Raw genomic sequence first — 230,686 nt, forward strand, 5'->3', positions numbered from 1 at the left:
CATATGTAACAGTTCCCTCGTCTGGGTCTAAAATGCCGACCATCGTTCGTAATAAAGTTGTTTTTCCCGCGCCGTTTCTTCCAAGTAATCCGACGATACTACCTTTTTGTAATGTGAAAGAAACATCGTCTAAAATTGTTTGATTATCAATTGTTTTCTTCAAGCTTGTCACTTTCAACATCCGTATTCCCTCCAATCTCTTTATAGTATGAATCTATCCAATCATGAATTTTATCTTTCGTAATACCAAGATAAGAGGCTTCTAATAGTAATTGATGAAATTGCTTTTCAACCATAGCGATTTTCCTTTCGTCTAATGTTGGGGTAATCGATTGGGATACAAATGTTCCTTTTCCTCGTAACGTTTCAATAATTCCTTGTCTCTCTAACTCTTGATACGCTTTACTCACTGTATTTGGATTTATAACGAGTAAAGAAGCGAGTTCGCGTACAGAAGGAAGTTTATCACTTGGAGCCAACATGTTTTTCAATACGAGTTCTTTTATATTTTGAACAATTTGTTCCCATATCGGAGTGTTGCTTCTTGGATCAAGTTGAATATGCAAGAGCAATGTCTCCTTCCTCATATGTATTAAGTGTACTACTGTGTGTAATACACTTAATACAATATAGGGGGAGAATGTGTTTGTCAACTAAAAATGTTAGAAAAATTTGGTATTAAAAAAAGATAAATTGGAAAAAATAGGTCTGATATAGAATGGAGGGTTAGTCATGAAGCGAGTTTTTGGAATACTTTTTTGTTTCATGTTATTGCTTTCTGGAACTTCAGTGAGTTTCGCGCAATCTGAGAAAACGAAGCCAGAGAAAACAGAAGAAACAACGCCGAAGTTAGCGGAACAAGCGTCGTCAGCAATCGTAATTGAGCAAGATACAGGTAAAGTTTTATTTGATAAAAACCCAAATGAAAAATTACCACCTGCTAGTATGACAAAGATTATGACAATGCTTTTAATTATGGAACAAGTTGAAAAAGGAAAATTAAAACTGACCGATAAAGTTAGAGCGAGTGAACATGCAGCTTCAATGGGTGGATCGCAAATCTTTTTAGAACCTGGGGAAGAGATGACTGTAAATGAGATGTTAAAGGGTATTGCAATTGCATCTGGAAATGACGCATCTGTTGCAGTAGCCGAGCATATTGCAGGTTCAGAAGAAGGATTTGTAAATATGATGAACAAAAAGGCGAAAGATTTAGGGCTGAAAAATACACATTTTCAAAACCCAACAGGTCTTCCGGCCAAAGACCATTATTCGACAGCAAATGATATGGCTATAATGGCGAGAGAATTGATGAAGTATCCACTTATTCGTAAATACACAGGTAAGTACGAAGATTATTTACGTGAAGATACGGATAAAAAGTTTTGGCTCGTTAATACGAATAAGCTAGTACGTTTTTACCCTGGCGTAGATGGAGTAAAAACAGGTTTTACGACAGAAGCGAAATATTGTTTAACAGCATCGGCTGAAAAAAATGGCATGCGTGTCATTTCAGTTGTCATGGGAGCACCAACATCAAAAGAACGGAACAACCAAGTGACGAAGCTTCTTGACTATGCATTTGGACAATATATGACAAAGAAATTGTATACGCGTGGCGAAAAAATTAAGACAGTTCAAGTAGGGAAAGGGAAAAAAGAAAAAGTAGATTTAGTTGCATCAGATAATGTTTCTCTTCTTATGAAGAAGGGCGAGAATATGGACAAGGTAAAACAAGAAGTAATTGCTGAAAAGAAAGTAAAAGCACCGATTAAAAAAGGTGACGCGCTTGGTACACTTGTTATTAAAAAAGATAAAGATGTTTTATTAAAACAAACAATTGTAGCAAAAGAAGATGTTGCTGCAGCGAGCTGGTGGGAGTTATTTAAAAGAAGTTTTGGGATGTTTTCAACATCAAAATAGCGGCAAATATTTTGCCGCTTTTCTATTCGTATATAAGTGAATAATGCTGAAAGGTTTCACTTTATGACGAAATAGTTCTTCTTTTGTCAGCAGGAAGGATTCTTATTTTGTATCACGAAAATCTTTATGTATGTGAATAAGTAAAGTTTGAGCATAAGGAGGAAATCGTGTGAGTCTTTCCATGCAATTAGAAGTAAAACGTGACGTCCTATGTGTGAGACTAGAGGGTGAATTAGATCATCATACGGCTGAAGAGTTGCGAACGAAAGTAACAGATATGATTGAGACACATGGTGTTCATCATATTGTTTTGAGCCTAGAGAACTTATCTTTTATGGATAGTTCTGGTCTAGGTGTTATATTAGGCCGATATAAACACGTAAAGGGATTAGGTGGAGAAATGGTTGTTTGTGCAATTTCACCGCCTGTTAAGCGTTTATTTGAAATGTCGGGCTTATTCAAAATCGTTCGCTTAGAAGAAAGTGAAGCGCACGCGCTCGCGACGTTGGGGGTGGCATAGATGAGAAATGAAATGAACCTTCAATTTTCAGCATTAAGTCAAAATGAATCGTTCGCTCGCGTTACTGTGGCGGCTTTCATTGCACAACTAGATCCAACGATGGAAGAATTAACGGAGATTAAAACAGTTGTGTCAGAAGCGGTTACAAATGCAATTATTCATGGATACGAAGGAAATGCAGAAGGTATTGTTTATATTTCTGTAATTTTGGAAGAAGCAATGGTGAAACTCACGATTCGAGATGAAGGGATTGGAATCTTTAACTTAGATGAAGCGAGACAACCCCTTTTTACAACTAAACCTGAATTAGAGCGTTCCGGAATGGGATTTACTATCATGGAAAATTTTATGGATGAAGTAGAAGTTATTTCAAACGAATCTTTCGGGACAACAATCCATTTGACAAAATACTTATCAAATAGTAACGCTCTATGCAATTAAGGAGAATAGCCTATGGACATAGAGGTCAAAAATGAGAAGAAGAAACCTCAGTTAAAGGACCACGAGCTAAAAGCGTTAATTCAAAAAAGTCAAGATGGAGATCAACAAGCGAGAGATACAATCGTTCAAAGTAATATGCGCCTCGTTTGGTCGGTTGTACAGCGGTTTCTTAATCGAGGATACGAACCAGACGACCTATTTCAAATTGGATGTATTGGGCTCTTGAAATCGGTAGATAAATTTGATTTATCTTTCGACGTGAAATTTTCAACATATGCAGTTCCAATGATTATTGGTGAAATACAACGTTTCTTACGTGATGATGGATCAGTGAAAGTTAGTAGGTCTTTAAAAGAAACAGGAAACAAAATTCGAAAGATGAGAGATGAGCTTTCGAAAGAATTCGGAAGGGCTCCAACGATTAATGAAGTGGCAGAGGCACTAGAACTAACGCCAGAGGAAGTTGTTCTAGCACAAGAAGCGAGCCGGGCCCCTTCATCTATACATGAAACTGTATATGAAAACGATGGAGATCCAATCACTATTTTAGATCAAATTGCAGATCAATCTGAAACGAAATGGTTCGATAAAATTGCTTTAAAAGAAGCGATTAGAGAACTAGATGAACGAGAGCGCTTAATTGTATACTTGCGTTACTATAAAGATCAGACACAATCAGAAGTAGCAGAGCGCATAGGCATTTCGCAAGTACAAGTTTCAAGACTTGAAAAGAAAATATTAAAACAGATGAAAGATCGAATAGACGAATAATTGTCTATTCGATTTTTTTATGCTGTTAATAGGAGAGAGATGTTAATTTTCTCAAAAATTAACAGAATTTATTGATAATTTAGTTAATTTGAAATATAATCCAAGTATGAACTTGTCATAAAGGGGGAAGGAAACATGGAAACGAGGCAACAATGGGGAACGAGAGCTGGATTTATTTTTGCAGCGGTCGGATCTGCCGTTGGATTAGGAAACATATGGCGTTTTCCTTATACAGCGTATGAAAATGGAGGAGGAGCATTCTTTTTACCGTACTTATTTGCATTATTAACGACTGGTATTTCATTGTTAGCGTTTGAGTTTGCCCTTGGTCATCGTCACCGTGGTTCAGCACCACTTACATTTTTCCGTATTAGCCCGCGTGCCGAATTTATTGGATGGTGGCAAATGTGCGTAACATTTATCGTTTCAACATATTATGCAGTGATTATTGCTTGGTCTATATCGTATACATACTTTGCAATTACTGGAGCATGGGGAAAAGACACGCAATCATTTTTATTTAAAGAGTACTTACATGTTGCAGATAAGCCAGGACAATTTGGAGGACTTGTACCGGAAGTATTAATTCCGTTAGCTCTCGTTTGGATTATTGTGCTTGGCGTTGCATTTAAAGGAGTTAAAAAAGGAATCGAAGTTGTTAACCGTATATTTATTCCTTTATTAGTTGTTATGTTTCTTATTATCGTCGTTCGTGCAGTGACGATGGAAGGCGCTATGCAAGGACTAGATGCATTCTTTAAACCAGATTGGAGTCGTATTTTTGATGGGAAAGTATGGCTTGCTGCTTATGGTCAAATATTCTTTAGTTTATCTTTAGCATTTGGAATTATGATTACGTATTCTAGTTATTTACCGAAAAACTCGGATACAACAAATAATGCCTTTATTACTGGATTTGCAAACTCAGGATTTGAATTATTAGCAGGTATTGGGGTCTTTGCAGCTCTTGGATTCATGGCAAATAATATGGGAGTACCGGTTGATAAAGTAGCAAGTGCTGGCGTTGGGCTTGCGTTCGTAGTATTTCCACAAATTATTAATGAATTGCCGATGTCACCGTTGTTTGGTGTATTATTTTTCTTATCGTTAACGGTTGCTGGAATCACCTCACTTATTTCACTCGCGGAAGTATGTTTTGCCGCTGTATCTGAAAAATTCAGTTTAAGTCGGGAAAAAACCATTGGAATTATGGGAACCCTTCTCGTGTTAGTTTCTCTTGTATTTGCAACACGTGGTGGGCTTATGTTCTTAGATGTTGTCGACTATTTCGCTAATAATTTCGGATTAATTACAATTGCACTTGCGGAAGTAGTTACGATAGGGCTCATTTTACGTCGTTTACCAGTTTATCAAAATCATGCCAACTTTGTATCTGATATTAAATTAGGAACGTTTTGGAGAGTGAGTTTACTCGTTATTACTCCACTTATGTTAGGGTATATGCTAATTGATGGTACAATCCAAAATATTAAAAAGAATTATGGAGATTATCCGACTGAGTTTGTTGTAACGTATGGTTGGTCGATAGCAGCAGCATTCCTCATAGTTGCAATAATCATTGGCCTGAAAAAATGGGATGCACAAATTCATTCGGATTCTGCCAAGCTTGAAAAAGAATGGAAAGATCGAGGTGTTTCATAATGAGTGGATCAGCGATTATGATGATGGTTATTGGAATAGTAGTCATTTGGGGAGGGCTTGCATTAAGTATTGCAAACTTATTTAAGAAAAAGGCATAAGTAAAAAACATCTGTACCGAAATGGTGCAGATGTTTTTTTATGAAAAAATTGTATTAGAAAAAAATTCAATAACCATACTACAACTACGAGGAAGAGTGAAGGGGTGAATGAAAGTTGGAACAAACGATTTATATTAAAATGCGCAATCGTTTAAAAGTTTCTCCTACTTATGAAGTAAAGCTGGGCGATGTTGCTCAACTTGCCGGAGATTCTTCCGTAGTTGAGTTGTTACAAAATGAGATAGTTTACAAAATAACAGCGCATGATAAGACGCATGTTGTAATTGATGTTATGAAAGTAATTGAGATTATTCAACAGAAAGCATCTCATGTACAAATTAATTTACTCGGTTCTGGACAAACTCTTGTTGAAATTATATACGAAAAAAAGAAGACACACCCAATTTTTTTCGGGCTTGTATGGCTGTTACTGTTCATTGGAGCGGCCCTTGCGATCATTTATTTCCATGAAGATGTAAGTATGCAACAAGTACATCAACGGTTATATTACATGATTACTGGAGAATTTAATGCACAACCACTTTTATTTCAAATTCCTTATTCTTTAGGTCTTGGCTTAGGGATGGTTTTATTTTTTAATCATGTATTTCAAAAGCGAATTAATGAAGAGCCGAGTCCGTTAGAAGTTGAGATGTTTCAATACCAACAGTCACTTGATCAGTATGTAATCGTTAATGAAAACAAGGATAATATGAAACAACTTGCCGATGATTGAGTCTGGATTTGTTATTTTAATTGGTTTAGCTGGAGGGATTGCGGTAGGTAGCGGATATGTCGCATTTTTAGCTGTACTTGGTATAATCCCCCGTTTAGCCCAATTAACGAGAAGTGGAAAGCATATTCAATATTTTGAGTGGGCAGTCATTGCAGGTACTTTAACAGGGGCTTGGTGCAGTTTGAAAAACATTACATTTCAAACGTCGCAATACTGGCTCGTTATATTAGGGATATTTTGTGGCACGTTCATCGGAATGCTTGCTGCGGCATTAACAGAGGTGTTAAATGTTCTACCTATTTTAGCGAAACGAGTAGGGATAGAGGGGAAGATTATTGTTTTACTCGTTGCTCTTGTACTTGGGAAAGTAATAGGATCGTTGTTTCACTGGATTTATTTCGTAAAGTAGGAGGCAGTATATAAATGACAAGTCAGAAATTGAAGGATGATTACATAAATAAAGTGAAGGAGTATCATCCAAAGCCAAACTATTTACTAAATTGTATGAAAGCATTTCTTGTAGGTGGACTCATTTGCACAGTTGGAGAAGTATTGATGAAATTTTATATACATTATTTTCACTTCAGTGAACAAGAGGCAGGAAACCCAACTGTTGCAACCCTTGTTTTATTATCCGCGATTTTAACAGGGTGTGGTGTATATGATAAAATCGGTCAATTTGCTGGAGCAGGATCAGCGGTACCGGTAACAGGATTTGCAAATTCTATGGCGAGCGCTGCCTTAGAACATAAGAGCGAAGGGGTTGTTCTAGGGATTGCTACAAATATGTTTAAACTGGCAGGAAGTGTGATTGTATTTGGGGTTGTTGGTGCATATATCATTGGGTTAATAAGGTATACCTTTAAAATTTTTATGTCTTAAAGGAGGGGCTAGTATGAGGTTGACCGGAAAACAAACGTGGGTATTTCAAAATGACATATATGTGAATGCAACGGGTACTGCTGTCGGTCCGAAAGAAGCTGAGGGCCCTCTTGGGAAAAAATTTGATATTTCATATGATGAATTGCATTGTGGAGAAGAAAATTGGGAGCTCGCCGAACGAAGATTAATGTCAGACTCAATTCAACAAGCAGTGCAAAAAGGGAATATAAAAACATCGCAAATTGATTTCTTTTTAGCAGGAGATTTATTAAATCAAACAGTGACAGCAAATTATGTTGCGCGTAAGTGGGGCATTCCTTTTTTAGGAATGTTTAGCGCTTGTGCGACGTCTATGGAGACTTTAGCAGTTGGCTCAGCTTTTATAGACGGTGGATTTGCAAATCGTGTTTTAGCTACAGTAAGTAGTCATAATGCAACGGCTGAAAGACAATTTCGCTATCCAACAGAGTACGGTGGACAAAAGCCAGGGACAGCAAATTCAACTGTGACTGGTGCAGGGTCTATATTAATTAGCAATGAAAAAAGTGCAATTAAAATTACGTCGGCTACAATTGGAAAAGTGCAAGATTTAGGAATCACAAATCCTTTGGATATGGGAGCAGCGATGGCTCCAGCAGCAGCTCATACAATTCAACAACATTTTGAAGATTTAAGAAGAAGTGCCGATGATTATGATTTGATTGTTACGGGTGATTTATCAGCTGTTGGGACGCCGATTGCGAAACAACTTTTACTTGAGGAAGGTTATGATCTTGGGCATATATACAATGATTGTGGATTGATGATTTATGAATCAAGTCAAGAAGAAGTGTTTGCAGGTGGTAGTGGTTGCGCTTGTTCAGCAGTTGTCACATATGGTCATTTATTACACGAGATGCAAAAAGGGAATTTACAACGAATTTTTGTCGTTGCGACTGGTGCATTATTAAGCCCGATGATGATGCAACAAAAGGAAACGATTCCAACAATTGCACATGGTGTCGTATTTGAGAGAGTTAAAGGAGAGTGAATTGTGGATTTTATATATGCATTTCTTGTAGGTGGAGTTATTTGTTTAATTGGGCAACTATTGTTAGATTTTGTAAAGTTAACACCAGCTCATTTAATGGCAACTTTTGTAGTCATCGGAGCAATTTTAGATGGATTTGGATTGTACGATAAACTAATAAAGTTTGCAGGTGCTGGAGCAACAGTCCCTATTACAAGTTTTGGACATTCACTATTGCACGGAGCAATGCATGCAGCAGAAAAACATGGATATTTAGGAATTGGTATTGGCATGTTTAGTTTAACGTCTGCGGGCATTTCCGCAGCGATATTGTTTTCGTTTTTTATAGCACTTATATGTAAACCGAAAGGATAAATCAAATGAGACGAAGGGTTGTTTTGGTCACAGATGGAGATGAATATGCAAAGCGGACAATTGAGCTTTTAACGAAGGAATTTGGGGGAAGGTGTATTTCAGCATCACAAAGTAATCCAACCAAATTGACAGGGAAAAAAGTTGTTGAGCTTATTATGCAAACGCCATATGACCCTGTATTTGTCATGTTTGATGACAGTGGATTTATTGGAGAAGGATCTGGTGAAAAGGCTTTAAAATATGTGGCTACCCATAAACAAATTGATGTGCTCGGTATTTTAGCGGTAGCGTCTAATACGCATCATTGGGAATGGGCACGTGTAGATGTAAGTGTAGATCGGAACGGGAATTTAACCGAATACGGTGTTGATAAATTTGGACTTCCAGATGGCGAAATTGGCAGAATTAGCGGAGATACAATTTATTGTTTAGATGACTTGAATGTTCCTGTCATCGTTGGAGTCGGTGACATTGGTAAGATGTGTGGAAATGATGAATGGGAGAGGGGATCACCTATTACGAAGAAAGCAATTCAATTAATTTTGGAAAGGAGTGGTTTTTATGACGAAGCCTAAAAAAGTGGATATCCCTATATCAACTTTCATAAGTGACAATGAAAATTATTTAAAGCAGACAGTAGGACTAGGCGTTACATACGATGTTGGCATTCGTAAATTTCAAATTTTGAATAAAGAAATTGGTGTGTTATTTGTAAACGGACTTTGTGATACAAATTATATTATCCCTATTTTAGAAGAAGCGGTGGATACAAATGAGATAAGGGATGTAGAAGAAGATACAGTGAAGCTTTTAGAGAATCGCTTAATCCATCAACAAGTAAGTAAAGTGAAAACGATGGATGAGGTAATGCTCCAAGTATTATCAGGACTCATCGTGATATTTGTGGAAGGTGAAACGGAAGCGTTCGCAATCGATGTTCGTAGTTATCCAGGGCGAACGCCGACAGAACCAGATACCGAAAAGGTAGTACGCGGTGCAAGGGATGGATTTGTTGAAAATATCGTTGTAAATACAGCATTAATCCGTAGAAGAATTCGAGATCCACGTCTTCGAAATGAAATGGTTCGAGTAGGAGATAGATCACAAACGGATATTTGTATTACATACGTTCAAGATGTTGCAAATCCAGATTTAGTAAAGATTATAAAACAAGAATTAAATAACATCGATGTAGATGGAATTACGATGGCGGATAAAACAGTAGAAGAATTTGTTGTAAAGCAAAGCTATAACCCATTCCCACTTATTCGATATACAGAAAGGCCAGATGTAGCAGCAAATCATCTACTAGAAGGACATGTGTTAGTACTTGTTGACACATCGCCAAGTGCTATGATTACACCGACAACATATTTTCATCATTTACAGCACGCGGAAGAGTTTAGACAAAATCCAGCTGTCGGTACATTTTTACGCTGGGTGCGCTTTTTAGGTGTTATATTCTCGTTATTTTTATTACCATTTTGGTTAGTGTTTGTATTTGATCCAACTCTTTTGCCAGCAAATCTTGCTTTTATTGGACCGACTAAGATGACGCATTTACCAATTTTATTACAGGTGTTAATGGCAGAGGTCGGACTTGAGTTTTTAAGGATGGCAGCCATTCATACTCCAACGCCGTTATCGTCTGCAGCAGGGTTGATTTCCGCTATATTAATTGGTCAAATTGCAATTGATGTAGGTTTGTTTGTGCCAGAAGTAATTTTGTATGTAGCAGTTTCGATGATTGGTGCATATGCAACACCGAGTTATGAATTAGGATTAGGGAATAAGGTTGGGAAATTGTTTGTTATTATTTTAACAGGCCTCTTCCATGAGATGGGATTTGTAATTGGTATGACGATATTAATTTTATTTTTAACGTCTATAAAAAGTTTACAAACACCTTATTTATGGCCGTTTTTACCATTTGATTGGGGCGCATTAACAAAAATTTTACTCCGTCCAACGATGTCTAGTTTAAAAGTACGACCAAGTATTGTAAGACCTCAAAATGTAAAAAGACAAAAATAAACGGGATTATACACCCGTTTATTTTTTTTAGCAAAAATTTATTATTTTTTAACAAAAATCAAACATTTTTTGTGTACACTTAGAGTAGATATTGTGTATGGAAGGGGAAGAGGACATGATTAAATTATTTGTAAGTGATTTAGATGACACGCTCGTTTACGATGTGAATCATATGCAAAAAGAAGATGAACGTGCGCTGTGTTGGTTAGCTGAGAAAGGGACAAATATTTGTTTTGCCTCTGGCCGCTTTACACACAGAATTGATGAAGTTGTAAAAAGGTTTTCATTCCCATATTACACAACTGGCTTAAATGGAGCGACAATGTTGCTTCCGGATGGAAATTTATTTCATGAATCGAGTTTTGAAAATGTGGTTGCCCAGGAAATATATCGATATATACATAAAAAAGGACTAGCGGATATTGTTTGTGCAAATGAGCAGCGATATACAAAAAGGAAGAATGAACATCACCATAATTTTGAAGCGTATATGGGCGTGCATATCGCTGAAATTGAAGCGTTAGAAGAAGAGTTTGGTAAGACTGTACACCCTGCAAAATTGTTTGTTTTTGGAGAAGAAGAGAAAATTGTGACGTTAGATCAAGAGCTACGAGATATGTTTCAAGGCGAAGCGGAAGTTTTTATATCAGGTAAACGCTATGTTGATATTATGCCAAGAGGCGTGAGTAAGGGGAGTGCTCTAAAGCGACTAATGGACCATTTGCAAATTGAAGCAAATGAAGTTGCTTGTATTGGAGATTCTTTCAATGATATTTCTATGTTTGAAGTAACCCCGCATTCATTTACTCTTCATCATGCCCATCCATATGTAAAGGAGAAAGCAAATCATATAGTGCGTTCGGTTGAAGAGGCTGTTATGAAATTACCGTTACTTGTATAAAAAAGAAGCCCGTCACTGGCGGGCTTCTTTTTTACTTGAATAAAGATTTAACAAAATCAATGATACTTGAGAAGAAATCTTTCACTTTATCTAGAAAACTTTGTCCTTCTTCAGAACCTAAGAAGGCAGAAACGTGTTCTTTTGCTTTGTTTAATTGACTACCAACTTGATTCCAATCGATATTAAGATTTTTCATTTTATCAAATAACGATACTAAGTTATCTAACTGTTCATCTGTCAATGTAATGCCGAGTTGATCAGCAATTTTTTTAATTAATGAACGTAAATCTTCTGTTGTTTTTGGCTGTTCTTTTGCAATTTCTTCTTTAATTTTTGCAACAAGTTGAACTGCTTTTTCTTCACCAATTTTATCACCAAGCTGGGCTGTTTGTACCATTTCTTCATTCGCTACTTTTTTAACTTCTTCAGGAATTTGTTTATTGGATGCAGTTTCGTATGCTTTCATTAATCCAGTTAAAGCTGCAGTTCCTGAAACTTTAAAAGGTGCAGTAATTTGAATTTCTGCATCTTTTACACCTGCTGTAATCAAAGCGTTAGTGTACATTGCATCTGTTACCCAGTTAATGTTCTTTGATCGTACAATAAGACCAGATCCTGGTTTTGTGTATGTAATCATAGAAGAAGAAATTGCTCTCGTACCAATTTGTGCTTTTGGAACAATGCCTTCTAGAAATTTATGTTCTTCCGCATTAGATACAGTAATAATTGTAGCATCTTTCGGTGCTTTCATTTCTTTTAACAGATCTTGTTTTTGTTGTTCAGATAAGTTCTCTCCTAATGTAACAATTGATTCTCCCTCGATGATGTCTGCAAACGAAGCTGTTGGCATCATAAATACCGTTACAGCTAATAGCAGAGCTAGTAATTTCGTTTTCACGAAAAATCGCTCCCTTTCTCTTTCTAAAATTTTCGGGCAACAAAGTTATTATAGTATATATTTCTTATTTGTCACCTAGCTTTTTCCACATTTCAAAAAAGAAGTATCTAGATTGTCGGATTCTTTTTGTTTCTAGTCATGAATGTGGTAATATAGTGCTGAGATAGTTGAAAGGAGACATATACGTATGAAAACTTTAGGATACATATTAATGGAAAACGGTGAAAAAATCGACTTGGAATTTTTCCCAGAAGAAGCACCGAAAACAGTAGAAAACTTTAAAAAATTAGCAGAGCAAGGATTTTATGACGGTGTTACATTCCACCGTGTTATTCCTGGCTTCGTAAGCCAAGGTGGAGACCCAACAGGTACAGGTGCAGGTGGCCCAGGATACTCTATTCCATGTGAAACTGATGGAAACCCTCATAGACACCTTGTAGGATCACTTTCTATGGCTCACGCTGGCCGTAACACAGGCGGTAGCCAATTCTTTATCGTTCATGAGCCACAGCCGCATTTAGATGGTGTTCATACTGTATTCGGTAAAGCAACAAGCGGTATTGAAACAGTATTAAAAATGCGTCAAGGCGATGTAATGAAAGAAGTTAAAGTTTGGGAAGAATAAGGTAAGGAAAAAGAGAGCTTTTGCTCTCTTTTTTATTTTTAATGAGATTGAGTACTACTTCTACAGCTCATCATACAAGTAGTATTGTTGCTAAAATATATTGCTTGTGAGAACAAACCTTTAACCAATTACATAGAATACATTACATTATATGTTTCAATAAATATTTTTTGTTATGTTAATTTTGCTAGAATTGTGCTGCTTTAGAGTAACTATAAATGAAGTGCTGTTGAATGATATGTTTCTTTCCATTCCATATAAAATTTTCTTTTTTTAACTCTATTTATTAAAGGAATAGTGCTGAAACATAGATTTGACTTTCTTCTTTTCGCTTTGTATGATTATCAAGTTGTTTTAGACTCTTCTCACTCTGTTGAAAATATTGTAAAATGAATGTGATATGAAAAGAGTGATTGAGGGGATTACTAGTTTGTAACTTTTGTAAGAAGGGATAAGGGTTATGTTAATTCGTTTTAAAAAAAGTTATGAAAAAATTGCAATGGGGCTTCTTTCGTTTATGCCAACTGAAAAAGATGTGAAAACATTACAATTGACAATGAAAGAATATGAAGCAAAAGATGATTGGCAATTGTATTTGTGGAAAGAAAATGAAGATTTTGTTGGAATAATGGGGATTGTAAAAAAAGAGAATCAAGTATTAGAAATTCAGCATTTGAGTGTGAACCCGTCTCACCGTCATGTGGGGATTGGGACGAAGATGGTTCAAGAGTTAAAGAGTAAATTTCTTGAGTTTACAATTTGCGGAAATGAGCAAACAGCAAGTTTTTGCGAAAAATGTAAAGGGCTAGAACAAAATATACATTCGTGAAAGCAGAGATAAGTAGTTTATTATCTCTGCTTTCTTTTTTGTAATTGTTCGTTTCGTTCAGTGATGACCTCTGTGCGATCACGCAAAGTGTGCTTGTTTATAATATATTCACCTGGGATAGCATTCAAGTCTTTCCAAGAGAGGTTTTGTTTTTGACATAACTCTATGCACTGCTTCTCTAACGATGAATCTGATAAGGGTAAAAATAAAGGTACAAAACGTTCTTTTTTATGGATAGATTGCAATCTTTCATTGAGCAAGGAAAGAAGTTGTACTTGATTAATTCCTAAACGTTGTAAAGGCACACCGCTTTTTTCTAAAATTGTAATTGCGCTTTTCATCATTTTTGTAGAACCATTCCAATTAGCACGTCTTTGGTGGTATAAAGAAACTGCAATTTGAATGAGACCAACTAAGTAATGATCACGATTACCTCTTGGTTTTGTCTTCCAATACTCTTCTAGTATTTCGTGGCATTCAAAATAGTCATAATCTCCATGGAAATGAATTAAAAATTGTATGTATTCGGTAGGATACATGTTTTCTCGCTCCTATCTAACGGTTATACATATAAGTGTATCATAGAAATATGAACAATAAACGACTAGGAGGTTTCCCCCTAGCCGTTATTGTTCATATTAGCAGAAGCAAGCTGCTCCTACAATAATTAGTAAAATAAACAGTACAACAAGTAATGCGAACCCACCGCTAAAACCACAATCAACGTGACCCATAGTTTTTTGACCTCCTACATTGTTCTTACTACACTGTTATCATATGAAGTGGTGGGCATGATGACATAGGCATCGGTCTATTTTTAATTAAATTTCTTAAAAAGGTTGGATAGAACATGAGTATGCTCTATACTTATGTTGTTATAGAAAAAATGTGGTGGGATGCTTTGTGCAATATAATTTTAAAGTAGAGGCTTTTGAAGGGCCGTTAGATCTATTGTTACATTTAATACATCGTTATGAAATTGATATATATAATATTCCTGTAGCAGATATTACAGAGCAATATTTATCTTATGTGCATACGATGAAAGAACTTCAATTAGATGTTGCAAGTGAGTATTTAGTAATGGCTGCAACGTTATTACAAATTAAAAGTAAGATGTTGTTGCCGAAACATGAAGAAGATGTACTTGATAACGGTGATGATTTTATAGATGATCCTCGTCAAGAATTGATGGAGAGGTTAATTGAATATAAGAAATATAAGCAAGTTGCTACTGAGTTAAAAGAAAGAGAACAAGAAAGAGCACAGCTATATACACGTCCACCAATTGACTTTACATCGTTGCAACAAGAAGAGGAGACAAGCTTACCTCTTGATGTTACGTTATATGATATGCTAGCAGCATTTCAAAAATTAATGCGCCGTAAAAAGGCAAAAAAACCTGTAACAACACGTATTACTCGTCAAGAAATACCAATTGAACAGCGAATGACTGATATTTTAAAACAGTTAAAAATAAAGGGTGGTCGCCAAAGTTTTTATGATTTGTTTGTTGATGATGAACGTGAAATAATGGTTGTAACATTTTTAGCAGTTCTGGAACTTATGAAAAATCAACAAATCATAATTGAGCAAGAACATAATTTTGATGAAATTTTCGTATCAAGCTCTAATAAATCTGCATAGAGCAAGTATGTGAAAATGGGATAGCAACATTTTGTCTCATGCTATGTTTTAATGTATCGTTTGGAACAAGAGAAAAAATATTGAACCGAACGCATTAATTGTGATTCGGTTTTTTGATGTGTATTTTTATGAGAAAATAGAAGGAAGGAGCTCGTGAAATGGATAGGAAAGAACAAAAGTCAATTATTGAAGGCCTTTTATTTGTTTCTGGTGATGAAGGGATTTATCCAGAACAAATAGCGAAAGTTCTTGAAATTGAAATGAATGAAGCAATTAATATTTTAGAAGAAATGCAACAAGAATGTGAAGGTGCAAACCGTGGTTTGCAAATTGTACAGTATGCAAAAGTATATCGTTTTGCTACAAAGAAAGAACATGCTTCATATTATCAAAAATTAATAGATACACCAACAGCTGCTTCACTCTCACAAGCTGCCCTCGAAACGTTAGCGATTGTTGCATATCGCCAACCAATCACAAGGACTGAAATGGAAGAGATTAGAGGAGTTAAAACTGATAAGGCGTTACAAACGTTGGTTTCACATTTACTTATAAAAGAAATGGGAAGAGCAGAAGGACCAGGGCGTCCTATTTTATACGGAACAACAAAAGAATTTTTAGACACATTTGGATTGAAAACATTAGATGATTTACCACCGCTTTCTGAAGAGAATGAACAAATGAATGAAGCAGATTTATTCTTCGGTTCCTTACAAGAGATATCGAAATAAAAGCTTAGCATTTTGCTAAGCTTTTTTTGTATATCAATTATTTACAGTGCCATACTAAATGAAAAAAGGAGACGAGTTATGAGAGGTATGCGGATTATTTTATTATTAGTTTCTGTTTTATTATGTTTTTCTTTAAATAGCGCATCAGCTAAAAGGTATATGTTGTCCATTCATACTACGTCTCCTTTACATATGCATCGGCAACATCTTAGTAAAATGAAAGTGAGCTTTTTAAAAGTGGGGCAAGGTGACGCAACACTTATTATAATGCCAAATGGACAAACAATGTTAATTGATGGAGGACCTTATGAAGCAGGAGAGGTTATTATTCAGAAATTAATTGAGAAAGGGATTAATCATTTAGATGTAATTGTCAGTACGCATCCCGATATGGATCATATAGGGGGGTTAATTCCAATTGTAGAGCAAATGCCGGTATCGCTTATATTAGATAGCGGAAAAACATATAGTTCTCTTACTTATCATACGTATCGGAATAATATAAAAAAAAGAGGGATACCTTTCGTTTCAGTAAAGGAAGGACAATATATACCGCTGGATCCACATGTTTCTATACAAGTATTAAACAACGGGAAATCAAAAGATGAAAATAATGAATCCTCAATTGTTTTAAAGGTGCGATATGGAAAAGCGGATTTTTTATTAATGGGTGACGCGGATGTACGGACAGAACATGAAATATTAAAACAATTTGATGTCCATGCAGATGTGTTAAAAGTGGGGCATCACGGCTCATATACTTCAACAAGTGAAACGTTTATAAAAAAAGTGGAACCGCAGTTTGCTATTTTGTCGTACGGGAGTAGTAATCCGTATGGACATCCTCACCAAAGTGTAGTGAAACGCTTAAAAAGGCACGGTATAATGGTATATAGAACGAATAAAAGTACAGTAGAAATGGAAACAGATGGTGAACATATTATGTTAGAGTCTAGCGGGTTAATGCCATTATTGAAGTGATTTCTATATTAGGGGGCGATACTGTCCCTTTTTGGAAAAATGAATAATATATATTATAATTATAAGAGACGTAAGAAATTTCCTTTTCTGTTGAATAAAAAGGAAATTTTATTAGAATGTATAGACAACTACTCGTGTGTATATTAAGATGGAACTAGGCGAATAAGGTAATAATAACAAGTAGGTAATTCATGGGAAAGGATCGATGAAAATGAAAACGCAAATTGTCATCAATGCCAAAATTTACACAGGTCAAGAAATAGTGGAAAACGGATTTATTCGTTACGCAGAAACCATTAAAGAAATTGGTTTGATGGCTCAATATGTACCACAAGAAAATGAAACTGTTTTTGATGCTACAGGGAAGATTGTAATTCCAGGTATGATCGATGTTCATATTCATGGTGGATACGATATTGATGCGATGGATGCAAATAGCGATGGGTTAGTAACTCTAGGTAAAGAAATGTTAAAAGAAGGGGTTACAACTTACTTCCCAACAACAATGACACAAGCTCCAGAGGCAATTGAAGCAGCGTTAACTGCTGCAAAAGAAGCAAAAGAAAAAGGAGCGCATTTCGAATATATTCACTTAGAAGGACCTTATGTTTCAAAGAAACGTGCAGGTGCACAACCACTTGAACATATCGTTCCTGCAAATATTGAGCAATTTAAACAATGGCAAGAAGCAAGTGGGAATTTAATTAAATTAGTAACATATGCACCAGAAGAAGAGGGAGCATTAGAGTTTGAACAATATCTTGCTGAAACTGGTGTAGTTGGCACAATGGGGCATACAGATGCAATTGATGGGCAACTAAAAAATAGAAAAATTACACATGCAACACATTTATACAATCAAATGCGTGGATTACATCACCGTGAACCAGGAGTTGTTGGTCATGTGTTATTAAATCCAGATGTAATGGTTGAAGTAATTACAGATGGTATTCATATTCACCCTGATATGGTGAAATTAGCATATAAGTTAAAAGGACCAAAAAAAGTAAGTGTTATTACTGACGCAATGCGTGCAAAAGGTCTTGAAGATGGATTATATGAGCTTGGCGGACAGCCAGTACATGTAAAAGATGGTAGTGCTCGATTAGAAGATGGAACGTTAGCTGGTAGTATTTTAAAAATGGATCAAGCTTTCCGAAATGTAATTGAATTTACAGGTTGTTCAATCGAAGATGCAGTACTGATGACATCAGTTAACCAAGCAGAAGAGTTTGGATTAAATAATAAAGGTGCATTAGCGGTAGGAAAAGATGCAGACTTTGTTGTGATGAATGAAGATTTACATGTATATGATACGGTTCGTTTAGGAATTCATATGAAGGAAGGGAAGTAATTAAATGAATATTCTTGTTGTAAAAACTCCAGAAGAACTAGCAGAAGCAGGTTATAAATTAATTGAAGAAGTTGTAAAAACAAAAGAAAATCCAACATTAGGAATGGCTACAGGAAGCTCTCCATTAGGTATTTATGCAGAAATGCGAAAAAATAAACTTGATACAAGCCGTGTAACCACTGTAAACTTAGATGAGTACGTAAATTTACCACATGAAGATAAAAACAGCTATCACTATTTCATGCAAGAACAGTTGTTTGATCATCTTCCATTTAAACAAACTTATGTACCAAACGGGATGGCAAGTGATTTAGAGGAAGAGTGCAAACGTTACGAGAGCATTCTAGCTGCTAACCCAGTTGACCTACAGATTCTTGGAATCGGTGAAAACGGTCACATCGGATTTAATGAGCCAGGAACACCGTTTAATTCTCCAACAAACATTGTTGAATTAACAGAATCTACACGCCAAGCAAACCTTCGATTCTTCGAAAAAGAAGAAGATGTGCCAACTCATGCGATTACAATGGGAATTGGAAGCATTATGAAAGCGAAACAAGTTCTACTTGTTGCTATGGGTTCTAAAAAGGCAGAAGCTGTTAAAGAATTATTGCAAGGTGAATATAGTGAAGAGTGTCCGGCTACAGTTTTACAACGTCATCCGAATGTAACCGTAATCGCTGATCAAGAAGCTCTATCTTTATGCAGTGAGGCGATTGCTGATGAACATCGACAAGTATTCACCATTTCCGATCTATTATCAGATTCAAGAGTGGGTGAAACAGCTAATTGAGGACGGCGAATGGAAGCCGGGAGATAAAATCCCATCTGAGAATGAACTTTGTGATAAGTTCGAAGTGAGTCGAATGACAATCAGACAGGCGATTAATAATTTAGTGGAACAAGGCTATTTATATCGGAAGCGTGGAATTGGAACATTTGTCCAACTTCCGAAAGTGGAACAAAAATTGCAAGGAATGACGGGATTCACAGAAGACATGATTTCTCGTGGGATGAACCCAAGTAGTCAATTACTTAGTTTCCGCCTAGTTCCAGCTACTGCTAAAATAGCAGACCGGTTGAGAATACAGGAGGGGGAATCGGTTTATGAAGTGAGGCGTATTCGCTTAGCTGATGATGAACCGATTGCTTTTGAGACGACATATTTGTCGCCAGCTCTTGTAAAAGATATTAACGAAGAGATATTGCAACAATCTTTATATGAACATTTAGAGAAAAAACTGGGCTTTAAACTTGTTAGCGCTACTCAGTCAATTGAAGCTTCCGTTGCGACGGAAAATGAAGCTGAACATCTGCATATTCCTAAAAAGGCGCCTGTACTTGTAATGCGTCAATGGTCATATTCAGAAGGTGAGGTACCGCTAGAGTACGTGAAATGTATTTATCGTGGAGATCGTTATAAATTTATTACGAATATCGCACGTAACAAATAGTATATTTCAGTTTGTGAAGTACAGTGGAATTGAAAATGGTTAACATGTAAAGAAATAAAAATACGACTCATCCTTATAAGGAATGAGTCGTATTTTTATTATGAGCAATTACGTGGTTAACAGCATCTTTGACGTGATTTACTACATAGTGAGCGTGATTTTTTACTGCATCATCTGCTTGTGACATAGCAAAACTGTGAGGAGTTAAAGAAAACATAGGAATGTCATTGTAAGAATCCCCTATACAAGCAATTTCCTCAGGTTTTATTTGAAACTCATTTAATAAAACAGAAATGGCAGAGCCTTTACTAACATTCGGTGGCATTACATCTAAACATTGTTCTGCTGAGATGAAAGTACTAACTTTCCCGTGGAATTTTTCATCAATTTTTTTCTGAAGGAGTTGTAAGCTTTCCTTTGTTCCACCGACAGAAATTTTATTTGGGAAAATTGTATCATCAATCTTCTGTAGTAAGTTTGGTTCTTCAACAGAAGTCATAGTTACTTGTTGTTCAAGTTCTTGAATAAAAGGTGTTTTCTCTTCAATGTAATAATTATGCTCATCACTTACATAACGGAAATAAGGCTCTTCACTCGTCATAGCTAACAAATCGGGAAGTATGCTGGAATCAAAAGTTGCAGATAATAGTTGTTTATTTTCATGTGTATATACAAAAACACCATTTACACTAATACGATGAAAATTTGTATTTACAGCTTTCATTAAGTCTGCAATTTCATTATCAAGTCTTCCGGAAGCGAAGCAAAGAATAACATTTTGTTCGGCAAGGCTGCGCAGTGCCGCAACATCTTGTTCATCAATAAGACCTCCGTGTTGCATCATTGTACCATCGATATCACTTACAAACATTTTAATCATGCTGTTATCTCCTTTCTATGTACAGTTGCTCTTACATTATACGCATCATATATAAACATGTCTAAAAAATGAATTTTTATTAAATGGCAGATGTTTTACATTGACGACAAAGAAGAATATTCTGTAACATAAAAGTAGGCTATTTAAGTACGAGGGTGGTGTTATATGAGTAATTATCTAGAAATTAAAAAAGTTTTAAATAATAATGTCATCATTGCTAGCCATCCGGAACACGAGGAAGTAGTAGTGATTGGTAAAGGAATTGGATTTGGGAAAAAAGCGAAAGATGTATTGGAGCAAGAACAAATCGAAAAAATGTTTGTCTTAAAAAATGAACGTGATCGTGAACAATACAAATTATTAGTGCCGCATATTAGTGAAAAATTAATTGAATTGATGAACGATATTATGCTGTACATTCAAGGAAAAGCGAAATCTCCACTAAATGAACATATTCATATTGCGTTAACAGATCATATTTCATTTGCGATTAAAAGGTTAAAACAAGGACTTACAATTGATAACCCTTTTTTAGTTGAAACAAAAATGCTCTATCCAGAGGAATATGAAATTGCGGAAGGTGTTGTAGAACTTTTAAATTCTCGTTTGCAAATTACATTGCCTGAAGGAGAAATTGGTTTTATTGCACTGCACATTTACAGTTCGCTTACAAATTCTGATTTATCTTCAGTTAATCAAAACTCCCGTCTCATTGCACAACTTGTATCTTTAATTGAGACAAACTTACAAATTACATTAGATCAAGAGAGCATTCATTATTTACGTCTTATTCGTCATCTTCAATATGCTATTGAGAGGGTGAAAAAAGGAGAAAAAGTAGAGGAATCGCAAAGTTTTGCTGATTTATTAAAGGCGGAGTATCCAGTTTGCTATAACTTGGCTTGGAAGCTAGTTAAGGTCATGCAAAAAGAGTTGCAACTACCTGTATATGAAGCTGAAAGTATTTATTTAACGATGCACTTGCAACGCTTAGTAAAGGCAGAGCATGTGTAAAAAGTCATATATTTTTGTCTAAAATGAAAACGTTAAAAAAAATGATTGAATCGCTTACAATAGTTATGTATAATAACTATTGCAAAGTTATACAAATTTCGACAAACACATTAAGGTGAGTAACGAAAACGTTTGCCTTAATTATAGTGAACTTATACGTAAACCTATTTTTGACACGTGTTACTGATTCGATCAGGCATGAGTGGAGAAAAGTAAGGAATGTAAGCTAGAGAAAGGGATATACTACCCTTTGTATAGCTATCGTTCTATCTTTTTTTCCTCATGTCTTTTTGGCGTTTGTCGGAAGGTATCAATATAGATAAGAGAGGAAGGGTTTCCATGTTTAAGAATATCTTTGGTGTTCTTCAAAAAGTCGGAAAAGCGTTAATGCTTCCAGTAGCGATTTTACCGGCGGCAGGTATTTTACTTGGATTTGGTAATGCATTTCAAAATCCACAGTTAACAAATGTTATTCCTGCTTTAAAAGCAGATTGGTTCGTAATGGTTGCAAAAATTATGGAACAATCTGGTGATATTATTTTCGCTAACCTTGCATTATTATTCGCAGTTGGGGTAGCAATTGGTTTAGCTGGTGGAGACGGAGTAGCTGGTTTAGCAGCATTCGTCGGCTACTTAATTATGAACAAAACGATGAGTGTGTTCTTAGAAGTAGATAAGCTAGTGAAAGTAACAAGTTCTGGAGCAGACCCAGTAAAAATTGGATTTGCAGATCCAGCGTATGCAAACGTACTAGGTATTCCAACGCTACAAACAGGGGTATTTGGTGGTATTATCGTCGGTATAGTAGCGGCATATTGCTATAATAAATACTTCAACATTGAATTACCATCATACTTAGGTTTCTTTGCAGGTAAGCGTTTCGTACCGATCGCAACTGCAACATTCTCTTTAATAGTAGGTATTATCATGTGCTTCGTTTGGCCATACATTCAAGGTGGCTTAAACACGTTCTCACATCAAATGATTGATGCAAATAGAACAATCGCAGCATTTATATTCGGTTTAATTGAACGTTCATTAATTCCATTTGGATTACATCACATTTTCTATTCACCGTTCTGGTTCGAATTCGGTCAGTATACAAATGCAGCTGGCGAATTAATCCGTGGTGACCAAAAAATCTTTATGGCACAGTTAAAAGACGGTGTAGAATTAACAGCAGGTACATTTACAACTGGTAAGTATCCGTTCATGATGTTCGGTCTTCCAGCAGCAGCTTTAGCAATGTACCATGAAGCACGTCCAGAAAATAAAAAATTAGCAGCAGGTATTTTAGGTTCTGCAGCATTAACATCTTTCTTAACAGGTATTACAGAGCCACTTGAATTTTCATTCTTATTCGTAGCGCCAGTATTATTCGGAATTCACGCTGTATTTGCTGGTCTATCATTTATGACAATGCAAATTTTAGGTGTTAAAATTGGTATGACATTCTCTGGTGGTTTAATTGACTTCCTATTATTCGGTGTACTACCAGGCCGTACAGCATGGTGGTGGGTAATTATTGTTGGTCTTGTACTAGCAGTTATTTACTACTTCGGATTCCGCTTTGCAATTCGTAAATGGAATCTAAAAACACCTGGTCGTGAAGTGGCAAATGCAAATGACGGCGCAGGAAAAGCAGAAGCAGGCGAACTTCCTCGTGAAGTATTAGTAGCACTTGGTGGTAAAGAAAACATTGCTTCTTTAGATGCTTGTATTACTCGTTTACGTGTTCAAGTTAACGAACAAAAGAATGTAAACAAAGACCGCTTAAAAGAACTTGGAGCAGCTGGTGTACTTGAAGTTGGAAATAACATTCAAGCTATTTTCGGACCGAAATCTGACACATTAAAATCACAAATTCATGATATTATGTCAGGTCGTACACCTCATGTTGAAAAAGAAGAACCTGTAAAAGTGGAAGAAACTCCTCAAAAAGTTGATGAAAATGAAACGATTGTATCACCAATCGAAGGGAAAATCTTACCAATTACAGAAGTGCCTGACCAAGTATTCTCAGGAAAAATGATGGGAGACGGATTTGCAATTGAGCCAACTGAAGGAACAGTAGTTTCTCCAGTGAACGGTGAGATTGTCAATGTATTCCCTACAAAACATGCGATTGGTATTCAATCTGAAGGCGGAAAAGAAATTTTAATCCACTTCGGTATTGATACTGTAAAATTAAATGGTGAAGGTTTTGAAGCGCTTGTAGCACAAGGCGACAAGGTGAAACAAGGCCAGCCATTATTAAAAGTAGATCTTGCATTTGTAAAAGAAAATGCACCATCTATCATTACACCAATTGTCTTTACAAACTTACAACAAGGGCAACAAGTCGAATTGAAAAAAGATGGAAATGTTAAGAAGGGCGAAACCGCTATTATTGACATTCAGTAGGAATTTGACGCAAAATGTTTATAATTATAATAGGCGATGTGGTTGACCGAACATCGCCTATTATATACAATAGATGATGTAGTACTCACGTCTATACAACTAAAAAATACTGTAATTTAAAGGAGATAAATTATCATGGAAAAAATCTTTAAAGTAACTAGCGACTCAGGAATTCATGCTCGTCCAGCAACTCTACTTGTAAACACTGCAAGCAAATTCGGTTCTGACATTAACTTAGAGTATAACGGAAAGAACGTTAACTTAAAATCAATCATGGGCGTTATGTCTTTAGGCATTCAACAAAACGCAGAAATTAAAATCACTGCAAATGGTGATGATGCAGCTCAAGCACTAGCAGCTATCGAAGAAACTATGAAAAACGAAGGATTAGGAGAATAATGACTCTTAACATTCAAGGGATCGCTGCATCAAGTGGGATTGCTATTGCAAAGGCTTTCAGACTTGAAAATCCTGAATTTAACATCGAAAAGAAATCAATTACAAACGAAGCTGCAGAAATTGCACGCTTAGACGCTGCGCTTGAGAAAGCAAAAACTGAATTAGAAGCTATTAAGGACCACGCATTTGCTGAGCTAGGTGCTGACAAAGCTGCAATCTTTGAAGCACATTTATTAGTGTTAAATGATCCAGAACTAGTAAACCCAGTAAAAGATAAAGTAAATAGCGAAAAAGTAAATGCTGAATTTGCAATGGATGAAGTTGCATCAATGTTTATTTCTATGTTTGAAAACATGGATAACGAATATATGAAAGAACGTGCTGCGGACATTCGTGACGTAACAAAACGCGTTCTTGCACATTTACTAGGAATTAACTTCTCAAATCCTGGTACAATTTCTGAAGAGGTAATCATCATTGCTGAAGATTTAACACCATCTGATACAGCTCAATTAAACCGTAAGTATGCAAAAGGTTTCACTACTGATATCGGTGGACGTACATCTCACTCTGCAATTATGGCTCGTTCTATGGAAATTCCAGCTGTTGTTGGTACGAAAGTTGTTATGGAGAAAATCCAAAACGGCGATATCGTTATCATTGACGGTTTAGATGGAGAAGTAATTGTAAACCCATCAGAAGAAACTCTTCGTTCGTTTGAAGAAAAGAAAGCGAAATTTGAAGAGCAAAAAGCTGAATGGGCTAAATTAAAAGACCAAGCTACTGTAACAAGTGACGGACATCACGTTGAGCTTGTTGCAAATATCGGAACACCAAATGATGTACAAGGTATTATCGATAATGGCGGAGAAGGCGTTGGCTTATACCGTACAGAATTCTTATACATGGGCCGTGACAATCTTCCAACAGAAGAAGAGCAGTTCGAAGCGTATAAAGCAGTTCTTGAAGGTGTAAAAGAAGGTCAACCAGTCGTTGTTCGTACACTTGACATCGGTGGAGATAAAGAGCTTCCATACTTACATTTACCAAAAGAAATGAACCCATTCTTAGGATACCGTGCAATTCGCTTATGTCTTGATGAGCAAGATGTGTTCCGTACACAACTTCGTGCATTACTTCGTGCTAGCGTATACGGTAACTTAAAAATTATGTTCCCAATGATTGCAACTCTTGATGAGTTCCGTCAAGCGAAAGCGATTTTATTAGAAGAGAAAGCGAAACTTGTAGAAGCGGGTACAACTGTTTCTGATTCTATTGAAGTTGGTATGATGGTTGAAATCCCAGCTTCAGCAGTATTAGCAGATCAATTCGCGAAAGAAGTTGACTTCTTCTCTATCGGAACAAATGATTTAATCCAATACACAATGGCTGCAGACCGTATGAACGAACAAGTATCATACTTATACCAACCATATAACCCATCTATTTTACGTCTTGTAAAAATGGTTATCGATGCTGCTCATAAAGAAGGCAAATGGGCTGGTATGTGTGGTGAGATGGCGGGCGATTCACTTGCTATCCCATTATTATTAGGATTAGGTTTAGATGAGTTCAGTATGAGTGCAACATCTATTCTTCCTGCAAGAACACAGCTAAGCAAGTTGTCAAAAGCAGAAATGGAAACATTAGCAGAAAAAGCATTAATGATGTCAACTGCTGAAGAAGTTGTTGAACTAGTTAAAAGCATATAATTAATAAAAAAACCTGAGTCGATTTGAAATCGGTCTCAGGTTTTTTCTATGAGAAAAGTAAATCTTATTTGCTTACTATCGAGGATAAGAGACAGAATTAGATAGCGATTGCAACGATATCAGTTGGGCATACACGTAAAATACCAGTAAAAGTATTTCGATTTTGATTGTTCTTATCGTCTTTATTGTTATCTTTGTTGTCTTTGTCATTACGAGCTAAAGCAGAGAAAAGAGCAACACCGTTAGCGAAACCTTCAAAAATAACATTGTTGAATGTGCCGTTACCTCTAATGCTTAAAAGAGAAAGTTCTGTTCCAACTGAAATGTTAGCAAGTACGTTACATACAGCTGGTTGTTGTGGTCTAACCTCTCTCTCTCTCTCTTTCTCGCGATGGTCGCGCTCTCTTTCATGATGATGACATTCTCTAAAGTTATCACAGCATCCAAATGATCCAAACATAATCCTCATCACCCCCTTCACACTTATAATCTATGTAAGTTCGGTAGTTAGTGACTGGACAGAGAGTGGAATTTTTTCTAGGGGATTTTCTCATTTTAAATGACTAGCTGGGTGTTTAGTATGGAATGATGTTTAAAATAGGGGGAATATAACAAAAAAATGTAAAAACCACCGAAATAAATGAAATGGGTAGCCTTTACACTTTTTTACTTTTATATAAAACGATGATATATACAGGAAGAGCTAGGAGTAGTGGTACAATGGATCGTGCAGTATGTTTTTCTGATTCTAATTGGAATGCTTCTTCTTTTGGAAATTGTAAAATGGAGATGTTTGCGGCATCACCAATAAAATATAGAAGCAGTACAGTTACTATGTAACATAAAAGTGCGATAAAGCTTCCGTATGAACTCAATGAAAATCCCTCTCTTGTTATCTATTTGTTATCATTGTATCACAATTGTAACAAAAACACACGGGTATATTTCAACACCTTAACAAAATTCGACACGAAACGTCACGTTTATTTATGAGAAGGGAATAGAATATACTTTTCCATAAGTATAAATGTCGAATGATTTGTAGTAATATTACAAAAGTATGACAGGGAATAAAAAAACGAAGGCAATGTAGTTGCCTTCGTTTTTTATTATTTTGCCCACTCGCTCACTTGCTCTACGCTCATGCGAGGTGCAGGGTGGCCTTTTAAAGTTGATTCACCAATTGTAATAAGCATAATTGGAACGTAACGAGATGAAACGTTAAATTCGTCTGTCAGTGCTTGTGGATTGAAGCCACCAATAGCACAAGTATCCCAACCAGTTGCTTTAGCTGCAAGCATAAGTTGCATTGCTGCTAAAGATGCATTTGAAAAGGCAGCATCTCTTGGGAATTGTTCACGAGCATATGCAGATTCAATATTTTTAGCTAAGCGTTCTTTTGCTTCTTCTTTCATAAATCCTTGTTCTACAATTGGACCATATACTGGCTCAACATTTTTATAAGCTTCTAAATCACCTAAAATAGCGACTACTGCAGAAGCATCAAGAATTTGTTGTTGGTTATAAGCTATTGGATGTAATCGTTTTTGTACATCTTCACCTTGAAAAACAAGGAATTTCCAGTGTTGTAAGTTCCAAGCGGAAGGTGCTTGTGCTGCTGCTTTTAAAATCTCATGTAATTCTGTAGATGAGATTTCTTTATTTGGGTTGAATGCACGTGTAGATGTGCGTTCATATAGAACGTTAAAAAAGTTGTCGTTTGTCATAATATATCCTCCAAATTGTATATAAAATTATCGGGAAAACGTAATGTATATTACTTACATTTTGTAAGTTATCGAATTTAAGAATATAATATCTTTATTTTAATTGTCAAGTTTTAAGAAATAAGCTAGGGCATTCATACAAACGATATAATTCCTATAATCATACACTAAAAAAGGAATTTATAGAGTGAAAAGGGAAGATAACATTCTCAATTAGCTTGTTAATATGTATTTCTCACAAATTAAAGTTTATTGGAGAACAGTCTTTTAAAAATATTTGTGAGGAATTCAGTAGAACAAGATATATGAAGTGAGTGAAGACTAGTGATGAACATACTACATTTTTTATTAGAGAATACGGTTTTCCAAAATGTGTTACAAGATCTGCAGTTAAATGTCCTTTATATAGAAAATGGATGTAAACATCAACAAACGATAGAAAATATCCATCCAAAATGTATGTTTATAGCAAATAGTTTTGAAGAGGGCGAACTATTATTTCAAAGAACGAAACCGCACATTATAATTATGTATGTAACAGATTATTCTCAAATAAAATATATAAAGAATATGTATACCTCGCAAAGTACATTCATTGTCATTTGGGATCAACAAATAACAAAAGAATTTACAGATGTACTTGCATTAGGAATACGTAATATTGTAATAGCCCCTGTAACTCCGCAAGCAGTGCTAGAAGAAGTGAATAAGAGTTTGTATCAACTTTCTTTGGTAAGGCAAGTTAGTTTACAACAGGAACTGCTTCAAACGATGTTTGATTTTCAAAATGATTTATTATTTATAGTAGAAGATGATGAAATTGTTGATTGTAATACAAATTTTTTAACGTTTTTCGGATATGAAAATTTGTTTGCCTATCGCGAGCAACATTTAGTATTTGCTGAACATTTTATTAGAGAAAATGGATACTACTCGACGACGCATGATATAACATGGCTAGACGATACTTTATCAAGCGGTAGAAGAATTAAGATGTCAAATTATGAAGGGGCAGTATCTACTTTTCTATTACGTGCGACACCATTGCCAGAAGATTTATCAAGATTTATTGTAAAGTGCACGGAAATTACAGAATTAGATGAAATCTATCAAGAACAAGAAAGACTTGCTATGATAGATTCATTGACAGAGATTTATAATCGTTTAAAGTTTCAACAAATACTAGAGGTAGAATGGGAAAAGGTAATACGTAATGATGAGAAAATAGCAATTATTTTATTTGATATAGATAATTTTAAAACAGTTAATGACACATATGGTCATGATTTTGGCGATTTGGCATTAATACAACTTGCAGAGCTTATGAAATCTAAAGTGGAGCAGCAACATGTATTTGCAAGATGGGGAGGGGAAGAATTCATTATATTAGTGACAAATACAGTAGAAAAGGAAGCATTTCAAGTTGCGGAATCATTACGATTCTTCATTGAAACAAAGCAATTCACTGGAATTTCGAAGTTAACAGCTAGCTTTGGAGTTGCGTTATATGAACAAGGAACTACAAGAGAAGAATTAATGCAACGAGCGGATATTGCATTATATGAAGCGAAAAAAAATGGAAAGAATCAAGTATGTGTGTATAGAAAAGAAAAAATGTGATTTTTCGCAACAAATTGTTGCGATTTTTTTTTATTGTTTGATAATAGAATAGGGGGACAATTTTTAGCGAAGGAAGTATGGAGGATCAATATGATAAAAAAAGTAATGGTGGTGGCTTCACTGTCTGCTATAGTTGGCGGCGGAGTATACTATTTTCTTGTTAGCCCCAATATAAAGGAAAACACTGTATTAACAACTAAAGTGAATCCTACTATTGAATCGGAAGTACAAGGGAATATAGAAGAAAAAGAAGAGCAACAAATTGATTATGCTAGCATATCTCAAAAATTAGATCAATATTTAGTCGGAAAGCAATTCAATGGAACAGTTTTGGTAACAGATAAAGAGCATGTTATATTGAATAAAGGATATGGGTATGCTGATGTTCAAAATAAAATAGAAAATACACCTCAAACAAAATATCGTATCGGTTCTATTACGAAAACAGTCGTTGCCACATCTATTTTACAGCTGCAAGAACAAGGGAAATTGAATATTCAAGATAATGTAAATAAATATATTCCTTCATTTCCGGAGAATAAAAATATTACGCTATATCATTTATTAACGCATACCTCTGGTTTACCTGAACACGCGAAAGGCAATATTAATGCGGCTTCCCGCTTACAATTAATTAATTGGATTGGACGTCAAAATTTAGAATTTCCTGCAGGAACAGGTTGGAGATATACAGATTATAATTATATGGTGCTTGCTTATATAATAGAACATATATCGAAAAAACCTTTAGGAGATTACATAAAAGAAAACATATTTGTAAAAGCAGATATGCATGAATCCGGTATGGGGAATATGGTACCTGGAGATAAAAATTTTACAAAGGGTTATGTGAAAAAAGATCAAGAGCTTGTACCAGCGCAGAAGTTAGGCATGGATTGGCTATATGGTTGTGGTGAGATGTATACGACAGTTGGAGATATGAAGAAATTAGACGAAGCAATTATAAATGGAAAACTTCTTTCTGAACAAAGTATACAAGCAATGTTTTCACCTTCAGCAGAACGGAAATATGCATTTAGTTTTTATATATATCCAGATTATTTTCATAATCATGGTGTATTATCTGGTTGGAACACTTTCAATAATTTTAATAAAGAAAAAGGAACTTTTGTTATTTTATTTTCAAATGTGAAAAATAGTATGGATGATGACTTTAATAAAGAGTTCCGAAAGATGGTAAATGATTTATTAGAACAAAGGGGATGAGAAAATGGAACATAAAACTTTATCAATAGGTTTCATTGGGATTGGCGTAATGGGAAAAAGTATGGTTTATCACTTAATGCAAGATGGTCATAAAGTATATGTATATAATAGAACGAAAGCAAAAACAGATTCTTTAGTGCAAGATGGTGCAAATTGGTGTAATACGCCAAAAGAGTTAGTGAAGCAAGTTGATATTGTAATGACAATGGTTGGATATCCACATGATGTAGAAGAAGTGTATTTTGGTATAGAAGGAATTATAGAACATGCAAAAGAAGGTACGATAGCAATTGACTTTACGACATCTACACCTACTTTAGCAAAACGGATTAATGAAGTTGCAAAAAGCAAAAATATATATACGTTAGATGCACCTGTCTCAGGAGGAGATGTTGGTGCGAAAGAGGCAAAACTCGCAATTATGGTAGGCGGGGAGAAAGAAATATATGATAGATGCTTACCTTTACTTGAAAAGTTAGGAACAAACATTCAATTACAAGGACCAGCTGGGAGTGGACAACATACAAAAATGTGCAATCAAATTGCGATTGCTTCCAATATGATTGGAGTATGTGAAGCTGTTGCTTACGCGAAGAAGGCTGGACTGAATCCAGATAAAGTGTTAGAGAGTATTTCAACAGGGGCAGCAGGTAGCTGGTCATTAAGTAATTTAGCTCCTCGAATGTTAAAAGGAGACTTTGAGCCAGGATTTTATGTAAAGCATTTTATGAAAGATATGAAAATTGCTTTAGAGGAAGCAGAAAAATTACAATTACCAGTCCCAGGCTTAAGTTTGGCGAAAGAATTGTATGAAGAGTTAATTAAGGATGGCGAAGAAAATAGTGGAACACAAGTACTATATAAAAAATATATAAGGGGGTAAACGAGGTGGACCTTCAAAAGTTTGATGAGATGATTGATACTGTACAGCGAGCTACTTGTATGCAAATTAATGAAAAACAAAAAGAAGCTTTTAAACAAAAATATGATTTTGAACCAGAATTTGAATATGGAAGAGATGAGAAGGGACATTATGTAATTCGAACCTCAAAAAAGATGTTAGAAGAAATGGAGTTTTATTTGGCATTGAAATATGATCGTGATGGAGTGGATCTTTATATGCAAGCTGAGATTGATGGTATATTTCATGTATCTATTAGCTATGGTGAAGATGCCCTACATCTACAAGAATTGTTTCAATTTCTAGAAGAAAATAAATAAAAGTCCTCATTTGAGGACTTTTATTTATTTAGTCATCTTTAATTTTTATAATTATAAGTTAGAAGCGCGGCGGCATCGTTCAACCGGGAACGGGATAATTTGTGCGATGTGATTAGGACCAAATTGTTTTGTACGAGCATGGCGTATTATATAAAAAGCACACAGAATTGAAACAGGAATAGCGCCGAATAAACCAAATAATAAAGCGCTTACACAAGATGCGACAAATCCTAAAACACCAATTTCTAACTCTTCCATAATAGCTCCTAAAATAACAGGAAATGCTCCACATGTAACTCCAAGTATAAGTGCGATAAGTAAGCTCATGATTATCCCCCTCTGTTTGCGATATTATTTTCCTTCTTAGTTAATTGTAGTATATCACACATAAAACAGAATTTTCAGAAAAAATTCAATAAATGTTCAAAAAATGTTCGAAAAATGCACTTGAAAAATCAAGGTGTTAAATTTGTGATGAAATGGTACTTTCAAGTAAATAAAAAATCAGGCTTATTTCAAAATGAAATAAGCCTGTTCCATAGGAGGATGTATATATGTAGAGTGAATAAAAGTTTGGAAAAGGGGGTCCAAGTCCTTTTATTCAACTAACTACCTTAATAGATTGGAACCCAGCCTTCAGTTGTCACAAAAATACGAATAGCTACAACTTGGCGATCATCTTGCAAGGTAAAATAATGTCTTGCATTTTCAGGAACAGATATTAAATCGCCTGGCTCAAGTTCAACATCAAAGAATTTCCCATCTTTACCTTCAATAGCGAAAATGCCATGACCACTGACGATAAAGCGAACTTCGTCATCTGTATGATGGTGTTCCTTTTGGAAATTAATTAATAATTCGTCAAGGTTAGGGGTGCTATTTGAAAGTGAAATTACATCATGTGCTTTATAACCACGGCGTGCTGAAACATCAGCGATTTCTTTTGAAAAAATAGCTAATATTTCAGCTTTGTTTTCATCTGTTAACGAATAATTTTCATTTAAATGAGTAGGAAGTTTAGAAATATTCCATTTCTCATATAAAACGCCTTCCTCTTGTAGAAATTTAGATACTTCCACTTCATTTTCAATACGAGTATTTACTTCATGAATACGAATTTGCGCCATTAGAAACGCCTCCTTGAATTGATAATAGTTTTATATGAAATTGGAATAAAAACTCATAAGCTTCTAATCTCTTCTTTGCATCAAAGCTATCTCGGCCCCATACGGTAATACCGTGGTTACGGATTAATACTGCACCCGAATCTCCTTGTATATGCTTTCGGAAGTTTTCTCCAAGTGTTGGGATATGGGCATGGTTTTCGATAATAGGAATGTGAATGGTTGCACCTTCTTCCCAAATATCGAGAGCTTTAATAATTTCTTGATTTTGAAGGGTGACTGCATCACTATATAAATTTGTGATGACATTATTATCGGTTGTATGAACATGAAGTACGCAACCGGCATTCGTATTGTTATAAATGTGTGTATGCAATATTGTTTCTGCTGAAGGACGTAATTCAGTCTCTAAAACGGGAACTCCTACATGATCTACTAATAGAAAATCATCTGGAGTGGTTTTTGTTTTATCTTTACCGCTTGCCGTAATAAGAAAAGTAAGTGGTTCATGACTAACCTTTATAGAAATATTACCACTTGTTGCTGGGAACCAATTTCGTGTTGTTAACTCTTTTTTTATCTCGCTTAAGTCATACCATTGACGAAAAAGTTGTTTCATGCCTTCACCTCCAACAAAAGTTTTAATTCAGCTTGCACATCTTGAAATGTTTCAAACGGTGTATAAGCAATATGATTTTCTTCACACTTTGTAATAAGAAAATCGCGAGCGAATACTTTATCAGCTTGTTTCGCGGCTTGTAAATCAGTAATAGAATCTCCAATTACAATATGAAAGTCATCTGTATCACTTAATTTACGGATTAATGATGATTTACATAATCCGCAATGATTTTGACAATGATCATCACAAGAATGAGGCCATTTAACTGTAATAAACTCTGCTGAAAAGTCTGTTTCATTACAATAAATTTGCTCTTTTGGAATGATTCCTTGTAAGAGTGGATAGACGAAGAAATCCATTCCACCTGATATCACGTAAAAAGAAATGTTATTTTCCTTTACGAATTGTATAAACTCATGAAAACCACTACGGATTTCAGCAGTTTCTATTAAAAATTGAATAATATCATCGTGCAGATTAGTAGGTATTAATTGAAATAATTGAGAAACACCTTCTTGAATGGATAGTTCTTGTGATAAAATTTTATTCTTTACTTCTTCGGCTTCTGGTGGTGCGAATTTTTCCATAATGGACATAATGTTATCATTATTTGTAATCGTGCCATCGAAATCACAAAATACTTGAATACTCATAATTTCACCTCATAAGAGGGATTTCCCCATATTTGTAGTGCACTATGCAAATTTATGTCGTCTACTTCATGGAGTGGTTTATTTTGCAAAGTAGCATCAATTGCAGTACGAAAAGCTTTACCGCCGCCTTGCGCTCCATTTGGATGTCCGTGTATCCCGCCGCCAGCATTAATAACAACATCTTTACCGAAATCCCGTACAATAAAGGGAACGAAACCAGGATGAATACCAGCAGACGGAACAGAAAAGCTCTTCTTGAAAAATGCATCGTCTTCAGTTAAATATTTTGAGATAGCAAGAGCCTCCTCTTTTTCTAGCGCAACACTTCCGTATGGAGATGGGAATAATGAAAAGTCAGCCCCAGCATAACGTAGTAGCTTTCCAAGTAATAATGGAGATGAAACTCCATATAACTTGGATGCTGAATAAGCACCACTTACAGCAGGATGTGCCATAATAGGAACTGGGATTTCATCATCTTCTGCAAGTGATTGTAGTACATCTAGTCCGTAAGCAAATACGTTAAATAATAGAATATCAGCTCCAGCTTGCACTGCACGTTTAGCATTTTCTTTTAAATCAAAAGTTCGCCCTGTTAAATTTACGGCATATAACGTTTTATGACCGTATGTTTCGTAGACAGATTGTAAAACTTCTTTTCCAGATACAATGCGTTTCGTAAGTGGTGTTAATGCATTTTCAAATAATATTTCATCATCTTTTACTATATCTACACCACCAATTGCTTGATCGCGTAATTGCGTTTTTAAATACCCAATGTTTCGTCCAATCATTCCTTTAAAAATACTCATTAAAAGGGGACGATCATGCACTTGTAAAAGATTTCGAATACCATCTATCCCGAATTTTGGACCAGGAAAATGTTTTTTTAACTCGTCTGAAAAAGTTAAGTCAATTAGTTTTACTTCGCCATCAAGTGATAGCTTTCCAAATGTAGTCGTTAAAATCGCTGGTAAATCTGGACTGAAGTTTAATAGCGGATATTCGATTTTAATAATTCCGCGTTTTACTTTTTTACGTAAATACGAATTGGTATGTTCATGTTCAGCTAATTCCTCAACATGAATGACGTTGCCTTTATGCTGCTTTAATTGTTCTTGCAATAAGTGTGGCAAATGAGTCCAAGAGCCAATTGTTAAACCGAGTGCAATTTGCTCAGCTTTTTTTTCTAAGTTATGTGAATCATCATGGATTAAATACGTCGCTATAATTCCGCTCATTGTTATAACCTCCTAGTTAAATAAAAAAACCTCTCAGCTAAGGAGAGGTTTTTTTACAACCAGCTCCTTATCTGTCAGCGTAATGCTGCGAGAATTAGCACCGTGTCTACAATTGTAGATCGGTTGCCGGGTTTCGTCGGGCTCGTCCCTCCACCTGCTCTTGATAAGAAGTATTTAGAAATGTTTAAATTTTTAAGATAACTGAATTTTGTCAGATATTTTTCGTGTTGTCAATTACTTTTTGAAAAAATTTAATTTATCAATTCGATTAATGGCTTCTCGTAATCTATCTTCTGTATGCAAGAGACCAACACGGACATACCCTTCCCCATGCTCACCAAATCCAACACCAGGAGCAACTGCGACATGTGCTTTTTCTAGTAAAATATTAGAAAATTGCTCAGAGGTATATCCTTTTGGAACGGGAAGCCATGCAAAGAATGATCCTGTTGGAATGTCTACATTCCAACCAATTGAGTGACAGGCTGAAATAAGAGCGTTTCTTCGAGATTCGTAACTATTTACAAGGTCTATTACACAAGACTGTGAACTTAATAGCGCTTCTCGAGCAGCATCTTGAACTGCACCGAATATACTAACATACATATGATCTTGTAATAGGTTAATTGTTTCAATCACACTTTCATTCCCTACAGCAAAAGCGATGCGCCAGCCAGCCATATTGAAAGTTTTTGATAATGTGTAAATTTCAATTCCTATATCTTTCGCACCATCTGCTTGCAAGAAACTAACAGGTTTTTGACCATCAAATCCGATAGCGCCATAAGCAAAATCGTGAACAACTAATATATTATGTTTATTAGCAAAGTGAATGGTTGCATTAAAAAAATCTTTTGATGCAGTAGCACCGGTAGGATTATTTGGATAGTTTAAAAACATTAATTTTGCACGCTCTGCAATAGAGTCATCAATGTTCGTATAATCTGGTAAAAAGTTATTTTCTGCAATAAGCGGCATTGTTTCAAAGTGTGCTTTTGCTAAAGCAACCCCGGATAAATAATCTGGATAACCTGGATCCGGAACGAGAATCGTATCACCGGGATTTGTAAAACAAATCGGTAATTCTACTAGTCCAGCCTTCCCTCCAAACAAAATAGCAACTTCAGTTTTTGGGTTTAATTCCACGCCGTATTCACGTTTATAGAATGTAGCCACGGCTTCCTTTAAGCTTTCATGTCCGCGAAATGGCGGATATTTATGATGAATGGTCTTTTCGGCAGCATCTTGTAAAGCTTTTACGATATGCTGCGGTGTTGGTTGATCTGGATTACCTTGACCTAGATTAATAACATCGTGACCAGCTGCAACGACTTTGTTAACTTTTGCAACAAGTGAAGCGAAAAATTGTGTTGGCAATGATGTTACTATCTCAGAAGGTTGAAATAATTTCATACTTTCCACCTCTTTTGAAAGTTGTTACAATTCTAGTGACAAATGATATAATCTTTCCAGTATTTTGTAAAGAGAAAAATAAGAATGGGGCTGAAAAAATGAAAGTCGCATGTATTCAAATGGATATTGTTTTTGGAGATGTAGAAAAAAATATTGAGAATGCTAAAAATAAAATAAGTGAAGCTATGAAGGAAAGGCCAGATGTTATCGTCTTACCAGAACTATGGACAACAGGATATGATTTAACGAGACTTTCTGAAATTGCAGATAGGGATGGAGTGGAAACGAAAGAAAAGTTAATAGAATGGGCGAAGCAATATGATGTACATATTGTTGGTGGGTCCATAGCAAAGCAAACAGAGCAAGGCGTTACAAATACGATGTATGTTGTAAATAATGAAGGACAGTTAGTCAACGAATATAGTAAAGTACATTTATTTCAGCTTATGGATGAACATAAATATTTAATAGCTGGTAATGGTACGGGCGAATTTAAGCTAGATGATGTTGAATGCGCTGGAACAATTTGTTATGATATTCGTTTTCCAGAGTGGATGCGTGTTCATACTGCTAAAGGGGCAAAAGTATTATTTGTTGTAGCAGAATGGCCATTAGTTCGTTTAGCACATTGGCGTTTGCTATTGCAAGCAAGAGCAGTTGAAAATCAGTGTTATGTTGTTGCGTGTAATAGAGCAGGAAAGGATCCGAATAATGTGTTTGCAGGTCATTCTTTAATTGTGGATCCTTGGGGTGAAGTTGTAGTAGAGGCGAATGAAGAGGAATCAATTTTATTTGGAGAGCTTGTATTCGAGAAAATTAGAGAAGTACGAAAAGGAATTCCAGTTTTTGCGGATCGTCGTCCAGAATTATACAAATAAAATGTTGACAAGTGATTTTTATTCTTGGTATAGTCATCAACATAAAGTTAAAAATTCAAAAAATTATACAACTCTTATCAAGAGCAGGTGGAGGGATTTGGCCCGATGAAGCCCAGCAACCGACCGTAATACCATTGTGAAATGGGGCGTTTATTACGCCAAAAGGCACGGTGCTAATTCCAGCAGAAAGTAAAACTTTCTGGCAGATAAGAGGGGAGAAGATAAACTTCAAACCTCTTTCTTAGTGGAAAGAGGTTTTTCTGTGTTAGAAAAACCTCTGAATTTAAAAAGGGGGAGAAGACGATGGGATATTATTCATTAACAGAAATAACAGCTGTACAATATGCGAAAGGTCATGGTTATTTTGAAGAGAAGGCAAATGTCATTTGTCATGAAATTGGAGATGGAAACTTAAATTACGTGTTCAAATTAGATGATGGAGAGAAATCCATTATAATAAAACAAGCACTGCCTTATGCTAAAGTAGTTGGTGAAAGCTGGCCATTGTCTATAAAAAGAGCAACGATTGAAAGCAAGGCATTACAAATTTTTGCGCAGTATGTACCGGATTATGTTCCAGTAGTGTACAGTCATGATGAAGAGTTAGCGATAACGGTAATAGAAGACTTATCAAGACTAACAATTACAAGAAAAGGATTAATAGACGGAGAAGAATATCCGCTTTTATCCCAGCATATTGGTCGTTTTCTAGCACATGTTTTATTTTACACTTCAGATTTTGGTTTACAGTCAGAAGAGAAGAGGATACTAGAAGGTACCTTTGTAAATCCGGACCTATGTAAAATTACAGAGGATTTAGTGTTTACAGATCCTTTTGGGCATTATGATACAAATGATTATGAGCCAGATTTACAGCTCGTGGTTGATGAACTTTGGAGTGATAAAACTTTAAAACTAAAAGTAGCACAATATAAATATAAGTTCTTAACAAGAAAAGAAACTCTTATTCATGGTGATTTACATACTGGTAGTATTTTTTCGTCACCTTCTGAAACGAAAGTGATTGATCCAGAATTTGCGACATATGGCCCATTTGGATTTGATATAGGTCAATTTATTGCAAATCTATTATTAAATGCTTTATCTAGAGAAGAAGAAAAGAGAAGTGTACTATTTTTTCATATAGAAAAGACGTGGAGTCATTTTGTAGAGACTTTTACAAAGTTATGGATTGGAGAAGGTGTAGAAGCATATACGAAAGAAAAACAATGGTTACCAATTATTTTGCAAAATATCTTTACTGATGCTGTTGGATTTGCCGGATGTGAACTAATTCGTAGAACAATTGGTTTAGCTCATGTAGCAGATTTAGATGAAATAGAAAATAAAGAAACAAGAATTCAAGCTAAGAAACAAGCGCTATCCTTAGGAAAAGAACTAATAAAATATGAATCTAAAAGTGCTGATATTCAACTGTTTCGAACATTATTTCAACAGACAGTTTCAAGGGGTGTAAAAGCATGAGTATAATTGTTACTGTTCCGAGATCTGTAAGTTGGAAAGGTGATGCAATTGCAGTATTAAATCAAACGAAATTGCCACATAGCACAGAATACAAAACATTAACGACTATTGAAGGGGTTTGGAAAAGTATCATAATGTTAGAAGTACGCGGAGCGCCTGCAATTGGAATTGTAGCTGCATTTGGCTTGGCGCTTGCAGCGAAAAAATATAATACTTTACATATCGAAGAATTTCAAAAGAAGTTTAATAGAGACTGTAACTATTTAGGGACATCACGCCCAACGGCAGTAAATTTATTTTGGGCAATTGATCGTATGAGAGAATCTATTCGAGAGATTACTACAATAAAAGAAGCACAAAAAATATTAGAAGAAGAAGCGCTTTGCATTCAACAGGAAGATGAAGAGGTGTGTCGAAATATTGGGGAATATGCGTTAACATGTTTTAAAGATGGCGATAATATTTTAACAATCTGTAACGCTGGAAGTATCGCAACTGCCAGATATGGAACTGCATTAGCTCCCTTTTATATTGGAAAAGAGAAAGGTGTGCGTTTACATGCATATGCGTGTGAAACGAGACCAGTTTTACAAGGTGGTCGCTTAACGACGTGGGAATTGAAGCAAGCAAATATTGATGTGACCCTTATAACAGATAATACTGCAGCTCATGCTATTCAAACGAAAGAAATAAACGCAATTATTGTGGGGGCGGATCGAATTGTCGCAAATGGAGATACAGCCAATAAAATAGGGACAATGAATTTAGCTATTTTAGCAAAGTACTTTAATATCCCATTTTACGTTGCTGCGCCACTGTCAACATTTGATGTTACGAAAGAAACTGGAGCCGAAATTATTATTGAAGAAAGAGATGAAACAGAAGTTACGAAAATCTTTGGAAAACAAGTAGCACCAATTGGAACGGATGTTTATAATCCAGCATTTGACATAACGCCGAATGAATTAATTACAGGAATTATTACTGAGAAAGGTATTATACGCGGGGACTATAAACGAGAAATTGCATCATTATTTGAAAAACAAGCTAATACATAATAGCTTGTTTTTTTATGCCTAAATGCAGTGTTTTCTCTTACTTATATAATGAAAGGAGGGGAAGAGGGTGGAAGAGTGGATCAAGATGATAGGTAATGTAGGGTTTCCGATTGTTGTAACATTATATTTACTCCACCGTATTGAAAGTAAATTAGAGGGGGTAATTGTTGCAATTGAGAAGCTCCCGCGGCAATTACTAAAGTACGAAGATCCTCGGGATAAAAAATAAAGTTTGCTCTTCTTGAGCAAACTTTATTTTTATTGAGCGGTATAACCACCATCGATAACGACAGCTTGACCAGTTATACCTTTAGCTTTTTCACTCGCTAAAAACATCGCATAATCTGCAATTTCTTGTACTTGTAATAAGCGCTTTTGTGGAACGAGTGGATAAATAACATCTTCTAAAACATTTTCAAGTGGTACATTTCGTGTAGTAGCTAAGTCTTGTAGTTGATTACGTACAAGGGGGGTATCAACATAACCAGGGCAAAGGGCATTAACAGTAATACCATGCGTAGCACCTTCTAAAGCGGCAACTTTTGTTAATCCAATTACGCCATGTTTTGCACTATTGTAGGCAGCTTTTCCAGCAAACCCGACAAGGCCGTTAATAGAAGCGACATTAATAATACGACCATATTTTTGTTGTTTCATAATCGGAAAGGCATGCTTAATTGCAATAAACGGAGCAATTTGCATAATTTGAATTAGTAGCTCGAACTTTTCAGTTGGAAAGTCTTCAATGGGTGAAACGTGTTGCATTCCTGCGTTGTTAATTAATATATGTAATGAACCGAAATGATCAACTGTTTGAGAAATTGCTGCTGTAATTTCCTCTTCAGATGTAACGTCACATTTTAAACCGATAGCTTGAAAACCTTCATTTTGTAATTGTTCAGCAGCTTCTTTTGCACGTTCTTCAAGCCGATCGGTAATCACAACTTTTGCACCTTCTTTTGCAAAAGCCTTTCCCATTTCATAACCAATGCCACTTGCAGCACCTGTTAAAAAGACAACTCGATTTGTAACCATGATGAAAAACATCCCTTCATAATAAAGTTTTCATAGTGCTCTATTTAGAGAAGCTATAATGAAATTCCTGCAAACATTTGGAAAAAATATCGTTAGCTATCTTGTTTTGCAAAATAGTCTTTGCTATACTATTTTGTAAAGCAAGATACTTACGCTTATCTATCTTGTAAAGCAAGATAGTAGGAGGATTTGAATTATGTCGACAAGTCAAATGCTGAAAGGGATTTTAGAAGGATGCTTACTTGCTATTATTTCTGAAGGCGAAATATACGGTTATGAAATGAGTGAAAAGCTAGCGAAGTATGGTTTTACAATGGCGAGTGAGGGAAGTATTTATCCGTTATTAATACGAATGCAAAAAGAAGGACTAATAACAAGCGTAATGAAGGAATCTCCATCTGGTCCAAAGAGAAAATATTATACATTAACAGAAAAAGGCGAGGAAGCACTTGATGAATTTATGGATCGCTGGGAAACGATGCAAAGTAGTGTAGAACGTCTACTTGAAGGGAAGGGAAGGGAAGGAGAAAATAATGCTATCAAGTGAAGCGCGAAAGTTTTTGTTAGATATGAGATTATTTTTGACGGCAAAGAGTGTGAAAGAAAGCGATATTGAAAATTTTATAGAAGATGCGGAACTCCATTTAATTGAGGGTGAGAGTGATGGGAAAAGTGTAGAAGATATTTTCGGAAGCTCACCGAAAGAATATGCAAATGAACTTGTCAAAGTAATGGAAAGAGATAGACAGGAAACGTGGAAGCAAATTGGTTTTACAGTAATGAATATCGTATCGTTTTGGATTATTGCTTCTATCTTAATAGTGAATCATGGAATGTTACAGATTTCACTTATTCAGTGTATCGGTTACAGTTTTTCATTGATTTTAGTTGTTATAGGTCCTAATTTTCTACTTCGCAAAATGACCTTCGTCACAAGCTTTACAAAAACATGGTTTTCCATGTGGTCTTTAGTTATGATTGCTCCATTGTTTTTATGAGGAGCTGTTACGATATTAGATGTGATATATCCTACAAAAATGCTCACATTCACCGAAGTCCAAAGTTATATAGTAGCTGGTGGGATTTTTATGATCACAGTAGCGATAAATATATATTTTGAAGGATGGTTTAAAAACTTATATTTAATCATTCCACTTTCTATTATGTTACTGTTTAAAACATTTACATCGGAAGATCTTATGCCAATGCTATTTCAAATTATATGTTTATACGGAAGTTTGTTTATTTTAATTTTCCTTGAAATTATGATGAAGACGAATAGAAGAGAGACGGTTTAATAAGGGAGGGATTATCATGAAGATTTCTAAAGAAGGAGAAAAGTTTTTAATTGATACGAAAGTGTATTTAATAACGAAAGGAATTAAAGAAGAAGATGTTGACGCTTTTTTAGAAGATGCAGAACTTCATTTAATTGAAGGTGAGAAAGAAGGAAAAACGGTAAGTGATATATTTGGTGATTCGCCAAAAGAGTATGCGGAAGAATTAGCGAAAGAGATGGAGAAAGATAAAGGCGGGAGTATAAAGACTATTTTAGGAATGATAATTGGAATAGGGGGATATTGGTTACTTACAAATATTTTATTTGAAAGCCCAAATCATGAATTTACATTAACGAATGTACAATTAATTGGATACCCAATTGTTTTAATGATTACTATTGTAGGAATTATATTTGCTTTTAAAATGTCATCATTTAAGAGTAAAATAAAAGAATTTAGCATTATTTATGTAGCAGCATTGCTACCGATTTTATTACTAGTATTATTAATGTTTATGAATAAATGGTATGGGACACCTGTATTACAATTAACGACTATACAAAGTTATATACTAGCTGGAGTTATCTTGTTAGTACTGTTAATTGGAGAAGCATACATACTTGGCTGGATTGGGATATTAACTGTTATTGTTCCGCTATTCATTATGTTTGTATTTAAAGAATTAGGGAAGAACAACCCATATTGGGGAATGCTAGAGCCGTTACTTCTGTACGGAAGTTTATATGTATTAATGAGATGGTCTTTGAAAATTGAGGAGAAAAAAACTGTAAGCTAGCTTTATATTAATAGCGAACGAACTGAATTTTTTATTAAGAGGAGAACAAATATGCAAAGTATATTTCTAGGTATATTGTCTATTACATTTTTAGGTTTAACGATTTTTGGGCTATATACTACCTTTTCGAAAAAGGTACACGATGACTATTTCGATACTTTATTAGATGACACATCAGGTTATGTTTTGTTCTTCGGTTTAATAGGTAAAGGGCTGCTCTGGATATGCAAAAAATTATTTCCAAAGAAATATTATATAGAGATTTTTAGAGTAATTGTATTTATGTTTAGTTGTATATTTGCATCCGTTGCAGCCGGAATTTGGTTTATTGATTGGAATATATTGTTTTAAACAGTAACAAGGGCGTTACTGTTTTTTTCTTTGCAATAAAGAGCTTTGTAAAGAGAGTGCTTTTTGTTCGTTCGTTAATAGAGATTGAATAGGAACATTTTCAGGGCGTGGGACTATCGGATACATAAGATTTGTTGGAGAAGGATGGTGCTCCGATCCAGTTGGGGAATGAGGATCTGCGTGAGTAAGTTTTCCGTGAACACGTCTTGTAAATAAAATATGACCAATTTCGTGAGCGAGCGTATATATATTTTTCATAGGAGCAGCCGAGTTCGTTAAAACGATATATCCTGTAAGTTGCTGCTGTTTTGCTAAAGAGTAAGCGCAGGCAATTACTGCTGTTTCTTTGAAATAATCACTGCCAATATAACAAATGTAAAGGTCGCATGCAGGAGCTTCATTTACACAAGTTTGGAAAAAGGATGCCAGCTTTTCTTGACTTTGAATAGAATTTTTATAACTAATTTCGCGGTCAGAAAAACGGAAAAGTTCATTTAAAATAATTACTTCTTGAATTTGAAAGGTAATCGGGTGCCAAATTGACTCTGCAACAGCTAAATCTTTTGCGATGCGGTCATCAGAAATATCGGCGCCGGGAGTAATACAAATACATATATTGACGTATGGATCCATAAGGAACACCTCAACTGAAAAAAAGTTCTTCCTATAATATATGTGGGGAAAAGATGTCATGTATGGATAAACGCCTTCTTTATTGAATATATAGATGACAAGTCGAAAAAATTTCATAGTTCTATAACATGGTGTGATCATCTTTTTGATATAGTAAAGAAAAGGGGGAGAATATATGTATACATTAAAAATCGTTTCAGACAGAGAAGCACTTTATCAATTTGCGAGTTATGTAAGAGTTGTACAAGGGGTGGAAGATGTATATGTAGAGGTGGGAGAACCTTTATATGAACATCCTTTAATGAAGTTTTATGTACATATTAAGCTGAAAGAAACATATGAGCAGCATAAAGCGTTACAGGAAATAGCAAGATTAGTAGAATTGGGGCGTTTTACATATGTCCATTATCGTAATGATGAAATTGAGGAAGCTTTTGAAGCTGTAAAATATGAAAGTTTTAAGAAATAAAGGTGAAAAAAAGGAGGCGAAAGCTTCTTTTTTTCTTTAAAATTACATGAACAAAAAGAGCAAAATTTTGTTATGATAAGGGAGGTTAGGGAAAGGGGAATTTACATATGGGGTATATTGAAGAGTTACGAAAAGTCGTTGGTACAAGGCCGCTTATTCTCGTAGGATCAGCAATTATTATATTAAACGATAATCAAGAAGTATTGCTTCAATATCGTTCAGATACATATGATTGGGGTGTACCTGGTGGGGCGATGGAACTGGGCGAAACGACAGAAGAAACTGCACGTAGAGAGTTATTTGAGGAAACGGGGTTAACTGCAAAAATAATGCAATTTCTTGGTGTTCTATCAGGAAAAGAAGTATATTTCCGTTATCCGAATGGCGATGAAATTTTCAATGTTATTCATCTGTATCAGGCACATCATGTGAGCGGGGAATTAAAGCTCGATCATGAAGGGTTAAAACTTCAATATTTTCCAGTAGATAAGTTGCCAAAATTGAATGAAACGACAGAGAAAATTTTACAAAAGTTTTTATATGCGCTGACAGAATAGAAGGTTAATTCCTTCTATTTTTATTATATTAAATATTTTGATTTTTTAGTATGTTTATAGTATGATAGTTATAGATATACATCTTATGGAATTTCACCTAAAAACTGACTAGGGTACATAAGAGAGGGGCAAGTGCAAAATGCATAATGTTGTTATTACAGCTGCAGTTCGTTCGCCAATTGGAACTTTTGGAGGAGCGCTAAAAAATGTAACGCCAGTAGAATTAGCTGTTCCTGTACTTCAGGAAGCTGTAAAACGAGGCGGGGTAGAACCACATGAAGTTGATGAAGTAATTTTAGGTCATTGTATTCAAAGAACTGATGAAGCAAATACGGCGAGAACAGCTGCATTAGCGGCAGGATTTCCTGACACAGTTACGGGATATACAATCCAACGTCAATGTTCTTCAGGTATGCAAGCAATTATGTCAGCTGCAATGCAAATCCAATTAGGTGTAAGTGATGTTGTTGTTGCAGGTGGGGTAGAAGCGATGAGTTCGAGCCCTTATGCATTGAAACAGCACCGCTGGGGACAACGTCTACAGCACGGAGAAATTCGTGATACGGTGTGGGAAGTGTTAGAAGATCCGATTCACCATATTATGATGGGTGAAACAGCGGAAAATTTAGTTGAACAATATGAAATTACAAGAGAGGAACAAGATGAAGTTGCTCTTCGCAGTCATACATTGGCACTGAAGGCAATCGAGTCTGGATACTTTGACGATCAAATTGTTCCTATTACAATAAAAGAGCGTAGAAAAGAAGTTGTATTTTCGAAGGATGAACATCCACGTGCAGATATTACAGCTGAAAAATTAGCTGGATTGAAGCCGGCATTCCGTAAAGATGGATCAGTGACTGCTGGAAATGCATCTGGCCTTAATGACGGGAGTGCAGTTCTAGTATTAATGAGCGAAGAAAAAGCGAAAGAAAAAGGTTTACAACCGTTAGCTAGAATTGTTGGATATTCAGTAGCTGGAGTAGATCCAAAAATTATGGGTATTGGACCAGCACCAGCAATTCGTAAAGGTTTAGAAAAAGTAGATTGGTCATTGGAAGATGCAGATTTACTTGAAATTAATGAAGCTTTCGCGGCTCAATATTTAGCTGTAGAGAAAGAGTTAGGCTTAGACCGTGAAAAAGTGAACGTAAACGGTAGTGGCGTAGGACTTGGGCATCCAATTGGTTGTACAGGGGCTCGTATTACAGTAAGTTTAATTCACGAATTAAAAAGACGTGGGTTAGAAAAAGGAATTGCCTCTTTATGCGTCGGTGGCGGTATCGGGGTTGCCTTATTTATAGAAGCACTATAAAAAAGAAGCAGCTATTGCTGCTTCTTTTTTTACGACTCAAATAGATGATGGAATAATCGATCGCGATTTTCAAAGAAAAGTTTCGTCGTTTGGTAATGCTCAGTTTCTTCTAATGTGGATTCGTGAATTCCCTCTTGTGTTAAAGAATATATAGTGGATTCAGGATAAGCCATTAAAATAGGAGAATGCGTCGCGATAACAAATTGTGAACCTTGTTCAGCTAGTTCGTGCATTCGAATGAGCATGGAAAGTTGTCTCATTGGTGATAAAGCTGCCTCAGGCTCATCTAAAATGTATAAACCTTGTCCTGAAAAACGGTTCATAAATAATGAGAAGAATGATTCACCGTGTGATTGTTCGTGTAGTGAGATACCACCATAAGAGTTGATAACCGGATTCCCACGTGCTTCTCTATCAGCATCTATTTCATCAATATAAGAAGCAACGTTATAAAATGATTCAGCGCGAAGAAAGAAACCGTCGTTTGGTGTATTGAAACTTTTTGAAATGCGAAGGTATTCATGTAAAGATGAATAGGAATCGTTTGTGCTAAAGCGGAAGTTCTTCGTTCCACCTTCTGCATTAAAACCTAACGCAATTGCAATTCCTTCAAGTAATGTTGATTTACCTGTTCCGTTTTCTCCAATAATGAATGTTACATTTGGATGGAAAGCTAGTGATTGTAATGTTCGAATAGCGGGTAAGCAGTAAGGATATGCGGAAAAACTAGGGATATTTTCTTTTTTTAATGTGACATTTTGTAAAAAGGGTACGTCAATCAATATATAAACCTCAATTCATAACGGATTTTGAATTTAAAAAGGTAGCAAATACAAGTGTTAATGACACCTGAATCCCTTCTTGTTTTCTGAATATTTTATGTGGATTATATCATTTAAACTATCATATTCCAATGTGAAAATAAATATTGCATGAAGATCCATTCTCTCGTTATGATATATGGTATTCTATTGAAAATGTGAGAAGGAGTTAAAGTATGCCGTTTACATTTGCACATCCAGCAGCAGTTCTTCCTTTTGCGAAAAAGCACTCTAAACATATTTCAGTAACGGCTCTTATATTAGGTAGTATGGCGCCTGACTTTGAATATTTTTTGCACTTTAGACCCTATGGTGTTATTGGCCATACATGGCTTGGGTTCTTATATTTAAATTTACCGCTTGTATTTCTAATCGCATACATATATCATTACATTTTAAAAAAGCCGTTTATAACGCATTTGCCTAAACCGTTTGCTGGTTATTATTCATATGCAATAGATGAGAGGTGGGGGCTACATACCTGGAAAGAATTCTTTGTATTTTGCTATTCTGCATTATTCGGTATGCTCACGCATGTTGTTTGGGATGCATTTACTCATAATACAGGCTATTTCGTTATGAAAATAGCATTGTTACAAATTGAATTACGCAGTATTCCATTGTATAAATATATGCAACATGGGAGTACATGTGTTGGCTTATTATTGCTATTATACGTACTATGGAAGTATAAAGATGAAACAGGGAAAGATATGATTGTAGCTTTAGAAAAAAGAAAGTATTGGGTTTCGATAATCATTGTGACAGCTTTTATATTTATCGTGCATGCGTTCCTAGATCCCTATTTTCATATTTTCCAAATTGGAGGTATAATAGTATCTGGACTGACAAGTTCATTTTGTGGAATTGTCATTGTTTCTATAGTTTACAAAGCAAGGGACTAATTTTATATTCATGAATGATAGCGTTAGGAGAAATGAAATGATGAAAGCATGGAAAAGTATTTTTGTTTTATGTAGTTTTCTTCTTATGTTAAGTGGTTGCTTCCATCAAGAAGAAAAGAAAGCTGAACCGAAGAAGAAAGAATCTATTCCTGAAACGAAAGAGTATGGTGGGCGTGAGCTGAAAAAAGTAGGACAAAAAGTGAAAGAAACAGGATGGGGTACTTTCAAGTTAGAGCAGATGCATTCTGTGAATCAAACATTTGAAGTAGCGCCAATGAAAATTCACGTACAAGATGTGAAAGTAATCTCTTTATCACAAATGAGTGAAAAGGCAAAAAATACATTGAAAGTATACACGGCACTAACTCCTGAAGAAGTAAAACGTAGATTAGGGGATAAAGTAAGCCAAGAAGATGCAGAATTATATGCATCGCTAAGTGGAACAGAGATTAGTAATACAATTCGTTACGTTGAGATTACATATAAAGTGGAGAATAGCGGAAATAAAAATATGCAATTTTTCTCTATGAATGATGTTATGATTAATGGTAAGCAACATTTTAAAGTAGCCACTCAAAACTTTTTATATGACGAAGATACGTTAGTTGGTACAAAAAATGTATCAAGAGAAGACTATAAGCCTGGTGAAATAAGAGATGGTATTATTGGTTTAATACTTGACGATGGAAAAGACAAGGTAAAGGATATTCAGTTTACAACTGATGATTTACTTGCAGGAGATTCAGAAACACAAGATGTTGTAAAAGAGCCACAAACGTTTAACATCTCACTAAAATAATGTAAGACAAAACAGTCAGCATACAAATATTATGCTGACTGTTTTTTTATTTCTTTTATGTATGAATCTACATTTTGAAAAGGCACCTTAATTTTAAACGCATCTTTTTGTTCATTAAATTGCTTTTCATTGTAGGGACCGAAACGTTTATTGTGCTTTACATCAATAATCCAATAATGTTCACTTTTTTTATTTGCAATTGCTGCGTCAGGGTTATTTGGATCTGATTTTTCCTCAGTTTGTTTTGCAATAATGTATTTATCATCCCAAGCAATGTCTGTAATTTTTGCAGGGATGTATTGTGTGGCATATACAGCATCTTGCGAGGGGAAAAGTTCAAATGCATTTCCAGAAGTACGTATGAGTTCGTATTCATCGTTAACCGTATAAGTTAAGTGACTTGTGTTTCCTGCACAACCAGTTAATAGGAAGGCGACGAATAGGATTATCCATTTTTTCAATATGGGAACCTCCTTTATAATGCTATTGTAACAAATTGTACAAGAAAAGTAAGAGAAACGCTAGTTTACAATGTTTTTTAGAAGTGGTACGATGAGACGGGTAAAGAAGGATATGAAGGAGTCGACATAAAATGAAGTTAAAGATGCATCGTCCAGCGCTTGTAATGAATCGCATAGGTGCTTCCCTAATTGACATGTTTTTAATCTCGGTTATGTATGGTGCAGTAGTAGCTATTATGACCGGAAACTATAGTGCTATGTTTAAGCGCTTTAATATAAGCTTAGGTGATTTTAGATATGATTTTGCAGTAGTTTTCATATTAATGGCGATATATTTTATTGTATTACCCTTTCTTTGGAACGGTGTTACACTTGGAAAAAAGATAACGAGAATAAAACTAATTTCATTGAAGAGTGAAAAGCTAACGTTGCAAACATTAATTATAAGATTTTTTGTAGTGTTATTACCGAACGTATTGCTATTAGGAATTCCATTAATATGTAATGTATATATGATGTTGTTCCGCAAAGATAATTGTGGTTTTCAGGATTTAATTACAAAAACGAAAGTAATAAGTCTTGTATAATGAAAAAAAGACCTTTTTATATATAAAAGGGTCTTTTTGATTTTATAAGTATATGGGGAATGTTTACAGTAAGGAAAAGCCAAAATGTGTTATTTCTATTTATAATAGATTGAAAATTAAGAAAATGATATAATGATTAAAAATAATATCTTTATTCCGCCATATTGGGGCTGAGTAAAATTTCACTTTATATAATAAGGGGGAAGTTAAAATGACAGGAGGTAGCATAATTTTTTGGGGTATTCTCATTTTTATCGGTCTAGTTTTCGATCAGCGTAATAATAAGAAAAAAGAAGGATAAAAAGTAAACGTTTACAAATTAAATAGCAATTTTTCTTGCTTGCAGATTAATCTTATAAAGGAGTATACTGAATGACGGTAAGACTTATAGAAGGGGTAATGAAAATGAAGCTTGCAGGAAAAGTTGCTATCGTAACTGGCGGTGGCATCGGTATTGGACGTAATACAGCTCTTTTGTTGGCTAAACAAGGCGCAAAAGTTATTGTGACGGACATTGATCAAGAGAGTGGACAAGCAACAGTGGAGGAAATTATGAATCTAGGCGGAGAAGCACTTTTTGTATCCTATGATATGGGAAAGCAAGGAGATTGGCAACGCGTTATTAGCATTACTTTGAATGCATTCAGTCGCATTGATATGCTTTTTCAAAATGCTGGTTTATATAAAATAGATTCTATTTTTTCTCGCCAACAAGAGAACGATTCCAATGTACTTTGTATTAATGACGTTTGGATAGAGATAAAACAATTAACGTCATCTTTTATGAAACAGCAAGAAGAAGTGGTGCTTAGTGATTTACCGATTTTCGGTATTATTAGCACGAAAGGACAATCATTTCATACAGTAGAAGCCCTAGTATAATAATGAAAACCGCCCTCAATATATGTGGACGGTTTTTTGTATGTGTATAGTAAAGATAAATTTTTTAGCGAATACGTTGTTCATTTTGGTTATCAAAGAAATGCGCTTTATTCATATCAAATGCTAATTTAATTTGGTCACCAGGTGAAAACGTATGTCTTGCATCTACACGTGCCGCAAAATCTTGATTCCCAAGTTTCATATATAAAATGGATTCAGCACCTAATAACTCAGCGACTTCAATTTTTGTTGTGAAGGCAGTAGATTGTGAAGCTTCTAAAAATAGTAGTTCATCATGAATGTCCTCTGGACGAATACCTAAAACAATTTCCTTATTTACATAGCCTTGTTCACGTAGCATCTTCATTTTTCCTTCAGATACTTTAATTTTTATAGTATTGTCTATAACGAAATCGGTTTCAGTCAATTTACCACGGAAGAAGTTCATAGCTGGTGAGCCGATAAATCCACCCACGAAAATGTTTTCTGGTGTTTCATATACTTCTTTTGGAGTTCCAATTTGTTGGATTTTTCCATCCTTCATAACGACAAGACGCGAAGCCATAGTCATTGCTTCTGTTTGATCATGTGTTACATAAATTGTTGTTGTTCCAAGACGATGATGTAGCTTAGAAATTTCTGAGCGCATTGCAACACGGAGTTTAGCATCTAAGTTTGATAATGGTTCATCCATTAAGAAAACTTTTGCATCTCGAACGATTGCTCTACCTAAAGCAACACGTTGGCGCTGTCCACCTGATAATGCTTTCGGTTTTCTATCTAAATATTGTTCAAGTCCTAAAATTTTTGCTGCATCTTTCACACGACGATCGATTTCATCTTTTGGTATTTTTCGAAGTTTTAATCCAAATGCCATATTATCATATACACTCATATGTGGATAAAGAGCGTAGTTTTGGAATACCATAGCGATATCTCGATCTTTTGGAGGAACATCATTCATTAGTTTACCATCAATTGAAAACTCGCCTTTTGAAATATCTTCAAGTCCAGCTACCATTCGTAATGTTGTAGATTTTCCGCATCCAGAAGGACCGACAAATACAATAAATTCTTTATCTTGAATGTGTAAATTAAAATCAGTTACAGCTGTTACGTTATTATCATATATTTTATAAATGTTTTCTAATTTAAGTTCTGCCATGGTATTTCCCCCTAGAAATAATTATGCAAACGTTTTCTTTGAGTTCATTATAAACGAATAGATTCAAAAAATAAATAAAAAAATAAAACGTTTTCATTTATTGGAGATTTATTAGTGGTTTTCATATGTTTTCTTAGAAAAAGAACAATAAAAATTGTAAGCGCTATTTTAAATTGAGATAGAATCTGTTATCATTCATTAATGAAAACGTTTGCGCCTTAAAAAAGAGAAAAATGAATGATGAATGAAATGGGGTAGCATAATGGAAAAACAATGGTGGAAAGAAAGTGTAGTATATCAAATTTATCCTCGTAGCTTTATGGATAGTAATGGTGATGGTATAGGAGATCTTCAAGGGATTATTGCAAAGCTAGATTACTTAAAAGAGTTAGGGATTGATGTGATTTGGTTATCACCAGTCTATGAATCTCCAAATGATGATAATGGTTATGATATAAGCGATTATTGTAAAATTATGAACGAGTTCGGAACAATGGAAGATTGGGATGAGCTATTACATGAAATGCATGAACGTAATATGAAACTTATGATGGATTTAGTTGTTAATCATACTTCGGATGAACATAATTGGTTTATTGAATCACGTAAATCAAAAGATAATAAATATAGAGATTACTATATATGGCGCCCTGGAAAAGAAGGAAAAGAGCCGAATAACTGGGGAGCAGCGTTTAGTGGATCAGCATGGCAGTATGATGAAATGACAGATGAATATTATTTACATCTGTTTTCTAAAAAACAGCCAGATTTAAATTGGGATAATGAAAAGGTAAGACAAGATGTTTATGAAATGATGAAGTTTTGGTTAGAAAAAGGAATTGATGGCTTCCGTATGGATGTTATTAATTTTATTTCTAAAGAAGAGGGATTACCAGCTGTTGAAACAGAAGAAGAGGGGTATGTTTCAGGTCATAAGCATTTTATGAACGGTCCAAACATTCATAAATATTTACATGAAATGAATGAGGAAGTATTATCGCATTATGATATTATGACGGTTGGTGAAATGCCTGGTGTAACGACAGAAGAAGCGAAATTGTATACTGGAGAAGAACGAAAAGAATTGCAAATGGTATTCCAATTTGAACATATGGATTTAGATTCAGGAGAAGGTGGAAAGTGGGATGTAAAACCATGCTCACTTCTTACTTTAAAAGAGAATTTAACAAAGTGGCAAAAAGCATTAGAGCATACCGGATGGAATAGCCTTTATTGGAATAATCATGATCAGCCTCGCGTTGTATCTCGTTTTGGTAATGATGGAATGTATCGCATTGAATCAGCAAAAATGTTAGCGACAGTTCTTCATATGATGAAAGGAACGCCATATATTTATCAAGGAGAGGAAATCGGAATGACGAACGTTCGGTTCCAATCAATTGATGAATATCGAGATATTGAAACGTTAAATATGTATAAAGAAAAAGTGATAGACCATGGTGAAGATATAGAAAAAGTAATGGAATCTATTTATATAAAGGGTCGTGATAATGCTAGAACTCCGATGCAGTGGAATGATCAGAATCACGCTGGATTTACAAAAGGTGAACCTTGGATTACTGTAAATCCTAACTATAAAGAGATTAATGTGAAACAAGCAATCCAAGATGAAGGTTCAATTTTTTATTACTATAAGAAATTAATTGAACTACGCAAAAATAATGAAATAGTTGTGTATGGATCATATGATTTAATATTAGATAATGACCCTTCTATTTTTGCTTATGTAAGAACATATGGAGATGAAAAACTACTTGTCATTGCAAACTTTACTGCGGATGAAAGTGTATTTGAAATGCCTAAGGATATTAGTTATAGTGAATCAGAGTTATTTATACACAATTACGATGTAGAAATCGGATCAATAGATAACATTCCATTACGTCCGTATGAAGCGATAGTGTTCAAATTGAAATAAGAAAAAGCCTTATGCCACTTCAAACTTGGCATAAGGCTTTTTTGGATTACCATTTTAATATGGAGAATCCATATGGAGGAAGTGTAACTTGTAATACACTTGCTTCTGCTGAAAATTCTTCGTTTGTATAAATGTTAATTATTTTCTTACCAGTAACATGAAGAGGGAGTGAAACTGTAACTTCACTATTAGTAGGGTTTAAAACGAAAAAGATAGTTTCATCCTCATATGTTTTCGTATAAGAAATATAATTATGTTCATCATTTGCTTCGATGAATTGAAAAGTACCATGTCCTCCAAATGCTTTATGTTGTTTCCGTAATAAAATCAATGTTTGTATATGGGTAAATAATGCATGATCTTGTTCTTTAGTATCCCAAATCATACATTTACGGCAATCAGGGTCCATGCCGCCATCCATACCAATTTCATCTCCGTAATAAATACAAGGAGAGCCGATGAAAGAAAGATGGAATACATAGAGCAATTTCAACTTATTTTTATCTCCGTTGCATGTTGTTAAAATTCTTGGAGTATCATGGCTGTCTAATAAATGAAATGCTGCTTCATTTACATTCATAGAGTAGGAATGTAGAGATTCTGTAATTTGCTTCATGAATTCACTTGCTTTAATGGAATCGTTAGCAAAGTAAGAAAGTAGAGCGTTTGTAACAGGATAGCTCATGACAGCATCAAATTGATCGCCTTGTAGCCACGGAAGGGCATCGTGCCAAATTTCTCCCAAAATATATACTTCAGGATTTAGTGTCTTTATTTCAGTTCGGAATTCTCTCCAAAAGTTGTGATCGACTTCATTGGCGACATCAAGGCGCCAGCCATCTATATTGAATTCTCGTACCCAATAACGTCCTACTTCAAGTAAGTATTCTTTTACATCTGGATGAGCTGTATTTAATTTTGGCATATACGGTGTAAAGGCGAAAGTATCATAATTTGGAAGTGGTTCGGTTATAATCGGAAATTCATGAATGTGGAACCACTCTTTATATGCGGACTTCTCACCATTCTCTAGTACGTCTTGAAATTTCTCGAAAAAGTATCCACTATGATTAAACACAGCATCGAGCATTACTTTTATACCGTGCTTATGACATTCTTCAACGAGCTCTTTAAAAGTTTCTTTCGTCCCAAATTGTGGGTCAATTTCCATATAGTCAATTGTGTCATATTTATGGTTTGAATGAGCTTTGAAAATAGGTGTGAAATATATTCCGGAAATGCCAAGCTTAACAAGGTAATCAAGGTTTTGAATAACACCAGAAAAATCTCCGCCGAAAAAATTAGTTGGAGTTGGATTCGCACTTCCCCAAGGGAGGGTGTTTTCTGGATTCAGCGTACTATCGCCATTAGCGAATCGCTCAGGGAAAATCTGATACCAAATGGTGTCTTTAATCCAAGATGGTGCTTTGAATACATCATCTGCATGAATAAATGGAAAACAGAAAAAGTTACCAACATCATCATTTGGAATGCTAGAAAAGAATCCTCGCTCTGCATAAATAAGAGTGTCTGTTTCAGATTTTAATTCAAACCCATAACGTAAGCGCTTAAATTTTGGTTCGATTGAAATGGACCAATAATCAAATAATGCAGTAGAACCCGTTTTTTTCATGGGTGTACTTGCTGATATCCATTTCCCGTCTTTCCATTCGTAAGGATCACCGTAAATAAGATCGGCGCTTTGAATATCATCTCTCTTAGTACGTACTCGGATGTGAATTGTTTGTTCATCATAAGCGTATGCATAATTATCTTTCGGCCTATGATAAATGGCTTCTTTAAACATATAGAAAATCCCCCTTCAATATCTCTATACATAGTATTCCCTTAAGTGTAATAATAAAGCCTATATTGCAAACGATTGCCTTTCTCATAGCTTTAATATTGCTTATAAGAGTAGTATTCATTTCATATAAAGTCAATGTATAAAGAGTATAATGACATAATTTTTAAATTAATATTTGCAAAATGAATAAAAGAATGTATAATGATAGACAAATAGCGCAAACGTTTTCATAGATTGAGATATTGTTTGCGCTTCAATTAAACTATTAAATGCAAACGTTTTCAGTTACTGAGGTACATAGACAATTTAGGGAGGTTTTTGGGATGAAGAAAGCATTATCATTATTAACGGTTTCAGCATTATCTATTGGTATGTTATCTGCATGTGGACCGAAAGATTCAGGGAAAAAAGAGGAAAGTAAAGCGAAAAAAGACTATGATCTTCTTGTTTGGGAAGATGATAAAAAAGGTGTTGGTTTAGAACCAGCAGTGAAAAGCTTTGAGGAAAAATATAAAGTAAAAGTAAAAGTTGTTGAAATGCAAATGACAGATCAAGTGAAGAAGTTACGCCTTGATGGGCCAGCGGGGACTGGACCAGATGTTGTAACATTGCCACACGATCAAATCGGAAATGCAGTAACAGAAGGTTTACTTTCTGAAGTGAAAGCAGATGATGCTGTAAAGAGTAAATTTACTAATTCATCAATAGAAGCACAGACATATAATGGAAAATTATATGGTTTACCAAAAGCAATTGAGACACCAGTCTTTATTTACAATAAAAAACTAATGCCAAAAGCGCCAGAAACGATGGACGAGCTGTTTAACTTCTCAAAAGAATTTACGAAAGATGGCAAGTACGGATTTTTAGCATTAGGAGATAACTTCTACTTTGCTAATGCATTCATGGCAGGTATGGGCGGTTATGTATTTGGTGAAAAAGATGGAAAGCCAAATGCAAGTGATGTTGGATTAAATAATAGCGGAGCAGTACAAGGTGCTGAATATCTTCAAAAATGGTACAAGGAAAAATTATTCCCAAAAGGTATTATCGGTGAATCAGGTGGGCCTGCTGCTGATGGACTATTCAATGAAGGAAAAGCAGCTTCTATCATGAATGGCCCATGGGCGTTCCAAGCAATGGAAAAGAACGGGATTGATTATGGCGTTGCTCCAATGCCGAAATTACCAAATGGTCAACCAATGAAAACGTTTGTTGGGGTTAAAGGATGGCATGTAACAAGTTTCTCTAAACAAAATGATTTAGCTACAAAATTCACTGAGTGGGTAACAAATGAAGAAAACGCAAAAATTCGATTTGAGAAAACAAAAGAAATTCCTCCAGTAAAATCAGTAATGGAAGATCCAATTATTAAAGATAACGAAGCTGCAAAAGCAGTTGCAACGCAATCTGAAAATGGAATTCCAATGCCAAATATTCCAGAAATGCAAGAAGTTTGGAAACCAGCTGGAGATGCGCTTCAATTAGTTGTTACAGATAAAGAGGCACCAAAAGCGGCGCTTGATAGTGCAGTGAAACAAATTAAAGGTAATATTGAGGCAAATCATAACAAGAAAAAATAAGGTGAAATTCGTGCCTCGAATATGAGAGGCACGAATTCTCTCCCTTCCATGTAGGAAGAAAAAAGGGGGAAGGAACATGCAAACATCTATGGAACCAGCAAATGGGTTAAACCATTCAAAGCATAGGAAAATGGCAACCATGTTATCAATCATTCCAGGCGTGGGCCAAATATATAATAAACAATTTGTAAAAGGTCTTATTTTTCTAGTATTAACAGGTTCATTTATTGTAGCCTTTGCTGATTTATTAAATATGGGATTATGGGGTATTGTAACGCTTGGTACAGAAGTTCCACGTGACCATTCTGTTTTTCTATTAGTAGAAGGAATCTTGGCCCTTATCGTTATCGCTTTTGGGCTCGGCATATATGCATTTAACTTATATGATGCATACCAAAATGGAAAGAAACGTGATAGCGGAACACCGTTAAATTCTGTAAAAGAGCAATACCGTAATTTGTTAGATCAAGGTTTTCCTTATTTAATGGTTTCACCAGGTTTTCTACTACTTATCTTTGTGGTTGTATTTCCAATCATCTTCGTAATTTTAATTGGATTTACAAACTATGATTTATATCATTCTCCTCCAGCTAAATTAGTAGATTGGGTGGGCTTTAAAAACTTTATTGATATTTTCACTTTACCGATGTGGAGAGAGACATTTGTAAGTGTATTCTCTTGGACTGTCATTTGGACATTCGTTGCAACAACATTACAAGTTGCACTTGGTATTTTCTTAGCGATTATCGTAAATCAGCCCGGTATTAAAGGAAAGGCGATTATTCGAACAATCTTCATTTTACCGTGGGCGGTTCCAGCATTCGTATCTATTCTTGTTTTCTCTGGTATGTTTAATGAAACATTTGGAGCGATTAACAATCAAGTATTAGCTTTATTCGGAATTGAAAAGATTGCTTGGATGACAGATCCATTTTGGGCGAAGATTGCTTTAATTATGATTCAAACGTGGCTTGGGTTCCCGTTTATCTTTGCGATGACAACAGGTATACTGCAATCGATTCCGGGAGAATTATATGAAGCGGCTACAGTAGATGGAGCGACAGCTTGGCAACAGTTTCGCAAAATTACATTGCCACTTGTGTTATATGCAACAGCACCAATATTAATTACGCAATATACGTTTAACTTTAATAACTTTAGTATCATCTATCTATTTAACGGTGGAGGTCCTGCTGTAGCTGGACAAGACGCAGGTGGAACGGATATTTTAATTTCATGGATTTATAAGTTAACGATGACTTCAGCGCAGTATGGAAAAGCAGCAGCTCTTACAATGATATTATCGTTAATTGTTATTACAGTTGCGTTATGGCAATTTAAGAGAACAAAATCATTCCAAGAAGAGGATATGATGTAAATGAATATTAAAAGACAGAAGATGTTACGTCTCTCATTAAGTTATTTAGTTATTTTCGTAATGTGTGCCATCATTTTCTATCCGTTATTATGGATTATTGGCTCATCGTTTAATCCGGGTGATAGTTTATCTGGATCAAGTATTATTCCACAAAATGCAACGTTAGATCATTATCGTAAGTTATTAGATCTAGAGAATAGTAATTACTTACTATGGTATAAAAACACATTAAAAGTAAGTGTTTTAACGATGATTTTCTCAGTGTTAGCAATTAGCTTTACTGCTTATGCATTTTCGAGATATCGTTTTGTTGGAAGAAAAAATGGTTTATTAACATTTTTAATTCTGCAAATGATTCCAAACTTTGCAGCGTTAATTGCTTTATACGTATTAGCTCAATTAACAGGATTAATTGATACACACCTTGCATTAATTTTAATTTATGTAGGCGGGGCTATTCCGATGAATACATGGCTTATGAAAGGGTATTTTGATACGATTCCGAAAGAACTAGATGAATCAGCTCGAATGGATGGAGCAGGGCATTTTCGTATTTTTTGGCAAATCATTATGCCACTTGCAAAGCCAATCGTAGCGGTTGTAGCGTTATTTACTTTCATTGGTCCATTTACAGATTTCATTTTAGCGAGTATTATTTTGCGAACACCAGAAAATTATACTTTAGCAGTTGGATTATATGAAATGGTTGCGAAGAAATTCGGTAATGAATTTACAACGTTTGCAGCGGGTTCTGTGTTAATTGCGATCCCAATTTCAATTTTATTCCTATCACTACAAAAATACTTTATTTCTGGTTTAACAGCTGGAGGTACAAAAGGATGAAAAATGGGACATTACGTCCCATTTTTCTTTTCATCTCCCTATAAATAAGTTTATAGGGAGATGAAAAGAGATTTGACATCACATGTGAAAAGAAGTGAAATAAATAGTATATTATAGTATAGGAAAAAATAGCTATATCCCTTACAATACATGAAGAGGGAGAATAGGATTAGTTTTGCAAGATATAAGAAATGAAAGTTTATGACTTGCAATGAGTGCGAGATAAAATATATGAAAAATGGCAGAGAAATGAGAGGAGGGGGATTTTTATGACAGTTACAATTAAAGATGTGGCGAAGCAAGCGAATGTGGCACCATCAACAGTTTCTCGTGTAATTGCTGATAATCCAAGTATAAGTGAAAAGACAAAGCGCCGTGTTAGGAAAGTGATGAGTGAATTAGGGTATCATCCCAATTTAAATGCGAGAAATCTTGCGAACCAAACGACGAAAACACTTGGTCTTGTTATGCCAAGTTCTGCAAGTAAAGCTTTTCAAAATCCATTTTTCCCAGAAGTTATAAGAGGGATTAGTTCATTTGCACACGTAGAAGGTTATGCGCTTTACATGTCGACAGGTGAAACGGAAGAAGAAATTTTTAATGGTGTCGTAAAGATGGTACAGGGACGCCAAATTGGTGGCATTATTCTTTTATATTCAAGGGAGAATGATCGGATTATTCAATATTTACATGAACAAAATTTCCCGTTTGTTTTAATAGGAAAACCATATGATCGAAAAGATGAAATTACATATGTAGATAATGACAATTATACAGCTGCAAGAGAAGTGGCAGAATATTTAATTTCATTAGGGCATAAGCAAATCGCGTTCATTGGTGGTGGATCAGATTTACTTGTAACGAGAGATCGTTTAGCTGGTATGAGTGATGCCTTGAAATTAGCAGACATTGTATTACCAAAAGAATATATTTTACATTTTGATTTTTCGAGGGAAAGTGGTCAACAAGCTGTTGAGGAATTAATGGGACTGCAGCAACCGCCAACGGCAATTATGGCAACGGATGACTTAATTGGACTTGGTGTGTTAAGTGCTCTTTCTAAAAAAGGATTCGTTGTACCGAAAGATGTTTCTATTGTAAGCTTTAATAATGCTTTATTATCAGAAATTGCGAGCCCTCCACTTTCGACAGTTGATGTGAATATTTATCAGCTAGGATATGAGGCAGCAAAAGCTTTAGTTGATAAAGTAGAGAATGCCGAATCCACTGCAAAGTGTATCATTATTCCTCATAAATTACTAAAACGTCAAACTTGTGATCATTATGCATAAAAAAGCTAAGAGTTTAACTCTTAGCTTTTTTCATTAGAAAGGCTTCTAATCGGTCGCAGCCTTCTTTTAAAGTTTCGATACTATACGCATAGGACAAGCGAAGGTAGCCTTCACCGTATTCAGAGAATGCTGTTCCAGGAACTACAGCTAGTCCCGCTTCTTTGACAAGATCAAGTGCAAAATCAAATGATGAAGATGTCAAATGACCAACATATGGGAATAAGTAAAATGCACCTGTTGGCTTTTCAACTGTTAATCCCATTTGAGTGAGTCTATTATATACGTAATCACGGCGTTTTTTATATTGGTGGCGCATCATTTTTGGTGCGTCTTTAGCTGCTGTTAATGCTTCAATTGCAGCGTATTGAGCGATTGAAGTAGCACACGTTACATTGTATTGATGAACTTTTAATATGTGTCCTGCTAAATAGCTTGGTGCAAATAAAAGTCCAACACGCCAGCCAGTCATAGAATGTGATTTAGATAAACCGTTAATGACAATTGTCTTTTCACGCATTTCTGGGAAATGTGCGATAGATGTATGCTTTTGTTCATATACAAGCTCGCTATAAATTTCATCTGAAAGGACGAAAATATTTTTATCTTTTAAAACATCTACAATATCTTTTAATTCTTCTGTGGATAAAGTTACACCAGTTGGATTAGAAGGATACGGTAGTACGATACATCTTGTTTTTTCTGTAATAGCATTTTTAAGCGCTTCAGCTGTTAAACGAAATCCAGTTTCACGAACATCTACAAAAATAGGCGTTGCACCGCATAATCGAATAATGGGTTCGTAACCTGGATAAATAGGAGCAGGTAAAATTACTTCTGTTCCTGGCTCTAAAATCGTTCGGAATGCAACATCAATTGCTTCGCTAGCACCGATTGTAACGATGGTTTCGTTTTCAGGTGAGTAATGTAAATCGTAGTTATCTTTTACGAAGTTACAAGCTGCCTTACGTAATTCTAGTAAACCAGCGTTATGTGTATAGCTTGTATAGTTTTCTGTAATAGCCCGTTTTGCCGCTTCTTTCACGAGAGAAGGTGTAGGGAAATCGGGTTGTCCAATTGTTAAAGAAATCAAATTATCATAGTTTTGAATCATGTTAGAGAATTGACGGATTCCAGAAATTTGGATATCCTTCACTCTAGGGTTAATGAATTGTTCCATTGTATCTCCCTTTCTTCCGTTTGAAAATTAAGTTCATTTTATCATATTTTCTATGATTACGCTTTGTATATGTTATTTAGAAAGAGAGAGAAAAGAGAAAAAAAGCCGCTATAAGCGACTTTTTAATATCCGTATTCCCAATCTATTTCATCTTCATTCCAGAGTACAGAGGATACCTTGCCAAGGTGAACAACTGATTCGTTCACAGCACATGTGCAGTTTTCTTCTCCCGCTTTATGCTGTAACTCTTCATATACTGATTTTTCAACATTTTCTAGAACAACCAAATTTTCTTCTTTTAAAACAAGCGTAGTACCCGCCATATTTATCTTCCTCCTACTAAAGTAATGATCACTTATTTGTAAACATAGATAGTATGGATTATATGCTGTATTTTGCTATAGTTGTCCGTCTAAAAAAGTATTTTTATATTTTCTTTTTAATCCGTATTCATTGTATACTGCACGAAGGAAATTTGGTACAGGGTTTACAATCATTTCGAAAATCTGTAACAATTATTATGAGTTGTTAACAAAGAATTAACAAATATGTTAAGAAAAATCAAAATTTTAAAACAAATACACCTATAAAATGATATAATCATATCAAAATACATATAGGGGATGAGAGGTTATGGAGCTTATCCGTGATTTATTGATTCAAATTGCCATCATAATTTTGCCACTATTTTTATATGAAGCGATTCGTTTAAATCGCTATCAAGAAATGCCTCCGAAGCCAAATCGTTACTTTATTATGTTTTTATCTAGCGTTACGCTCGTTCTCTCCATGACATACTCTATTTGTTTTGGCAATGTGTGTGGGTATAACTTTCACCCCATTCCAATTGTCAGTGGTTTTTTATATGGTGGGATTGTTGGTTTAATCCCAGCGGTTATTTTTGTTGCATACGAATGGTTACTAAAGGGAATGAGCTTTCTTCCAGTTTTAGAAGTAATATTTTTATTGATAGTTCCGCTATTTTTATCAAAGAAATGGTCTCTTTTTTCAAGGGATAAGAAATTAATTTTAGCATTTATGATTTCATCATTTTATGTGCTTGTTTCTTTAGTATTAGGCATGATTAATGTTCTTTTGGAAACAGGATTTACACCGTATATTTCGCAAATATATAGCGGATTTATATTTGCCTCGCTTATCATGGTCATGACAATGGTATTCCAGGTGTATTTAACTGAATATTTAAATGAAAATGCATTGCTACGTACAGAGATGCAAAAATCAGAAAAGCTTAATATTGTAAGTGAGTTAGCAGCAAGTGTGGCACATGAAGTTCGAAATCCACTAACTGTTGTTCGTGGATTTATCCAATTGCTAGAAAGTACGGAAGATGTGAAGAATAAGGATTATATGCGTCTCGTATTAGCTGAATTGGATCGGGCGGAACAAATTATTTCAGATTACTTAAATTTAGCAAGGCCGCAAATTGAGAAAAAAGAACACATTTGTTTATCAGCCCAATTAATAGAAATGACCACTCTTATGTCGTCATTTGCAGCGATGCAAGGTGTATATTTACAAGTTGAAATTTCAGAAAGTCTTTATACGATTGGTGATAAGACAAAATTGAAGCAAGCTATTATGAATGTTGTTAAAAATGGTATTGAAGCAATTCAAGGAAATAAAGGATATTTAAAAGTAACAGCTATTCAAAAAGATGAAACAATCATAATAAGAGTTAAAGATAGTGGTGTTGGTATGACGAAAGAACAGTTAGCAAGGCTTGGGCAACCATATTATTCTTTAAAAGAAAAAGGGACAGGATTAGGACTTATGGTAACATTTAGTATTTTACAAGCGCATAATGGTACATTGGAATATAAGAGTGAAAGTGGAAAAGGCACTGAAGCAATTATTATATTACCAGCTGTACAAAATAAGGAATAAAAGTTACCGATGAAAGGTAACTTTTTATTTTATATTGTTTATTCATTTGTTTTTTCTTGTTTTGCTCGGCTAAATAAACTTTTAAATGATTGAAAGAAGCTTTGCTCTTTTGAGGCAGCAACCATTCTTTTTGTTTCTTGAATTTCTCGAATAACTTGCATAAGCTGTGCATCACGGTTACTGTCTTTATTATAAATTTGACTAACAAGTTTATTCATTTTTTCTTCCTGTTTGGATTCTCGTTTATACATATGATTCATTAATAAGTCCATCTTTTCTTTTTGCAGTGCATCTGTTTGAGCGGCGTGATCGACTAACTCTTGAAGCATTTTTTCTTGAGAGCCTTCTTTTACATAAACTTGTTGCATCAATTCGTCTAGTTTCTCATCCTTTAAACGATTTTGTGTAATTAAAGTAGAATTTTGATGAATAATTGCCTCATTTAATTGAGCTAGCATTTCAAGTTTTAACATGAACTCCTCAAAGTTACGCCCATCTTCTTTTTCTTTCGTTTGTATCTCTTGCTTATCTTGTATAACTGGTACAGGTGGGGCCTCTTTTTCTTTTAAAATAATCGGTATCGTTTCTGAAATATCTTCTTGTAATGTAGCAGCTCTTTCGTGTATAGATTTCAATAATTTTAAATCATCAAGTTTATAAATACGAGCATCAGCTGTTTTGGAAATCATATAACCATGTTCCTCTAACAGTTGACTATATTTGCGAACTATATGTTTTGGGATGCCTGTTTTATTCGTGACATCTTTCGTTTTATAGGTAGCTTCCATCATATTTCCTCCCCAAAAAGTATCGTATATATCATTTCAATCTTTTATGAGGACTTCCTTTGAAAAAGAATGTCGGAAGGCTATTAGTTTTCTACAGCATTAGTGAAAAAATGAAAATTTTTGGCGGAATGGCAAGGAATAACTAAAATAATGTCTGAAAACATATACAGGAGAAGTTTGTTATAATAACGGAGGAAAAGAAACTGGTAGAAACATGGAGGTATACATGAAGCAATTAAAAGGTATTATCATTTCAATTATCGCAATTCTGTCCATTTTAGTAGCAGTTTATGAAGTACTTGTGCCAGAGGAAACAAGTGTAAAGAAAACGAATACGTATGATCAAGTGTTAGAATTTCCGAAAGAACGTTATCCAGAGACAGGAAAACATATTACGGATGCTATAAAAGAAGGGCATTCAGAAGTTTGTACAATCGATCGTGGTGGTGCTGCAGATAGAAGGAAATTGTCGTTAGCACCATATCCATCAAAAAAAGGGTATGATCGTGATGAATGGCCAATGGCGATGTGCAAGGAAGGCGGAAAAGGAGCACATATTGAATATATAAGTCCGGCGGATAACCGTGGAGCAGGCTCTTGGGTAGGGAATAAGTTAGATAAATACCCAGATGGTACGCGAGTAAAATTTGAAGTGAAGTAGTAGTTGTATATTTCATAATGAAGGAGAAGGGGAACTATGGAGTTAACGATTTCTTATTCGCAATTAATGTTGATGAACTATGACGGTGAGCAACCTTATGTAGATTGGACTGATGAAGATTTTGAAAGAGGTTATGCTAAGGCAGATGGAACTGTTATTTTTGAAGCACTTTCTGATTATACTTGTGAAGTGAAAGTGACCCCAGGGAAACATATTGAAAAAGAAGAAGTAGTTAGAACGATTACGGTTCCTTTTACAGTTGAAAATGAAAGTATCGTTATAACGAGTATTCTTTCTAATAAATTTCAAATACCTATTCCAAATGGTGAGTATACAGTTGTATTACAAGCAATTCCTCTTGAAGAGCCAACGGATGATGAATTATATAAAATACAATATGAATTCTTTTTTGAAAGTAAAGAATAAAAAATGGGTTATCCTGAGAAAAGGATAACCCATTTTTGTTATGCGTTTGTTTTTAAAAGGGAACGAGCATCTTTCGCTGCTTGCACCATATGTTCTAAAGCTGGAATAACTTCTTCTGTTCTTCTCGTTTTTAAACCACAATCAGGATTAATCCAGAAATATTTAGGATCACATACTTCTAAAGATTGTTCTACGATTTTATACATTTCATCTTTACTCGGTACACGTGGGCTATGAATATCATATACACCTAGGCCGATGCCTTTTTCATATGTTGTATGTTTTAATGTATCAATAAATTCTCCGTGACTTCTTGATGTTTCGATAGAAATTACATCTGCATCTAATGCGCGAATCGCGTCAACAATATCTTCGAAGTTACTGTAACACATATGAGTATGAATTTGTGTTTCATTTGCTACAGAAGAAGTTGCTAAAAGGAAGGATTGTACTGCCCATGTAATATAAGCATCCCAATCTTTTTCTTTTAGTGGCATTCCTTCACGAAGTGCGGGCTCATCGACTTGGATTACTCTAATTCCGGAAGATTCAAGTAGTTCAATTTCGTGACGAAGAGCTAGTGCAATTTGATACGAAACTTCTTTTCTTGGAATATCATTTCGAACGAAGGACCAATTTAAAATTGTAACAGGTCCGGTTAACATTCCTTTTACAACTTTCTCTGTTAAGCTTTGCGCATAAACTGTTTCCTTAATAGTCATGCCGTTAATAAAGGCTACATCACCATAAATAACAGGTGGTTTTACGCAGCGGGAACCGTATGATTGTACCCAACCGTTTTTAGTGAATGAGAAACCAGCAAGACGCTCACCAAAATATTCGACCATGTCAGTTCTTTCAAATTCACCATGTACAAGGACATCAAGCCCAATTTCTTCTTGGTAACGAATCCATTTTTCTGTCTCTTTTTCAATAAATTGTTCATATTGTTCATTTGAAATAACACCGTTACGCCATTCTTTTCGCGTTTGACGAACTTCAGTTGTTTGCGGGAAGCTACCAATAGTCGTTGTTGGTAATAGCGGTAACTCTAGAGCAACTTGTTGTAATTCGTATCGTTTTTCAAATGGAAGAGGACGTGAAAAATCTTCTTCTTTTAGTGCTGTTCGTGCTGCTTTGACATCTTCTCGGTTACGTGCAGCAGATGAATGAATTGTATGATGTACGTTTCGATATGTTTCCAGCTCATTACTAATGCTTTCTGTACCTTGAGTGAGAGCGGAATGAATAAGAACTAACTCTTCTAATTTTTGATTTGCAAATGCTAACGCATCAAACAGCTCAGTCGATAAGTGAGTTTCTTCTGTTTTATCGATTGGTGTATGCAATAAGCTACAAGAAGGCTGAACGATGATATCTTTCGTTTGGACTTGTTTTTGTAACGTTGTAAATAACTCAAGAACTTCATCAAGGTCAGCTCTCCAAATGTTACGGCCATCTATACAACCGACAGCTAAAGTTTTATCAGCTGGGAATCCATATTTTGAAATAGCATTTAGATTACCTTCTTTACCATGAATGAAATCTAATCCAATACCGGATACCGGGAATGTAATAATTTCTTCATAGTTTTCTTCTACGCTATCAAAATATGTTTGTAAAAGAAGAGTCGCATTTGGAACTTCTTTACGAATAGCTTCATAAATTTCTTTTGCTTGTTGAACTTCTTTTTTAGTTAAAGAAGCGAAAATCGGTTCATCAACTTGAATGGCTGGTGCACCAGCTGCATGTAGTTCTGAAAGCAGTTGTACGTAAGGTGCAACTAACTGTTTTAAAATGGTAGGAAATTGTTCTTGTGTATAGCCTTTAGCTAATTTTAAGAAAGTATATGGTCCTAAAATAACAGGCTTTCCATCTACTCCTAATTCTTGTTTTGCCTCTTCGTATAAGCGAAGTGGACGATTATCTTTTAAAGAGATTTGTAATCCCTCTTCATATTCAGGAACGATATAGTGATAGTTTGTGTTAAACCATTTTGTCATTTCGGAAGCTACGTGATCTTTAGAGCCACGCGCCATTGCGAAATATACATCAAGGTAAGATGTAAACTCAGAAAAACGTGATGGAATAAATCCTAGCATATAGGCAGTATCCAAAACGTGATCATAATATGTAAAGTCGCCAATTGGAATGAGTTCAATCCCTTTTTCTTGCTGTACTTTTACGTGTTGAAGGCGAATTTCTTTCATTGTTGTTAAAAATTGTTCTTCATCGATTTTATTGGACCAAAAAGCTTCCAATGTTTTTTTCCACTCTCGTTGTAGTCCGATACGTGGATAACCTAAGTTACTTGTTTGAATTGCCATTTTAAATTCCTCCCTAATTGAAAGTAAGCATTTCCGTTTACTAGGAAATACCTATAACAAAAAGTACAAAGACATAGAAAATAAGCCTTCCTTTTTGTTTTAACACCTCATCATCATCCGTGAATCTATCAGTGTTGTTAAAACAGGCAGGTCTCCTGACTTATGCTTCATATAATTTCTTTTACCTTCCCGTTTTCACAGTGGCACCAAAAAGAAATCTCAGCATTTACAGTGGCGGGACCGTGTTGGAGTTTCACCAAGCTTCCCTTTTAAACACGAAACAAAACTTTCGTGTACCTATTTTCCTTTTGAAAGGAATTTAACAAGCGATATGATATTGAAACAAATTTTAACATAATTTTTGGAATTTTGTCTACTGTTTTAAAATAAGAAAATTCTAAAGTTTTTATTTCTTAGTATTCTGACTTTTTATATTCTGGAGTAACGAATAATATTACAGTATGAAAAGAGAAATTGAGCTATGAAAGAAGTAGGGATGTCTTCTTTCATAGCTCAATCTTCATCTATAGCAACTTCTGAAAGTCGGCCTGCTATAGCATCTTTAAGGAGGGTGTTTAGCCATTGTAATTCAACTGTAATATGCTCAATTACACTTTGCAAAATATATAGTTGTGCACGTGGAACCTTTCCTTTATTACAATCATATATCGTTTGCATAGTATGTAAATATTGAAGAGTATCGTTTTTCTTTTTTTCTAAAATAGGAACTAATTCGTGATCATTGCTAAAGTGAGCGAAAGATAAGGCTGAATAAATAGGTGTATATATTTGGTTTTTGGCTTCGAATTGTTTTAATAGTAAAGTGTGGAATAGTTTTTTGCCTTCTTCTGTTATATGAAAAATCGTTTTGTCAGGTCGATTTGTGTCTCTAATTACATTTGTAATATGAATTGCCCCTTGCTTTTCTAATTGCTCGAAGGCGTAATAAAGTGATCCTTTAGCATATTTAATGTAACAATCCATTTGTCGTTCTTTCATAATATGCTGCACTTCATATGGATGTTTATCTCCTTCGAGTAGCAAGCCGAGAATGACTAATTTCATGCTCATGCTGTCTCAACTCCTGTATATAAAAACTTTATCCAGTAAGATCCCCACCCAAAAATTCAGCGGAAGCAAAGAAGTTAGGTGGGGATTAACTGCCCGTAAAAGCCCGATTGGTGTGGGCTAATAATCAGTGGGGGATGAACATCCCCCTACTGATTAAAGTTTCACTTTATACATATTATAAACGGCATATCCTTTTTCATAAAGGAATATGCCGCTTCTTTTTTATATTAACTAACTTGCTTTTGTTTTTCTTTCTTTTTAGGGCCTGTAAAGAGGCGTTCATTTCCCATAAGTAAAATACAAATAATACTTAGTACAGCCGGGATGAGTGCCCAGAAGAATGTATTCGCAATAGATGTAGCGAGAGCTTCTTTAATACCCGCTAATATTTCAGCAGGAATTTTTGCGGTAGCGCCTGGTGATAATAAGAAACTTGTGTCTCCGCCTTTTGGAGCTAATTTTGCTAGTTCAGGGGGAAATACAGAGTTTAGTTTATCTGTAAAAATATGATTTTGAATTGTACCGAAAATCGTTACACCAAGGGTCATACCGAGTGATCGGAAGAATGAGTTTGTTGATGTCGCCGAACCACGGTCCCGCATTTCCAACTTGTGAATAGAAGACATACTTAATACTGAGAATGAGAAGCCAACACCAAGCCCAGCGAGAATCATAAATAGTGTTACGAGTAAACGAGGTGTGTCCATTGTTAAAGTACTTAATAAATAAATACCAAGAACGAAGAAGACACCAGATACCATCATAATGTTACGATAGCTTGTTCGAGAAGCTAATTGTCCTCCTGTTTGACTTCCAATTACAGAACCAACCATCATTGGTGTTAAAATTAATCCAGCATTAGAGGCGGAACCTCCAAGAACGCCTTGAATGAAGATTGGAATATAAACTGTACAGATAATAAAAGCGGCACCATAGAAAAAGGCAACTCCTTGACTAGCTGCGAATAAAGGTTTTTTAAATAGATGGAACGAAATAATAGGCTCGGTTGCTTTTCGTTCTACAAAGAAGAAAATAATAAGCGTAATAACTACTGTTGTAAATAAGCCAATAATTACAGTAGAATTCCAGGCATATTCCTTACCACCAAGTTCTAATGCGAACATTAAGCAAACGATACTTATGACAAGTGTAATAGCACCAGCCCAATCAATTTTTTGTTTTCTAAATTCTAGAGACTCACTGTAGTATTTAGTAATGAAGAAAAAGGAGATAAGTCCTAATGGAATATTAATATAGAAGACCCAATGCCAACTTATATAGTCTGTAATATAAGCACCTAATAAAGGACCGAATACACTAGATGTCCCGAAAACAGCACCGAATAGTCCTGTCATCTTCCCGCGTTTTTCTGGTGGGAAGATATCGTACATAATTGTGAAGGCGATAGGCATAAGGGCACCACCACCGATCCCTTGAATAGCTCTATAAATACTTAATTGCTCAATACTTGAAGCTGTTCCGCAAAGAGCAGAACCGAATAAGAAAAGAATGAGGCCCCCAATATAAAAACGTTTCCGCCCGTACATATCAGAAAGTTTCCCGAAGATAGGCATCCCTGCCATTGTTGCTACCATATAAGCTGATGTGACCCAAACAAACTTATCAAATCCTCCTAGGTCTCCAACGATTGTTGCCATTGCGGTTGCAACGATTGTATTATCCATTGCGGCCATTAATATACCAAGCAGTAAACCAGCAACAACAAATTTTGTCTTGTTGGCTTCTTTTTTTAATGGTTGAGTTTCCAAATATAACCCTCCTTTAGAAATAAGTAAACTATATTAAGTTTTGAGTGCAGTGGATAAAAAATTTTAATGTATAGTTGACTTTAATTTCTTTTCCATAAGTGCACTGATATGCCATAAAGAATATTATAGTCAAATTTGACTATAAGGCAAACTTTTTCTTACGTCAAAATATTCTTTCGTATGAGTAGAGAACGAGTGAGCCATACTGAATATTGCTATGAAGGGAATGAAGTAAATTGTAAAAAAATTTCATAAAGAACACCTTCTGTTAATAGATGAAAAATGGTTTTTTCTTCATATTGTCGAATAGGATAAAAGGAAGAGAAATATTAAACATTGCTTGTAGCAAGCTTTAGTAATTTGGGGAATTCATTGTGTGTATGTTACATCTGAAATGAGGTGAATATATATTATGAAAATATGGGGACGAATTTCGGATACAGGAAAGTATTCAATACCGCTACAACCAGTATTGTGGATTGACGGATCGAAAAAGGAAAACGAATTTCCTCAAGTAGCCGTTACATTACAAATTGGTAGTATGTATACAGAACAGTTTTCGTATGAATTGACCTACGATGTAAACGACATACTTATTATGCGAATTGAAGTGGAAAATAAAGGGGTAGAAATGATTTCGAGAGTTGTTGTAAGTCATATGATTCGAGATTACTTTGCTTATATTCCTAATTCTTTAAAAGTTGATAAGGGGATAAGTGAGTTTTTATTCCAGCTTGTTAGATGGCGAATTGATGATTTGTTACCGAATGAGAAGGTGGAACTACGTTGTAAAATAAAAGCTAATAAAGATAAAGCTCTTAAACAAACATTCTTTCAGGCTACATATACATTTCAAGATAAAGAGATATCATATGGCCCACTGCAAACAAATGAAGTTGTTGTGCGTCAATGATAAAAAGGAACCTGTACAAAAGGTTCCTTTTTTAGTGAAGGTTGTGTTTTTTGAGTATTTTCTTTTGCTCCATTCCTTTTTTTCCTACATAGTTATTTTTGTAGCCAAAGTATAGAATAAATAAAAATGAAACAACATTAACAATAGCGTCGATTTGATCGTTTGTAATAAAGTGTATCCCGAAAGAGGTAAATAATAATTTTAATGATAATAGAAAACCAGCTAGTAAACGCATAGCATCTGATAGATTCTCTTTTTGTAGCATATAGATTACTCCTTTCTATAAAAGTTATATATTATATATATGAAATAGAGTAGAAAAGGTATACAAGCTTAAGCAGAAATGTACATTGCATATGTACATTTTTTATTTTGTAGAAAAACATTATTGATATAGAAACATATATTGGTATAAAAGGGGGGAAAGTATGAAACATAAAGGGAAAATTAGTGGATTATTGCTTGGCAATACTGTGGCAGTTACAGAATGGATTGCACTTCAGGATGTAATTGCAAAACTGGATTCACGATCATTTTATACCGTCTTTATTATTTATATATTGCAAATGATACTAAGTTATTATTTTGGACATTGGTACGATAAAAGAGCGAACGAGCGTATGGGTATGGAAGTAGGAGGAATGGCAAGCAATGATTTTGTTGTTGATTTTTTTGGGAAAGTAGCTGCTTTATCTGAAAGAGATTCTCGTAATATTACAGTGTACATTCTTTCTGTAAAAGAATGGGAAGGATTAAAAGACACGTTGCAAGAAAAAAAGTTGGGAGTGTTAGTACAAAAATTAGAGAGTACCATTGTAAAGACAATTCGGAAGGGCGATGTTGTTACAAAGTGGGATGAAAATAAGTACGTTATTGTAGCAATTGATAATGGTCATGAAACATCAACAATAACAAAACGATTAATGAAAAATATTGAAAGTGAAATAGAAGGTGATTTACTCAGTGTCACTCTTTTATTTGGAGCAGCTAGCTATCCAGTAGAAGGAAAAACGTTTGAAGAACTGTTGAGAAAGTCGCAAAATCAATTGTACCAGTATAGAAATTTGCAAGAAAATGAGTGAAGCTTTGATTTGAAGATATATGATAGGAAGATGTTTTATTTGTAACATTTTTTTGACTTTTATTACAAAAAACGCCACGTTTGTAATAAAAGTCTTTAAAAATATATGAAATAAGCATATAATTATGATGGTAGTGCCAATGCAATTTGCACAGTGTGTTTTATTTTAAAAGTGTAGAGGAAAGCAAGCTCTACACTTTTCCTTTTTAGGAAATGAAAAGAATATTTGTAAGTTGTTGCGAGATATCGATTGTACTGTGTAAAATGAACAAAGAGATTAATTGATAGAAAGCTGGAAAGGGAATGATAGACGTGAGAGCGGAGCGATCACCTTTTATCAGGTGAACTATTATAGTCTTATTAAGACTGAGATGAAATTCCGTGGATATTAAAGTAATACATAGTGTGAACAGGCCTTAAAAAACACGAAGTAGTATACTTAAAGATGGATATGGAATTGCTAAATAATTCAAAAAGAATAATGTAATATCAAGTAATAATTTGTACAAACAATATTAATGATCTTCGTAAAAAAGATGCGAGTGTATAGAACAATTACATATTTTATAACTTTTTTATATTACACGATGGTCGTTTATAAGTAGGAGGAAGAGATGTTGAAATATAGTAAATTAGCAATTGTAACTACATTATCAATGATTTTATTAGCCGGTTGTTTCGGTCCGAAACCAGAAGAAGAATTATATGTAGCGTTTGAAAACGCTGCTAAACAAGAAAAAACAATGTTTGAAGATGCAAAAAAACTTGAGACTTTAGAGAAAGAAGGACAAGAATTATATAACCAGATTGTTCAAGAAGGAAAAGATAATAATCAAACTGTTAAAGAAAAACTGAATCAAGCAGTGAAAAATACAACTGAACGAGAAAAAGTGCTTACAAAAGAAAAAGAAGTTTTAAATAAAGCGCAAGAAGAAGTGAAGTCAGCTGATAAGTATGTGAAGAAAATTGAAGATAAGAAATTGAAAGATCAAGCTGATAAAGTGAAAAGCACGTATGAGAAACGCCACGATTCATTTAATAAAATGTATGACAGCTATAACAAATCTTTAAAACAAGAAAAAGAGTTATATACAATGTTACAAGATAAAGGTACTAAATTAAAAGATATTAGTGAAAAAGTAAAAGTAGTAAATCAATCTTATAAGGATATTGAGTCAGAAAAAGATAAATTTAATGAATTTACAAAGTCTTATAATACAGAAAAAGTAGCTTTTTATAAACAAGCAAATATTAAAATTAAAGAAGAGAAAAAATAAAACAGTTTGGCCTACACTTGGCCAAACTGTTTTATTTTTTTGTATAAGTACGACTATACCATGGAACAGGCTCACTTAATTTTTTTTCTTGTTTTAATGCTTCAGGACCAATATAATCTTGAAGTGTTTTTTTTGCTACTGTTAAAGATAAGGTTGTTTTCGGATTTCGATAGGAGGATTCAAGATGGCCAAGATGCGGTAGAATTCGAAAATCTTCTTTCGTAGGAGGGATGTGGAAAAAATAATCGCCTAAACGTATAAGGACATCAGATTGTTGTTGGCTAAAACGTGGGTTTCTAGAAAAATGCAATCCTTCTTTAATTGCTTTTTTTTCAGCAATCAAACGTTCTAAAGCTGTCTTTTTTAACCAGTATAAATATTTAGGATTAGTAGCTGCTTTAGCATGACGATTCACAACGAAAATAGATTGAGCTAGTCGATTAATAGAATGTTGGTTTTGTAATTGAGATTGTGGTTGTGAAGGTTTCATATTGAATCTCCTTTCAATTTTTCATTATTATACCATAAATAAAATAGGTATTTATTATACGCAAAAAGTGATTGTATATATTTTCAATATTAAAGCAATATTGTTACAAAAAACAACTATTTTGTATAATAGTAATAGAATATGTTTTTGAAATTTGATAATGAAAGAGTGAGAAGTTTGAAAGAAATATTAAAACAACAGTATGCCATTATAGATATTGGATCTAATACAATGCGTTTAGTTATTTATGAAAAGCAAAATGGAGGTTTTTATAAAGAGATTGAAAATACGAAAGTTGTTGCTAGGTTAAGGAATTACTTAATTGATGGTGTATTGAATGAAGAGGGAATAGAAGTATTATTACAGACATTATTTCAATTTCAAGAAAGTACAAGATTCCATCAGTTGCATCATGTACTTTGTGTTGCAACAGCAACAATTAGACAGTCGGAGAATCAAGAGGAAATTAAAAAGCTTGTTGAAGGACAAACGGACTTTACTCTTAGAGTATTATCAGAGTATGAGGAAGCGCGTTACGGATACTTGGCGGTTATGAATTCTACATCGTTTTCAGAAGGAATAACGGTAGATATTGGTGGGGGAAGTACGGAAGTTACATACTTTAGAAATAGAGAGATTTTAGAGTACCATAGTTTTCCTTTTGGGGCACTTTCTTTAAAGCAACAATTTATTAAAGGTGATATTCCTACTAAAGATGAGTTAGAGGGAATGCAACAGTATTTAGAGTTTCAATTTCGAACGTTACCATGGTTAATCAATAAGAAATTGCCTCTTATTGCAATTGGTGGTAGTGCTAGGAACTTAGTAAAAATCCATCAAAATTTAATATGTTATCCTATAGCAGGATTACATTTATACAAGATGAAAGAAGAAGATATTGAAAGTGTAAAAGAGGAATTGGAAAAATTGTCGTTCATAGAACTTCAGAAATTGGAAGGATTAGCAAAAGATCGAGCAGATACGATTATTCCAGCGGTTGAAGTATTTCATACACTTGTTAATGTTATAGAGGCACCGGCATTTGTATTAAGTAGAAAAGGGTTAAGAGAAGGTGTTTTCTATGAAGAGTTGACAAAAGATTTGGGGATTTCATATTATCCGAACGTAGTTGAAGAAAGTTTGCATTTACTATCACATGAATACGAAATGGACATGGAATTTGTTATTCAACTTATTAAACATGGAAGACTAATTTGCAAACAACTTGAGGAAATAGGGCTTATTTCTATGTCAGTAAAAGACTGGGAAGTGTTCCATCAAGCTGCGAAAGTATTTAATATAGGCAAATATATAGACGAAGAAGCGAGCCGTTTACATACGTTTTATTTATTAGCGAATAAGACAATTGATGGCATGATGCATAAAAATCGAGTAAGGCTAGCGCTTATTGCATCGTATAAATCAAAAATGTTATTTAAACAACATTTATCTCCATTTGAAGGTTGGTTTGATAAAAGCGAACAAAAAAAAATCCGCCTGTTAGGAGCTGTTTTACAGTTTTCAGCTACTTTAAATGTAAGGCAACGATCGCTTATTGATACCATATCTATAACAGAAAGCGAAGAGGGATTAACGTTTAAAGTTTTATGTGAACAATCGGCATTAGCAGAAAAAGTACAAGCTGAAAAACAAAAAAAACAGTTAGAAAGAGTATTAAAAACGAATATTCATTTATTATTTGAACTAAAACATTAGGTTGTACGGATGTCTTTACGAAAAATTTACACTTTGTAATATTGTAATTTGATAAAATGAAATTAACTAAATTATAGTAAAAAAGTTTCAAGGGGAAGTGTGAAGAGAATGGAATTATTGAAGGGGAATGCAGTAAATTTAAATGATACAGCTTATTACAATAATCGAGAGTTAAGTTGGTTAGCATTTAATGAACGTGTCTTACAAGAAGCGCAAGATGCAAATAATCCACTTTTGGAAAGATTGAAATTTATTAGTATTTTTAGTTCGAATTTAGATGAATTTTTTATGGTACGTGTAGCGGGATTAAAGGATCAAGTGAGTGCTGGATTTAATCAACCAGAAAATAAAGCTGGCTTAACACCGAAAAAGCAATTAAATAAAATTGCGATAAAAGCCCATGCACTAATGACAGTACAATATGATACATTTAAAAATTATGTATTACCAGCGCTTGAGTTAGAGGGAATTGAACGTTTAACATTCAATGATTTGACGAAAGAGCAGCGAGAATTTATAGAAGAGTATTTTGACGAGCAAATTTTTCCGGTGTTAACTCCTGTAGCTATTGATGCATATCGCCCATTTCCAATGTTATTAAACAAAAGTTTGAATTTGGCTACTCTTTTATATGATGAGAAGCAAGCGGAAGAAGAAAACAGGACGAAGTTAGGGATTGTACAAGTTCCTTCATTACTTGAGCGCTTCATAATTTTACCGAGCGAAGGGCAAAAGCATAAATTTATTTTATTAGAAGACGTAATTAGTAGCTTTACTCATAAATTATTTACGGGATATACAGTATCATCTGTTACTCGTTTCCGTATTACACGCAATGCAGATTTAACGATTCATGAAGAAGGTGCGAGAGATTTATTAAAGGTAATTGAAAAAGAATTAAAAAAGCGTAAGTGGGGTGCTGCTGTACGTTTAGAAGTTGGGAAAGAACACATTGATGAAAGAGTATTAGCGTTATTATATGAGGTTCTGGAAGTAAAAGATGAAGATGTATATATAATGGATGGCCCATTAGATTTGACATGTTTGTTTTCTTTATATAAAAAACTAGCTCCTTTATATGAACATCTTGTATATCCAGCTCTTATTCCGCAACCGCCTCAAGATTTAGGTGATGAAGAAGATGTATTTGAAAAAGCAATTGAGCATGATATTTTATTACATCATCCTTTTGAATCATTTCAGCCGGTAGTTGATTTTGTCCGTGATGCGGCAGACGATCCGAATGTACTTGCGATTAAACAAACGTTATATCGTGTAAGTGGTGATTCACCGATTATTCAGGCGTTAAAGATAGCGGCTGAAAAGGGAAAACAAGTGACGGTATTAGTTGAATTAAAGGCAAGGTTTGATGAAGAAAACAATGTTCACTGGGCTAAAGAATTGGAACAGGCAGGCTGTCATGTTATTTACGGTGTCAGTCACTTGAAAACACATAGTAAAATTACGCTAGTTGTAAGGAGAAAAAACGGAAAAATCGAAAGGTTCGTACATCTCGGAACTGGGAACTATAATGATGCAACAGCGAAGTTATATACTGATTTTGGATATATTACATCAAGAAAAGATTTTGGGGTCGATGCAACCAATTTCTTTAATTATTTAAGTGGTTATACAACAAAGCCACATTTTCATCATTTATCGGTTGCTCCATTTGATATAAGAGAGCAATTTATGGATTTAATAGATGAAGAAATCCGTTATCATAGGCAATATGGAAATGGATATATTATCGCTAAGATGAATTCATTAACAGATAAACCGTTAATAAAAAAAATGTACGAAGCATCACAAGCTGGAGTAAAGGTAGAGCTCATTGTTCGAGGAACATGTTGCCTACGACCTGGTATTCCAAATGTAAGTGAAAATATTCGTGTAGTTAGTGTTGTTGGAAGATATTTAGAACATAGCCGTATTTATTATTTCCATCATAATGGGGAGGAGAAAATATATTTATCTTCAGCTGATTTGATGACGCGAAATATGGAGAAGCGAGTGGAAATATCTTTCCCGATATTAGATATTGAAATGAAGGCACGAATTAAGGCGATTTTACAGCTTACATTAGCTGATAATGTGAAAACACGTGAACAAAATAAAGATGGTGATTACTATTATGTTATTAATGGTAGTACAGAAGAAATTGATAGCCAAGTGAAGTTGTTTAAGATGGCGTATCAAAATACAGACGCTGAATAATGAAAAAAAGTAAAAACCTCTTATCTCCATAAGAGGTTTTTACTTTTTTCTACTCATATGCTCCAAAAATGGAAGGATGAGTAGAAACAATAGTTTTATTATAAGCGTGTAATGAGATGGCTCGTTGAGAGAATAATATTTGAAAGAATCGTTACTTTAACCTAGTAATAGTATGGTTGCTGACATGGTCCACCGTAACAAGGATAAGGTGCTGGCGGCGGGAAAGGTGGTGGATAAGGTGGATAAAATGGTCGAGGGCCGAAAGCTAATGCTCCGCCGAGCAATCCACCAGCAATTCCAGCTAGAAAGGGAACGCCAAAAAACGGGAAGAAGCGTGAGTCGCCTACTGGACCAATAGGTGCTGAACGAACTGGAATTGGTTGATAATATGGATACATGAACATACCTCCTTTATTGGACTCACTTTTATCATATGGTAAACGAAACATGGATGAGCGCGTACAAGAAAGGATATGTAAGAAAATAGGCGAATTATTACGAATGTTGGAGTGTGAAAATTGTGATTTCAGGTTTTGACATGAAACGAAATGGGACACGTGTTCTTCCAAGACCTCGATTGACATAGAGAGTTAAATCTTGCATCGTATAGAAGCCTTCAATATAGTCTTTGGCGAGTGATGGTGTAATAATAGCCCCTAAAAAAGGAATTTGTACTTGTCCGCCATGGCTATGACCAGAAAGTTGCAAGTTGATTGGATATTTGGAAATTTGCGGCGCGATATCTGGCTCGTGAACAAGAACGATGTTATAAGTATTTTGCCGTGCATGTTGTAATGTTTTCTCTATTTTTGGTTTGCCTAGTAGTATATCATCGAGACCGAAAATAGAAATTTCACTATTATCCATTAGACGAATTCTTTTTTCACTATTTAGCAATAGTTCAAATCCTGATTCACGCATGATGTGCTCATAGTATTCAGTTCCATATCCACCGTGATCATGGTTACCATAAATAGCGAATTTACCGAAGGGGGCTTGTATATTTTTTAAAATGGATGCGACAAAAGGAGTGTCAGTATACGTTTGATAATTATCAATGAGATCTCCGGTAAAAAGGACAATATCTGGATTTACAGCATTAATTTTAGAAACAACTTGAGATAAATGTTGAAGCGAGAAATAGTATCCGAGATGTAAATCGCTGAATTGAAGAATTTTCATACCATGAAAACTTTTTGGGATGAGTTGTGATTTTAATGTGTGCTGTGTAAAAGAAATGAAATGGGGTTCTATATATTTAGCATAGTAGTATCCGATGCCACTGGTTATAAATGAATAGAGACAAGTACGCATACCAATTTTCAAAAAATTTCTTCTTGTAATGTGCGTCATAAAAATATGAGTATACCTCAATGTTTTTATTCCATTTACAGGCTACTCAAATCTCCTTTCAGTTTATTTAAAAATATACTTTACATAATAAAAAATTAGTATAGATTACGAAAAAAATGAATAAAAAGAAAGTTCTTTACATTAAAATATCAGAAAAGTTTAAAAATATAAAGATTTCTATTAAATAAAGTGATAAAATGAATGTGTATTCATTTTTTGGAGGGGATGTATGTGAAAGAAAAGGTAGTTATTATAACAGGTGGATCGAGTGGAATGGGAAAAGGAATGGCGACTCGCTTTGCAAAAGAAGGGGCACGAGTTGTTATTACAGGACGTACAAAAGAAAAACTAGAGGAAACAAAGTTGGAAATTGAACAATTTCCAGGGCAAGTATTACCTGTACAAATGGATGTAAGAAATACGGATGACATTCAGAAAATGATTGAACAGATTGATGAGAAGTTTGGTCGAATTGATGTTTTAATAAATAATGCAGCTGGAAACTTTATTTGTCCAGCAGAAGATTTATCCGTGAATGGCTGGAATTCGGTCATTAATATTGTATTAAACGGTACATTTTACTGTAGCCATGCTGTCGGAAAATATTGGATTGAAAAAGGTATAAAAGGGAATATCATTAATATGGTAGCAACATATGCATGGGATGCAGGTCCAGGAGTTATTCATTCGGCTGCAGCGAAGGCAGGAGTATTAGCGATGACGAAGACGCTCGCTGTTGAGTGGGGACGTAAATATGGAATACGAGTTAACGCTATCGCTCCAGGACCAATTGAACGTACGGGCGGTGCTGATAAATTATGGATTTCAGAAGAAATGGCTAAGCGTACGATACAAAGTGTTCCGCTTGGAAGGCTGGGTACGCCAGAAGAAATCGCTGGTCTAGCTTATTATTTATGCTCAGATGAAGCTGCGTACATAAATGGAACTTGCATGACAATGGATGGAGGACAACATTTACATCAATATCCATTTTAAAAGGGATAAAAAAATGAATGTTTGATTCATTTTTTTACGGTTAAATGTGACGGAATTGTGACATATGAAAGAAAAGTGTTTACAAGAGGTCATATATACGTTATATTTAAGACCTCTTTTTTCTTCATAGTAGAATTGCTAATTCCCCTTAGCATTTTACCCCTCTAATCCCTTCAGGAAAACTGAAGGGATTTTTTATTATTTTTCCGTAAATATCATGTTATAATTTTTGAAAAGTAAAGGGAGGGAAGCACGTTGATAGATGCATTAGATGTAATGAGTAACTTGGATAAAGTCCTTCCTTATTATCAAGCTATTTTTAGTGCTGATGAGCATACTGTAATTGGATATGAAGTAGTAGGACGTATTCAAACAGAAGAGGGCATACAAAGTTTAGCTTCTTTCTTTCACGATGATTCGATTCCAAGTGAATTTCAACTGGAAGCGGATAATATTATAGTAGAAAAAGCTTTAAATCGTTATTTAGAAAGCGATCAAAAATTATTATTATTTATACATCGGAATGCTAATGTATTAATGAATGATGATGATGAAAGCTTGCTTCAACTTTTATTGAGGTATGAAGAACAAGGTTTAAATTTAAAACAAATTGTTTTAGAGATTACAGAGCATGAATGTAAAGAAGATATAGAGCAATTTAATCATTTGCTTATGTATTATCGTACATATGGTATTCAAATTTCGATTAATAAAGTCGGAACGGGTACAAGTAATTTAGAGCGTATTAGCGTGTTAGCACCTGATATTTTAAAAGTAGATTTAACGAACTTAAGGCAAACAGCACTTTTACAATCTTATCAAGATATTTTATATTCTTTATCATTACTTGCTAGAAGAATTGGTGCAACTTTATTATATGAAGAAATAGATGCTTTTTATCAACTGCAATATGCTTGGAAGAACGGCGGAAGATATTATCAAGGTAATTATTTAAAAGAATGTTTACCTGATTTTATTGAAACGAATGTTTTGAAAGAGCGACTAGGTAATGAATGTCATCAGTTTATTCAGCATGAAAAGAAGAAGTTACAAAAAATTTATAATTTAACAGAGATGTTACGCGATCGCATTGGCGATGTTTTATCAAAACAAAAAAAGAATGAAGATATAAATGATTGGTTATTACAATTTAGTCAAAGTGTATCACAGTGTAGTTTTCGTATATTTATTTGTAATGAAGATGGTTTCCAACAATCAGGAAATGTTATGAAAAAAGATGGAGAATGGATTGTGATGCCGGATTATTATATGAAGAACTGGAGCTGGCGCCCGTATTTTCTCGAGAATATAATGAAAATGCGTTTTGAGAATAAGGCGAGGCTTTCAGATTTATATGCAGATATTGAAACGGGAGAAATGGTACGAACATTTTCTTTCCCGATTGATGATGACAACTTTTTATTTATAGATTTATCTTATGAATATTTATATGAAGAAGATGTTTTATTTTAATGCACGAAGAGATTCGTGCATTTTTTGTTTGTTTTTATCATAAATTGGTAATAGTGAAAATGGTGATGAAAATGCTGTCTATCGTTGTAAAGATTTTACGAACGAAATCTGTCCTTTCTTTGCATAATCATTGTTACAATGAATACTACAAAGACAAGTTCTTTTAAAAGGAAGGTGAAAAAATGAGGAAATATGGAATATGGCTTGTTCTATTTGTATGTGTTGCCTTTCTAGTTGGTTATAGTGTTACGACTGTTTTAGGAAAAGAGGAAGTGGAAGTCGATCGGAAAGAAGTATTTACAACGATACAAAAAGGCTATGAAACCCAGTTTTCAATTCGTGGGAAGCATTTGCCGATGAATAAGATGATAGAGACGTTATCACCGTATTTTACAGATAATTTCCTTCAAGTATTTACAGATGAAAATAGCAGAAGTGATAAACAAAGTGGTGAATATTTACTTCCGGCAAAAGAAGCACCGTTTTCTTTTAATTCAGAAACGAAAATGTCGTATGATCAAGAGCATAAAAATTTATATGTATATGAGCGGACAAAAAGTGGACAATATCAAATTGTAACATTGAAAAGGGATCAAGATAAATGGAAGTTAGCAGGATATCATGAAAGTCAGGAACTTTTAACTGAAATAAAAAGGTTGCAACAATTATAAAGTGAAACTTTTAATCAGTGGGTGGGAGTTTTACTACCTACAAATAGCGGGATAAGAATAGGAATAGGTATTTACCTATTCCTATTCTATATTGAGTAGTTGTTGTAACTTTTCAATTTGAAAACCTGCAACTACTTCGCCATCAATTACGACTGTTGGAGTTGAATAAGAATCATAGTCGTATAAAAGACGATTGCGAGCAGCAGCGTCTTTTTTTACGTCAAATTCTTCATATGCAACGTTATTATGCTTCAAAAATTCTTTTACAATAACACATGGCGGACAATCGGGTTGTGTATAAACCTCAATTTTTTTCATTGTAATTCCTCCTTTTTTCTGTTTTTTATTATATTCTTCCAGTATAAAAACCGCAATAATGAAGGAGAAATATGTTCTTTCTGTTTTTTCCTTCGCATTTCGACAAATTTTTAGTTGAGTTTCTGGCCAATAACCTTTATCCTAGAGTGTGGAACATTTTTTCTGTTATGACGGATAGAATGAGTATAGCTGTAAAACCTATTGGTAGGAAGATCAGAGAAAGGAGAGATTTCATGTCTCTACTCCAAGGAATTTTAACTCGACTTGTTAGTCTACAAGAACAAGCTGAAAGCGGTGAAGTAGCACAACGCTATTTTGAAGTGAACGGTGAGCGCAAATGTAGCGTGAAATTTTTCGATAAAAGTGAAATGTATGAGTTAGAAGTGTATCAACAAGGTGAAAAACCTCAAGTATATCAATTCGATAATATCGATATGGTTGCAATTGAGATTTACGATATCATTTCTTGATACATATAAAAAAGGTACTGCCACATGGCAGTACCTTTTTTAGTTCTATTACTTTCTAGCATAATGTATAGAAGTTTTTTATTTTTCCTACAATGGTATTAAAATGAAAATTTAATCCGTGCAAGTTTGCTTATCCATGTGGATAATTAGTCCCGTCAACCGGGTGAATATGTGAAGCTAAACTTCTCACTATCGCTGGGTTTTGCAAATAGCGGGAGAAATATAACTAGGAGGTTATCGTATGGAACGTTTACCAGTTGTGATTTGTCCTAATTGTCAAAGTTCTGCTGAGATTATTCATGTATTAACGGCTCAATCTAATCAAAATGTAATTTATACGTGCCAAGTTTGTCACTTTGTAATTCGAAATATTGAAACGAATAAAGGATAGGAAGTTATAATTTTAGTTTTTGTCCCATACAATGAGAATACGAAAAGTCTGTCTAATTGAAAGGACGTGACTCTGTGGACGGTGCACATAAATTTTACAATGTTTCAGAGAGACATTTAAATTTTGATATGGTCTTTAACCGTATTTGTAGTTTCATTGAAAAGGATCCGCGAAATTTGTATCGATTATCCATTGGGACAGACTCGCAAGCGCATCAAAAGGATACGAGGTTTATTACAGCAATCCATATTCATCGTGTTGGAAAAGGTGCCTGGGGTTGTTTACACCATAGATCAGTAAAAGATAAGCCAGCGACCTTACGTGAGAAAATATATTTAGAAACGCAGTTTAGTCAAGAAATCGCATATCTATTTACGCCTACTCATATACAAACAATATGGGAGTTATTGCATCCTTATGCTCAAGATGGGGCTGGATTCATAATGGAAATTCATTTAGACATTGGGAATGATGGCTTAACAAAAGAATTTATTTTAGATATGACAGAAAAAATTCGAGCGATGGGATTAACTGCAAAAATTAAGCCGGATGCTTATGCGGCGTTTAGCTATGCAAATCGATATACGAAATGATTTTTTTGTATGTGTACGATTGTTACATATCTTTTAATAAAAACTGAATATTACATCTATTAAATAGGTTGAATTTTTTATATAATAAGAGTAACGATGCGAGTGTAAGGAGAGGGGTATATGCAAAGGGAAGTTGTTTTAACGAAGGAAGAAGAAAGTTTACTACTAGATATTTTATTTCAGCAAAATTACGCAAGTGAAATTTTAGCTGTGGAACTTACAGATATTGAGAATGGTTTGAAACAGACAGATGTGATGCAATATAAAAAAATCACAAGGTTATTTTACAGATTAAAAAATAAAGGGTATTAAGCGCTACCGGAATGGTAGTCTTTTTTTTGTGCGGTATGCTAAAATAGCTGTGTGATTGTATTTTTATTGAAATAAATTTAGGACAAAATAATAATATGAAAACGCTGTCATAAAATGTGAATAGAGTTGTGAACATAAGCAGGAAAAAGGGAAAATGGGGGATGTAATATGATTAGTATTCCGAAAGACGAATTTCAACAAATTCTTGTGAAGGATTTAATGATTTCATCGGAAAAAGTAGCTCATGTCCAAATTGGAAATAGTTTAGAACATGCTTTACTTGTTCTTGTAAAATCTGGATATTCAGCGATACCTGTCTTAGATCCAATGTATAAACTACATGGTTTGATTAGTACTGCCATGATATTAGATGGTATGTTAGGATTAGAACGTATTGAGTTTGAAAGGCTCGATGATATGAAAGTAGAGCAGGTGATGAAAGAAGATATACCTGTTCTTAAATTAGACGATTCATTTGCAAAAGCTTTAGAAATGACAATTGATCATCCTTTTATTTGCGCTGTTAATGAAGAAGGCTATTTTGAGGGTATTTTAACACGTCGAGCTATTTTAAAATTGTTGAATAAGAAAGTAAGGCAACATAATCGATAAAGTGAAAAAAGTGACTTCATAGAAACGAAGAAGTCACTTTTTTTTCGTGCATATCACTTGTGTATGTATTATATTTAAAAAGACATAAAACATAAGGAAAGTTTGCGCTGGACAATTGTATTTTCTGAATGAAAGCATTCGGGTAAATTAAGGATGAAAAGCTTATTGAAATAAGGTGTATGGAAGCTAAGGAAAGAGGGAGAAAGTTGCAAATTGATGATTTTCAAATGATGGTTGTGTTAGCTCAGGAATCAAATATGAGAAAAGCGGCGGAACGTTTATTTGTTTCCCAACCTGCGCTGAGTCAACGATTACAATCTATGGAGAAACAATGGGGAATGAAGTTTTTTATTCGCTCACAAAAAGGATTGACAATTACACCTGAAGGGGAAAAAGTTGCAAATTATGCCAAAGAAATGTTGCAAAGGGAAGAAGATATAAAAAGTGAGCTGGCTGTTTTCAGAACGGAAACTCATGGAACGTTAAAAATAGCTGTTGCATCAGTTATTGGTCAATATTGGCTCCCTCCTGTTTTGAAAAAGTTTGTGCATAAATATCCTTCTGTAAAGATATCGCTGTTTACTGGATGGAGTAGTGAAGTGCAAAAGCAGTTTTATGAAGGAGACGTGCATGTTGCTATACTGAGGGGAACACAAGAATATAAAGGTCAGAAGCAACAATTATTTGAAGATGAACTGTATTTAGTTGATAAAGAAATAAAAGATATTTCGATGTTAAAAGAAACAAATAGGCCGTTCATTCAATTTAAAAGTGACTCGACTTATTATGGACAAATACAAAATTGGTGGTATGGTTTATTTTCTAATCCGCCTAAGCGAACGATTGTAGTTGACCAAATTGAAACATGTAAACAACTTGTTTTAAATGGTATAGGTTATGCCCTTTTACCTTCTACTGTTTTAAAGGAAGTACAGGAAAATATGTATAAAACACCTGTTCAACTGACGAGAGAAACATGGTTGTTAACAAGTGACTCGGCAAGGCAGTTGAAGCAAGTACAAGCATTTTTAGAAATTATAGAAGAAATTCAAAGGGAAAAATAAGATTATTATCTTGCTACTCGCTCTTTCGTTTGGTAGAGTAACATTATAAATGGATTTAGGAGGCAACAAGAATGAAAATGATGGACGCTAACGAAATTATTTCGTTTATTCAAAAAAGTGAAAAGAAAACTCCTGTAAAGGTATACATAAAAGGGGATTTAAAAGAAGTAACATTCCCTGAAACAGTACAAGCATTTGTGAATAAAAAATCAGGTGTATTATTCGGAGAATGGTCTGAAATTAAGACAATTCTTGATGAGAATAATAAGCACATCGTTGACTACGTTGTAGAAAACGATCGTCGTAATTCTGCAATCCCAATGCTTGATTTAAAAGGTATTAAAGCTCGCATCGAGCCAGGTGCTATTATTCGTGACCATGTTGAAATTGGTGACAACGCTGTAATTATGATGAATGCAACAATTAACATTGGTGCTGTAATTGGTGAAGGTTCTATGATCGACATGAACGCAGTACTTGGTGGACGTGCAACAGTCGGTAAAAACTGTCACGTAGGTGCAGGTGCTGTACTTGCAGGTGTTATTGAGCCACCTTCTGCAAAACCAGTTATCGTTGAAGACGATGTAGTAATCGGTGCAAATGTAGTTGTTTTAGAGGGTGTTACAGTAGGTAAAGGTGCAGTTGTAGCAGCGGGAGCTGTTGTAACAGAAGATGTGCCTCCATACACAGTTGTTGCAGGTACTCCAGCACGTGTAATTAAAGAAATTGATGAGAAGACAAAAGCAAAAACAGAAATTAAACAAGAGCTTCGTCAATTAAACCCAGAGAAATAAAAAGTAAAAAAAGCGTAAGAGCGTAAATGGGCTCTTACGCTTTTTATAGATAGAGGTGCAAAAATGACAGTAAGCAAATTTGTCCAAATTCGTAGAGATCTACATAGAATTCCAGAAATCGGATTTAAGGAATGGAAAACACAACAGTATATTTTAGATTATATAGGAACACTTTCTCATGAATTTGTGGAAGTGAAGACATGGAAAACGGGTGTAATCGTTAAAGTAAATGGAAAAAATCCCGAAAAAATAATAGGTTATCGTGCAGATATAGACGGTTTACCAATTACAGAGGAAACTGGATACGAGTTTGCTTCTATTCACGAAGGAATGATGCATGCATGTGGCCATGATGTACATACAACAATCGGTTTAGGCCTTCTAACGAAAGCTGTGAGCGAAAGAATAGATGATGACCTTGTATTTCTATTCCAGCCAGCAGAAGAAGGACCAGGCGGTGCTCTTCCTATGTTAGAAAGTGAAGAGTTAAAAGAATGGAAACCGAATATAATTCTTGGTCTTCATATTGCACCAGAATACGCTGTGGGGACAATTGCAACGAAAGAAGGACTGTTATTTGCCAATACTTCAGAATTATATATTGATTTAAAAGGGAAAGGTGGCCATGCTGCCTATCCGCATACTGCAAATGACATGATTGTTGCAGCGAGTCATCTTGTTACACAGCTACAATCCGTTATTAGTCGGAATGTAAATCCTCTTGATAGTGCAGTAATTACAATCGGGAAAATTACTGGTGGTACGGTTCAAAATATTATTGCAGAAAAATCTCGTTTAGAAGGAACGATTCGAACATTATCAGTGGAATCAATGAAGCGTGTGAAAAGCAGAATTGAGTCAATTGTTGCAGGTATCGAAGCTTCTTTCCAGTGTGAGGCGATTATAGATTACGGAGCAATGTATCACCAAGTATATAACCATGAAGAGTTAACGAGAGAGTTTATGGAATTTGTACATAAACAAACTGATATGAATGTTATTACATGTACTGAGGCAATGACGGGTGAAGATTTTGGTTATATGCTTCGAGAAATCCCTGGATTTATGTTTTGGCTTGGAGTAAATTCAGAATATGGTTTACATCATGCAAAATTAAAACCAGACGAAGAAGTGATTGAAAAGGCAATTACATTTTTAAGCCAATATGTAAAGTGGAAAGGGAATAGAAAATAAAACTTCCACTTTCTTGAAGGTTCCAAAAAACTTTTTGTTCTGAGGTGTAAGTAACGCTCGTATAGATTGATTTTAGACATTTACATACAAATGGAAGAATTAAAGTTAATTGTACTGTTTTAATAATGAGCAGGGGGTTTAGCCACTGCTCATTATTAATTATTTGACTAACTTATATATGTTTACTTTTAGTATGAAAAGTGTGTAAAATCAATGTGAAACATAGAAAAAAGGGTGGGGAATTACGTGCAAATTAGCAGTGCGATTTTATGTTTCGTCTTATATGCGTACGTTATTATTGCGGCGGTTTATTTTGGGATAAGTTTTTATGCCTATCGTCTAGTAGATAATAATGAATATGACGAAACATACAAATGGGTGAAGAGATATTTATCACCTGTACTAGAAATTATGAATGGGTTTGTGCTCTTTTTATTTATTGGATTAATTGCTTTCTCAACGAGTTTAGTAGGGAATAAAACTACGTTATTTGTATTGGGTATCATTATTTTTATGTTGTTAGGAATAAGGATTGGTAATACGGTCTTTTGGAATGAAAGAAAAGTAGATGGTTGGACGGGAATGTTAATTCCGTGCATGTTAGCTGCAATCGTGACAAATATAGAGCATGAATATTATCAATTACATTTTTGGCTTATTATCGTTTTAACAATTCTTTCTGTTTTGTATATAAGCACAGTAGTACTAACATATATTGCACATGAAAAAGGAGATGTTAAAGGCACTCGTTTCTTTAGAGGACGGGCATTATTTTGGAGTGTGCCGACGATGGTAGTTATCGCGCTTATTGCGATATTAGTAAATGGATATCAATTTTCTAATTGGCAACTATTTTTAGAAAATTGGTGGATCTTTATCTTTTCGTTTATTGCTTTTTTAGGTGCAACGCATTATTTATTCCATCAACATCATTACATATGGGCGTTGTTATTTGCATTCACACAGCTTCTATTTGCCTTTTTTGGTCAAGAAACATTATTATTCGTTTTTGAAACATTTAGTTCTTTTGGAAATATATTTGTATTTGCTATGCTACTTGTTGGTATCGCTTTTTACTTGCAACAATATTTTTATATACAAAAACAAAAATAAGAGCTAATTACAGTTTTTGTGACGCATATAAAGTGTGTTACACTGAAAATAAATAGTACTTGAAGTTATTGGAGGAATTCCCGTGGGTGAGAAAGAAAAAGAATTTGCTGTCATTGGACTTGGTCGCTTTGGTGGAAGTATTTGCCGAGAACTAGCTCAATTAGGAATGGAAGTAATGGCAATCGATTCAGATGAGGATAAAATTAATGAATTTGCAAATATAGCTTCGCATGCTGTAATTGCAGATTCAACAGATGAGATGGTATTAAAAAGCCTTGGTATTCGAAATTTTGATCACGTAGTCGTTGCTATTGGAGATAATTTAAATTCAAGTATTTTAACGACTTTGATTTTGAAAGAGTTGGGTGTAAAAAATATTACTGTAAAAGCTCAAAATGATTATCATGAAAAAGTGTTAAGTAAAATAGGGGCAGATCATATTGTGCATCCAGAACGTGATATGGGAAAAAGGATTGCTAATAATATTGCATCAAGCAATGTGCTAGACTACCTTGAGCTTTCAGATGAGCATAGTATTGTAGAGATTATTGCGAATAAAAAAATTGATGGGCACTCTTTAATTGAATTAGATATTCGTGCGAAGTTTGGATTGAATATTGTAGCAATTAAACGAGGCAAAGAAGTTATCGTATCCCCTCGAGCTACGGAGAATATTCAAGCAGGAGATATATTAATTGTCATTGGTCATGACGATGAAGTGGATCGATTTAAACACTTTTTAAGATAAGAGAAAAGAAAAGGACAATGCCTTCATGGCATTGTCCTTTTTCTTATATTTCCATAATGATTGGTAAAATCATTGGACGACGTTTCGTTTTCTCATATAGGAATGGGGCTAATGTGTCTGTAATTTCATTTTTAATTTCAGACCATTGTGTTGTTTTACGCTCCATTACTTTTTCTAAATGAGTTGTAATTAATGTTTGTGCATCATTGATTAAATCGCTACTTTCACGCATGTAAACGAAACCGCGTGAGATGATATCAGGTCCTGCTGCAACTTTAAATTCTTTCATATCAATGCTTACAACTACAATTACAAGTCCTTCTTCAGAAAGGATACGACGATCGCGTAATACGATATTGCCAATATCTCCAATACCGTTTCCATCAATGTAGACCGAACCAGATGGGATTTTTCCAGCTACGCTAGCTTCATCCGAACGTAAAGCAAGAACATCGCCATTATCCATAATGAAGCAATTTTCTTCAGGGATGCCACAATCATTTGCTATGTTCATGTGCATACGCTGCATACGATATTCACCATGAATTGGCATGAAGTACTTCGGTTTAATTAGACGTAACATTAACTTTTGTTCTTCTTGTCCACCGTGTCCACTTGTATGGATATTTGAAAGTTTCCCGTGAATTACATCAGCGCCAGCGCGGTACAACATGTTAATTGTACGACTTACGCTAATTGTATTTCCTGGAATTGGTGAAGAAGAGAAAACAACTGTATCTCCAGGAATAATTTGAATTTGGCGGTGTGTACCATTTGCAATACGTGAAAGTGCTGCCATCGGTTCACCTTGACTACCTGTACATAAAATAACAACTTTATTAGCTGGTAAGCGGTTTAGTTGAGATGCATCTATGAATGTATCTTTCGGGCAACGAATATAACCAAGGTTTTGTCCAATTTCAATCGCTGCTTCCATACTTCGACCAAACACAGCTACTTTACGGTTGTTTTCAACAGCAGCTTCAACAACTTGTTGTAAGCGGTGAATATTTGATGCAAAGGTTGCGAATATAATCCGTCCTTCTACTTTACGGAAAATGTCTTGAATACTATCACCAACGCGACGCTCAGACATAGTAAAGTTTGGAACTTCACTGTTCGTACTATCAGATAATAGACATAGTACGCCATCTTTACCGATTTCAGCCATTTTTGTTAAATCAGCTGGTTCACCAACTGGTGTGAAGTCAAATTTGAAGTCACCTGTATGAACGACTTGACCTTGAGGTGTTTTCACAACAACGCCGTACGAATCTGGAATACTGTGAGTTGTACGGAAGAAGGATACAGACGTTTTTTTGAATTTAATAACGTCATCTTCTTGAATCTCGTAAAGTTTTGCTTTACGAAGTAAGCCGTGTTCTTCTAATTTGTTTTTGATGAGTGCAATTGCTAATTTTCCGCCGTAAATTGGAATGTTCACTTGACGTAATAGGTAAGGGATTCCGCCGATATGATCTTCGTGACCATGTGTAATGAATAACCCTTTAATTTTATCTTCGTTTCGCACAAAATAAGTGTAGTCTGGTATTACATAATCGATTCCGAGAAGTTCGTCCTCTGGAAATTTAATTCCAGCATCAATTATAATAATTTCATCTTGAAATTGAACAGCGTATGTATTTTTACCGATTTCACCAAGCCCACCGAGAGCAAATACAGCAACTTGGTCGTTTTTTAGAAATTTCATATCGCTATACGATTTCCGCTAATGTTAAATCAGCGTTTTCTTTTTCATATTCAAGATGAGCGCCAGTAACAGACTGAACAAACTCGATATTATATGCGAACTTATTTAATTTTGTACGAACATCCTTTTCAGACGTAGCCTCTAAATATAAAACTTTTGTATTTTCACGTACTGGAACCTCAGTTAATTTTTCTTGATAAAATACTTTAAAAATCATTTGGAAAACCTCTCCTTGTCTATGTTTTGCATTATCTGTTACTTATTATAAAGCAAACAGTCACGATTTTCATGTTTTTTCGAATGAGAATGAAGAAAAAGCCCGAAATGGGCACAATTTAAGCGACTGTCTTTTTACGGACTAGACCATTTAAATAACGCTTGAGCTTTTTCTTCAGCTTCTTCAGCATGATTACTCCTTCCTTTCCTTATTTTAAACATGCCTATTACTAGTGAAAACTCTATCTCTGATATAAGAGATAGGACAAAAGTGAATGGTGAATCTTGTCCTTTCCCATACAGTGAAAGTTATTCTATAGTAACGATTAGTAGCCGTTAGTTATAGGTATAGTATGAGGAAGAATGGAAAAGAAAATTCATACGAACAAGTATCCACATGTTTTACTAATATATATATGCAAAGTTTACAAATAAGGTCAGAAAGGGAACGCTTTCTTCACAGATGTTTAATATGTTATACTTTTTTTTAGAATTTGAAAAGTGATATTCAAAATAGGAATATAGAGTGCCAGAAAGGATTTTGACAAATGAATGATAAAATTGTCTTTTTTGATATTGATGGAACATTATTAGATCATGATAAAAAAATTCCGCAATCTACACGAGATGCAGTAAAACAGTTACAAGAAAAAGGTGTACATGTAGCAATTGCGACAGGGCGCGCGCCATTTATGTTCGAAGATATTCGTAAGGAACTTGATATACATAATTATGTTAGTTTTAATGGACAATATGTTGTCTTTGAAGATGAGGTAATATTTAATAATCCGTTACATCCAGATGCTTTACATAAGTTTACTCAGTTTGCAAAACAAGAAGGATATCCACTTGTATATCTTGACCATCAAGATATGAGAGCATCAGTGGAATATCATGATTATGTGAAAGAAGGCTTTGGAAGCTTAAACTTTGAGCATCCAGCATATGAGCCTAATTTTTATGAGGAACGTAATATTTATCAAACACTACTTTTTTGTGAAGTAAATGAAGAGGAAAAGTTTATTAATCATTATCCAGATTTCCATTTTATTCGTTGGCATGCATATTCAATGGATATCATTCCGAATGGTGGTTCTAAGGCAAAAGGAATTGAGAAATACATTGAAAAGTTAGGTTTTAATCGTGATCAAGTGTATGCATTTGGAGATGGCTTAAATGATTTAGAAATGATCGAAGCCGTTGGCACAGGTATTGTGATGGGAAATGGCCATGAAGACTTGAAAAAACTTGCAAATCATGTGACAAAGGATGTTAATGAAGACGGTATATATCATGGACTAAAGTGGGCTGGATTGCTATAAGTGAATATGGAACCCATTTCATAATAAAAAGGCGGAAGATTAACTTCCGCCTTTTTATTATTATCGCTCTAGAGGTTTGGAATCATCAGGAGCGGCAAAAGGATTTTCTTTATTGATATGGTCATAGAACATAACGCCATTTAAATGATCAATCTCGTGTTGGAATACGATTGCTGGTAAACCTTTTAAACGTAATTTTACTTCTTCTCCGTTAATAGAAGTTGCTTTTACTGTAATTCTTGTATAACGAGGAACATAACCAGGTACTTCGCGGTCTACAGATAGACAGCCTTCACCACCCTGTAAATATGTACGTTCAACAGAATGGCTAATGATTTTTGGATTGAATAATGCATGGCTATATAATGTACCATCCGCATCGGTTACATGAACTGCAATCATTTTTTTTGAAACACCGATTTGCGGAGCCGCTAATCCGATTCCAGGGCGTAAACTATATTTTTCAGCCATTTCAGGATCTTGGCTATTTATTACGAATTCAATCATTTCTTTTAAGGTAGTTGTATCTTCTTCGCTTGCCGGTAAGGACACCTCTTCTGCAATGTTGCGCAAAATAGGATCTCCTTCGCGAATAACATCTTTCATTGTAAGCATATGTAATCTCTCCTTTCCTCTTTAGTCTACCAAAGGAGATGGAAAAAGTCATCGGCAAGAAAGGGAAGGCATTTTGGAAATCGTTCTATTATAGAGTAGTTATGTATGTGATAAACAGAAAAAGACGGCAAAGCCGTCTTTTTTCTTTCCATAGTTGTTTCGTTTTACAATTAGCGAATGCAAGCAGCACCAACGATAATTAAAAGAATAAACAACACAACGATTAAGGCGAAGCCGCGTCCAGACCCGCCACAAGAACCGCCATAACCGTAGGAAGGATATGAACAAGTTGGATAGCAATATGAGTATCCGTACATGAGATGACCTCCTTTATCATTTCCCGCTAATACTGCGGTTACTATAATGTATGGAAGAGAGGGTAGAAATGTATAGGTATTTACCTAAAAAAGGAAGAGTAGTTTGTATATTTTTGTTATGAAGAGAGAAAAACTAAAGAGAATTAAATCGTTTACATATTATTCTAAGAGAAAAAATAAGTGAAAAAGGGAATAATATAACAGTAGGTCAATGCTTACTAATACAGATGTAAAAAATAAAAACATGTTTGTGTAGTAGAAACCTGCATATTATTTATAAAAAAACGTATTCAAAGTAATTGACATCGTAATTAGAATAGTTGTAAACTAAAAAACGTGATCAAGATTGTATTAATATGTTTCTGAAAAAACATTAGTACAGATTGTTAGGTACACAAAATTATTCTCAACCGACATACAAACATGTTGGTTTACATCGTTGCGCTTTTTAAACTGGAAAATAGCCAGTGAAAGCGTTTCAGAATATGGTTCAAGAGAGGAAGAGGTGAACGGAATGGGTACTAAAACAAAAAAGACCCTATTTAATGTTGATGAGCAAATGAAAGCTATCGCAGCTCAATTTGAAACATTACAAATTTTAAATGAAAACGGTGAAGTTGTGAATGAAGCAGCTATGCCTGAATTATCTGATGATCAATTAAAAGAATTAATGCGTCGTATGGTGTATACTCGCGTATTAGATCAACGTTCTATTTCTTTAAACCGTCAAGGACGTTTAGGTTTCTACGCACCTACAGCTGGACAAGAAGCTTCTCAATTAGCAAGTCATTTCGCACTTGAAGCAGAAGACTTCATCTTACCAGGATACCGTGATGTACCACAATTAGTATGGCACGGATTACCATTATACCAAGCATTCTTATTCTCTCGTGGACACTTCATGGGTAACCAAATGCCTGAGAATGTAAATGCATTAGCTCCACAGATCATTATCGGTGCGCAAATCATCCAAACTGCTGGTGTTGCGTTAGGTATGAAACTACGTGGTAAAAAATCTGTTGCAATTACTTACACTGGTGACGGTGGTGCTTCACAAGGTGACTTCTACGAAGGTATGAACTTTGCAGGTGCATTCAAAGCTCCAGCAATCTTCGTTGTTCAAAACAACCGTTATGCAATCTCTACTCCAGTAGAAAAGCAATCTGCAGCTAAAACTGTAGCACAAAAAGCAGTAGCAGCAGGTATTTACGGAATTCAAGTAGACGGTATGGATCCATTAGCTGTATACGCAGCAACTGCTTTCGCTCGTGAGCGCGCAGTAAATGGCGAAGGCCCTACTTTAATCGAGACTTTAACATTCCGTTACGGTCCACATACAATGGCTGGTGATGACCCAACTCGTTACCGTACAAAAGATATCGAAAACGAATGGGAACAAAAAGACCCAATCGTACGCTTCCGTAAGTTCTTAGAAGCTAAAGGCCTATGGTCTCAAGAAGTTGAAGAGACAGTAATCGAAGAAGCAAAAGAAGATATCAAACAAGCAATTGCTAAGGCTGACCAAGCTCCAAAACAAAAAGTGACTGATTTAATGGAAATCATGTACGAAAAAATGCCTTACAACTTAGCTGAACAATATGAAATCTACAAAGAAAAGGAGTCGAAGTAAGCCATGGCTCAAATGACAATGATTCAAGCAATCACTGATGCTTTACGCGTTGAAATGAAAAATGACCCTAACGTACTTGTATTTGGTGAAGACGTTGGTGTAAACGGCGGTGTATTCCGTGCTACTGAAGGTTTACAAGCTGAATTTGGTGAAGATCGTGTAATGGATACTCCACTTGCAGAGTCTGGTATTGGTGGACTTGCAGTTGGTCTTGCACTTGAAGGATTCCGTCCAGTTCCAGAAATCCAATTCTTCGGTTTCGTTTATGAAGTAATGGATTCAATTTCTGGTCAATTAGCTCGTATGCGTTACCGTTCTGGTGGACGTTGGACTGCTCCAGTAACAGTTCGTTCTCCATTCGGTGGTGGTGTTCATACTCCTGAACTTCATGCTGATAGCTTAGAAGGATTAGTGGCTCAACAACCTGGTCTAAAAGTTGTTATTCCATCTACTCCATACGATGCTAAAGGTCTTTTAATCTCTGCGATTCGTGACAACGATCCAGTTATCTACTTAGAGCATATGAAATTGTACCGTTCATTCCGTCAAGAGGTACCAGAAGGTGATTACACAATTGATTTAGGTAAAGCTGATATCAAACGTGAAGGTACAGATGTATCTGTTATCGCTTACGGTGCTATGGTTCACGCTGCATTAAAAGCTGCTGAAGAACTTGAAAAAGAAGGTATCTCTTTAGAGGTTGTTGACTTACGTACAGTTCAACCATTAGATATCGAAACAATCATCGCTTCTGTTGAAAAAACAGGTCGCGTAGTTGTAGTTCAAGAAGCTCAAAAACAAGCTGGTATTGCAGCTAACGTTGTAGCGGAAATTAACGACCGTGCAATCTTAAACTTAGAAGCTCCAGTTGTACGTGTTGCAGCTGCTGATACAGTATTCCCATTCTCTCAAGCAGAGAGCGTATGGTTACCAAACCACAAAGATATTGTTGAAGCTGTAAACAAAGTAATGAACTTCTAATTTTTAGCTTTTCATGTGCAAAAGAAATCAGCACATGCTGGTTTCTTTTGTACATATTCCATAATAATGAAATGAATCAGGGGGCTGAATTCCGTGGCATTTGAATTTAAACTACCAGATATCGGTGAAGGTATCCACGAAGGTGAAATCGTAAAATGGTTTATTAAACCAGGCGATGAAGTAAACGAAGACGATGTACTTCTTGAAGTACAAAATGATAAAGCAGTAGTAGAAATCCCTTCTCCTGTTAAAGGTAAAGTACTTGAAGTACTTGTAGAAGAAGGAACAGTTGCAATCGTAGGAGATACATTAATTAAATTTGATGCTCCTGGATACGAAAACCTTAAATTTAAAGGTGACGATCATGATGAAGCTCCAAAAGCTGAAGAAGCAGCAGTAGAAGCTCCAGCAGCGGAAGCTACTCCAGCAGCAACTGCAGAAGTAGTAAATGAGCGCGTAATCGCTATGCCATCTGTTCGTAAATACGCTCGTGAAAAAGGTGTAGACATTCATAAAGTAGCTGGTACTGGTAAGAATGGCCGTATCGTAAAAGCTGACATCGATGCATTTGCAAATGGTGGACAAACTGTAGCAGCAACTGAGGCTCCAGCAGCAGTAGAAGCTACTCCAGCAGCAGCGAAAGAAGAAGCACCAAAAGCACAACCAATCCCAGCTGGTGAATATCCAGAAACTCGTGAGAAAATGAGTGGTATCCGTAAAGCGATTGCGAAAGCAATGGTTAACTCTAAACACACAGCTCCTCACGTAACATTAATGGACGAAGTAGATGTAACAGAACTTGTTGCTCACCGTAAGAAGTTCAAAGCAGTAGCAGCTGACAAAGGTATTAAATTAACTTACCTTCCGTACGTTGTTAAAGCTTTAACATCTGCATTACGTGAATACCCAATGTTAAACACTTCTTTAGACGATGCATCTCAAGAAGTAGTTCATAAACATTACTTCAATATCGGTATCGCAGCTGATACAGACAAAGGTCTATTAGTACCAGTTGTTAAAGATACAGATCGTAAGTCTATCTTCACAATCTCTAACGAGATCAATGATCTTGCTGGTAAAGCACGTGAAGGTCGTCTAGCTCCAGCTGAAATGAAAGGTGCTTCTTGCACAATTACAAACATTGGTTCTGCAGGTGGACAATGGTTCACTCCAGTTATCAACCACCCAGAAGTAGCAATCCTTGGTATCGGCCGTATCGCTGAAAAACCAGTTGTGAAAAACGGTGAGATCGTTGCAGCTCCAGTATTAGCATTATCTCTAAGCTTTGACCATCGTTTAATTGACGGTGCAACTGCTCAAAAAGCGTTAAACCAAATTAAACGTCTATTGAATGACCCACAATTATTAGTAATGGAGGCGTAATAACAATGGTAGTAGGAGATTTCCCAATTGAATTAGATACAGTCGTTGTTGGTGCAGGTCCTGGTGGATACGTTGCGGCAATTCGTGCAGCACAATTAGGTCAAAAGGTAGCAATCATTGAAAAAGCTAACCTTGGTGGCGTATGCTTAAACGTTGGATGTATTCCTTCAAAAGCGTTAATCAATGCAGGTCATCGTTATGAGAATGCAATGCATTCTGATGACATGGGTATTACTGCAGAAAACGTAAAAGTTGACTTTACAAAAGTTCAAGAATGGAAAAACGGCGTAGTTAAGAAATTAACTGGCGGTGTTGAAGGCCTTCTTAAAGGTAACAAAGTTGAAATCATTCGCGGTGAAGCTTACTTCGTAGATGCTAATACATTACGCGTTATGACTGAAGATGCAGCTCAAACTTATACGTTTAAAAATGCTGTTCTTGCAACTGGTTCTACACCAATCGAAATTCCAGGATTCAAATACTCTAAACGTGTTATCAACTCTACAGGTGCTTTAAGCTTACCTGAAATTCCTAAAAAACTTGTTGTAATCGGCGGCGGTTACATCGGTATGGAATTAGGTACTGCATATGCTAACTTCGGTACAGAAGTTACTGTAGTAGAAGCTGGCGACGAAATCTTAGCTGGTTTCGAAAAAGCTATGAGCTCTGTTGTTAAACGTGCTCTACAGAAAAAAGGTAACGTAAATATCCATACAAAAGCTATGGCTAAAGGCGTTGAAGAAACAGAAACTGGCGTAAAAGTTAGCTTTGAAGTTAAAGGTGAAATCCAAACTGTAGAAGCAGATTACGTATTAGTAACTGTAGGTCGTCGTCCAAACACTCAAGAAATCGGTCTTGAGCAAGTTGGAGTTAAAATGACTGACCGTGGCATCATCGAAATCGATGAGCAATGTCGTACAAATGTACCAAACATCTATGCAATCGGTGATATCGTTCCTGGACCACCATTAGCTCACAAAGCTTCTTACGAAGGTAAAGTAGCTGTAGAAGCAATTAGTGGCCATGCATCAGCTATCGATTACATCGGAATTCCTGCAGTATGCTTCACTGATCCAGAATTAGCATCTGTTGGTTACACTAAAAAACAAGCTGAAGAAGCTGGAATGACTGTAACTGTATCTAAGTTCCCATTCGCTGCTAACGGTCGTGCATTATCATTAAACAGCACTGACGGTTTCTTACAACTTGTAACACGTAAAGAAGATGGTCTTCTTGTAGGTGCTCAAGTTGCAGGTGCAGGTGCTTCTGATATTATCTCTGAGATTGGTTTAGCTATCGAAGCTGGAATGACAGCTGAAGATATCGCTCAAACAATCCATGCTCACCCAACATTAGGTGAAATCACAATGGAAGCAGCTGAAGTTGCTCTTGGAATGCCAATTCACATTGTAAAATAATTTAAGTAATGTAAATAGCCCTTCTCTTATTGTAAGAGAGGGGCTATTTTTATTTTCATCAAATGACTTGCAAGGTCTTTAAACGTACTTGTCGAATGAATATATAATACTTTAACAAATGATTCCGGCTTAACTTACTTCAAAGGTAATATATATCATCCTATAATATGTAATTGATTCAAACGTAACCCCATATATTAATAAAATAGAGCATGTCAAAGGAGAAGGTTCCATGAAAATATTACATGTTATATTTTATCATTTACTACTATGGAGTGGCTTTTCCACTGTATTAACATTATCGAATGGTGATAAGTTTCATTATAAAGTTATTCTTTTTTTCGTATTTCTATATTTAGCCTATGTAATAGCATATTTTGTATTGCACGTAAGAAAGCAAGCATTATTTCTTACATGTTCGAATTGTATATTATTTTTAATCATATTATCTATTTTTTAAATTAGCGTTTATAAAAATACATTGTTCTTCCATTAAATAATTGTAACTCTCCTTCTAATTTCTTCGCTAAAAAACGGCAAAATTCATTTGCTTTCCCTTTGTCACCAAATGTTGCATTAGGTGGTAAAGAAACTTGGATGAAAGATTGTTCATTTTCTATACCAACACCAATATAAATTGAGTCATACCGGTCGTGATTGGATTGAAGTTTTAATGTTGTTGTAGATGTATCTAAAATTTCATAAGGAAAAGCGGTATTTGTATACGTGTAATTAATTTGGGCACCAGTTTTAGAAGTAACTGTTTTATAATAATGAAAAAGTTGTTTTATATCATCTATTGAAACTGATTGTTGGTTGGATTTCGGTACAAGCGTAATAAAGGCGTGTTGCATATAAGTTCCCCCTAACTTAGTAGAATACTATCATTCTACATCCTACTGAATTTTTTGACAATTAAAAGGAGTATTACATGTTTTGTTTAATATACTATTAATGAAACGTGATGTAGAAAGGTGGAAACCAATGTTTGAAAAATTGTATGATGAGCATGAAAGTGTGAAGGTACGATTTTTAGGGTTTATGACACATGATACACGTTATGATTTTGGTGTTATTTATACAAATATGTTTTTTGGAAAGCCGCTCATTGTTTGTATGCAAACAGGAAGGTCTACTTTACTCGGACGAGATGATGTAGAGAATGTTCAATATATACAGGAGATTTTTAAATTAGGATCAGAAGAGGAAGCAAAGGAGTTAGCTCAGTTTTTCAAATTTCTAGTTCCGTCAACTTCTTTACATGCGGAATATGAAGAATAATTAATGTGAAACAGTCGTACTTATAAATATGGCTGTTTTTTCATTTGAATATCGCATACTAATTTAAATTGAAAATATTTAATGTGTTATACTAAAAACCTATTGACGTAAAAAGTATAACATATTAAAATAAAGACAGAAAGTTAAGCGGTTACAAAAAGTTTTTGGGATTATAAACTTAGGGGGAAATGAAAAATGGGAACAATCGTATGTCAAGATTGTGAAGGTACAATTGCACACTTCGAAGATGAGAAAGTAACGGTACTTTACGGGAAATGTGGATCTTGCGGATGTGATCACACAGAGCATACAAAAGCCCAATAATTGATAGGAAATGGACAGCTAAAAGTTTTTAGGACCATAAACTTAGGGGGAAATGAAAAATGGGAACAATCGTATGCCAAGTATGTGAAGGAACAATCGGACATTTTGAAGATGAGAAAACGACGGTACTTTACGGAAAATGCGGAACAAATTGTGACTGTGCTAGAAAAGATAATGCGAAAGCTTAATGATAAATAAATAGATTACTATTGAAACTCAGGGGGAAATGAAAATGGGAACAATCGTATGCCAAGTATGTGAAGGAACAATTGGACATTTTGAAGATGAAAAATCAACAGTACTATACGGGAAATGTGGATCTCATTGCGAATGTGACCATAAAGAACATACAAAAGCTTAATAATAAGAAAAAGCGCCTACATGTGTAGGCGCTTTTTTAATAAATTGTAGTTGTATGACCAACTGTTGCAACGATTGCATCATCCCTAATCGGAATAAAGCTTATGGAGGTCTGTGGTGTACTAGAAGAAGCGTATTGGCTCATTATACGACTATCGATACGGGTAATAGTATCGGTCAAGAAAGCTGAAATAAAAGCGTAAGGGACTCGTCGTTCATTTAATGAATAAATAATTTCTTCTTTTGTTTTTACACCTACGCCATGCCCGTAAAAAAAGAAATTTCCTAAATAGATTGTATTTTCTCCTTGCCATTCAATCGTAGCTGGATTTACTTGTGGGTTTTTAAAGTAAACGAGGTCACCTGGAACAAGATCGCCACCGTTTTTTGTTATGAGCCTTAGATCTTGGTCGTAGTCCCATGTATAAAGTAAAAGGTTTGCAAATAGACGATTGAAAGTTTCTTCCTCATACAATGATAGTAAAGCTTTATAAAAAATAATGATCATAGCGGTTGCGCATTCAGTTCCATATAGTTTTCCGTTTTTGAAAATATCCTGTATGGCAATAGAAGGTGGTATGTTTGGAAGAAGCTCGAATCCCCCAAGAGACGTTCTTTTCCAATACTGGGGGTTGCAAAAGGATTGTTGAAATGTACGAAACTGAAATCCACTTTGAAAAAGCTCTAGTGCAGAGATAATAATATTAACTCGTAAATTGAGATCAAAGCTGAGTTCATCAGCTGTTCGGAAGGAATAAACTTCTTGATTTCCTGCCATTATTGATAAAATTTGTTGTTTCTCTGCTGCAAATGGCTCATATTCATTTGTAATATAAGGATGTACAATAGAACGGCCTATTACAATCATAATAGTATCCCCACCTATACGTTACATTCTTAAGTATCGTATGAAGAAAAGGAAAAAAGGTGAAAAAAAAGCCTATCAACTGATAGGCTTGTACTCTTTAATAACACGTAATGTTTGTAATGTCATATCTTCAGGACCTTGTACAGGTAAACCTGCTTCTAAGTTTTTACGAATATACTCTAAGTTTTCTTGTGTAATAATTTCCCCCGGAGTAAAGATTGGAATCCCTGGCGGATAAACCATAACAAAATCAGCTATAATACGACCCGCTGCATTTTCAAATGGAATGACTTCTGTTTCCGAATAAAAAGCATCTCGAGGAGAAAGTGCTAACACTGGAATTTCTGGAATCTCTACTTGTACTTGAACACCTTTATCTGCCCTATTTCTAAATGTTGCTGCTAAATCTTGTAATGCTGCAATAAGTGTATTTGTATCACTTTCTGTATCTCCCAAAGTGATAAGACATAGTATGTTGTATAGATCTGAGAGTTCTACTTCAATGTTATATTGCTCTCTAAGCCATACTTCAGCTTGGTGGCCGGTAATACCTAAATCTTTTACAGATACAATTATCTTTGTAGGATCATAGTTAAAGGTAGCATCTGTACCTAACATTTCTTTTCCAGGACAGTAAAGATGCTCAATAGAATTTATAGCATCACGAACATGCTCAGCTAATTGTATTGTTTGTTCTATGAGTGCTGTTCCTTCTGTAGCAAGACGTTTTCTCGCAACATCAAGGGATGCTAACAAGATGTAAGAAGTTGATGTAGTTGTAAGCATGCTAATAATAGATTGGACATGCTTTACATTCACTAAGCCTTCTTTCACATTAAGAATAGAACTTTGAGTTAAAGAGCCTCCTAATTTGTGAACACTTGTTGCTGCCATATCCGCACCAGCTTGCATCGCTGACATAGGTAATTCATCGTGAAAATGAATATGAACACCATGAGCCTCGTCGACTAGTACAGGGATGTCATAAGAATGTGCTAATTGTACAATCTGTTCTAAGTCTGCAGCAAACCCAAAGTACGTTGGGTTAATAACAAGTAAGCCCTTTGCATCTGAGTGCTCTTCAAGTGCTTTTTTGACAGATTGAATTGTGATTCCATGAGAAATACCGAGCTTCGGATCGATTTCAGGATGCATGAAAATCGGTTTTGCACCTGAGAAAATAATAGCTGACATTACTGATTTATGCACGTTTCGTGGTACTAGGATTTTGTCACCAGGACCGCAAACGCTCATCACCATTGTCATAATAGCGCCACTTGTACCTTGAATAGAAAAGAAAGTATGATCTGCACCGAATGCGGCTGCTGCTAAATCTTGTGCTTCTTTAATCATACCTTTTGGATGATGTAAATCATCGAGTGGCGCAATATTAATTAAATCAATTGCTAATGCATTATGCCCAATAAATTCGCGAAATGTAGGATCCATGCCCTGTCCTTTTTTATGACCAGGAATATGGAATTGAATTGGATTTCGCTTACTGTGCTCAACTAAAGCGGTAAACAATGGTGTTTCGTATTGGGACAATCTATACACCCCTTCTTCTTCATAATATTTAGTGTAATTTGTTTTATATAATCCTGCTCTAAAAAAGTGTAGCCCTTTTTAGAATAAGGCTTGTTTTTCTGCCATTCAAAAAATCGTTTTTGAGATGGTAGCTTCACTTTATTTTCTATAAAACAAAAGCATTATATCACCAATAATTATAGATGTATAGAAAAAAATCTTTTTAAGGGGAGTATGTTTAATAGTTAGCCTCAACTAATGAATAGAGGAAGACAATTCCATTAAAATGAATAAATAGTGTATAATGCAGAGTGGCTATAATGAAGAATAAAATATTCTCTTTAAGATAGCATAATGAAACAAGAAGAAATGATAAATGAGGTGCGAAATGGAATATCAATATCCGTTAGATTATGATTGGTCAAATGAGGAAATGGTTACAATGGTGAAGTTTTATGAAGCGATTGAGAAAGCCTATGAAAAAGGAATTATAAGAGAAGAGTTAATGGGTTTATATCGTCGTTTTAAAGAGATTGTTCCATCGAAAGCAGAAGAAAAGAAAATTGATAAAGAATTTCAAGAAGTAAGTGGATACTCTATATATCGTGCTATTCAAAAGGCAAAAGAAGTCGAAGAACAAAAGCTTGTAAAAATGTAAAAAATATTTTGAAAAATAAAAACTGAAGTGATATAATGTGATAACAACTAAAAACGGACAATATAAATTGTCCGTTTTCTACTATCGATTACAAAGTGCATATAAAGGAAGGAGTGATTGCATCGTAGATTCAATCTTAGCAAGGAATTGTTCGTTGGTCATTGCTGAAAACTCCTCTGGTGATATATGAATACCAACTAATAATTCTGCTTTTTTTACAGTAGCTAATCGTTCAATCATCTTTTGTAAGTCTTCGGTTTCAAGTGTTTTATGTAATTTCACACTTGGTTTAGTATGGTCAATGGACCAAACGAAGTCATTTGGAATATTTGTTTTTAAATCATTTAAATGTTCTAAGAAGGCATGAGCCGTCTCAACTTTTTGTGGACACTCATAGATTAAACCAAAGTATATGAAGGCATGAGTACCCCATAAGCCGATTTGGAAATGCGGTAGCATTTTATATCCTCGTTTATTTGTTGAAAAAGCAACCCAAGTATCGTTTGGTGGATTGACTTTGCGGCGTGCGTGTTTTGCAACATGATAAAAAAAGTTCTCATCAGTTTGTTTGGATAAGTATTCTGCAAATTGTTCCCCTAAAGCTTCTAGCTTAGGATGAATGTTCGTTTTAATTGCACTCATTCGTTCTTCGAGACCATCAACTGTAAAGACATCAAAATCAGTTGACTTGAATGTTTGTATTGTCATGATTGTTCCTCCAACTCCTATTTTGCTTTTATTTTAGCATAGCTTGTACTATTCATAAAAAAAACAGCACAAAAAAATTTAAATAAAAAAATATAATTTTGTTGCATAGATGATTTATCCAACATAGTATAGTATAAAACAAAAAATCAGAAAATTGAATTAATTCTAGTCCGAGGGCAGACGAATATTGGGAGGAGGCAAATAATATGAGACAGGTGATTAATGCGTTAAAGAGAACAGATGCTGAAAAGAGAATACCGGTGCTACGTTTGGAGCTAGATTATGAATTAGCAACTTTATATGATGCGATGATGGAAGATGATAACCAGAAAAAAGAAGAGTGTGTACAAAAGTTAGAAGTGCTAAGACTTGAAATGATTCGTTTAGAAGCGTAATAATAGTATATGTATAAAAAATTAGTTGGTGCGAACCTTATAAAGGGTTCGTTTTTTCTGTGAACAGTATAGATCGGAGTGTTTAAACATGCAAGAAGTATGGAAAGACATCGATGCACACGCCAAACGGTGGATTCGGGATGCAGGAGAGCATTTAATGGCATCAATGAAAAAAGCACTTATTATAGAAACAAAATCAAATGCAGCTGACTTAGTTACAAATATGGACCGAGAGATAGAACAGTTTTTAATTGGGAAAATTAAAGAAACATTCCCGAATCATAATATTTTAGGAGAAGAGGGTTATGGAGACGAGTTAACGTCTTCTGACGGGGTTGTTTGGTTAATTGATCCAATTGACGGCACGATGAACTTTGTTCATCAAAAAAGAAATTTTGCGATTTCAATTGGGATTTATGAGAACGGTATCGGAAAGATTGGACTTATATATGATCCAGTGCATGATGAACTATATCATGCAGTCAAGGGATCTGGAGCTTTTTGTAATGATATATCAATTCCTCCATTGGAAAAAGGAACTGTAGAGCAAGGTATTGTAGCTTTAAATGCGATATGGCTTACAGATAATCCATTGCTTAATATGGAAAGTATGATGGCACTTGTTAAGAAAGCAAGGGGCACAAGGTCATATGGCTGTGCAGCGTTAGAGATGGTATACGTTGCAACAGGAAGAATAGATGCATATGTAACGCCGAGATTATCACCTTGGGATTTTGGCGGAGGGCAGATAATTGTAGAAGAAGTTGGAGGTAAGGTGACGACATTCTCTGGAGCGCCACTTTCTATCATAGAGAAGAGCAGTGTGTTAGTTGCAAAACCAGGAGTGTATGAAGAAGTGTTATCGTTTATATGAGAGCAACAAAAAAAGTAAGAGGCTGTGTATAAGCTTCTTACTTTTTAGCGTTATTGTGATTTGCGCATTTTTCTTTTTGTTACAAAACCGTATCCAACTGTAACAAATGTGCCGATAATGCAAATAATAATACCGATTGGACTATTTTCAGCAATCATAATGCCGATACCGATTAAGAAAATAACACCGATAATTGCAGTTAATAAAAAGCGATATTGAATGTGTTCCATTTCTTCACCCTCCAATCTCATTTTACTTTCACAAAAGTAAGAATACAACTATATTTTCATTCTTGCTTTTATTTTAATTGCTATTGTATCCCCTTCGCTCTTATAATAGAGAAGGATTAAAAAGACATTAGGAGTTGGACATGTTGAAAAAACGACAAGATTTACGTAATATAGCAATTATTGCCCACGTTGACCATGGTAAAACAACACTTGTTGACCAGTTATTACGTCAAGCGGGGACTTTCCGTGCGAACGAACACGTTGAAGAACGCGCAATGGATTCAAATGATCTAGAAAGAGAACGCGGTATTACAATTTTAGCGAAAAATACAGCGATTCACTATGAAGATAAAAGAATTAACATTTTAGATACACCTGGTCACGCTGACTTCGGTGGAGAAGTAGAACGTATCATGAAAATGGTTGATGGTGTTTTACTTGTTGTTGATGCATATGAAGGTTGTATGCCACAAACACGATTTGTTTTAAAGAAAGCTCTTGAGCAAAACTTAACTCCAATCGTAGTTGTAAACAAAATTGACCGTGACTTCGCTCGTCCAGATGAAGTAGTTGATGAAGTAATCGACTTATTCATTGAGCTTGGTGCAAACGAAGATCAATTAGAGTTCCCAGTTGTATTTGCATCAGCAATGAACGGAACAGCAAGCTTAGATTCAAATCCAGCAAATCAAGAAGAGAATATGAAATCATTATTCGATACAATTATCGAACATATTCCAGCACCAATTGATAACAGCGAAGAGCCACTTCAATTCCAAGTAGCACTTCTTGATTACAACGACTACGTTGGACGTATTGGAGTTGGTCGCGTATTCCGCGGTACAATGAAGGTTGGACAACAAGTTGCTTTAATGAAAGTAGACGGAAGCGTGAAGCAATTCCGCGTAACGAAATTATTCGGTTACATGGGATTAAAACGTCAAGAAATTGAAGAAGCAAAAGCAGGGGACTTAGTAGCCGTTTCTGGTATGGAAGACATTAACGTAGGTGAAACAGTATGTCCAGTTGAACATCAAGATGCGTTACCATTATTACGTATTGATGAGCCAACACTACAAATGACGTTCCTTGTAAATAACAGCCCATTTGCAGGTCGTGAAGGTAAATACATTACATCTCGTAAAATTGAAGAGCGTCTTCGTTCACAATTAGAAACAGATGTAAGTTTACGTGTAGATAATACAGATTCTCCTGATGCGTGGATCGTATCTGGACGTGGGGAACTACATTTATCTATCTTAATTGAAAACATGCGTCGTGAAGGTTATGAATTACAAGTATCTAAGCCAGAAGTAATCATTAAAGAAGTTGATGGCGTAAGATGTGAGCCTGTAGAGCGCGTACAAATCGATGTACCTGAAGAATACACTGGTTCTATTATGGAATCTATGGGTGCACGTAAAGGTGAAATGTTAGATATGGTGAATAACGGAAACGGTCAAGTTCGCCTTACTTTCATGGTTCCAGCACGTGGTTTAATTGGTTACACAACAGAATTCTTAACATTAACTCGTGGTTATGGTATTTTAAACCATACATTCGATTGCTACCAACCAGTACACGCTGGACAAGTTGGTGGACGTCGCCAAGGTGTTCTAGTTTCACTTGAAACAGGAAAAGCATCACAATACGGTATTATGCAAGTTGAAGACCGTGGTGTAATCTTCGTTGAACCAGGTACAGAAGTATATGCTGGTATGATTGTCGGAGAACACACTCGTGAGAACGACTTAACAGTTAACGTTGTGAAAATGAAACAACAAACTAACATTCGTTCTGCGACGAAAGATCAAACTTCAACAATGAAGAAACCACGCCTAATGACTTTAGAAGAATCATTAGAGTACTTAAACGATGACGAGTTCTGTGAAGTAACTCCAGAATCAATTCGTCTACGTAAAAAGATTCTTGATAAGAGTGAGCGCGAAAGAGCTGCTAAGAAAAAGAAATCTGTTGAAGCGTAAAAATAAAAAAACAACGCCCTTTATAAAGGGCGTTGTTTTTTTATTTTGTTTATTTTTTAGAATATTTACTCTTTTTTGTGGACAGTATTTTTTTTGCGAGTTACTCTTGTATTAAGTGTATAAAGAAAATTGCATTTTACTGCTAGGGGGGAAGAGTGTGTTAGAAAGGATGTCTTTTTTTGCAAAATTGTGTAAGGTAGATGAAAATCCAGAGTTAGGAATGTGGTTACTTTATGGGACGATTATTATATTAAGTGCTCTCGTTTATAATTTAGGGTTTGCTAGAAAGTTGTCTGTACTAAAAAATATTGTGATATACATATCATTAGCAATTGGATGCACAGTATTAACCTTTTTTGCTGTGTTTTTACCTGTTGGAGAAGGACTTGTTGTAGCGGCAATTGTACTTGGAATTTATAGACTGCGTTTGCGTCAAGCGAAACAACAAAAAGCAGGATAAGAAAGGGGAGTTTTCATGCGTTCAGTACAAGATGCACTATATAATTGGTTAACAATTAAAACAGTTGCGGAAGCACGTCCAGATGATAGTGCTGCAAAAGAAACATATTTGTTATTTCAAAATATGGTATATGAAGAACATAAATTAAGAAATGTGGAAGTCGAAAAGAACGAGGAAATGTATTTAATTACATATGAAATAAATGGAGAACGGAAATCTGCAAGGTTTCCGTTAGAAGCCATTGATTGTTTTTTGGATCAGATGAATCGTGAACCAGAAAAATATAAATAAGTCCTTATCTATATGAGTAAGGACTTATTTACATTTTACCAATCATCTTCGATTTTTTTATCACGATATAATCGGAAATTACCACTTGCATGACGTTCCATTGTACGCTCTGCAATTCGTTCCGAACATTCCATGCACATATATGTATGAATAGGGCGATTACGCAGTTTTTTTGCCATAGGATTTTCATCATCTAACATATCTTTTTTATCACAAATCATACATTTGACTCTCATTTCGTCACCTCAATACGAATTCTATCAGTATAAGTATATCATGGAAGTATAATGTTTTTGAATAATAGTGGGAAAAAATAATATTTTCGCAATTCGAAAAATAAGTTATGATAAGGATATACCAAGTATATTTGGAGGTGAAAATATGGCGAATGTAGTAGAGCCTACCTTAACAGAGGATTTAGTACAAACGTTGCGTAAAGAGTGTATTGTTATGATAGCAACGACAGATTTCGAAAAACAAGTTCCTAACGTAAGTGCTATTTCTTGGGTGTATGCAGTGAGTGAAACTAGTATTCGATTTGCAGTAGATCAACGTTCACGTATTGTGGAAAATATACGTCATAATACAGGTGTGGTATTGACTATAATGGCGAATGAATCCGTATTTTCTATAAGTGGTGCAGGTGAAATTTTGACAGATAGAATGGAAGGTATTTCTCTAAAATTAACTGTAATAGAAGTAAAGGTGCAAGAAGTGCGTGATGTTATGTTTTATGGAGCAAAACTTGCAATTGAACCAACATATGAAAAAACATATGATCTTCGGGCAGCGAAAAAGCTGGATAACGAAGTGTTAGTAGGGATAAGAGAATTATAAAGATGCTAAATAAGAAATTCGTTTATTCACTTTTGTAGTCGGTTATTGTGATTTAACGTTAATAATTATAATAAAAAGTAATATATTGAATAGAAATGAATAAAGAATAAATAAAAGGTTTAATGACTATGATTTTCGATTCTACCTCGTTTACACGGTACATATAATTATAACAATGGTTCGTCCATATTTTATGGATGAAACCCTTGTTCTACAAATTTAAAAGTGGAGTCAGGGGGTAACAGGTTGGATAAAATTTATGTGTTAGATACGAATGTACTTTTGCAGGATCCTTTATCTATTTTTTCATTTGAAACCAATGAAGTAGTGATTCCAGCAGTTGTATTAGAAGAGGTTGATTCGAAAAAACGTTATATGGATGAAGTAGGAAGAAACGCTCGTTATGTATCTAAGTTAATAGATAAATTTCGTGAAATAGGAAAGCTGCATGAAAGTATCCCGCTAGAAAACGGCGGAACATTTCGTATTGAATTGAACCATCGTTCATTTGTGCAACTACAAGATATTTTTGTAGAAAAAACAAATGATAATCGAATTTTAGCTGTAGCAAAAAATCTATCTTTAGAAGAACAGGAAAAAGAGGACGGGAAGTCTGTTATTTTAGTAAGTAAAGATGTACTCGTAAGGGTAAAAGCTGATGCAATTGGTTTGAAGGCTGAAGATTATTTAAGTGATCGCGTAATTGAAGTAGAAAATATATATTCTGGTTTTTTAGAAGGATATATATCAAAAGAACAATTGGATTATTTTTATGAGAAAGGTGAATTGCCTCTATCTGAAATTGCGAATCATCCTTTTTACCCAAATCAATTTGTAGTAATGAAAGATGCATTAGGGGGCTCTAGTTCTGCGCTTGGCATTGTGGATCACTTAGGGAAGAAGGTAAAGAAACTTATTTTTCACAATGAACAAGTGTGGGGGATACGACCACGAAACGTGCAGCAAATTATGGGATTAGAATTGTTGCTTCGTGAAGATATTCCGCTTGTAACGTTAACGGGGAAAGCCGGCACAGGAAAAACGTTACTTGCGTTAGCTTCGGGACTTATGCAAACAGAAGACTTAGGGTTATATAAAAAATTACTTGTGGCAAGACCAATTGTTCCAGTCGGAAAAGATATCGGTTATTTACCAGGAGAAAAAGAAGAAAAATTAAGACCATGGATGCAGCCAATTTTTGATAACCTAGAGTATTTATTTAATACGAAAAAGCCAGGAGAGTTAGATGCTATTTTAGCTGGAATGGGTTCGATTGAAGTAGAAGCCCTTACTTATATACGTGGGAGAAGTATTCCAGATCAGTTCATTATCATTGACGAAGCACAAAATTTAACAAAGCATGAAGTGAAGACGATATTAACTAGGGTAGGGGAAAAGAGTAAGATTGTATTGATGGGAGATCCTCAGCAAATTGATCACCCATATTTAGATGAATATAATAATGGCTTAACGTATGTTGTAGAGAAGTTTAAAGAACAGCGTATTAGTGGTCATGTGAAGTTTGTTAAAGGGGAGCGATCTAATTTAGCTCAACTAGCAGCAGATTTATTGTAAAAAGGAGTGAGCTTAAGCTCACTCCTTTTCTTTAAATAATTGTAAATTTACGGATGTTACGGATTGGATTTTGTTGATTAGATCCATCATTGAAATAGAGATGAACAGGCCCGTCTTCTTTTAATGGTTTTCCTTCTTTTGAAAAGCCTAGTATAGCATTTTTGGCAGTTTCTAATGGAAGTGTCATTGTATGATCTACCGTTTCAATTTCAACTTGCGTAGCGTCCTCTAAAATTTCAGCGTTAGCAAGGAATGGATGAAATGGTATACCAAATGTTCCAGTAATCAGCTGTTCTTTTTTATATTTCTTCACACTTTGTTGTATTGGAGGAAAAGCGGCGCCATCACGGATTTCGCGATCCCAATGTTCTGAAGTGTTTTTTAAATAAGTTTCTAGTTCAGACGTGTTTTCTCTAGTTTCATCAAAGTAAGTTGTCAAATCTACTTTTCGATCATCAAAGATCCAAACAGTTGGATCAATAGTGATTGGAAAACGTACTTTTCCGTTAATAAATAAAATTTCGCTCATTGTTGTTCCCCCATTTGTGTTATACTCCCACTTTTCAGTATAATAGTATTAGACACTGTTGTCACAAAAAATGTTTCTATTGCAATTTATTAAAACTATCGCTAATATTAATAGATAGGATAGAGGAGAGTAGGACGGAAACGGAGGGAATCAATTTGGCGTCTGAGACAGTAGCAAATCATCAGGAAAAGGCACTAGCCCTTCTACAAGCGGATGCAGAGAAGATTTTAAGACTTATTAAGGTGCAAATGGACCATCTTACAATGCCGCAATGTCCATTATATGAAGAAGTGTTAGACACACAAATGTTTGGACTATCCCGCGAGGTCGATTTTGCAGTTCGCCTTGGTCTTATTGCAGAAGAACAAGGGAAAGCAATGTTAGGTGAGCTCGAACGTGAGTTATCTGCACTTCATGAAGCATTTACAAACAAACAACAATAACGGGTTCAAATAAGGGGGCTCAAACTAAATTAGTTTGAGCTTTTTATTTGTATAATAAAGCAGGAAGAATCAATGTACATATGGAATACAACAATAATTAAATTGAAACAGAAAGAGGAAATGAAATGAAAAAAGTATGGAAATCAATGGATTATTCATTATTACTTCCTCTTGTTATCTTATGTGTGCTGGGAGTAATAATGGTATATAGTTCTAGTTCCATTGTTGCGATTTCGAGGCATAACTGGCCGGCAAATTACTTTTTTAAAAAACAATTAATAACTTTAGCTATTGGAACGGTATTGTTAGTAATTGTAGCTTCGTTACCTTATAAGTTTTGGAGGAAACGAATAATTTTATCCGCGATGGGGCTAGGGAGTATTGCTTTACTAGCAGCAGCCTTGATTTTTGGTAAGGAAATAAATGGTGCAAAAGGTTGGATATTAGGTATACAGCCCGCTGAATTTGTTAAACTATCGATTATTATTATATTAGCTCGCTTTTTTGCAAGGAGACAAGAAACAAATACACCTGTTTTTAAAGGGTCGGGACTTACACTTGGATTTGTTGGAATGGCAATGTTTTTAATTTTAAAGCAAAATGATTTAGGTACCGATTTGTTAATTGCAGGAACAGTAGGGATTATGTTTCTTTGTTCAGGAGTAAGGATTAATTTATGGATTAAACGAATTGTTTTAACTTCTATAGTATGGATTCCAGCTCTATATTTTTTGGCTAATTATAAATTAAGTGGATATCAAAAGGCACGTTTTTCAGTTTTTCTTGATCCATTCAATGATCCTCAGAATGATGGATTCCAATTAGTAAATTCTTTTATTGGAATTGCTTCAGGAGGGCTAAATGGTCGAGGATTAGGAAATAGTGTGCAAAAATATGGGTATTTACCAGAACCGCAAACAGATTTTATTATGGCTATTATATCTGAAGAATTAGGTTTTATTGGTGTAGCTATTATTTTAATTTGCTTGCTACTTATTATTATTCGTTCATTCAGGATTGCTCAAAAATGTAACGATCCTTTTGGAAGTTTAATTGCAATCGGAATTGCAAGTTTAATAGGAGTACAAACTTTTGTTAATGTTGGTGGTATGTCTGGATTAATACCGCTTACGGGAGTGCCTTTACCATTTATTAGTTATGGTGGAAGTTCCTTAATAGCTAATCTACTTGCAATGGGAATACTACTTAATATTGCTAGTCACGTGAAACGACAAGAGAAACAACAGAATGGTCTAATGAAAGAAAGAGAACAAAATGGACCACATCTTGTAGTTGTAAAATAAAAACACATTATGCTTTAGAGCATAATGTGTTTTTTATTTTTAAATTGTTTTAAATAGGATGTATTAATTTTTCTTTCAGTTAAAAGATATATCACATTAACTCAAATGTGATATACAATTAAGTTGTTAGAAAAGGAAGAGGTATGCTATACTATTTTTGTGAAACAAATTGCACAGAAAACTTATCATTTGTTAAAAAATAAGGTATGATGGATAAAAATAAAGTGAAGCTTTCTAAGTATAATATAATGTGGAAAGTGAAGAACTTCACGCTTTTTAAGGTGTGTATATATTTTATCTCTAGAGTGGTAGGAAAGTAGAGGGGGAAAATCATGACAAAGCTGCAACGTATTCAAAAAGTATTGGTAGCTAACCGTGGAGAGATTGCAATTCGTGTGTTTCGAGCTTGTTCGGAACTTGGATTAAAAACAGTTGCAATCTATTCTAAAGAGGATAGTGGTTCTTATCATCGCTATAAAGCCGATGAGTCCTATTTAGTTGGGGAAGGAAAAAAACCAATTGATGCTTATCTAGATATTGAAGGCATTATTGAGATTGCAAAAAGTAATCATGTAGATGCAATCCACCCTGGATATGGTTTCTTGTCAGAAAATATTCAATTCGCTAAACGTTGTGAAGAAGAAGGAATTATCTTTATCGGTCCGAAAAGTAAGCATTTAGATATGTTTGGAGATAAAGTGAAAGCAAGAACACAAGCGCAGCTAGCACAAATTCCAGTTATACCTGGTAGTGATGGTCCAGTAAATTCATTAGAAGAAGTCGAAAAATTTGCTGAAAAGTATGATTACCCGATTATTATTAAAGCATCCCTTGGGGGTGGCGGTCGTGGTATGCGTATTGTGCGTACTAGTGAGGAATTAGGAGAATCATATAATCGAGCGAAATCAGAAGCGAAAGCAGCCTTTGGTAATGATGAAGTTTACGTCGAAAAATTCGTTGAAAAACCTAAACATATAGAAGTACAAATTTTAGCAGATGAAGAAGGCAATGTTGTTCATTTATACGAGCGTGACTGTTCTGTACAACGTCGTCATCAAAAAGTTGTAGAAATTGCACCGAGTGTATCACTTTCAGATGATCTGCGTCAGCGTATTTGTGATGCTGCTGTGAAGTTAACGAAAAATGTAAATTATTTAAATGCAGGAACAGTAGAATTCCTTGTAAAAGATGATGAGTTTTACTTTATTGAAGTAAATCCACGTGTTCAAGTAGAACATACGATTACAGAAATGATTACGGGAGTAGATATTGTTCAATCACAAATTTTAATAGCTGATGGACATTCATTACATAGCAAAATGGTAGGTGTTCCGAAGCAAGAGGAAGTAGTTGTACATGGATTTGCAATTCAATCTCGTGTAACAACTGAAGATCCGCTAAATAATTTTATGCCGGATACAGGAAAAATTATGGCGTATCGATCAGGCGGTGGTTTTGGTGTACGTCTTGATACAGGAAATAGCTTCCAAGGCGCAGTTATTACACCGTACTACGATTCTTTACTTGTAAAAGTTACAACTTGGGCACTTACTTTTGAGCAAGCTGCTGCAAAAATGGAACGTAACTTAAAAGAATTCCGTATTCGTGGTATTAAAACAAATATTCCATTCCTAGAGAATGTAGTAAAACATAAAAACTTCTTATCAGGAGAATATGATACTTCATTTATCGATGCGTCACCTGAATTGTTCTTGTTCCCGAAACGTAAAGACCGTGGAACGAAAATGTTAAATTACATTGGTACAGTAACAGTAAATGGTTTCCCAGGAGTAGGTAAAAAAGAAAAACCAATATTCCCAGATGCTCGTATTCCATGTTTAAAACATTCAGAGCCAATCCAAAATGGAACGAAACAAATTTTGGACGAGCGTGGAGCGGAGGGATTAGTAAAATGGGTACAGGATCAAAAACGTGTACTTTTAACGGATACAACATTCCGTGATGCACACCAGTCATTACTTGCAACTCGTATTCGTACAAAAGATTTACATCAAATTGCGGAGCCAACAGCGAGAATGTTACCGAACCTATTCTCAGCGGAAATGTGGGGCGGTGCAACGTTTGACGTTGCGTATCGTTTCTTAAAAGAAGATCCATGGGAACGATTACTAGATCTTCGTGAAAAAATGCCGAACGTGTTATTCCAAATGTTACTTCGTTCTTCAAACGCAGTTGGATACAAAAACTATCCAGATAATTTAATTCAAAAATTTGTGGAATGTTCTGCTCAAGCAGGCATTGATGTATTCCGTATTTTTGATAGCTTAAACTGGGTGGAAGGCATGAGAGTTGCAATTGACGCTGTACGAGACACTGGTAAAATTGCAGAAGCAACAATGTGTTACACAGGGGATATTCATGATCCACTGCGTAGTAAATATGATTTAAATTACTATAAAAATTTAGCAAAAGAGTTAGAAGCATCAGGAGCTCACATTTTAGGTATTAAAGATATGGCGGGCTTACTAAAACCAAATGCAGCATATGATTTAGTTTCTGCATTAAAAGAGACAGTGTCGATTCCAATTCATCTGCACACGCACGATACGAGTGGAAATGGTATATTAACGTATACGAAGGCAATTGAAGCGGGTGTTGATATCGTCGATGTAGCAGTGAGTTCTATGGCTGGTCAAACGTCACAACCAAGTGCGAACACGCTATACTATGCATTAGGTGGAAACGAAAGACAACCAGATGTTAATATAGATTCTTTAGAAAAACTATCTCATTATTGGGAAGATGTACGCAAATACTATGCACCGTTTGAAAGTGGTATGAATGCGCCTCATACAGAGGTATATATGCATGAAATGCCGGGTGGGCAGTATAGTAATCTTCAGCAACAAGCGAAGGCGGTTGGTTTAGGAGATCGCTTCGATGAAGTGAAAGTAATGTACCGCCGTGTGAATGACATGTTTGGAGATATTGTAAAAGTAACGCCATCATCAAAAGTTGTTGGGGATATGGCATTATTTATGGTTCAAAACCATCTGACAGAACAAGATGTTTTAGAGCGTGGGCATGCGTTGGACTTCCCAGGGTCTGTTGTTGAAATGTTCTCTGGTGATTTAGGTCAACCGTACGGTGGTTTCCCGAAAGAATTACAAAAGATTATTTTAAAAGGGAAAGAGCCGTTAACAGTAAGACCAGGTGAATTACTAGAGACAGTAGATTTCGAAGCATTAAAAGAAGAATTATTCCATAAACTTGGACGCGAAGTAACGATTTTTGATGTAGTTGCATATGCTTTATATCCAAAAGTATTTATGGATTATGAAAAAGTTGCTGAGCTTTATGGAAATGTATCTGTACTTGATACACCGACGTTCTTCTATGGTATGAGACTAGGTGAAGAAATTGATGTAGAAATTGAACAGGGTAAAACATTGATGGTTAAACTAGTATCAATTGGAGAACCTCAGCCGGATGGAAATCGTGTCCTTTACTTGGAATTTAACGGTCAACCACGTGAAATTATCGTGAAAGACGAGAGTGTAAAAGCAACAGTTGCACAACGTGTGAAAGGAAACCGTGAGAATCCAAATCATATTAGTGCAACGATGCCAGGAACGGTAATTAAAGTAGTTGTAAAAGAAGGCGATGAAGTGAAAAAAGGCGATTCTATGGCAATTACAGAAGCGATGAAAATGGAAACGACAGTTCAAGCGCCGTTCAATGGTAAAGTGAAGAAAGTATATGTTAACGATGGTGATGCGATTCAAACGGGTGATTTACTTATTGAATTAGATCACTAAAATAAAAAAAGGGCTGTGTAAATACAGCTCTTTTTTTATTGCAAAAAAATCCCTTGCCGAATTGGCAAGGGATTTTAGTTTTATATTATTTTGTTTGTTTAGAAGTTGATTCAGCTTCTTTTGCATTCACTTTACTTCTTGTTCCTAACATAACTAAATAGCATAGTACGGCAAACAAGCAAGAAATAAATAGAGAATGTAACAATGCCATTGCTAAACTAGCGTTTGTAAATATAACTAAAACTCCTACTACAGCTTGAAGTGTAACAAGGATAAATGAAATGATCCATCCCCAATATACGACAGGTTGCTGTTTGTAATGGCGAATAGCGAGAATCATCGCGTATAGTATCCAAGCGAAAATTAACATCGCTGCAACTCTATGGCCCATTTGAACCCATTCATGTAGTTGAGTTGGCATAGGTCTGTTTTTGCTACATAAAGGAAAGTCTGGACAGGCTAAGCTAGCTCGTTCGTGACGTACTAAAGCGCCTGTGTAGACGACGATATAACTGTAAATTGTTACACCATAGATATGGAATTTCATTTTTTTGTCCATAATAAGTGAACGTGCATCAAACTTTTGGTCAATTTCAAAGATAAGACACGTTAATAAAATGACAGAAGCAAATGAAATTAAGGAAATACCAAAATGAATAGCAAGTACAGCTGGCATTTGTCCCCAAACAACTGCTGCTGCTCCCATTAATGCTTGTGCAACTAAAAATACGAAGGATAAAATTGCTAACGTTTTTGTTTCACGCACATGTTTATAATATTTCCAGGACAAAATACAAAGGAGAGTGACAAGAATTCCAGCTGATCCTGATGTTAATCGGTGGCTAAGTTCAATAATAGTTTCCATTGATAAATTAGATGGAACAAATTCACCGTTACAAAGTGGCCATGATTTACCACAACCTTGACCAGAACCTGTTTTTGTAACTAAAGCGCCTCCTAATAAAACTATTAATAAATCAAGGCTTGTAATGACTGCTAACCATTTAATAAAGCGTTGCAATCTCTTTCACCATCTTTCTGCTATGAAGTTATTGCGAAATATTTTCATTCCATTATGTATAGAATAAAACGCGCTAGTTCCTATGATATATAAAAAATAATAAAATAGCAAAGAAATGGAGGAGGAAGGAAATGGGGAGAAAATAGGTGTAAAAACAGGGTTCCTAAGGAAAATTTTAGGTGAAAAACAGGCTATTTTGAAAAGAAATGGGGAGAATACGTGTTAAATAGGACAAAATAGTTTATTATAGAAGGTAACATCATGTTATGATAAGGACAAGTCAGAATGAAGTTTTTTATATTCGACACAAAAAGTTCATGTTTTCTTCACAAAATGTTCGGGAAATATGATTTAATATATTGGAGTATGAGCGTAGATTAGTAGTAGAATGGGTTAACAATGTTTCTACTGTAATAATATTGCTATATAGAAGCGAATTATTTCATTTGAAATATGCGCAAAAAGAAAGATGAAAGTTTTAAGAGGGGGTTAGAGTGATGAACCATGCAACAAGTGAGCTGCATGATGAGTCCGCTGTTACAAGTGTACCGGAAACAACTCGGTTACAAGATTTAAAAGCACTCGTTAAAATGGGGATTGTAAACTCAAATACACTTACTGTATTTACAGGATTTTGGTTGGCATTACACTTTAATGGATTAAGTGTAATGGACAATCTGGATAAGTTATTCTTTACAATCGTTGGTTCTGGATTAGTTATGGCAGGGGTATGTTGTTTAAACAACTACATTGATCGAGACATCGATCCATTAATGGAAAGAACAAAGACCCGTCCAACGGTTACTGGAAAGTATAAACCAGGATTTGCACTTACATTTGGACTAGTCATATTACTTCTTGGTTTTGTATTTTTATTATTAACAACACCAATGGCAGTCTTAATGGGATTTATTGGTGCTTTCACATATGTTGTTCTATATAGTTTATGGACAAAGAGAAAGTATACACTAAATACTGTTGTAGGTAGTATATCTGGTGCAGTTCCTCCTTTAATTGGATGGGCAGCAATCGATCCATCTTTAGGCCATCCAATTGCTTGGATGTTATTTTTAATTATGTTTATTTGGCAAATCCCACATTTCCTTGCATTAGCAATGAAACGTGTTGATGAATATCGAAATGCAGGAATTCCAATGCTTCCTGTAGTTCATGGATTTGAAATTACGAAACGCCAAATTATGATTTGGACAGTATGTTTATTACCACTACCATTTTATATGAGTGGACTAGGGATAACATTTATGGTAATTGCAACACTGCTTAACATCGGATGGATCGTTTTAGGATTTTATGGCTTCCGTAAGAAAGATGACATCAAATGGTCCGTGCAAATGTTTGTTTATTCCCTAAATTATTTAACAATCTTATTTGTATCAATGATTGTAGTTACATTCTTCTAAGACAACGACATAATTGGATTTCTTTACGTTGAGATTTACTTTACTTAACTATAAAGTACAATCTAATTCACAAGGAAAGTGGGGGTTGTTTGTATGAAGAAACAGTGGCGACTGCTTTCGTTCGTTTCACTGCTGGCTTTACTGTTAGGGGGATGCGGTAAAGCCTTTCAATCTACTTTAATTCCGCAAGGAGAAGTAGCAAAAATGCAATATGATTTACTTCTACTGGCGAGTGCAATCATGGTAGGAGTAGTACTAGTAGTTACTATTATTTTCTTATATGTAATTGTGCGTTTCCGACAAAAGAAAGGTCAGGAAGATTATATTCCAGAGCAAGTTGAAGGGAATCACAAGCTAGAAATTATATGGACAGTTATTCCGATTATTCTTTTACTAATCTTAGCTGTTCCAACAGTTACATATACATTCAAACTTGCTGATGTAAGTGCGATGGAGAAAAAGAATATTGATAAAGATACTATCGTTGTTGATGTAACAGCGAATCTTTATTGGTGGGAATTTTCTTATAAATCAGAAAAGATAGTAACTTCTCAAGATTTGGTCATCCCCACAGGTAAGAAAGTGTATTTAAATTTGAAGGGTGCCGATATTAAACACTCATTTTGGGTTCCATCTTTAGCAGGGAAAATGGATACAAATACAGACAATGTGAACAAAATGTGGTTAAAGGCAGATAAATCGGGCACTTATAATGGTTTTTGTACAGAATTTTGCGGCCCATCACATTCTTTAATGCAATTTAAAGTGAAAGCTTTAGATGAAAGCGAGTACAAAAAATGGCTTGCTGATATGAAGAAGATTGATGGGAAGAAAGAAGTAGCTTCAACAAAGGCGCAAGAGGGCCAAGAAATATTTAATAAAAGCTGTATTGGTTGTCACGCAGTTGGATCTAATGATAGTAGACCACCTTCCGCTCGTATCGCACCAAACTTAGCAAACTTTGCGGATCGCGATATGGTTGCCGGTATTGCCGAAAACAATGAAGAAAACTTAAAAAAATGGCTGAAAGATCCTGAAAATATGAAGCCAGGAAACAAAATGACTGGCAAATATGGCAACTTAACGGATGATCAAATTGATGCATTAAATGCATACTTACAAACGTTGAAAGTTGAAAAGTAAAGAGGGATTATTCGCGAAGGGGAGGTTGAAAACGTGAGTTCTGTAGCAAAAAAACAGGGGATGGGTGCTGTCATATGGGATTATTTAACGACAGTAGACCATAAAAAGATTGCCATTCTCTATTTAATTGCAGGTGGATTGTTTTTTGTAATAGGCGGAATAGAAGCTCTATTTATTCGCCTTCAATTAGCGATTCCTAACAACGCTTTTCTTGTTGGGGATGCTTATAATCAAGTATTAACGATGCACGGTACAACAATGATTTTCCTCGCAGCTATGCCACTCGTGTTTGCATTTATGAACGCCGCTGTACCACTTCAAATTGGTGCACGTGATGTAGCGTTCCCGTTTTTGAATTCACTCGGATTTTGGTTATTTTTCTTTGGTGGAGTATTTTTAAATTTAAGTTGGTTTTTAGGTGGAGCACCTGATGCAGGATGGACATCTTATGCATCTTTAGCTTTAGCCTCTAAAGGTCATGGTGTTGATTTCTATGTACTCGGCTTGCAAATCTCAGGTATTGGTACATTAATTGGAGGTATTAACTTCCTTGTAACCATTATTAATATGCGGGCGCCAGGAATGACGTACATGCGTATGCCGATGTTTACATGGACGACATTTGTAACATCTTCGCTTATATTATTCGCTTTTCCGCCGTTAACTGTAGGATTAGGACTTTTAATGTTAGATCGTTTATTTGGAACAAGTTTCTTTAATCCGGCATTGGGCGGGAATACAATTATATGGGAGCATTTATTCTGGATTTTCGGTCATCCAGAAGTATACATTCTTATACTCCCAGCTTTCGGAATATTCTCAGAAATCTTCGCAACATTTTCGAAAAAACGATTGTTTGGTTATTCATCGATGGTGTTTGCGACTGTATTAATTGGATTTTTAGGATTTATGGTATGGGCGCACCATATGTTTACTGTTGGACTTGGTCCAGTTGCTAATGCTATTTTCTCGGTCGCAACAATGGCGATTGCGGTTCCGACTGGTATCAAAATATTCAACTGGCTCTTTACAATGTGGGGCGGAAGTATTCGTTTTACGACACCAATGATGTGGGCAGTAGCTTTCATTCCATCATTCGTAATGGGTGGAGTTACAGGGGTTATGCTAGCATCTGCACCAGCTGATTATCAATTTCATGATAACTATTTCGTAGTAGCGCATTTTCATTATGTAATCGTTGGCGGTGTTGTATTTGGTTTACTTGCAGGGGCCCATTATTATTGGCCACTGATGTTTAATAAAGTATTAAATGAAACATTAGGAAAGATAACGTTTTGGCTATTCTTTATCGGCTTCCATTTAACGTTCTTTATTCAGCATTTCCTTGGCTTGATTGGTATGCCACGCCGTTACTACACATATCTTGAAGGGCAAGGGTTGGAAATGGGGAATATGATTAGTTCCATCGGAGCGGTGTTTATGGCTCTTGGAACGATTGTTCTTCTATTCAATGTAATTAAAACGACAGTATCAAAAGAAAAAGCTGGTCGTGATCCGTGGGATGCACGTACATTAGAATGGACAATGCCAGCACCGACACCAGAATATAACTTTAAACAATTACCATTTGTTCGCGGATTAGATCCGTTTTGGATTGAAAAACGTGAAGGTAATAAAGAGATGACAGCAGCGGAACCAGTTGGTGATATTCATATGCCAAATCCTTCGTTTTCACCATTTGTCATTTCTTTCGGATTGTTTATAGCGGCATTTGGTGCGATGTATATGCAGGGCGGAAAAGATAAGTTCTGGTTATTAGTAGCAATTATTGGTTTAATCATTACATTTGGCGCAATGTTCCTACGTTCAGTAATTGATGATCATGGGTATCATATTCATAAAGAAGATTTAGAGGATAAGGGGGGCAAGGCATAATGCATGTAGATGAAAAATTAACGAATGAAACATTTCCAGCAGAGCCTGAAAAAGCAACCCTTGAAGGGAAAAATAAGTTTGTCGGTTTTTGGTTATTTCTTGGAGGCGAAACAGTGTTGTTCGCTTCCTTATTCGGAACATATTTAGCGTTAAAGAATTCTACAAATGGTGGACCAACATCTCAAGAGATGTTCCAAATGCCACTCGTTTTCATTATGACGATGCTTTTATTAACGAGTAGCTTAACGAGTGTATATGCGATGTATCACATGAAAAACTTTAACTTTAAGAAAATGCAGCTTTGGTTACTAGTAACAGTATTGCTAGGTTTAGGGTTTTTAGGGTTTGAGATATATGAGTTTTATCATTATACACATGAATTTAAGCATACTATGAGAAGTAGTGCGTTTGGCTCTGCGTTTTATGCTCTTGTTGGTACACATGGACTCCACGTATTGTTTGGGTTATGTTGGATTCTAACATTAATCTTTAGAAATGCGAAGAGAGGTCTAAATTTATACAATGCACCGAAGTTTTATGTTGCATCGATTTATTGGCACTTTATTGACGTAGTTTGGGTGTTTATTTTCACTGTAGTATATTTAATGGGAATGGTGGGATAAACAATGGCGATAAAGCAAACGAATAATCCTAAAGTTGATCTTGTTTATCGGAAGAGAAAAAGTGCGGAGGAAATGAGGCATCAAGTTATTACGTTTGCATTAATGATTTTTTTAACATTAGTTGCATTTGTAGCGGTGGCGTATCCAAAAACTTTTAGTCCGATTTTCTCTGTACCGTTTATTTTACTATTAGCAGTGGTACAAGTAATTTTTCAATTGTATTATTTTATGCATATGAGTCATAAAGGACATGAAGCAGCAAGTTTCTTTCTTTACTCTGGTCTGCTAATAGGGTTAATTACAATTTTAGCTTTTATGACAATCGTGTGGATTTGAAAAGTGAAAAATAAGGGAGCTTGTGTTGTCACAGCTCCCTCTTCATATTATGAGATAACCTTACGAAGGTAGGTGTGAAAATGAGTAACTTGTGGATATTTGGTTTTCAGGCTTTATGGAGTCCAATCTTTTTATTATTTATGCTTTCGATTCTTATTGGGTACTTCTTAATTATTGGGCCATATAGAATGCGATTTGAAAATGCGACGAAGGTAAGTAAGAAGCAAATTTTTTATTTTACGACTGGTATTGTTCTTTTGTATTTTGTAAAGGGAGGGCCTATTGATTTAATTGGCCATATTATATTTAGTGCTCATATGTTTGAAATGGCAGTCATGTATATTGCAGTTCCACCGTTACTGTTGCTTGGTATACCAATTTGGTTATATCGTTACATTACTTCTTTTAAGTTTGTTCAAATTATATTAAAGGTATTTGCTAAACCACTTATTGCGTTATTTGTATTTAACGGCCTGTTTTCTTTTTATCATTTACCAGTTGTTTTTGATACGGTAAAACAAAGTCAAATAGCTCATCCTATTTGTCTCGCTATATTGTTTTTTACAGCAATCATGATGTGGTGGCCGATGTTAAATCCATTACCAGAATATCAAACATTAAGTGATATAAAGAAACTTGGTTATATGTTTGCTAATGGCATATTATTAACGCCTGCTTGTGCGTTAATCATTTTTGCGACAGCCCCGTTATTTGCAACGTATACGGATCCGGCTGCTTGGATGAAAGCGATGGAACTATGTGTACCAGCTGGCACTTTATCAGATTTAAATATAACGGGACCAGAATTTTTGCACTGGATGCCAGTCGTACAAGACCAGCAAACTGGTGGTATCATAATGAAAATTGTCCAGGAAATAGTGTACGGTACAATTATAGGCTATGTATTCTTTAGGTGGGCACGTAGAGAACGTGAAAAGGATAAGGAGCAGTTGCAACAATTGCCGCCGTATTTACAGACTAAGTAAAAAAGTGTATGGGATTCCATGCGCTTTTTCTTTTTAGTTTTAGCTACTTTAAAAAAGATTGAATTTTCTAACTTTTTGTGTTAAGTTAGTGTAGGCGTGTACTAAAAGTGGAGATAAAATTTACTACTAGCTTTCATGCGTAATAATTCCATATGTAGTGCAAGGTTTTTAGAGAGTTACAAATATATATTGTTATCTTTAATAAACACGAACTATTTTAAGGGGGAGTTTAAATGGGTAGTAGTGGAAGTATGGTAAAGCCGATTAGTGGTTTTTTGACAGCACTAATTCAATATCCAGTACCAGTAGTAGAATCGCGTGCAGACATTGATAAACAAATTCAACAAATCATAAAAACAATTCATTCGACCAAATCAGGTTACCCTGGTTTAGAATTGATAGTATTTCCTGAATATAGTACACAAGGGCTCAATACAAAAAAATGGACTACAGAAGAATTTTTATGCACAGTGCCTGGGCCAGAAACAGACTTATTTGCTGAGACATGTAAAGAATCTAAAGTATATGGTGTTTTTTCAATAATGGAGAAAAATCCTGATGGTGGAGAGCCATATAATACAGCAGTTATTATTGATCCACAAGGTGAAATGATTTTGAAGTATCGTAAGCTAAATCCTTGGGTGCCAGTCGAGCCTTGGAAAGCTGGAGATTTAGGCTTACCTGTTTGTGATGGACCTGGAGGAAGTAAATTAGCTGTTTGTATTTGTCATGATGGCATGTTCCCTGAAGTAGCTCGTGAAGCGGCCTATAAAGGTGCAAATGTCTTAATTCGTATTTCTGGATATAGTACACAAGTTAGTGAACAATGGATGCTAACCAATCGTTCAAATGCATGGCAGAATTTAATGTATACATTGTCGGTAAACTTAGCGGGTTATGATGGCGTATTTTATTACTTTGGTGAAGGACAAGTATGTAATTTTGATGGGACTACTTTAGTACAGGGACATCGAAATCCTTGGGAGATTGTTACTGCTGAAGTATATCCAGAACTAGCAGATCAGGCTAGATTAGGATGGGGATTGGAAAATAATATATATAATCTAGGTTCAAGAGGATATGTAGCAACTCCTGGTGGGGTGAAAGAAAATCCATATACGTTTGTAAAAGATTTAGCTGAAGGTAAATATAAGGTTCCTTGGGAAGATGAGATTAAAGTAAAAGATGGATCTATTTATGGATATCCAGTAAAAAAAACGATTCATTCTTAGGGAAGGGAAATAAAACAAGCGCATCATATTGATGCGCTTGTTTTTGTTAATCAATAATTTGAAATTCTTTTAACTCTTTTTCGACATTTTGTAGGAGTTGTTCGCTTTTTTGAAGTACATTCGTTGGGAAAGTCTCATCATCACCATATTCAACGCCGTGAGGATAATAATGTTTTCCTAATAAGGGGGGAAGTAGTTTTACTTCAGCGTGTCTACTGCCAATGTCACCTTCAACAGCAACTCCTTGCACTCGTAAATAATAAACATCCTTTAATATTTCAAATTTATAATCGTATGTAACTCGCTCATAATCCCACTGTCCGGCAAGTACGAAGTGGTTGTTTTCCATGATTTCAGTTAAAAGAGTTAATTCAACGACGGCTCCATTAAATTTCGTATTTGTAAATTGCATATAATACCTCCTTTTTTAATGTTACACCATTATTTTTATAATAGTATGAATAATAAGAAAGTGCAATTCATATTGAGAGAAAAGGGATAATCCAGACTTTTTTCACAAAAATATGATATAGTGAAAAGAGTACGGTACACACAAAAAGAAAGAAAAGGATTTGTGTATATCTCAATTTTATGTTTTGTTCAGGAGGTATATCGTTTGAAGAAATTATTGCGTATCGTAATGATTACATTTTTAATTTTAGCTGTTGATTTATACGGGAAATTACTCGTTTCACAATATATATTAACCCCATCTCAATCAAAGCAAGAAAATAAAATTGTGAAAAAGAAAAAGCAAATTAAGGAAGACTCCTCAGACACTGTTTTAAATATGATTGGTGAAGACTCTGAAAACTTATTAGCGAAGTGGGGAGAACCCTCTCGAATAGAGCCATCTGCATACGGATATGAATGGTGGGTATACAACCAGGATTTAACTCAGTATGTTCAATTTGGAGTTTCTGAACGTAAAGTTGTAACGGCATACGCAGCTGGTGAACAAGTTAAGGTTCCACCTTATTATATAAATGAAAAATATGAAGAAGTATATAAAAAAAGTCCGCTTTCGCATGAAATTTCATTAAAAAGAGGGAAAAATAGTTATCAATTTGAGCTATCTGATACCGAAGTCATGGAACAACCGTTAATACCTGTAGAAGATGGATGGGCGCAATTGTATTTTGATCAATTTACACATGAGCTTGTTGGTGTTCGTTATATGGATGATGAAACTTTATTACGCCAAAGACCGTATCAGCTCGTTTATTCAGGTGAATTAATAGCAGAACAACCATTGACTCCAGAAAAAATAAAACAAGTAGAAAATGGGAATATGCAACAAATTTTTGATTTAACAAATATCATTCGAAGTCGTCATAAATTACCATTATTAACATGGGATCAGGAAACAGCAGATGTTGCTGTTGGTCACAGTAAAGATATGAAAGACAATAATTATTTTTCTCATGACTCACCTACATTAGGTACACTAGGAGATCGTTTGCAGCGCGGGAAAGTAGGATTTCAACTTGCTGGTGAGAACATAGCGGCGCAACATAGTGATGGAATTGCGGCAGTGCAAGGTTGGTTAAATAGTGAGGGGCATAGAAAGAATTTATTAAATGAACAATTTACAGGATTAGGTGTTGGTGTATACGATAAATTTTATACACAAAACTTTATTCGAAAATAAAGTGAAATTGTAAGCGGTGGGGTGTTAACATCACCAAATTAGTTACTTCGTATTCACTGAATTGTAGGTGGGAATCTGACCGTATGCAAATAGCAGAAAAAAAGGTGCATGAATCGTCTAAAAATAGGCGAACCATGCGCCTTTTTTTTCTTACTATATAGTAGATATACATGGAGAGGTGAGGATTATGCCAACAACAAAAGGACCGTTACATCCATCGGTTCAACAGTTTAAAGAATTTGTAAACCATCACCCTAAAATGGTTCATGAGGTTAGAAGTGGTCATAAAACATGGCAACAATTTTATGAAGAATGGTACTTACTTGGTGAAGAAGATCCAATATGGGCAACTTATAGACCGGATGGAGCGCCTGCGTTTTCTTCGGTAAAAGAAAATAAAAAAGAAAAAGATAATCGAACTGAAGAGGAAAAAACTGCTGATGTGATGGGGCAAATGCTTTCTTTTTTTAAAAAGTTGGACGTGGAACAAATGCAGAACCATTTAGCCAATGTGACGAGTGCAATTGGGAGCGTGCAACAAGTTATTCAGCAATTTCAAGGTAACCGTACGCAGCAAGAGCAAAGTACTTCAGAAAATAACCCGTTTTTCTTTCAAAAGGATTAGGGGGAAGGATGATGAGAGCAGAAATTATGGAGTTTATAAAGGCTGATGAGGATTTATCTCGCTATATTAGAGAGCAACCGTACTGGTATAGAAAATTAACAAGAAATCCTGAAGAAAAAGAGGCTTTTGAGTTAGCGGCGATGCAACATTTCAAAAAAACAATACCAGATAAAGTGGAAAAGTTTCAAAATCAATTGGCCGTTGCTTCGATCATGATTGATATGTTTCAGTATATGAAGCAACAAAATGCAACCTAATTGGAAGTGAAAAATATGTCCGTCATGCAGAACTTTTGTTACAATAGAGGTTGATTATTTAAAAAGGAGTTGCAGCATGACGGAAATTTGTTTAGTACGACATGGACAAACTGATTGGAATTTTCAAGAAATTATTCAGGGGCGAGAAGATATTCCGCTTAATGAAGTTGGTAAGAAGCAAGCGAGTCAAAGTGCAGCTGCTTTACAAGAAGAAACGTGGGATATCATTATAAGTAGCCCGTTAATTAGAGCACAAGAAACGGCTAATGAAATTGCAAAGACAGTTGGATTACAATCGATTTTATTAGATGAGCGATTTGTTGAACGGAATTTTGGAGAAGCTTCAGGGAAGCCGGTTGCGGCTGTTAGAGAGTTGATTGCTGAAGGTAAAGTAGAAGGTATGGAGCGAGATGAAGAGATTGTAGCTCGTTGCTTTGCTGCTTTAGAAGATGTTGCGACAACTCATTTTGGCAAACGTATTATTATTGTTGCTCACTCACACGCGATAAAAGCGATTTTACATGCCATTGAACCAGATGAAATTACATTTAAGACACCATTAAAAAATGCGTGTATTAGTTATGTGAAACAAAATAGTGGAAAGTGGGATGTTCTTAAATATAATATAGCGGAACATATTAATGTATAAGTGTGTACGGATATAGTGTAAAAATAGTTTCATTATATCTTTCTTTTGAGTAAGTCACTTCAATTAGTAGTTCTAATCTAAATGTGGTATGATGGATACTCGGAGGTGTCTCTCATGATTGTAGCGACGCTAGAAAGCGTATTAATATTAGATAAGGCAGAGCAGCTTGCAAAAGCGATTATCTGTTCAGATATAGCAGAAGATTATCGTAAGTATTATAGAGAATTACATGAAGATATGGAACTTCAGACGCTCATTCAGCAATTTACAGCGATGAAAGAACGGTATGAGGAAGTACAGCGTTTTGGAAAATACCATCCTGACTATACTACCGTGTCAATGAAAATGAGAGAATTAAAGCGTTCTGTGGACTTACATGATAAGGTTGCAGCTTTTAAAAGAGCAGAAACTGCTTTGCAGAAGTTATTAGACGAAGTTAGTGTAGCAATCGGTTCGGAAGTGTCTTCTTCCATTAAAGTGCCAACAGGAAATCCATTCTTTGATGCTGGTGGCTGTGGTGGAGGTTGTGGTACTGGCGGAGGTTGTGGTTGTAAAAAAACGGGGTGATGTGCCCCGTTTTTTAGAAGTTGGAAGAAAACGTATACAGAGTTTGTCCTGTAATGTTATAAATTTCTGATTGGTTTTCATAGAATATAAAATATATGTTTTTAAAAGGAGAAGATGGAGAAGATTATGTTCGGGCAACGACAAAGTATGATTGTTTATTTACATTCATTGAAACATGCCAAGATTTTAAGGAAATATGGTAACATACATTACATATCAAAACGATTGAAATATGCTGTAGTATATTGTGATATGGAACAAATTGAGCATATGATGCATAAGTTGAACAAACTTCCTTTTGTGAAAAAGATAGAACAGTCGTATCGCCCGTATTTAAAAACGGAATTTGAAAATTCCCGTCCTGATCGAGCAAAAGAATACGATTATAGCTAATAGAAAAAATCCCCGGCTAAATTTAGCTGGGGATTTTTCACTTGAAATAACGTGTTATTTCATCGGAGGAATGAAATTGTTCATTCGTAAAATACCAATTAAATGATTAAAAAATAGTTCTTTTTCTGGGAAAGTTGTAGATGGTTTTACAGTAAAGGTAGCCACTTTTTTTCCGAGTTGTTCTGCCGTTTCTTCAAATAAAATGACACGTTTACTTTTTTTATTTTCAAATACAGGAATGCCTTCACGACATATGTATAATGGTTGGAAATCACCAGTAGTAGTTGGTTTTAATATTACAACAAGCGAACATACTTTTTTATCGTTTTTTATCGTTTCAAATTGTAACATATGTGCTATACGTTCTTGATTTGTTTTGGCAATTTCAAGTAATTCATATAAGTCAGAGTAGCCTTCTCCAAGTTCTATAAAGCGTTGAATCATATCTTTTCCTCCTCTTTCTTTTACTGTACCATTTCACTTTTTAAATGAAAAGCACACAAAGAAAAAAAACCCTGCATAGCAGGGCCCTTCTTATACTAGCATGTACTAGTAAGAAGGCAAAGGGAGAGGAGAAACCGGAGGAAGAACTTATGGGGAAACGTAAGTCTTCTCCGCGGTTGGCAACAACATCGAAGGTGATGTTGTTATAATTATTTATGTCCAATCTAAATAAAGATATACATAATGAAATTAAATTTTATGTTGGGCTTTTTATTTTTCTTTTTTTTATTTTGTGATAGGATAAAAAAGATAAAGTGGAACTAATATACATATTGGGTTCATATTAGTGAATGATGAGATGAATACATAAAAATAACGAGAGGTTATTTGAGGCCGAGTTTTCCTATAGTTAGGTGAATGTGGTTTGTTAACGGTTACCGAAGTGGGAATGGCTTTCTATAATCGCTCGATAGATTGAAATAAAGGTAGTGACAACAGATGAGAGTAGTTTCAGGAAAATGTAAAGGACACCCACTTAAAGCGGTTCCTGGTAATACAACACGTCCAACGACAGATAAAGTAAAAGAATCTATTTTTAATATGATAGGTCCTTATTTTGATGGTGGTATCGCCCTTGATTTATTTGGCGGTAGTGGTGGTCTTGGAATTGAGGCATTGAGCAGAGGGATTGATAAAGCAATTTTTGTTGATCGGGATAGTAAAGCGATAAAAGTAATTCATCAAAATTTAGAAAGTTGTAGAGTACAGGAACAAGCTGAAGTATATCGAAATGATGCTGAACGTGCAGTAAAGGCGCTAATAAAACGTGAAATGTCATTCGATCTTATATTGATAGATCCTCCATATAAAGAGCAAAAAATTGTATCTTTAATTAGTATAATGGATCAACATGGATTGCTACATAGTGATGGATTAATTATGGCAGAGCATGGTAATGATGTAGTTTTACCTAATTCAATAGGAAGGCTTGTAAAAGTACGAGCTGAGAATTATGGGATTACTGCAATATCGATTTATAAGTATGAAGGTGAGGGGACAGAATGACAAGTATAGCTATTTCTTCAGGAAGTTTTGATCCAATTACCCTTGGGCATCTGGATATTATTAAAAGGGGAGCAAAAGTATTTGATGAGGTGTACGTAGTCGTTTTAAACAATTCATCAAAAAAACCATTCTTTTCAGTTGAAGAGCGATTAGAATTAATTCGAGAAGCGACAAAGGATATCCCGAATGTAAAAGTAGATTCGCATAGTGGGCTATTAGTAGAGTATGCAAAAATGCGTAATGCAAATGCAATATTACGTGGTTTACGAGCAGTTTCTGATTTTGAATATGAGATGCAAATTACTTCTATGAATCGAAAATTAGATGAAAATATTGAAACATTTTTTATTATGACAAACAATCAATATTCATTTTTAAGCTCGAGTATTGTAAAAGAAGTTGCGAGGTATGGAGGAAGTGTAGTAGATCTTGTACCTCCTATTGTAGAACGTGCTTTAAAAGAAAAGTTTCAAACCCCGTTAAAGTGAACGGGGTTTTTCTTTATATGTGCGCAAAAATAATAAAATAACATATAAGTATAGACAAAATAATGTGAAAATTGGTCCATAATGTATAAAAGATGTCCAAATTTCATGTAGTATAGAAGGATGCTCGGATAAAAATACAGGAATATCTTTTGGCATAGGCGAGAAAGAACTCACTTTCTCATAAAATGGTGTCCAAAATACAAATGTAAAAATAGGGGCAAGAATACTTTGAATAATTCGTGCGAAAAAATAGGGTTTAAATCGGATATCTGTTTCAGCTAATATGCTAGCAACTTGTGCCTGAATAGAAAGACCACTAAATGCTAAAATGAAGCTTGTTACCATAGCTTGTTGTAAGAGCGGTGTTTCATTTATTTGACTAATCATTTGGCTTCCGAGTGTCATTTCGAAAATACCTGATAATATAGGTATACTAAAATCTGTACTTAGTTGGAAGAATGATAAAATATGTTGCATAATAAAAGAAAGAGCTGCTGTAATGTGAAATACAGTAATCATTTTATTTAACACAGAGAATAAAATAATAAATCCGCCAATCATAAGTAATGTTTGAATAGAAGAAACAATGGCATCCCCAAGTAATTTACCAATTGGTCTTTTTTCTTGTAAGCGTGTCTCGTGAAGGATTAAAAAAGGGTTTTGAAAGCGACGTTTTTTTGTAGTGTGTGTATTAATTTTGTAAGCGGTATTATCGCCGTAAAAACGCATAATTAATCCGACAGCAAAGTTACTGAAATAATGGGCAGCGGCTAATATAATTCCTAATTTCGGATTATTAAAAAAACCGATAGACACAGCACCGAAAATAAAAAGTGGATTAGAAGAATTTGTGAAAGAAACGAGGCGCTCCGCTTCAATCTGAGTTAAAAGATTGCTTTTTCGTAGTCTAGCGCTTAATTTGGCGCCTGCAGGGAAACCAGAAGCCATTCCCATCGCCCAAACAAATCCGCCTATCCCTGGAACGCGAAAAAGTGGGCGCATGAGTGGTTCTAATATAACGCCAATAAATTTTACAACACCGATACTAATTAGAAGTTCCGCAATGATGAAAAACGGTAGTAGTGAAGGGAATACAACTTCCCACCATATATTTAACCCGCGAATAGAAGCTTGCAAAGCGGCTTGGGGGTGGAGTACAAGAGAAAAGGTTAAAAATAGCGTTGATATGGTAAGGAAAGCGGTTTTCCATTTTTCATACATGTAAGTAAATCCCCCTTTGTCCCAAAAAACGTTCATTTCAGTATACGTGGATACGTAGTGAATTTAGACCATAAGTATGAAAAAGGAATGAAAAAAATTAAAGGGTGAGAAAAATGAAAGAACCAAAGATTGGTTTAGCACTTGGGTCTGGAGGAGCGAAAGGGTTTGCTCATATTGGTGTAATAAAGGTTTTAAGGGAAGCGGGTATCCCTATTCACATGATTGCAGGAAGTAGTATGGGGGCGCTAATAGGTACGTTTTATGCGGCAAGTAGTAACGTTGAAAGATTGTATAAATTGGCATCTGTTTTTAAGCGGAAGTATTATTTAGATTTCACGGTACCGAAAATGGGATTTATTGCTGGAAAACGTGTCAAAGATATGATTAAAATGTTTACATATAATAAAAATTTAGAAGAGTTAGATATCCCGACGGCTGTTGTGGCTACTGACATATTGAAGGGGGAAAAAGTGGTTTTTACAAGTGGGCCAGTTGCAGATGCGGTGAGGGCTAGCATATCTGTTCCTGGAGTGTTTGTACCAGAAAAAATAGATGGAAGATTATTAGTGGATGGTGGAGTCATTGATCGCATCCCAGTATCGGTTGTGAAAGAGTTAGGGGCCGATATTGTTATCGCTGTTGATGTATCTCCAATTAAGGTAAATGGCGATGTTACGTCCATTTATGACGTAATCATGCAAAGTATTGAAATTATGCAGCATGAGCTTGTAATGAATCGGCAAATTGCATCGGATTTAATGATGCGACCAGCTGTAGAGCAATTTAGTTCACGTGCTTTTACAAACATTGAAGACATTATTCGAGTTGGAGAAGTAGAAGCAGAAAAACATATTTCAAATATTTATTTATTAATTGAGCAGTGGAAGGAGAAACATAATGTTTAAGCGTTTTCGGTTTATATATGCAATCTTAATAGGGGTTATATTGGCGATGTTACTTGTTTACGTACGTTTACCGTATTATATAACAAAACCAGGAATGGCTGCCAAATTAGAGCCTTATGTTCAAGTTGAGGGTGGAACGAAAGAATCTGGTGATTTTATGCTTGTTACGGTTTCAATGGGACCAGCAAATGTGGTGAATTTAATAGCGGCACAGTTTAATAAATATACACATATTTCGAAAGCGGAAGAAATATTGCAAAAAGGTGAGAGTGATGAAGAATATCAATTTCGCCAAAATTATGCGATGAAAGATTCACAAAATGCAGCAATTTATAATGCATATAAACGTGCAAATCGCTCAGTATCTTTTGAAAATAAAGGTGTATTAGTTGCTGGTGTGGCAAAAGGAATGCCGTCAGAAGGAAAGCTTAAGCTTGGTGATGTTATTATAGCTGTTGACGGAAAAACGTTTGAAAAGACGGAGCAATTTATTGAATATATGACAGGGAAAAAAGAAAACGATGCTGTAAGTATTGAGTACATGAGAAATGGAAAACAATTGAAAGAGAATTTAAATGTAAAGACGATTCCTAATGGGAATGGACGTGTCGGTATAGGTGTTTCTATCGTTACGGAAAGAGAATTGGTGGTCGATCCGAAAGTGAAAATTAATTCTCATGAAATTGGTGGACCATCCGCAGGTTTAATGTTCACATTAGAAATATATAATCAACTTGTGGAAGAAGACTTAACGAAAGGACATGAAATAGCTGGAACAGGTACAATTAATGAAAAAGGAGAAGTGGGCCCGATTGGTGGTATAAATCAAAAAGTGGTGGCTGCTAGCGATGCTGGGGCTGAAGTGTTCTTTGCGCCAAATGAAAAAGGTGCGGAGAAATCGAACTATAAAGATGCACTTGAGACTGCAAAGGATATTAAAACAAAAATGAAAATTGTACCAGTGGATACGCTGGATGATGCGTTAACATATTTAGAAAAGATGGATAAGGAAAAAACCTCTCTGAAATAGAGAGGTTTTTTATAGGAATTTTGTAGTTGTTTCATCATAGCGAATAGGATGGTGTGTTATATCCTGTTTTAATAGTTGTGTGCGTAACGGTTCGTGCATGATGGAGAAATATACAGAGTTTGCTTTTTTCTCTATATCTAAAGCGGCATGGTCGAATGTTTTTGTATGAGTAAGGATTGGAAGTTCGATTTTTTTCTTATTTTTTGAAAGGTAAGTTTGTCCTTTTTGTGACATGCCTAGCAGGCGAATATATGGTGCGTGTTGTTCTATATTTGCACTACGTATATCCTCTTTTGTTGTGTTTGTTAAAATGTGTGTACAAGCTCTTTGTAATCTAGTCCATGTATAACGTTTTGTTTTTAATGCTTCCATGAATGAATAGAAGGAGGAACTGTTTTGTATTTTTGATAAAATACGATGCTCTAAACCTTCTTCTATTTCATATATATGTCGTAAGTCCCCTGGAGACATCGTCATGAGTCTATATTTAAAAAATGAAAAGTATTGTTCCCAATTATGTAATATCCCGTAGTTTTGTTTGTAATTTGCTAAAAGCGAAGTGGTTGCCTGTGGGAGAAAAGGTTCAATTGTTGTAAATGATCCTTCTTCGCTAAAGAGTTGTTTTCGGATGCTTGTCGCGCTAGCAATATGTTGGTCATTAAATGTTTCATCATGATAATGAGAGGCAAATCTTTTTATAGTTTGAGCTTGTATAGAGCTATTTTGTGACAGAATTGCTTTCATATATTGGAAGCCTAAAATATTATTTGGTTGTGACATATCTATGTTTTTTTCAGATGTTAAAATGTGTGAGAAAGCATCCGATGTTGCTTTTGCATAACTATTACCAGCGTCCATGAATTGTTTTACAATGCAGTTAAAAGTCTCTTCTTCGTTTTTTTGTATGGAGATGGTATTATAAAAATTTTCGATTTGTCCATCCTCACTACCGAAACAAATTTCGGAAACACGTAGGGCATTTAAAATGGAAATAGCACCATTTGCGAAGGTTTCAGCCTTTTGTGTTGCAAAGACGTATGGAAGCTCTACAACAAGGTCTACGCCGTTTGCTAAGGCCATTTTAGTGCGATACCATTTGGAAATGAGTGCGGGCTCACCACGCTGTAAAAAAGGACCACTCATAACGGCAATTATTATATCGGATTGTGTTAACTTTTTTGTCTGTTGCACATGATAAAGATGACCGTTATGAAAAGGGTTATATTCAACAACAATACCACCAGCTTTTATGGTAATCTCTCCTTTCGATGTAGCATCTTTTTGAAAAACGTGATACTCTATATATTATTTACTATGATGACTTCATTATAGTGTAAAGAAAAAACATTGACAAATATAAAATGGCTAGCTATAATTTTGTTTGTTGCCTTGAGGTGATATGATATGAAATGGTCCATCCATCAATTGAATAAATTGAGAAATAAAGGATTGACATTGGATGAGATGGTAGATGTAAGTGAGCTAAAAGAGGTCGAGAAAGATATTCGTGAAATTAATCCTGTTCATGTAACGGGAAGAGTTGATTTTGGCTCCGGTAAGTTTACGTTTCATCTACATATAACTGGAAGCATGGTTTTACCATGTTCTCGCTCTTTAGTAGATGTGACATTACCATTTGACATTAAAACAACTGAGGTGTTCCAAACTTCACAAGAAGAATTTGAAACTGAAGCTGAAATTCATTCTTTAGAAGGAGAAGTACTTGACTTACTGCCCGTAATCAAGGAAAATATACTTTTGGAGATTCCAATGCAAATTTTCAGTGATGATGTTTCTGGTGGAGCACCGACGCAAGGTCAAGACTGGCAAGTGATTTCGGAAGAAGACAAAGAAAAGACTGTTGATCCAAGATTGGCAGGACTTGCAAAGTTTTTTGACAAATAATCGGAAGACTGGTTCAGGCCTTCATATGAAAATAACTATTTCTTTTAAGGAGGTGGGAAGAATGGCTGTACCTTTTAGAAGAACTTCTAAAACAGTAAAAAGAAAGCGTCGTACGCATTTCAAATTATCAGTACCTGGTATGGTAGAGTGCCCAAGCTGTGGTGAAGCGAAATTAGCTCACCGTGTATGTAAAGCATGCGGTACTTACAAAGGTAAAGAAGTAATCAGCAAGTAATTGCGGGAAAATAAACGCAGAAGATATATTCTGCGTTTATTTTTTTTTGCCTTAATCTTTAGTTGTTGTATTCTATCTTTTCTAGTAACTGCATATGCTTAATAAAAAATGCATAGGGAGGACTAGAGAGATGGCGACAACAAGACAAGATGCTTGGACTGATGATGAAGATTTGCTTCTGGCAGAAGTAGTACTCCGGCATATTCGAGAAGGTGGAACACAACTTTCTGCCTTTAAGGAAGTGGGGAAAAATTTATCTCGTACACCAGCAGCATGTGGGTTTAGATGGAATTCTTACGTAAGAAAGCAATATAAAGAACGTATTGAGGAAGCAAAGCAACTTCGTAAAGTAGAACATTATGAAGTGAAAGAGGCAAAGGTGTTAGAACCTACGTCAATTACGTTGAATGATGTTATTGATTTCTTGCAAAATTATAAAGATGAAAACTCTTTAACGGTGTTGCAACAACAAGTTGAATCATTACAAACAGAAAGAGAGCGTCTTCTGGAGCGATTATCAGTATATGAAGAAGAGTATAGAACATTACTTGATTATATCGATCAAAAAAGAAGTGTAATGGTAGCGGAAAGAAACAATGCTCGCTCGAATGAGAAGTTAGAGAAGCTTAAGAAATAAAAAACAGCTGTTATACAGCTGTTTTTTTATTTCTTAAGCGGATTCTTCGTTTGTAACCGCATTCAAATTTGTTTCTGGATGCCAAATATAAAAATCACCATCAGTTACTGATACGGGGGTGAAATTTAATTTATCCCAAAAACCAGCTGAATGAATACGTGCTATCGTTTTAATAGGAAATTGCATTTGTTTCGCATGATTTACAAGCATTTGCCCGAATCCTTGTTTTTGAAAAGTTGGTAATACTTCAAGTTTATAAAGTTCTAGGTAAGGACCTGTAATTTCGAATGGTTCTCCGCCGTTTCTTTTCATATATAGACTCATACGTGCGATTAGTGATCCACCATAATAAATGCCGTAAAATGGAGATTCACTGTCGTTTTCAATGATGTTTGCTTGCAATTCTTCCAGCATAGATAGTTCCTGGGCTCCGCACCCTTTAAATTTTTTGAATTCATCTAATGTTTTATAATTGATGAGCAAGCGCTCAACTTTTGGGAATCCCATTACATCACATCCTTTTGTTATCTTGTTGAATGCAGAAAAGTAAAAATATTTACAATAATAGTATAACTCATTTTTTTATTTTTATGAAGAAGATAGTATATTTCTTTTATTATTTTTTTGAGGATTTGCTAAACTAAGAGTATAAGTGTATTAATAGGTAGTATTATACATAGCGAAAAAAGAGAGTGTATTTGTTTGGCAGAGGACAACGAAATTATAGGGCGTGCTCATGTACTTTAAAAAGATATAAAAAGGAGGGGAGGCAAGGGCGCTTAATGTGAATCCCTTGTGTGAAAATGAAAATTGGAATTGTCGGACCAGGTGCTATTGGTCTATTGTATACATTTTATTTACAAAAAAGTAACCAAGATGTTACGTTGTTTACAAGAACGGCTAAGCAGGCTGAAGAGTTGAATGAAACAGGTGTAACTTGTATTAGAGATGGAAGATGTGAAACAGTATATCCATCTGTTTTACCGATAGAAAGTATGGTAGCGCAAAATTTAGATTATATATTTATTTCTGTGAAGCAATATCATATAGATGACGTACTACCGTTTGTGGAAGGGGCATCATCATTAATCTTTTTGCAAAACGGAATGTCGCATCTTCAAAAGATGCTGAAAATAGGGAGTGAAAATATAGCTGTTGGTATTGTAGAACATGGTGCGAAAAAAGAGGGAGGGCATATCGTTCATCATACTGGGATAGGGGTAACAAAATTTGGAGTGGTTTGTGGTCAATCTATACATTTTAAAAAAATATTCCGTTATTTTCCTGTTACTTATTTTCCAGTTCAAATAGAAACGGATTGGGAAGAGATTATGCACAAAAAATTAGTAGTAAATGTATGTATCAATCCATTGACAGCACTATTGGGAGTTAAGAATGGTGAATTAATCACGAATCGTTTTTTTTATCAAATGATGGAGCAAGTGTTTCAGGAGGTCGCATTTCTTATTAGAGGAGAAAAAGAAATGGTATGGCAAATGGTACGAAATGTGTGTGAAGGAACGTCTCGTAATACATCCTCTATGTTAGCGGATGTAAGAGCGAATAGACAGACGGAAATTAATGCGATTGTTGGATATGTATTAGAAGAAGCTAAGAAACAGCAACTACCAGTTCCGACACTTCAATTTTTGTTTGATGCAATAAAAGGGTTAGAAACAAGAGTATAAGTGTTATTCTTTGCTTTTACGTGAAACATTGACTACAATGTGGATTGGTGAGAGAACTGGATACGAAAGGAAGAATTATATGGAGATAAAAGAAATCTCTGTTCCGCAACAAGGTGTTGTAGCGGACTATATGAACGGTAAAAAAGAGATACAGTCATGTTTTGATTATATGTTAACAGAAGATGCTTTTAAACAACGTTTACATGATTTGCGTGAAAGGGAGTTTTTCCGCCAAGATTTAGTAGCGCATTTATTAGAATATAATACAAAATTACAAGCGGGAGAATCTACACTTCAAAATGTAAAAGCGCTTGGAGATGAAAATACATATGTTGTTATAGCTGGACAACAAGCAGGGTTATTAACTGGACCGCTTTATACAATTCATAAAGTTATTTCAATTTTACAGCTTGCAAAGGAAAAGGAAGAAAGTTTAGGAGTTAAAGTTGTCCCTGTCTTCTGGATTGCGGGTGAAGATCATGATATGGATGAGATTAACCATACTTTTGTCGCGAAAAATAAAAAGATGAAAAAAACTATTTTTTATGACCGTAATCCGAAAAAGGCGAGTGCTTCTGAGTCTGAACTTTCTGTTGAAGATTGTAGAAATTGGATTGAAGAGATTTTTAAAACATACCCAGAAACAAATTTTACAAAGGATGTATTAAAATTTGTTGATGATGCTTTGAAAAAATCGAATACGTATGTAGATTTCTTCGCTCATCTTATTACGAAAATCTTTGCTAATTCTGGTTTAATCCTTGTTGATTCACATCATCCTGAATTAAGAAAGTTAGAAATTCCATTTTTTAAGCGAATTATAAGTAAGTATAAAGAGGTACAAGAGGGGCTTCGTAATCAGCAAGAAGTAATTAAAGAACTAGGATACAAACCGATTATTGAAACGAAGTCTCATGCAGTGCATATATTCATGGAAATAGATAATGAACGAGTATTACTTGAAGATCAACAAGGTAAGTTTGTTGGAAAGGATGGGGCGCATTCCTTTTCATACGAAGAGTTGATTGAAGAGATGGAGAGAAATCCGGCACGTTTTAGTAATAATGTTGTAACACGTCCTCTTATGCAAGAGTATGTATTTCCTACGCTCGCATTTATTGGAGGTCCAGGAGAATTAGCTTATTGGAGTGAATTACAACAAGTATTCCATACTGTCGGTTTTCAAATGCCACCTGTCGTTCCTCGTCTTACAATTACTTATGTGGAGAGAGATATAGCGACGGATTTATTTGATTTGCAATTGAGAGAAAGTGATCCGTTTTTAAATGATGTCGATAAATTGCGTGAAAACTGGTTGTCTAATCAAATAGAGGAACCGATTGATGATCATTTTGAAAAGGCGAAAAAAGAAATTGCCGATATTCATACATCTTTACAGCGATTTGTAAAGAAAATAGAGCCAGGGTTAGGTGCGTTTGCAGGGAAAAACGAATTGAAAATTAATGAACAAATTGAACTGCTGGAAAGAATGTTGAAAAGAAATGTTGAGAAAAAGTATGAGGTTCAGCTAAATAAATTCCGCCGTATACAATTCGCACTTCGTCCATTAGGTGCACCGCAAGAACGTGTGTGGAATGTATGTTATTATTTAAATCAGTTTGGTTTGGATTTCGTTGATCGTGTAATGGAAAACTCTTTTTCTTGGGACGGAAAACATCATGTTATAAAACTATAAAATCTTGCTCTTTGGAGCAGGATTTTATTTTTATTCCGTTGAATTTACTGTGAAGTGATTTTTTTCTGAATTATCAATCAAAAAGTGTTAAATATGGCAATTGTGTTGGATACTTAAATATATGACAAAATAGCACAAAATGTAAACGTATTATTCGCTTTTTCGACAGTTTTTTATTTAAATTCCCGCAAAAGATGATAAAATTTAGTATATAATAAAAGAAAATAGCGATTTGTATAGTATGTTGCCTTTGTTGGTAAGTTAAATGAGTCGTTCTTTCGTATTATTTCATTCTCTAAGCGTGAAATATGTGTTTAGAGGAAGGGATACATTCAACATAATTAATTGGAAAAAGAGTAGGTGCAACAATGTTTAAACACGTAACAGTGCTTTTAAAGGAAACAGTAGACGGCTTAAATATAAAGCCAGATGGTACATATGTAGATTGTACACTGGGGGGAGGAGGACATAGTTCTTATTTATTATCCCAATTAACTGAAGGTGGAAAATTAATAGCGTTTGATCAAGATGAGATAGCGATTCAAAACGCGAAAGAAAAGTTCTCTTCATACGGTGAACAGTTTATAACAGTAAAGAGTAACTTCCGTTATTTAGCTGAAAAACTGCAGGAAATAGGTATAACAGAAGTAGACGGTATTTTATTTGATTTAGGTGTTTCATCCCCACAATTAGATACACCAGAACGAGGCTTTAGTTATCATCATGATGCACCGCTAGATATGCGGATGGATCAAGATGCCCCATTAACAGCGTACGATGTTGTAAATAGCTGGTCATATGAACAACTTGTAAGGATTTTCTTCCAATACGGTGAAGAGAAATTTTCAAAACAAATTGCAAGAAAAATTGAAGCTTATCGTGAGAATAAAGCTATTGAAACGACAGGAGAATTAGTAGAGCTAATTAAAGAAGGTATTCCGGCTCCTGCTCGTAGAACGGGTGGGCATCCTGCTAAGCGAGTGTTTCAGGCAATTCGTATAGCTGTAAATGATGAATTAAAAGTATTTGAAGAAGCATTGGAATCTGCTATTGAGATGGTTAAGCCAGGTGGAAGGGTTAGTGTTATAACATTCCATTCATTAGAAGATCGTATTTGTAAAACAACGTTTAAGCGAAATAGTACAACGCCACAATTGCCGCCAGGATTACCGATTATTCCTGATGAATTTAAGCCGAAATTAAAGCTTATTACAAGAAAACCGATTTTACCTTCTGATATAGAGCTAGAAGAAAATAATCGTGCGCGTTCTGCGAAGTTGAGAATCGCTGAAAAACGATAAAAGGGAGAGAGAGGTATGACTAATTTAGCTGTAAAGTACAAACAACAAGCGCAAGAAGAGGTGCAAATTCAAACGCCCCCACAGCAGATGGCTAAGCCGAAGGTTAAAGCGAAAATTACAAGAATCGAAAAACTGTTGTATGTAGCGTTTATTGGCTTTTTATTATATGCCTGTGTCGCGTTTATTGGAAATAAAGCAGGCCTTTATCAAGTTAATGTAGAAGCAGCGACGATAGAAGAAAAAATTGTACAGCAGCAAAAAGAAAATCAAGAATTACAAGCTGAAGTAGAGAAGTTAAGTCGCTATGAACGAATCGCTGAAGTTGCAAAAAAACATGGGCTAGAAATTAATGCGAATAATGTGAAAGGCCTCAAATAAGGCAATAGGTGTGAAGGAACGATGAAGAAGAATATGACTAAATTTCATACCAATAAGGGAGCAGGTTATTTTATGATATTTTTCCTCCTGCTCTTTTTGCTGTTATTAGCCCGATTTTTTTACATACAATCAACAGGAACAGTTCATAATCAGGATTTAGATGCACTTGCTAAACAAAAGCATAGTAAAAAAGGAGTTCTTGAAGCGAACCGAGGAACCATTTATGATCAAAACGGTCATGTGTTAGCGCAAGACGCAAACTCTTACAAAATGGTAGCTGCACTAAAAGGTGCTAACTCAGTTGAGAATAAAGAAGATACTGCAAAGAAAATTGCAGGAGTACTTGGAAAAGGCGAAGAGGATATTTTAGCTTCTTTAAACAAGGAAGGTAGAAGTCAAGTCGAATTTGGAACGTTAGGCAAGGATTTGACGAAAGAAAAGAAGGAACAAATAGAAGCGTTGAAGTTGCCGGGAATATCTTTTATTACAGAAAATGCAAGGGTGTATCCAAACGGTGATTTTGCATCTTACGTTATAGGTCATGCAAAACCAAATGAGAATGGAACCTCGGTAGGTCAATTTGGCATAGAGAAAAGCTTGGATAAATACTTAAGTGCTTCGAACGGAGAAGTAGCATATACAGGTGATCGTAAAGGTGTGTCCCTTGATGGGGGAAAAGTTAATGTAAAGGCACCTAAAAATGGAGATAACGCTTATTTAACAATTGATCAACGTGTCCAAAGTTATTTAGAAGACGCGATGAAAGCAGCAAGTAAGCAATATGAGCCAGAAAGTTTAATAGGGATTGTTGCAGATCCGAAAACTGGGAAAATATTAGCGATGTCTACTAAACCTAGTTATGACCCTAATGATCGCCAAATTAAATATTTCTTCAATGACGCGATTGCCAATGCATTTGAACCTGGATCAACAATGAAAATTTTTACGTTAGCGGCAGCTATTAATGAAGGTGTGTACAAAGGACAAGATTATTATCAATCCGGGACATATCAAGTCGGAAATAGGAAAATAAAAGATCATAATGGCGGTGCTGGTTGGGGCTCTATCACGTTTGATGAAGGGGTAGAGCGTTCTTCGAACGTAGCGTTTGCAATTTTAGGAGATCAAAAACTTGGTCCAGAACGTTTCCGAAAATATATTCATAGTTTTGGATTAGATGAAAAAACGAACATTGATTTATCAGGTGAAGGATCGAATACAATTTTATTTGATCAGCAAATACAACAAGTGACAACAGCTTTTGGACAAGGTTCCACTGTAACACCAATTCAGCTTGTACAAGCTGCAACGGCCATTGCAAATGATGGGAAAATGATGAAACCTTATGCAATTGATAAAATTGTAGATCCGATAACAGACAAAGTAAAATTAGAACATAAGCCAGAAGAAGTAGGAAAACCTGTTACAAAGGAAACAGCAGCGCAAGTAAGACAGTTATTAGAACGTGTTGTTACATCTCCGAAAGGTACAGGGACAGCTTATAAAATTGATGGATATTCAGTTGGTGGTAAAACAGGTACAGCGCAAATTCCGGATGGAAAAGGCGGCTATATGACAGGAAGGCAGAATTATATATTCTCATTCTTAGGTATGGCACCAATGGACGATCCACAACTTGTCGTGTATGTAGCTGTTAAACAGCCGAAATTAAAAGATGATGAGAACGGCGCACAACCTTTAGCTGATATTTTTAAATATGTAACAAAAAATAGTTTAGAGTATTTAAAGATTAAGCCAAATGAAGTGAAAGATCCGAAAAAACATCTGAAAGAACAACAAACTACTGTTCCAGATGTAACTGGTAAAACGATGGCTGAAGCGGGGAAAGCGATTGATAAAGCAAAACTTCGTCCAATCGTACTAGGTGAAGGGAAAGTACAGCAACAAGTACCAAAAGCGACTGAACAAACATTAAAAGGCGACCGAGTCTTCTTGGTAGGAGATAAGCCTACAATGCCAAATATACAAGGATGGGCACTGCGTGATGTTATGAATTTAGCGAAGACATTACAGCTTAACTTGAAACCTTCTGGTACAGGATACGTAACAGAACAAAGTGTGGCGGAAGGAACATTATTACAACCTGGTACAGAATTAGGTGTCACACTCGTACCGCCACTCGAACCACAGCAAGAAGCAGAAAAGCCGTAATGGTAAAAGAGAATAAGTTCTAATTAAATAAGTACAAGCATATATTGGAACAAGCTAGGCGTAAGGGAGGCTTGTTCCGATATGCGTGTATCAAATGTAACAGTTAGAAAACGACTTATTTTTATACTTATATCAGGTATACTTATTTTCACGATTATCGATATTCGTCTTGGATATGTGCAATTTTTTCTTGGGAATATGTTAACGGATCGTGCGAAAGATTCATGGAGTCGTAATATTACTTTTGAACCCGAACGTGGGAAAATTTTAGACCGAAATGGTGTGGAACTTGCCACGAATAAAAGTGCTCCAACTGTCTTTGTTGTACCGAGGCAAATTGAAAAACCAGCAGAGACTGCAGAGAAGTTAGCTGCAGTATTAGGTGTGGAAAAAGATGAGATTTATAAAAGGATTACAAAAAAAGAATCGATTGTAAGGTTAGATAAAGGCGGAAGGAAAATATCACATGACAAAGCGAAAGAAGTACGAGGATTAAGTCTGAAGGGCGTGTATATTGCAGAGGATTCTATCCGGTACTATCCATTTGGAAACTTTTTATCACATGTATTAGGTTTTGCAGGTAGCGATAACCAAGGTCTTATGGGACTAGAAAAATATTATGATAAAGAGCTAAATGGGGACAAAGGTCATGTGCGTTTTTTTGCAGATGCGAAAGGACAAAGGATGCCTAATGTTGGTGATGATTTCAAAAAACCAGAAGCTGGTTTAAATTTAGGATTAACAATCGATGCGCGTATTACAAGGATTATGGAAAGAGAAATGAATATTGCGGAGTCAACTTATAATCCTGACGGTATGATTGCGATTGCAATGAATCCTAAAAATGGTGAAATTTTAGGTATGTCTAGTCGACCGAGTTTTGACCCAGCGGATTTTCAAAGTGTCTCTCCAGAAGTGTATAATAGAAATCTACCTGTATGGAGTACGTATGAGCCTGGTTCAACATTTAAGATCATTACATTAGCTGCAGCATTGAATGAAAATTTAGTAGACTTAGAGAAGGATACGTTTTATGATGATGGAGCAGCTGAAGTAGGTGGAGCTAGATTGAAATGCTGGAAAGCAGGAGGTCATGGCAGTCAAACGTTTTTAGAAGTCGTTCAAAACTCATGTAACCCGGGATTTATTGAACTTGGTGATCGCCTTGGTAAAGACCGATTATTTAAATACATTCGTAATTTTGGTTTTGGGCAGAAGACTGGAATTGACTTGCAAGGTGAAGGTAGTGGGATTTTATTTAATTTAGATAAAGTTGGTCCAGTAGAGCAAGCAACAACTTCATTCGGCCAAGGGGTTTCTGTTACACCGATTCAACAAGTAGCAGCTGTAGCGGCGGCTGTAAATGGTGGAACATTGTATCAGCCATATATAGCTAAGGAGTTTATTGATCCGAAAAATAATCAAGTTGTTAGTAAAAAGACACCTGTTGAGAAAAGAAAAGTTATTTCCAAGGAAACTTCAGAAAAAGTTCGTTATGCATTAGAGAATGTTGTGGCGAAAGGTTCTGGTAAAGGTGCTTATATTGATGGATATCGTGTAGGTGGAAAAACGGGTACTGCTCAAAAGGTGAAAGATGGTAAATATTTAGAGAATAATTATATAGTATCTTTTATCGGATTTGCTCCAGCGGATGATCCAGAGATTGTTGTGTATGTTGCTGTTGATAATCCAAAAGGGGTTACACAGTTTGGTGGAGTGGTAGCAGCTCCAATTGTCGGGAATATCCTTCGAGATGCGCTTCCTGTTATGGGAGTGAAACCGAGAAAAGAACAAGTTGAGAAAGAATATAAATGGGGCGATACACCAACTGTGGAAGTTCCGAATTTAATTGGAATGAAAAAGAAAGACTTACAAACACAACTCGTCGATTTGAAGCTTGATATAAGTGGAGATGGAGAGAAAGTAATTAAACAATCACCAGAAGCGGGAGCTAAAGTAAAAGAAGGCTCAAAAATTAGAATTTACTTCGGGAATTAAAGGTAACATAGTACGTTTTATGGTACAATTGGTGGAAGTGAGTTCTTTATAGAACAGTTACTTAATTTGAGACAGTAAGTGTCTCATTCATAAATAGGTCAGTAGCACTTACCTCCTTATATAGGAGGTAATGTGTTGCTTACTGAAAAAAAGATAAATAAACAATGTAGAGAGGGTTTAGTGAAATGAAGTTGCATACACTTGTATCATGTTTGCATGATTTTCCAGTTGTTCCAAAAGAAAATCCAGAAATCACATCTATAGAAGCTGATTCACGTAAAGTGAAAGAGGGAAGCTTATTTGTATGTATGAAAGGATATACGGTTGATAGCCATGATTTTGCTAAGCAAGCAGCGGCACAAGGAGCGGCTGCTATTGTTGCGGAAAGACCAATTGATGTTGACGTTCCAGTTGTACTTGTGAAAAATACTTTTCGTTCGTTAGCGGTTTTAGCTGATTATTTTTATGGTCAACCGACACACAAGTTACATTTAATCGGAATTACAGGTACAAATGGAAAGACAACAACATCGCATATTATGGATGAGATTATGCGAGCACATGGTCATAAAACAGGGCTAATTGGAACGATTAATATGAAAATCGGTGATGAAACATTTGAGGTGAAAAATACAACACCAGATGCACTAACACTTCAACAGACGTTTTCAAAAATGGTTGAACAAGGTGTGGACAGCACGGTAATGGAAGTTTCGTCACATGCGTTAGATCTTGGTCGTGTACACGGATGTGATTACGATGTAGCGGTGTTTACGAATTTAACACAAGATCATTTAGACTATCATAAAACGATGGAAGAATATAAACATGCAAAAGGGTTACTATTTGCACAGCTTGGCAATAGTTATAATCATAATCGTGAAAAGTACGCTGTGCTGAATAGCGATGATAATGTAACAGAAGAGTATATGAGAAGTACTGCAGCAACAGTTGTAACATATGGTATTGATACAACAAGTGACATTATGGCAAAAAATATCGTTATGACGAGTGGTGGGACTACATTTACGCTTGTCACACCATATGAAAGTGTAAATGTTACGATGAAATTAATAGGTAAATTTAATGTATATAACGTACTTGCAGCAACAGCAGCAGGACTTGTTTCGGGTGTGAAATTAGAAACAATCATTGCTGTTATAAAGGAACTAGCTGGGGTTCCAGGGCGTTTTGAAGTTGTTGATGGAGGACAAAATTATACAGTTATTGTTGATTACGCACATACGCCGGATAGTTTAGAAAATGTATTAAAAACTGCAAAACAATTTGCAAAAGGTGATGTGTATTGTATCGTTGGCTGTGGCGGCGATAGGGACCGAACGAAGAGACCGATAATGGCAAGTGTTGCAACAAAATATGCAACTCATGCAATTTACACATCAGATAATCCAAGAAGTGAAGATCCAGCGGCTATTTTAGATGATATGGTACATGGTGCAAGCGGGAAAAATTATGAAATGATCATTGATAGAAAAGAAGCGATACACCATGCAATCGCTAAAGCGAAAGCAGATGATATCATTATTATTGCTGGTAAGGGGCATGAAACGTATCAAATTATTGGTAAAGAAGTTCATCATTTCGATGATCGTGAAGTTGCTAAAGAAGCAATTACAGGGCGTTTAAACAACGAAGAGTAACAACGTGAGAGGAGGACTACATGTGCTTGAGCAAGGTTTATTAGTAACGGCTGGGGTAGCATTCTTAATTTCTGTTGCCCTTTCGCCATTGTTTATTCCATTTTTAAGAAAATTAAAGTTCGGACAGAGTATTCGTGATGAGGGACCGAAGTCACATCAAAAAAAATCAGGGACACCGACAATGGGTGGTATCGTCATATACGTATCTATGATGGTAACTTCACTTATTATGGCGATTAAGTTTAATTATTTAGGTGCAGAGGTTTCGTTATTACTATTAGTGACGTTTGGTTACGGATTGATTGGATTTTTAGATGACTACATAAAGGTAGTTAAGAAGAGAAATCTTGGTTTAACATCAAAGCAAAAATTAGTAGGTCAGCTTGTTATTGCTATTGCATTCTTTTTAATTGGAAAAGGGCAAGCGTTCCACACATACATCATGATTCCGGGAACGGATGTTAAGTTTGAATTAGGTTGGGCGTATTTCGTACTTGTACTATTTATGCTTATTGGTGGATCAAATGCAGTTAACTTAACTGACGGTTTAGATGGTTTATTATCAGGAACAGCTGCTATTGCATTTGGAGCATTTAGTATTATTGCTGTGGCACAAGAGCAATTTGGAGTAGCGATATTCTGTATGGCAGTTGTAGGAGCTGTACTTGGATTTTTAGTATTCAATGCGAATCCAGCAAAAGTGTTTATGGGAGATACAGGTTCATTAGCTTTAGGTGGAGCCATTGCAGCTGTAGCGATTTTATTAAAACAAGAATTGCTACTTGTAATTATTGGCGGAGTATTCGTAATGGAAACTTTATCGGTTATCATTCAGGTCATTTCATTTAAAACAACAGGAAAACGTGTCTTTAAAATGAGTCCATTACACCATCATTATGAATTATGTGGTTGGTCAGAGTGGCGTGTTGTTGTGACGTTTTGGTCTGCAGGATTTTTATTAGCTGTGTTAGGAATTTATATCGGGGTGTGGATGTAATTGAAAACTGTAACTGAATTTCAAAATAAGAATATTCTTGTATTGGGCATTGCAAAAAGTGGTTATGCAGCAGCTACATTGTTACAAAAGTTAGGGGCAAATGTTATTGTAAATGACGGAAAGCCTTTAGCAGAGAATGTACTTGCTGCAGAATTACAAGCAAAAGGAATGGACGTTGTATGCGGTGGTCATCCTTTAGAATTATTAGAGAGAAATATTTCTCTTGTAGTAAAAAATCCAGGAATCCCGTATTCTAATCCAATATTAGTTGCTGCGAAAGAAAAACAAATTCCGATTGTTACGGAAGTTGAATTAGCATATCGTATTTCAGAAGCACCATTTGTTGGGATTACGGGGTCTAACGGTAAAACGACGACGACAATGCTGACATTTGAAATGCTAAAAGAAGGACAAAAGCATCCTGTAATTGCAGGGAACATTGGAACTGTAGCGTGTGAAGTAGCACAGGATGCAAAAGAAAATGAAGTTGTAGTTACAGAACTTTCATCGTTTCAATTGATGGGAGTAGAATTGTTCCAACCTAAAATTGCTGCGTTTTTAAATTTATTTGAGGCCCACTTAGATTATCATGGGACGAAGAAAGAATATGGTTTAGCAAAAGCAAATATTTTTAAAAACCAAACAGAAAATGATTATAGTGTAATAAATGCGGATGATGCAGATGTGATGGCTTTGTCTGCGTATTCTAAAGGTCAAAAAATCCTGTTTTCGACAACGAAAGAAATTGAAGATGGTGCGTGTATAAAAGATAACGCTCTTTATTTCAAAGGTGAAAAAGTTATTGAAGTAAGCGATATCGTTTTACCTGGTCAACATAATCTAGAAAATATTTTAGCTGCGATGAGTATTGCGAAATTATTAGGTACTTCTAATGAAGCAATTACGGTCGTGTTAAAACGTTTTACGGGTGTAAAACATCGTTTAGAATATGTAACAACGATTAACAACCGTAAGTTTTATAATGATTCAAAAGCAACGAATATGTTAGCGACTGAGAAAGCACTATCTGCGTTTACACAACCGATTGTGTTACTAGCAGGTGGGCTTGATCGCGGAAATGAATTCGATGATTTAATTCCGTATTTCAAAAATGTAAAAGCGATTGTAACATTTGGACAAACAGCTCCTAAACTAGTAAGAGCGGCAGAAAAAGCGGGATTAGATATAATTGAAAGTGTCGATACTTTAGATGAAGCAGTGGTGAAAGCTTATGCTCATTCTAAAGATGGTGATGTCGTTCTTCTTTCTCCAGCGTGTGCAAGCTGGGATCAATTTAAAACATTTGAAGAAAGAGGAGACATTTTTATACAAGCTGTGCATAAACTTATATAAAGTAAATCAAAACATCAGTAGGCTAACACCTACTGATGTTTTGTTACATAGGGCAAAAGGTTCTGCCTAAAGAGGTGGTGTTTGTGGGTAATGAAGAAAACGCCTGATTTTATTCTCATCATCGTAACACTTTCATTGTTGACAATCGGAATGATTATGGTTTATAGTGCGAGTGCAGTTTGGGCCTCTTATAAAATGGGGGACTCATTCTTTTTTGCAAAAAGACAATTACTGTTTGCGGGTCTTGGTGTAGTAGCTATGTTTTTTATTATGAAAATTGATTATTGGGTGTGGCGTACGTATTCAAAAGTGATTTTGCTAGTTTGCTTCATTCTTCTTATTCTCGTTCTTATTCCTGGAGTAGGTCTTGTTCGAGGAGGAGCACGAAGTTGGATTGGAATCGGAGCATTTTCGATTCAACCGTCAGAATTTATGAAGTTTGCGATGATTATTTTCTTGGCAAAGTTTTTAGCAGAACGGCAAAAATTGATTACATCTTTTAAACGTGGTTTATTACCGGCTCTTAGTTTTGTGTTTCTTGCTTTTGGGATGATTATGTTACAGCCAGACCTTGGGACAGGAACGGTAATGGTTGGGACATGTATCATTATGATATTCATTTCGGGAGCGAGGGTCTTTCACTTTGCAATGTTTGGTTTGATTGGTGTAGCAGGATTTGTAGGGTTAATTGCATCAGCACCGTATCGAATGAAACGCATTACATCATATTTAGATCCGTGGTCAGATCCGCTTGGGAGTGGATTTCAAATTATCCAATCATTACTTGCAATTGGACCTGGTGGATTATTTGGGCTTGGACTTGGACAAAGTAGACAAAAATTTCTTTATTTACCTGAACCACAAACTGACTTTATATTTGCGATCTTATCCGAGGAATTAGGTTTTATTGGTGGTTCATTTGTGTTATTATTATTTAGTCTATTATTATGGCGCGGGATTCGTATCGCATTAGGAGCGCCAGATTTATATGGTACGTTTTTAGCAGTAGGTATTGTGGCGATGATTGCGATTCAAGTAATGATTAATGTTGGTGTTGTAACAGGACTGATGCCTGTTACGGGTATTACCTTGCCGTTTTTAAGTTATGGTGGATCAAGTTTGACATTAATGTTAATGGCAGTAGGTGTATTATTAAATATAAGTCGCCATTCTCGCTACTAAACCCTGTTTATAAGACAGGGTTTTTCGTATGTGTGTAAAAATGCAATATGTATATAGAAATAAATATAATGGAAATAAGAAAAGAGAAGCGGAGGAGTTAGTAGTGCGTGTATTAGTGAGTGGTGGGGGTACTGGTGGTCATATTTATCCAGCTCTTGCTTTAATTAGAGAAATAAAAAAGTTAAATCCAGAAGCAAGATTTTTATATATTGGTACGGAAAATGGACTAGAGAGTACAATCGTTCCAAAAGCAGGTATACCATTTCAATCTATTGTTATAAGTGGATTTAAACGAAAAATATCATTAGATAATGTGAAAACAGTAATGCGTTTTCTAAAAGGTGTACAGGATAGTAAACGATATATTCGTCGTTTTAATCCGGATATCGTAATTGGAACGGGTGGATATGTATGTGGACCAGTTGTATACGCTGCAGCCAAATTAGGTATTCCAACTATTGTACATGAACAAAATAGTGTACCAGGTGTAACGAACAAGTTTTTAAGCCGTTATGTTGATAAAGTTGCTGTTTGTTTTGAAGCAGCTATAGAGCATTTTCCAGAGTCAAAAGTGGTAATGACAGGTAATCCACGAGCATCAGAGGTAATGGATCAAAATGGAATGAAGGGGAAACGTTCAGTTGGGCTTTCTCTTCCTAAAAAGTCTGTACTTATATTTGGTGGAAGTCGTGGGGCTAGACCGATTAACGATGCCTTCGTTGAAGCAATTGAACAGTTTGGGAACAAAAGCTACGAAATACTATATGTAACAGGTGAAGTACATTATGACAAAGTGATGGAAGCCGTGAAGCAAAAAGGGAACCCAAGCAATGTTATTATTAAGCCGTTCATTCATAATATGCCAGAGGTACTAACTGGTGTAGACCTTGTTGTTTCAAGGGCTGGGGCAACAACACTTGCAGAATTAACAGCGTTAGGAAAACCAAGTGTGTTAATACCGAGTCCGTATGTAACAAATAATCATCAGGAAAAGAATGCACGTTCAGTTGTTGATAAAGGAGCGGCAAAAATGTTACTAGAAAAAGATTTAACAGCTGAAACGCTTATTCGTGATATTGATGAGATTTTATTAGATGCACAAACATTACAAAATATGAAGCTAGCTGCTAAGCAACTAGGTATTCCAGATGCAGCAAATAAGCTGTATGAAGTAATGAATAAGCTTGTAAAAAAATAAAGTGAGGCTTTAATCAGCGGGGAGTGATTCTCTCTCGTTGATTATTACCTTTCACTAATCGGTTGTTTACTGGTATCCTCATTCCGCCTAATTTCTTTGTTATCGCCTAATTTTGATTTAGGAGCTGTACTGCCCGTAAATAGAGGGATAACGTTAGGTGAACGCCCTGCATATTATTGTCATAAGGAGACTTAATATGGGGGAGATTGTCTATGGAACAATTAGTAAATGAGCTTATAGAAGCAGACGTTGGTCGTGTTTTAGTTGACGAGCCGTTAGCACGTTATACAACTATGAAAATAGGTGGACCAGCGGATATTTTAATTGTGCCAAAGCATGTAGCCGGTATTGAAAAAACATTACAGTTAGTAAAACAATACAAAACGAAGTGGATTGTAATTGGTCGCGGTTCAAACCTTCTTGTATCTGATCAAGGCATAGAAGGTGTTGTTATTCGTTTAGGAGAAGGATTAGATCACTTAGAGGTCGAAAAACATAAGGTAAGAGTTGGTAGTGGATATCCTCTTATTAAATTGTCAACTTTACTTAGTCGTCAAGGGTTAGCTGGATTGGAGTTTGCAAGCGGTATTCCAGGAAGTGTCGGTGGTGCAGTATATATGAATGCAGGTGCACATAAATCGGATATATCGAGTGTATTATCGAAGGCTCTCATTCTGTTTGAAGACGGTACAATTGACTGGTTAACGAATAAAGAACTGGAGTTTTCTTATCGGGCATCTGTATTGCAAACGAAACGTCCTGGTATTGTTTTAGAGGCGGTGTTTCAATTACAGGCGGGAAAACGTGAAGAAATTGTACGTAGCATGCAAAATAATAAAGATTACCGCCGTGAAACGCAACCATGGAATCACCCGTGTGCAGGAAGTGTATTTCGGAATCCAATCCCACATTTTGCAGGAGATTTAGTAGAAAAAGCAGGGCTTCGTGGTTATAGGATTGGTGGAGCTCAAATTTCTGAAATGCATGGCAATTTTATTGTTAATACCGGGGGAGCTTCAGCGCAAGATGTATTGTCTTTAATTGAATTAATAAAACATACAATTAAGGATAAATTTGATGTAGATATGCACACAGAAGTAGAAATCATTGGAAGATAACGGTTATTCGTTCCGCTCATTATCATTTATGTTATAATAAGAAGATAAGAACGGCATGAGGAACATGCCGTTCTTTATGTTACATAGGGGGATCGTACATGAATAATAGTAAAGTGATTAAACTACAAGATCGTGTACCAAAATTGAAAAATCAAAAGAAAAAAAACAAAAAAAATGTTAATCATCGATTGATTTTATACATATCAATTTTATTTTTATTAGTGCTCTTTTTAATTTATTTTCGGTCTCCGCTTAGTAATATAAAAAAGATTAGTGTGTTTGGAAATCACTATATGACGGATGAACAAGTAATGAAGGATTCAGGCGTGACATATGATACAAGTTATTTCCGAGTGACAGCACATAAAGCTGAAGAAAACTTAACGAAGCGAAAAGAAATTAAAGCAGTAAATGTAAAAAAACGTTTTCCAAACAATATTGATATTCATATCGAAGAATATGTAACGATTGGTTATATAAATAAAGAGGGAAAATTACAACCGTTATTAGAGAATGGAAAAACGCTTGATGTACTACCTAATGGAAAGCTTCCTGTTGCAGCACCGATTTTCGAACCTTTTAAAGAAGAGAAAATGAAGGAGTTAATCGCTGAACTAGAAAAATTAACACCAGCTATTTTAAAATCTATTTCGGAGATTCGCTATTCACCAACGAATGCGAATGAAGATCATCTTACTTTATATATGAATGAAGGTTATGAAGTGAGCACTACAATTCAAAATTTCGCAAAACGTATGGAAGCCTATCCGCTTATTTTAAAAACAATTGAGCCAGGTAAGAAGGTATTAATTGACTTAGAAGTAGGTGCATATACGAAAGAATTAGGTGCGGAAGAAAAAAAAGAATAGAATGGTAGTTTTCGTTACTTATAGCAGAAAAAACAAAACGAATGTTCTATTATGTGTATACGAATTTAGAAGAATGGTTCATTTGATGAAAAATATGTAAAAATTCTTAGATTCATACTAGTATTGGTACAAGTTTCACTTTTCTATGAGTACATCTTAGTGTAGACTTATACTTGGCGGTAAACTTTACACTCGAAATAGAATTATTTCAAGATAAGCAGTTATTCATAGTTTACTGCGATATTCTTAATTGAATGCTAAATAAAAATAAGAAAAATATAGGGTTAAAAAAGGGAAACGTATAAAGACGTTGAATATTTTTCTTATAAATAGTAAAGTTGCGATTGTTGTTCCATATATTGAGTTGTATGGTATAAATAAAGAAGGAGGTGCCAAAGAATGAACAGCAATGAAATATATGTTAGTCTTGACATCGGTACATCCAATGTTAAAGTCATCATTGGTGAAATGGTTAATGACAGCTTAAACATTATTGGTGTTGGAAATGTAAAATCAAATGGTTTAAAGAAGGGATCGATAGTTGATATAGACGAGACTGTTCGATCAATTAAAAAAGCAATTGAACAAGCTGAGCGCATGGTGGGAATCCACATTGAGCAAGTTGTAGTAGGTGTCAATGCAAACCAGGTACAGCTACTTCCTTGTCACGGAGTAGTCGCTGTTTCAAATGAAGATCGTGAAATCGGGAATGAAGATGTCTTACGCGTTCTAGATGCAGCACAAGTTGTGTCAATTGCTCCAGAACGTGAGTTTATTGATGTGGTACCTCGACAGTTCATCGTAGACGGTCTTGACGAGATTAACGATCCACGCGGGATGATCGGTGTAAGATTAGAAATGGAAGGTACACTTATTACAGGCTCGAGAACTTTACTACATAACCTACTTCGTTGTGTAGAAAAAGCAGGTCTTGAAATTGTTGATATTTGTCTTCAACCTTTAGCGGCTGCAACAGTTGCAATATCTTCAGATGAAAAAAATAGAGGAGTAGCCCTTGTTGATATGGGGGGAGGATCTACAACTTTATCTATTTTTAAAGATGGAGAGTTACAAGCGACGAGCGTATTACCATTAGGTGGAGACCATATAACGAAAGATATTGCGATTGGGTTGAAAACTTCAACAGAAAATGCAGATCAAATTAAGTTGAAATATGGACATGCTTTTTATGATACAGCATCTGAAGAAGAGATGTTTACGGTTCCTATTATGGGAAGTGATCAAACAGAACAATATTCTCAGTTGGAATTATCGGATATAATAGAGGCTCGTGTAGAGGAAATTTTAATGTTTGTTCAAGACGAAGTGCGTAAGTTAGGAGTAAAGCAAGTGGCTTCTGGTTATGTACTAACTGGCGGAATTGCTTCTATGCCAGGTGTTCTTGATCTTGCATATGATATTTTACATGAAAATGTTCGTGTAGCAACTCCTGATTATATCGGTGTGCGTGAGCCCCAATATACAAGTGGAGTTGGATTAATTAAACATTCTTATCAAAAAGCTAAATTACGTGGGAAAAATGTGCAGGAAAAGCAAGAGCATTTTGAACCAGTACCAGCACCAGCACCAACGCCGGTACAACAGCAACCCACGAAACAAAAAACTCGTAATCAAAACAATAATAATCAAAATGATGACCGCATGATGTCAAAAGTAAAACGTGTATTCCGTTATTTATGGGATTAAAATTGGACACGAAAAATGAGGTTCTAGGGGGATTTCGACATGTTAGAGTTTGATACTACTCAAGATCAATTAGCGAATATAAAAGTTATCGGTGTCGGCGGTGGCGGAAACAATGCTGTAAACCGTATGATTGAACACGGTGTACAAGGTGTAGACTTTATCGCTGTGAACACTGATGCACAAGCATTAAATCTATCAAAAGCTGAAACAAAAATGCAAATTGGTGGAAAATTAACGCGTGGACTTGGTGCAGGCGCAAACCCTGAAGTAGGGAAAAAAGCTGCAGAAGAAAGTAAAGAACAGATCCAAGAAGCACTTCGTGGTGCGGATATGGTCTTCGTAACTGCCGGTATGGGCGGTGGAACTGGAACTGGTGCAGCTCCAGTTGTTGCTCAAGTTGCAAAAGAATTAGGTGCTTTAACAGTAGGTGTTGTAACACGTCCATTTACTTTTGAAGGACGTAAGCGTGCGACGCAAGCAGCATCTGGTATTGCAGCATTTAAAGAAAATGTAGATACTCTTATTGTAATTCCAAACGATCGCTTATTAGAGATTGTTGATAAAAATACGCCAATGTTAGAAGCATTCCGTGAAGCTGATAACGTATTACGTCAAGGTGTTCAAGGTATTTCGGATTTAATTGCAACGCCAGGTTTAATTAACTTAGACTTTGCAGACGTAAAGACAATTATGTCTAATAGAGGTTCTGCTTTAATGGGTATTGGTTCTGGTAATGGGGAAAATCGTGCTGCAGAAGCTGCGAAAAAAGCGATTTCTAGCCCATTACTAGAAACATCTATTGATGGAGCTCAAGGTGTTATCATGAACATTACGGGTGGCGCTAACTTAAGCTTATATGAAGTACAAGAAGCGGCAGACATCGTAGCTTCAGCTTCAGATCCAGAAGTAAATATGATCTTCGGTTCTGTTATTAACGAAGGATTAAAAGATGATATCGTTGTAACTGTAATTGCAACTGGTTTTGATGATAGCATTGCAACTCAACCACCAAAACCAATTATTCGTCCGAATGCGAACCACACGCAACAACAGCAACAACCAGTAGCTCAACCTTCAAAACAGCGTGAAGTAAAACGTGAAATGAAGCGTGAAGAGCCAGTTGTACATGAGCGTCATTCAGATTCAGATGATATCGATATTCCAGCATTTTTACGTAACCGTCGTAGACGATAAAAAAAGGAGCTTTCATGCTCCTTTTTGTTTTTTATGGAAAAGACCTGCTAAGCAGGTCTTTTTTTATTTCGTATATTTCAATATATTTTGTTTGTGAAAATAAGAGTATATCATTCTATGAATTTGTACTTTTATTTTTTACCGACAGATTATGTCTAGAAATCACAAAATAACAAAAAAACACCTCCGCAAATTGACACACTTTCCTATTGGATATGCATTATACTAGTCTCAACTTGAAAAAAGAGGTGAATTGTTTGGTTGTTTACGCCGACGTTGTTTGGTTGTTAAACGCCTGCATTGATTTTCTTTTGCTTTTATTAACAGCTACCGTGTTAAAAAAGAAAATCAAAAGATGGAGGCTTGTGTTAGGGGCATTTATAGGTTCAACTATTGTTATTTTTGCCTTTACTCCTTTTGCTTCTATGATGACACATCCAATTATGAAACTACTGTACTCGTTACTTATTGTGTATACAGCATTTGGGTTTACAACATTTAGAAATTATGCACAAACTGTTTTTACTTTTTACTTTGTAACCTTTATGGTTGGCGGAGGATTAATTGGAACTCATTTCTTTTTGCAAACGAATGAAATGGTAAATGGATTGGTTCAATCTCAGTCAATTTCTTACGGTGATCCAATTAGTTGGTTATTTGTTATTTTTGGTTTTCCAGTAATTTATTATTTTTCTAAAAAGCGTATTGAAAGCGTAGAGGTCACGAAAATACACTATGATCAAATTGTGAAAGTAAAAATTCAATTAGCCGAAGAAGAACTAGAACTCGCAGGTCTTATTGACAGTGGGAACCAACTTTATGACCCATTAACAAAAACACCTGTTATGATTATGCATGTTTCATCATTAGAACATTGCTTACCATCTTGGTTAACAGAACAAATTTATTCCAAAACAGAAATTCCTCAAATACCAGAAAATGATTCTGGTTGGGCGACCAAATTACGCTTAATTCCTTTCCGTGCAGTAGGAGTAGAGAGTCAATTTTTGTGGGCAATTAAGCCTGACAGTGTGCAAGTTGACCATGAAGGTAGTTCTATTGTTGTAAACAAAGTATTAATTGGATTAAATACACAACAGCTGTCTACTAATGGGGAGTATCAATGTATTGTGCATCCAAAAATGTTGATTTCGCAAAAAATGGTGATCGCTTAATAAATGAGAGGCGGGATAATATGATGAAATTAAAATTTTATTTAGTATACCTTTGGTATAAAGTATTGCTGAAATTAGGAATTAAGACCGATGAAATTTATTATATTGGTGGAAGTGAAGCGTTGCCACCACCGTTAACAAAAGAAGAAGAGGAAGTTCTTTTGAATAAATTGCCAAAAGGAGATCAGGCAGCAAGGTCATTACTTATTGAACGTAACTTAAGGCTCGTTGTATATATAGCAAGAAAGTTTGAAAATACAGGGATAAATATTGAAGATTTGATTAGTATAGGAACAATCGGCCTTATTAAAGCGGTAAATACATTTAATCCAGAAAAGAAAATAAAATTAGCAACATATGCATCGCGTTGTATAGAAAATGAAATTTTAATGCATTTACGTAGAAATAACAAAAATCGTTCGGAAGTTTCTTTTGATGAACCGCTAAACATTGATTGGGATGGGAATGAACTGTTATTGTCTGACGTGTTAGGTACAGATGATGATATTATTACAAAAGATTTAGAAGCTACTGTAGATCGTCACCTTTTAATGAAAGCATTACACCAATTAAATGATCGTGAAAAACAAATTATGGAACTTCGGTTTGGGCTTGCTGGAGGAGAGGAAAAGACGCAAAAAGATGTGGCGGATATGCTTGGGATTTCACAGTCATACATTTCGCGTTTAGAAAAAAGAATTATAAAAAGATTACGAAAAGAATTTAATAAAATGGTGTGAAGAATAAGACCAGCCGTTATGTAGGCTGGTCTTATTCTATTTAGTTGTATTAGGAAAGATAATTTAAATAAAAAATCGTGAAAAAACCACATGCATAAAATCCCCTTCAAAGGAAATACTTTACACTGTACAGCAACTCCCGATAGGAGGGAACACTTTGACGAGAAACAAAGTAGAAATTTGCGGTGTTGATACAGCTAAACTTCCAGTATTAAAAAATGATGAAATGCGTAAATTATTTCGTGAAATGCAAAGTGGAGAGATAAGCGCAAGAGAAAAATTAGTGAATGGAAACTTACGTCTTGTACTGAGCGTCATCCAAAGATTTAATAACAGAGGAGAATATGTTGACGATTTATTTCAAGTTGGTTGCATCGGACTTATGAAATCAATTGATAATTTTGATTTAGGCCAAAATGTAAAATTTTCAACGTATGCTGTGCCGATGATTATTGGGGAAATACGCAGATATTTGCGTGATAATAATCCGATTCGCGTATCGCGCTCATTGCGAGATATTGCGTATAAAGCTTTGCAAGTAAGAGAAAAATTGATTGCAGAAAATTCAAAAGAACCAACAGCAATGGATATTGCAAAAGTGCTAGAAGTAACTCATGAAGAGATAGTATTTGCTTTAGATGCGATTCAAGATCCAGTTTCATTATTTGAACCGATTTATAATGATGGGGGAGATCCTATCTTTGTTATGGATCAGTTAAGTGATGAAAAACAAAAGGACGAGCAGTGGGTTGAAGAATTAGCATTGAAAGAAGGAATGAAGCGTTTAAATGATAGAGAGAAAATGATTATTAGAAAACGTTTCTTCCAAGGAAAGACACAGATGGAAGTTGCAGAAGAAATTGGGATTTCCCAAGCGCAAGTATCACGTTTAGAGAAGTCAGCTATTAAACAAATGAATAAAACGATTCAAGGATAAGGTCTCACCAATTATGGTGAGACCTTTTTATATGTAATATGGTTTGTGCTCATAGTAGGGGATTAGTGTTCATATAATGAAACTAGCATGGTGTTTCGTATAGATGGCTTCCTGTAAATATGAGAAACAGTTTCCAATTTGTCATATAAGGGAGAGGATAAAAATGGTGATACGAATTTCAGAGTTACAGATGAAGGATGTTATAAATATTTCAGATGGAAAAAGGATTGGGAATATTGGAGATATTGAAATTGATATGAACACAGGGCAAGTTTGTTCTGTTATTATTTCCAAACAGACACGCATGCTGGGTATTTTTGGAAAGGATGTTGAGATTGTAATTCCTTGGAAGGAAATTGTGAAAATTGGGGAGGATGTCATACTTGTAAGAGTAAATCCTGTTAATTCTGTAACAGAATCAATACAAACACCGACAATTTCATAAAGAATATTACAAATTCCTCTTTTTTTTCTGTTAGGATTATGAAAAAATAAAAGTATGGTAAAATAGACAGGAAGTACCATGCTTTTTTCTGTTATTTTAATTAAAAGGAGCCGCTTTATTATGAGAGAACCATTTAAATATGTGGACGGTATACTGTATTTACAAGCGTGGAAAGAACTTGGAAACATTACTGCTGGATTTACGACAAAAGATGGTGGGATAAGTACGGGCTCCTTTCATGCGATGAATTTAGGATTACATGTGAATGATATCGTGGAGAACGTTCATGAAAACAGACGCATTTTAGCAAATAAGTTACAAAAACCATTAGAAAACTGGATTTGCTCTGAACAAGTTCATGCTCATCATGTTGAAAAAGTAGGGCAACAGGAAAAGGGAAGTGGTGTCTATTCATATGAGGACGGCATTTCAAAAACAGATGGTATTTATACGAGTAATGAAGATGTTCTGTTAACGTCTTGTTACGCGGATTGTGTTCCGCTCTATTTTTATGCACCATCACATGGTATGATAGGACTTGCGCATGCTGGATGGAAAGGCACTGTACAAGAGATTGCAAAGGAAATGATTCAAAAGTGGAATGCAGAAGGTATTTCAAGTGATGAAATTCATGTTGCAATTGGGCCGTCGATCGGATCTTGTTGTTATGTTGTGGATGATCGTGTATTAACAGCAGCACAGGAAGTAGTTAGCGGTGCTGTTCCTCATCAAAAAATTTCTGACGGGCAGTACGCAATTAATTTAAAAGAAATTAATCGTATATTATGTGTACAAGCAGGCATAAAAGAAGAGCATATTGTAATGTCATCTCTTTGTACAAGCTGTGAAGAGCAACTATTTTTCTCTCATCGTCGTGATCAAGGTAAGACAGGAAGAATGTTGAGTTTCATAGGTTTTAAGGAGGAAGGAAGCAAGTGACAGTACAAGAAAATTTAGTAATTGTAAACGAAGCTATTAAAGCATCTTGCGCTCGAGCTGGACGTTCGTTGCAAGATATTAAACTTGTTGCAGTTACAAAAACTGTAGGGATTGAAAAAACAAACGAAGTAATTGAAGCTGGAATTATCGATTTAGGTGAAAATAGAAATGAAGGTTTCTTACAGAAATACGAGCATTTCGGTTCAAAAGTTAATTGGCACTTTATTGGCTCATTACAAACGAGAAAAGTAAAAGAAATCATTAATGAAATTGATTATTTACATTCGTTAGATCGTCTTTCGCTGGCGAAAGAAATTCAGAAACGTGCTGATAAGAAAGTGAAATGCTTTATTCAAGTGAAAACCTCATCTGAAGAATCGAAGCAAGGATTGGCAATAGAAGAGGTTGTTTCTTTTATTCAAAGTTTGCAAGAATTCGATAAAATTGAAGTGGTTGGACTAATGACGATGGCTCCGTTTACAGAAGAAGAGGAAGAAATTAGACGCTGTTTTAAGGAATTACGTATGCTGCAAACAGAGGTGCAGGAGCTAGAGTTATTACATGCGCCATGTAAAGAATTATCAATGGGAATGTCCAACGATTACACAATTGCAATTGAAGAAGGGGCTACATATATTCGTTTGGGAACGATTTTAGTAGGAAAAGCGTAAAAGGAAGGAGAATCTTATTATGAGTTGGTCAAAAGTAAAATACTTCTTTTTTGATACACCGGAAGAAAAAGAAGCAGCTCAATATGGTTATGAAAAGGAGCAAACAGACATGAAAAAGCAGCAAGATCCACCAGAACAACAAGACGTTACGTTTCCGAAAGCGCAACCGAAGCAAAATGTTGTGAGTATTGAAACAGCAAAACAATCTTCAAAAGTTGTTTTATTAGAACCACGCACATATTCGGAAGCACAAGGGATTGCGGACCACTTAAAAGGTAGACGAGCTGTTGTAATTAATTTGCAGAGAATGTCTACTGATCAAGCGGTACGTATCGTTGACTTTTTAAGTGGTACTGTATACGCTATAGGCGGGGACATTCAAAAAATAGGGCCGAAAACATTTATGTGTACACCTGAAAATGTAGATATTGTTGGTGCGATTTCAGAGTTATTCGGTGAAGAAGAAGAAACAAATATAAAGAGGTGGTAATACGCCATGACAACAGTTTTTATAGTGTTAAGTTATGCTATCGAGATTTACTCGTGGGCACTTATTATTTACATTCTCCTATCATGGTTTCCTGGTGCAAAGGAATCATCTTTTGGAGAGTTCCTGGCACGTATTTGTGAACCGTATTTAGAACCATTCCGCCGCTTTATTCCGCCGCTTGGAATGATTGATATTTCTCCAATCGTTGCGATCTTTGCGTTGAAACTTGCTAAAACTGGTTTGTTCAGTTTATTAAGCTATTTCTTATAGTAAGAAGGTAAATACATGAGCATCTACGAACATTTTAGGCCTGATGAGGAGGTCTTTGTGGATAAAGTGCTAGAGTGGAAGCGAGCGGCGGAGTACCATCAAGTGAAGTTAACGGATTTTCTTGATCCTAGGCAACAACAAATTGTTTCTATGGTAATAGGACAAGGTGATGTTGCTGTGCAATTTGGTGGTGCAACGCCTAATGCAGAGCGTAAAAGAGCACTTATTTATCCAGACTATCTAGAATTAAATGAAGAAGAATTTCAAGTAGAAGTATTAGAAATTGACTATCCTTCCAAGTTTTATACGCTAGAACATAGGCAAATATTAGGTACATTTATGTCTCTTGGTTTAACAAGAGAAAAATGTGGTGATATTTTGCTGCAAGAAAATCGTGCCCAAATTGTAGTTGCGAAAGAAATTGTATCGTATATTGAGATGAACTTACAATCAATAGGGAAAGTAAAAGTCTCTTTAGCGTCAGTGCAAGGAGAACAAATTCTACAGATAGATGAAACGTGGGGAGAGAAATCTGGAACGGTTTCTTCACTTCGTTTAGATGTTATGTTAGCTGAAATGTTACATTTATCTAGACAGAAAGTACAACCTTTCATAAAAAATGGTTTAGTAAAAGTCAATTGGAAAACAGTGGAGCAAACTTCTTATGAATGCTATCCAGGAGATGTTTTTTCTGTTAGAGGATATGGCCGAAGTAAATTATTTTCTGTAGAAGGTAGAACAAAACGCGACAAATGGAGAATTTTGTATGGTATACTAAAATGATTGGTTTTTTAGAAGGAAATCCTCCTATTTTGTCGAAGAAAAGATATAATTGAAAGAGGAAATTTAGATAACTACTTGGAGGTGGCGTTGTGCCGTTAACACCATTAGATATTCATAACAAAGAATTTGGTCGCGGATTCCGTGGCTATGATGAAGATCAAGTAAATGAGTTTCTTGATCAAATTATCAAAGATTATGAATTGGTCATTCGTGAGAAAAAAGCTTTAGAAGAAAAAGTTGCGCAGTTAGAAGGGAAGTTAGATCATTTCTCTAATATTGAAGATACGTTAAACAAATCTATCGTCGTTGCACAAGAAGCAGCGGAAGAAGTAAAACGTAATGCGCAAAAAGAAGCGAAATTAATTGTGCGTGAAGCTGAAAAGAATGCTGATCGTATTATTAACGAAGCATTAGTAAAATCAAGAAAAGTTGCTTTTGATATTGAAGAGCTAAAGAAACAAGCGAAAGTATTCCGAACTCGTTTCCGTATGTTATTAGAAACACAGCTTGAGATGTTAAACAACGATGATTGGGATAAACTAATTGAATTAGAAGACGAAGTAGATGAACTGTTGAAAAAAGAAGAAACAGTGTAAGCTTGACGTTTTTCTCATTATTACATATAATTTTAAACAACATATTTATTAAGAAAAACGAAGATAGGGATAAGTACCTTTTCAAACCTTATATAGCGAACTGAGGATGGTGTAAGCTCAGGATAAGGAGATAGTGGGAATATCACCCTGGAGTTCCGCGCTGAACAAATAGAGTAAGCGTAGGCGTGTATTCGCGTTAAGAATATAAAGAGGATTCTATACATATGTATATGATCTACTAGGGTGGTACCGCGGGAGACTTTCTCGTCCCTTTTTGGGATGAGAAGGTCTCTTTTTTATTCCGTTTTTTAAGTGTTTCTTTTATACATGTAAGGAGGAATTGAGCATGGAGTACAAAAATACATTACTGATGCCAAAAACAGAGTTCCCAATGCGTGGGAATTTACCAAAACGTGAGCCTGCAATGCAAGAAAAATGGGCTGAAATGAATATTTACGAAAAAGTACAAGAACATACAAAAGGACGTCCTTTATTTGTATTGCATGATGGACCTCCATATGCGAATGGTGACATTCATATGGGACATGCATTAAATAAAGTATTAAAAGACTTTATTGTTCGTTATAAATCAATGACTGGTTTTAGTGCGCCATATGTTCCAGGATGGGATACGCACGGTTTACCAATTGAACAAGCTTTAACAAATAAAGGTGTAAAACGTAAAGAAATGACAGTTGCTGAATTCCGTAAGTTATGTGCAGAGTATGCATATGAACAAGTAGAACGTCAACGTGAACAATTTAAGCGTCTAGGTGTACGTGCAGATTGGGATAATCCATATATTACTTTAGAGCCAGCTTATGAAGCACAACAAATTAAAGTGTTTGGTGACATGGCGAAAAAAGGTTATATCTATAAAGGTCAAAAACCAGTTTACTGGTCTCCAACGAGTGAATCTGCTTTAGCGGAAGCTGAAATTGAATATCAAGATAAAAAATCAGCATCTATTTACGTAGCATTCCCTGTAAAAGATGGAAAGAACGTATTAGAAGGTGATGAAAAGTACATCATTTGGACAACGACACCTTGGACATTACCTGCAAACTTAGGTATTTCTGTTCACCCAGAGCTTGAATATAGCATTGTAAAAGTAAACGATGAGAAATATATCATTGCTTCTGAGCTGTTTGAGACAGTTGCAAAAACGTTAGAGTGGGAAAATGCTGAAGTTGTGAAAACAGTAAAAGGTAGCGAACTTGAGTACACAGTTGCAAAACATCCATTCTACGATCGTGATTCATTAGTTATGCTAGGAGACCACGTAACAACAGATGCAGGTACAGGTTGTGTTCATACAGCACCAGGACACGGGGAAGATGACTTCGTTGTTGGTAAAAAGTATGGATTAGAAGTACTTTGCCCAGTCGATGATAAAGGTGTATTAACAAATGAGGCACCTGGATTTGAAGGCTTATTCTATGATAAAGCTAACAAACCAATTACAGAAAAATTAGAAGAAGTAGGCGCGTTACTGAAACTAACATTCATTACACATTCATACCCACATGATTGGAGAACGAAAAAACCAATTATTTTCCGTGCGACAGCACAGTGGTTTGCATCTATTGAAGCATTCCGTAAAGAATTAATAGAAGCTGTAGCAGAAACAAAATGGGTACCAGCATGGGGAGAAACTCGTCTTCATAATATGGTTCGTGACCGTGGTGACTGGTGTATTTCTCGTCAGCGTGCATGGGGTGTGCCAATTCCGGTATTCTATGCTGAGAATGGTGATCCAATTATTACGGATGAAACAATTAACCATGTAGCAGATTTATTCCGTGAACACGGTTCTAACGTATGGTTCGAGCGTGAAGCGAAAGATCTATTACCAGAAGGATTTACACATCCAGGTAGCCCAAATGGCGAATTCCGTAAAGAAACAGACATCATGGATGTATGGTTCGATTCAGGTTCTTCTCACCAAGCGGTATTAGAAGAGCGCGAAGATTTACAGCGTCCAGCTGATTTATATTTAGAAGGATCTGACCAGTATCGTGGTTGGTTTAACTCTTCATTATCAACAGCAGTTGCTGTAACAGGTAAAGCTCCATATAAAGGCGTACTAAGTCACGGTTTCGTACTAGATGGTGAAGGACGTAAGATGAGTAAGTCGATTGGAAACATCGTCGTACCGAAGAAAATTATGGATCAATTAGGCGGAGACATTTTACGCTTATGGGTATCTTCTGTTGACTATCAATCTGACGTACGTATTTCAGATGATATTTTAAAACAAGTAGCAGAAGTGTATCGTAAAATCCGTAACACATTCCGTTTTTTATTAGGAAACTTAGACGACTTTAAGCCAAGTGAAAATGCAGTAGCTGTAGCTGAACTTCGTGAAGTAGATCGTTACATGTTAGTGAAATTAAATGACTTAATTACAAAAGTTAAAGAAGCATATGAGACATACGACTTCGCTGCTGTGTATCATGCAATTCATAACTTCTGTACAATTGATTTAAGTTCATTCTATTTAGACTTTGCAAAAGACATTTTATATATTGAAGGTGCAAACCACGAAGATCGTCGTGCGATTCAAACTGTATTATATGATGTTCTTGTTGCGTTAACGAAACTTGTAACACCAATCTTACCGCATACAGCTGATGAAGTATGGCCATACATTCCAGGCGTAACAGAAGAAAGTGTACAATTAACTGATATGCCAGAAGCTGTACAATTAGATGACGCGGAAGCGTTAAAAACAAAATGGGATGCATTTATGACATTACGTGATGACGTGTTAAAAGCACTAGAAGTAGCACGTAATGAAAAAGTAATCGGTAAGTCATTAAATGCAAGCATTACGCTATATCCAACTGCAGAAATGAAAGCTATGTTAGAGTCTATTAGCGAAGACTTAAAGCAATTATTCATCGTTTCTGAGTATAAACTTGGTGGTATGATGGATGAAGCGCCAGCAGATGCACCGAAGTATGAACATACAGCGGTTGTTGTTGCTCAAGCAACTGGTGAAACATGTGAACGTTGTTGGGTAGTTTCAGAAACAATTGGTAAAGATGCTGAACATGAAACATTATGTGAGCGTTGTGCAACAGTTGTTAAAGAAAACTATGTAAAATAATAAAAAAAGCTGACTGCTATTGATGCAGTCAGTTTTTTTGTTGATGGCATATCAAAATCACTTTCAGACTCTTTCCTGTGAAGGAAAAATGTGTGTGAGGTAAGCAAATAAATTTCGGACACACTAACTGTACATTACAGCTAGGAGGAATGTACACGTGAATGAAATTTACATGGAAATAAAAGAAGAATTGCAATTGATGAGAAAAGAGTTGCAAGAGAGACTAGCTAAAGAAGTAATGCACAAATATGATGTCGAGTTCAGCCAAGAGCTTGGATATGAAATTAAGGAAGAGATAAAGAAAAAATTGCTATTACATGATATAAAAGAGGATTTAAAGGATGTAGAACGCGCATTATTTAAAATGGAAATAGACATGTATGGTATTTGTGAAGATACGGGGAGATTAATTTCGACAAAGCAAATGAAGACAATGCCGACTGCCCGTACGATTCATGAATTCTTTTATGAAAAGGTAAATGTATGAATACGCACAACGATATTATATTACCTTTTTTTAATTTATTTTATTCTTCTATAAAGGTTCATTGTGAAAAGGTAGCAGCTATGCTAAAATTTTGAGGTACACTGTCTTTGTGGGGGAAATGAAAATGATATATTATGTAATAGCGTTATTCGTCATTGCTATCGATCAAATATCGAAGTGGTTAATTGTAAAGAACATGGAATTGGGTACGAGTATTCCGATTATCGACAATGTATTATACATAACATCACATCGAAATAGAGGCGCTGCTTGGGGTATTTTAGAAAATAAAATGTGGTTCTTCTACATTATTACAGTTGTTTTTGTAGTGTTTATTGTATTTTATATGAAAAAGTATGCGAAAACAGACAAGCTTCTAGGTATTTCGTTAGGCCTAATTTTGGGCGGGGCAATTGGTAACTTTATTGATCGTGTATTTAGACAAGAAGTAGTGGATTTCATTCACGTGTATATTTTCTCGTACAACTATCCAGTATTCAATATAGCTGATTCAGCATTATGTATTGGTGTTGTATTAATTATTATTCAAACATTATTAGAAGGCAAGAAAGCGAAGGAGTAATTGAATGAGTGAAGTAGTACAAGTAACAGTTGCAGCAGAGCAAAAAAACGAGCGAATTGATAAGTTCGTTACAGGGATAAATAACGAATGGTCACGTACGCAAGTGCAGCAATGGATTAAAGATGAAGTTGTGACAGTAAACGGGAAAGCGGTAAAAGGGAATTATAAAGTAAAAGAAGAAGATGAAATTACAGTAACAATTCCTGAACCAGAAGAGTTAGATATTCAACCAGAGGATTTAAATTTAGAAATTTATTATGAAGATGCAGATGTGCTTGTTGTAAATAAGCCACGTGGTATGGTTGTACATCCAGCACCAGGGCATACAAGTGGTACACTTGTAAATGGCCTTATGCACCATTGTACAGACTTATCAGGCATTAACGGTGTAATGCGTCCAGGTATCGTGCATCGTATCGATAAAGATACATCTGGACTATTAATGGTTGCTAAAAATGATATGGCACATGAATCGCTTGTAAATCAGCTTGTAGCAAAAACAGTAACGAGACGTTACAAAGCGATTGTACACGGTGTGATTCCGCATGATAAGGGAACGATTGATGCTCCGATTGCTCGTGATAAGAAAGAGCGTCAAAGTATGACAGTTGATGAAAATGGTAAGAACGCTGTTACGCATTTCCAAGTGTTAGAACGCTTTAAAGACTTTACACTTGTAGAATGTCGCTTAGAAACGGGACGTACGCACCAAATTCGTGTTCATATGAAATATATTGGCTATCCACTTGCAGGAGATCCGAAGTATGGTCCGAAGAAAACGTTAGATATGAATGGACAAGCACTTCATGCGGGTATTTTAGGCTTTGATCATCCTCGTACTGGTGAATATATTCAGTTTGAGGCACCGATTCCAGAAGTGTTTGAAGACGCATTAAATATTTTACGAAAATAGTATTGACAAATCATAAGAAAACTGAGATACTGACAACAGTTAAATAATGATCCTTTAACACAGCCCCGTGAGGTTGAGAAGGTAACGGTTTGAAATACTTAGGGTATGTTGTACCCTTTTTTCAAAAGTCCTCTCGCACACGCTGAGAGGACTTTTTTTATACCATTACTCTCACGCAAGAAAAAAGCTTGGAGGTGTAGAGCATGCAAGAGAAAGCTGTCGTTTTAGATGACCAAATGATTCGCCGCGCTTTAACACGAATTAGTCATGAAATCGTGGAACGAAATAAAGGTGTCGATAATTGTGTTCTTGTCGGAATTAAAACTCGTGGAATTTTTATTGCACAACGTTTGGCAGAACGAATTGGTCAAATTGAAGGAAAAGAAATGGAAGTTGGAGAGTTAGACATTACGTTATATCGTGATGATTTAACACTACAATCGAAAAATAAAGAACCACTTGTAAAAGGTTCTGATATCCCTGTAGATATTACGAAGAAAAAAGTTATCCTTGTGGATGACGTATTATATACAGGAAGAACAGTTCGAGCAGCAATGGATGCTCTTATGGATTTAGGTAGACCATCTCAAATCCAATTGGCGGTTCTTGTTGATAGAGGTCATCGCGAATTACCAATTCGCGCTGATTATGTAGGGAAGAATATTCCAACATCAAGTGAAGAGCGTATCGAAGTTGATTTGCAAGAGACAGATCAACAAGATCGAGTAAGCATATACGATAAGTAAAGCCCTTTTAAATGTAGTCCTGTGAGGCTGCCAAAGGGTCTTGGCTTTCATATGTCAAATTTGGCATACGAAAGTGTAGGACTCTTTGTGCACAGGCACAAAGAGTTTTTTTATTGCAAAGATTTAAACTGAAGGAGGATGTAACAATGGAACAAAAGCCAGTGTTAGACGTTAATGAAGTACCGAAACCGGGAAAATGGTTATTTTTAAGTATACAACATTTGTTCGCGATGTTTGGATCAACAGTGCTTGTTCCGTTTTTAACAGGATTGAATCCATCAGTAGCATTAATATCAAGTGGATTAGGAACGTTAGCGTTTCTTCTTATAACGAAAGGTCAAGTACCTGCTTATCTAGGATCATCATTCGCCTTTATCGCACCGATTATAACAGCGAAAACGGCAGGTGGACCGGGAGCGGCAATGCTTGGTGGTTTGCTAGCAGGACTTGTGTACATCTTAATCTCACTCGGAATTAAGAAATCAGGATCAGAGTGGATTATGAAATTACTACCACCAATCGTAGTTGGTCCAGTAGTAATGGTAATCGGTCTAGCTTTAGCACATACAGCAGTTAACATGGCGATGAACGGTGCGGATGGCAAATATAGCTTTACACACTTTTCAGTAGCGTTAGTAACATTAGCAATTACAATTATATGCTCGATATTTGGAAGAGGATTTTTCAGTATCATACCAGTGTTACTTGGTATTATCGGCGGATATATCTTCGCTTACTTCCAAGGGCTAGTAGACTTAAAGCCGGTAGCTGAGGCAAAATGGTTTGTTGTACCAGATTTCACAGTACCATTTGTAACATACACACCAGAGTTTTCATGGAAGATTGTACTCTTGATGGTACCAGTTGCACTAGTAACAATATCAGAACATATCGGACATCAAATTGTTCTTGGAAATGTTATTAAAAGAGATTTAATTGAAAAACCAGGTTTACACCGTTCAATCTTCGGTGACGGAGTAGCAACATTAATCGCGTCACTAATCGGTGGGCCACCGAATACAACGTATGGTGAAAACATCGGTGTGCTAGCAATTACGAGAGCATACAGTGTATACTTATTCATCGGTTCAGCAGTATTTGCAATCATGTTCGGATTTATCGGTAAGATTTCTGCACTGATTCATTCGATCCCAACACCAGTTATGGGTGGTGTATCAATCTTACTATTCGGTGTAATCGCATCAAGCGGATTACGCATGATGGTAGATGATAAAACAGATTTAAGTGACAAACGAAACTTAATGATTGCATCAGTAATATTAGTAATCGGTATTGGTGGAGCGGTACTTCATGTAGGAGAATCATTCCAAGTAGAAGGAATGGCACTAGCAGCAATTGTAGGTGTACTGTTAAATCTACTACTACCGGAAACGAAACAAATAAAACAATCTAAGCAGATTGCTTCATAATGATAACCTTTTAATTCAGTCCTGTGAGACCGGAAAGGGTGGCTTCTTTCTTGCACCCTAGTCTCACACGATTAGGGTATTTTTATGCAAAGGTTGTTATAAAAATTCAAAAGTGGTAACATAAAAACCAGAAAGATGAGGGATGACGATGAGCCATTTGTTAACGATGAGTGAATTATCGGAAGTAGAAATTTCAGAAATCCTAAAAGATGCAGAAGATTTTGCGAATGGAAAAGAGAGCAAAACGACAGAGCAAACTTTTGTTGCGAACTTGTTCTTTGAGAATAGTACGAGAACGAGATTTAGCTTTGAAGTTGCTGAGAAGAGATTAGGACTTGATGTTTTAAACTTTTCAGCTGATGCATCTAGCGTACAAAAAGGAGAAACTCTATACGATACGATAAGAACACTAGAATCAATCGGAACAAAAGCAGTGGTCATCCGCCACGAGCAAGATCGCTACTTCGATGAACTAAAAGATCAGGTGAATATTCCAATCTTAAATGCTGGAGATGGATGCGGAAACCACCCAACACAGTGCCTACTGGACCTTCTTACAATTAAACAAGAGTTTGGAAGATTTGAAGGTTTGAAGATTGCAATAGTAGGAGATGTTCGTCATAGCCGAGTAGCACGTTCTAATGCAGAAGCATTAACGAAGCTTGGTGCAACAATTTACTTTGCAAGTCCAGAAGAGTGGAAAGATGAAGACAACACATTTGGAACATACAAACCATTAGATGAGCTTGTTCCAGAAGTTGATGTAATGATGTTACTCCGTGTACAACATGAGCGTCATGATCATTATGAAACAGACATTATGAAAGAATATCATGAGAAACACGGATTAACAGTAGAAAGAGAAAAGCGTATGAAAGAAGGAAGCATTATTATGCATCCAGCTCCTGTAAACCGTGATGTTGAAATTGCAAGTGAACTTGTTGAGTGTGAGCGTTCACGTATATTTAAACAAATGGAAAATGGAGTTTACGTAAGAATGGCTGTACTAAAACGCGCCTTACCAAATGTATTAGGAGGAATGAAACATGAATTATTTGTTTAAAAATGGTCGTTATATGAATGAAGAAGGAAAAATCGTAGCAACGGATCTTCTCGTACAAGACGGTAAAATCGCTAAGGTAGCAGAAAATATTACGGCAGATAATGCTGAAGTAATCGATGTGAACGGAAAGTTAATCGCACCTGGATTAGTAGATGTACACGTACATCTTCGTGAACCAGGTGGTGAACATAAAGAAACAATTGAAACAGGTACACTAGCAGCGGCAAAAGGTGGATTCACTACAATTTGCGCAATGCCAAATACACGCCCGGTACCAGATTGCAGAGAACATATGGAAGACTTGCAAAAACGTATTGAAGAAAAAGCTCATGTTAACGTACTACCATACGGAGCAATTACAGTACGTCAAGCTGGTTCTGAAATGACAGATTTCGAAACATTAAAAGAACTTGGAGCATTTGCTTTCACAGATGACGGCGTAGGCGTACAAGATGCGAGCATGATGTTAGCGGCTATGAAACGTGCAGCAAAATTAGATATGGCAGTAGTTGCGCACTGTGAAGAGAATACGCTTATTAATAAAGGTTGTGTACATGAAGGGAAGTTTTCTGAGAAACACGGATTAAACGGTATCCCATCAGTATGTGAATCTGTACATATTGCAAGGGATATACTGCTTGCTGAAGCAGCAGATTGCCACTATCACGTATGTCATGTAAGTACGAAAGGTTCTGTACGTGTAATCCGTGATGCGAAACGCGCTGGAATTAAAGTAACAGCAGAAGTAACACCGCATCACCTAGTGTTATGTGAAGATGATATCCCATCAGCTGATCCTAACTTTAAAATGAACCCACCGCTTCGTGGAAAAGAAGACCATGCAGCATTAATTGAAGGTTTATTAGATGGAACGATCGATATGATCGCAACTGACCATGCACCGCATACAGCGGAAGAGAAAGCACAAGGAATTGAAAGAGCACCGTTTGGAATTACTGGTTTTGAAACAGCATTCCCGCTTCTATACACAAACCTTGTGAAAAAGGGAGTTATTACGCTAGAACAGTTAATTCAATTCTTAACAGAAAAGCCAGCTGATACATTCGGCTTAGAAGCAGGTCGCCTAAAAGAAGGTAGAGCAGCTGATATTACAATCATTGATTTAGAACAAGAAGAAGAGATTGACCCAACAACATTCTTATCAAAAGGAAAAAATACACCATTCGCAGGTTGGAAATGCCAAGGATGGCCGGTAATGACAATCGTTGGTGGTAAGATCGCATGGCAAAAGGAGAGTGCATTAGTATGAAAAGACAACTTATCTTAGAAGATGGAACAGTATTAATTGGAACAGGTTTCGGAGGCGAAATCGAAAAGTCAGGTGAGGTTGTATTTACAACAGGAATGACTGGATATCAAGAAACATTATCTGATCCATCATATTGCGGTCAAATCGTAACATTCACGTACCCATTAATCGGAAACTACGGCATTAACCGTGACGATTTTGAATCCATTCACCCATCTGTAAATGGTTTAATCGTAAACGAAATTTGTGATCACCCATCAAACTTCCGTAATGAAATTTCGTTAAATGATTACTTGAAAGAAAGAAATATCCCAGGATTAGCAGGGATTGATACGAGAAAATTAACGAGAAAAATTCGTCAATACGGTACATTACGTGGACGCCTTTGTAACATGGATGCAGATGTAGAGTACATTGTAAGCCAATTAAAAGCGACAGTATTTACAGATCATGTAAAACGCGTATCAACGAAAGATCCATACCCAAGCCCAGGTCGTGGTCACCGAGTTGTACTAGTAGACTTCGGTATGAAACATGGTATTTTACGAGAATTAAATAAGCGTGACTGTGATGTAATTGTAGTTCCTTACAACACAACAGCGGAAGAAATTTTACGCCTTAGCCCAGATGGAATTATGTTAAGTAATGGACCTGGAGATCCGAAAGATGTACCAGAAGCAATTGAAATGTTAAAAGACATTATCGGTAAAGTTCCTTTATTCGGAATTTGCCTAGGACATCAATTGTTCGCTCTAGCATCAGGTGCAAATACAAGTAAGTTGAAATTTGGTCACCGTGGTTTAAACCATCCAGTAAAAAATCTTGCAACTGGAAAAGTAGCAATTACATCTCAAAACCACGGATACGCAGTAGAAGAAGAATCAGTTGAAAATACAGATCTTGAAATTACACATGTTGCTTTAAACGATGGAACGGTAGAAGGTCTTCGTCATAAGAAGTTCCCGGCATTTACAGTACAATACCATCCAGAAGCTTCAGCGGGACCAGAAGATGCAAATGATTTATTCGAAGATTTCTTAACAATGATTGAAAACTTCAAGAAAGAAGGGGAAGAGTTATGCCAAAACGCCTAGACATTAACACAATTTTAGTAATCGGATCAGGACCAATTGTAATTGGGCAAGCAGCGGAGTTTGACTACTCTGGTACACAAGCTTGTCAATCTCTTAAAGAGGAAGGTTACAAAGTAATCCTTGTTAACTCTAACCCAGCAACAATTATGACGGATACTGCAACAGCAGATAAAGTATACATCGAGCCATTAACATTAGAATTCGTAAGCCGTATTATTCGTAAAGAACGTCCTGATGCAATCCTACCAACATTAGGTGGTCAAACAGGTTTAAACATGGCTGTTGAACTTGCAAAATCAGGCGTACTTGACGAGTGCGGAGTTGAAATTTTAGGAACAAAATTATCAGCAATCGAGCAAGCGGAAGATCGTGATTTATTCCGTACATTAATGCAAGATTTAAATGAACCAACACCACCAAGTGAAATTATTCATAACCTTGATGAAGCATATGGATTTGTAAACGAAATTGGTTACCCAGTAATCGTTCGACCAGCGTTCACATTAGGAGGAACGGGCGGCGGAATTTGTCATAACGAAGAAGAGCTAATTGAAATCGTAACAAGTGGTTTAAAACATAGCCCAGTAACACAATGTTTATTAGAGAAAAGTATTGCTGGCTGTAAAGAAATTGAATACGAAGTAATGCGTGATTCAAATGATAACGCGATTGTAGTGTGTAACATGGAAAACATCGATCCAGTTGGTGTTCATACAGGTGATTCAATCGTTGTAGCACCGAGCCAAACGCTAAGCGACCGTGAATACCAAATGTTACGTAACACGTCATTACGAATTATTCGTGCACTAGGAATTGAAGGTGGATGTAACGTTCAGCTTGCACTAGATCCATATAGCTTCCAATACTATGTAATCGAAGTAAATCCACGTGTAAGTCGTTCATCTGCACTAGCATCTAAAGCAACTGGATATCCAATTGCGAAATTAGCAGCAAAAATTGCAGTCGGCTTAACGTTAGATGAAATCGTAAACCCAGTAACACAAAAAACTTACGCTTGCTTCGAGCCAGCGTTAGACTATGTTGTTTCAAAAATTCCACGTTGGCCGTTTGATAAGTTTGAATCAGCGAACAGAACGCTTGGAACACAAATGAAAGCAACTGGTGAAGTTATGTCAATCGGACGTAACTTAGAAGAATCATTACTAAAAGCAGTTCGTTCTTTAGAGCTTGGCATTTATCACTTAGAATTAGACCACTTAAAAGAACTTGATAAAGAAACGATGAAAAAACGTATCATTAAAGCGGATGATGAACGACTGTTTATTGTAGCAGAAGCAATTCGCCAAGGTGTAACGAAAGAAGAAATCAATGAATGGTGTGAAATGGACTTCTTCTTCTTACAAAAAGTTGAAAACATCGTAAATATGGAACGTGAAGTAAAAGCGAATGTAGGAAATATGGAAGTACTACAAATTGCAAAAGAAATGGGCTTCAGCGATCACTACATTGCAGCAGCTTGGAACAAAACGGAGCGCGAAATTTACGATATGCGTAAAGAAAATAATATGATGCCAGTATTCAAAATGGTAGATACTTGTGCGGCAGAGTTTGAATCTGCAACGCCATATTACTACAGCACATATGCGGACGAAAATGAATCGATTGTAACAGATCGTAAGAGTGTAGTAGTTCTAGGATCTGGTCCGATCCGTATTGGTCAAGGTGTTGAGTTTGATTACGCAACAGTTCACTCAGTATGGGCAATTAAAGAAGCTGGATATGAAGCAATTATCATTAACAACAACCCAGAAACAGTTTCAACAGACTTCAGTATTTCTGACAAATTATACTTTGAACCATTAACGATTGAAGATGTAATGCATATTATCGATTTAGAAAAACCAGAAGGTGTTATCGTTCAGTTCGGTGGACAAACGGCAATTAACTTAGCAGCGAAACTAGAAGAACACGGTGTGAAAATTTTAGGAACATCACTTGAAGACTTAGACCGTGCAGAAGATCGTGATAAATTCGAAGCTGCTTTAACAAAACTTGGCATCCCGCAACCAGTTGGTAAAACAGCAACGACTGTAGAACAAGCGGTAGCAATCGCAGAAGAAATTGGTTACCCAGTATTAGTAAGACCATCTTACGTACTAGGTGGACGTGCGATGGAAATCGTATATCGTCAAGAAGAACTACTGCACTACATGAAAAATGCAGTTAAAGTTCATGCAGATCACCCAGTATTAATCGACCGTTACATGGTTGGTAAAGAAATTGAAGTAGATGCAATTTCCGATGGTGAGAATGTATTCATTCCAGGTATTATGGAACATATTGAACGCGCTGGAGTTCACTCTGGTGACTCAATCGGAGTATATCCACCACAAAGTTTATCTGAAAAACTAAAAGAACAAATCATTGAACATACAATTGCACTTGGAAAAGGATTAAACATTGTTGGATTACTAAATATCCAGTTTGTAGTATTCAAAGATCAAGTGTACGTAATTGAAGTAAATCCACGTGCAAGCCGTACAGTACCGTTCTTAAGTAAAATTACAGGCGTACCGATGGCGAATGTTGCAACGAAAGTTATTTTAGGGCAAGACCTAGTAGAGCAAGGATACGGAACTGGCTATCACCCAGAAGAGAAAGAAGTATATGTAAAAGCTCCGGTATTCTCATTCGCGAAACTACGCTCAGTTGATACAACATTAGGACCTGAAATGAAATCAACAGGGGAAGTAATGGGTAAAGACTTAACGCTTGAAAAAGCATTATATAAAGGATTAGTTGCTTCTGGAATTAACATCCCAACGCACGGCTCAGTAATCATTACTGTAGCGGATAAAGATAAAGAAGAGGCGATGGAAATTGCAAAACGTTTCCACGAAATCGGCTATAACTTATTAGCAACAGCTGGAACAGCACAATCATTAGAAGAGCAAAATATCCCAGTACAAGTTGTAAACAAAATTGATTCTGAAGACTACAACTTACTAGATATTATCCGTCAAGGAAAAGCACAGTTTGTAATTAACACATTAACAAAAGGTAAACAACCAGCGCGTGATGGTTTCCGCATTCGCCGTGAATCAGTAGAAAATGGTGTGGCTTGCTTAACATCACTTGATACAACAAGAGCAATCTTACGAGTATTAGAATCTATGACATTCTCAGCTCATTCAATGAAAGAAATTACGCAAACAAAGCGTCACGAGGTGGTACATGCATGATGCAAAAGCAAAATATGATCGTCGTTAATCAAAAAGAAATCGCAAAAAATATTTACGAATTAGTGCTTCAAGGAACGTTAGTACAGCAAATGAACGAACCAGGGCAGTTTGTACACATTAAGGTAGCAGAGGGCATTGCGCCCCTTCTGCGCCGCCCAATTAGTATTTGTAATGTAGATCAAGAGAAGAACGAATTTACAATGCTATATCGTGCCGAAGGACAAGGGACAAAAACATTAGCAACTAGAAAACAAGGTGAAATGGTAGATGTACTAGGACCATTAGGACACGGTTTTCCTCTAGAAGAAGCAGAAGCTGGTCAAACAGCTTTACTAGTAGGTGGGGGAATTGGTGTACCACCACTTTATGAATTATCACAGCGCCTCGTTGCAAAAGGTGTACGTGTTATTCACATCTTAGGCTTTCAAACGAAAGATGTAGTTTTCTATGAAGAAAAATTTGCAGAACTTGGTGATACGTACGTTGCGACAGTAGACGGTACACACGGTACAAAAGGATTTGTCACAGATGTAATTGATAATTACGGAATTGACTTTGATATTCTTTATTCATGTGGTCCGCTAGCGATGCTTCGTGCATTAGAAGGACGTTACAAAGAGAAAAAAGCCTATATTTCATTAGAAGAACGTATGGGCTGTGGTATTGGAGCTTGTTTCGCATGTGTATGCCACTTACAAGAAGATCCAAGTGGACATTCTTACAAGAAGGTGTGTAGCGACGGACCAGTATTTCCAATCGGGGAGGTTGTACTATGAACAGATTGCAAGTTGAATTACCAGGATTATCATTAAAAAATCCAATTATACCGGCATCTGGATGCTTTGGGTTTGGTCGTGAATATGCACAGTTTTACGATTTAAGTGTACTAGGATCAATCATGATTAAAGCGACGACAGAACAACCACGTTATGGAAATCCAACGCCTCGTGTTGCTGAAACACCAGGCGGCATGCTAAATGCAATCGGACTTCAAAACCCGGGATTAGACAAAGTAATGAATTCGGAATTACCATGGTTAGAACAATTTGACCTTCCAATTATTGCAAACGTTGCAGGCTCACAAGCTGAGGATTACGTAGCGGTTGCGAAGGAAATTTCTAAAGCGCCTAATGTCCATGCACTAGAATTAAACATTTCTTGTCCGAACGTAAAAACAGGTGGTATCGCCTTTGGTACAAATCCTGAAATTGCTGCTGATTTAACGAAGCGAGTAAAAGAGGTTTCTGAAGTACCTGTATACGTGAAATTGTCACCGAACGTGGCAAACATAGTAGAAATTGCAAAAGCGATTGAAACTGCAGGTGCAGATGGTTTAACGATGATTAATACATTGCTTGGTATGCGTCTAGATTTAAAAACAGCTAAACCAATTTTAGCAAACCGTACAGGCGGATTATCAGGTCCTGCGATTAAGCCAGTAGCAATTCGCATGGTACATGAAGTAAGCCAAGCGGTTAACATTCCAATTATCGGAATGGGTGGTATTGAAACAGCTGAAGATGTAATTGAATTCTTCTATGCTGGCGCAAGCGCAGTTGCAGTAGGTACAGCGAACTTTATCGATCCGTTCGTATGTCCGACAATTATTGAAGAGTTACCAGCATTATTAGATGAATTAGGATTTGATCACATTTCGGAATGTCAAGGAAGGAGCTGGAAGCAAACATGTCACAGTCGTTAATCGTTGCACTAGATTTTCCAGGGAAACAAGAAGTAGAACAATTCTTACACCACTTTGAAGGGGAAGAGTTATTTGTCAAAGTAGGTATGGAGTTATTTTACAAAGAAGGCCCTGCGATTATTACGTACTTAAAAGAAAAGGGACATAAGATCTTCTTAGATTTAAAACTTCATGATATTCCGAATACAGTAAAAAGCGCTATGCGTAGCCTAGCTAGTCTAGATGTTGATATGGTAAATGTTCATGCTGCTGGGGGAAGCAGCATGATGAAAGCTGCGATTGAGGGATTAGAGGAAGGTAAGCAAGAAGGAAAAGAGAGACCGATTTGTATTGCAGTTACACAACTAACAAGCACTTCGGAAGCTATGATGAAAAAAGAGATCGGCATTGAGAAAACGTTAGAAGAAGCGGTTGCTCATTATGCAAAATTAACGAAAGAAAGTGGACTTGATGGCGTTGTTTGTTCAACACTTGAAGTTCCAAAATTACGTGAAGTATGCGGAAATGAATTTGTAACAGTAACACCGGGGATTCGTCTTGCAAGCGATGATGTAAATGACCAAGTGCGCGTAGCAACACCGAAACGTGCGAGGGAACTTGGCTCAAGCTACATCGTAGTTGGACGTAGTATTACAAAAGCAGAAAATCCGCTTGAAGCGTATAAAACAGTAAAACAACAGTGGGAAGGTGTAACAGTATGAAAAAAGAAATCGCATCGCATTTATTAGAAATTGGAGCAGTATTTTTACAACCGAATGATCCATTCACTTGGTCTTCAGGTATGAAATCACCAATTTATTGTGATAACCGTTTAACTTTATCTTATCCAAAAGTACGTCAAGCGATTGCAGCTGGATTAGAAGAGTTAATTAAAGAGCACTTCCCAACTGTAGAAGTTATTGCAGGAACAGCAACTGCTGGTATTGCGCACGCTGCATGGGTAAGCGATCGTATGGATTTACCAATGTGCTACGTACGTAGTAAAGCAAAAGGTCACGGTAAAGGGAACCAAATCGAAGGAAAAGCTGAAAAAGGTCAAAAAGTCGTAGTAGTAGAAGACTTAATTTCAACTGGCGGTAGTGCAATTACATGTGTAGAAGCACTTCGCGAAGCTGGATGTGAAGTATTAGGAATCGTATCAATCTTCACATACGAGCTTGAAGCAGGAAAAGAAAAACTAGAAGCAGCTAACGTAGTATCATACTCTTTAAGCGATTACAGTGCATTAACTGAAGTAGCAGCAGAAAAAGGTATGATTGGACAAGCTGAAATGAAAAAATTACAAGAGTGGCGTAAAAATCCAGCAAACGAAGCTTGGATCACAGCGTAACACGAAAAAAACGACTGCGGGGGAACGCGGTCGTTTTTTATATTATTGTTAAAACTTCATGTAAAGAACAGATAGTAGGAATATCGTACTTGAGTTGTGAGTTATCTCGATTTAACCATATCCCTTGCATCCCAGCTGCTGTACTACTAATCGCATCAGTCTCTAATCGATCGCCAATATAATAGCAATCTTTCATTTCAAGGTTCGATTGTAATACGGTTCTGTGAAAAATTTCAGGATCTGGTTTCGATATACCAAGTTCACTAGAAGTAAATATATATTTGAAATGTTTTAAAATGTTTAGGGCAGTTAATTTTTCGACTTGTTGTTCATAGTCACCATTACTAATGATACCTAATGAGTGACCGCCTTGCTGCAAGTTCTGTAATGTATAGTGTACATCTTCAAACGCGGTCCAGTTGTTCTTATATAGTTCTATATATTGATTGAATCTATGCTGAGATTCTTTGGGTGATAGGTTTACTCCATATGTTTTAAATAAATGATACATTCGCATTACTTGTTGTTCTTGAAAAGATAATTCCCTGGATAAAAATTTTTGAAATATTCTTCTGATAATTCATGCCAGACTTTCGTTGCCTCTAATTCATTGCCTGAAAAAATAGTATTATATATTTGAAAAAAATCTATAATACCATTTCTTTCAGCAGCCTCATAATCAAGTAAAGTTCCATCAATATCAAAGAAAATCATATTGCTGTCTCCTTGTTAACAACTATTTAGCGTTTTCAGCAACCTCATATCCTTTCACAAACAATAGAGTCACATAAGAAACAATAAATGAGAAAATGCTATACATGCCGACCCAAAAGAAAAATTTTGGAGTAAAGGCGATAACACCTATTATTAAAAAACTAGCAAACGTTACAATCGGCATTACGTAATACGTTTTCGACTTGCGCGTTCCAATAACAGAAACGATAAAGATAAGTAACGGACAAATTAATAAGACGAAAATCAATTCATTCATAGTTATGTCCCCTTTTCTAATTGCAGTAATCTGTTTCTCGTAAACGTTTTGAAAAAATTACTCTCCTAATATAATTTCGCTAAGGGATAACGAATCCCTGTTGAAAACCAGTAATTCATGATGAATTTTACAAGAAAAAACGTAAGCAAGAGAACACTTGCTTACGTTATAAAATAAACATCGCAAAGATAGTGGTGACAATTAAACCGATAACAACCGGTAAAAAGTTTCGGCGTGCCAGTTCAAATGGATCTACCTTGCAAATTGCAGCAGCAGGAATAAGCGCCCAAGGAATTAACGTCCCGCCCCCGGTCCATATAGCCGCAATTTGTCCGAGTGCTGTTAATGTAGCTGTTCCATGACCTAAAGCTGTTCCGAAAAGGTTTGCAATGGAACCAGCAAGCGATATACCGGAAAAACCAGATCCATCTAAGCCTGTTATGACACCAACGATAGTTAATGTTCCCGCCGATACGTATTGGTTTAAAGGGACCGTTTGAGATAAGGCAATCCCTAAGTCGTTAATGATTCCATGTGAACCTTTCGGTAAATAGTCTCCGATAATTTTCACAAAGCCGCTATCTCCTAAATAAAAGAGTGCAGCAATTGGAATAACTGGACCAAAGATTTTAAATCCAAATTGGAGCCCTTCTATAAAATAATCGGTTGTTTTATTTAGTCCATTACCTTTGTAGGCGATGAGTGAAATGATGATAATCATAATAACAGTCGTTCCGCCGATAAGTGCAGTTGCGTCGCTTCCTTGTAGTTTAAATTGAATCATGCAAAGGATATCAATGATATATACGGTAGGGATACATATAGCGAGCCATTTCTTTGTGCGAGGAGATAATGAAGTGAGCGTTTTAGAAGACGCAGTTAATGGAATAGATTCTTGTATAGATAAGCCTGTATGAAACTCTTTTCGTAAGAAGAAAAAAGCGACGGAAGTTGTCACAATGCCCATAACGATAACAAGTGGAACACTTGCAGATACGACGCTGGAAACAGGGAGACCAGCCGCGTCTGCAGTTAATTTCGGTGCACCTTGAATAACGAAGTCGCCAGATAAGGCGATGCCGTGTCCGAATAAGTTCATAGCAATTGCAACCCCAATTGGAGGAAGACCGACACGTACAGCAACCGGCAATAAAATAGCTCCCATTAAGGCGACAGCTGGAGAAGGCCAAAAGAAGAAAGAAATGGTCATCATTAAAAGGCCGATAATCCAGTAGGCGAGTGTAGGTGTACGAATCATTTTTGTAAATGGTGAAATCATCGTATCATTTATGCCAGTATGAACGAGTAAATTGCTCATTGATACGATAATGGAGATGATTAATATAGTTGGTAATAGCTCAGTAATGGCGTAAATGAAACTTTGAAAAATCCCGCTAATGGCAAGAGGGATAGAACTTGTTGCAGTTAATGCTAATAAAAAGATAAAAACGATACAAATAATCGTCGTATCTTTCCGGAGAATAAAAAAGGTAATAATAGTGAGTAAACAAATAATGTAGAGAGCGTGTAATAGCGTTAATTCAACTCCCATAACATTCACATCCTTTAGGCATTCGTGTAGTTTATTGTATGAAAGCAGTGAAAGTATGTGAGTATAGGAAAAAGAAAAAAGTAAAATTTCATGTACTGTAATGGTAAGGACGATAAATGGATGTTACAATACAATTGATCCTAAAAATGGAATTTGAGGAGAAGTAGAATGGGGGAGTACGAATAAGAGAGAGAATAGGATATTATGGTGTGCTCGTTTGTTTACTATTATCAGTTATTTCAGGGCAATTTCTTAACAGTGGATGGGTACCAGTTATATTATGTATTGGCGTATTGATTTTTGCTCCTATGTATCGCTGGAATGAATGGAAAGCATATAGTCGAAAAAAGAAAATGCTTTTCAGTATCGAGTTTATCATTATAATTAGTATGATCCCATTTTTGTTATTAAAAGGAAATGAAATGATAGATGGAATTGTAATGTTTCAAGGATGGTTGTTTATTGCGAAATTACTATATTTAATTTGCATTTTAATGTTGGTAGCGATAGTCACTAAAAAATTAAACGAAAAGTTATTCGTTAATGAATAAAAGAAAATGCCACCTTATTCGGTGGCATTTTCTCATTTTACTGAATGGGCTTTTTGCATTTTTTTAATTAAACGAATTTGTCCGCGATGATTGATTTCATCTTCAAAAACGTGAAACCATTTAAAGTAGTTGTTAGCTGGTTTGTCATACCAAAAGTCTGTTGTTTTAAACAGCCATTCATCAGGTAATGATTGAAATGTTGCAATCGTTTTGGAACGTACTTCTTGTAATGTATTGATGTAAAATTTTATAGATTTTCCTTTTATTTTCTCGCGTCCAAGGTTCCCTAACTCAATAGCAGGTAACCAATGTTCTAATTCAGCTTCCGTCGGTTCACGGTCTTCAAAGGTATGAATTTGGTAGTAAAATTCAATAGCAGCCATATGGTACAATAACATACCAATTGAATTTGCGTCCTTATCATATAAATAATCAAGTTCTTCAATTGTTAAACCTTCCACTGCTTGCATTGTTGTATAGCGAGCGTAATTCATCATGGAAACAAGATTTGAAAATTCTACTTGTAAACCCTCTATTTTATCAATTACAAAATTCAATTTAAATTCCCCCTCTTTAAACGAATACTCCAGAGAAGGAATTCTATGTGTAGAGAAAAACTCCTTTTAAAAAGGCCATGATTTTAACAAGGGATTACAATTAGTTCTCTATTTGATTTTGTAATAACTTCATATCCGTCTTTTGTAATGACGATATCGTCTTCAATTCTACAACCGCCCCAGTTTGGTATGTAAATACCTGGTTCAACTGTAACAACCATACCTTCTTTTAATGTAGCTTTACTTTCTTGGGATAAGCGAAGAGGTTCATGTATTTCTAAGCCAAGACCATGACCAGTAGAATGACCAAAATATTGACCATATCCACAATCTGTAATGTAGTTTCTTGTTACATCATCGATACTTTTCGCGGTTTCTCCAGGCTTAATCGCTTCAGTCCCACGTTTTAACGCTTCTCGTACAACATTGTATATTTTTTTGAATTCTTCCGATGGTTCCCCTATTGCTACAGTACGTGTTATATCAGAACAATATCCGTCATAAAGTGCACCGAAATCTAATGTAACGATGTCGCCTCGTTCAATTATTTTATTTGATGCAACTCCATGTGGAAGAGAAGAACGAACACCAGAAGCTACAATAATTTGAAATGATGAAGATGCAGCACCTTTTTTTCGCATGAAAAATTCTAATTCATCTCGTACAGCATTTTCACTTATTCCTGGTTTTAGAAACGTAAGAATGTGGTGAAATGCTTCGTCCGCGATATTAGCTGCAATTTTCATTGTTTCTATTTCAGGCGTGTCTTTAATGATACGAATATTTTCGATAATTTCGCACACTTGAATCATTTCCGCCTGTACGTATTTTTGCAAGTTTTTATATTGTTGCAATGTCATGTTGTTTTCTTCAATTCCAAGTTTTTGAATGTTTAATTTCGATACTTGATGTGCAATTTCTTTTTCTAAATTTCCTTTATGCATAATAATTTCAGCATCTTTTATTTGTGATTTCGCTTGATCTACATAGCGGAAATCAGTGATAAAAACAGCTTGATCGGCAGAGATTAAGACGACGCCAGCGCTACCTGTAAAGCCTGTTGCATATTGGCGATTTTCTTTTTTTGTAATAAGTAACCCGTCAATTTCATAGTTTTGTAGTTGATTTTGGATTTTATTAATTTTTAAAGTCATGTTAATTCCTCCTATTCATAGTATTGAATAAAGCAAATAGCGTGCCAAAATGTATATTTGAAGAAAGGATAGTAGGGACAACATATATTTTAGGGGAGATAAAAAAATAGCCCGTAATTTGTGGGAGACGGTTTGTTCATAGAATCTAGATTGCTTCAATGAATAGCAGGGGGATGGGGAAAAATGATTGGAGTTACACTTGTACTTTATTTACATGCTGTAAAAAAATTTATACAAATGTGAAATGATACTGTCAATTTTTTTGACAATATTGAATGGATATAGCAACGAAATTGAAAACATATAAAAAATGCGCTGCATACAAGCAACGCATTTTTTTATTTATGCTTTTAATTTCATTACAATATCAGCATCTGGTGTTACATATACGGTTTGCTGATTGTCGTACGTAACAAAACCAAGTTTTGCACCACTCGGTTTTTTGACATGGCGTATTTTGGTGAAATCAACAGGTACAGAGCTAGACTCTTTCGCTTTACTGTAATAGGCAGCAATTTTGGCAGCTTCTAGTAAAGTTTCTTCAGCAGGCTCTAAAGAACGAATGACAACGTGAGAGCCAGGTATATCTTTCGTATGTAACCAAATTTCATCACGGCGGGCAAACTTCGTTGTTAAATAATCATTTTGTTTATTGTTTTTACCAACGAAAATCTCTGTGCCATCACTTGCTACATATTTATCTAATACTGGTTTAGTAGGCTTTTTCTTTGCGTTTTTCGTTTTGCGATTGCGCACATAACCTTCTTCAGCTAATTCCTCACGAATTTCTTCAATGTCTTTTGAAGAAGCAGCTTCCATTTGTTGAAGTAAGCTATCAAAATAAAGAATTTCTTCATTTGTTTTTTCAATTTGTTCTTCTACAACAACAACTGAATTTTTTGCTTTTTGATACTTTTGGAAATAGCGTTGTGCATTTTCAGATGGTGTTTTTAAAGGATCTAATGTGATTTTTACAGTTCCACCATTCTCATCGTAATAATTAACGACCTCAATATCTTTATCGCCCTTTTTTAAAGCGTACATATTGGCTGTAAGTAGCTCTCCAAATAGTTGATATTTATCTGCTTTTCCAGCATCTTGCAGTGTTTTTTCGAGTTTAATGAGTTTTTTCTCGTTTTTATTTTTTTCGTTTTGCATAAAGCGTTCTAAATCATGAGCTTGTTGTTTTACACGATCACGTTCTGCTTTGCCAAAGAAGAAACGATCTAACAATTCGCTCACTGATGAGAATGTTTTTTCTTCTCCTTGCAAGTGTGTAAGAGGGAAAAGATAAAAGAATTCTTTTCCATTTGCAGTAATCATTGTAGGTGTATATGCATGAGATAGTAATGGTGTTTGTACAGAGAAAAATGCTTCTGATAATGCTTTCTCGTTTACCATACCGGCTTTCTTTACTACTTCTTTTGCAAATAATGGGGATATTCCCATGAAAGCACCGACGAGTTGTTTATCCATATTTCCAGATAGAAAGTCTAGCGGTCTAATAAAATCATCTGCGGTTTCAATTTGCAGAGGATTGATTTTATGTTGGGCTGGTGGCGCGACGTACTCAGCACCAGCATATACAGTTCGGTGACGGTTTACGGCTAATGAAACGTGTTTTAAGCTATCTAAAATCACGTTTGTTTTCGTATCTAATAAGATAATGTTACTATGTCGTCCCATTATTTCAATTACTAATGTTTTTAATGATTCGTCTCCGATCTCATTACGACTGCGAACTGTAATTTGAATAATGCGTTCTAAGTCGATTTGTTCAATTTTTTCAATAAATCCACCTTCTAAATGTTTGCGAAGAAGCATACAGAACATCGGCGGTATTGCTGGCGAATCGTAGTTTTGATTCGTTAAGTGCATACGCGCATATGTAGGATGAGATGAAAGAATTAGTTTTTGGTTCTTTCCATTCGCTCGAATATGTAATAAAATCTCGTATTTTGAAGGTTGATATATTTTGGAAATTCTTCCTGTGTAAAGAGAATTTTCAATTTCATGTGTAATCGCTCTTGTAAATAATCCATCGAATGCCATAAATGAACACTCCTTTCTAACTAAATGTTAATTATAGCATTTTTTTGGACGAGGCTGAATAAGCTTTCAATAGAGTATGTCTGGAATCAGGAGGTCGATAGCAGGATGAACTGGTATGGAATGCGAGCACATGAAGTGGAAGAAAGAACGAATACGAATGTAAAGGTTGGACTTACAGAGAAAGAAGCAGAAGGGCGAGTAAAGAAATTTGGTACTAATGAATTAGAAGAAGCAAAAAGGCCTTCTGCACTAATGGTATTTTTAGCACAGTTTAAAGATTTCATGGTACTCGTTTTGTTTGGAGCAACAATTGTTTCTGCGTTTTTAGGTGAATACATTGATTCTATTGCTATTGTTGCCATTGTTATTATCAATGGTATTCTCGGCTTTTTTCAAGAAAGAAAAGCTGAAAAATCATTGGAAGCTTTAAAGGAACTAGCCGCCCCGCAAGTTACTGTAATGCGGAATGGAAAGTGGGTAAAAGCACCATCTAAAGCACTTGTTTTAGGTGACATTATTAAGTTTTCCAGTGGTGATCGTATTGGGGCTGATGTGCGTCTTGTTGAGGCATCAAGTTTATATATTGAAGAGTCTGCTTTGACAGGGGAGTCCGTACCTGTACAAAAGAAGGTAGAAGCATTGCAAGGGCAAGATGTTGCAATTGGTGATCAAAAAAATATGGCTTTTATGGGGACAATGATTACGCGAGGATCTGGTACAGGAGTCGTTGTAGCAACTGGTATGAATACAGCGATGGGGCAAATTGCAAATATGTTGCAAAATGCAGAGCAAATGGAAACGCCACTGCAAAGAAGGTTAGAACAGCTCGGAAAAATATTAATTATTGTAGCTCTTATTTTGACAGCGCTCGTTGTATTGGCTGGTGTGTATCAAGGGAATGAAGTATATCATATGTTTTTAGCTGGGGTATCGCTAGCTGTTGCGGCTATTCCAGAAGGATTGCCAGCAATTGTTACAGTAGCTTTATCACTTGGTGTACAGCGTATGATAAAAAAGAGAGCAATTGTAAGGAAGTTACCGGCCGTAGAAACGTTAGGCTGCGCTTCTGTTATATGCTCTGATAAAACGGGAACAATGACGCAAAACAAAATGATGGTAACACATATGTGGTCAGGCGGAGAATTGTGGAAAGTGACAGGGCAAGGATATGAACCTAATGGCTCTTTTATGAAAGGTGAAAAAGAAGTGAATCCAGCTAAGACAAAATCACTTTATCAGCTACTTACATTTGGTTCACTATGTAACAATGCAAATATTATGCAAAAGAAAAAGGCGTACGTATTAGATGGAGATCCAACAGAGGGAGCGCTTGTAGCTGCAGCAATGAAAGCTGGGATAACACGTGAGGCATTGAAAGGGAAATTTGAAATTATTCGTGAATTTCCATTTGATTCAACTCGAAAAATGATGAGTGTTATTGTACGAGATCGAGAGGGGAAAAAGTTTATTGTTACGAAAGGAGCACCGGATGTTCTTTTGCAAATGAGTCAAACAATCTTATGGGGGGATAAGCAGCAGCCGTTAAGTGAGCTATATAGAAAAGAAGTACAGGCGGCTATTCATAGCTTAGGTAGTCAAGCGCTTCGAACAATTGCAGTTGCGTTTAAACCTTTAAAAGTCACGGATTCTATTGAACATGAAAGAGACGTTGAAAAAGATTTTATGTTGGTTGGGATACAAGGTATGATTGACCCGCCAAGGCCAGAAGTCGCGCAGGCGGTAAAAGAGTGTAAAGAAGCTGGTATTCGAACAGTAATGATTACAGGTGATCATAAAGTGACAGCAATGGCGATTGCTGAACAATTAGGAGTTTTACCACCAGATGGACGCGTTGTTGAAGGAGTAGAACTCGCGAATATGGATGTGGAGGAATTAGAAAATGTTGTAGAAGATACGTATGTATTCGCTCGTGTATCACCTGAGCATAAATTGAAAATTGTTAAAGCATTGCAAAATCAAGGACATATAGTAGCGATGACAGGTGATGGAGTGAACGATGCTCCAGCTATAAAAACAGCGGATATTGGGATAGCGATGGGGATTACAGGGACAGATGTTGCAAAAGAAGCCTCTTCACTTGTTTTACTAGATGATAATTTTGCTACAATTAAGTCAGCGATTAAAGAAGGAAGAAATATATACGAGAACATACGTAAGTTCATTCGCTACTTATTGGCGTCAAATGTTGGAGAAATTTTAGTTATGTTATTTGCGATGTTACTTGCATTACCACTGCCGATGGTTCCTATTCAAATTTTATGGGTGAACTTAGTTACTGATGGTTTACCAGCGATGGCATTAGGTTTGGATAAGGCTGAAGGAGATGTGATGAAGAGAACACCGCGTCACCCGAAAGAAGGGGTATTCGCTAGAGGGCTTGCGTGGAAAATAATAAGTCGAGGGTTTTTAATTGGAGCAGTGACGTTAGTGGCGTTTATTATTGCGTATAACCAACATCCAAATGAACTGAAATATGCACAAACTGTAGCGTTCGCGACGTTGGTACTTGCACAGCTTATTCATGTATTTGATTGTCGTAGTGAGCATTCTGTCTTTCACCGTAATCCATTTGGGAACGTGTATTTAGTAGGGGCGGTTATTATTTCGTTACTACTTATGCTAGTGGTTATATATTATCCACCGTTACAACCGATCTTTAGCACAATGCCGATACAAGCAAGAGATTGGTTATTAATTGGAGGTTTGTCATCAATTCCGACTTTCTTACTAGTAGGTTCTTTATTAACAGGGAAAAAGGCTAAGAAGAAAAAGCCGATGTTATATAAGAAGGGATTAAACTTGAAATAGTCAATGTTATGAAAATGTGATATAATTTACAGAAGGTAGTAGAGCCTTGTCTCTATTACCTTTTTCATTGAGTTATTTTATGGCTTGGATGTGATAAAAATGATTTCTAGTATGACAGGGTTTGGAAGATCGAAAGTAGAAAGTGATACTTTTCAAATTACAGTAGAAATGAAATCGGTGAACCACCGTTTTTTAGAGATGAGTATTCGACTTCCTAAGCAAATGATGGTATTTGAGGACAAAATTCGTAAAATAATTGCACAGCAAGTTCGACGTGGGCGCATCGAAGTGTCTATTAGTATAGCAGGTGAAGGACTTGTTGAAAGAAAATTAAGTGTGAATTGGTCACTTCTTGAGCAGTACCAATCGATGATGGAAGATATAAAAGGGAAATTTCAATTACAAGATTCTATTACACTTCAGCAATTAATGGCAATGCCAGAAGTAACAGCAATTGAAGAAATAGAAAATGTAAATGAACATTTTGAGAACAGTTTATATGAGGCTGTTCGTCAAGCTGCTCATATGTTGAAAACGATGAGAGATGGCGAAGGAGAACGATTACATAAAGATATAGCGTATCGTTTACAAGAGATTAGCAATTGTGTAAATGCGATTATTCCACATGCACCAATTGTTACACAAAAATATCGTGAACGATTAGAAAATCGCTTAAAAGAATTACATAATCAAGATCTAGATGAACAAAGATTGCTAACAGAAGTCGCAATCTTTGCAGAGCGTTGTGATATTCATGAAGAGTTAGTTCGTTTGCAAAGTCATTTAGAGCAATTTCGTGAAACATTGCAGATTGAAGAGCCTGTTGGAAGGAAAATGGATTTCATCGTGCAAGAGATGCATAGAGAAATTAATACGATTGGTTCTAAGGCAAATGACTTAACAATTTCAAAATATGTTGTAGAAATGAAAAATAACCTTGAAAAAATTCGTGAACAAGTACAAAATATTGAGTAGCTTTCAAAAAATATATAAAGTTATACGTGGTGGAGAAATCGGATAGACTTACTAGGAGGCGCAAACTATGGCCATGCGGTTTTTAAATATTGGATACGGAAATATTGTATCTGCTCATCGAATTATTGCTATTGTAAGTCCGGAGTCAGCTCCTATTAAACGAACAGTACAAGAAGCACGCGAACATAATGCTTTGCTTGATGCTACGTATGGGAGAAAAACAAGGGCGGTTATTGTTATGGATGATGGGCATGTTGTATTAAGTCCAATTCAACCAGAGACGATTGCACATCGTTTGAATAATAAAGAAGATTTAAGTGAGGAAGGGTAGGTTTTACATATTTATGAGAAGTAGAAGAGGATTGCTCATCGTTCTTTCAGGGCCTTCTGGGGTTGGAAAAGGGACGGTTCGTAAAGAGCTGTTTAGCCATGAGGATACACGTTTTCAGTACTCTATTTCAGTAACGACACGTAAGCCGCGTGAAGGTGAAGTAGATGGTGTGGATTATTTCTTTAAAGAAAGAGAAGAATTCGAGGAAATGATTCGTAATGAAAAATTACTTGAGTGGGCTGAGTTCGTAGGTAATTATTACGGAACACCGATTGACTATGTTGAAAAAACATTACAAGAAGGAAAAGATGTATTCTTAGAAATTGAAGTGCAAGGAGCAATTCAAGTTAAGAAAGCTTTCCCAGAAGGTGTATTTATTTTCTTAGCACCTCCAAGTTTATCTGAACTAAAGAGCCGTATTGTTGGACGTGGTACAGAGACTGAAGATGTTATTGAAAATCGTTTAACTGTAGCGAAAGAAGAAATCGAGATGATGGACGCTTACGACTATGTAGTAGAAAACGATCAAGTTGAATTAGCTTGTGATAGAATTAAAGCAATTGTGGTTGGCGAACATTGCCGCCGCGAAAGGGTAGCAAAATATTATAAAGAAATGACGGAGGGTCTATAATTATGTTAAATCCATCAATTGACTCATTACTACAAAAAATCGATTCTAAGTACACTTTAGTAACAGTGGCTGCAAAACGCGCACGTGAAATGCAACTTGCTAATAACTGTGTTGTAGAAAAACCTGTTTCTCATAAATGTGTAGGGAAAGCATTAGAAGAAATCGATGCAGAAGCATTAAGCTACGTACCAAGTGAAGATAAAGTAGCTGAATAAGCCTTTGCCTTCGACAAAATAAAACATAGACTTTATAATTTTCTATGTAACGGTAACAACCTATTTACAAGTAGGTTGTTATTTTTTTACGAAAGGAATGAAATATTGGTACTGACGAGCTGAGAATTCTATTTCAGTATTATAAGTTTGAAAAAGAAAGAGGACGAGTCATATGCTAAAAGGGAAAAAGATACTTCTATGTGTAACAGGAGGCATTGCGGTTTTTAAAGCAGCTGCGTTAACGAGTAAATTGACACAATCTGGCGCGATTGTCAAAGTAATGATGAGTGAGTCGGCAATGAAGTTTGTTACGCCTCTTACATTCCAAGCGCTTTCTCGCCATGATGTATATACGGATACATTCGATGAGAAAGACTCAGCTGTTATTGCTCATATTGATTTAGCAGATTGGGCGGATGTTGTACTTGTCGCACCTGCTACTGCCAATTGTATTGGAAAGTTAGCTGGTGGTATTGCAGATGATATGATTACAACTACTTTGTTAGCTACTACAGCTCCGGTATGGATTGCGCCTGCTATGAATGTGCATATGTATGAAAATAAAATAGTTCAAAAAAATATGATGACATTGAAAACGCTAGGATATACATTTATTGAGCCTGGGGAAGGCTTTTTAGCATGTGGATATGTAGCGAAGGGACGACTAGAAGAACCTGAAGCAATTATTGCACGGTTAGAGGAAGCTTTCTCAGAACACAAACCATTGCAGGGAAAAAGAATATTAATAACTGCTGGCCCAACACGTGAAAAGGTTGATCCAGTTCGTTTTATGACGAATTTTTCTTCTGGGAAAATGGGGTATGCGATTGCGGAAGTGGCAGCGAATTTAGGCGCTGATGTTATACTCGTTTCAGGACCGACAGCATTAAATCCACCGTTACATGTAACGACAGTGCAAGTGGAATCTGCACAAGATATGTTAGAAGCAGTTCTTCAACATTATCAAAACGTAGACGTTGTCATTAAAACAGCAGCAGTTGCAGATTATCGTCCGAAATATGTGCATGAGAATAAAATGAAAAAGCAAAATGGTGATGCTGTCATTGAACTTGAAAGAACGGTGGATATTTTAAAAACGTTAGGTCAGAAAAAGGATAAACAGTTACTTATCGGTTTTGCTGCTGAAACGACAAATGTAGAGGAATATGCAACGAAAAAACTACGTGAGAAAAATGCAGATATGATTGTCGCGAATGATGTAAAAGCGCAAGGAGCTGGATTTGGCACGGATACGAATATTGTAACAATGTATAGAAAAGATGGAAAAGTTATTGAGTTGCCACTTTTAATGAAAAAAGAGGTAGCTCGTGAAATATTGAAGCAAATTGAAATGATGTTAGAAGATGATCGTTTATGAAATTTGCAAGTGTAATTGTTGATGTACCTGCCCGTCAGACAGATCGACCATTTGATTATATTATTCCTAAAAAATGGGAAGATATTGTACAGACAGGAATGCGTGTAGTAGTTCCGTTTGGGCCAAGAAAATTGCAAGGTTTTATTATTGGGATTAAAGATTCGGTGGATGTAGAAAGTAAGAAGTTAAAAACAATCCATGAAATATTAGATGTAACACCGGTTTTAAATGATGAATTATTAAAGCTTGGATATTGGCTTACAAGTGAAACGTTATGCTACATGATTTCAGCTTTTCAAGTGATGCTTCCAACTGCGATAAAAGCAACGTATAAAAAACGTCTACAACTTTGTAAACAGGAAGAAATAGCACCTGAAATACTATATTTATTTCAGGATAAAGAAGCAATTGATTTTGAAGTAATCGAGCAACAGCCACATTTATACCGAACTATTCAACACGAAATTAAAAATGGTACGGTTGAAGTCGTTTATCAAGTGAAAGATAAAGTACAAAAGAAGAAGCAAAGAGTGGTTCAGCCGGAGTTGCCAGAAGATAAATTGGAATTAGCGGCATTTGAACTGAAAAGTAAAAAACAACAAGATGTACTTTATTATTTTGTGGAAAATTATAAAAGTACACCGTTGAAAGTAATTACAGAAGAGTTACAAATAACAGATGCTCCAATAAAAGCACTTGTTAAAAAGGGATTCATTTCAGAAAAGTATGTGGAAGTATACCGAAATCCGTATGACGATGATGATTTTGAACAAACAAAACCATTTCCACTTACGGAGGAACAAAAACAAGTTATTACACCGATTTTATCATCAATTACAAATGAAACTTATAATCCATTTTTACTATATGGTGTTACAGGAAGTGGAAAGACAGAAGTATATTTACAATCTATAGCAGCAGTGCTCAAGAAAGGAAAAGAAGCTATCGTTCTTGTTCCTGAAATTGCACTAACGCCCCAAATGGTGGATCGTTTTAAAGGTAGGTTTGGCTCGCAAGTTGCAGTTCTTCATAGTGCGTTGTCTGTTGGAGAAAAGTATGACGAGTGGCGTAAGATTTTAAGAAAAGAAGTGAAAGTTGTAGTTGGTGCGCGTTCAGCTGTTTTTGCGCCTTTTGAGAATTTAGGGATTATTATTATTGATGAAGAGCATGAATCAAGTTACAAACAAGAAGATAATCCGAGGTATCATGCAAGAGATGTAGCTGTCTGGAGAGGACAATATCATAAATGTCCTATCGTTCTTGGTAGTGCGACACCAACACTTGAATCGTTTGCAAGGGCGAAAAAAGGTGTTTATGAACTATTAACAATGGAAAAACGTATGAATGAACAAGCTTTACCAACGGTAGAGATTGTTGACATGCGAGAAGAACTTCGTGACGGGAATCGATCAATGTTTTCTAAGGCGCTGCATGAAAAAATAGCAGATCGATTAGAAAAGAAAGAACAAATGGTACTCTTTTTAAATAGAAGAGGTCATTCTACATTTGTTATGTGCCGTGATTGTGGGTATGTTGTCCAATGTCCGCATTGTGATATTTCATTGACATATCATAAAATGAATCATCGTTTAAAATGTCATTATTGTAGTTACGAAGAGAATATGCCAACTGAGTGTCCAGCTTGTCAAAGTATATACATTCGTTTCTTTGGTACAGGTACACAAAAGGTAGAAGAAGAAATTACAAAACTATTTCCAGAGGCACGAGTCATTCGAATGGATGTAGATACGACAAGTCGAAAAGGAATGCATGAAAAATTATTAAAGGCGTTTGGGGAAGAAAAAGCAGATATATTACTTGGAACACAAATGATTGCTAAAGGATTAGATTTTCCGAAAGTAACGCTCGTTGGGGTTTTAACTGCAGATACGATGCTTCACTTACCTGATTTTCGGGCGAGTGAAAAGACATATCAGTTACTGACGCAAGTAAGTGGACGAGCGGGTAGACATGAATTGCCAGGGGAAGTTGTGATTCAAACGTATACGCCAGAACATTACAGTATAGAGTTAGCGAAGAACCAACAATATGATGTGTTTTTTGACCAAGAAATGCAAATGAGACGAACAAGACAATATCCCCCATATTACTATGTTGTACTCGTAACTGTATCTCATCCAGAATTATTAAAAGCGGTACAAGTGACGGAAAAAATTGCCTCGTATTTACGAACGCATTGCTCACAGCAAACAATGGTGCTAGGACCAGTTGCTTCAGCGATTCCAAGGATAAAAGATAGATATCGTTATCAATGCATGATAAAATACAAACGGGAACCAAACTTAAAGAACGTGCTCAAAATGGTAAATGAACATTATCAAGCAGAAATGCAAAAAGAGCTACAAATCTCAATTGATTTTAATCCAACAATGTTAATGTAGCGGAGGGAAATATGGCAGTTTTAGAAATAATAAAGCATCCAAATGAAGTGTTAGAAACACCATGCGAAAGAGTAATTAACTTTGATAAAAAGTTAGTGAAATTGTTGAAAGATATGCATGAAACAATGTTAATTGCGGACGGAGTCGGTTTAGCTGCGCCTCAAGTAGGTGTAAGCTTGCAAGTAGCGGTTGTTGATGTAGATGATGATACTGGGAAAATCGAGTTAATCAATCCATCAATATTAGAAAAACGTGGTGAACAAGTAGGTCCCGAAGGCTGTTTAAGCTTCCCGGGACTTTATGGTGAAGTAGAACGTGCCGATTATATTAAAGTAAGAGCGCAAAATCGCCGTGGGAAAGTATTCTTATTAGAAGCGGAAGGATTTTTAGCGCGTGCAATTCAACATGAAATTGATCATTTACACGGTGTTTTATTTACATCGAAAGTGACAAGATATTATGAAGAAAACGAACTAGAATAGGTGTTAAAAGGAGCGGTTTTTAAATGATAAAAGTAGTGTTTATGGGAACACCGGACTTTTCAGTGCCGGTGCTTCGTCGTCTTATTGAAGATGGCTATGAGGTAGTAGGTGTTGTGACGCAACCTGATCGTCCAGTAGGTAGAAAAAAAGTATTAACACCTACACCTGTTAAAGTTGAAGCGGAAAAACATGGTATCCCTGTGTTACAGCCGTTAAAAATTCGTGAAAAAGATGAATATGAAAAAGTATTGGCATTAGAGCCAGATTTAATTGTAACAGCTGCATTTGGGCAGATTGTACCAAATGAAATTTTAGAAGCACCAAAGTATGGGTGTATTAATGTTCACGCTTCTTTACTTCCTGAACTTCGTGGTGGTGCACCAATTCATTATGCAATTATGGAAGGTAAAGAAAAAACAGGTATTACAATTATGTATATGGTAGAAAAATTGGATGCTGGTGATATCTTAACGCAAGTGGAAGTTGAAATTGAAGAGCGTGAAACGACAGGCTCATTATTTGATAAATTAAGTGAAGCAGGAGCACACCTTCTATCTAAAACAGTGCCTTTATTAATTCAAGGTAAGTTAGAACCGATTAAACAAAACGAAGAAGAAGTAACGTTTGCGTACAATATAAAACGTGAGCAAGAGAAAATTGATTGGACAAAAACAGGTGAAGAAGTATACAATCACATTCGCGGATTGAATCCATGGCCAGTTGCTTATACAACTTTAGCAGGACAAGTTGTTAAAGTATGGTGGGGGGAAAAAGTGCCTATAACTGAACCGGCTGAAGCAGGTACGATTGTTGCAATCGAAGAAGATGGTTTTGTTGTAGCAACGAGTAATGAAACAGGTGTTAAAATTACTGAATTGCAACCTTCTGGTAAAAAGCGTATGAGTTGTTCACAATTTTTACGTGGAACAAAACCTGAAATTGGAACGAAGTTAGGAGAAAATGCATGAGACAAAATGTTCGTGAATTAGCTCTTGATGGTTTAATTCAAGTGGAAAAAAGTGGTGCATATAGCAACTTACTTTTAAATAATCTAATTGAAAAAAGTGCAATTGATAGAAAAGATATTGGTTTATTAACTGAAATTGTATATGGAACGATTCAACGTCGTGACACATTAGATTATTATTTACAGCCTTTTTTAAAAAAGAAGGTTGAGGCGTGGGTAAGAGTATTGCTTCGCTTATCTTTATATCAAATGATTTATTTAGACCGAGTGCCAGAAAGAGCGGCTATTCATGAAGCGGTTGAGATTGCAAAGCGTCGCGGGCATAAAGGAATTGCTGGTATGGTGAACGGTGTATTACGTTCGATTCAGAGAGAAGGTGTACCTTCTGTAGATGAAATCAAGGATCCAGTAGAACGTCTTGCAATTACAACAAGTCATCCAGTTTGGCTTGTCCAAGAGTGGACTTCAGAATACGGTTTAGAAACTGCAGAAAAAATGTGCGAAGTAAACATGTTACCCCCTGTACCAACAGCGCGTGTGAATGTTGATAAGGTAACTGTAGAAGAAGCGATTGAGTTGTTGGCAAGTGAAGGTATAGAAGCAAAACGTGGTGACTTATCAGATGATGCTATTCAGATTGAAAGAGGAAATGTAGCGCATACAGAAGCGTTTAAAAAAGGATTTCTTTCTATTCAAGATGAAAGTTCTATGCTTGTAGCACGCGCTTTAGAACCGAATACGGGAGATGCAGTTCTTGATAGTTGTGCTGCTCCAGGCGGAAAAACAACGCATATCGCGGAACGATTAAAGGGAACTGGTAAGGTCATGTCCCTTGATTTACATGCACACAAAGTACGTTTAATTAAACAGCAAGCAGAGCGACTTGGTCTAGAAAATGTCGAAACTAAAGCGCTAGATGCTAGAAAAGTGCAAGAGCACTTTGCAAATGAAACGTTTGATAAAATATTGGTAGATGCACCGTGTTCTGGATTTGGTGTAATTAGACGTAAACCTGATATTAAGTTAGGAAAAGATAAAGGCGATAGTGAAAGATTATCGACGATTCAAATTGCAATACTAGAAAAAATAGCACCATTATTAAAACAAGGCGGTCGTCTTGTTTATAGTACGTGCACAATTGAGAAAATAGAAAATGAACAAGTAATAGAGAAATTTTTACAAGAACATCCTGAATTTGAATGGGATACTACGCTTAAAGAGCGTATGCCAGAAAAATTAACTCCGTATATTGATGAAGGTCAAGTGCAAATTTTACCGCATTATTTTGCGACGGATGGCTTTTATATTGCTTGTTTAAGGAAGAAGGTGTAGCATCATGGAAACGACTGTAAGAAAACAAAAGAAAAATTTAGAAATGAAGAAACCATCAATTTACTCTTTACAACTTCATGAAATGCAAGATTGGTTAAAGGAACAAGGAGAACCGAAGTTCCGTGCTGGACAAATTTTTGATTGGTTATATAAAAAACGTGTAAAAAATTATGAGGATATGTCAAACCTTTCTAAAGGATTGCGTGATAAATTGTCGAATTCCTTTGATATTACTACTTTAAACACGTTAGTAAAACAAACGTCTTCGGATGGAACAATTAAATTCTTATTCCAATTATATGACGGATATTCTATTGAAACGGTATTAATGCGACACGAATATGGAAATTCCATTTGTGTAACAACGCAAGTGGGTTGTCGTATTGGGTGTACGTTCTGTGCTTCGACACTTGGTGGATTAAAGCGAAACCTAGAAGCTGGAGAAATCGTAGCGCAAGTAGTAGAAGTTCAGCGTGCGCTTGATGAAACGGAAGAACGTGTAAGTTCTCTTGTTGTTATGGGGATTGGAGAACCATTTGATAACTATGATAATTTAATGGGATTCTTACGCATCATTAACCATGAAAAAGGACTTCATATTGGTGCGAGACATATGACTGTTTCGACGAGTGGAATTATCCCGAAAATTTATAAGTTTGCTGAAGAAGATCTACAAATTAATTTTGCGATTTCATTGCATGCTCCAAACTCAGAATTACGTTCAAAATTAATGCCGATTAACCGTGCTTATAAATTACCAGATTTAATGGAAGCTATTAAATACTATGTAAATAGAACAGGGCGTCGTATTACTTTTGAATATGGATTATTTGGAGGAGAAAATGACCAAGTAGAGCATGCTGAAGAGCTTGCTGCGCTCTTAAAAGGTGTAAAATGTCATGTGAACTTGATTCCGGTAAACTACGTACCTGAACGTGATTATGTACGTACGCCACGTGAACAAATTTTCTTGTTCGAGAAAACGTTAAAAGATCGTGGAGTGAATGTAACGATTCGCCGTGAACAAGGTCATGATATTGATGCAGCCTGCGGTCAGTTGCGTGCGAAGGAGCGCAAAGAAGAGACGAGGTGACGAGATGAAAGCCGTATTTCTATCGGATAAAGGAAAAGTTCGTCAACATAATGAAGATAGTGCAGGAGTTTTTCACAATTTAGATGGAAATGTATTAGCGGTAGTAGCAGATGGAATGGGAGGTCATCGAGCTGGTGATGTAGCTAGCTCGATGGCCATTCAATTATTCCATGATTATTGGAAGCAAACACATAATATGAATGAGCCGAAAAAAGTAGAACAATGGTTACATACTAGTGTTGGGATTATTAATGAGCGTATATATGAATACGCTCAGCAAAATGTAGAATGTAATGGTATGGGAACAACGCTTATAATAGCTGTTTGTACACCAAGCTTTGTGACAATAGGGCATATAGGAGATAGTCGTTGCTATATGGTATCAGAAGGAGAAATGACGCTAGTAACGGAAGATCATTCACTTGTAAATGAGCTTGTGAAACATGGTGAAATTTCGAAGGAAGACGCAGAGTATCATCCGAAAAAGAATGTGTTATTAAGAGCATTAGGAACAGAAGAAAAAGTTGGGTTAGATGTTAAAACGTTGGTGATTGAGGAAGATGATCAATTACTTCTTTGCTCTGATGGGTTATCAAACAAAGTTTCTATTGATGATATGCGACAAATTTTACAGTTAAATGAACAGCTTGAAGGTAAAGGGCAGTGTCTCATTCAATTGGCAAATGATCGCGGTGGAGAAGATAATATCACACTTGTTCTTATTGATTATGCGGGTTCGACAAACGAAAGTAGGTGAAGTGCAACGTGCTGATTGGAAAACGCTTAAATGACCGTTATAAGCTGCTGAAAATGATTGGTGGTGGCGGAATGGCCAATGTATATTTAGCTCATGATGATATACTTGGCCGGGATGTAGCGGTAAAAATATTAAGACTCGACTACTCAAATAACGAAGAGTTTATTAAACGTTTCCATCGAGAAGCGCAGTCTGTTACAACGTTGTCGCATCCAAATATTGTGAATATGTATGATGTCGGAGAAGAAGATGGTATATACTATCTTGTCATGGAATATGTACCAGGGCAAACATTGAAGCAATACATAATTGAGCGAGGGATGTTACCTATAGGAGAAGCTCTTGATATTATGGAGCAGTTAACATCCGCTATGGCACACGCCCATCATTTTGAAATTGTGCATCGTGATATAAAGCCGCACAATATTTTAATTCGAGCTGATGGAATAATAAAAGTAACAGATTTTGGAATTGCGACAGCTACAAGTGCAACAACAATTACACATACAAATTCAGTGCTCGGTTCAGTCCATTATTTATCACCAGAACAGGCACGTGGCGGGATAGCAAATAAACAATCAGATATCTATTCTCTTGGGATAGTTATGTTTGAATTGTTAACAGGAAGACAACCGTTTTCTGGCGAATCTGCTGTTGCTATAGCTTTAAAACATTTACAAAGTGAAATCCCATCACCAAAAAGATGGAATGAAAATATTCCGCAAAGTGTTGAAAATATTATATTAAAAGCAACTGCAAAAGATCCGTTCCATCGATATCAATCTGCCAATGCGATGAAGCGAGATATTGAAACTGCGCTATATCCAGAGAGGATAAATGAGCAACCGTTTTACATACCAGAAGATATGGAAGCGACGAAAGCGATTCCGATTATTCAACAAGAACAATTATTTGAAAATGTAAGTGATGAAACGATTGTTTTAAAAGGGAGTAAGGTGGAAGAACCGATAAGAGCAGAAGCAGCTGAGTTAGATAAGAAGAAAAAACGGAGTAACAAGTGGCTTAAAGTTTTAATTTCAACATTTTTATTTTTAGCAATAGGAATAACATTAGCGCTTACGGTTATTCCAGGATTATTTATTCCGAAAGATGTGAAAGTTCCTGATGTGGCTGGTATGAAATACACGACAGCTGTAAATACATTAGTAGAAAAGGGCTTTGAGGTGACGGAGCCTAATATTGTATATACAGATGATGTTGAAGTTGGGGATGTAATAAAAACGGACCCTGTAGCAGGAAGAGTTGTAAAAGAAAACGCTAAAATTACTATCTATCAATCAGGTGGAAAAAAGAAAAGTAAGATGGCAAATTTCACAGGTCAAAACTTTGAGAGTGTAAAAGCTGAGTTAGAAGAAAAATATAAACAAGTTACGGTAAATTATATTGAAAATGATAAGCCGAAAGGTGAAATTGTAGAACAAATTCCGACGCCTGATCAGATGGTTATAGAAGCGGAGCAAGAACTGAAAATCTGGGTAAGTAAAGGGCCTTATCAAATTAGACCAGGTGACTTTTCGGGGTGGACTGAAAATAGTGTAACTGGTTATTTGAATGAGAGAAAACTAACGTCAGATATAAAACGAGAGTATTCAGATACAGTCGAAAAAGGACTTGTAATTTCGCAATTTCCAAAACCAGGTACACCATTAAAAGAGGGAGATAAAGTAACTATTATTATCTCTGATGGTCAAAAGCCTAAAGTGACTAAAACGGTAAAAGTGGACAATATCTCTATCCCATATGAGCCTGCTGTAACAGGTGAAAAAAAGCCGCAAACAATAGAAATTTATAAAGAAGACATGCAGCAAAAAATGGATAGACCGGTTGAAACGAGAACAATTACTGAATCAGCGACTATTTCTTTAGAATTTGTAATTCAAGAAGGTTCAAAGGGACACTATAAAATTGTACGGGATGGAGTAACGATTATTGATAAAGAAGTACCATATCCAACTCAATAATAGTGAAAGTCTACTTATTATTATTGCCTGTTATGCTGTCTACAAAGTGGACGGTATAGCAGGCAAAAATATATGATTCAAAAAGCTAGTAAAGTGATGCAGCTGTAAATATTTTTTTGCATTTAATGGGAAATTCAATGTATATTAGCGAAAGTATATATGGTAGGTTTTGAAATCGTTATTTGGAAAATTTAAATCCATTCATTTTTAAATTCAGCATCACCTTATACAAAAAAGGAGAATTCTATGCCAGAAGGAAAAATTATAAAAGCTTTAAGTGGGTTTTATTACGTGCAGCATGAAGAAGGGGTTACGCAATGTCGTGGGCGAGGTGTATTTAGAAAAAATAAAATTACACCACTTGTAGGAGACCAAGTTGTTTTTCAGGCAGATAATCCAACTGAAGGTTATGTGCTTGAAGTGTTTGATCGAAAAAATGAACTTGTTAGACCTCCTATTGCTAATGTCGATCAAGCGATCCTTGTGTTCTCTGCAGTAGAACCAGATTTTAATCCTGGACTGTTAGATCGATTTTTAGTGCTGATTGAATATCATAACATTAAGCCAATTATTTGTATTAGCAAGATGGATTTAGTAGATGAAAAGATGAAAGCAACTGTTGAAGCTTATGCGAATGATTATCGTGAGATGGGTTATGATGTTTTATTTACTTCTATTAATACGTCAGAAAGTATTGATATATTAAAACCATACTTAGAAAATTGTGTTTCTGTCGTTGCGGGCCAATCTGGTGTTGGGAAATCTTCAATGCTTAATGTGCTACGTCCAGAATTAGAGCTGAAAACAAATGATATTTCTTCCCATTTAGGACGCGGGAAGCATACGACAAGACACGTAGAATTAATTGCAATTGGGAGTGGACTAGTAGCAGATACACCGGGTTTTAGTTCACTAGATTTCATTGATATAGAAGTAGAAGATCTTACATATTGTTTTCCAGAGTTGAAAGAAGCGAGCCAATACTGTAAATTTAGAGGGTGTACACATCTTTCTGAACCGAAATGTGCGGTGAAAGCTGCGGTTGAAGAAGGGAAGATTACAGAATATCGCTATAAGAACTATAAACAATTCGTAGAAGAAATTAGAGAGAGAAAGCCGAGGTATTAGTTATGATTAAAATTGCACCATCGATTTTATCAGCAGATTTTTCAAAATTAGGGGAAGAGATTAAAGATGTAGAAAAGGGCGGAGCGGATTACATTCACGTTGACGTAATGGATGGACATTTCGTACCAAATATTACGATTGGACCGTTAATTGTAGAAGCAATCCGTCCGATTACATCATTACCATTAGATGTACATTTAATGATTGAAAATCCTGATAACTATATCCCGACTTTCGCACAAGCGGGAGCGGATATTATTACTGTTCACGTAGAGGCGTGTCCGCATCTACATCGTACAATTCAGTTAATTAAATCTCATGGTATTAAAGCGGGCGTTGTATTAAATCCACATACGCCAGTTTCAGTGATTGAGCATGTATTAGAAGATATAGATATGGTATTACTTATGACAGTAAACCCTGGATTTGGTGGACAGAAGTTTATCCATTCTGTATTACCGAAAATTAAACAAGTTGCAGACATGGTGAAAGAGCGCAATCTAGAAGTGGAAATTGAAGTTGATGGTGGTGTAAATGCTGAAACAGCAAGACTTTGTGTGGAAGCAGGAGCAAATGTACTTGTAGCTGGGTCAGCAGTATACAATCAAAAAGACCGCGGTGAAGCAATTCGCGTAATTCGTGGGTAGTGATGAACTTTTATCCTAGTAAGGCATTTATAGGATAGGATAAAAATATGTAAAAAGGCAATCTACCGAATGGCAGATTGCCTTTTTACAATGGAAGGAGAAGAAAAAATGATTATTCATATTTTGGCAGGAGGACCTTCGGAATATTGCGCAGATTTTGCTCGATACGAGAATGAGGAAGTAGTGTGGGCAGCGGTTGATAGGGGAGTATACCGTCTATTAAAGAAAGGGATTACCCCGGCTGTTGCGTTTGGAGATTACGATTCAGTTACTGAAGAAGAATTAGTATGGATGGGACAGCAAACGAACGAATTACATATTGTTCCGCGGGAAAAAGATCAAACGGATTTAGAAATTGCAATCAACTGGGCATTAGAACAGAAGCCGGCACTAATTCGTATTTTTGGTGCTACTGGTGGAAGGCTTGATCACGGTTTGGCAAATATACAGATGCTTTTAAAAGGGTTAGAAGTAGAGATAGAAATGTGTATTGTGGACAATAAAAATGAAATAACAGTTAAAAAAATGGGTACACATATAATTGAAGAAAATAAAAATTTTCCTTATGTATCTTTTGTACCAGTTACTGAAATAGTGGAAGGGATTACATTGTTTGGTTTTAAGTACCCTCTTACTAATAAAACAATAGAGTGGGGATCAACACTTTGTATTAGTAACGAACTCGTTGAGGAAAAAGGTACTTTTTCATTTACTTCTGGCATATTAATGTTGATAAGAAGCACTGATTGAAGAAACAATTTTGCTCCTTACATCATATAGTGACCAAGTGGAGTAATGGGGATTAGGAGGGAAACCATGAGATTTTATACAATTAAGTTACCTAAATTTCTTGGTGGAATAGTTCGTGCAATGTTAAATACCTTCAAAAAAGATTAAAAAAAGCACCTATCACCGGTGCTTTTTCCATTGTTATAGTAAAAAAAGAGCCTATCGGCTCTTTTTTTTATTATTAAACACGTTCGATTTTGCCAGATTTTAATGCTCTAGCAGAAACGTAAACACGTTGAACTTTTCCGTCGATGCGTACGCGAACTTTTTGAAGGTTAGCGCCCCATTTACGTTTTGTAGCGTTCATTGCGTGAGAACGAGAGTTACCAGAACGAGCTTTTCTTCCAGTAATAGCACAAACACGAGCCATTTATATTTCCCTCCCTTGATACCTTACCATACGTAATTTTTCAATGTTAGTCTTTTATGCGATGCTAAAAACACTACTATAATTTAACACAACTAAAAAGAGAATGCAACACCGTAGAAAAAAGAAATCAAGAAAATTTACTTGACACTATATGTTAATGAAGAAAAGTTGAAATCCATAAAAATTGCTTGACATATTATAGTGGTACATGTTGTATAATAACAATGGACTATTTTGCTCATCATAAAAAAGTGTAATTTAAAACATAAAATATGAGAGTGAAAAGAAAGAACGATGGAATTTTCTTTAAAAAGATTATATGATAGTAACTAAAGTAGTCTAGCTCACTTTCACCATTTATGAAGGGGGAAACGAGATGTCAATTGAAATTAAAACGAAGTACGGTCAAATTGATATTAGTACAGATGTAATTGCAACAATTGCTGGAGGTGCCGCGGTAGATTGCTACGGTATCGTAGGTATGGCATCAAAAAATCAGTTAAAAGATGGATTAACAGACATTTTACGAAAAGAAAACTTCACTAGAGGTGTTATTGTTCGTAAAGATGAAGATGAAGTACATATTGATATGTATATTATTGTGAGCTATGGTACGAAAATTTCAGAAGTGGCACATAATGTGCAGACGAAAGTGAAATATACATTAGATCAAACTGTAGGACTAGCAGTAGATTCTGTAAACATCTACGTACAAGGAGTTAAAGTAATAAACTTGTAATGTGCATTAAGGAGGAAAATCTGTGTCAATTCAAAAAATTGATGGAAAACGTTTATCACAAATGATCATGCAAGGAGCGAATAATTTAACAAACAATGTTCAGCTTGTTGATGCATTAAACGTATTTCCAGTTCCAGATGGCGATACCGGTACAAACATGAACTTATCTATGACTTCAGGTGCGCGTGAAGTGAAAGCAAACCCTTCACAGCATGCTGGTAAAGTCGGCGTAAGTTTAGCCAAAGGATTATTAATGGGAGCTCGTGGTAACTCTGGAGTTATTTTATCTCAGTTGTTCCGTGGTTTCTCTAAATCCATTGAACAAAAAGAAGAATTAACAACAGTTGATTTTGCTGCAGCACTAGAAGCTGGAGTAGAGGCGGCTTATAAAGCGGTTATGAAACCGATTGAAGGAACGATTTTAACGGTTGCAAGAGAAACGGGTAAATATGCAGTAACAGTTGCGAAAAAACAGCGCGACTTTGTTTTGTTTATGGAAGACGTTGTGAAAGAAGCAAACGCATCGTTAAATCGTACGCCAGATTTATTACCTGTATTAAAACAAGTTGGCGTTGTAGATAGCGGTGGTAAAGGTCTTGTAGTGGTATACGAAGGATTTTTAGCTGACTTAAAAGGAGAAACGATTTCTTCTGATGCACCGACGCAACCATCTATGAATGAAATGGTACGCGCAGAACATCACCGTAGTGTACAAAGCCAATTGAGTACAGAAGATATTAAGTATGGATATTGTACGGAGTTCATGGTGAAATTAGAGGCTGAAAAGGTGAAAGAGCATAATTTCTCTGAACAAAAATTCCGTGAAGATATTAGTGTATATGGTGATTCTCTACTAGTTGTGTCTGATGATGAAATTGTAAAGGTTCATATCCATGCAGAACATCCTGGAGACGCTATGAACTACGGGCAAAAATACGGTAGTTTAATTAAGATTAAAGTAGAAAATATGCGTGAACAGCATACTGCTTTATTAGATGAACCTACTATGGTTCCTGAACAACCAGCTCAATCGAAAGAAAAACAACCATATGGTATCGTAACTGTAGCTATGGGGTCTGGTATTAAAACTTTATTTGAGAGCATCGGCGCAACGAAAGTTATCGAAGGTGGTCAAACGATGAATCCAAGTACGGAGGATATCGTGAAGGCAATTGAAGAAGCAAATGCTGAAAAAATCATTATTTTACCGAATAACGGAAATATTGTAATGGCAGCAGAACAAGCGGCATCAGTTGTAGATCAAGAAGTTATTGTTGTTCGTTCGAAAACAGTTCCTCAAGGTATGGCAGCAATGTTAGCATTTAACCCAGTTGGAACGTTAGAAGAGAATGAAGAAAACATGCAAGAAGCTTTATCTCATGTGAAAACAGGTCAAATTACGTATGCTGTACGTGATACGGAAATTGATGGTGTAGCAATTCAAAAAGATGACTTCATGTGTATTGCAGATGGGAAAATTGTATCTACAAATGCTGAAAAAGTAGGAGCTGCGAAGCAATTACTAGAAGCGCTTATTGATGAAGATTCTGAAATCGTAACGATTCTACAAGGTGAGGATGCAACTGACGAAGAAGTAGCGGAGTTAGTTGAATTTGTAGAAGAGAAATTTGAAGATGCAGAAGTAGAAGTGCATGCTGGAAACCAACCAGTGTATTCTTTCATCTTCTCTGTAGAATAAGATAAGATTCGTTTTGAAAATAAATGGATTACTTACTTGCTAATGGATAAGAAGTAGTAATATGAAGTTTATTACTAGTTTTTATTCAAAAGGCTAGCATATTGAAGAGAGAAAAGAGCCTTGCTGCTAATAGTGAGGCTCTTTTTTACTTGTTTTATATAAGGGATTTGAGTAGTTTCTCTTAGAATGCCTATGATAGAATATATAAGGTGAAAGAGAGCGATTACAGATGCTAATTGGTACTCAAATAAAATGCAATAAAGAAAATAATGTGACGGGGTGTGAGAATCTTGAATGATGTTGTACAAGTTCCTGTTACGGATGTAAAGGGGATCGGAGGAGAAACATCTGAGTTACTACATGAGATGGGTATTTATACAGTTTCTCATCTATTAGAACATTTTCCATACCGTTATGAAGATTATGCGATGAAAGATCTTGCTGAAGTAAAGCATGATGAACGTGTAACGGTTGAAGGGAAGATTCATAGTGCTCCTTTGCTGCAATATTATGGTAAGAAGAAATCGCGTTTAACAGTTCGTGTTCTCGTCGGTCGTTATTTAATTACGGCGGTATGTTTTAATAGGCCTTACTATAAGCAAAAATTAAAGTTAGATGAAACGGTAACGATTACTGGTAAATGGGATCAACATCGTCAAACAATTGCTGTATCAGAACTTCATTTTGGGCCGGTTGTACGTCAACAAGAAGTGGAACCTGTTTATTCAGTAAAGGGGAAACTTACAGTAAAACAGATGCGTCGTTTTATTGCTCAAGCGTTAAAGGAATATGGAGATTCTATAGTCGAAGTGTTACCGGATGGTTTGTTAGGGCGATATAAATTATTACCAAGATATGAAGCGCTTAGGGCATTGCATTTTCCGGTAGGACAGGAAGATTTGAAGCAAGCGCGTCGCCGTTTTGTATATGAAGAATTTTTCTTATTTCAGCTGAAAATGCAAACGCTCCGGAAAATGGAGAGGGAAAATTCAAAAGGGACGAAGAAAGAGATTCCGTCAGTAGAATTACAAGAATTTATCGATGCACTGCCGTTTCCATTAACGGGTGCGCAGCGCCGAGTTGTAGATGAAATTTTGAAAGATATGACATCTCCTTATCGGATGAACCGACTATTGCAAGGTGACGTTGGTTCTGGGAAAACAGTTGTTGCTGCGATTGGCCTTTATGCATCGAAATTAGCCCATTATCAAGGTGCTTTAATGGTTCCTACAGAAATTTTAGCTGAGCAACATTATCAGTCGCTTGCTGAAACGTTTTCGCATTTTGGTATGAAGGTGGAACTGTTAACAAGTTCTGTTAAAGGGGCGAGACGTCGAGAAATTTTAGCGAAGTTAGAACAAGGAGAAATAGATATTCTTGTTGGAACGCATGCCTTAATTCAAGATGAAGTTATATTTCATAGGTTGGGTCTCGTTATTACAGATGAACAGCATCGATTTGGTGTAGCGCAGCGCCGAGTTTTACGGGAGAAAGGTGAAAGTCCAGATGTATTATTTATGACAGCGACACCAATTCCGCGTACGCTTGCAATTACTGCATTTGGAGAGATGGATGTTTCGATAATCGATGAGATGCCAGCAGGTAGAAAGGTGATTGAAACATACTGGGCAAAACATGATATGTTAGATCGCGTTCTCGGTTTCGTTGAAAAGGAGATAAAAAAAGGAAGACAGGCATACGTTATTTGTCCTTTAATTGAAGAATCTGAGAAACTTGATGTGCAAAATGCTATCGACTTACATAGTATGCTGACGCATCATTACCAAGGGAAATGCCAAGTTGGATTGATGCATGGGAGATTATCGTCTCAGGAAAAAGAAGAGATAATGGGACAGTTTAGTGAAAATAAAGTACAAATTCTTGTATCGACAACAGTTGTTGAAGTAGGTGTGAACGTACCGAATGCGACTGTAATGGTTATTTATGATGCAGAACGTTTCGGTTTATCGCAGCTTCATCAGCTTAGAGGGCGTGTCGGCCGTGGTAGTGAACAATCATATTGTTTATTAATAGCAGACCCTAAATCAGAAACAGGGAAAGAAAGAATGCGCATAATGACTGAAACAAATGATGGATTTGTATTGTCAGAAAAAGATTTAGAATTACGAGGTCCTGGAGATTTCTTTGGGAGTAAGCAAAGTGGCTTACCAGAATTTAAGGTTGCTGACATGGTACATGATTATCGAGCGTTAGAAACAGCAAGGCAAGATGCGGCGATACTAGTAGATTCAGAAGCGTTTTGGCATAATGATCAGTATGCTGCCTTGCGTACGTATCTTGATGGGACAGGTGTGTTCCAAGGAGAGAAGCTCGATTAAAGGGAGTCAACAAAAGTTTTTGTTGCATTCTACTTTTAATGATTATATACTACTGTTAGTACCTAGTCATAAAAATGGATGGTGCGGTATGAAAAAAAGAAGAAGTAAAAAAGAAAGACAAGAGTTATTACAACAAACAATCGAATCAAATCCTTTTATTACGGATGAAGATTTAGCGGAAAAATTTCAAGTGAGTATACAAACAGTACGACTTGATCGTATGGAATTGTCTATTCCTGAATTAAGAGAGAGAATTAAACATGTAGCTACAAAGCAACATGAAGAAGATGTGAAATCTTTACCGTTAGAAGAGGTTGTTGGAGAAATTATTGATATTGAATTAGATAGACATGCAATCTCTATCTTTGAAGTAAAGATAGAACATGTATTTAAAAGAAATCAAATTGCTCGTGGGCATCATCTGTTTGCGCAAGCAAACTCACTAGCTGTTGCGGTTATTGATGAAGAATTAGCTTTAACTGCAAAGTCTACCATTCGATACATTCGCCCTGTAAAATTAGGAGAGCGTGTTGTTGCAAAAGCGCGCGTTGAAGATGTAGAGAATGATAAAGGACGGACGGTTGTCAAAGTGCGTAGCTTCGTTGGAGAAGAACTTGTTTTTACAGGCACTTTTGAAATGTATCGATCTAGTAATTATAGTGAGGAAGGTAACAACTTATGAAAATCGCAATAGATGCAATGGGCGGAGATCACGCTCCAAAGGCTGTAGTATTAGGGGCAATGAAAGCTATTAAGGAATATTCTGATTTACATATTACGTTAGTAGGGAAAGAAGAGGAAATTCGTCAATACTTAACGAGTGATGAACGAATTACTATTCTTCATACAGACGAAAAAATAGAATCAACGGAGGAACCAGTAAGAGCGGTTCGTCGAAAAAAACAAGCTTCAATGGTGCTTGCGGCACAACAAGTAAAGGATGGAGAAGCAGACGCTTGTATATCCGCAGGTAGTACGGGAGCTTTAATGGCAGCTGGATTATTTGTAGTCGGTCGTATGGAAGGAATTGAGCGACCAGCTTTATCGCCTACAATGCCAACTGTAGATGGAAAAGGTTTTGTTATGTTAGATGTTGGAGCAAATGTTGATGCAAAACCAATTCATTTATATCAATATGCAGTAATGGGATCTGTTTATGCTGAGAAGGTAAGAGGAATTGAAAATCCTCGCGTTGGACTATTAAACGTTGGAACAGAGGATGGAAAAGGAAACGAGCTTTCAAAGCAAGTATTTGCAATGCTTAAAGATGCGCCAATTAATTTCGTTGGGAACGTTGAATCAAGAGATTTATTGCAAGGTGTAGCAGATGTTGTTGTATGTGATGGTTTTACAGGGAATGTAGCGTTGAAATCATTAGAGGGAACAGCACTTGCGCTATTCTCTATGTTGAAAGAACAGTTAATGAGTTCATTTACGAGCAAATTAGCAGCGGCGGTATTAAAGCCAAAACTTATGGTATTAAAAGATAAAATGGATTATTCGGAGTATGGAGGAGCTGCATTATTTGGATTGAAAGCACCTGTCATTAAGGCTCATGGTTCTTCTAATGACCAGTCGATATTTAGTGCGATTCGTCAAACGAGAGAAATGGTAGCGAAAGAAGTAATTCCTACGATTTCAAGCGTAATGGAGAAAGAGTCACTCCAATAAGAGGAGGATTTGAAATGGGAAAAATAGCATTTCTTTTTCCGGGCCAAGGTTCACAGGCAGTTGGAATGGGTAAACAATTAGCAGAGAATAATAAAGAGGTTGCAAAAGTGTTTGCAAAAGCAGATGAGGTGTTGGAAGATTCACTTTCAGAAGTGATTTTTGAAGGACCGCAGGAAAAGCTTACATTAACAACAAATGCGCAGCCTGCATTATTAACAACGAGTTTTGCTATTTTGACAGCTTTGAAAGAGTATGACATTACACCTGACTTTGTCGCTGGTCATAGTTTAGGTGAATATAGTGCTCTTGTAGCAGCTGGTGCATTAACTTTTGAAGATGCTGTATATGCTGTAAGGAAACGTGGCGAATATATGGAAGAAGCTGTTCCGGGCGGGGAAGGCGCAATGGCAGCTATATTAGGTGCTGACCCACATATGCTGAAACAAGTTACAGAAGAAGTAACAAGTGAAGGATATGCAGTGCAAATCGCTAATATGAATAGTACCAAGCAAATTGTGATTTCTGGAACGAAGCAAGGCGTAGAGGTTGCTTCTCAAAGAGCGAAAGAAAATGGTGCAAAGAGAGCGATTCCACTAAAAGTAAGTGGGCCATTCCATTCTTCACTTATGAAGCCGGCAGCTGAGAAGTTCCAAAGTGTTTTAAATGAAATTACAATTCATGACACGAATATTCCTGTTATTGCAAATGTTACGGCGGAAGTTATTACACGTGGTGCAGACATTCAAGAAAAGTTAATTGAACAGCTTTATTCGCCTGTATTATGGTACCCGTCTATTGAATATATGGTGAGCCAGGGAGTAGATACGTTTATTGAAATTGGACCTGGAAAAGTACTTGCTGGACTTATGAAGTCAATTGATTCATCAGTAAAAGCATATGCGATATACGATGAAGAGACATTAAAAGATACCATTTCAAATTTGAGAGGAGAAAACTGATGTTAAAAGGGAAGGTAGCATTAGTAACTGGCGCTTCACGTGGAATTGGTCGCGCGATTGCGATCGATTTAGCGAAACAAGGGGCAAATGTAGTAGTAAATTATGCTGGTAATGAACAAAAAGCAAATGAAGTAGTAGATGAAATTAAAAAATTAGGTTCTGATGCAATTGCGGTAAGAGCAGATGTTGCAAATGCTGATGATGTTACAAATATGGTGAAACAAACAGTAGATACATTTGGACAAGTTGATATTCTTGTAAATAATGCTGGTGTAACGAAAGATAATTTATTAATGCGTATGAAAGAAGAAGAATGGGATACAGTTATTAATACAAACTTAAAAGGTGTATTCTTATGTACAAAAGCAGTATCTCGTTATATGATGCGTCAACGTCACGGTAGAATTATAAACATCGCTTCGGTTGTTGGTGTTATAGGAAACCCAGGACAAGCTAACTATGTTGCTGCTAAAGCGGGTGTTATTGGATTAACAAAAACATCTGCAAAAGAGTTAGCAAGTCGAAATATTACAGTGAATGCAATTGCGCCGGGCTTTATTGCGACTGATATGACGGATGTACTAGATGAGAATATTAAAGCCGAAATGTTAAAAGTTATTCCAGCTGCTCAATTTGGTGAAGCGAAAGATATCGCGAATGCTGTAACGTTTTTTGCTTCTGATCAAAGCAAATATGTTACAGGTCAAACGTTAAATGTTGATGGCGGTATGGTAATGTAATAAAAGAATCGATTTCACCTAGTTTTTTTGGTCAATATTTAATATAATATTTGAGGGGAGGTGAATGGAATGGCAGATGTTTTAGAGCGCGTAACAAAAATCATCGTTGATCGTTTAGGAGTAGAAGAGACTGAGGTAGTACCAGCTGCAAGCTTCAAGGAAGATTTAGGAGCAGACTCCCTAGATGTAGTAGAACTTGTAATGCAATTAGAAGATGAATTCGAAATGGAAATTTCTGATGAAGATGCTGAAAAGATTGCTACTGTTGGCGATGCTGTGACTTACATAGAGAGTCATCTATAATGCTTAAGTGAAGTCCCGTTTTTTAGCGGGGCTTTCTGGCTTATATCTGGAGGGACCTATGCCGTACCGAAAATATAGAGAAAAAAAATACGAAACAAAATATCGTGAAGCATTTAAAGTGTTTCAAGAAAAGATAGGTATTACGTTTACAGATGAAAAATTATTGATTCAAGCATTTACGCATTCATCGTATGTGAATGAGCATCGAAAAAAACCGCATGAAGATAATGAGCGTCTTGAATTTCTTGGAGATGCAGTATTGGAACTGACTGTATCGCAGTATCTGTTTCAAAAATATCCGACAATGAGCGAAGGAGAGTTAACAAAACTACGTGCAGCTATTGTATGTGAGCCATCTCTTGTTCGTTTTGCGAACGAATTGTCATTTGGTAGCCTTGTTTTATTAGGAAAAGGTGAAGAAATGACAGGTGGACGTGAACGACCAGCTTTATTAGCGGATGTCTTTGAAGCGTTTATTGGTGCCCTTTATCTTGATCAAGGGCTAGAAACAGTTTGGGAATTCTTAAAAGAAATTGTATATCCGAAAATTAATGAGGGTGCTTTTTCTCATGTGATGGATTATAAGAGTCAGTTGCAAGAATTGATTCAGCGTGATGGCAGTGGCAATGTTGAGTATCAAATTTTGCAAGAAAAAGGACCAGCTCACAATCGAGAATTTGTGTCACGTGTTACGTTAAATAACGTAGCTTTAGGTCTTGGTAGTGGTAAGTCGAAAAAAGAAGCAGAGCAACAAGCTGCTGCAGAAGCATTGAAAAAATTAAAAGAACAACTATAAGGAATCCCCCTTTGAATGAGGGGGATTCCTTGTGCATAGAATGAAACTTTCTTTTTGTTTATAATGAAAAAGAAGGTAAATCCGTATAATACTTGTTTTTGTATAGAGAACATTTATAACGACGGAGAATAGGAGGAAGGCCTTTCGTGTTTTTAAAAAGATTAGAAATAGCAGGGTTTAAGTCTTTTGCTGAGCGTGTATCTGTTGATTTTGTCCCAGGTGTAACTTCTGTAGTAGGACCTAATGGAAGCGGGAAAAGTAATATTACTGATGCAATTCGCTGGGTACTTGGTGAACAATCTGCAAAATCATTACGTGGTGCAAAGATGGAGGATATTATTTTTGCAGGCAGTGATACGAGGAGAGCGGTTAATGTTGCTGAAGTAACAATAACTTTAAATAATGAAGATCAACGTTTACCAATTGAATACAATGAGGTGTGTGTAACACGTCGTGTATCTCGTTCAGGTGATAGTGATTTTTATATTAATAAACAATCATGTAGATTGAAAGATATTATCGATTTATTTATGGACTCTGGTATGGGAAGAGAAGCTTTTTCAATTATTAGCCAGGGGAAAGTGGAAGAGATTTTAAGTAGTAAGTCAGAAGAGCGTCGAGGTGTATTTGAAGAAGCGGCAGGCGTACTAAAATACAAACTTCGCAAAAAGAAAGCTGAAGGGAAATTAGCAGAAACACAAGAAAACTTAAATCGTGTACAAGATATAATTCATGAATTAAGTAGTCAAGTAGAACCTTTAGAAAGACAAGCTTCTATTGCGAAAGATTATCTTGAGAATAAAGAAGAATTAGAGAAAGTAGAAGCCGCGCTTATTGTCCATGAAATTGAAGAATTGCACGAGAAATGGGAAGCGCTTCGAAATCAGTTTGGGCATAATAAAAACGAAGAAGCTAAAATGTCAACGAATTTACAAAAAAGTGAAGAAGAGCTTGAGGAATTACGAGGACAATTACAAGCGGTAGATGAGTCTGTAGACTCGTTGCAAGAAGTACTTCTTCTTTCTAGTAAAGAGCTAGAAAAACTTGAAGGGCAGCGTGAGTTGTTAAAAGAGAGAAAGCAAAATGCTACGACGCATTGTGCGCAACTTGAGCAGTTAATTGTTGAATTAACAGAGAAAGCTAAAAGTTACGATGGTGAGATTGAGTCAAGTACAGAAGCTTTAATGCAATTTGTGAATGAAGTAAAAGAGTTGGAGCAAAAATTGCATGATAATGAGCAACTGCTTGCTACTTTTGCTGACAATTTAGAGGAACAGATTGAGAATTTAAAAGGTGACTATATTGAGCTTTTAAATCAACAAGCTAGTCATCGTAATGAATTATCTATGATTGAAGAACAATCTAAACAGCAAATGTCTAAAAACGAGCGTCTAGATGAAGAGAATGCGAAATATGTAGAAATGCGTATGGAAATTACAGCGAAAAAGACGAAACTTGTAGAAAGTTACGAACAAGCGAAAGAAAAAGTAGCTGGCATTCTCTCAAACATACAGAAGACAGAGGCGGCGCTTGGGAAATGTAAGACGCAGTATAGTGAAAATGAAACAAAACTGTATCAAGCATATCAATTTGTGCAACAGGCACGTTCTCGAAAAGAAATGCTTGAAGAGATGCAAGAAGATTATTCTGGATTCTATCAAGGTGTACGTGAAGTATTGAAAGCTAGAGAAAATAGGTTGCAAGGTATCGAGGGTGCTGTTGCGGAACTGTTAACGGTACCGAAAGAATACGAAGTTGCAATGGAAATTGCTCTAGGTGCAGCGATGCAGCACATTGTTGTACAAACAGAGGAGCATGCTCGTAATGCGATAGCATTTTTAAAGCAAAATAAACATGGACGTGCAACGTTTTTACCGCAAGCTGTTATTAAAAGCAGGTCTTTATCATTTGAGCAATTACGCATTGCAAATCAACACCCATCGTTTGTAGGTGTGGCGGCAGAACTTGTGCAGTACAACAATAAATATGAAAATGTAGTTTCAAATTTATTAGGTACGGTTATTGTTGCGAAAGATTTACGCGGAGCAAATGAGTTGGCGAAACAACTGCAATACCGTTATCGCATTGTAACAATCGAAGGTGATGTAGTGAATCCTGGCGGTTCTATGACTGGTGGGGCGGTAAAGCAAGCGAAATCTTCTTTATTAGGACGCCAACGTGAACTGGAAGAGTGGACTCGCAAGTTAACTGATATGGAAGAAAAAACAATGAAGTTAGAAAACTTTGTTAAAGCAGTAAAACAAGAGATTCAAGAAAAAGAAGTGAAAATACGCGAACTAAGGCAAACTGTAGAAGTAGATCGTGTAGATGAGCAGAAATTAAGAGAAGAGATTAATCGTCTAGAATTAGAAGAACATCGTATTAATGATCGATTGTCTATTTATGATTTAGAGATTGAAGGGTTTTTACAAGATCGAGTAAAAATGCAAGGGCGTAAAGAGGAGTTAGAAGGGATTTTAACGAATCTTCAAGCTGATATCACTAAGTTAGATAGTAAAATTGTAGCTTTAACAAAACAAAAAAGTGAGCAACATTCTTCGAAAGAAAAAGTTCAAAAAGAAATGACGGAGTTAAAAGTTCTGGTAGCTGAAAAGCAACAACGCTTATTTAATCAAAAAGAAAAAGTTGAACGATTGACGAAGGAAAAAGAAGAAACGGATGCGACACTTGTAAAAACGAAAGAGGATTTAGCGTTCTTAAAACAAGAAATGACATCTAATTCAAGTGGTGAAGAGCAAATTACGAATATGATTGAGAAGAAAGCATATGATCGTAATCAAACTTCAGAATTAATTCGCTCTCGTCGTGAACAACGTGTATCGTTGCAAGAGAGGGTAGAACATTTAGAGCGCAATTTGAAAGAAACGACAGGTAAACATAAATATATTCTTGAAATGTTGAAAGATCAAGAAGTGAGAATAAATCGACTTGATGTAGAGTTGGAAAATAGATTACAACATTTACGTGAAACATATACGATTTCATTTGAAGCGGCAAAACTAAAATATACAATGACAATGCCTGCAGAAGATGCGCGTAAGAAAGTAAAATTAATCAAATTATCTATAGAAGAGTTAGGTACAGTGAACCTAGGGGCAATTGATGAATATGAACGTGTAGCGGAGCGTCATACATTCTTACTAGAGCAGAGAGACGACCTAGAAGAAGCGAAAGCGACATTGCACCAGCTTATTACCGAAATGGATGAAGAAATGAAAAAACGCTTTTCTACTACGTTTGAAGGCATTAGAATGGAGTTTCAATCGGTATTCTCTGAATTATTTGGAGGCGGTAGAGCGGATTTAGTAATGACTAATCCAGAGGATTTACTAAATACGGGTATTGATATTGTAGCACAACCGCCAGGGAAGAAACTGCAGAACTTAGGTTTACTTTCAGGTGGAGAGCGTGCTTTAACAGCAATTGCGCTTTTATTTGGTATTTTAAAAGTACGCCCAGTACCATTCTGTGTACTAGATGAGGTAGAGGCAGCCCTTGATGAGGCGAATGTAGCTCGTTTTGCACAGTATTTAAAGAAATTCAGTAATGAGACGCAGTTTATTGTAATTACACATAGAAAAGGTACAATGGAAGAGTCTGATGTGTTGTACGGTGTAACAATGCAAGAATCAGGGGTATCTAAACTTGTTTCGGTTCGTTTAGACGCCGGAGAAGAACTTGTTGCAAGTGAATAGGAAGGATGGGAAAGTATGAGTTTTTTTAAAAAACTAAAAGAAAAAATTTCAAAACAAACGGATACAGTTACAGAGAAATTTAAACAAGGATTAGAAAAAACGAGAAATTCATTTGCGGATAAAGTGAATGATTTAGTGTATCGTTACCGTAAAGTGGACGAAGATTTTTTCGAAGAGTTAGAAGAAATCTTAATCGGTGCAGACGTTGGCGTTGCGACGGTAATGGAATTAATTGACCAATTGAAAGAAGAAGTACAACGTCGTAACATTCAAGATCCAAAAGAAGTACAAGCTGTTATTTCAGAAAAACTAGTAGGAATTTACAAAGGCGAAAGCGATTTTAGTAACGAAATTAATATGCAAGAGGACCAATTAACGGTTGTTTTATTTGTTGGTGTTAATGGTGTAGGAAAAACGACGACAATTGGTAAACTGGCGCATAAGTTTAAATCAGAAGGTAAGTCAGTCCTATTAGCGGCAGGAGACACATTCCGTGCTGGAGCGATTGAACAATTAGAAGTATGGGGCGATCGCGTTGGTGTAGAAGTGATTAAACAAGGATCTGGATCTGATCCAGCGGCGGTTATGTATGACGCTGTACAAGCTGCGAAAGCACGTAAGGTAGATGTATTACTATGTGACACAGCAGGACGCTTGCAAAATAAAGTAAATTTAATGAAAGAATTAGAGAAGGTGAAGCGTGTAATTGAGCGTGAAGTACCAGGTGCTCCTCATGAAGTATTACTTGTTATTGATGCAACAACAGGACAAAACGGTTTAAGCCAAGCGAAAACATTCCGTGAAGCAACGAATGTAACTGGTATTGTTTTAACGAAGTTAGATGGAACTGCTAAAGGTGGTATTGTATTAGCGATTCGTAACGAAATGGATGTACCAGTGAAGTTTGTTGGATTAGGAGAGCAAATGGATGACTTGCAACAGTTTGATCCAGAACAATATGTGTATGGTTTATTTGCGAACTTAGTAGAAACAGAAGAAGTATAAGTGAAAGGAGCGGTATTTCCGCTTCTTTTTCTATAAAAAATATATGATGTTAAGAAAAAAACTTGACACTCTTTTGGACTACATGTAAACTAATTCATGTAAAGGGAAATCACTTAACAAAGGATGATCCAACATGCTCGAAAAAACAACGAGAATGAACTATTTATTTGATTTTTATCAATCGTTGTTAACGCAAAAACAAAGAAGTTATATGTCGCTTTATTATCTAGATGATTTATCTCTTGGTGAAATTGCGGAAGAATTTGATGTAAGTCGCCAAGCCGTGTATGATAACATTAAACGGACTGAAGCGATGCTTGAAGAATATGAAGAAAAATTAGTATTACTTCAAAAGTTTCAAGAGCGACAGCGACTTGTTGCAAAGCTAAAACAGCTAATCAGCGAAGAAGAGCATGTGAATGAAGAAATGAAACAAGTTGTTGAAGCTATCGAAAAATTAGATTAGGAGGGCGGCAATATGGCATTTGAAGGATTAGCCGACCGACTTCAACAGACAATGCAAAAAATCCGCGGCAAAGGAAAAGTTTCTGAAGCCGATGTGAAAGAAATGATGAGAGAAGTTCGTCTAGCTCTTTTAGAAGCAGATGTTAACTTTAAAGTAGTAAAAGATTTTGTGAAGCGTGTGTCTGAACGTGCTGTCGGACAAGATGTAATGAAAAGTTTGACACCTGGACAACAAGTAATTAAAGTTGTACAGGAAGAACTTACAGAACTTATGGGCGGAGAGCAAAGCAAAATTGCTGTTGCTAATAAGCCACCGACTGTTATTATGATGGTTGGTCTGCAAGGTGCGGGTAAAACAACGACGACAGGTAAGCTTGCGAATTTGCTTCGTAAAAAGCATAACCGTAAACCGATGCTTGTTGCAGCGGATATTTACCGTCCAGCAGCGATTAAACAGCTTGAAACATTAGGGAAGCAATTGGACATGCCTGTATTCTCTTTAGGAGATCAAGTAAGTCCTGTTGAAATTGCGAAACAAGCGATTGCAAAAGCAAAAGAAGATCATCACGATTATGTTTTAATCGATACAGCGGGTCGCCTGCATATTGATGAAGAACTAATGGATGAATTAGCGAAAGTTAAAGAAGTTGCGAAACCGGATGAAATTTTCCTTGTTGTCGATGCGATGACGGGACAAGACGCGGTAAATGTTGCACAAAGTTTCCATGAACAGTTAGGTTTAACAGGTGTTGTATTAACGAAGTTAGATGGTGATACGCGCGGTGGTGCTGCATTATCTATTAAGGCTGTAACAAACACGCCGATTAAATTTGCTGGTATGGGTGAAAAACTAGATGCAATTGAAGCGTTCCATCCAGAGCGTATGGCATCCCGTATTTTAGGGATGGGCGATGTCTTAACATTGATTGAAAAAGCGCAAGCTACAGTTGATGAAGAGAAAGCGAAAGAACTTGAGCAAAAAATGCGTACGCTTTCGTTTACGCTTGACGATTTCCTAGAACAACTTGGACAAGTGCGTCAACTTGGGCCGCTTGATGAATTGTTAGGAATGCTTCCTGGTGCAAATAAAATTAAAGGGCTGAAAAATGCACAAGTTGATGAAAAACAAATTGGGCATATTGAGGCAATTATTCGTTCTATGACTAAATTAGAACGAGAACAACCGGAAATAATCAATGCTAGTCGCAAAAAGCGCATTGCCAAAGGTAGCGGTACAACTGTACAAGAAATCAATCGTCTAATTAAACAATTCGATGACATGAAAAAAATGATGAAGACGATGACGGGAATGCAAAAAGGTAAGAAAAAAGGACTAGGTGGATTGAAGTTTCCATTCATGTAAGGAAAAAAAGATGGCTCTGTTAAGAAAAAATACTTTACAAAGCAATAGTCTTTTTGCTAATATAATTATCTGTGTGAAATAAATTCGGAGGTGCTTTATAAATGGCAGTTAAAATTCGTTTAAAACGTATGGGAGCTAAAAAAACTCCTTTCTATCGTGTAGTTGTTGCAGATTCTCGTTCTCCTCGTGACGGACGTTTCATTGAGGAAATCGGAACTTACAATCCAGTTGCTCAACCAGCTGAAGTTAAGATCAACGAAGAAGCAGCATTAAAATGGTTAGGAAATGGTGCTAAACCATCTGATACAGTTCGTAACTTATTCTCTAACCAAGGTATCATGGAGAAATTCCACTTATCTAAACAAGGTAAGTAATTGAGGCAATGACTATGAAGAAGTTAGTCGAGACGATTGTCAAGCCTCTTGTCGATTATCCTGAAGATGTAAAAGTTACACAGGAACTTTGCAACGGAGAGATAAAGTATCGATTAACTGTACATCCTGAGGATGTTGGAAAAGTCATTGGAAAGCAAGGGAGAGTTGCGAAAGCGATTCGAATGCTCTTGTATTCAGTGGGACATCATAATGATGAAAAAGTAACACTGGAAATTCAATAAACGTAAAAAAGGGCGAGGAGTTATTCCTCTCCCTTTTTTAACATTTAAATAGAGAGTGCATGTTCCATCTGTGAAATGGAGATGCTTAATTTATATAGAAACCAGGGGTGACATACTATTTATGACAAAATGGTTTAACGTAGGGAAGATTGTAAATACTCATGGCGTAAGAGGGGAAATCCGTGTTATTTCTCGTACTGATTTTCCAGAAGAGCGATATAAAGTAGGAAACACGTTATACATATCGAATGAGAAAGGCACAGACTACCTTCCGGTGAAGGTAACTTCTCATCGCCAACATAAGACATTCGATTTATTAACATTTGAAGGATATAACAATGTAGATGAAGTAGAGAAGTTTAAAGGTTCTTTAATAAAAGTACCAGAAGAGCAGTTAGGTGAACTTGCTGAAGGTGAATACTACTATCATGAAATTATTGGTTGCAGTGTTGTAACGGAAGAAGGAGAAGCGCTAGGGACAATCAAAGAGATTCTATCTCCTGGTGCAAATGATGTTTGGGTAATTAAACGCCCGAAGGGTCAAGATCTCTTAATTCCTTATATCGATGACGTTGTACTTCAAGTTAATATTGAAAATAAATTAGTAACCATTCATGTAATGGAAGGGCTGCTATAATGAAAATTGATATTTTAACGTTGTTCCCAGACATGTTTACCGGTGTATTTGGATCTTCTATATTAAAGAAGGCGCAAGAAAAAGAAGCGGTAAACCTTCGTGTTGTTAACTTTCGTGATTATACAACAAGTAAGCATAATAGCGTAGACGATTATCCTTACGGCGGAGGAGCTGGTATGGTCCTTACTCCTCAGCCTATTTTTGATGCTGTAGAAGATTTGACGAAAGAGACAGAGCGTAAGCCTAGAGTTGTCTTAATGTGTCCGCAGGGCGAAAGATTTACGCAGAAGAAAGCGGAAGAGCTTGCAGGGGAAGAACATTTGATCTTCGTATGTGGGCATTATGAAGGGTATGACGAACGAATTCGTGAGCATCTCGTAACGGATGAGATTTCTATTGGTGACTATGTATTAACGGGCGGAGAATTAGCCTCTATGGTTATTACTGATAGTGTTGTACGTCTCTTGCCAGGTGTGCTAGGAAATCATGCTTCACAAGTAGAGGATTCGTTTAGTACAGGTTTATTAGAGCATCCTCATTATACACGTCCAGCTGATTTTCGTGGTATGAAGGTACCGGATGTATTAATGTCAGGGAATCATAAAAACATTGATGAATGGCGACATAAGGAATCTTTGCGTCGAACGTATACGCGTAGACCTGATTTGTTAGATGAGAGAGAGTTATCTAAACAAGAGAAAAAATGGCTTGAGGAAATAAAGCGAGAGCAGTAATAACTTCATATATTTGCTATTGCAACAGGCCTAGTAATATGCTATTATAACATTTGTGCTACTGAAATCAGTAGCCGTATTAACGATGTTCCGCTGTAATTTATTAAGACTTTATAAGAGCATCTGTTTAAAGGAGAGAATTTAATATGCAACAATTAATCGCAGAAATTACAAAAGGCCAATTAAAAACTGACCTTCCTTCATTCCGTCCTGGTGACACTTTACGTGTACACGTAAAAGTTGTTGAGGGAACTCGTGAAAGAATTCAGCTTTTCGAAGGTGTTGTAATTAAACGTCGTGGTGGCGGAATCAGTGAAACATTCACAGTTCGTAAGATTTCTTACGGTGTAGGTGTTGAGCGTACATTCCCAGTTCACACGCCAAGAATCGCGAAAATCGAAGTACTTCGCCGTGGTAAAGTACGTCGTGCTAAGTTATACTACTTACGTAACCTTCGCGGTAAAAAAGCACGTATTAAAGAAATTCGATAAGACATGTATGGGAGCTTGTAAATGCACAAGCTCCCTTTTTCCAATCTATATGAAATTTTGGTATAATACGAGCAGTTTACATAACCGTGGAGGGGAAATGCATGAAAAAAGAGAAGAGTTCACTTTGGGAATGGATTAAAGCAATTTTGATTGCTGTTGTATTAGCTGGTGTTATTAGACAGTTTTTCTTTGCGCCAATTCTCGTAGACGGGGTATCGATGGCACCTACTTTACATGATCGTGATCGAATGATTGTGAATAAAATTGGTTATCACATTGGAGATCCAAAACGCTTTGATATTATCGTATTTCGAGCAACAGAAGATAAAGATTACATTAAGCGCATTATAGGCCTGCCAGGCGATGAAATAGAGTATCGTAATGATAAACTGTATGTTAACGGAAAGGCTTATGAGGAGCCGTATTTAGACAAGCAGAAAAAGCAAATTGCTGATGGACCGCTTACATATGATTTTAATCTTGAAGAAATGACAGGCAAGAAAACCGTTCCAAAAGATCAATTATTTGTTTTAGGTGATAATCGTCGTTTTAGTAAAGATAGCCGTTCAATCGGTACGATTTCAATGGATCAAGTAATTGGTAAAGCTAATATGTTATATTGGCCGTTAGAAGACGCACGTATTGTGAAATAAATGAAAAAGAAGGTGGCAACATGGTAATTCAATGGTTTCCAGGGCATATGGCGAAGGCTAGACGCCAAGTAACGGAGAAATTAAAATTAATTGATGTTGTAATTGAACTTGTAGATGCTCGATTACCATTATCATCTCGAAACCCAATGATTGATGAAATCATTACACATAAGCCAAGGCTTGTTGTTTTAAATAAAGCGGATATGGCGGATGATCGTTTAACAAAACAATGGATCGCATATTTTAAAGAAAAAGGCCATATGGCAATTTCGATTAACGCGCAAGCTGGACAAGGTATGAAGGAAATTGCAGCAGCTTGTAAAGTGCTTGTTAAAGAAAAATTTGATAAAATGGTTGCAAAAGGTATTAGACCGAGAGCGATTCGTGCATTAATTGTAGGTATACCAAATGTTGGTAAATCTACATTGATTAATAAATTGGCAAAGAAAAATATTGCTAAAACAGGAGATCGTCCAGGTGTGACAACAGCTCAACAATGGATTAAAGTTGGGAAGGAAATGGAATTGTTAGATACACCAGGTATTCTGTGGCCTAAATTTGAAGATCAATTAGTGGGTCTTCGTTTAGCGACAACGGGTGCAATTAAAGATTCAATTTTAAATTTACAAGATGTAGCTGTTTACGCATTACGTTTTATGGAGAAACATTATCCAGAACGCTTGAAAGAACGCTATAATTTAAATGAGATTCCAGAAGATATTGTGGAATTATTCGATGCAATTGGAAAAAATAGAGGCTGCTTAATGGGCGGCGGAATGATTGATTATGATAAGACATCTGAGCTTGTGCTTCGTGAGCTTCGTGGTGGCAAACTTGGAAAAATGACGTTTGAAACACCGGAAGAGTTTGGAGAGCAAGTGGAAGATGTGGAAAAAATAGAAGAAGTATAAGACGTGCGTTTGTGCGTCTTTTCTTTTTGGATATGTTTAAAAAGGAGCTTGTATAAATGCAAACTATGACGATAAAAGAAGCGGAAAATGTATTGAAAGAAATTATGAATGAAGAAGATGATCGCTTTCAACTGTTAATGAAAGATGATCGAAAAGGTGTTCAAAAGCTCGTTTTGAAGTGGTATAAACAAAAAGAGTTAGAACAGAAAGAAAAAGAGAAGTTTTTTGAAATGTCCAAGTATGAAAATGCTTTGCGTGAAAAAGGGGTCACATATATCGCGGGTATTGATGAAGTAGGGCGTGGGCCATTGGCTGGGCCTGTTGTGACGGCAGCTGTCGTTCTTCCTGAGGATTTTTATATTCCAGGGTTAAATGACTCGAAAAAGTTGAGTGAAGCGAAACGTGAGCGTTTTTATGATGAAATAAAAGTACAAGCAATTGCAATTGGAGTAGGAATTGTATCACCGCAAGTTATTGATGATATTAATATTTACCAAGCAACGAAACAAGCGATGTTAGATGCAGTTGCAAATTTATCTTGTACACCCCAACATTTATTAATTGATGCGATGAAGCTTCCTACACCAATTCCGCAAACATCAATTATTAAAGGTGATGCGAAAAGTGTTTCGATTTCAGCAGCATCCATTATAGCAAAAGTAACGAGAGATCGTATGATGAAAGAACTGGGAGAGAAGTATCCTGAATATGGATTTGAGCAACATATGGGATATGGCACAAAGCAACATTTAGAGGCAATTGAAGTGCATGGAGTACTAGATGAACACCGCAAGTCATTCGCACCAATTAAAGATATGATTCAAAAATAAGCTGTAAATATACAGCTTATTTTTTTATTTTGGCATATAAACATTACTATTTTCGAAAAAGAATAAAGCGATTTCAGTTTTCTGACACTTTATTGTAGACAGCGTGCCAATCATCTTATACAATGGCAATGTAATGTTTTTTAAACATTAAAAAACTTTTCGAGTAAAACAGGAAAACAGGGGAGGATGGGACCATGAATATCCATGAGTACCAAGGTAAGGCAGTCCTTAGAAGCTATGGGG

246 protein-coding genes, 2 pseudogenes, 3 riboswitches and 1 other annotated feature (2 of these 252 cut by a window edge) are annotated in these 230,686 nt (G+C 35.9%); of the genes and pseudogenes, 192 read left to right on the plus strand and 56 right to left on the minus strand.

Going from position 1 to position 230,686, the window contains the following annotated elements; genetic code table 11:
* Both M1D66_RS07045 and M1D66_RS07050 read right to left on the minus strand, forming a co-directional pair.
* Positions 1 to 181, minus strand: partial view of an ABC transporter ATP-binding protein gene (locus M1D66_RS07045; RefSeq protein ID WP_000922137.1) — the beginning only. It extends 701 nt beyond the left edge of the window; only the first 181 of its 882 coding nucleotides appear in the window; the start codon lies at positions 179 to 181; the stop codon falls past the left edge of the window.
* A complete protein-coding gene (locus M1D66_RS07050) occupies positions 147 to 566 on the minus strand; it encodes a GntR family transcriptional regulator (protein ID WP_000548027.1) in 420 nt (139 codons plus the stop codon). Before M1D66_RS07050 ends, M1D66_RS07045 begins: the two co-directional genes overlap by 35 nt.
* 166 nt (positions 567 to 732) lie before the next feature.
* On the opposite strand from M1D66_RS07050, the gene dacF reads away from it, so the two are divergent.
* From dacF to M1D66_RS07120, 14 genes are all read left to right on the plus strand, one after another.
* Entirely contained in the window at positions 733 to 1,923 is a 1,191-nt protein-coding gene (gene dacF / locus M1D66_RS07055; RefSeq protein ID WP_086411650.1) for a serine-type D-Ala-D-Ala carboxypeptidase DacF, read from the plus strand.
* 169 nt (positions 1,924 to 2,092) lie between these two features.
* Positions 2,093 to 2,443, plus strand: a complete 351-nt coding sequence (gene spoIIAA, locus M1D66_RS07060; RefSeq protein WP_000059135.1) for an anti-sigma F factor antagonist — start codon at positions 2,093 to 2,095, stop codon at positions 2,441 to 2,443.
* A complete protein-coding gene (gene spoIIAB / locus M1D66_RS07065) occupies positions 2,444 to 2,884 on the plus strand; it encodes an anti-sigma F factor (protein ID WP_001243398.1) in 441 nt (146 codons plus the stop codon). It begins immediately after the preceding gene.
* Positions 2,885 to 2,896: 12 nt separating this feature from the next.
* Positions 2,897 to 3,655: an RNA polymerase sporulation sigma factor SigF gene (gene sigF / locus M1D66_RS07070; RefSeq protein ID WP_000350729.1), complete on the plus strand. Its 759-nt coding sequence runs from the start codon at positions 2,897 to 2,899 to the stop codon at positions 3,653 to 3,655.
* A 135-nt stretch (positions 3,656 to 3,790) separates the two neighbouring features.
* Positions 3,791 to 5,317, plus strand: coding sequence for a sodium-dependent transporter (locus tag M1D66_RS07075; RefSeq protein WP_000450088.1), 1,527 nt, complete (start codon positions 3,791 to 3,793; stop codon positions 5,315 to 5,317).
* Positions 5,317 to 5,415 carry a methionine/alanine import family NSS transporter small subunit gene (locus tag M1D66_RS07080; RefSeq protein WP_000016826.1) on the plus strand — a complete coding sequence of 33 codons (99 nt, stop codon included), beginning with the start codon at positions 5,317 to 5,319 and terminating at the stop codon, positions 5,413 to 5,415. The genes M1D66_RS07075 and M1D66_RS07080 overlap by 1 nt, the downstream gene beginning before the upstream one ends.
* A 139-nt stretch (positions 5,416 to 5,554) precedes the next feature.
* Entirely contained in the window at positions 5,555 to 6,151 is a 597-nt protein-coding gene (locus M1D66_RS07085) for a stage V sporulation protein AA (protein WP_002026275.1), read from the plus strand.
* Complete coding sequence (spoVAB, locus tag M1D66_RS07090; RefSeq protein WP_078439078.1) at positions 6,144 to 6,560, plus strand: stage V sporulation protein SpoVAB; 417 nt, start codon at positions 6,144 to 6,146, stop codon at positions 6,558 to 6,560. Before M1D66_RS07085 ends, spoVAB begins: the two co-directional genes overlap by 8 nt.
* A gap of 14 nt (positions 6,561 to 6,574) precedes the next feature.
* On the plus strand, positions 6,575 to 7,033 hold the full coding sequence (gene spoVAC / locus M1D66_RS07095; protein WP_086386165.1) for a stage V sporulation protein AC: 459 nt from the start codon (positions 6,575 to 6,577) through the stop codon (positions 7,031 to 7,033).
* A gap of 13 nt (positions 7,034 to 7,046) precedes the next feature.
* Entirely contained in the window at positions 7,047 to 8,063 is a 1,017-nt protein-coding gene (spoVAD, locus tag M1D66_RS07100; RefSeq protein WP_086386166.1) for a stage V sporulation protein AD, read from the plus strand.
* 3 nt (positions 8,064 to 8,066) lie between these two features.
* Positions 8,067 to 8,417: a stage V sporulation protein AE gene (gene spoVAE / locus M1D66_RS07105; RefSeq protein ID WP_000345916.1), complete on the plus strand. Its 351-nt coding sequence runs from the start codon at positions 8,067 to 8,069 to the stop codon at positions 8,415 to 8,417.
* Between the two features lie 5 nt (positions 8,418 to 8,422).
* On the plus strand, positions 8,423 to 8,992 hold the full coding sequence (gene spoVAEA, locus M1D66_RS07110; protein ID WP_001254415.1) for a stage V sporulation protein SpoVABEA: 570 nt from the start codon (positions 8,423 to 8,425) through the stop codon (positions 8,990 to 8,992).
* Complete coding sequence (gene spoVAF / locus M1D66_RS07115; protein WP_000165595.1) at positions 8,979 to 10,451, plus strand: spore germination protein SpoVAF; 1,473 nt, start codon at positions 8,979 to 8,981, stop codon at positions 10,449 to 10,451. The genes spoVAEA and spoVAF overlap by 14 nt, the downstream gene beginning before the upstream one ends.
* A gap of 97 nt (positions 10,452 to 10,548) precedes the next feature.
* Positions 10,549 to 11,352, plus strand: a complete 804-nt coding sequence (locus M1D66_RS07120; RefSeq protein WP_002024734.1) for a Cof-type HAD-IIB family hydrolase — start codon at positions 10,549 to 10,551, stop codon at positions 11,350 to 11,352.
* 31 nt (positions 11,353 to 11,383) lie between these two features.
* Here the strand turns inward: M1D66_RS07120 and M1D66_RS07125 are convergent, their stop codons facing one another.
* Positions 11,384 to 12,250, minus strand: coding sequence for a DUF1002 domain-containing protein (locus tag M1D66_RS07125; RefSeq protein ID WP_000850515.1), 867 nt, complete (start codon positions 12,248 to 12,250; stop codon positions 11,384 to 11,386).
* Positions 12,251 to 12,437: 187 nt separating this feature from the next.
* Here M1D66_RS07125 and M1D66_RS07130 point away from each other — a divergent pair, with 187 nt between their 5' ends.
* Positions 12,438 to 12,875: a peptidylprolyl isomerase gene (locus M1D66_RS07130; protein WP_000853782.1), complete on the plus strand. Its 438-nt coding sequence runs from the start codon at positions 12,438 to 12,440 to the stop codon at positions 12,873 to 12,875.
* Positions 12,876 to 13,335: 460 nt separating this feature from the next.
* Positions 13,336 to 13,704 (plus strand): GNAT family N-acetyltransferase RibT, encoded by a 369-nt coding sequence (gene ribT, locus M1D66_RS07135; protein WP_000908401.1) that lies wholly within the window; start codon positions 13,336 to 13,338, stop codon positions 13,702 to 13,704.
* A 20-nt stretch (positions 13,705 to 13,724) separates the two neighbouring features.
* On the opposite strand, the gene M1D66_RS07140 is transcribed toward ribT, so the two are convergent.
* Both M1D66_RS07140 and M1D66_RS07145 read right to left on the minus strand, forming a co-directional pair.
* Positions 13,725 to 14,243: a DUF309 domain-containing protein gene (locus M1D66_RS07140; protein ID WP_000283597.1), complete on the minus strand. Its 519-nt coding sequence runs from the start codon at positions 14,241 to 14,243 to the stop codon at positions 13,725 to 13,727.
* A gap of 99 nt (positions 14,244 to 14,342) precedes the next feature.
* Positions 14,343 to 14,438: a YjcZ family sporulation protein gene (locus M1D66_RS07145; RefSeq protein ID WP_000510194.1), complete on the minus strand. Its 96-nt coding sequence runs from the start codon at positions 14,436 to 14,438 to the stop codon at positions 14,343 to 14,345.
* A 169-nt stretch (positions 14,439 to 14,607) separates the two neighbouring features.
* Between M1D66_RS07145 and scpA the strand changes: the two genes are divergently transcribed.
* From scpA to phnF, 6 genes are all read left to right on the plus strand, one after another.
* Positions 14,608 to 15,351 carry a segregation/condensation protein A gene (gene scpA / locus M1D66_RS07150; RefSeq protein ID WP_001199753.1) on the plus strand — a complete coding sequence of 248 codons (744 nt, stop codon included), beginning with the start codon at positions 14,608 to 14,610 and terminating at the stop codon, positions 15,349 to 15,351.
* 158 nt (positions 15,352 to 15,509) lie between these two features.
* Positions 15,510 to 16,082: a segregation/condensation protein ScpB gene (scpB, locus tag M1D66_RS07155; RefSeq protein ID WP_000375168.1), complete on the plus strand. Its 573-nt coding sequence runs from the start codon at positions 15,510 to 15,512 to the stop codon at positions 16,080 to 16,082.
* 78 nt (positions 16,083 to 16,160) lie between these two features.
* Positions 16,161 to 17,063 carry a ComEC/Rec2 family competence protein gene (locus M1D66_RS07160; RefSeq protein ID WP_242555079.1) on the plus strand — a complete coding sequence of 301 codons (903 nt, stop codon included), beginning with the start codon at positions 16,161 to 16,163 and terminating at the stop codon, positions 17,061 to 17,063.
* 211 nt (positions 17,064 to 17,274) lie between these two features.
* Complete coding sequence (gene nagA, locus M1D66_RS07165; RefSeq protein WP_006928115.1) at positions 17,275 to 18,417, plus strand: N-acetylglucosamine-6-phosphate deacetylase; 1,143 nt, start codon at positions 17,275 to 17,277, stop codon at positions 18,415 to 18,417.
* A gap of 4 nt (positions 18,418 to 18,421) precedes the next feature.
* The gene (gene nagB / locus M1D66_RS07170; RefSeq protein WP_001024210.1) at positions 18,422 to 19,210 is read left to right on the plus strand and encodes a glucosamine-6-phosphate deaminase; all 789 of its coding nucleotides are present in this window, start codon (positions 18,422 to 18,424) and stop codon (positions 19,208 to 19,210) included.
* Positions 19,140 to 19,871, plus strand: coding sequence for a phosphonate metabolism transcriptional regulator PhnF (gene phnF, locus M1D66_RS07175; protein WP_021727649.1), 732 nt, complete (start codon positions 19,140 to 19,142; stop codon positions 19,869 to 19,871). The genes nagB and phnF overlap by 71 nt, the downstream gene beginning before the upstream one ends.
* A gap of 73 nt (positions 19,872 to 19,944) precedes the next feature.
* Here phnF and M1D66_RS07180 read toward each other — a convergent pair whose 3' ends face one another.
* On the minus strand, positions 19,945 to 20,751 hold the full coding sequence (locus M1D66_RS07180) for an HAD family hydrolase (RefSeq protein ID WP_242555080.1): 807 nt from the start codon (positions 20,749 to 20,751) through the stop codon (positions 19,945 to 19,947).
* 165 nt (positions 20,752 to 20,916) lie between these two features.
* Here M1D66_RS07180 and glcT point away from each other — a divergent pair, with 165 nt between their 5' ends.
* The 4 genes from glcT (at position 20,917) to ptsP (ending at position 26,279) form a co-directional block, all read left to right on the plus strand.
* Positions 20,917 to 21,765 (plus strand): glucose PTS transporter transcription antiterminator GlcT, encoded by an 849-nt coding sequence (glcT, locus tag M1D66_RS07185; RefSeq protein ID WP_000073858.1) that lies wholly within the window; start codon positions 20,917 to 20,919, stop codon positions 21,763 to 21,765.
* A gap of 339 nt (positions 21,766 to 22,104) precedes the next feature.
* Positions 22,105 to 24,168 (plus strand): PTS glucose transporter subunit IIABC, encoded by a 2,064-nt coding sequence (ptsG, locus tag M1D66_RS07190; RefSeq protein ID WP_000475799.1) that lies wholly within the window; start codon positions 22,105 to 22,107, stop codon positions 24,166 to 24,168.
* Between the two features lie 135 nt (positions 24,169 to 24,303).
* Positions 24,304 to 24,567, plus strand: coding sequence for a phosphocarrier protein HPr (ptsH, locus tag M1D66_RS07195; RefSeq protein ID WP_000411080.1), 264 nt, complete (start codon positions 24,304 to 24,306; stop codon positions 24,565 to 24,567).
* Positions 24,567 to 26,279, plus strand: coding sequence for a phosphoenolpyruvate--protein phosphotransferase (gene ptsP, locus M1D66_RS07200; RefSeq protein WP_000174207.1), 1,713 nt, complete (start codon positions 24,567 to 24,569; stop codon positions 26,277 to 26,279). Before ptsH ends, ptsP begins: the two co-directional genes overlap by 1 nt.
* A gap of 97 nt (positions 26,280 to 26,376) precedes the next feature.
* Here ptsP and M1D66_RS07205 read toward each other — a convergent pair whose 3' ends face one another.
* The 3 genes from M1D66_RS07205 to M1D66_RS07215 all read right to left on the minus strand — a co-directional run bounded on the left by M1D66_RS07205 (position 26,377) and on the right by M1D66_RS07215 (position 28,006).
* Positions 26,377 to 26,739, minus strand: coding sequence for a DUF3915 domain-containing protein (locus M1D66_RS07205; protein WP_000468040.1), 363 nt, complete (start codon positions 26,737 to 26,739; stop codon positions 26,377 to 26,379).
* Between the two features lie 196 nt (positions 26,740 to 26,935).
* Positions 26,936 to 27,154: a hypothetical protein gene (locus M1D66_RS07210; RefSeq protein ID WP_000100485.1), complete on the minus strand. Its 219-nt coding sequence runs from the start codon at positions 27,152 to 27,154 to the stop codon at positions 26,936 to 26,938.
* A 234-nt stretch (positions 27,155 to 27,388) separates the two neighbouring features.
* Positions 27,389 to 28,006, minus strand: coding sequence for a nitroreductase family protein (locus M1D66_RS07215; protein WP_000180387.1), 618 nt, complete (start codon positions 28,004 to 28,006; stop codon positions 27,389 to 27,391).
* 327 nt (positions 28,007 to 28,333) lie between these two features.
* On the opposite strand from M1D66_RS07215, the gene M1D66_RS07220 reads away from it, so the two are divergent.
* The 4 genes from M1D66_RS07220 to M1D66_RS07235 all read left to right on the plus strand — a co-directional run bounded on the left by M1D66_RS07220 (position 28,334) and on the right by M1D66_RS07235 (position 32,074).
* The gene (locus tag M1D66_RS07220; protein ID WP_001023185.1) at positions 28,334 to 29,626 is read left to right on the plus strand and encodes a GGDEF domain-containing protein; all 1,293 of its coding nucleotides are present in this window, start codon (positions 28,334 to 28,336) and stop codon (positions 29,624 to 29,626) included.
* A 90-nt stretch (positions 29,627 to 29,716) separates the two neighbouring features.
* Positions 29,717 to 30,853 carry a serine hydrolase gene (locus M1D66_RS07225; protein WP_000592910.1) on the plus strand — a complete coding sequence of 379 codons (1,137 nt, stop codon included), beginning with the start codon at positions 29,717 to 29,719 and terminating at the stop codon, positions 30,851 to 30,853.
* Positions 30,854 to 30,857: 4 nt separating this feature from the next.
* Positions 30,858 to 31,736 (plus strand): NAD(P)-dependent oxidoreductase, encoded by an 879-nt coding sequence (locus tag M1D66_RS07230; RefSeq protein ID WP_000400431.1) that lies wholly within the window; start codon positions 30,858 to 30,860, stop codon positions 31,734 to 31,736.
* Positions 31,737 to 31,741: 5 nt separating this feature from the next.
* Positions 31,742 to 32,074: a DUF3909 family protein gene (locus M1D66_RS07235; protein ID WP_086386168.1), complete on the plus strand. Its 333-nt coding sequence runs from the start codon at positions 31,742 to 31,744 to the stop codon at positions 32,072 to 32,074.
* A 51-nt stretch (positions 32,075 to 32,125) separates the two neighbouring features.
* Here M1D66_RS07235 and M1D66_RS07240 read toward each other — a convergent pair whose 3' ends face one another.
* The 6 genes from M1D66_RS07240 to M1D66_RS07265 all read right to left on the minus strand — a co-directional run bounded on the left by M1D66_RS07240 (position 32,126) and on the right by M1D66_RS07265 (position 37,127).
* A complete protein-coding gene (locus tag M1D66_RS07240; RefSeq protein ID WP_000054659.1) occupies positions 32,126 to 32,401 on the minus strand; it encodes a hypothetical protein in 276 nt (91 codons plus the stop codon).
* A gap of 287 nt (positions 32,402 to 32,688) precedes the next feature.
* Entirely contained in the window at positions 32,689 to 33,201 is a 513-nt protein-coding gene (locus M1D66_RS07245) for a 1,2-dihydroxy-3-keto-5-methylthiopentene dioxygenase (RefSeq protein ID WP_000057313.1), read from the minus strand.
* Positions 33,179 to 33,817 carry a methylthioribulose 1-phosphate dehydratase gene (locus M1D66_RS07250; protein ID WP_000811341.1) on the minus strand — a complete coding sequence of 213 codons (639 nt, stop codon included), beginning with the start codon at positions 33,815 to 33,817 and terminating at the stop codon, positions 33,179 to 33,181. Before M1D66_RS07250 ends, M1D66_RS07245 begins: the two co-directional genes overlap by 23 nt.
* A complete protein-coding gene (locus M1D66_RS07255) occupies positions 33,814 to 34,473 on the minus strand; it encodes a 2-hydroxy-3-keto-5-methylthiopentenyl-1-phosphate phosphatase (protein WP_000027461.1) in 660 nt (219 codons plus the stop codon). Before M1D66_RS07255 ends, M1D66_RS07250 begins: the two co-directional genes overlap by 4 nt.
* Entirely contained in the window at positions 34,470 to 35,714 is a 1,245-nt protein-coding gene (gene mtnW, locus M1D66_RS07260) for a 2,3-diketo-5-methylthiopentyl-1-phosphate enolase (protein WP_000014180.1), read from the minus strand. Before mtnW ends, M1D66_RS07255 begins: the two co-directional genes overlap by 4 nt.
* 64 nt (positions 35,715 to 35,778) lie before the next feature.
* Positions 35,779 to 35,884, minus strand: a riboswitch (SAM riboswitch).
* 64 nt (positions 35,885 to 35,948) lie between these two features.
* The gene (locus M1D66_RS07265; protein WP_242555081.1) at positions 35,949 to 37,127 is read right to left on the minus strand and encodes a pyridoxal phosphate-dependent aminotransferase; all 1,179 of its coding nucleotides are present in this window, start codon (positions 37,125 to 37,127) and stop codon (positions 35,949 to 35,951) included.
* Between the two features lie 14 nt (positions 37,128 to 37,141).
* On the opposite strand from M1D66_RS07265, the gene M1D66_RS07270 reads away from it, so the two are divergent.
* The 4 genes from M1D66_RS07270 to M1D66_RS07285 all read left to right on the plus strand — a co-directional run bounded on the left by M1D66_RS07270 (position 37,142) and on the right by M1D66_RS07285 (position 40,777).
* Positions 37,142 to 38,005 (plus strand): carbon-nitrogen family hydrolase, encoded by an 864-nt coding sequence (locus tag M1D66_RS07270; protein WP_016123295.1) that lies wholly within the window; start codon positions 37,142 to 37,144, stop codon positions 38,003 to 38,005.
* 71 nt (positions 38,006 to 38,076) lie between these two features.
* A riboswitch (SAM riboswitch) is annotated at positions 38,077 to 38,218 on the plus strand.
* A 90-nt stretch (positions 38,219 to 38,308) separates the two neighbouring features.
* Positions 38,309 to 39,490 (plus strand): S-methyl-5-thioribose kinase, encoded by a 1,182-nt coding sequence (gene mtnK, locus M1D66_RS07275; protein ID WP_242555082.1) that lies wholly within the window; start codon positions 38,309 to 38,311, stop codon positions 39,488 to 39,490.
* Positions 39,487 to 40,548: an S-methyl-5-thioribose-1-phosphate isomerase gene (gene mtnA / locus M1D66_RS07280; RefSeq protein WP_242555083.1), complete on the plus strand. Its 1,062-nt coding sequence runs from the start codon at positions 39,487 to 39,489 to the stop codon at positions 40,546 to 40,548. The genes mtnK and mtnA overlap by 4 nt, the downstream gene beginning before the upstream one ends.
* A gap of 67 nt (positions 40,549 to 40,615) precedes the next feature.
* Positions 40,616 to 40,777 carry a YvrJ family protein gene (locus tag M1D66_RS07285; protein ID WP_000393336.1) on the plus strand — a complete coding sequence of 54 codons (162 nt, stop codon included), beginning with the start codon at positions 40,616 to 40,618 and terminating at the stop codon, positions 40,775 to 40,777.
* A gap of 29 nt (positions 40,778 to 40,806) precedes the next feature.
* Here M1D66_RS07285 and M1D66_RS07290 read toward each other — a convergent pair whose 3' ends face one another.
* Positions 40,807 to 41,583 carry a 3-hydroxybutyrate dehydrogenase gene (locus tag M1D66_RS07290; protein ID WP_000258428.1) on the minus strand — a complete coding sequence of 259 codons (777 nt, stop codon included), beginning with the start codon at positions 41,581 to 41,583 and terminating at the stop codon, positions 40,807 to 40,809.
* Between the two features lie 196 nt (positions 41,584 to 41,779).
* On the opposite strand from M1D66_RS07290, the gene M1D66_RS07295 reads away from it, so the two are divergent.
* The 4 genes and pseudogenes from M1D66_RS07295 to M1D66_RS07310 all read left to right on the plus strand — a co-directional run bounded on the left by M1D66_RS07295 (position 41,780) and on the right by M1D66_RS07310 (position 44,010).
* Positions 41,780 to 42,130: a PadR family transcriptional regulator gene (locus M1D66_RS07295; protein WP_242555084.1), complete on the plus strand. Its 351-nt coding sequence runs from the start codon at positions 41,780 to 41,782 to the stop codon at positions 42,128 to 42,130.
* A pseudogene (locus M1D66_RS07300) lies at positions 42,117 to 42,881 on the plus strand (DUF1129 domain-containing protein). Before M1D66_RS07295 ends, M1D66_RS07300 begins: the two are co-directional and overlap by 14 nt.
* A 16-nt stretch (positions 42,882 to 42,897) precedes the next feature.
* Positions 42,898 to 43,659 (plus strand): DUF1129 domain-containing protein, encoded by a 762-nt coding sequence (locus tag M1D66_RS07305; protein WP_086386175.1) that lies wholly within the window; start codon positions 42,898 to 42,900, stop codon positions 43,657 to 43,659.
* A 51-nt stretch (positions 43,660 to 43,710) separates the two neighbouring features.
* Positions 43,711 to 44,010, plus strand: a complete 300-nt coding sequence (locus M1D66_RS07310; RefSeq protein ID WP_088309107.1) for a DNA-binding protein — start codon at positions 43,711 to 43,713, stop codon at positions 44,008 to 44,010.
* 15 nt (positions 44,011 to 44,025) lie between these two features.
* Here M1D66_RS07310 and M1D66_RS07315 read toward each other — a convergent pair whose 3' ends face one another.
* Complete coding sequence (locus tag M1D66_RS07315) at positions 44,026 to 44,643, minus strand: ImmA/IrrE family metallo-endopeptidase (RefSeq protein ID WP_086386177.1); 618 nt, start codon at positions 44,641 to 44,643, stop codon at positions 44,026 to 44,028.
* 175 nt (positions 44,644 to 44,818) lie between these two features.
* On the opposite strand from M1D66_RS07315, the gene M1D66_RS07320 reads away from it, so the two are divergent.
* The 3 genes from M1D66_RS07320 (at position 44,819) to M1D66_RS07330 (ending at position 46,984) form a co-directional block, all read left to right on the plus strand.
* The gene (locus M1D66_RS07320; RefSeq protein ID WP_000288330.1) at positions 44,819 to 45,112 is read left to right on the plus strand and encodes a DUF3928 family protein; all 294 of its coding nucleotides are present in this window, start codon (positions 44,819 to 44,821) and stop codon (positions 45,110 to 45,112) included.
* Between the two features lie 107 nt (positions 45,113 to 45,219).
* The gene (locus tag M1D66_RS07325; protein WP_000540529.1) at positions 45,220 to 45,669 is read left to right on the plus strand and encodes an NUDIX hydrolase; all 450 of its coding nucleotides are present in this window, start codon (positions 45,220 to 45,222) and stop codon (positions 45,667 to 45,669) included.
* 139 nt (positions 45,670 to 45,808) lie between these two features.
* Positions 45,809 to 46,984 carry an acetyl-CoA C-acetyltransferase gene (locus M1D66_RS07330; protein ID WP_000552078.1) on the plus strand — a complete coding sequence of 392 codons (1,176 nt, stop codon included), beginning with the start codon at positions 45,809 to 45,811 and terminating at the stop codon, positions 46,982 to 46,984.
* Positions 46,985 to 47,013: 29 nt separating this feature from the next.
* Here the strand turns inward: M1D66_RS07330 and M1D66_RS07335 are convergent, their stop codons facing one another.
* On the minus strand, positions 47,014 to 47,766 hold the full coding sequence (locus M1D66_RS07335) for an AAA family ATPase (RefSeq protein WP_242555085.1): 753 nt from the start codon (positions 47,764 to 47,766) through the stop codon (positions 47,014 to 47,016).
* Positions 47,767 to 47,981: 215 nt separating this feature from the next.
* On the opposite strand from M1D66_RS07335, the gene M1D66_RS07340 reads away from it, so the two are divergent.
* Complete coding sequence (locus M1D66_RS07340; protein ID WP_001116855.1) at positions 47,982 to 48,710, plus strand: DUF4184 family protein; 729 nt, start codon at positions 47,982 to 47,984, stop codon at positions 48,708 to 48,710.
* 37 nt (positions 48,711 to 48,747) lie between these two features.
* Entirely contained in the window at positions 48,748 to 49,509 is a 762-nt protein-coding gene (locus M1D66_RS07345) for a hypothetical protein (protein WP_000973899.1), read from the plus strand.
* 29 nt (positions 49,510 to 49,538) lie between these two features.
* Here the strand turns inward: M1D66_RS07345 and M1D66_RS07350 are convergent, their stop codons facing one another.
* Positions 49,539 to 49,970 (minus strand): DUF3997 domain-containing protein, encoded by a 432-nt coding sequence (locus tag M1D66_RS07350; protein ID WP_000758789.1) that lies wholly within the window; start codon positions 49,968 to 49,970, stop codon positions 49,539 to 49,541.
* A 131-nt stretch (positions 49,971 to 50,101) separates the two neighbouring features.
* Here M1D66_RS07350 and M1D66_RS07355 point away from each other — a divergent pair, with 131 nt between their 5' ends.
* From M1D66_RS07355 to M1D66_RS07365, 3 genes are all read left to right on the plus strand, one after another.
* The gene (locus M1D66_RS07355; protein WP_000769082.1) at positions 50,102 to 50,557 is read left to right on the plus strand and encodes an RDD family protein; all 456 of its coding nucleotides are present in this window, start codon (positions 50,102 to 50,104) and stop codon (positions 50,555 to 50,557) included.
* Between the two features lie 211 nt (positions 50,558 to 50,768).
* Positions 50,769 to 50,858: a hypothetical protein gene (locus M1D66_RS07360; RefSeq protein ID WP_000145636.1), complete on the plus strand. Its 90-nt coding sequence runs from the start codon at positions 50,769 to 50,771 to the stop codon at positions 50,856 to 50,858.
* Between the two features lie 71 nt (positions 50,859 to 50,929).
* A complete protein-coding gene (locus M1D66_RS07365; RefSeq protein ID WP_000218410.1) occupies positions 50,930 to 51,439 on the plus strand; it encodes an SDR family NAD(P)-dependent oxidoreductase in 510 nt (169 codons plus the stop codon).
* 64 nt (positions 51,440 to 51,503) lie between these two features.
* Here M1D66_RS07365 and M1D66_RS07370 read toward each other — a convergent pair whose 3' ends face one another.
* Positions 51,504 to 52,604 (minus strand): ABC transporter ATP-binding protein, encoded by a 1,101-nt coding sequence (locus M1D66_RS07370; protein ID WP_242555086.1) that lies wholly within the window; start codon positions 52,602 to 52,604, stop codon positions 51,504 to 51,506.
* 262 nt (positions 52,605 to 52,866) lie between these two features.
* On the opposite strand from M1D66_RS07370, the gene malL reads away from it, so the two are divergent.
* Positions 52,867 to 54,543 (plus strand): oligo-1,6-glucosidase, encoded by a 1,677-nt coding sequence (gene malL / locus M1D66_RS07375; protein WP_242555087.1) that lies wholly within the window; start codon positions 52,867 to 52,869, stop codon positions 54,541 to 54,543.
* Positions 54,544 to 54,589: 46 nt separating this feature from the next.
* Here malL and M1D66_RS07380 read toward each other — a convergent pair whose 3' ends face one another.
* Positions 54,590 to 56,350, minus strand: coding sequence for an alpha-glycosidase (locus tag M1D66_RS07380; protein ID WP_000471782.1), 1,761 nt, complete (start codon positions 56,348 to 56,350; stop codon positions 54,590 to 54,592).
* 323 nt (positions 56,351 to 56,673) lie between these two features.
* On the opposite strand from M1D66_RS07380, the gene M1D66_RS07385 reads away from it, so the two are divergent.
* The 4 genes from M1D66_RS07385 to malR all read left to right on the plus strand — a co-directional run bounded on the left by M1D66_RS07385 (position 56,674) and on the right by malR (position 61,446).
* A complete protein-coding gene (locus tag M1D66_RS07385; RefSeq protein WP_000709923.1) occupies positions 56,674 to 57,933 on the plus strand; it encodes an extracellular solute-binding protein in 1,260 nt (419 codons plus the stop codon).
* 76 nt (positions 57,934 to 58,009) lie between these two features.
* Positions 58,010 to 59,311 (plus strand): maltosaccharide ABC transporter permease MalC, encoded by a 1,302-nt coding sequence (malC, locus tag M1D66_RS07390; protein ID WP_086386180.1) that lies wholly within the window; start codon positions 58,010 to 58,012, stop codon positions 59,309 to 59,311.
* Positions 59,312 to 60,154 (plus strand): maltosaccharide ABC transporter permease MalD, encoded by an 843-nt coding sequence (malD, locus tag M1D66_RS07395; RefSeq protein WP_001022608.1) that lies wholly within the window; start codon positions 59,312 to 59,314, stop codon positions 60,152 to 60,154. It begins immediately after the preceding gene.
* A gap of 269 nt (positions 60,155 to 60,423) precedes the next feature.
* On the plus strand, positions 60,424 to 61,446 hold the full coding sequence (gene malR, locus M1D66_RS07400; protein WP_000219053.1) for a maltose operon transcriptional repressor MalR: 1,023 nt from the start codon (positions 60,424 to 60,426) through the stop codon (positions 61,444 to 61,446).
* A 13-nt stretch (positions 61,447 to 61,459) separates the two neighbouring features.
* On the opposite strand, the gene M1D66_RS07405 is transcribed toward malR, so the two are convergent.
* A complete protein-coding gene (locus M1D66_RS07405) occupies positions 61,460 to 62,623 on the minus strand; it encodes an aminotransferase A (RefSeq protein WP_000434578.1) in 1,164 nt (387 codons plus the stop codon).
* 122 nt (positions 62,624 to 62,745) lie between these two features.
* A complete protein-coding gene (locus tag M1D66_RS07410; protein ID WP_000929280.1) occupies positions 62,746 to 62,946 on the minus strand; it encodes a hypothetical protein in 201 nt (66 codons plus the stop codon).
* A gap of 310 nt (positions 62,947 to 63,256) precedes the next feature.
* Here M1D66_RS07410 and kinB point away from each other — a divergent pair, with 310 nt between their 5' ends.
* On the plus strand, positions 63,257 to 64,531 hold the full coding sequence (gene kinB / locus M1D66_RS07415) for a sporulation sensor histidine kinase KinB (RefSeq protein ID WP_000420369.1): 1,275 nt from the start codon (positions 63,257 to 63,259) through the stop codon (positions 64,529 to 64,531).
* Between the two features lie 38 nt (positions 64,532 to 64,569).
* Here kinB and M1D66_RS07420 read toward each other — a convergent pair whose 3' ends face one another.
* On the minus strand, positions 64,570 to 65,319 hold the full coding sequence (locus M1D66_RS07420) for a DUF3967 domain-containing protein (protein WP_000388471.1): 750 nt from the start codon (positions 65,317 to 65,319) through the stop codon (positions 64,570 to 64,572).
* A gap of 226 nt (positions 65,320 to 65,545) precedes the next feature.
* Between M1D66_RS07420 and nucA the strand changes: the two genes are divergently transcribed.
* Together nucA and comJ are read left to right on the plus strand one after the other, a co-directional pair.
* The gene (gene nucA / locus M1D66_RS07425; RefSeq protein WP_000811494.1) at positions 65,546 to 65,980 is read left to right on the plus strand and encodes a DNA-entry nuclease; all 435 of its coding nucleotides are present in this window, start codon (positions 65,546 to 65,548) and stop codon (positions 65,978 to 65,980) included.
* Positions 65,981 to 66,016: 36 nt separating this feature from the next.
* The gene (comJ, locus tag M1D66_RS07430) at positions 66,017 to 66,406 is read left to right on the plus strand and encodes a competence protein ComJ (RefSeq protein ID WP_000424030.1); all 390 of its coding nucleotides are present in this window, start codon (positions 66,017 to 66,019) and stop codon (positions 66,404 to 66,406) included.
* 38 nt (positions 66,407 to 66,444) lie between these two features.
* Here comJ and metE read toward each other — a convergent pair whose 3' ends face one another.
* The 3 genes from metE to M1D66_RS07445 all read right to left on the minus strand — a co-directional run bounded on the left by metE (position 66,445) and on the right by M1D66_RS07445 (position 71,573).
* A complete protein-coding gene (gene metE, locus M1D66_RS07435) occupies positions 66,445 to 68,733 on the minus strand; it encodes a 5-methyltetrahydropteroyltriglutamate--homocysteine S-methyltransferase (protein WP_242555088.1) in 2,289 nt (762 codons plus the stop codon).
* Between the two features lie 128 nt (positions 68,734 to 68,861).
* Positions 68,862 to 69,049: riboswitch (cobalamin riboswitch) on the minus strand.
* A 197-nt stretch (positions 69,050 to 69,246) separates the two neighbouring features.
* On the minus strand, positions 69,247 to 69,804 hold the full coding sequence (locus M1D66_RS07440; RefSeq protein ID WP_242555089.1) for a PadR family transcriptional regulator: 558 nt from the start codon (positions 69,802 to 69,804) through the stop codon (positions 69,247 to 69,249).
* Positions 69,805 to 70,031: 227 nt separating this feature from the next.
* A complete protein-coding gene (locus tag M1D66_RS07445; RefSeq protein ID WP_000449912.1) occupies positions 70,032 to 71,573 on the minus strand; it encodes an MDR family MFS transporter in 1,542 nt (513 codons plus the stop codon).
* 412 nt (positions 71,574 to 71,985) lie between these two features.
* On the opposite strand from M1D66_RS07445, the gene M1D66_RS07450 reads away from it, so the two are divergent.
* On the plus strand, positions 71,986 to 72,486 hold the full coding sequence (locus M1D66_RS07450; protein WP_000708120.1) for a hypothetical protein: 501 nt from the start codon (positions 71,986 to 71,988) through the stop codon (positions 72,484 to 72,486).
* Between the two features lie 31 nt (positions 72,487 to 72,517).
* Here the strand turns inward: M1D66_RS07450 and M1D66_RS07455 are convergent, their stop codons facing one another.
* Positions 72,518 to 72,751, minus strand: a complete 234-nt coding sequence (locus M1D66_RS07455; RefSeq protein ID WP_000939448.1) for an SPP1 phage holin family protein — start codon at positions 72,749 to 72,751, stop codon at positions 72,518 to 72,520.
* A gap of 163 nt (positions 72,752 to 72,914) precedes the next feature.
* Between M1D66_RS07455 and M1D66_RS07460 the strand changes: the two genes are divergently transcribed.
* The gene (locus M1D66_RS07460; RefSeq protein ID WP_000680811.1) at positions 72,915 to 73,568 is read left to right on the plus strand and encodes a diguanylate cyclase domain-containing protein; all 654 of its coding nucleotides are present in this window, start codon (positions 72,915 to 72,917) and stop codon (positions 73,566 to 73,568) included.
* A 613-nt stretch (positions 73,569 to 74,181) separates the two neighbouring features.
* Positions 74,182 to 74,844, plus strand: a complete 663-nt coding sequence (locus tag M1D66_RS07465) for a YkyA family protein (RefSeq protein WP_000922498.1) — start codon at positions 74,182 to 74,184, stop codon at positions 74,842 to 74,844.
* A 31-nt stretch (positions 74,845 to 74,875) separates the two neighbouring features.
* On the opposite strand, the gene M1D66_RS07470 is transcribed toward M1D66_RS07465, so the two are convergent.
* Positions 74,876 to 75,334, minus strand: coding sequence for a YkyB family protein (locus M1D66_RS07470; RefSeq protein ID WP_000804864.1), 459 nt, complete (start codon positions 75,332 to 75,334; stop codon positions 74,876 to 74,878).
* Positions 75,335 to 75,475: 141 nt separating this feature from the next.
* Here M1D66_RS07470 and ppx point away from each other — a divergent pair, with 141 nt between their 5' ends.
* Positions 75,476 to 77,050, plus strand: coding sequence for an exopolyphosphatase (gene ppx / locus M1D66_RS07475; RefSeq protein WP_242555090.1), 1,575 nt, complete (start codon positions 75,476 to 75,478; stop codon positions 77,048 to 77,050).
* A 108-nt stretch (positions 77,051 to 77,158) separates the two neighbouring features.
* Positions 77,159 to 79,267: a polyphosphate kinase gene (locus M1D66_RS07480; protein ID WP_000421680.1), complete on the plus strand. Its 2,109-nt coding sequence runs from the start codon at positions 77,159 to 77,161 to the stop codon at positions 79,265 to 79,267.
* Positions 79,268 to 79,428: 161 nt separating this feature from the next.
* Here M1D66_RS07480 and M1D66_RS07485 read toward each other — a convergent pair whose 3' ends face one another.
* Both M1D66_RS07485 and M1D66_RS07490 read right to left on the minus strand, forming a co-directional pair.
* Positions 79,429 to 79,665 (minus strand): hypothetical protein, encoded by a 237-nt coding sequence (locus M1D66_RS07485; protein ID WP_000283738.1) that lies wholly within the window; start codon positions 79,663 to 79,665, stop codon positions 79,429 to 79,431.
* 97 nt (positions 79,666 to 79,762) lie between these two features.
* Positions 79,763 to 80,620 (minus strand): metallophosphoesterase, encoded by an 858-nt coding sequence (locus tag M1D66_RS07490; RefSeq protein ID WP_002024756.1) that lies wholly within the window; start codon positions 80,618 to 80,620, stop codon positions 79,763 to 79,765.
* Positions 80,621 to 80,851: 231 nt separating this feature from the next.
* Between M1D66_RS07490 and fadH the strand changes: the two genes are divergently transcribed.
* The 3 genes from fadH (at position 80,852) to M1D66_RS07505 (ending at position 83,760) form a co-directional block, all read left to right on the plus strand.
* The gene (gene fadH / locus M1D66_RS07495) at positions 80,852 to 81,616 is read left to right on the plus strand and encodes a 2,4-dienoyl-CoA reductase (protein WP_000660913.1); all 765 of its coding nucleotides are present in this window, start codon (positions 80,852 to 80,854) and stop codon (positions 81,614 to 81,616) included.
* Between the two features lie 255 nt (positions 81,617 to 81,871).
* Entirely contained in the window at positions 81,872 to 83,089 is a 1,218-nt protein-coding gene (locus M1D66_RS07500; RefSeq protein ID WP_000564306.1) for an EAL domain-containing protein, read from the plus strand.
* A 182-nt stretch (positions 83,090 to 83,271) separates the two neighbouring features.
* Complete coding sequence (locus M1D66_RS07505; RefSeq protein WP_001233805.1) at positions 83,272 to 83,760, plus strand: DUF3993 domain-containing protein; 489 nt, start codon at positions 83,272 to 83,274, stop codon at positions 83,758 to 83,760.
* 81 nt (positions 83,761 to 83,841) lie between these two features.
* Here M1D66_RS07505 and M1D66_RS07510 read toward each other — a convergent pair whose 3' ends face one another.
* Positions 83,842 to 84,078: a glutaredoxin family protein gene (locus M1D66_RS07510; RefSeq protein ID WP_000717875.1), complete on the minus strand. Its 237-nt coding sequence runs from the start codon at positions 84,076 to 84,078 to the stop codon at positions 83,842 to 83,844.
* A 233-nt stretch (positions 84,079 to 84,311) separates the two neighbouring features.
* Between M1D66_RS07510 and M1D66_RS07515 the strand changes: the two genes are divergently transcribed.
* From M1D66_RS07515 to M1D66_RS07560, 10 genes are all read left to right on the plus strand, one after another.
* The gene (locus M1D66_RS07515) at positions 84,312 to 84,548 is read left to right on the plus strand and encodes a YkuJ family protein (protein ID WP_000055151.1); all 237 of its coding nucleotides are present in this window, start codon (positions 84,312 to 84,314) and stop codon (positions 84,546 to 84,548) included.
* 241 nt (positions 84,549 to 84,789) lie between these two features.
* Positions 84,790 to 84,939, plus strand: coding sequence for a hypothetical protein (locus M1D66_RS07520; protein WP_000440540.1), 150 nt, complete (start codon positions 84,790 to 84,792; stop codon positions 84,937 to 84,939).
* A gap of 74 nt (positions 84,940 to 85,013) precedes the next feature.
* On the plus strand, positions 85,014 to 85,532 hold the full coding sequence (locus tag M1D66_RS07525; RefSeq protein WP_242555091.1) for a ribonuclease H-like YkuK family protein: 519 nt from the start codon (positions 85,014 to 85,016) through the stop codon (positions 85,530 to 85,532).
* A gap of 120 nt (positions 85,533 to 85,652) precedes the next feature.
* On the plus strand, positions 85,653 to 85,844 hold the full coding sequence (gene abbA / locus M1D66_RS07530; protein ID WP_001188692.1) for an antirepressor AbbA: 192 nt from the start codon (positions 85,653 to 85,655) through the stop codon (positions 85,842 to 85,844).
* A 168-nt stretch (positions 85,845 to 86,012) separates the two neighbouring features.
* On the plus strand, positions 86,013 to 86,456 hold the full coding sequence (cbpB, locus tag M1D66_RS07535) for a cyclic-di-AMP-binding protein CbpB (protein ID WP_000623579.1): 444 nt from the start codon (positions 86,013 to 86,015) through the stop codon (positions 86,454 to 86,456).
* A 179-nt stretch (positions 86,457 to 86,635) separates the two neighbouring features.
* Positions 86,636 to 87,520 (plus strand): LysR family transcriptional regulator, encoded by an 885-nt coding sequence (locus M1D66_RS07540; protein WP_001987174.1) that lies wholly within the window; start codon positions 86,636 to 86,638, stop codon positions 87,518 to 87,520.
* A 71-nt stretch (positions 87,521 to 87,591) separates the two neighbouring features.
* A complete protein-coding gene (dapD, locus tag M1D66_RS07545; protein ID WP_000783241.1) occupies positions 87,592 to 88,314 on the plus strand; it encodes a 2,3,4,5-tetrahydropyridine-2,6-dicarboxylate N-acetyltransferase in 723 nt (240 codons plus the stop codon).
* A 63-nt stretch (positions 88,315 to 88,377) separates the two neighbouring features.
* The gene (locus M1D66_RS07550; protein WP_000218672.1) at positions 88,378 to 89,508 is read left to right on the plus strand and encodes an N-acetyldiaminopimelate deacetylase; all 1,131 of its coding nucleotides are present in this window, start codon (positions 88,378 to 88,380) and stop codon (positions 89,506 to 89,508) included.
* A gap of 246 nt (positions 89,509 to 89,754) precedes the next feature.
* Positions 89,755 to 90,621 (plus strand): cytochrome c oxidase assembly protein, encoded by an 867-nt coding sequence (locus tag M1D66_RS07555; protein ID WP_001167324.1) that lies wholly within the window; start codon positions 89,755 to 89,757, stop codon positions 90,619 to 90,621.
* Between the two features lie 82 nt (positions 90,622 to 90,703).
* Positions 90,704 to 91,369 carry a potassium channel family protein gene (locus M1D66_RS07560; RefSeq protein WP_000504032.1) on the plus strand — a complete coding sequence of 222 codons (666 nt, stop codon included), beginning with the start codon at positions 90,704 to 90,706 and terminating at the stop codon, positions 91,367 to 91,369.
* A gap of 43 nt (positions 91,370 to 91,412) precedes the next feature.
* On the opposite strand, the gene rnjA is transcribed toward M1D66_RS07560, so the two are convergent.
* The gene (rnjA, locus tag M1D66_RS07565) at positions 91,413 to 93,080 is read right to left on the minus strand and encodes a ribonuclease J1 (RefSeq protein ID WP_000670377.1); all 1,668 of its coding nucleotides are present in this window, start codon (positions 93,078 to 93,080) and stop codon (positions 91,413 to 91,415) included.
* Between the two features lie 4 nt (positions 93,081 to 93,084).
* Positions 93,085 to 93,297, minus strand: coding sequence for a DNA-dependent RNA polymerase subunit epsilon (locus M1D66_RS07570; RefSeq protein ID WP_000576435.1), 213 nt, complete (start codon positions 93,295 to 93,297; stop codon positions 93,085 to 93,087).
* Positions 93,298 to 93,844: 547 nt separating this feature from the next.
* Between M1D66_RS07570 and M1D66_RS07575 the strand changes: the two genes are divergently transcribed.
* Positions 93,845 to 94,618: a Cof-type HAD-IIB family hydrolase gene (locus M1D66_RS07575; RefSeq protein WP_000998268.1), complete on the plus strand. Its 774-nt coding sequence runs from the start codon at positions 93,845 to 93,847 to the stop codon at positions 94,616 to 94,618.
* 60 nt (positions 94,619 to 94,678) lie between these two features.
* On the opposite strand, the gene def (M1D66_RS07580) is transcribed toward M1D66_RS07575, so the two are convergent.
* Both def (M1D66_RS07580) and M1D66_RS07585 read right to left on the minus strand, forming a co-directional pair.
* Positions 94,679 to 95,233 carry a peptide deformylase gene (gene def, locus M1D66_RS07580; protein WP_242283228.1) on the minus strand — a complete coding sequence of 185 codons (555 nt, stop codon included), beginning with the start codon at positions 95,231 to 95,233 and terminating at the stop codon, positions 94,679 to 94,681.
* 170 nt (positions 95,234 to 95,403) lie between these two features.
* Complete coding sequence (locus tag M1D66_RS07585; RefSeq protein ID WP_000274562.1) at positions 95,404 to 95,550, minus strand: YjcZ family sporulation protein; 147 nt, start codon at positions 95,548 to 95,550, stop codon at positions 95,404 to 95,406.
* Between the two features lie 514 nt (positions 95,551 to 96,064).
* Here M1D66_RS07585 and pdhA point away from each other — a divergent pair.
* From pdhA to M1D66_RS07610, 5 genes are all read left to right on the plus strand, one after another.
* A complete protein-coding gene (pdhA, locus tag M1D66_RS07590) occupies positions 96,065 to 97,180 on the plus strand; it encodes a pyruvate dehydrogenase E1 component subunit alpha (RefSeq protein ID WP_000536895.1) in 1,116 nt (371 codons plus the stop codon).
* Between the two features lie 3 nt (positions 97,181 to 97,183).
* Positions 97,184 to 98,161 carry a pyruvate dehydrogenase complex E1 component subunit beta gene (pdhB, locus tag M1D66_RS07595; protein WP_000068168.1) on the plus strand — a complete coding sequence of 326 codons (978 nt, stop codon included), beginning with the start codon at positions 97,184 to 97,186 and terminating at the stop codon, positions 98,159 to 98,161.
* Positions 98,162 to 98,254: 93 nt separating this feature from the next.
* Positions 98,255 to 99,544 carry a pyruvate dehydrogenase complex dihydrolipoyllysine-residue acetyltransferase gene (pdhC, locus tag M1D66_RS07600; RefSeq protein WP_000863419.1) on the plus strand — a complete coding sequence of 430 codons (1,290 nt, stop codon included), beginning with the start codon at positions 98,255 to 98,257 and terminating at the stop codon, positions 99,542 to 99,544.
* Between the two features lie 5 nt (positions 99,545 to 99,549).
* Positions 99,550 to 100,962, plus strand: a complete 1,413-nt coding sequence (lpdA, locus tag M1D66_RS07605) for a dihydrolipoyl dehydrogenase (protein ID WP_000260104.1) — start codon at positions 99,550 to 99,552, stop codon at positions 100,960 to 100,962.
* Between the two features lie 232 nt (positions 100,963 to 101,194).
* The gene (locus M1D66_RS07610) at positions 101,195 to 101,422 is read left to right on the plus strand and encodes a hypothetical protein (protein WP_000697469.1); all 228 of its coding nucleotides are present in this window, start codon (positions 101,195 to 101,197) and stop codon (positions 101,420 to 101,422) included.
* A 1-nt stretch (position 101,423) separates the two neighbouring features.
* On the opposite strand, the gene M1D66_RS07615 is transcribed toward M1D66_RS07610, so the two are convergent.
* A complete protein-coding gene (locus M1D66_RS07615; protein WP_001163299.1) occupies positions 101,424 to 101,816 on the minus strand; it encodes a DUF1885 family protein in 393 nt (130 codons plus the stop codon).
* A 130-nt stretch (positions 101,817 to 101,946) separates the two neighbouring features.
* Here M1D66_RS07615 and M1D66_RS07620 point away from each other — a divergent pair, with 130 nt between their 5' ends.
* The 4 genes from M1D66_RS07620 (at position 101,947) to M1D66_RS07635 (ending at position 102,928) form a co-directional block, all read left to right on the plus strand.
* Entirely contained in the window at positions 101,947 to 102,243 is a 297-nt protein-coding gene (locus M1D66_RS07620) for a DUF3055 domain-containing protein (RefSeq protein ID WP_000462038.1), read from the plus strand.
* A gap of 195 nt (positions 102,244 to 102,438) precedes the next feature.
* Positions 102,439 to 102,567: a GapA-binding peptide SR1P gene (locus M1D66_RS07625; RefSeq protein WP_000536778.1), complete on the plus strand. Its 129-nt coding sequence runs from the start codon at positions 102,439 to 102,441 to the stop codon at positions 102,565 to 102,567.
* A 59-nt stretch (positions 102,568 to 102,626) separates the two neighbouring features.
* On the plus strand, positions 102,627 to 102,755 hold the full coding sequence (locus M1D66_RS07630) for a GapA-binding peptide SR1P (protein WP_000536803.1): 129 nt from the start codon (positions 102,627 to 102,629) through the stop codon (positions 102,753 to 102,755).
* A gap of 44 nt (positions 102,756 to 102,799) precedes the next feature.
* Complete coding sequence (locus tag M1D66_RS07635; protein ID WP_000536796.1) at positions 102,800 to 102,928, plus strand: GapA-binding peptide SR1P; 129 nt, start codon at positions 102,800 to 102,802, stop codon at positions 102,926 to 102,928.
* Positions 102,929 to 102,964: 36 nt separating this feature from the next.
* Here M1D66_RS07635 and M1D66_RS07640 read toward each other — a convergent pair whose 3' ends face one another.
* Together M1D66_RS07640 and speA are read right to left on the minus strand one after the other, a co-directional pair.
* Entirely contained in the window at positions 102,965 to 103,795 is an 831-nt protein-coding gene (locus M1D66_RS07640; protein WP_000635337.1) for a protein-glutamine gamma-glutamyltransferase, read from the minus strand.
* Between the two features lie 75 nt (positions 103,796 to 103,870).
* Complete coding sequence (gene speA / locus M1D66_RS07645) at positions 103,871 to 105,343, minus strand: arginine decarboxylase (protein ID WP_000084899.1); 1,473 nt, start codon at positions 105,341 to 105,343, stop codon at positions 103,871 to 103,873.
* 367 nt (positions 105,344 to 105,710) lie between these two features.
* Here speA and M1D66_RS07650 point away from each other — a divergent pair, with 367 nt between their 5' ends.
* The gene (locus M1D66_RS07650; RefSeq protein ID WP_242555092.1) at positions 105,711 to 105,980 is read left to right on the plus strand and encodes a UPF0223 family protein; all 270 of its coding nucleotides are present in this window, start codon (positions 105,711 to 105,713) and stop codon (positions 105,978 to 105,980) included.
* 81 nt (positions 105,981 to 106,061) lie between these two features.
* Here the strand turns inward: M1D66_RS07650 and M1D66_RS07655 are convergent, their stop codons facing one another.
* Positions 106,062 to 106,688 (minus strand): YktB family protein, encoded by a 627-nt coding sequence (locus tag M1D66_RS07655; protein ID WP_000155317.1) that lies wholly within the window; start codon positions 106,686 to 106,688, stop codon positions 106,062 to 106,064.
* A gap of 206 nt (positions 106,689 to 106,894) precedes the next feature.
* Between M1D66_RS07655 and M1D66_RS07660 the strand changes: the two genes are divergently transcribed.
* Both M1D66_RS07660 and M1D66_RS07665 read left to right on the plus strand, forming a co-directional pair.
* On the plus strand, positions 106,895 to 107,083 hold the full coding sequence (locus M1D66_RS07660) for a hypothetical protein (protein WP_001250165.1): 189 nt from the start codon (positions 106,895 to 106,897) through the stop codon (positions 107,081 to 107,083).
* Positions 107,084 to 107,171: 88 nt separating this feature from the next.
* Positions 107,172 to 107,957: an inositol monophosphatase family protein gene (locus M1D66_RS07665; protein ID WP_086386188.1), complete on the plus strand. Its 786-nt coding sequence runs from the start codon at positions 107,172 to 107,174 to the stop codon at positions 107,955 to 107,957.
* Between the two features lie 50 nt (positions 107,958 to 108,007).
* On the opposite strand, the gene M1D66_RS07670 is transcribed toward M1D66_RS07665, so the two are convergent.
* The gene (locus M1D66_RS07670) at positions 108,008 to 108,187 is read right to left on the minus strand and encodes a DUF5325 family protein (protein ID WP_000400127.1); all 180 of its coding nucleotides are present in this window, start codon (positions 108,185 to 108,187) and stop codon (positions 108,008 to 108,010) included.
* A 140-nt stretch (positions 108,188 to 108,327) separates the two neighbouring features.
* On the opposite strand from M1D66_RS07670, the gene typA reads away from it, so the two are divergent.
* The 3 genes from typA (at position 108,328) to M1D66_RS07685 (ending at position 110,923) form a co-directional block, all read left to right on the plus strand.
* On the plus strand, positions 108,328 to 110,172 hold the full coding sequence (gene typA / locus M1D66_RS07675) for a translational GTPase TypA (protein ID WP_000914762.1): 1,845 nt from the start codon (positions 108,328 to 108,330) through the stop codon (positions 110,170 to 110,172).
* A gap of 157 nt (positions 110,173 to 110,329) precedes the next feature.
* Positions 110,330 to 110,632, plus strand: coding sequence for a YlaH-like family protein (locus M1D66_RS07680; protein WP_000893662.1), 303 nt, complete (start codon positions 110,330 to 110,332; stop codon positions 110,630 to 110,632).
* 15 nt (positions 110,633 to 110,647) lie between these two features.
* The gene (locus M1D66_RS07685; protein WP_001258151.1) at positions 110,648 to 110,923 is read left to right on the plus strand and encodes a hypothetical protein; all 276 of its coding nucleotides are present in this window, start codon (positions 110,648 to 110,650) and stop codon (positions 110,921 to 110,923) included.
* A gap of 35 nt (positions 110,924 to 110,958) precedes the next feature.
* Here M1D66_RS07685 and M1D66_RS07690 read toward each other — a convergent pair whose 3' ends face one another.
* The gene (locus M1D66_RS07690; protein WP_002082250.1) at positions 110,959 to 111,159 is read right to left on the minus strand and encodes a YlaI family protein; all 201 of its coding nucleotides are present in this window, start codon (positions 111,157 to 111,159) and stop codon (positions 110,959 to 110,961) included.
* A 145-nt stretch (positions 111,160 to 111,304) separates the two neighbouring features.
* Here M1D66_RS07690 and M1D66_RS07695 point away from each other — a divergent pair, with 145 nt between their 5' ends.
* The gene (locus M1D66_RS07695) at positions 111,305 to 111,760 is read left to right on the plus strand and encodes a pyridoxamine 5'-phosphate oxidase family protein (protein WP_000024593.1); all 456 of its coding nucleotides are present in this window, start codon (positions 111,305 to 111,307) and stop codon (positions 111,758 to 111,760) included.
* 246 nt (positions 111,761 to 112,006) lie between these two features.
* A complete protein-coding gene (locus M1D66_RS07700) occupies positions 112,007 to 113,335 on the plus strand; it encodes a PhoH family protein (protein WP_000358083.1) in 1,329 nt (442 codons plus the stop codon).
* A gap of 31 nt (positions 113,336 to 113,366) precedes the next feature.
* Here the strand turns inward: M1D66_RS07700 and M1D66_RS07705 are convergent, their stop codons facing one another.
* Positions 113,367 to 113,864: a molybdopterin-binding protein gene (locus M1D66_RS07705; RefSeq protein WP_086386189.1), complete on the minus strand. Its 498-nt coding sequence runs from the start codon at positions 113,862 to 113,864 to the stop codon at positions 113,367 to 113,369.
* 155 nt (positions 113,865 to 114,019) lie between these two features.
* Here M1D66_RS07705 and M1D66_RS07710 point away from each other — a divergent pair, with 155 nt between their 5' ends.
* The 3 genes from M1D66_RS07710 to pyc all read left to right on the plus strand — a co-directional run bounded on the left by M1D66_RS07710 (position 114,020) and on the right by pyc (position 119,390).
* Positions 114,020 to 114,307, plus strand: coding sequence for an Fpa/YlaN family protein (locus M1D66_RS07710; protein ID WP_000135694.1), 288 nt, complete (start codon positions 114,020 to 114,022; stop codon positions 114,305 to 114,307).
* Positions 114,308 to 114,432: 125 nt separating this feature from the next.
* Positions 114,433 to 115,611: an FtsW/RodA/SpoVE family cell cycle protein gene (locus tag M1D66_RS07715; RefSeq protein WP_000758412.1), complete on the plus strand. Its 1,179-nt coding sequence runs from the start codon at positions 114,433 to 114,435 to the stop codon at positions 115,609 to 115,611.
* A gap of 332 nt (positions 115,612 to 115,943) precedes the next feature.
* Positions 115,944 to 119,390, plus strand: a complete 3,447-nt coding sequence (pyc, locus tag M1D66_RS07720; protein WP_242555093.1) for a pyruvate carboxylase — start codon at positions 115,944 to 115,946, stop codon at positions 119,388 to 119,390.
* Positions 119,391 to 119,475: 85 nt separating this feature from the next.
* Here the strand turns inward: pyc and ctaA are convergent, their stop codons facing one another.
* The gene (gene ctaA, locus M1D66_RS07725; RefSeq protein WP_086386191.1) at positions 119,476 to 120,411 is read right to left on the minus strand and encodes a heme A synthase; all 936 of its coding nucleotides are present in this window, start codon (positions 120,409 to 120,411) and stop codon (positions 119,476 to 119,478) included.
* A 497-nt stretch (positions 120,412 to 120,908) separates the two neighbouring features.
* Here ctaA and ctaB point away from each other — a divergent pair, with 497 nt between their 5' ends.
* From ctaB to M1D66_RS07760, 7 genes are all read left to right on the plus strand, one after another.
* On the plus strand, positions 120,909 to 121,832 hold the full coding sequence (gene ctaB / locus M1D66_RS07730; protein WP_001015058.1) for a protoheme IX farnesyltransferase: 924 nt from the start codon (positions 120,909 to 120,911) through the stop codon (positions 121,830 to 121,832).
* A 93-nt stretch (positions 121,833 to 121,925) separates the two neighbouring features.
* Complete coding sequence (coxB, locus tag M1D66_RS07735; protein ID WP_000745268.1) at positions 121,926 to 122,975, plus strand: cytochrome c oxidase subunit II; 1,050 nt, start codon at positions 121,926 to 121,928, stop codon at positions 122,973 to 122,975.
* Positions 122,976 to 123,035: 60 nt separating this feature from the next.
* Positions 123,036 to 124,871 (plus strand): cytochrome c oxidase subunit I, encoded by a 1,836-nt coding sequence (gene ctaD / locus M1D66_RS07740; RefSeq protein WP_153579316.1) that lies wholly within the window; start codon positions 123,036 to 123,038, stop codon positions 124,869 to 124,871.
* Complete coding sequence (gene ctaE / locus M1D66_RS07745; protein ID WP_000557861.1) at positions 124,871 to 125,494, plus strand: cytochrome c oxidase subunit III; 624 nt, start codon at positions 124,871 to 124,873, stop codon at positions 125,492 to 125,494. The genes ctaD and ctaE overlap by 1 nt, the downstream gene beginning before the upstream one ends.
* A gap of 3 nt (positions 125,495 to 125,497) precedes the next feature.
* Positions 125,498 to 125,830, plus strand: coding sequence for a cytochrome c oxidase subunit IVB (ctaF, locus tag M1D66_RS07750; RefSeq protein WP_000985706.1), 333 nt, complete (start codon positions 125,498 to 125,500; stop codon positions 125,828 to 125,830).
* Positions 125,831 to 125,910: 80 nt separating this feature from the next.
* Entirely contained in the window at positions 125,911 to 126,816 is a 906-nt protein-coding gene (gene ctaG / locus M1D66_RS07755; protein WP_000069026.1) for a cytochrome c oxidase assembly factor CtaG, read from the plus strand.
* 233 nt (positions 126,817 to 127,049) lie between these two features.
* A complete protein-coding gene (locus M1D66_RS07760) occupies positions 127,050 to 128,048 on the plus strand; it encodes a formamidase (protein ID WP_242555094.1) in 999 nt (332 codons plus the stop codon).
* A gap of 46 nt (positions 128,049 to 128,094) precedes the next feature.
* Here the strand turns inward: M1D66_RS07760 and M1D66_RS07765 are convergent, their stop codons facing one another.
* The gene (locus tag M1D66_RS07765; protein ID WP_001160947.1) at positions 128,095 to 128,460 is read right to left on the minus strand and encodes a YugN family protein; all 366 of its coding nucleotides are present in this window, start codon (positions 128,458 to 128,460) and stop codon (positions 128,095 to 128,097) included.
* Positions 128,461 to 128,664: 204 nt separating this feature from the next.
* On the opposite strand from M1D66_RS07765, the gene M1D66_RS07770 reads away from it, so the two are divergent.
* From M1D66_RS07770 to M1D66_RS07795, 6 genes are all read left to right on the plus strand, one after another.
* Entirely contained in the window at positions 128,665 to 129,699 is a 1,035-nt protein-coding gene (locus M1D66_RS07770) for a CAP domain-containing protein (RefSeq protein WP_000735378.1), read from the plus strand.
* 187 nt (positions 129,700 to 129,886) lie between these two features.
* Positions 129,887 to 130,324, plus strand: coding sequence for a YlbD family protein (locus tag M1D66_RS07775; RefSeq protein ID WP_001143346.1), 438 nt, complete (start codon positions 129,887 to 129,889; stop codon positions 130,322 to 130,324).
* Between the two features lie 11 nt (positions 130,325 to 130,335).
* A complete protein-coding gene (locus M1D66_RS07780; RefSeq protein ID WP_001200990.1) occupies positions 130,336 to 130,581 on the plus strand; it encodes a YlbE-like family protein in 246 nt (81 codons plus the stop codon).
* A gap of 76 nt (positions 130,582 to 130,657) precedes the next feature.
* Positions 130,658 to 131,230, plus strand: coding sequence for a histidine phosphatase family protein (locus M1D66_RS07785; protein ID WP_000134946.1), 573 nt, complete (start codon positions 130,658 to 130,660; stop codon positions 131,228 to 131,230).
* Positions 131,231 to 131,344: 114 nt separating this feature from the next.
* Positions 131,345 to 131,797, plus strand: coding sequence for a YlbF/YmcA family competence regulator (locus tag M1D66_RS07790; RefSeq protein ID WP_000634366.1), 453 nt, complete (start codon positions 131,345 to 131,347; stop codon positions 131,795 to 131,797).
* Between the two features lie 126 nt (positions 131,798 to 131,923).
* Positions 131,924 to 132,190, plus strand: coding sequence for a YlbG family protein (locus tag M1D66_RS07795; protein WP_002082261.1), 267 nt, complete (start codon positions 131,924 to 131,926; stop codon positions 132,188 to 132,190).
* A 54-nt stretch (positions 132,191 to 132,244) separates the two neighbouring features.
* Here the strand turns inward: M1D66_RS07795 and M1D66_RS07800 are convergent, their stop codons facing one another.
* Complete coding sequence (locus M1D66_RS07800) at positions 132,245 to 132,634, minus strand: DUF7147 family protein (RefSeq protein WP_000616017.1); 390 nt, start codon at positions 132,632 to 132,634, stop codon at positions 132,245 to 132,247.
* Positions 132,635 to 133,132: 498 nt separating this feature from the next.
* Here M1D66_RS07800 and rsmD point away from each other — a divergent pair, with 498 nt between their 5' ends.
* The gene (rsmD, locus tag M1D66_RS07805; protein WP_001266978.1) at positions 133,133 to 133,699 is read left to right on the plus strand and encodes a 16S rRNA (guanine(966)-N(2))-methyltransferase RsmD; all 567 of its coding nucleotides are present in this window, start codon (positions 133,133 to 133,135) and stop codon (positions 133,697 to 133,699) included.
* Entirely contained in the window at positions 133,696 to 134,187 is a 492-nt protein-coding gene (coaD, locus tag M1D66_RS07810; RefSeq protein ID WP_000200601.1) for a pantetheine-phosphate adenylyltransferase, read from the plus strand. Before rsmD ends, coaD begins: the two co-directional genes overlap by 4 nt.
* Here the strand turns inward: coaD and ylbJ are convergent.
* Entirely contained in the window at positions 134,179 to 135,408 is a 1,230-nt protein-coding gene (gene ylbJ, locus M1D66_RS07815; RefSeq protein WP_000273082.1) for a sporulation integral membrane protein YlbJ, read from the minus strand. The genes coaD and ylbJ overlap by 9 nt on opposite strands.
* A gap of 113 nt (positions 135,409 to 135,521) precedes the next feature.
* On the opposite strand from ylbJ, the gene M1D66_RS07820 reads away from it, so the two are divergent.
* Both M1D66_RS07820 and M1D66_RS07825 read left to right on the plus strand, forming a co-directional pair.
* Entirely contained in the window at positions 135,522 to 136,313 is a 792-nt protein-coding gene (locus M1D66_RS07820) for a patatin-like phospholipase family protein (protein WP_000662588.1), read from the plus strand.
* The gene (locus M1D66_RS07825; protein ID WP_000476280.1) at positions 136,306 to 137,343 is read left to right on the plus strand and encodes a SepM family pheromone-processing serine protease; all 1,038 of its coding nucleotides are present in this window, start codon (positions 136,306 to 136,308) and stop codon (positions 137,341 to 137,343) included. The genes M1D66_RS07820 and M1D66_RS07825 overlap by 8 nt, the downstream gene beginning before the upstream one ends.
* A gap of 9 nt (positions 137,344 to 137,352) precedes the next feature.
* Here M1D66_RS07825 and M1D66_RS07830 read toward each other — a convergent pair whose 3' ends face one another.
* Entirely contained in the window at positions 137,353 to 138,534 is a 1,182-nt protein-coding gene (locus M1D66_RS07830; RefSeq protein ID WP_041184003.1) for a nucleotidyltransferase, read from the minus strand.
* A 213-nt stretch (positions 138,535 to 138,747) separates the two neighbouring features.
* Between M1D66_RS07830 and M1D66_RS07835 the strand changes: the two genes are divergently transcribed.
* From M1D66_RS07835 to M1D66_RS07845, 3 genes are all read left to right on the plus strand, one after another.
* Positions 138,748 to 139,248, plus strand: a complete 501-nt coding sequence (locus tag M1D66_RS07835) for a YceD family protein (RefSeq protein ID WP_000872149.1) — start codon at positions 138,748 to 138,750, stop codon at positions 139,246 to 139,248.
* 61 nt (positions 139,249 to 139,309) lie between these two features.
* A complete protein-coding gene (rpmF, locus tag M1D66_RS07840; RefSeq protein ID WP_001984764.1) occupies positions 139,310 to 139,483 on the plus strand; it encodes a 50S ribosomal protein L32 in 174 nt (57 codons plus the stop codon).
* Positions 139,484 to 139,613: 130 nt separating this feature from the next.
* Positions 139,614 to 140,120, plus strand: a complete 507-nt coding sequence (locus M1D66_RS07845) for an RsfA family transcriptional regulator (RefSeq protein ID WP_000246466.1) — start codon at positions 139,614 to 139,616, stop codon at positions 140,118 to 140,120.
* Positions 140,121 to 140,153: 33 nt separating this feature from the next.
* On the opposite strand, the gene M1D66_RS07850 is transcribed toward M1D66_RS07845, so the two are convergent.
* Positions 140,154 to 140,627, minus strand: a complete 474-nt coding sequence (locus M1D66_RS07850) for an N-acetyltransferase (RefSeq protein ID WP_000506696.1) — start codon at positions 140,625 to 140,627, stop codon at positions 140,154 to 140,156.
* A gap of 296 nt (positions 140,628 to 140,923) precedes the next feature.
* On the opposite strand from M1D66_RS07850, the gene panE reads away from it, so the two are divergent.
* From panE to pyrE, 39 genes are all read left to right on the plus strand, one after another.
* Positions 140,924 to 141,808: a 2-dehydropantoate 2-reductase gene (panE, locus tag M1D66_RS07855; RefSeq protein WP_002182931.1), complete on the plus strand. Its 885-nt coding sequence runs from the start codon at positions 140,924 to 140,926 to the stop codon at positions 141,806 to 141,808.
* Between the two features lie 79 nt (positions 141,809 to 141,887).
* Positions 141,888 to 143,504: a bacillithiol biosynthesis cysteine-adding enzyme BshC gene (gene bshC / locus M1D66_RS07860; protein ID WP_000403039.1), complete on the plus strand. Its 1,617-nt coding sequence runs from the start codon at positions 141,888 to 141,890 to the stop codon at positions 143,502 to 143,504.
* A 368-nt stretch (positions 143,505 to 143,872) separates the two neighbouring features.
* Entirely contained in the window at positions 143,873 to 144,805 is a 933-nt protein-coding gene (gene rsmH / locus M1D66_RS07865) for a 16S rRNA (cytosine(1402)-N(4))-methyltransferase RsmH (RefSeq protein WP_000472514.1), read from the plus strand.
* Between the two features lie 15 nt (positions 144,806 to 144,820).
* Complete coding sequence (ftsL, locus tag M1D66_RS07870) at positions 144,821 to 145,183, plus strand: cell division protein FtsL (protein WP_000182804.1); 363 nt, start codon at positions 144,821 to 144,823, stop codon at positions 145,181 to 145,183.
* 21 nt (positions 145,184 to 145,204) lie between these two features.
* Complete coding sequence (locus M1D66_RS07875) at positions 145,205 to 147,355, plus strand: penicillin-binding protein (protein ID WP_000739960.1); 2,151 nt, start codon at positions 145,205 to 145,207, stop codon at positions 147,353 to 147,355.
* Between the two features lie 81 nt (positions 147,356 to 147,436).
* Positions 147,437 to 149,353, plus strand: a complete 1,917-nt coding sequence (locus M1D66_RS07880; RefSeq protein WP_001266234.1) for a stage V sporulation protein D — start codon at positions 147,437 to 147,439, stop codon at positions 149,351 to 149,353.
* Positions 149,354 to 149,538: 185 nt separating this feature from the next.
* Entirely contained in the window at positions 149,539 to 151,014 is a 1,476-nt protein-coding gene (gene murE, locus M1D66_RS07885) for a UDP-N-acetylmuramoyl-L-alanyl-D-glutamate--2,6-diaminopimelate ligase (protein ID WP_000766315.1), read from the plus strand.
* Between the two features lie 22 nt (positions 151,015 to 151,036).
* On the plus strand, positions 151,037 to 152,011 hold the full coding sequence (gene mraY / locus M1D66_RS07890; RefSeq protein WP_000893060.1) for a phospho-N-acetylmuramoyl-pentapeptide-transferase: 975 nt from the start codon (positions 151,037 to 151,039) through the stop codon (positions 152,009 to 152,011).
* On the plus strand, positions 152,012 to 153,364 hold the full coding sequence (murD, locus tag M1D66_RS07895; RefSeq protein ID WP_000860115.1) for a UDP-N-acetylmuramoyl-L-alanine--D-glutamate ligase: 1,353 nt from the start codon (positions 152,012 to 152,014) through the stop codon (positions 153,362 to 153,364).
* A 90-nt stretch (positions 153,365 to 153,454) separates the two neighbouring features.
* Entirely contained in the window at positions 153,455 to 154,546 is a 1,092-nt protein-coding gene (gene spoVE, locus M1D66_RS07900) for a stage V sporulation protein E (RefSeq protein ID WP_000753520.1), read from the plus strand.
* Between the two features lie 103 nt (positions 154,547 to 154,649).
* Positions 154,650 to 155,744 (plus strand): undecaprenyldiphospho-muramoylpentapeptide beta-N-acetylglucosaminyltransferase, encoded by a 1,095-nt coding sequence (gene murG, locus M1D66_RS07905; protein ID WP_025709060.1) that lies wholly within the window; start codon positions 154,650 to 154,652, stop codon positions 155,742 to 155,744.
* 212 nt (positions 155,745 to 155,956) lie between these two features.
* A complete protein-coding gene (gene murB / locus M1D66_RS07910) occupies positions 155,957 to 156,862 on the plus strand; it encodes a UDP-N-acetylmuramate dehydrogenase (protein WP_242555095.1) in 906 nt (301 codons plus the stop codon).
* Positions 156,863 to 156,960: 98 nt separating this feature from the next.
* Positions 156,961 to 157,731, plus strand: coding sequence for a cell division protein DivIB (gene divIB, locus M1D66_RS07915; RefSeq protein WP_001065794.1), 771 nt, complete (start codon positions 156,961 to 156,963; stop codon positions 157,729 to 157,731).
* A 399-nt stretch (positions 157,732 to 158,130) separates the two neighbouring features.
* Positions 158,131 to 159,438 (plus strand): cell division protein FtsA, encoded by a 1,308-nt coding sequence (gene ftsA / locus M1D66_RS07920; RefSeq protein ID WP_001087558.1) that lies wholly within the window; start codon positions 158,131 to 158,133, stop codon positions 159,436 to 159,438.
* A gap of 39 nt (positions 159,439 to 159,477) precedes the next feature.
* Positions 159,478 to 160,632, plus strand: a complete 1,155-nt coding sequence (ftsZ, locus tag M1D66_RS07925) for a cell division protein FtsZ (RefSeq protein WP_000888984.1) — start codon at positions 159,478 to 159,480, stop codon at positions 160,630 to 160,632.
* Between the two features lie 257 nt (positions 160,633 to 160,889).
* The gene (gene spoIIGA, locus M1D66_RS07930; RefSeq protein ID WP_000261975.1) at positions 160,890 to 161,807 is read left to right on the plus strand and encodes a sigma-E processing peptidase SpoIIGA; all 918 of its coding nucleotides are present in this window, start codon (positions 160,890 to 160,892) and stop codon (positions 161,805 to 161,807) included.
* A 20-nt stretch (positions 161,808 to 161,827) separates the two neighbouring features.
* Entirely contained in the window at positions 161,828 to 162,547 is a 720-nt protein-coding gene (gene sigE, locus M1D66_RS07935) for an RNA polymerase sporulation sigma factor SigE (RefSeq protein ID WP_000976948.1), read from the plus strand.
* Between the two features lie 157 nt (positions 162,548 to 162,704).
* A complete protein-coding gene (gene sigG, locus M1D66_RS07940) occupies positions 162,705 to 163,484 on the plus strand; it encodes an RNA polymerase sporulation sigma factor SigG (RefSeq protein ID WP_000197753.1) in 780 nt (259 codons plus the stop codon).
* A gap of 163 nt (positions 163,485 to 163,647) precedes the next feature.
* Entirely contained in the window at positions 163,648 to 163,929 is a 282-nt protein-coding gene (locus M1D66_RS07945; protein ID WP_000236750.1) for a YlmC/YmxH family sporulation protein, read from the plus strand.
* Between the two features lie 120 nt (positions 163,930 to 164,049).
* Complete coding sequence (pgeF, locus tag M1D66_RS07950) at positions 164,050 to 164,868, plus strand: peptidoglycan editing factor PgeF (RefSeq protein WP_001209008.1); 819 nt, start codon at positions 164,050 to 164,052, stop codon at positions 164,866 to 164,868.
* Positions 164,865 to 165,539 (plus strand): YggS family pyridoxal phosphate-dependent enzyme, encoded by a 675-nt coding sequence (locus tag M1D66_RS07955; protein ID WP_242555096.1) that lies wholly within the window; start codon positions 164,865 to 164,867, stop codon positions 165,537 to 165,539. The genes pgeF and M1D66_RS07955 overlap by 4 nt, the downstream gene beginning before the upstream one ends.
* A gap of 19 nt (positions 165,540 to 165,558) precedes the next feature.
* Entirely contained in the window at positions 165,559 to 166,029 is a 471-nt protein-coding gene (locus tag M1D66_RS07960) for a cell division protein SepF (protein ID WP_000119129.1), read from the plus strand.
* A gap of 6 nt (positions 166,030 to 166,035) precedes the next feature.
* A complete protein-coding gene (locus M1D66_RS07965) occupies positions 166,036 to 166,299 on the plus strand; it encodes a YggT family protein (RefSeq protein ID WP_000214233.1) in 264 nt (87 codons plus the stop codon).
* 15 nt (positions 166,300 to 166,314) lie between these two features.
* Complete coding sequence (locus M1D66_RS07970) at positions 166,315 to 167,082, plus strand: YlmH family RNA-binding protein (protein ID WP_002164454.1); 768 nt, start codon at positions 166,315 to 166,317, stop codon at positions 167,080 to 167,082.
* Between the two features lie 89 nt (positions 167,083 to 167,171).
* On the plus strand, positions 167,172 to 167,678 hold the full coding sequence (gene divIVA / locus M1D66_RS07975; RefSeq protein WP_001131611.1) for a septum site-determining protein DivIVA: 507 nt from the start codon (positions 167,172 to 167,174) through the stop codon (positions 167,676 to 167,678).
* 51 nt (positions 167,679 to 167,729) lie between these two features.
* Positions 167,730 to 167,953: a binding site (T-box leader), on the plus strand.
* 71 nt (positions 167,954 to 168,024) lie between these two features.
* Positions 168,025 to 170,790, plus strand: a complete 2,766-nt coding sequence (gene ileS2 / locus M1D66_RS07980; RefSeq protein ID WP_000455951.1) for an isoleucine--tRNA ligase — start codon at positions 168,025 to 168,027, stop codon at positions 170,788 to 170,790.
* A gap of 157 nt (positions 170,791 to 170,947) precedes the next feature.
* The gene (locus M1D66_RS07985; protein WP_001002955.1) at positions 170,948 to 171,277 is read left to right on the plus strand and encodes a TraR/DksA C4-type zinc finger protein; all 330 of its coding nucleotides are present in this window, start codon (positions 170,948 to 170,950) and stop codon (positions 171,275 to 171,277) included.
* 124 nt (positions 171,278 to 171,401) lie between these two features.
* Complete coding sequence (gene lspA / locus M1D66_RS07990; RefSeq protein WP_000642180.1) at positions 171,402 to 171,860, plus strand: lipoprotein signal peptidase LspA; 459 nt, start codon at positions 171,402 to 171,404, stop codon at positions 171,858 to 171,860.
* Positions 171,861 to 171,864: 4 nt separating this feature from the next.
* Positions 171,865 to 172,773 (plus strand): RluA family pseudouridine synthase, encoded by a 909-nt coding sequence (locus M1D66_RS07995; protein ID WP_000005833.1) that lies wholly within the window; start codon positions 171,865 to 171,867, stop codon positions 172,771 to 172,773.
* Positions 172,774 to 172,976: 203 nt separating this feature from the next.
* Positions 172,977 to 173,519 (plus strand): bifunctional pyrimidine operon transcriptional regulator/uracil phosphoribosyltransferase, encoded by a 543-nt coding sequence (gene pyrR, locus M1D66_RS08000; protein ID WP_001156491.1) that lies wholly within the window; start codon positions 172,977 to 172,979, stop codon positions 173,517 to 173,519.
* 146 nt (positions 173,520 to 173,665) lie between these two features.
* Positions 173,666 to 174,949, plus strand: coding sequence for a uracil permease (gene uraA, locus M1D66_RS08005; protein WP_000435928.1), 1,284 nt, complete (start codon positions 173,666 to 173,668; stop codon positions 174,947 to 174,949).
* A gap of 148 nt (positions 174,950 to 175,097) precedes the next feature.
* The gene (gene pyrB / locus M1D66_RS08010; protein WP_000018849.1) at positions 175,098 to 176,012 is read left to right on the plus strand and encodes an aspartate carbamoyltransferase; all 915 of its coding nucleotides are present in this window, start codon (positions 175,098 to 175,100) and stop codon (positions 176,010 to 176,012) included.
* Entirely contained in the window at positions 175,996 to 177,282 is a 1,287-nt protein-coding gene (gene pyrC, locus M1D66_RS08015; RefSeq protein WP_001108367.1) for a dihydroorotase, read from the plus strand. Before pyrB ends, pyrC begins: the two co-directional genes overlap by 17 nt.
* Positions 177,279 to 178,376 carry a carbamoyl phosphate synthase small subunit gene (locus M1D66_RS08020; RefSeq protein WP_000828680.1) on the plus strand — a complete coding sequence of 366 codons (1,098 nt, stop codon included), beginning with the start codon at positions 177,279 to 177,281 and terminating at the stop codon, positions 178,374 to 178,376. Before pyrC ends, M1D66_RS08020 begins: the two co-directional genes overlap by 4 nt.
* Positions 178,361 to 181,579 carry a carbamoyl-phosphate synthase large subunit gene (gene carB / locus M1D66_RS08025; protein WP_001126099.1) on the plus strand — a complete coding sequence of 1,073 codons (3,219 nt, stop codon included), beginning with the start codon at positions 178,361 to 178,363 and terminating at the stop codon, positions 181,577 to 181,579. The genes M1D66_RS08020 and carB overlap by 16 nt, the downstream gene beginning before the upstream one ends.
* A complete protein-coding gene (pyrK, locus tag M1D66_RS08030) occupies positions 181,576 to 182,355 on the plus strand; it encodes a dihydroorotate oxidase B electron transfer subunit (RefSeq protein WP_000983356.1) in 780 nt (259 codons plus the stop codon). Before carB ends, pyrK begins: the two co-directional genes overlap by 4 nt.
* Positions 182,352 to 183,281, plus strand: coding sequence for a dihydroorotate oxidase B catalytic subunit (gene pyrD, locus M1D66_RS08035; RefSeq protein WP_001081051.1), 930 nt, complete (start codon positions 182,352 to 182,354; stop codon positions 183,279 to 183,281). The genes pyrK and pyrD overlap by 4 nt, the downstream gene beginning before the upstream one ends.
* A complete protein-coding gene (gene pyrF / locus M1D66_RS08040) occupies positions 183,266 to 183,982 on the plus strand; it encodes an orotidine-5'-phosphate decarboxylase (RefSeq protein ID WP_000083510.1) in 717 nt (238 codons plus the stop codon). Before pyrD ends, pyrF begins: the two co-directional genes overlap by 16 nt.
* Positions 183,979 to 184,611, plus strand: coding sequence for an orotate phosphoribosyltransferase (gene pyrE, locus M1D66_RS08045; RefSeq protein WP_000711451.1), 633 nt, complete (start codon positions 183,979 to 183,981; stop codon positions 184,609 to 184,611). The genes pyrF and pyrE overlap by 4 nt, the downstream gene beginning before the upstream one ends.
* A gap of 37 nt (positions 184,612 to 184,648) precedes the next feature.
* On the opposite strand, the pseudogene M1D66_RS08050 reads toward pyrE, so the two are convergent.
* The 3 genes and pseudogenes from M1D66_RS08050 to M1D66_RS08060 all read right to left on the minus strand — a co-directional run bounded on the left by M1D66_RS08050 (position 184,649) and on the right by M1D66_RS08060 (position 187,154).
* Positions 184,649 to 185,325: pseudogene (locus M1D66_RS08050) on the minus strand (HAD family hydrolase).
* 22 nt (positions 185,326 to 185,347) lie between these two features.
* Entirely contained in the window at positions 185,348 to 185,602 is a 255-nt protein-coding gene (locus M1D66_RS08055; RefSeq protein WP_086386193.1) for a YbeF family protein, read from the minus strand.
* 166 nt (positions 185,603 to 185,768) lie between these two features.
* Positions 185,769 to 187,154, minus strand: coding sequence for a hypothetical protein (locus M1D66_RS08060; RefSeq protein ID WP_006928318.1), 1,386 nt, complete (start codon positions 187,152 to 187,154; stop codon positions 185,769 to 185,771).
* Positions 187,155 to 187,336: 182 nt separating this feature from the next.
* Here M1D66_RS08060 and M1D66_RS08065 point away from each other — a divergent pair, with 182 nt between their 5' ends.
* Positions 187,337 to 187,705, plus strand: coding sequence for a YoqO family protein (locus M1D66_RS08065; protein WP_242555110.1), 369 nt, complete (start codon positions 187,337 to 187,339; stop codon positions 187,703 to 187,705).
* A 32-nt stretch (positions 187,706 to 187,737) separates the two neighbouring features.
* Here the strand turns inward: M1D66_RS08065 and M1D66_RS08070 are convergent, their stop codons facing one another.
* The 3 genes from M1D66_RS08070 to M1D66_RS08080 form a co-directional block, all read right to left on the minus strand.
* Positions 187,738 to 188,262 carry a DinB family protein gene (locus M1D66_RS08070; protein WP_001012051.1) on the minus strand — a complete coding sequence of 175 codons (525 nt, stop codon included), beginning with the start codon at positions 188,260 to 188,262 and terminating at the stop codon, positions 187,738 to 187,740.
* 83 nt (positions 188,263 to 188,345) lie between these two features.
* Complete coding sequence (locus M1D66_RS08075; RefSeq protein ID WP_000172800.1) at positions 188,346 to 189,416, minus strand: M24 family metallopeptidase; 1,071 nt, start codon at positions 189,414 to 189,416, stop codon at positions 188,346 to 188,348.
* A gap of 342 nt (positions 189,417 to 189,758) precedes the next feature.
* Complete coding sequence (locus M1D66_RS08080) at positions 189,759 to 191,468, minus strand: Rqc2 family fibronectin-binding protein (RefSeq protein WP_000863286.1); 1,710 nt, start codon at positions 191,466 to 191,468, stop codon at positions 189,759 to 189,761.
* Between the two features lie 105 nt (positions 191,469 to 191,573).
* Between M1D66_RS08080 and M1D66_RS08085 the strand changes: the two genes are divergently transcribed.
* The 17 genes from M1D66_RS08085 (at position 191,574) to spoVM (ending at position 209,514) form a co-directional block, all read left to right on the plus strand.
* Positions 191,574 to 194,297, plus strand: coding sequence for a calcium-translocating P-type ATPase, SERCA-type (locus M1D66_RS08085; protein WP_006928320.1), 2,724 nt, complete (start codon positions 191,574 to 191,576; stop codon positions 194,295 to 194,297).
* A gap of 99 nt (positions 194,298 to 194,396) precedes the next feature.
* Positions 194,397 to 195,272 (plus strand): YicC/YloC family endoribonuclease, encoded by an 876-nt coding sequence (locus tag M1D66_RS08090; protein WP_000625869.1) that lies wholly within the window; start codon positions 194,397 to 194,399, stop codon positions 195,270 to 195,272.
* 67 nt (positions 195,273 to 195,339) lie between these two features.
* Positions 195,340 to 195,603 carry an extracellular matrix/biofilm regulator RemA gene (gene remA / locus M1D66_RS08095; RefSeq protein ID WP_001251456.1) on the plus strand — a complete coding sequence of 88 codons (264 nt, stop codon included), beginning with the start codon at positions 195,340 to 195,342 and terminating at the stop codon, positions 195,601 to 195,603.
* Positions 195,604 to 195,616: 13 nt separating this feature from the next.
* Positions 195,617 to 196,234 (plus strand): guanylate kinase, encoded by a 618-nt coding sequence (gmk, locus tag M1D66_RS08100; RefSeq protein WP_001257741.1) that lies wholly within the window; start codon positions 195,617 to 195,619, stop codon positions 196,232 to 196,234.
* Positions 196,235 to 196,236: 2 nt separating this feature from the next.
* Entirely contained in the window at positions 196,237 to 196,449 is a 213-nt protein-coding gene (gene rpoZ, locus M1D66_RS08105) for a DNA-directed RNA polymerase subunit omega (protein ID WP_000933960.1), read from the plus strand.
* Between the two features lie 172 nt (positions 196,450 to 196,621).
* A complete protein-coding gene (coaBC, locus tag M1D66_RS08110; RefSeq protein ID WP_000911750.1) occupies positions 196,622 to 197,827 on the plus strand; it encodes a bifunctional phosphopantothenoylcysteine decarboxylase/phosphopantothenate--cysteine ligase CoaBC in 1,206 nt (401 codons plus the stop codon).
* Positions 197,824 to 200,229, plus strand: coding sequence for a primosomal protein N' (priA, locus tag M1D66_RS08115; RefSeq protein ID WP_242555097.1), 2,406 nt, complete (start codon positions 197,824 to 197,826; stop codon positions 200,227 to 200,229). The genes coaBC and priA overlap by 4 nt, the downstream gene beginning before the upstream one ends.
* A gap of 11 nt (positions 200,230 to 200,240) precedes the next feature.
* Positions 200,241 to 200,711 (plus strand): peptide deformylase, encoded by a 471-nt coding sequence (gene def / locus M1D66_RS08120; RefSeq protein ID WP_000279455.1) that lies wholly within the window; start codon positions 200,241 to 200,243, stop codon positions 200,709 to 200,711.
* Positions 200,712 to 200,734: 23 nt separating this feature from the next.
* Complete coding sequence (gene fmt / locus M1D66_RS08125; RefSeq protein ID WP_000598804.1) at positions 200,735 to 201,679, plus strand: methionyl-tRNA formyltransferase; 945 nt, start codon at positions 200,735 to 200,737, stop codon at positions 201,677 to 201,679.
* On the plus strand, positions 201,676 to 203,010 hold the full coding sequence (gene rsmB, locus M1D66_RS08130; RefSeq protein ID WP_001249666.1) for a 16S rRNA (cytosine(967)-C(5))-methyltransferase RsmB: 1,335 nt from the start codon (positions 201,676 to 201,678) through the stop codon (positions 203,008 to 203,010). The genes fmt and rsmB overlap by 4 nt, the downstream gene beginning before the upstream one ends.
* Before the next feature lie 4 nt (positions 203,011 to 203,014).
* Complete coding sequence (gene rlmN, locus M1D66_RS08135) at positions 203,015 to 204,103, plus strand: dual-specificity RNA methyltransferase RlmN (protein ID WP_000450537.1); 1,089 nt, start codon at positions 203,015 to 203,017, stop codon at positions 204,101 to 204,103.
* Between the two features lie 4 nt (positions 204,104 to 204,107).
* On the plus strand, positions 204,108 to 204,860 hold the full coding sequence (locus M1D66_RS08140) for a Stp1/IreP family PP2C-type Ser/Thr phosphatase (protein ID WP_000648707.1): 753 nt from the start codon (positions 204,108 to 204,110) through the stop codon (positions 204,858 to 204,860).
* An 8-nt stretch (positions 204,861 to 204,868) separates the two neighbouring features.
* On the plus strand, positions 204,869 to 206,842 hold the full coding sequence (gene pknB, locus M1D66_RS08145; RefSeq protein WP_000904748.1) for a Stk1 family PASTA domain-containing Ser/Thr kinase: 1,974 nt from the start codon (positions 204,869 to 204,871) through the stop codon (positions 206,840 to 206,842).
* 246 nt (positions 206,843 to 207,088) lie between these two features.
* Positions 207,089 to 207,970: a ribosome small subunit-dependent GTPase A gene (rsgA, locus tag M1D66_RS08150; protein ID WP_001113932.1), complete on the plus strand. Its 882-nt coding sequence runs from the start codon at positions 207,089 to 207,091 to the stop codon at positions 207,968 to 207,970.
* A gap of 2 nt (positions 207,971 to 207,972) precedes the next feature.
* Positions 207,973 to 208,617 carry a ribulose-phosphate 3-epimerase gene (gene rpe, locus M1D66_RS08155; protein WP_000589974.1) on the plus strand — a complete coding sequence of 215 codons (645 nt, stop codon included), beginning with the start codon at positions 207,973 to 207,975 and terminating at the stop codon, positions 208,615 to 208,617.
* 69 nt (positions 208,618 to 208,686) lie between these two features.
* Positions 208,687 to 209,367, plus strand: a complete 681-nt coding sequence (locus M1D66_RS08160; RefSeq protein ID WP_000752663.1) for a thiamine diphosphokinase — start codon at positions 208,687 to 208,689, stop codon at positions 209,365 to 209,367.
* Positions 209,368 to 209,433: 66 nt separating this feature from the next.
* Entirely contained in the window at positions 209,434 to 209,514 is an 81-nt protein-coding gene (gene spoVM, locus M1D66_RS08165; protein ID WP_001213599.1) for a stage V sporulation protein SpoVM, read from the plus strand.
* A gap of 73 nt (positions 209,515 to 209,587) precedes the next feature.
* On the opposite strand, the gene rpmB is transcribed toward spoVM, so the two are convergent.
* The gene (gene rpmB, locus M1D66_RS08170) at positions 209,588 to 209,776 is read right to left on the minus strand and encodes a 50S ribosomal protein L28 (protein WP_000124776.1); all 189 of its coding nucleotides are present in this window, start codon (positions 209,774 to 209,776) and stop codon (positions 209,588 to 209,590) included.
* A gap of 376 nt (positions 209,777 to 210,152) precedes the next feature.
* Here rpmB and M1D66_RS08175 point away from each other — a divergent pair, with 376 nt between their 5' ends.
* From M1D66_RS08175 to sucC, 22 genes are all read left to right on the plus strand, one after another.
* Positions 210,153 to 210,515 carry an Asp23/Gls24 family envelope stress response protein gene (locus tag M1D66_RS08175; RefSeq protein WP_000021109.1) on the plus strand — a complete coding sequence of 121 codons (363 nt, stop codon included), beginning with the start codon at positions 210,153 to 210,155 and terminating at the stop codon, positions 210,513 to 210,515.
* Positions 210,516 to 210,537: 22 nt separating this feature from the next.
* The gene (locus M1D66_RS08180; protein WP_000027129.1) at positions 210,538 to 212,214 is read left to right on the plus strand and encodes a DAK2 domain-containing protein; all 1,677 of its coding nucleotides are present in this window, start codon (positions 210,538 to 210,540) and stop codon (positions 212,212 to 212,214) included.
* A 290-nt stretch (positions 212,215 to 212,504) separates the two neighbouring features.
* Positions 212,505 to 214,553 (plus strand): ATP-dependent DNA helicase RecG, encoded by a 2,049-nt coding sequence (recG, locus tag M1D66_RS08185; protein WP_001000813.1) that lies wholly within the window; start codon positions 212,505 to 212,507, stop codon positions 214,551 to 214,553.
* Between the two features lie 88 nt (positions 214,554 to 214,641).
* Positions 214,642 to 215,235 (plus strand): transcription factor FapR, encoded by a 594-nt coding sequence (fapR, locus tag M1D66_RS08190; RefSeq protein ID WP_000747348.1) that lies wholly within the window; start codon positions 214,642 to 214,644, stop codon positions 215,233 to 215,235.
* The gene (gene plsX, locus M1D66_RS08195; protein ID WP_000684100.1) at positions 215,232 to 216,224 is read left to right on the plus strand and encodes a phosphate acyltransferase PlsX; all 993 of its coding nucleotides are present in this window, start codon (positions 215,232 to 215,234) and stop codon (positions 216,222 to 216,224) included. The genes fapR and plsX overlap by 4 nt, the downstream gene beginning before the upstream one ends.
* Positions 216,225 to 216,238: 14 nt before the next feature.
* Positions 216,239 to 217,183, plus strand: a complete 945-nt coding sequence (fabD, locus tag M1D66_RS08200; RefSeq protein WP_000515900.1) for an ACP S-malonyltransferase — start codon at positions 216,239 to 216,241, stop codon at positions 217,181 to 217,183.
* Entirely contained in the window at positions 217,183 to 217,923 is a 741-nt protein-coding gene (gene fabG, locus M1D66_RS08205; protein WP_000911773.1) for a 3-oxoacyl-[acyl-carrier-protein] reductase, read from the plus strand. Before fabD ends, fabG begins: the two co-directional genes overlap by 1 nt.
* Before the next feature lie 69 nt (positions 217,924 to 217,992).
* On the plus strand, positions 217,993 to 218,226 hold the full coding sequence (acpP, locus tag M1D66_RS08210) for an acyl carrier protein (protein ID WP_000786062.1): 234 nt from the start codon (positions 217,993 to 217,995) through the stop codon (positions 218,224 to 218,226).
* 58 nt (positions 218,227 to 218,284) lie between these two features.
* Entirely contained in the window at positions 218,285 to 219,022 is a 738-nt protein-coding gene (gene rncS / locus M1D66_RS08215; protein WP_001146875.1) for a ribonuclease III, read from the plus strand.
* A gap of 146 nt (positions 219,023 to 219,168) precedes the next feature.
* Entirely contained in the window at positions 219,169 to 222,738 is a 3,570-nt protein-coding gene (smc, locus tag M1D66_RS08220) for a chromosome segregation protein SMC (protein ID WP_000478970.1), read from the plus strand.
* A 15-nt stretch (positions 222,739 to 222,753) separates the two neighbouring features.
* The gene (gene ftsY, locus M1D66_RS08225; protein WP_242555099.1) at positions 222,754 to 223,743 is read left to right on the plus strand and encodes a signal recognition particle-docking protein FtsY; all 990 of its coding nucleotides are present in this window, start codon (positions 222,754 to 222,756) and stop codon (positions 223,741 to 223,743) included.
* A gap of 133 nt (positions 223,744 to 223,876) precedes the next feature.
* Positions 223,877 to 224,209, plus strand: a complete 333-nt coding sequence (locus tag M1D66_RS08230; protein ID WP_000891062.1) for a putative DNA-binding protein — start codon at positions 223,877 to 223,879, stop codon at positions 224,207 to 224,209.
* Between the two features lie 12 nt (positions 224,210 to 224,221).
* The gene (gene ffh / locus M1D66_RS08235; RefSeq protein WP_000863460.1) at positions 224,222 to 225,571 is read left to right on the plus strand and encodes a signal recognition particle protein; all 1,350 of its coding nucleotides are present in this window, start codon (positions 224,222 to 224,224) and stop codon (positions 225,569 to 225,571) included.
* Positions 225,572 to 225,672: 101 nt separating this feature from the next.
* Positions 225,673 to 225,945, plus strand: a complete 273-nt coding sequence (gene rpsP / locus M1D66_RS08240; protein ID WP_000268750.1) for a 30S ribosomal protein S16 — start codon at positions 225,673 to 225,675, stop codon at positions 225,943 to 225,945.
* Between the two features lie 14 nt (positions 225,946 to 225,959).
* Positions 225,960 to 226,187 (plus strand): KH domain-containing protein, encoded by a 228-nt coding sequence (locus tag M1D66_RS08245; protein WP_000737401.1) that lies wholly within the window; start codon positions 225,960 to 225,962, stop codon positions 226,185 to 226,187.
* 121 nt (positions 226,188 to 226,308) lie between these two features.
* Positions 226,309 to 226,824, plus strand: coding sequence for a ribosome maturation factor RimM (gene rimM / locus M1D66_RS08250; RefSeq protein ID WP_000170278.1), 516 nt, complete (start codon positions 226,309 to 226,311; stop codon positions 226,822 to 226,824).
* A complete protein-coding gene (gene trmD / locus M1D66_RS08255) occupies positions 226,824 to 227,558 on the plus strand; it encodes a tRNA (guanosine(37)-N1)-methyltransferase TrmD (RefSeq protein WP_000686903.1) in 735 nt (244 codons plus the stop codon). Before rimM ends, trmD begins: the two co-directional genes overlap by 1 nt.
* 146 nt (positions 227,559 to 227,704) lie before the next feature.
* Positions 227,705 to 228,049, plus strand: a complete 345-nt coding sequence (gene rplS / locus M1D66_RS08260) for a 50S ribosomal protein L19 (RefSeq protein ID WP_001186516.1) — start codon at positions 227,705 to 227,707, stop codon at positions 228,047 to 228,049.
* A 101-nt stretch (positions 228,050 to 228,150) separates the two neighbouring features.
* On the plus strand, positions 228,151 to 228,702 hold the full coding sequence (gene lepB, locus M1D66_RS08265; RefSeq protein WP_000711853.1) for a signal peptidase I: 552 nt from the start codon (positions 228,151 to 228,153) through the stop codon (positions 228,700 to 228,702).
* 20 nt (positions 228,703 to 228,722) lie between these two features.
* The gene (gene ylqF, locus M1D66_RS08270) at positions 228,723 to 229,613 is read left to right on the plus strand and encodes a ribosome biogenesis GTPase YlqF (RefSeq protein ID WP_000236704.1); all 891 of its coding nucleotides are present in this window, start codon (positions 228,723 to 228,725) and stop codon (positions 229,611 to 229,613) included.
* A gap of 56 nt (positions 229,614 to 229,669) precedes the next feature.
* Positions 229,670 to 230,443, plus strand: a complete 774-nt coding sequence (locus M1D66_RS08275) for a ribonuclease HII (protein ID WP_001194265.1) — start codon at positions 229,670 to 229,672, stop codon at positions 230,441 to 230,443.
* A 194-nt stretch (positions 230,444 to 230,637) separates the two neighbouring features.
* Positions 230,638 to 230,686, plus strand: partial view of an ADP-forming succinate--CoA ligase subunit beta gene (gene sucC, locus M1D66_RS08280; RefSeq protein WP_001020791.1) — the 5' portion only. It continues 1,112 nt past the right edge of the window; the window shows 49 of its 1,161 coding nt (coding positions 1-49); the start codon lies at positions 230,638 to 230,640; its stop codon lies beyond the right edge, outside the window.

The sequence above is a fragment of the Bacillus sp. PK6-16 genome (assembly GCF_056530295.1).

What these genes read in the sequence shown, in the direction of transcription:
- dacF (WP_086411650.1), top strand. Translation starts at nt 733, where the DNA reads ATGAAGCGAGTTTTTGGAATACTTTTTTGTTTCATGTTATTGCTTTCT.
- spoIIAB (WP_001243398.1), top strand. Translation starts at nt 2,444, where the DNA reads ATGAGAAATGAAATGAACCTTCAATTTTCAGCATTAAGTCAAAATGAA.
- sigF (WP_000350729.1), top strand. Translation starts at nt 2,897, where the DNA reads ATGGACATAGAGGTCAAAAATGAGAAGAAGAAACCTCAGTTAAAGGAC.
- M1D66_RS07075 (WP_000450088.1), top strand. Translation starts at nt 3,791, where the DNA reads ATGGAAACGAGGCAACAATGGGGAACGAGAGCTGGATTTATTTTTGCA.
- M1D66_RS07080 (WP_000016826.1), top strand. Translation starts at nt 5,317, where the DNA reads ATGAGTGGATCAGCGATTATGATGATGGTTATTGGAATAGTAGTCATT.
- M1D66_RS07085 (WP_002026275.1), top strand. Translation starts at nt 5,555, where the DNA reads ATGCGCAATCGTTTAAAAGTTTCTCCTACTTATGAAGTAAAGCTGGGC.
- spoVAB (WP_078439078.1), top strand. Translation starts at nt 6,144, where the DNA reads ATGATTGAGTCTGGATTTGTTATTTTAATTGGTTTAGCTGGAGGGATT.
- spoVAC (WP_086386165.1), top strand. Translation starts at nt 6,575, where the DNA reads ATGACAAGTCAGAAATTGAAGGATGATTACATAAATAAAGTGAAGGAG.
- spoVAD (WP_086386166.1), top strand. Translation starts at nt 7,047, where the DNA reads ATGAGGTTGACCGGAAAACAAACGTGGGTATTTCAAAATGACATATAT.
- spoVAEA (WP_001254415.1), top strand. Translation starts at nt 8,423, where the DNA reads ATGAGACGAAGGGTTGTTTTGGTCACAGATGGAGATGAATATGCAAAG.
- spoVAF (WP_000165595.1), top strand. Translation starts at nt 8,979, where the DNA reads ATGACGAAGCCTAAAAAAGTGGATATCCCTATATCAACTTTCATAAGT.
- M1D66_RS07120 (WP_002024734.1), top strand. Translation starts at nt 10,549, where the DNA reads ATGGAAGGGGAAGAGGACATGATTAAATTATTTGTAAGTGATTTAGAT.
- M1D66_RS07130 (WP_000853782.1), top strand. Translation starts at nt 12,438, where the DNA reads ATGAAAACTTTAGGATACATATTAATGGAAAACGGTGAAAAAATCGAC.
- ribT (WP_000908401.1), top strand. Translation starts at nt 13,336, where the DNA reads ATGTTAATTCGTTTTAAAAAAAGTTATGAAAAAATTGCAATGGGGCTT.
- M1D66_RS07140 (WP_000283597.1), bottom strand. Translation starts at nt 14,243, where the DNA reads ATGTATCCTACCGAATACATACAATTTTTAATTCATTTCCATGGAGAT.
- M1D66_RS07145 (WP_000510194.1), bottom strand. Translation starts at nt 14,438, where the DNA reads ATGGGTCACGTTGATTGTGGTTTTAGCGGTGGGTTCGCATTACTTGTT.
- scpB (WP_000375168.1), top strand. Translation starts at nt 15,510, where the DNA reads ATGGATAGGAAAGAACAAAAGTCAATTATTGAAGGCCTTTTATTTGTT.
- M1D66_RS07160 (WP_242555079.1), top strand. Translation starts at nt 16,161, where the DNA reads ATGAGAGGTATGCGGATTATTTTATTATTAGTTTCTGTTTTATTATGT.
- nagA (WP_006928115.1), top strand. Translation starts at nt 17,275, where the DNA reads ATGAAAACGCAAATTGTCATCAATGCCAAAATTTACACAGGTCAAGAA.
- nagB (WP_001024210.1), top strand. Translation starts at nt 18,422, where the DNA reads ATGAATATTCTTGTTGTAAAAACTCCAGAAGAACTAGCAGAAGCAGGT.
- phnF (WP_021727649.1), top strand. Translation starts at nt 19,140, where the DNA reads ATGAACATCGACAAGTATTCACCATTTCCGATCTATTATCAGATTCAA.
- M1D66_RS07180 (WP_242555080.1), bottom strand. Translation starts at nt 20,751, where the DNA reads ATGATTAAAATGTTTGTAAGTGATATCGATGGTACAATGATGCAACAC.
- glcT (WP_000073858.1), top strand. Translation starts at nt 20,917, where the DNA reads ATGAGTAATTATCTAGAAATTAAAAAAGTTTTAAATAATAATGTCATC.
- ptsG (WP_000475799.1), top strand. Translation starts at nt 22,105, where the DNA reads ATGTTTAAGAATATCTTTGGTGTTCTTCAAAAAGTCGGAAAAGCGTTA.
- ptsH (WP_000411080.1), top strand. Translation starts at nt 24,304, where the DNA reads ATGGAAAAAATCTTTAAAGTAACTAGCGACTCAGGAATTCATGCTCGT.
- ptsP (WP_000174207.1), top strand. Translation starts at nt 24,567, where the DNA reads ATGACTCTTAACATTCAAGGGATCGCTGCATCAAGTGGGATTGCTATT.
- M1D66_RS07205 (WP_000468040.1), bottom strand. Translation starts at nt 26,739, where the DNA reads ATGTTTGGATCATTTGGATGCTGTGATAACTTTAGAGAATGTCATCAT.
- M1D66_RS07215 (WP_000180387.1), bottom strand. Translation starts at nt 28,006, where the DNA reads ATGACAAACGACAACTTTTTTAACGTTCTATATGAACGCACATCTACA.
- M1D66_RS07220 (WP_001023185.1), top strand. Translation starts at nt 28,334, where the DNA reads ATGAACATACTACATTTTTTATTAGAGAATACGGTTTTCCAAAATGTG.
- M1D66_RS07225 (WP_000592910.1), top strand. Translation starts at nt 29,717, where the DNA reads ATGATAAAAAAAGTAATGGTGGTGGCTTCACTGTCTGCTATAGTTGGC.
- M1D66_RS07230 (WP_000400431.1), top strand. Translation starts at nt 30,858, where the DNA reads ATGGAACATAAAACTTTATCAATAGGTTTCATTGGGATTGGCGTAATG.
- M1D66_RS07240 (WP_000054659.1), bottom strand. Translation starts at nt 32,401, where the DNA reads ATGAGCTTACTTATCGCACTTATACTTGGAGTTACATGTGGAGCATTT.
- M1D66_RS07245 (WP_000057313.1), bottom strand. Translation starts at nt 33,201, where the DNA reads ATGGCGCAAATTCGTATTCATGAAGTAAATACTCGTATTGAAAATGAA.
- M1D66_RS07250 (WP_000811341.1), bottom strand. Translation starts at nt 33,817, where the DNA reads ATGAAACAACTTTTTCGTCAATGGTATGACTTAAGCGAGATAAAAAAA.
- M1D66_RS07255 (WP_000027461.1), bottom strand. Translation starts at nt 34,473, where the DNA reads ATGAGTATTCAAGTATTTTGTGATTTCGATGGCACGATTACAAATAAT.
- mtnW (WP_000014180.1), bottom strand. Translation starts at nt 35,714, where the DNA reads ATGAGCGGAATTATAGCGACGTATTTAATCCATGATGATTCACATAAC.
- M1D66_RS07265 (WP_242555081.1), bottom strand. Translation starts at nt 37,127, where the DNA reads ATGAAATTATTTCAACCTTCTGAGATAGTAACATCATTGCCAACACAA.
- mtnK (WP_242555082.1), top strand. Translation starts at nt 38,309, where the DNA reads ATGGGATATTATTCATTAACAGAAATAACAGCTGTACAATATGCGAAA.
- mtnA (WP_242555083.1), top strand. Translation starts at nt 39,487, where the DNA reads ATGAGTATAATTGTTACTGTTCCGAGATCTGTAAGTTGGAAAGGTGAT.
- M1D66_RS07290 (WP_000258428.1), bottom strand. Translation starts at nt 41,583, where the DNA reads ATGGTTACAAATCGAGTTGTCTTTTTAACAGGTGCTGCAAGTGGCATT.
- M1D66_RS07295 (WP_242555084.1), top strand. Translation starts at nt 41,780, where the DNA reads ATGTCGACAAGTCAAATGCTGAAAGGGATTTTAGAAGGATGCTTACTT.
- M1D66_RS07305 (WP_086386175.1), top strand. Translation starts at nt 42,898, where the DNA reads ATGAAGATTTCTAAAGAAGGAGAAAAGTTTTTAATTGATACGAAAGTG.
- M1D66_RS07310 (WP_088309107.1), top strand. Translation starts at nt 43,711, where the DNA reads ATGCAAAGTATATTTCTAGGTATATTGTCTATTACATTTTTAGGTTTA.
- M1D66_RS07315 (WP_086386177.1), bottom strand. Translation starts at nt 44,643, where the DNA reads ATGGATCCATACGTCAATATATGTATTTGTATTACTCCCGGCGCCGAT.
- M1D66_RS07320 (WP_000288330.1), top strand. Translation starts at nt 44,819, where the DNA reads ATGTATACATTAAAAATCGTTTCAGACAGAGAAGCACTTTATCAATTT.
- M1D66_RS07325 (WP_000540529.1), top strand. Translation starts at nt 45,220, where the DNA reads ATGGGGTATATTGAAGAGTTACGAAAAGTCGTTGGTACAAGGCCGCTT.
- M1D66_RS07330 (WP_000552078.1), top strand. Translation starts at nt 45,809, where the DNA reads ATGCATAATGTTGTTATTACAGCTGCAGTTCGTTCGCCAATTGGAACT.
- M1D66_RS07340 (WP_001116855.1), top strand. Translation starts at nt 47,982, where the DNA reads ATGCCGTTTACATTTGCACATCCAGCAGCAGTTCTTCCTTTTGCGAAA.
- M1D66_RS07345 (WP_000973899.1), top strand. Translation starts at nt 48,748, where the DNA reads ATGATGAAAGCATGGAAAAGTATTTTTGTTTTATGTAGTTTTCTTCTT.
- M1D66_RS07355 (WP_000769082.1), top strand. Translation starts at nt 50,102, where the DNA reads ATGAAGTTAAAGATGCATCGTCCAGCGCTTGTAATGAATCGCATAGGT.
- M1D66_RS07360 (WP_000145636.1), top strand. Translation starts at nt 50,769, where the DNA reads ATGACAGGAGGTAGCATAATTTTTTGGGGTATTCTCATTTTTATCGGT.
- M1D66_RS07365 (WP_000218410.1), top strand. Translation starts at nt 50,930, where the DNA reads ATGACGGTAAGACTTATAGAAGGGGTAATGAAAATGAAGCTTGCAGGA.
- M1D66_RS07370 (WP_242555086.1), bottom strand. Translation starts at nt 52,604, where the DNA reads ATGGCAGAACTTAAATTAGAAAACATTTATAAAATATATGATAATAAC.
- malL (WP_242555087.1), top strand. Translation starts at nt 52,867, where the DNA reads ATGGAAAAACAATGGTGGAAAGAAAGTGTAGTATATCAAATTTATCCT.
- M1D66_RS07380 (WP_000471782.1), bottom strand. Translation starts at nt 56,350, where the DNA reads ATGTTTAAAGAAGCCATTTATCATAGGCCGAAAGATAATTATGCATAC.
- M1D66_RS07385 (WP_000709923.1), top strand. Translation starts at nt 56,674, where the DNA reads ATGAAGAAAGCATTATCATTATTAACGGTTTCAGCATTATCTATTGGT.
- malC (WP_086386180.1), top strand. Translation starts at nt 58,010, where the DNA reads ATGCAAACATCTATGGAACCAGCAAATGGGTTAAACCATTCAAAGCAT.
- malD (WP_001022608.1), top strand. Translation starts at nt 59,312, where the DNA reads ATGAATATTAAAAGACAGAAGATGTTACGTCTCTCATTAAGTTATTTA.
- malR (WP_000219053.1), top strand. Translation starts at nt 60,424, where the DNA reads ATGACAGTTACAATTAAAGATGTGGCGAAGCAAGCGAATGTGGCACCA.
- M1D66_RS07405 (WP_000434578.1), bottom strand. Translation starts at nt 62,623, where the DNA reads ATGGAACAATTCATTAACCCTAGAGTGAAGGATATCCAAATTTCTGGA.
- M1D66_RS07410 (WP_000929280.1), bottom strand. Translation starts at nt 62,946, where the DNA reads ATGGCGGGTACTACGCTTGTTTTAAAAGAAGAAAATTTGGTTGTTCTA.
- kinB (WP_000420369.1), top strand. Translation starts at nt 63,257, where the DNA reads ATGGAGCTTATCCGTGATTTATTGATTCAAATTGCCATCATAATTTTG.
- M1D66_RS07420 (WP_000388471.1), bottom strand. Translation starts at nt 65,319, where the DNA reads ATGGAAGCTACCTATAAAACGAAAGATGTCACGAATAAAACAGGCATC.
- nucA (WP_000811494.1), top strand. Translation starts at nt 65,546, where the DNA reads ATGAAGCAATTAAAAGGTATTATCATTTCAATTATCGCAATTCTGTCC.
- comJ (WP_000424030.1), top strand. Translation starts at nt 66,017, where the DNA reads ATGGAGTTAACGATTTCTTATTCGCAATTAATGTTGATGAACTATGAC.
- metE (WP_242555088.1), bottom strand. Translation starts at nt 68,733, where the DNA reads ATGGCAATTCAAACAAGTAACTTAGGTTATCCACGTATCGGACTACAA.
- M1D66_RS07440 (WP_242555089.1), bottom strand. Translation starts at nt 69,804, where the DNA reads ATGAGCATGAAATTAGTCATTCTCGGCTTGCTACTCGAAGGAGATAAA.
- M1D66_RS07450 (WP_000708120.1), top strand. Translation starts at nt 71,986, where the DNA reads ATGAAAATATGGGGACGAATTTCGGATACAGGAAAGTATTCAATACCG.
- M1D66_RS07455 (WP_000939448.1), bottom strand. Translation starts at nt 72,751, where the DNA reads ATGCTACAAAAAGAGAATCTATCAGATGCTATGCGTTTACTAGCTGGT.
- M1D66_RS07460 (WP_000680811.1), top strand. Translation starts at nt 72,915, where the DNA reads ATGAAACATAAAGGGAAAATTAGTGGATTATTGCTTGGCAATACTGTG.
- M1D66_RS07465 (WP_000922498.1), top strand. Translation starts at nt 74,182, where the DNA reads ATGTTGAAATATAGTAAATTAGCAATTGTAACTACATTATCAATGATT.
- M1D66_RS07470 (WP_000804864.1), bottom strand. Translation starts at nt 75,334, where the DNA reads ATGAAACCTTCACAACCACAATCTCAATTACAAAACCAACATTCTATT.
- ppx (WP_242555090.1), top strand. Translation starts at nt 75,476, where the DNA reads ATGTTTTTGAAATTTGATAATGAAAGAGTGAGAAGTTTGAAAGAAATA.
- M1D66_RS07480 (WP_000421680.1), top strand. Translation starts at nt 77,159, where the DNA reads ATGGAATTATTGAAGGGGAATGCAGTAAATTTAAATGATACAGCTTAT.
- M1D66_RS07485 (WP_000283738.1), bottom strand. Translation starts at nt 79,665, where the DNA reads ATGTATCCATATTATCAACCAATTCCAGTTCGTTCAGCACCTATTGGT.
- M1D66_RS07490 (WP_002024756.1), bottom strand. Translation starts at nt 80,620, where the DNA reads ATGACGCACATTACAAGAAGAAATTTTTTGAAAATTGGTATGCGTACT.
- M1D66_RS07505 (WP_001233805.1), top strand. Translation starts at nt 83,272, where the DNA reads ATGAGGAAATATGGAATATGGCTTGTTCTATTTGTATGTGTTGCCTTT.
- M1D66_RS07510 (WP_000717875.1), bottom strand. Translation starts at nt 84,078, where the DNA reads ATGAAAAAAATTGAGGTTTATACACAACCCGATTGTCCGCCATGTGTT.
- M1D66_RS07515 (WP_000055151.1), top strand. Translation starts at nt 84,312, where the DNA reads ATGTCTCTACTCCAAGGAATTTTAACTCGACTTGTTAGTCTACAAGAA.
- M1D66_RS07520 (WP_000440540.1), top strand. Translation starts at nt 84,790, where the DNA reads ATGGAACGTTTACCAGTTGTGATTTGTCCTAATTGTCAAAGTTCTGCT.
- abbA (WP_001188692.1), top strand. Translation starts at nt 85,653, where the DNA reads ATGCAAAGGGAAGTTGTTTTAACGAAGGAAGAAGAAAGTTTACTACTA.
- cbpB (WP_000623579.1), top strand. Translation starts at nt 86,013, where the DNA reads ATGATTAGTATTCCGAAAGACGAATTTCAACAAATTCTTGTGAAGGAT.
- M1D66_RS07540 (WP_001987174.1), top strand. Translation starts at nt 86,636, where the DNA reads ATGGAAGCTAAGGAAAGAGGGAGAAAGTTGCAAATTGATGATTTTCAA.
- dapD (WP_000783241.1), top strand. Translation starts at nt 87,592, where the DNA reads ATGAAAATGATGGACGCTAACGAAATTATTTCGTTTATTCAAAAAAGT.
- M1D66_RS07550 (WP_000218672.1), top strand. Translation starts at nt 88,378, where the DNA reads ATGACAGTAAGCAAATTTGTCCAAATTCGTAGAGATCTACATAGAATT.
- rnjA (WP_000670377.1), bottom strand. Translation starts at nt 93,080, where the DNA reads ATGAAATTTCTAAAAAACGACCAAGTTGCTGTATTTGCTCTCGGTGGG.
- M1D66_RS07570 (WP_000576435.1), bottom strand. Translation starts at nt 93,297, where the DNA reads ATGATTTTTAAAGTATTTTATCAAGAAAAATTAACTGAGGTTCCAGTA.
- M1D66_RS07575 (WP_000998268.1), top strand. Translation starts at nt 93,845, where the DNA reads ATGAATGATAAAATTGTCTTTTTTGATATTGATGGAACATTATTAGAT.
- def (WP_242283228.1), bottom strand. Translation starts at nt 95,233, where the DNA reads ATGCTTACAATGAAAGATGTTATTCGCGAAGGAGATCCTATTTTGCGC.
- M1D66_RS07585 (WP_000274562.1), bottom strand. Translation starts at nt 95,550, where the DNA reads ATGTACGGATACTCATATTGCTATCCAACTTGTTCATATCCTTCCTAC.
- pdhA (WP_000536895.1), top strand. Translation starts at nt 96,065, where the DNA reads ATGGGTACTAAAACAAAAAAGACCCTATTTAATGTTGATGAGCAAATG.
- pdhB (WP_000068168.1), top strand. Translation starts at nt 97,184, where the DNA reads ATGGCTCAAATGACAATGATTCAAGCAATCACTGATGCTTTACGCGTT.
- lpdA (WP_000260104.1), top strand. Translation starts at nt 99,550, where the DNA reads ATGGTAGTAGGAGATTTCCCAATTGAATTAGATACAGTCGTTGTTGGT.
- M1D66_RS07610 (WP_000697469.1), top strand. Translation starts at nt 101,195, where the DNA reads ATGAAAATATTACATGTTATATTTTATCATTTACTACTATGGAGTGGC.
- M1D66_RS07615 (WP_001163299.1), bottom strand. Translation starts at nt 101,816, where the DNA reads ATGCAACACGCCTTTATTACGCTTGTACCGAAATCCAACCAACAATCA.
- M1D66_RS07620 (WP_000462038.1), top strand. Translation starts at nt 101,947, where the DNA reads ATGTTTGAAAAATTGTATGATGAGCATGAAAGTGTGAAGGTACGATTT.
- M1D66_RS07625 (WP_000536778.1), top strand. Translation starts at nt 102,439, where the DNA reads ATGGGAACAATCGTATGTCAAGATTGTGAAGGTACAATTGCACACTTC.
- M1D66_RS07630 (WP_000536803.1), top strand. Translation starts at nt 102,627, where the DNA reads ATGGGAACAATCGTATGCCAAGTATGTGAAGGAACAATCGGACATTTT.
- M1D66_RS07635 (WP_000536796.1), top strand. Translation starts at nt 102,800, where the DNA reads ATGGGAACAATCGTATGCCAAGTATGTGAAGGAACAATTGGACATTTT.
- M1D66_RS07640 (WP_000635337.1), bottom strand. Translation starts at nt 103,795, where the DNA reads ATGATTGTAATAGGCCGTTCTATTGTACATCCTTATATTACAAATGAA.
- M1D66_RS07650 (WP_242555092.1), top strand. Translation starts at nt 105,711, where the DNA reads ATGGAATATCAATATCCGTTAGATTATGATTGGTCAAATGAGGAAATG.
- M1D66_RS07655 (WP_000155317.1), bottom strand. Translation starts at nt 106,688, where the DNA reads ATGACAATACAAACATTCAAGTCAACTGATTTTGATGTCTTTACAGTT.
- M1D66_RS07660 (WP_001250165.1), top strand. Translation starts at nt 106,895, where the DNA reads ATGAGACAGGTGATTAATGCGTTAAAGAGAACAGATGCTGAAAAGAGA.
- M1D66_RS07665 (WP_086386188.1), top strand. Translation starts at nt 107,172, where the DNA reads ATGCAAGAAGTATGGAAAGACATCGATGCACACGCCAAACGGTGGATT.
- M1D66_RS07670 (WP_000400127.1), bottom strand. Translation starts at nt 108,187, where the DNA reads ATGGAACACATTCAATATCGCTTTTTATTAACTGCAATTATCGGTGTT.
- typA (WP_000914762.1), top strand. Translation starts at nt 108,328, where the DNA reads ATGTTGAAAAAACGACAAGATTTACGTAATATAGCAATTATTGCCCAC.
- M1D66_RS07685 (WP_001258151.1), top strand. Translation starts at nt 110,648, where the DNA reads ATGCGTTCAGTACAAGATGCACTATATAATTGGTTAACAATTAAAACA.
- M1D66_RS07690 (WP_002082250.1), bottom strand. Translation starts at nt 111,159, where the DNA reads ATGAGAGTCAAATGTATGATTTGTGATAAAAAAGATATGTTAGATGAT.
- M1D66_RS07695 (WP_000024593.1), top strand. Translation starts at nt 111,305, where the DNA reads ATGGCGAATGTAGTAGAGCCTACCTTAACAGAGGATTTAGTACAAACG.
- M1D66_RS07705 (WP_086386189.1), bottom strand. Translation starts at nt 113,864, where the DNA reads ATGAGCGAAATTTTATTTATTAACGGAAAAGTACGTTTTCCAATCACT.
- M1D66_RS07715 (WP_000758412.1), top strand. Translation starts at nt 114,433, where the DNA reads ATGAAAAAAGTATGGAAATCAATGGATTATTCATTATTACTTCCTCTT.
- pyc (WP_242555093.1), top strand. Translation starts at nt 115,944, where the DNA reads ATGACAAAGCTGCAACGTATTCAAAAAGTATTGGTAGCTAACCGTGGA.
- ctaB (WP_001015058.1), top strand. Translation starts at nt 120,909, where the DNA reads ATGAACCATGCAACAAGTGAGCTGCATGATGAGTCCGCTGTTACAAGT.
- coxB (WP_000745268.1), top strand. Translation starts at nt 121,926, where the DNA reads ATGAAGAAACAGTGGCGACTGCTTTCGTTCGTTTCACTGCTGGCTTTA.
- ctaD (WP_153579316.1), top strand. Translation starts at nt 123,036, where the DNA reads ATGGGTGCTGTCATATGGGATTATTTAACGACAGTAGACCATAAAAAG.
- ctaE (WP_000557861.1), top strand. Translation starts at nt 124,871, where the DNA reads ATGCATGTAGATGAAAAATTAACGAATGAAACATTTCCAGCAGAGCCT.
- ctaF (WP_000985706.1), top strand. Translation starts at nt 125,498, where the DNA reads ATGGCGATAAAGCAAACGAATAATCCTAAAGTTGATCTTGTTTATCGG.
- ctaG (WP_000069026.1), top strand. Translation starts at nt 125,911, where the DNA reads ATGAGTAACTTGTGGATATTTGGTTTTCAGGCTTTATGGAGTCCAATC.
- M1D66_RS07760 (WP_242555094.1), top strand. Translation starts at nt 127,050, where the DNA reads ATGGGTAGTAGTGGAAGTATGGTAAAGCCGATTAGTGGTTTTTTGACA.
- M1D66_RS07765 (WP_001160947.1), bottom strand. Translation starts at nt 128,460, where the DNA reads ATGCAATTTACAAATACGAAATTTAATGGAGCCGTCGTTGAATTAACT.
- M1D66_RS07775 (WP_001143346.1), top strand. Translation starts at nt 129,887, where the DNA reads ATGCCAACAACAAAAGGACCGTTACATCCATCGGTTCAACAGTTTAAA.
- M1D66_RS07780 (WP_001200990.1), top strand. Translation starts at nt 130,336, where the DNA reads ATGAGAGCAGAAATTATGGAGTTTATAAAGGCTGATGAGGATTTATCT.
- M1D66_RS07785 (WP_000134946.1), top strand. Translation starts at nt 130,658, where the DNA reads ATGACGGAAATTTGTTTAGTACGACATGGACAAACTGATTGGAATTTT.
- M1D66_RS07790 (WP_000634366.1), top strand. Translation starts at nt 131,345, where the DNA reads ATGATTGTAGCGACGCTAGAAAGCGTATTAATATTAGATAAGGCAGAG.
- M1D66_RS07795 (WP_002082261.1), top strand. Translation starts at nt 131,924, where the DNA reads ATGTTCGGGCAACGACAAAGTATGATTGTTTATTTACATTCATTGAAA.
- M1D66_RS07800 (WP_000616017.1), bottom strand. Translation starts at nt 132,634, where the DNA reads ATGATTCAACGCTTTATAGAACTTGGAGAAGGCTACTCTGACTTATAT.
- rsmD (WP_001266978.1), top strand. Translation starts at nt 133,133, where the DNA reads ATGAGAGTAGTTTCAGGAAAATGTAAAGGACACCCACTTAAAGCGGTT.
- coaD (WP_000200601.1), top strand. Translation starts at nt 133,696, where the DNA reads ATGACAAGTATAGCTATTTCTTCAGGAAGTTTTGATCCAATTACCCTT.
- ylbJ (WP_000273082.1), bottom strand. Translation starts at nt 135,408, where the DNA reads ATGTATGAAAAATGGAAAACCGCTTTCCTTACCATATCAACGCTATTT.
- M1D66_RS07820 (WP_000662588.1), top strand. Translation starts at nt 135,522, where the DNA reads ATGAAAGAACCAAAGATTGGTTTAGCACTTGGGTCTGGAGGAGCGAAA.
- M1D66_RS07825 (WP_000476280.1), top strand. Translation starts at nt 136,306, where the DNA reads ATGTTTAAGCGTTTTCGGTTTATATATGCAATCTTAATAGGGGTTATA.
- M1D66_RS07835 (WP_000872149.1), top strand. Translation starts at nt 138,748, where the DNA reads ATGAAATGGTCCATCCATCAATTGAATAAATTGAGAAATAAAGGATTG.
- rpmF (WP_001984764.1), top strand. Translation starts at nt 139,310, where the DNA reads ATGGCTGTACCTTTTAGAAGAACTTCTAAAACAGTAAAAAGAAAGCGT.
- M1D66_RS07845 (WP_000246466.1), top strand. Translation starts at nt 139,614, where the DNA reads ATGGCGACAACAAGACAAGATGCTTGGACTGATGATGAAGATTTGCTT.
- M1D66_RS07850 (WP_000506696.1), bottom strand. Translation starts at nt 140,627, where the DNA reads ATGGGATTCCCAAAAGTTGAGCGCTTGCTCATCAATTATAAAACATTA.
- panE (WP_002182931.1), top strand. Translation starts at nt 140,924, where the DNA reads ATGAAAATTGGAATTGTCGGACCAGGTGCTATTGGTCTATTGTATACA.
- bshC (WP_000403039.1), top strand. Translation starts at nt 141,888, where the DNA reads ATGGAGATAAAAGAAATCTCTGTTCCGCAACAAGGTGTTGTAGCGGAC.
- rsmH (WP_000472514.1), top strand. Translation starts at nt 143,873, where the DNA reads ATGTTTAAACACGTAACAGTGCTTTTAAAGGAAACAGTAGACGGCTTA.
- ftsL (WP_000182804.1), top strand. Translation starts at nt 144,821, where the DNA reads ATGACTAATTTAGCTGTAAAGTACAAACAACAAGCGCAAGAAGAGGTG.
- M1D66_RS07875 (WP_000739960.1), top strand. Translation starts at nt 145,205, where the DNA reads ATGAAGAAGAATATGACTAAATTTCATACCAATAAGGGAGCAGGTTAT.
- M1D66_RS07880 (WP_001266234.1), top strand. Translation starts at nt 147,437, where the DNA reads ATGCGTGTATCAAATGTAACAGTTAGAAAACGACTTATTTTTATACTT.
- murE (WP_000766315.1), top strand. Translation starts at nt 149,539, where the DNA reads ATGAAGTTGCATACACTTGTATCATGTTTGCATGATTTTCCAGTTGTT.
- spoVE (WP_000753520.1), top strand. Translation starts at nt 153,455, where the DNA reads ATGAAGAAAACGCCTGATTTTATTCTCATCATCGTAACACTTTCATTG.
- murB (WP_242555095.1), top strand. Translation starts at nt 155,957, where the DNA reads ATGGAACAATTAGTAAATGAGCTTATAGAAGCAGACGTTGGTCGTGTT.
- divIB (WP_001065794.1), top strand. Translation starts at nt 156,961, where the DNA reads ATGAATAATAGTAAAGTGATTAAACTACAAGATCGTGTACCAAAATTG.
- ftsA (WP_001087558.1), top strand. Translation starts at nt 158,131, where the DNA reads ATGAACAGCAATGAAATATATGTTAGTCTTGACATCGGTACATCCAAT.
- ftsZ (WP_000888984.1), top strand. Translation starts at nt 159,478, where the DNA reads ATGTTAGAGTTTGATACTACTCAAGATCAATTAGCGAATATAAAAGTT.
- sigE (WP_000976948.1), top strand. Translation starts at nt 161,828, where the DNA reads ATGATGAAATTAAAATTTTATTTAGTATACCTTTGGTATAAAGTATTG.
- M1D66_RS07945 (WP_000236750.1), top strand. Translation starts at nt 163,648, where the DNA reads ATGGTGATACGAATTTCAGAGTTACAGATGAAGGATGTTATAAATATT.
- pgeF (WP_001209008.1), top strand. Translation starts at nt 164,050, where the DNA reads ATGAGAGAACCATTTAAATATGTGGACGGTATACTGTATTTACAAGCG.
- M1D66_RS07960 (WP_000119129.1), top strand. Translation starts at nt 165,559, where the DNA reads ATGAGTTGGTCAAAAGTAAAATACTTCTTTTTTGATACACCGGAAGAA.
- M1D66_RS07965 (WP_000214233.1), top strand. Translation starts at nt 166,036, where the DNA reads ATGACAACAGTTTTTATAGTGTTAAGTTATGCTATCGAGATTTACTCG.
- M1D66_RS07970 (WP_002164454.1), top strand. Translation starts at nt 166,315, where the DNA reads ATGAGCATCTACGAACATTTTAGGCCTGATGAGGAGGTCTTTGTGGAT.
- ileS2 (WP_000455951.1), top strand. Translation starts at nt 168,025, where the DNA reads ATGGAGTACAAAAATACATTACTGATGCCAAAAACAGAGTTCCCAATG.
- lspA (WP_000642180.1), top strand. Translation starts at nt 171,402, where the DNA reads ATGATATATTATGTAATAGCGTTATTCGTCATTGCTATCGATCAAATA.
- M1D66_RS07995 (WP_000005833.1), top strand. Translation starts at nt 171,865, where the DNA reads ATGAGTGAAGTAGTACAAGTAACAGTTGCAGCAGAGCAAAAAAACGAG.
- pyrR (WP_001156491.1), top strand. Translation starts at nt 172,977, where the DNA reads ATGCAAGAGAAAGCTGTCGTTTTAGATGACCAAATGATTCGCCGCGCT.
- uraA (WP_000435928.1), top strand. Translation starts at nt 173,666, where the DNA reads ATGGAACAAAAGCCAGTGTTAGACGTTAATGAAGTACCGAAACCGGGA.
- pyrB (WP_000018849.1), top strand. Translation starts at nt 175,098, where the DNA reads ATGAGCCATTTGTTAACGATGAGTGAATTATCGGAAGTAGAAATTTCA.
- pyrC (WP_001108367.1), top strand. Translation starts at nt 175,996, where the DNA reads ATGAATTATTTGTTTAAAAATGGTCGTTATATGAATGAAGAAGGAAAA.
- M1D66_RS08020 (WP_000828680.1), top strand. Translation starts at nt 177,279, where the DNA reads ATGAAAAGACAACTTATCTTAGAAGATGGAACAGTATTAATTGGAACA.
- carB (WP_001126099.1), top strand. Translation starts at nt 178,361, where the DNA reads ATGCCAAAACGCCTAGACATTAACACAATTTTAGTAATCGGATCAGGA.
- pyrK (WP_000983356.1), top strand. Translation starts at nt 181,576, where the DNA reads ATGATGCAAAAGCAAAATATGATCGTCGTTAATCAAAAAGAAATCGCA.
- pyrD (WP_001081051.1), top strand. Translation starts at nt 182,352, where the DNA reads ATGAACAGATTGCAAGTTGAATTACCAGGATTATCATTAAAAAATCCA.
- pyrF (WP_000083510.1), top strand. Translation starts at nt 183,266, where the DNA reads ATGTCACAGTCGTTAATCGTTGCACTAGATTTTCCAGGGAAACAAGAA.
- pyrE (WP_000711451.1), top strand. Translation starts at nt 183,979, where the DNA reads ATGAAAAAAGAAATCGCATCGCATTTATTAGAAATTGGAGCAGTATTT.
- M1D66_RS08055 (WP_086386193.1), bottom strand. Translation starts at nt 185,602, where the DNA reads ATGAATGAATTGATTTTCGTCTTATTAATTTGTCCGTTACTTATCTTT.
- M1D66_RS08060 (WP_006928318.1), bottom strand. Translation starts at nt 187,154, where the DNA reads ATGGGAGTTGAATTAACGCTATTACACGCTCTCTACATTATTTGTTTA.
- M1D66_RS08075 (WP_000172800.1), bottom strand. Translation starts at nt 189,416, where the DNA reads ATGACTTTAAAAATTAATAAAATCCAAAATCAACTACAAAACTATGAA.
- M1D66_RS08080 (WP_000863286.1), bottom strand. Translation starts at nt 191,468, where the DNA reads ATGGCATTCGATGGATTATTTACAAGAGCGATTACACATGAAATTGAA.
- M1D66_RS08085 (WP_006928320.1), top strand. Translation starts at nt 191,574, where the DNA reads ATGAACTGGTATGGAATGCGAGCACATGAAGTGGAAGAAAGAACGAAT.
- M1D66_RS08090 (WP_000625869.1), top strand. Translation starts at nt 194,397, where the DNA reads ATGATTTCTAGTATGACAGGGTTTGGAAGATCGAAAGTAGAAAGTGAT.
- remA (WP_001251456.1), top strand. Translation starts at nt 195,340, where the DNA reads ATGGCCATGCGGTTTTTAAATATTGGATACGGAAATATTGTATCTGCT.
- gmk (WP_001257741.1), top strand. Translation starts at nt 195,617, where the DNA reads ATGAGAAGTAGAAGAGGATTGCTCATCGTTCTTTCAGGGCCTTCTGGG.
- rpoZ (WP_000933960.1), top strand. Translation starts at nt 196,237, where the DNA reads ATGTTAAATCCATCAATTGACTCATTACTACAAAAAATCGATTCTAAG.
- coaBC (WP_000911750.1), top strand. Translation starts at nt 196,622, where the DNA reads ATGCTAAAAGGGAAAAAGATACTTCTATGTGTAACAGGAGGCATTGCG.
- priA (WP_242555097.1), top strand. Translation starts at nt 197,824, where the DNA reads ATGAAATTTGCAAGTGTAATTGTTGATGTACCTGCCCGTCAGACAGAT.
- def (WP_000279455.1), top strand. Translation starts at nt 200,241, where the DNA reads ATGGCAGTTTTAGAAATAATAAAGCATCCAAATGAAGTGTTAGAAACA.
- fmt (WP_000598804.1), top strand. Translation starts at nt 200,735, where the DNA reads ATGATAAAAGTAGTGTTTATGGGAACACCGGACTTTTCAGTGCCGGTG.
- rsmB (WP_001249666.1), top strand. Translation starts at nt 201,676, where the DNA reads ATGAGACAAAATGTTCGTGAATTAGCTCTTGATGGTTTAATTCAAGTG.
- rlmN (WP_000450537.1), top strand. Translation starts at nt 203,015, where the DNA reads ATGGAAACGACTGTAAGAAAACAAAAGAAAAATTTAGAAATGAAGAAA.
- M1D66_RS08140 (WP_000648707.1), top strand. Translation starts at nt 204,108, where the DNA reads ATGAAAGCCGTATTTCTATCGGATAAAGGAAAAGTTCGTCAACATAAT.
- rsgA (WP_001113932.1), top strand. Translation starts at nt 207,089, where the DNA reads ATGCCAGAAGGAAAAATTATAAAAGCTTTAAGTGGGTTTTATTACGTG.
- rpe (WP_000589974.1), top strand. Translation starts at nt 207,973, where the DNA reads ATGATTAAAATTGCACCATCGATTTTATCAGCAGATTTTTCAAAATTA.
- M1D66_RS08160 (WP_000752663.1), top strand. Translation starts at nt 208,687, where the DNA reads ATGGCAGATTGCCTTTTTACAATGGAAGGAGAAGAAAAAATGATTATT.
- spoVM (WP_001213599.1), top strand. Translation starts at nt 209,434, where the DNA reads ATGAGATTTTATACAATTAAGTTACCTAAATTTCTTGGTGGAATAGTT.
- rpmB (WP_000124776.1), bottom strand. Translation starts at nt 209,776, where the DNA reads ATGGCTCGTGTTTGTGCTATTACTGGAAGAAAAGCTCGTTCTGGTAAC.
- M1D66_RS08175 (WP_000021109.1), top strand. Translation starts at nt 210,153, where the DNA reads ATGTCAATTGAAATTAAAACGAAGTACGGTCAAATTGATATTAGTACA.
- fapR (WP_000747348.1), top strand. Translation starts at nt 214,642, where the DNA reads ATGAAAAAAAGAAGAAGTAAAAAAGAAAGACAAGAGTTATTACAACAA.
- plsX (WP_000684100.1), top strand. Translation starts at nt 215,232, where the DNA reads ATGAAAATCGCAATAGATGCAATGGGCGGAGATCACGCTCCAAAGGCT.
- fabD (WP_000515900.1), top strand. Translation starts at nt 216,239, where the DNA reads ATGGGAAAAATAGCATTTCTTTTTCCGGGCCAAGGTTCACAGGCAGTT.
- fabG (WP_000911773.1), top strand. Translation starts at nt 217,183, where the DNA reads ATGTTAAAAGGGAAGGTAGCATTAGTAACTGGCGCTTCACGTGGAATT.
- acpP (WP_000786062.1), top strand. Translation starts at nt 217,993, where the DNA reads ATGGCAGATGTTTTAGAGCGCGTAACAAAAATCATCGTTGATCGTTTA.
- rncS (WP_001146875.1), top strand. Translation starts at nt 218,285, where the DNA reads ATGCCGTACCGAAAATATAGAGAAAAAAAATACGAAACAAAATATCGT.
- ftsY (WP_242555099.1), top strand. Translation starts at nt 222,754, where the DNA reads ATGAGTTTTTTTAAAAAACTAAAAGAAAAAATTTCAAAACAAACGGAT.
- M1D66_RS08230 (WP_000891062.1), top strand. Translation starts at nt 223,877, where the DNA reads ATGCTCGAAAAAACAACGAGAATGAACTATTTATTTGATTTTTATCAA.
- ffh (WP_000863460.1), top strand. Translation starts at nt 224,222, where the DNA reads ATGGCATTTGAAGGATTAGCCGACCGACTTCAACAGACAATGCAAAAA.
- rpsP (WP_000268750.1), top strand. Translation starts at nt 225,673, where the DNA reads ATGGCAGTTAAAATTCGTTTAAAACGTATGGGAGCTAAAAAAACTCCT.
- M1D66_RS08245 (WP_000737401.1), top strand. Translation starts at nt 225,960, where the DNA reads ATGAAGAAGTTAGTCGAGACGATTGTCAAGCCTCTTGTCGATTATCCT.
- rimM (WP_000170278.1), top strand. Translation starts at nt 226,309, where the DNA reads ATGACAAAATGGTTTAACGTAGGGAAGATTGTAAATACTCATGGCGTA.
- trmD (WP_000686903.1), top strand. Translation starts at nt 226,824, where the DNA reads ATGAAAATTGATATTTTAACGTTGTTCCCAGACATGTTTACCGGTGTA.
- rplS (WP_001186516.1), top strand. Translation starts at nt 227,705, where the DNA reads ATGCAACAATTAATCGCAGAAATTACAAAAGGCCAATTAAAAACTGAC.
- lepB (WP_000711853.1), top strand. Translation starts at nt 228,151, where the DNA reads ATGAAAAAAGAGAAGAGTTCACTTTGGGAATGGATTAAAGCAATTTTG.
- ylqF (WP_000236704.1), top strand. Translation starts at nt 228,723, where the DNA reads ATGGTAATTCAATGGTTTCCAGGGCATATGGCGAAGGCTAGACGCCAA.
- M1D66_RS08275 (WP_001194265.1), top strand. Translation starts at nt 229,670, where the DNA reads ATGCAAACTATGACGATAAAAGAAGCGGAAAATGTATTGAAAGAAATT.